At 67.2% G+C, this 220,773-nt stretch carries 236 protein-coding genes and 2 tRNA genes (1 of these 238 only partly in view); 142 read left to right on the plus strand and 96 right to left on the minus strand.

What is annotated here, in order from left to right:
- Window positions 1-138 precede the first annotated feature (138 nt).
- Entirely contained in the window at window positions 139-822 is a 684-nt protein-coding gene (locus NO876_RS00005) for a DUF5828 family protein (protein WP_256419628.1), read from the minus strand.
- 233 nt (window positions 823-1,055) lie between these two features.
- Here NO876_RS00005 and NO876_RS00010 point away from each other — a divergent pair, with 233 nt between their 5' ends.
- The 3 genes from NO876_RS00010 to NO876_RS00020 all read left to right on the plus strand — a co-directional run bounded on the left by NO876_RS00010 (window position 1,056) and on the right by NO876_RS00020 (window position 2,458).
- Window positions 1,056-1,493 carry a cupin domain-containing protein gene (locus tag NO876_RS00010; protein ID WP_256419629.1) on the plus strand — a complete coding sequence of 146 codons (438 nt, stop codon included), beginning with the start codon at window positions 1,056-1,058 and terminating at the stop codon, window positions 1,491-1,493.
- A 1-nt stretch (window position 1,494) separates the two neighbouring features.
- The gene (gene upp, locus NO876_RS00015) at window positions 1,495-2,175 is read left to right on the plus strand and encodes a uracil phosphoribosyltransferase (RefSeq protein WP_256419630.1); all 681 of its coding nucleotides are present in this window, start codon (window positions 1,495-1,497) and stop codon (window positions 2,173-2,175) included.
- A gap of 70 nt (window positions 2,176-2,245) precedes the next feature.
- The gene (locus tag NO876_RS00020) at window positions 2,246-2,458 is read left to right on the plus strand and encodes a DUF7569 family protein (RefSeq protein WP_256419631.1); all 213 of its coding nucleotides are present in this window, start codon (window positions 2,246-2,248) and stop codon (window positions 2,456-2,458) included.
- A gap of 93 nt (window positions 2,459-2,551) precedes the next feature.
- Here the strand turns inward: NO876_RS00020 and NO876_RS00025 are convergent, their stop codons facing one another.
- From NO876_RS00025 to NO876_RS00040, 4 genes are all read right to left on the minus strand, one after another.
- Complete coding sequence (locus tag NO876_RS00025; protein ID WP_256419632.1) at window positions 2,552-3,403, minus strand: hypothetical protein; 852 nt, start codon at window positions 3,401-3,403, stop codon at window positions 2,552-2,554.
- A gap of 392 nt (window positions 3,404-3,795) precedes the next feature.
- Window positions 3,796-4,467 (minus strand): IMPACT family protein, encoded by a 672-nt coding sequence (locus NO876_RS00030; protein ID WP_390276938.1) that lies wholly within the window; start codon window positions 4,465-4,467, stop codon window positions 3,796-3,798.
- A 95-nt stretch (window positions 4,468-4,562) separates the two neighbouring features.
- Window positions 4,563-5,066: a TrpY family transcription regulator gene (trpY, locus tag NO876_RS00035; protein WP_256419634.1), complete on the minus strand. Its 504-nt coding sequence runs from the start codon at window positions 5,064-5,066 to the stop codon at window positions 4,563-4,565.
- A 106-nt stretch (window positions 5,067-5,172) separates the two neighbouring features.
- Window positions 5,173-7,020 (minus strand): Cdc6/Cdc18 family protein, encoded by a 1,848-nt coding sequence (locus NO876_RS00040; protein ID WP_256419635.1) that lies wholly within the window; start codon window positions 7,018-7,020, stop codon window positions 5,173-5,175.
- 862 nt (window positions 7,021-7,882) lie between these two features.
- Between NO876_RS00040 and NO876_RS00045 the strand changes: the two genes are divergently transcribed.
- The 6 genes from NO876_RS00045 (at window position 7,883) to NO876_RS00065 (ending at window position 11,243) form a co-directional block, all read left to right on the plus strand.
- Window positions 7,883-8,524, plus strand: coding sequence for an Era-like GTP-binding protein (locus tag NO876_RS00045; RefSeq protein WP_103991141.1), 642 nt, complete (start codon window positions 7,883-7,885; stop codon window positions 8,522-8,524).
- Between the two features lie 5 nt (window positions 8,525-8,529).
- Window positions 8,530-8,919 (plus strand): DUF2073 domain-containing protein, encoded by a 390-nt coding sequence (locus NO876_RS00050; protein ID WP_256419636.1) that lies wholly within the window; start codon window positions 8,530-8,532, stop codon window positions 8,917-8,919.
- Window positions 8,919-9,155 carry a hypothetical protein gene (locus NO876_RS00055; protein ID WP_256419637.1) on the plus strand — a complete coding sequence of 79 codons (237 nt, stop codon included), beginning with the start codon at window positions 8,919-8,921 and terminating at the stop codon, window positions 9,153-9,155. Before NO876_RS00050 ends, NO876_RS00055 begins: the two co-directional genes overlap by 1 nt.
- Before the next feature lie 9 nt (window positions 9,156-9,164).
- A complete protein-coding gene (locus NO876_RS00060) occupies window positions 9,165-10,103 on the plus strand; it encodes an OapC/ArvC family zinc-ribbon domain-containing protein (RefSeq protein ID WP_256419638.1) in 939 nt (312 codons plus the stop codon).
- A 100-nt stretch (window positions 10,104-10,203) separates the two neighbouring features.
- Complete coding sequence (locus NO876_RS18105; protein ID WP_425492341.1) at window positions 10,204-10,293, plus strand: hypothetical protein; 90 nt, start codon at window positions 10,204-10,206, stop codon at window positions 10,291-10,293.
- Between the two features lie 155 nt (window positions 10,294-10,448).
- Complete coding sequence (locus NO876_RS00065; protein WP_256419639.1) at window positions 10,449-11,243, plus strand: DUF7089 family protein; 795 nt, start codon at window positions 10,449-10,451, stop codon at window positions 11,241-11,243.
- 89 nt (window positions 11,244-11,332) lie between these two features.
- On the opposite strand, the gene NO876_RS00070 is transcribed toward NO876_RS00065, so the two are convergent.
- Window positions 11,333-11,911: a DUF7090 family protein gene (locus NO876_RS00070; RefSeq protein ID WP_256419640.1), complete on the minus strand. Its 579-nt coding sequence runs from the start codon at window positions 11,909-11,911 to the stop codon at window positions 11,333-11,335.
- Window positions 11,912-11,981: 70 nt separating this feature from the next.
- Window positions 11,982-12,434 carry a DUF2391 family protein gene (locus tag NO876_RS00075; protein WP_256419641.1) on the minus strand — a complete coding sequence of 151 codons (453 nt, stop codon included), beginning with the start codon at window positions 12,432-12,434 and terminating at the stop codon, window positions 11,982-11,984.
- A 125-nt stretch (window positions 12,435-12,559) separates the two neighbouring features.
- On the opposite strand from NO876_RS00075, the gene NO876_RS00080 reads away from it, so the two are divergent.
- The gene (locus NO876_RS00080) at window positions 12,560-13,240 is read left to right on the plus strand and encodes a class I SAM-dependent methyltransferase (protein ID WP_256419642.1); all 681 of its coding nucleotides are present in this window, start codon (window positions 12,560-12,562) and stop codon (window positions 13,238-13,240) included.
- Between the two features lie 57 nt (window positions 13,241-13,297).
- Here the strand turns inward: NO876_RS00080 and NO876_RS00085 are convergent, their stop codons facing one another.
- The 3 genes from NO876_RS00085 to NO876_RS00095 form a co-directional block, all read right to left on the minus strand.
- Window positions 13,298-14,641 (minus strand): ABC transporter ATP-binding protein, encoded by a 1,344-nt coding sequence (locus NO876_RS00085; protein WP_256419643.1) that lies wholly within the window; start codon window positions 14,639-14,641, stop codon window positions 13,298-13,300.
- 2 nt (window positions 14,642-14,643) lie between these two features.
- Window positions 14,644-16,374 carry an ABC transporter permease gene (locus tag NO876_RS00090; RefSeq protein WP_390277117.1) on the minus strand — a complete coding sequence of 577 codons (1,731 nt, stop codon included), beginning with the start codon at window positions 16,372-16,374 and terminating at the stop codon, window positions 14,644-14,646.
- 157 nt (window positions 16,375-16,531) lie between these two features.
- Entirely contained in the window at window positions 16,532-17,683 is a 1,152-nt protein-coding gene (locus NO876_RS00095) for a thiamine ABC transporter substrate-binding protein (RefSeq protein WP_256419644.1), read from the minus strand.
- Between the two features lie 116 nt (window positions 17,684-17,799).
- On the opposite strand from NO876_RS00095, the gene NO876_RS00100 reads away from it, so the two are divergent.
- Entirely contained in the window at window positions 17,800-18,858 is a 1,059-nt protein-coding gene (locus tag NO876_RS00100; RefSeq protein ID WP_256419645.1) for an AI-2E family transporter, read from the plus strand.
- A 177-nt stretch (window positions 18,859-19,035) separates the two neighbouring features.
- A complete protein-coding gene (locus NO876_RS00105) occupies window positions 19,036-19,353 on the plus strand; it encodes a HalOD1 output domain-containing protein (RefSeq protein ID WP_256419646.1) in 318 nt (105 codons plus the stop codon).
- A 29-nt stretch (window positions 19,354-19,382) separates the two neighbouring features.
- Here the strand turns inward: NO876_RS00105 and NO876_RS00110 are convergent, their stop codons facing one another.
- The 3 genes from NO876_RS00110 to NO876_RS00120 form a co-directional block, all read right to left on the minus strand.
- Window positions 19,383-22,067, minus strand: a complete 2,685-nt coding sequence (locus tag NO876_RS00110; RefSeq protein ID WP_256419647.1) for a DEAD/DEAH box helicase — start codon at window positions 22,065-22,067, stop codon at window positions 19,383-19,385.
- 78 nt (window positions 22,068-22,145) lie between these two features.
- Window positions 22,146-22,325, minus strand: a complete 180-nt coding sequence (locus tag NO876_RS00115; protein ID WP_256419648.1) for a hypothetical protein — start codon at window positions 22,323-22,325, stop codon at window positions 22,146-22,148.
- 91 nt (window positions 22,326-22,416) lie between these two features.
- The gene (locus NO876_RS00120; protein WP_256419649.1) at window positions 22,417-22,659 is read right to left on the minus strand and encodes a ferredoxin; all 243 of its coding nucleotides are present in this window, start codon (window positions 22,657-22,659) and stop codon (window positions 22,417-22,419) included.
- 105 nt (window positions 22,660-22,764) lie between these two features.
- Between NO876_RS00120 and NO876_RS00125 the strand changes: the two genes are divergently transcribed.
- The 3 genes from NO876_RS00125 (at window position 22,765) to NO876_RS00135 (ending at window position 26,267) form a co-directional block, all read left to right on the plus strand.
- Complete coding sequence (locus tag NO876_RS00125; protein ID WP_256419650.1) at window positions 22,765-25,332, plus strand: ATP-dependent DNA helicase; 2,568 nt, start codon at window positions 22,765-22,767, stop codon at window positions 25,330-25,332.
- Between the two features lie 43 nt (window positions 25,333-25,375).
- The gene (gene cgi121 / locus NO876_RS00130; protein WP_256419651.1) at window positions 25,376-25,900 is read left to right on the plus strand and encodes a KEOPS complex subunit Cgi121; all 525 of its coding nucleotides are present in this window, start codon (window positions 25,376-25,378) and stop codon (window positions 25,898-25,900) included.
- A 133-nt stretch (window positions 25,901-26,033) separates the two neighbouring features.
- A complete protein-coding gene (locus NO876_RS00135; protein ID WP_305882793.1) occupies window positions 26,034-26,267 on the plus strand; it encodes a Sec-independent protein translocase subunit TatA/TatB in 234 nt (77 codons plus the stop codon).
- Window positions 26,268-26,488: 221 nt separating this feature from the next.
- Here NO876_RS00135 and NO876_RS00140 read toward each other — a convergent pair whose 3' ends face one another.
- Window positions 26,489-27,115 carry a DUF7344 domain-containing protein gene (locus tag NO876_RS00140; protein ID WP_256419652.1) on the minus strand — a complete coding sequence of 209 codons (627 nt, stop codon included), beginning with the start codon at window positions 27,113-27,115 and terminating at the stop codon, window positions 26,489-26,491.
- A 260-nt stretch (window positions 27,116-27,375) separates the two neighbouring features.
- On the opposite strand from NO876_RS00140, the gene NO876_RS00145 reads away from it, so the two are divergent.
- Window positions 27,376-28,191 carry a DUF8054 domain-containing protein gene (locus NO876_RS00145; RefSeq protein ID WP_256419653.1) on the plus strand — a complete coding sequence of 272 codons (816 nt, stop codon included), beginning with the start codon at window positions 27,376-27,378 and terminating at the stop codon, window positions 28,189-28,191.
- 329 nt (window positions 28,192-28,520) lie between these two features.
- On the opposite strand, the gene NO876_RS00150 is transcribed toward NO876_RS00145, so the two are convergent.
- On the minus strand, window positions 28,521-29,063 hold the full coding sequence (locus tag NO876_RS00150; RefSeq protein ID WP_256419654.1) for a DUF7344 domain-containing protein: 543 nt from the start codon (window positions 29,061-29,063) through the stop codon (window positions 28,521-28,523).
- 380 nt (window positions 29,064-29,443) lie between these two features.
- Here NO876_RS00150 and NO876_RS00155 point away from each other — a divergent pair, with 380 nt between their 5' ends.
- The 8 genes from NO876_RS00155 to NO876_RS00190 all read left to right on the plus strand — a co-directional run bounded on the left by NO876_RS00155 (window position 29,444) and on the right by NO876_RS00190 (window position 38,481).
- Window positions 29,444-30,781 carry a choice-of-anchor W domain-containing protein gene (locus NO876_RS00155; RefSeq protein WP_256419655.1) on the plus strand — a complete coding sequence of 446 codons (1,338 nt, stop codon included), beginning with the start codon at window positions 29,444-29,446 and terminating at the stop codon, window positions 30,779-30,781.
- Window positions 30,782-30,959: 178 nt separating this feature from the next.
- Window positions 30,960-32,672, plus strand: coding sequence for a vWA domain-containing protein (locus NO876_RS00160; protein ID WP_256419656.1), 1,713 nt, complete (start codon window positions 30,960-30,962; stop codon window positions 32,670-32,672).
- 125 nt (window positions 32,673-32,797) lie between these two features.
- Window positions 32,798-34,276: a vWA domain-containing protein gene (locus tag NO876_RS00165; RefSeq protein WP_256419657.1), complete on the plus strand. Its 1,479-nt coding sequence runs from the start codon at window positions 32,798-32,800 to the stop codon at window positions 34,274-34,276.
- A 235-nt stretch (window positions 34,277-34,511) separates the two neighbouring features.
- Window positions 34,512-35,321, plus strand: a complete 810-nt coding sequence (locus tag NO876_RS00170) for a hypothetical protein (protein ID WP_256419658.1) — start codon at window positions 34,512-34,514, stop codon at window positions 35,319-35,321.
- Window positions 35,318-36,577 carry a SipW-dependent-type signal peptide-containing protein gene (locus NO876_RS00175; protein ID WP_256419659.1) on the plus strand — a complete coding sequence of 420 codons (1,260 nt, stop codon included), beginning with the start codon at window positions 35,318-35,320 and terminating at the stop codon, window positions 36,575-36,577. The genes NO876_RS00170 and NO876_RS00175 overlap by 4 nt, the downstream gene beginning before the upstream one ends.
- On the plus strand, window positions 36,574-37,494 hold the full coding sequence (locus NO876_RS00180; protein ID WP_256419660.1) for a signal peptidase I: 921 nt from the start codon (window positions 36,574-36,576) through the stop codon (window positions 37,492-37,494). Before NO876_RS00175 ends, NO876_RS00180 begins: the two co-directional genes overlap by 4 nt.
- Window positions 37,487-38,344: a hypothetical protein gene (locus NO876_RS00185; protein ID WP_256419661.1), complete on the plus strand. Its 858-nt coding sequence runs from the start codon at window positions 37,487-37,489 to the stop codon at window positions 38,342-38,344. The genes NO876_RS00180 and NO876_RS00185 overlap by 8 nt, the downstream gene beginning before the upstream one ends.
- Window positions 38,344-38,481 (plus strand): hypothetical protein, encoded by a 138-nt coding sequence (locus NO876_RS00190; RefSeq protein ID WP_256419662.1) that lies wholly within the window; start codon window positions 38,344-38,346, stop codon window positions 38,479-38,481. Before NO876_RS00185 ends, NO876_RS00190 begins: the two co-directional genes overlap by 1 nt.
- Window positions 38,482-38,599: 118 nt before the next feature.
- On the opposite strand, the gene NO876_RS00195 is transcribed toward NO876_RS00190, so the two are convergent.
- Window positions 38,600-38,672, minus strand: a tRNA-Gln gene (locus NO876_RS00195).
- A 158-nt stretch (window positions 38,673-38,830) separates the two neighbouring features.
- The gene (locus tag NO876_RS00200; RefSeq protein ID WP_256419663.1) at window positions 38,831-39,364 is read right to left on the minus strand and encodes a CPBP family intramembrane glutamic endopeptidase; all 534 of its coding nucleotides are present in this window, start codon (window positions 39,362-39,364) and stop codon (window positions 38,831-38,833) included.
- 73 nt (window positions 39,365-39,437) lie between these two features.
- Here NO876_RS00200 and NO876_RS00205 point away from each other — a divergent pair, with 73 nt between their 5' ends.
- The 3 genes from NO876_RS00205 (at window position 39,438) to NO876_RS00215 (ending at window position 41,374) form a co-directional block, all read left to right on the plus strand.
- Window positions 39,438-39,707 carry a hypothetical protein gene (locus NO876_RS00205; RefSeq protein ID WP_256419664.1) on the plus strand — a complete coding sequence of 90 codons (270 nt, stop codon included), beginning with the start codon at window positions 39,438-39,440 and terminating at the stop codon, window positions 39,705-39,707.
- Between the two features lie 352 nt (window positions 39,708-40,059).
- Window positions 40,060-40,638, plus strand: a complete 579-nt coding sequence (locus tag NO876_RS00210) for an IMP cyclohydrolase (RefSeq protein WP_256419665.1) — start codon at window positions 40,060-40,062, stop codon at window positions 40,636-40,638.
- 61 nt (window positions 40,639-40,699) lie between these two features.
- The gene (locus NO876_RS00215; RefSeq protein ID WP_256419666.1) at window positions 40,700-41,374 is read left to right on the plus strand and encodes a metallophosphoesterase family protein; all 675 of its coding nucleotides are present in this window, start codon (window positions 40,700-40,702) and stop codon (window positions 41,372-41,374) included.
- Between the two features lie 31 nt (window positions 41,375-41,405).
- On the opposite strand, the gene NO876_RS00220 is transcribed toward NO876_RS00215, so the two are convergent.
- Window positions 41,406-41,642 (minus strand): hypothetical protein, encoded by a 237-nt coding sequence (locus NO876_RS00220; RefSeq protein WP_256419667.1) that lies wholly within the window; start codon window positions 41,640-41,642, stop codon window positions 41,406-41,408.
- A gap of 72 nt (window positions 41,643-41,714) precedes the next feature.
- A complete protein-coding gene (locus NO876_RS00225; protein WP_256419668.1) occupies window positions 41,715-42,893 on the minus strand; it encodes an aspartate kinase in 1,179 nt (392 codons plus the stop codon).
- Window positions 42,894-43,127: 234 nt separating this feature from the next.
- On the opposite strand from NO876_RS00225, the gene NO876_RS00230 reads away from it, so the two are divergent.
- Window positions 43,128-43,589, plus strand: coding sequence for a hypothetical protein (locus NO876_RS00230; RefSeq protein ID WP_256419669.1), 462 nt, complete (start codon window positions 43,128-43,130; stop codon window positions 43,587-43,589).
- 34 nt (window positions 43,590-43,623) lie between these two features.
- On the opposite strand, the gene NO876_RS00235 is transcribed toward NO876_RS00230, so the two are convergent.
- Window positions 43,624-45,276: a DNA-directed DNA polymerase II small subunit gene (locus NO876_RS00235; protein ID WP_256419670.1), complete on the minus strand. Its 1,653-nt coding sequence runs from the start codon at window positions 45,274-45,276 to the stop codon at window positions 43,624-43,626.
- A 112-nt stretch (window positions 45,277-45,388) separates the two neighbouring features.
- On the opposite strand from NO876_RS00235, the gene NO876_RS00240 reads away from it, so the two are divergent.
- Window positions 45,389-46,279, plus strand: a complete 891-nt coding sequence (locus NO876_RS00240) for a S26 family signal peptidase (protein ID WP_305882794.1) — start codon at window positions 45,389-45,391, stop codon at window positions 46,277-46,279.
- 17 nt (window positions 46,280-46,296) lie between these two features.
- Here the strand turns inward: NO876_RS00240 and NO876_RS00245 are convergent, their stop codons facing one another.
- From NO876_RS00245 to NO876_RS00255, 3 genes are all read right to left on the minus strand, one after another.
- A complete protein-coding gene (locus tag NO876_RS00245) occupies window positions 46,297-47,001 on the minus strand; it encodes an Sjogren's syndrome/scleroderma autoantigen 1 family protein (protein WP_256419671.1) in 705 nt (234 codons plus the stop codon).
- Window positions 47,002-47,382: 381 nt separating this feature from the next.
- Complete coding sequence (locus NO876_RS00250; RefSeq protein WP_256419672.1) at window positions 47,383-47,877, minus strand: Zn-ribbon domain-containing OB-fold protein; 495 nt, start codon at window positions 47,875-47,877, stop codon at window positions 47,383-47,385.
- Window positions 47,874-49,040, minus strand: coding sequence for a thiolase C-terminal domain-containing protein (locus NO876_RS00255; protein WP_256419673.1), 1,167 nt, complete (start codon window positions 49,038-49,040; stop codon window positions 47,874-47,876). The genes NO876_RS00250 and NO876_RS00255 overlap by 4 nt, the downstream gene beginning before the upstream one ends.
- Before the next feature lie 146 nt (window positions 49,041-49,186).
- On the opposite strand from NO876_RS00255, the gene NO876_RS00260 reads away from it, so the two are divergent.
- The gene (locus NO876_RS00260; protein WP_256419674.1) at window positions 49,187-50,767 is read left to right on the plus strand and encodes a long-chain-fatty-acid--CoA ligase; all 1,581 of its coding nucleotides are present in this window, start codon (window positions 49,187-49,189) and stop codon (window positions 50,765-50,767) included.
- Window positions 50,768-50,892: 125 nt separating this feature from the next.
- On the opposite strand, the gene NO876_RS00265 is transcribed toward NO876_RS00260, so the two are convergent.
- Window positions 50,893-51,417: a DedA family protein gene (locus NO876_RS00265; protein WP_256419675.1), complete on the minus strand. Its 525-nt coding sequence runs from the start codon at window positions 51,415-51,417 to the stop codon at window positions 50,893-50,895.
- A 127-nt stretch (window positions 51,418-51,544) separates the two neighbouring features.
- Here NO876_RS00265 and hemB point away from each other — a divergent pair, with 127 nt between their 5' ends.
- From hemB to NO876_RS00305, 8 genes are all read left to right on the plus strand, one after another.
- A complete protein-coding gene (hemB, locus tag NO876_RS00270) occupies window positions 51,545-52,525 on the plus strand; it encodes a porphobilinogen synthase (RefSeq protein ID WP_256419676.1) in 981 nt (326 codons plus the stop codon).
- A 317-nt stretch (window positions 52,526-52,842) separates the two neighbouring features.
- Window positions 52,843-54,255: an ammonium transporter gene (locus NO876_RS00275; RefSeq protein WP_256419677.1), complete on the plus strand. Its 1,413-nt coding sequence runs from the start codon at window positions 52,843-52,845 to the stop codon at window positions 54,253-54,255.
- Window positions 54,248-54,610: a nitrogen regulatory protein GlnK1 gene (gene glnK1, locus NO876_RS00280; RefSeq protein ID WP_256419678.1), complete on the plus strand. Its 363-nt coding sequence runs from the start codon at window positions 54,248-54,250 to the stop codon at window positions 54,608-54,610. The genes NO876_RS00275 and glnK1 (NO876_RS00280) overlap by 8 nt, the downstream gene beginning before the upstream one ends.
- Window positions 54,611-55,122: 512 nt before the next feature.
- Window positions 55,123-56,541 carry an ammonium transporter gene (locus NO876_RS00285; protein WP_256419679.1) on the plus strand — a complete coding sequence of 473 codons (1,419 nt, stop codon included), beginning with the start codon at window positions 55,123-55,125 and terminating at the stop codon, window positions 56,539-56,541.
- The gene (gene glnK1, locus NO876_RS00290; protein ID WP_256419680.1) at window positions 56,538-56,930 is read left to right on the plus strand and encodes a nitrogen regulatory protein GlnK1; all 393 of its coding nucleotides are present in this window, start codon (window positions 56,538-56,540) and stop codon (window positions 56,928-56,930) included. The genes NO876_RS00285 and glnK1 (NO876_RS00290) overlap by 4 nt, the downstream gene beginning before the upstream one ends.
- Before the next feature lie 103 nt (window positions 56,931-57,033).
- On the plus strand, window positions 57,034-57,858 hold the full coding sequence (locus NO876_RS00295) for a CPBP family glutamic-type intramembrane protease (RefSeq protein WP_256419681.1): 825 nt from the start codon (window positions 57,034-57,036) through the stop codon (window positions 57,856-57,858).
- Window positions 57,859-57,933: 75 nt separating this feature from the next.
- Window positions 57,934-59,295, plus strand: a complete 1,362-nt coding sequence (gene hemL, locus NO876_RS00300) for a glutamate-1-semialdehyde 2,1-aminomutase (protein WP_256419682.1) — start codon at window positions 57,934-57,936, stop codon at window positions 59,293-59,295.
- 80 nt (window positions 59,296-59,375) lie between these two features.
- Window positions 59,376-60,065, plus strand: coding sequence for a hypothetical protein (locus tag NO876_RS00305; RefSeq protein WP_256419683.1), 690 nt, complete (start codon window positions 59,376-59,378; stop codon window positions 60,063-60,065).
- A 37-nt stretch (window positions 60,066-60,102) separates the two neighbouring features.
- Here NO876_RS00305 and NO876_RS00310 read toward each other — a convergent pair whose 3' ends face one another.
- Entirely contained in the window at window positions 60,103-60,519 is a 417-nt protein-coding gene (locus NO876_RS00310) for a hypothetical protein (RefSeq protein ID WP_256419684.1), read from the minus strand.
- Between the two features lie 126 nt (window positions 60,520-60,645).
- Here NO876_RS00310 and hemC point away from each other — a divergent pair, with 126 nt between their 5' ends.
- From hemC to recJ, 4 genes are all read left to right on the plus strand, one after another.
- The gene (gene hemC, locus NO876_RS00315; protein WP_256419685.1) at window positions 60,646-61,761 is read left to right on the plus strand and encodes a hydroxymethylbilane synthase; all 1,116 of its coding nucleotides are present in this window, start codon (window positions 60,646-60,648) and stop codon (window positions 61,759-61,761) included.
- A gap of 2 nt (window positions 61,762-61,763) precedes the next feature.
- Window positions 61,764-62,567 carry a uroporphyrinogen-III C-methyltransferase gene (cobA, locus tag NO876_RS00320; RefSeq protein ID WP_256419686.1) on the plus strand — a complete coding sequence of 268 codons (804 nt, stop codon included), beginning with the start codon at window positions 61,764-61,766 and terminating at the stop codon, window positions 62,565-62,567.
- Complete coding sequence (locus NO876_RS00325; RefSeq protein WP_256419687.1) at window positions 62,564-63,349, plus strand: uroporphyrinogen-III synthase; 786 nt, start codon at window positions 62,564-62,566, stop codon at window positions 63,347-63,349. Before cobA ends, NO876_RS00325 begins: the two co-directional genes overlap by 4 nt.
- Window positions 63,350-63,444: 95 nt before the next feature.
- A complete protein-coding gene (gene recJ, locus NO876_RS00330) occupies window positions 63,445-64,896 on the plus strand; it encodes a RecJ family nuclease (RefSeq protein WP_256419688.1) in 1,452 nt (483 codons plus the stop codon).
- Window positions 64,897-65,275: 379 nt separating this feature from the next.
- Here the strand turns inward: recJ and NO876_RS00335 are convergent, their stop codons facing one another.
- Window positions 65,276-65,830, minus strand: coding sequence for a diadenylate cyclase (locus NO876_RS00335; protein WP_256419689.1), 555 nt, complete (start codon window positions 65,828-65,830; stop codon window positions 65,276-65,278).
- 212 nt (window positions 65,831-66,042) lie between these two features.
- Entirely contained in the window at window positions 66,043-67,176 is a 1,134-nt protein-coding gene (locus NO876_RS00340; protein ID WP_256419690.1) for an RNA ligase, read from the minus strand.
- A gap of 155 nt (window positions 67,177-67,331) precedes the next feature.
- On the opposite strand from NO876_RS00340, the gene NO876_RS00345 reads away from it, so the two are divergent.
- The 4 genes from NO876_RS00345 (at window position 67,332) to NO876_RS00360 (ending at window position 70,406) form a co-directional block, all read left to right on the plus strand.
- Entirely contained in the window at window positions 67,332-68,021 is a 690-nt protein-coding gene (locus NO876_RS00345; protein ID WP_256419691.1) for an RNA ligase partner protein, read from the plus strand.
- 107 nt (window positions 68,022-68,128) lie between these two features.
- On the plus strand, window positions 68,129-68,503 hold the full coding sequence (locus tag NO876_RS00350) for an Hsp20/alpha crystallin family protein (protein WP_256419692.1): 375 nt from the start codon (window positions 68,129-68,131) through the stop codon (window positions 68,501-68,503).
- 157 nt (window positions 68,504-68,660) lie between these two features.
- Entirely contained in the window at window positions 68,661-69,716 is a 1,056-nt protein-coding gene (locus NO876_RS00355; protein ID WP_256419693.1) for an inorganic phosphate transporter, read from the plus strand.
- A 93-nt stretch (window positions 69,717-69,809) separates the two neighbouring features.
- Window positions 69,810-70,406, plus strand: a complete 597-nt coding sequence (locus NO876_RS00360; protein ID WP_256419694.1) for a hypothetical protein — start codon at window positions 69,810-69,812, stop codon at window positions 70,404-70,406.
- A 279-nt stretch (window positions 70,407-70,685) separates the two neighbouring features.
- Here NO876_RS00360 and NO876_RS00365 read toward each other — a convergent pair whose 3' ends face one another.
- Window positions 70,686-71,771, minus strand: coding sequence for a CNNM domain-containing protein (locus NO876_RS00365; protein WP_256419695.1), 1,086 nt, complete (start codon window positions 71,769-71,771; stop codon window positions 70,686-70,688).
- Between the two features lie 134 nt (window positions 71,772-71,905).
- Between NO876_RS00365 and NO876_RS00370 the strand changes: the two genes are divergently transcribed.
- From NO876_RS00370 to NO876_RS00380, 3 genes are all read left to right on the plus strand, one after another.
- Window positions 71,906-72,229: a DUF5783 family protein gene (locus NO876_RS00370; RefSeq protein ID WP_256419696.1), complete on the plus strand. Its 324-nt coding sequence runs from the start codon at window positions 71,906-71,908 to the stop codon at window positions 72,227-72,229.
- A 90-nt stretch (window positions 72,230-72,319) separates the two neighbouring features.
- Window positions 72,320-72,679 (plus strand): NifU family protein, encoded by a 360-nt coding sequence (locus NO876_RS00375; RefSeq protein ID WP_256419697.1) that lies wholly within the window; start codon window positions 72,320-72,322, stop codon window positions 72,677-72,679.
- A 72-nt stretch (window positions 72,680-72,751) separates the two neighbouring features.
- Complete coding sequence (locus NO876_RS00380; protein WP_256419698.1) at window positions 72,752-74,299, plus strand: sulfatase; 1,548 nt, start codon at window positions 72,752-72,754, stop codon at window positions 74,297-74,299.
- Window positions 74,300-74,647: 348 nt separating this feature from the next.
- Here the strand turns inward: NO876_RS00380 and NO876_RS00385 are convergent, their stop codons facing one another.
- From NO876_RS00385 to NO876_RS00400, 4 genes are all read right to left on the minus strand, one after another.
- Window positions 74,648-74,854, minus strand: coding sequence for a cold-shock protein (locus NO876_RS00385; RefSeq protein ID WP_008418277.1), 207 nt, complete (start codon window positions 74,852-74,854; stop codon window positions 74,648-74,650).
- Window positions 74,855-75,126: 272 nt separating this feature from the next.
- On the minus strand, window positions 75,127-78,807 hold the full coding sequence (locus NO876_RS00390) for a DNA polymerase II large subunit (RefSeq protein WP_256419699.1): 3,681 nt from the start codon (window positions 78,805-78,807) through the stop codon (window positions 75,127-75,129).
- Window positions 78,808-78,809: 2 nt separating this feature from the next.
- The gene (locus NO876_RS00395) at window positions 78,810-79,229 is read right to left on the minus strand and encodes a PPC domain-containing DNA-binding protein (protein WP_256419700.1); all 420 of its coding nucleotides are present in this window, start codon (window positions 79,227-79,229) and stop codon (window positions 78,810-78,812) included.
- 100 nt (window positions 79,230-79,329) lie between these two features.
- Window positions 79,330-79,497: a DUF7556 family protein gene (locus tag NO876_RS00400; protein ID WP_256419701.1), complete on the minus strand. Its 168-nt coding sequence runs from the start codon at window positions 79,495-79,497 to the stop codon at window positions 79,330-79,332.
- A gap of 248 nt (window positions 79,498-79,745) precedes the next feature.
- Here NO876_RS00400 and NO876_RS00405 point away from each other — a divergent pair, with 248 nt between their 5' ends.
- The 8 genes from NO876_RS00405 to argH all read left to right on the plus strand — a co-directional run bounded on the left by NO876_RS00405 (window position 79,746) and on the right by argH (window position 89,093).
- Window positions 79,746-80,921, plus strand: a complete 1,176-nt coding sequence (locus NO876_RS00405; protein WP_256419702.1) for an alpha-hydroxy-acid oxidizing protein — start codon at window positions 79,746-79,748, stop codon at window positions 80,919-80,921.
- A gap of 67 nt (window positions 80,922-80,988) precedes the next feature.
- Window positions 80,989-81,834 (plus strand): CBS domain-containing protein, encoded by an 846-nt coding sequence (locus tag NO876_RS00410; RefSeq protein ID WP_256419703.1) that lies wholly within the window; start codon window positions 80,989-80,991, stop codon window positions 81,832-81,834.
- Window positions 81,834-83,633, plus strand: coding sequence for a glycine--tRNA ligase (gene glyS / locus NO876_RS00415; protein WP_256419704.1), 1,800 nt, complete (start codon window positions 81,834-81,836; stop codon window positions 83,631-83,633). The genes NO876_RS00410 and glyS overlap by 1 nt, the downstream gene beginning before the upstream one ends.
- 3 nt (window positions 83,634-83,636) lie before the next feature.
- A complete protein-coding gene (locus tag NO876_RS00420; RefSeq protein WP_256419705.1) occupies window positions 83,637-84,290 on the plus strand; it encodes a dolichol kinase in 654 nt (217 codons plus the stop codon).
- A 102-nt stretch (window positions 84,291-84,392) separates the two neighbouring features.
- Window positions 84,393-84,878 (plus strand): cation:proton antiporter regulatory subunit, encoded by a 486-nt coding sequence (locus NO876_RS00425; protein WP_256419706.1) that lies wholly within the window; start codon window positions 84,393-84,395, stop codon window positions 84,876-84,878.
- Complete coding sequence (locus tag NO876_RS00430) at window positions 84,878-86,077, plus strand: cation:proton antiporter (RefSeq protein ID WP_256419707.1); 1,200 nt, start codon at window positions 84,878-84,880, stop codon at window positions 86,075-86,077. Before NO876_RS00425 ends, NO876_RS00430 begins: the two co-directional genes overlap by 1 nt.
- 316 nt (window positions 86,078-86,393) lie before the next feature.
- Window positions 86,394-87,608, plus strand: a complete 1,215-nt coding sequence (locus NO876_RS00435; protein WP_256419708.1) for an argininosuccinate synthase — start codon at window positions 86,394-86,396, stop codon at window positions 87,606-87,608.
- A gap of 3 nt (window positions 87,609-87,611) precedes the next feature.
- Entirely contained in the window at window positions 87,612-89,093 is a 1,482-nt protein-coding gene (gene argH / locus NO876_RS00440; protein ID WP_256419709.1) for an argininosuccinate lyase, read from the plus strand.
- Here the strand turns inward: argH and NO876_RS00445 are convergent.
- Window positions 89,084-89,224, minus strand: coding sequence for a hypothetical protein (locus tag NO876_RS00445; RefSeq protein WP_256419710.1), 141 nt, complete (start codon window positions 89,222-89,224; stop codon window positions 89,084-89,086). The genes argH and NO876_RS00445 overlap by 10 nt on opposite strands.
- Before the next feature lie 115 nt (window positions 89,225-89,339).
- Between NO876_RS00445 and lysW the strand changes: the two genes are divergently transcribed.
- From lysW to argF, 7 genes are all read left to right on the plus strand, one after another.
- Window positions 89,340-89,519, plus strand: a complete 180-nt coding sequence (gene lysW, locus NO876_RS00450; protein WP_256419711.1) for a lysine biosynthesis protein LysW — start codon at window positions 89,340-89,342, stop codon at window positions 89,517-89,519.
- Window position 89,520: 1 nt separating this feature from the next.
- Complete coding sequence (gene lysX / locus NO876_RS00455; protein ID WP_256419712.1) at window positions 89,521-90,393, plus strand: lysine biosynthesis protein LysX; 873 nt, start codon at window positions 89,521-89,523, stop codon at window positions 90,391-90,393.
- Entirely contained in the window at window positions 90,390-91,460 is a 1,071-nt protein-coding gene (gene argC / locus NO876_RS00460) for an N-acetyl-gamma-glutamyl-phosphate reductase (protein WP_256419713.1), read from the plus strand. Before lysX ends, argC begins: the two co-directional genes overlap by 4 nt.
- A gap of 35 nt (window positions 91,461-91,495) precedes the next feature.
- Entirely contained in the window at window positions 91,496-92,566 is a 1,071-nt protein-coding gene (locus NO876_RS00465) for an acetylglutamate/acetylaminoadipate kinase (RefSeq protein ID WP_256419714.1), read from the plus strand.
- Window positions 92,563-93,702: an aspartate aminotransferase family protein gene (locus NO876_RS00470; RefSeq protein WP_256419715.1), complete on the plus strand. Its 1,140-nt coding sequence runs from the start codon at window positions 92,563-92,565 to the stop codon at window positions 93,700-93,702. The genes NO876_RS00465 and NO876_RS00470 overlap by 4 nt, the downstream gene beginning before the upstream one ends.
- Window positions 93,703-93,842: 140 nt before the next feature.
- Complete coding sequence (locus tag NO876_RS00475; RefSeq protein ID WP_256420227.1) at window positions 93,843-94,916, plus strand: [LysW]-lysine hydrolase; 1,074 nt, start codon at window positions 93,843-93,845, stop codon at window positions 94,914-94,916.
- Window positions 94,917-94,921: 5 nt separating this feature from the next.
- Entirely contained in the window at window positions 94,922-95,821 is a 900-nt protein-coding gene (gene argF, locus NO876_RS00480; RefSeq protein WP_256419716.1) for an ornithine carbamoyltransferase, read from the plus strand.
- Between the two features lie 108 nt (window positions 95,822-95,929).
- Here the strand turns inward: argF and NO876_RS00485 are convergent, their stop codons facing one another.
- Both NO876_RS00485 and NO876_RS00490 read right to left on the minus strand, forming a co-directional pair.
- The gene (locus NO876_RS00485) at window positions 95,930-98,122 is read right to left on the minus strand and encodes a M61 metallopeptidase family protein (RefSeq protein WP_256419717.1); all 2,193 of its coding nucleotides are present in this window, start codon (window positions 98,120-98,122) and stop codon (window positions 95,930-95,932) included.
- Between the two features lie 153 nt (window positions 98,123-98,275).
- Window positions 98,276-98,752, minus strand: a complete 477-nt coding sequence (locus tag NO876_RS00490; protein ID WP_256419718.1) for a DUF6789 family protein — start codon at window positions 98,750-98,752, stop codon at window positions 98,276-98,278.
- A 163-nt stretch (window positions 98,753-98,915) separates the two neighbouring features.
- On the opposite strand from NO876_RS00490, the gene NO876_RS00495 reads away from it, so the two are divergent.
- Both NO876_RS00495 and NO876_RS00500 read left to right on the plus strand, forming a co-directional pair.
- The gene (locus NO876_RS00495) at window positions 98,916-101,093 is read left to right on the plus strand and encodes an ATP-dependent DNA helicase (protein ID WP_345780721.1); all 2,178 of its coding nucleotides are present in this window, start codon (window positions 98,916-98,918) and stop codon (window positions 101,091-101,093) included.
- 77 nt (window positions 101,094-101,170) lie between these two features.
- Window positions 101,171-102,541: a cytochrome P450 gene (locus NO876_RS00500; protein ID WP_256419719.1), complete on the plus strand. Its 1,371-nt coding sequence runs from the start codon at window positions 101,171-101,173 to the stop codon at window positions 102,539-102,541.
- A 53-nt stretch (window positions 102,542-102,594) separates the two neighbouring features.
- On the opposite strand, the gene NO876_RS00505 is transcribed toward NO876_RS00500, so the two are convergent.
- On the minus strand, window positions 102,595-103,113 hold the full coding sequence (locus NO876_RS00505; RefSeq protein WP_256419720.1) for a 2'-5' RNA ligase family protein: 519 nt from the start codon (window positions 103,111-103,113) through the stop codon (window positions 102,595-102,597).
- Between the two features lie 86 nt (window positions 103,114-103,199).
- Here NO876_RS00505 and NO876_RS00510 point away from each other — a divergent pair, with 86 nt between their 5' ends.
- Window positions 103,200-103,820, plus strand: coding sequence for a hypothetical protein (locus NO876_RS00510; RefSeq protein WP_256419721.1), 621 nt, complete (start codon window positions 103,200-103,202; stop codon window positions 103,818-103,820).
- Window positions 103,821-103,853: 33 nt separating this feature from the next.
- Here NO876_RS00510 and NO876_RS00515 read toward each other — a convergent pair whose 3' ends face one another.
- Window positions 103,854-104,054 carry a DUF7554 family protein gene (locus tag NO876_RS00515; protein WP_256419722.1) on the minus strand — a complete coding sequence of 67 codons (201 nt, stop codon included), beginning with the start codon at window positions 104,052-104,054 and terminating at the stop codon, window positions 103,854-103,856.
- Window positions 104,055-104,194: 140 nt separating this feature from the next.
- On the opposite strand from NO876_RS00515, the gene NO876_RS00520 reads away from it, so the two are divergent.
- The 3 genes from NO876_RS00520 (at window position 104,195) to NO876_RS00530 (ending at window position 105,794) form a co-directional block, all read left to right on the plus strand.
- Window positions 104,195-105,376: an SPFH domain-containing protein gene (locus NO876_RS00520; RefSeq protein ID WP_256419723.1), complete on the plus strand. Its 1,182-nt coding sequence runs from the start codon at window positions 104,195-104,197 to the stop codon at window positions 105,374-105,376.
- A 77-nt stretch (window positions 105,377-105,453) separates the two neighbouring features.
- Window positions 105,454-105,609: a hypothetical protein gene (locus NO876_RS00525; protein WP_256419724.1), complete on the plus strand. Its 156-nt coding sequence runs from the start codon at window positions 105,454-105,456 to the stop codon at window positions 105,607-105,609.
- A 26-nt stretch (window positions 105,610-105,635) separates the two neighbouring features.
- Window positions 105,636-105,794 (plus strand): hypothetical protein, encoded by a 159-nt coding sequence (locus tag NO876_RS00530; RefSeq protein ID WP_256419725.1) that lies wholly within the window; start codon window positions 105,636-105,638, stop codon window positions 105,792-105,794.
- On the opposite strand, the gene NO876_RS00535 is transcribed toward NO876_RS00530, so the two are convergent.
- From NO876_RS00535 to NO876_RS00575, 9 genes are all read right to left on the minus strand, one after another.
- A complete protein-coding gene (locus NO876_RS00535; RefSeq protein WP_256419726.1) occupies window positions 105,791-106,237 on the minus strand; it encodes a universal stress protein in 447 nt (148 codons plus the stop codon). The two genes, NO876_RS00530 and NO876_RS00535, sit on opposite strands and share 4 nt — an antisense overlap.
- A gap of 1 nt (window position 106,238) precedes the next feature.
- A complete protein-coding gene (locus NO876_RS00540) occupies window positions 106,239-107,360 on the minus strand; it encodes a sulfite exporter TauE/SafE family protein (protein WP_256419727.1) in 1,122 nt (373 codons plus the stop codon).
- A gap of 14 nt (window positions 107,361-107,374) precedes the next feature.
- Window positions 107,375-107,611, minus strand: coding sequence for a hypothetical protein (locus NO876_RS00545; RefSeq protein ID WP_256419728.1), 237 nt, complete (start codon window positions 107,609-107,611; stop codon window positions 107,375-107,377).
- 193 nt (window positions 107,612-107,804) lie between these two features.
- Window positions 107,805-109,931 (minus strand): excinuclease ABC subunit UvrB, encoded by a 2,127-nt coding sequence (gene uvrB, locus NO876_RS00550; RefSeq protein WP_256419729.1) that lies wholly within the window; start codon window positions 109,929-109,931, stop codon window positions 107,805-107,807.
- A 92-nt stretch (window positions 109,932-110,023) separates the two neighbouring features.
- Complete coding sequence (locus NO876_RS00555) at window positions 110,024-110,728, minus strand: ABC transporter ATP-binding protein (RefSeq protein WP_256419730.1); 705 nt, start codon at window positions 110,726-110,728, stop codon at window positions 110,024-110,026.
- A complete protein-coding gene (locus tag NO876_RS00560; protein WP_256419731.1) occupies window positions 110,721-111,485 on the minus strand; it encodes an ABC transporter ATP-binding protein in 765 nt (254 codons plus the stop codon). The genes NO876_RS00555 and NO876_RS00560 overlap by 8 nt, the downstream gene beginning before the upstream one ends.
- Window positions 111,478-112,506: a branched-chain amino acid ABC transporter permease gene (locus tag NO876_RS00565; RefSeq protein WP_256419732.1), complete on the minus strand. Its 1,029-nt coding sequence runs from the start codon at window positions 112,504-112,506 to the stop codon at window positions 111,478-111,480. The genes NO876_RS00560 and NO876_RS00565 overlap by 8 nt, the downstream gene beginning before the upstream one ends.
- Window position 112,507: 1 nt before the next feature.
- On the minus strand, window positions 112,508-113,404 hold the full coding sequence (locus NO876_RS00570) for a branched-chain amino acid ABC transporter permease (RefSeq protein ID WP_256419733.1): 897 nt from the start codon (window positions 113,402-113,404) through the stop codon (window positions 112,508-112,510).
- Between the two features lie 23 nt (window positions 113,405-113,427).
- Window positions 113,428-114,765: a substrate-binding protein gene (locus NO876_RS00575; protein ID WP_256419734.1), complete on the minus strand. Its 1,338-nt coding sequence runs from the start codon at window positions 114,763-114,765 to the stop codon at window positions 113,428-113,430.
- A gap of 321 nt (window positions 114,766-115,086) precedes the next feature.
- Between NO876_RS00575 and NO876_RS00580 the strand changes: the two genes are divergently transcribed.
- Window positions 115,087-116,133 carry an aliphatic amidase gene (locus tag NO876_RS00580; RefSeq protein ID WP_256419735.1) on the plus strand — a complete coding sequence of 349 codons (1,047 nt, stop codon included), beginning with the start codon at window positions 115,087-115,089 and terminating at the stop codon, window positions 116,131-116,133.
- 131 nt (window positions 116,134-116,264) lie between these two features.
- On the plus strand, window positions 116,265-116,534 hold the full coding sequence (locus NO876_RS00585; protein WP_256419736.1) for a DUF7553 family protein: 270 nt from the start codon (window positions 116,265-116,267) through the stop codon (window positions 116,532-116,534).
- 225 nt (window positions 116,535-116,759) lie between these two features.
- Here NO876_RS00585 and NO876_RS00590 read toward each other — a convergent pair whose 3' ends face one another.
- Window positions 116,760-117,380, minus strand: a complete 621-nt coding sequence (locus tag NO876_RS00590) for a transcription antitermination protein (RefSeq protein WP_256419737.1) — start codon at window positions 117,378-117,380, stop codon at window positions 116,760-116,762.
- Window positions 117,381-117,495: 115 nt separating this feature from the next.
- Between NO876_RS00590 and NO876_RS00595 the strand changes: the two genes are divergently transcribed.
- On the plus strand, window positions 117,496-119,055 hold the full coding sequence (locus NO876_RS00595; protein ID WP_256419738.1) for a stage II sporulation protein M: 1,560 nt from the start codon (window positions 117,496-117,498) through the stop codon (window positions 119,053-119,055).
- Between the two features lie 181 nt (window positions 119,056-119,236).
- Here the strand turns inward: NO876_RS00595 and NO876_RS00600 are convergent, their stop codons facing one another.
- The gene (locus NO876_RS00600) at window positions 119,237-120,097 is read right to left on the minus strand and encodes a sulfurtransferase (protein WP_256419739.1); all 861 of its coding nucleotides are present in this window, start codon (window positions 120,095-120,097) and stop codon (window positions 119,237-119,239) included.
- A 253-nt stretch (window positions 120,098-120,350) separates the two neighbouring features.
- On the opposite strand from NO876_RS00600, the gene NO876_RS00605 reads away from it, so the two are divergent.
- Both NO876_RS00605 and NO876_RS00610 read left to right on the plus strand, forming a co-directional pair.
- Window positions 120,351-121,133, plus strand: a complete 783-nt coding sequence (locus NO876_RS00605) for a sulfurtransferase (RefSeq protein WP_256419740.1) — start codon at window positions 120,351-120,353, stop codon at window positions 121,131-121,133.
- Between the two features lie 106 nt (window positions 121,134-121,239).
- Window positions 121,240-122,160 carry an MSCRAMM family adhesin SdrC gene (locus tag NO876_RS00610; protein ID WP_256419741.1) on the plus strand — a complete coding sequence of 307 codons (921 nt, stop codon included), beginning with the start codon at window positions 121,240-121,242 and terminating at the stop codon, window positions 122,158-122,160.
- 36 nt (window positions 122,161-122,196) lie between these two features.
- Here NO876_RS00610 and hisB read toward each other — a convergent pair whose 3' ends face one another.
- A complete protein-coding gene (gene hisB / locus NO876_RS00615; protein WP_256419742.1) occupies window positions 122,197-122,892 on the minus strand; it encodes an imidazoleglycerol-phosphate dehydratase HisB in 696 nt (231 codons plus the stop codon).
- Between the two features lie 131 nt (window positions 122,893-123,023).
- On the opposite strand from hisB, the gene hisG reads away from it, so the two are divergent.
- The gene (gene hisG, locus NO876_RS00620; RefSeq protein WP_256419743.1) at window positions 123,024-123,869 is read left to right on the plus strand and encodes an ATP phosphoribosyltransferase; all 846 of its coding nucleotides are present in this window, start codon (window positions 123,024-123,026) and stop codon (window positions 123,867-123,869) included.
- Window positions 123,870-123,883: 14 nt separating this feature from the next.
- On the opposite strand, the gene NO876_RS00625 is transcribed toward hisG, so the two are convergent.
- Both NO876_RS00625 and NO876_RS00630 read right to left on the minus strand, forming a co-directional pair.
- Complete coding sequence (locus NO876_RS00625; RefSeq protein WP_256419744.1) at window positions 123,884-124,261, minus strand: DUF7473 family protein; 378 nt, start codon at window positions 124,259-124,261, stop codon at window positions 123,884-123,886.
- Between the two features lie 21 nt (window positions 124,262-124,282).
- Window positions 124,283-124,846, minus strand: coding sequence for a TATA-box-binding protein (locus NO876_RS00630; RefSeq protein WP_256419745.1), 564 nt, complete (start codon window positions 124,844-124,846; stop codon window positions 124,283-124,285).
- A gap of 149 nt (window positions 124,847-124,995) precedes the next feature.
- On the opposite strand from NO876_RS00630, the gene NO876_RS00635 reads away from it, so the two are divergent.
- A complete protein-coding gene (locus NO876_RS00635; RefSeq protein WP_256420229.1) occupies window positions 124,996-125,976 on the plus strand; it encodes a methyltransferase domain-containing protein in 981 nt (326 codons plus the stop codon).
- Window positions 125,977-125,994: 18 nt separating this feature from the next.
- Here the strand turns inward: NO876_RS00635 and NO876_RS00640 are convergent, their stop codons facing one another.
- The 4 genes from NO876_RS00640 to NO876_RS00655 all read right to left on the minus strand — a co-directional run bounded on the left by NO876_RS00640 (window position 125,995) and on the right by NO876_RS00655 (window position 128,823).
- On the minus strand, window positions 125,995-126,420 hold the full coding sequence (locus tag NO876_RS00640) for a hypothetical protein (protein WP_256419746.1): 426 nt from the start codon (window positions 126,418-126,420) through the stop codon (window positions 125,995-125,997).
- A 74-nt stretch (window positions 126,421-126,494) separates the two neighbouring features.
- On the minus strand, window positions 126,495-127,100 hold the full coding sequence (locus tag NO876_RS00645) for a protein sorting system archaetidylserine decarboxylase (protein WP_256419747.1): 606 nt from the start codon (window positions 127,098-127,100) through the stop codon (window positions 126,495-126,497).
- 1 nt (window position 127,101) lies between these two features.
- Complete coding sequence (locus tag NO876_RS00650; protein WP_256419748.1) at window positions 127,102-128,196, minus strand: AAA family ATPase; 1,095 nt, start codon at window positions 128,194-128,196, stop codon at window positions 127,102-127,104.
- Window positions 128,197-128,316: 120 nt separating this feature from the next.
- Entirely contained in the window at window positions 128,317-128,823 is a 507-nt protein-coding gene (locus NO876_RS00655; RefSeq protein ID WP_256419749.1) for an SHOCT domain-containing protein, read from the minus strand.
- Between the two features lie 144 nt (window positions 128,824-128,967).
- Between NO876_RS00655 and NO876_RS00660 the strand changes: the two genes are divergently transcribed.
- The 4 genes from NO876_RS00660 (at window position 128,968) to NO876_RS00675 (ending at window position 133,231) form a co-directional block, all read left to right on the plus strand.
- A complete protein-coding gene (locus NO876_RS00660) occupies window positions 128,968-129,450 on the plus strand; it encodes a metal-dependent transcriptional regulator (RefSeq protein ID WP_256419750.1) in 483 nt (160 codons plus the stop codon).
- Between the two features lie 6 nt (window positions 129,451-129,456).
- Complete coding sequence (locus tag NO876_RS00665; RefSeq protein WP_256419751.1) at window positions 129,457-129,954, plus strand: molybdopterin-dependent oxidoreductase; 498 nt, start codon at window positions 129,457-129,459, stop codon at window positions 129,952-129,954.
- 70 nt (window positions 129,955-130,024) lie between these two features.
- Window positions 130,025-130,960, plus strand: a complete 936-nt coding sequence (gene rnz / locus NO876_RS00670) for a ribonuclease Z (RefSeq protein ID WP_256419752.1) — start codon at window positions 130,025-130,027, stop codon at window positions 130,958-130,960.
- Between the two features lie 288 nt (window positions 130,961-131,248).
- Window positions 131,249-133,231: a DUF460 domain-containing protein gene (locus tag NO876_RS00675; RefSeq protein ID WP_256419753.1), complete on the plus strand. Its 1,983-nt coding sequence runs from the start codon at window positions 131,249-131,251 to the stop codon at window positions 133,229-133,231.
- A gap of 25 nt (window positions 133,232-133,256) precedes the next feature.
- On the opposite strand, the gene NO876_RS00680 is transcribed toward NO876_RS00675, so the two are convergent.
- Window positions 133,257-133,574: a PLDc N-terminal domain-containing protein gene (locus NO876_RS00680; protein WP_256419754.1), complete on the minus strand. Its 318-nt coding sequence runs from the start codon at window positions 133,572-133,574 to the stop codon at window positions 133,257-133,259.
- A 124-nt stretch (window positions 133,575-133,698) separates the two neighbouring features.
- On the opposite strand from NO876_RS00680, the gene NO876_RS00685 reads away from it, so the two are divergent.
- Window positions 133,699-134,694, plus strand: coding sequence for a tyrosine--tRNA ligase (locus NO876_RS00685; RefSeq protein ID WP_256419755.1), 996 nt, complete (start codon window positions 133,699-133,701; stop codon window positions 134,692-134,694).
- 110 nt (window positions 134,695-134,804) lie between these two features.
- Entirely contained in the window at window positions 134,805-134,969 is a 165-nt protein-coding gene (locus tag NO876_RS00690; protein ID WP_256419756.1) for a hypothetical protein, read from the plus strand.
- Here the strand turns inward: NO876_RS00690 and hisA are convergent.
- Window positions 134,941-135,666, minus strand: a complete 726-nt coding sequence (hisA, locus tag NO876_RS00695) for a 1-(5-phosphoribosyl)-5-[(5-phosphoribosylamino)methylideneamino]imidazole-4-carboxamide isomerase (RefSeq protein ID WP_256419757.1) — start codon at window positions 135,664-135,666, stop codon at window positions 134,941-134,943. The genes NO876_RS00690 and hisA overlap by 29 nt on opposite strands.
- Window positions 135,667-135,739: 73 nt before the next feature.
- Window positions 135,740-135,970 (minus strand): DUF7860 family protein, encoded by a 231-nt coding sequence (locus tag NO876_RS00700; RefSeq protein ID WP_256419758.1) that lies wholly within the window; start codon window positions 135,968-135,970, stop codon window positions 135,740-135,742.
- Between the two features lie 159 nt (window positions 135,971-136,129).
- Between NO876_RS00700 and NO876_RS00705 the strand changes: the two genes are divergently transcribed.
- Together NO876_RS00705 and glmM are read left to right on the plus strand one after the other, a co-directional pair.
- Window positions 136,130-136,390: a DUF8151 family protein gene (locus NO876_RS00705; RefSeq protein ID WP_256419759.1), complete on the plus strand. Its 261-nt coding sequence runs from the start codon at window positions 136,130-136,132 to the stop codon at window positions 136,388-136,390.
- A 143-nt stretch (window positions 136,391-136,533) separates the two neighbouring features.
- A complete protein-coding gene (glmM, locus tag NO876_RS00710; RefSeq protein ID WP_256419760.1) occupies window positions 136,534-137,901 on the plus strand; it encodes a phosphoglucosamine mutase in 1,368 nt (455 codons plus the stop codon).
- A gap of 34 nt (window positions 137,902-137,935) precedes the next feature.
- Here the strand turns inward: glmM and NO876_RS00715 are convergent, their stop codons facing one another.
- From NO876_RS00715 to NO876_RS00730, 4 genes are all read right to left on the minus strand, one after another.
- Complete coding sequence (locus NO876_RS00715) at window positions 137,936-138,265, minus strand: hypothetical protein (protein ID WP_256419761.1); 330 nt, start codon at window positions 138,263-138,265, stop codon at window positions 137,936-137,938.
- A 2-nt stretch (window positions 138,266-138,267) separates the two neighbouring features.
- A complete protein-coding gene (locus tag NO876_RS00720) occupies window positions 138,268-139,464 on the minus strand; it encodes a DUF7118 family protein (protein ID WP_256419762.1) in 1,197 nt (398 codons plus the stop codon).
- A 5-nt stretch (window positions 139,465-139,469) separates the two neighbouring features.
- Window positions 139,470-139,838: a phosphoribosyl-AMP cyclohydrolase gene (hisI, locus tag NO876_RS00725; protein ID WP_256419763.1), complete on the minus strand. Its 369-nt coding sequence runs from the start codon at window positions 139,836-139,838 to the stop codon at window positions 139,470-139,472.
- A gap of 68 nt (window positions 139,839-139,906) precedes the next feature.
- Window positions 139,907-140,956, minus strand: a complete 1,050-nt coding sequence (locus NO876_RS00730) for an A24 family peptidase C-terminal domain-containing protein (protein WP_256419764.1) — start codon at window positions 140,954-140,956, stop codon at window positions 139,907-139,909.
- A 365-nt stretch (window positions 140,957-141,321) separates the two neighbouring features.
- Here NO876_RS00730 and NO876_RS00735 point away from each other — a divergent pair, with 365 nt between their 5' ends.
- Window positions 141,322-143,175, plus strand: coding sequence for a helicase C-terminal domain-containing protein (locus NO876_RS00735; protein WP_256419765.1), 1,854 nt, complete (start codon window positions 141,322-141,324; stop codon window positions 143,173-143,175).
- Between the two features lie 394 nt (window positions 143,176-143,569).
- The gene (locus NO876_RS00740) at window positions 143,570-143,740 is read left to right on the plus strand and encodes a DUF7317 family protein (RefSeq protein WP_256419766.1); all 171 of its coding nucleotides are present in this window, start codon (window positions 143,570-143,572) and stop codon (window positions 143,738-143,740) included.
- Between the two features lie 99 nt (window positions 143,741-143,839).
- Here NO876_RS00740 and NO876_RS00745 read toward each other — a convergent pair whose 3' ends face one another.
- The gene (locus NO876_RS00745) at window positions 143,840-144,952 is read right to left on the minus strand and encodes a 60S ribosomal export protein NMD3 (RefSeq protein ID WP_256419767.1); all 1,113 of its coding nucleotides are present in this window, start codon (window positions 144,950-144,952) and stop codon (window positions 143,840-143,842) included.
- 131 nt (window positions 144,953-145,083) lie between these two features.
- Between NO876_RS00745 and htpX the strand changes: the two genes are divergently transcribed.
- The 6 genes from htpX to NO876_RS00775 all read left to right on the plus strand — a co-directional run bounded on the left by htpX (window position 145,084) and on the right by NO876_RS00775 (window position 150,466).
- Window positions 145,084-145,953, plus strand: a complete 870-nt coding sequence (gene htpX / locus NO876_RS00750; protein WP_256419768.1) for a zinc metalloprotease HtpX — start codon at window positions 145,084-145,086, stop codon at window positions 145,951-145,953.
- A gap of 27 nt (window positions 145,954-145,980) precedes the next feature.
- On the plus strand, window positions 145,981-146,616 hold the full coding sequence (gene pspAB, locus NO876_RS00755) for a PspA-associated protein PspAB (protein ID WP_256419769.1): 636 nt from the start codon (window positions 145,981-145,983) through the stop codon (window positions 146,614-146,616).
- 260 nt (window positions 146,617-146,876) lie between these two features.
- The gene (locus NO876_RS00760; protein ID WP_256419770.1) at window positions 146,877-147,539 is read left to right on the plus strand and encodes a hypothetical protein; all 663 of its coding nucleotides are present in this window, start codon (window positions 146,877-146,879) and stop codon (window positions 147,537-147,539) included.
- On the plus strand, window positions 147,536-148,891 hold the full coding sequence (locus NO876_RS00765) for a hypothetical protein (protein WP_256419771.1): 1,356 nt from the start codon (window positions 147,536-147,538) through the stop codon (window positions 148,889-148,891). Before NO876_RS00760 ends, NO876_RS00765 begins: the two co-directional genes overlap by 4 nt.
- A 124-nt stretch (window positions 148,892-149,015) precedes the next feature.
- Window positions 149,016-150,047, plus strand: coding sequence for a DNA repair and recombination protein RadA (gene radA / locus NO876_RS00770; RefSeq protein ID WP_256419772.1), 1,032 nt, complete (start codon window positions 149,016-149,018; stop codon window positions 150,045-150,047).
- Window positions 150,048-150,244: 197 nt separating this feature from the next.
- Complete coding sequence (locus tag NO876_RS00775; RefSeq protein ID WP_256419773.1) at window positions 150,245-150,466, plus strand: DNA-packaging protein FI; 222 nt, start codon at window positions 150,245-150,247, stop codon at window positions 150,464-150,466.
- A gap of 161 nt (window positions 150,467-150,627) precedes the next feature.
- Here the strand turns inward: NO876_RS00775 and sufU are convergent, their stop codons facing one another.
- Entirely contained in the window at window positions 150,628-151,053 is a 426-nt protein-coding gene (sufU, locus tag NO876_RS00780) for a Fe-S cluster assembly sulfur transfer protein SufU (RefSeq protein ID WP_256419774.1), read from the minus strand.
- A 141-nt stretch (window positions 151,054-151,194) separates the two neighbouring features.
- Here sufU and NO876_RS00785 point away from each other — a divergent pair, with 141 nt between their 5' ends.
- From NO876_RS00785 to NO876_RS00795, 3 genes are all read left to right on the plus strand, one after another.
- On the plus strand, window positions 151,195-151,524 hold the full coding sequence (locus NO876_RS00785; RefSeq protein WP_256419775.1) for a DUF7347 domain-containing protein: 330 nt from the start codon (window positions 151,195-151,197) through the stop codon (window positions 151,522-151,524).
- Between the two features lie 71 nt (window positions 151,525-151,595).
- The gene (locus tag NO876_RS00790; RefSeq protein ID WP_256419776.1) at window positions 151,596-152,330 is read left to right on the plus strand and encodes an AzlC family ABC transporter permease; all 735 of its coding nucleotides are present in this window, start codon (window positions 151,596-151,598) and stop codon (window positions 152,328-152,330) included.
- Entirely contained in the window at window positions 152,323-152,628 is a 306-nt protein-coding gene (locus tag NO876_RS00795; protein ID WP_256419777.1) for an AzlD family protein, read from the plus strand. The genes NO876_RS00790 and NO876_RS00795 overlap by 8 nt, the downstream gene beginning before the upstream one ends.
- Here NO876_RS00795 and NO876_RS00800 read toward each other — a convergent pair.
- The 4 genes from NO876_RS00800 to NO876_RS00815 form a co-directional block, all read right to left on the minus strand.
- Window positions 152,612-153,184 (minus strand): mechanosensitive ion channel family protein, encoded by a 573-nt coding sequence (locus NO876_RS00800; protein ID WP_256419778.1) that lies wholly within the window; start codon window positions 153,182-153,184, stop codon window positions 152,612-152,614. The two genes, NO876_RS00795 and NO876_RS00800, sit on opposite strands and share 17 nt — an antisense overlap.
- Window positions 153,185-153,262: 78 nt before the next feature.
- Entirely contained in the window at window positions 153,263-154,540 is a 1,278-nt protein-coding gene (sufS, locus tag NO876_RS00805) for a bifunctional cysteine desulfurase/selenocysteine lyase SufS (protein ID WP_256419779.1), read from the minus strand.
- 310 nt (window positions 154,541-154,850) lie between these two features.
- On the minus strand, window positions 154,851-155,150 hold the full coding sequence (locus tag NO876_RS00810) for a DUF424 domain-containing protein (RefSeq protein WP_256419780.1): 300 nt from the start codon (window positions 155,148-155,150) through the stop codon (window positions 154,851-154,853).
- 5 nt (window positions 155,151-155,155) lie between these two features.
- Window positions 155,156-155,956: a tetratricopeptide repeat protein gene (locus tag NO876_RS00815; RefSeq protein ID WP_256419781.1), complete on the minus strand. Its 801-nt coding sequence runs from the start codon at window positions 155,954-155,956 to the stop codon at window positions 155,156-155,158.
- Window positions 155,957-156,034: 78 nt separating this feature from the next.
- Between NO876_RS00815 and thpR the strand changes: the two genes are divergently transcribed.
- Window positions 156,035-156,595 (plus strand): RNA 2',3'-cyclic phosphodiesterase, encoded by a 561-nt coding sequence (gene thpR / locus NO876_RS00820; protein WP_256419782.1) that lies wholly within the window; start codon window positions 156,035-156,037, stop codon window positions 156,593-156,595.
- Between the two features lie 72 nt (window positions 156,596-156,667).
- Here the strand turns inward: thpR and NO876_RS00825 are convergent, their stop codons facing one another.
- The gene (locus tag NO876_RS00825) at window positions 156,668-157,606 is read right to left on the minus strand and encodes a DMT family transporter (protein WP_256420231.1); all 939 of its coding nucleotides are present in this window, start codon (window positions 157,604-157,606) and stop codon (window positions 156,668-156,670) included.
- A 246-nt stretch (window positions 157,607-157,852) separates the two neighbouring features.
- Here NO876_RS00825 and NO876_RS00830 point away from each other — a divergent pair, with 246 nt between their 5' ends.
- The 6 genes from NO876_RS00830 (at window position 157,853) to ftsY (ending at window position 161,081) form a co-directional block, all read left to right on the plus strand.
- The gene (locus NO876_RS00830) at window positions 157,853-158,005 is read left to right on the plus strand and encodes a 50S ribosomal protein L39e (RefSeq protein ID WP_103991010.1); all 153 of its coding nucleotides are present in this window, start codon (window positions 157,853-157,855) and stop codon (window positions 158,003-158,005) included.
- A gap of 2 nt (window positions 158,006-158,007) precedes the next feature.
- Window positions 158,008-158,286 carry a 50S ribosomal protein L31e gene (locus tag NO876_RS00835; RefSeq protein WP_103991009.1) on the plus strand — a complete coding sequence of 93 codons (279 nt, stop codon included), beginning with the start codon at window positions 158,008-158,010 and terminating at the stop codon, window positions 158,284-158,286.
- Between the two features lies 1 nt (window position 158,287).
- Window positions 158,288-158,953, plus strand: coding sequence for a translation initiation factor IF-6 (locus NO876_RS00840; protein ID WP_256419783.1), 666 nt, complete (start codon window positions 158,288-158,290; stop codon window positions 158,951-158,953).
- Between the two features lie 138 nt (window positions 158,954-159,091).
- Window positions 159,092-159,283 carry a 50S ribosomal protein L18Ae gene (gene rpl18a, locus NO876_RS00845; RefSeq protein ID WP_256419784.1) on the plus strand — a complete coding sequence of 64 codons (192 nt, stop codon included), beginning with the start codon at window positions 159,092-159,094 and terminating at the stop codon, window positions 159,281-159,283.
- The gene (pfdA, locus tag NO876_RS00850) at window positions 159,280-159,744 is read left to right on the plus strand and encodes a prefoldin subunit alpha (RefSeq protein ID WP_256419785.1); all 465 of its coding nucleotides are present in this window, start codon (window positions 159,280-159,282) and stop codon (window positions 159,742-159,744) included. The genes rpl18a and pfdA overlap by 4 nt, the downstream gene beginning before the upstream one ends.
- A 38-nt stretch (window positions 159,745-159,782) precedes the next feature.
- Complete coding sequence (gene ftsY, locus NO876_RS00855; protein WP_256419786.1) at window positions 159,783-161,081, plus strand: signal recognition particle-docking protein FtsY; 1,299 nt, start codon at window positions 159,783-159,785, stop codon at window positions 161,079-161,081.
- 135 nt (window positions 161,082-161,216) lie between these two features.
- On the opposite strand, the gene NO876_RS00860 is transcribed toward ftsY, so the two are convergent.
- Together NO876_RS00860 and NO876_RS00865 are read right to left on the minus strand one after the other, a co-directional pair.
- Window positions 161,217-161,807 carry a GNAT family N-acetyltransferase gene (locus tag NO876_RS00860; RefSeq protein ID WP_256419787.1) on the minus strand — a complete coding sequence of 197 codons (591 nt, stop codon included), beginning with the start codon at window positions 161,805-161,807 and terminating at the stop codon, window positions 161,217-161,219.
- Between the two features lie 227 nt (window positions 161,808-162,034).
- Window positions 162,035-162,796 (minus strand): LysE family translocator, encoded by a 762-nt coding sequence (locus NO876_RS00865; RefSeq protein WP_256419788.1) that lies wholly within the window; start codon window positions 162,794-162,796, stop codon window positions 162,035-162,037.
- A 63-nt stretch (window positions 162,797-162,859) separates the two neighbouring features.
- Between NO876_RS00865 and NO876_RS00870 the strand changes: the two genes are divergently transcribed.
- From NO876_RS00870 to NO876_RS00890, 5 genes are all read left to right on the plus strand, one after another.
- Window positions 162,860-164,272 carry a signal recognition particle protein Srp54 gene (locus NO876_RS00870; RefSeq protein WP_256419789.1) on the plus strand — a complete coding sequence of 471 codons (1,413 nt, stop codon included), beginning with the start codon at window positions 162,860-162,862 and terminating at the stop codon, window positions 164,270-164,272.
- A 128-nt stretch (window positions 164,273-164,400) separates the two neighbouring features.
- On the plus strand, window positions 164,401-164,982 hold the full coding sequence (locus tag NO876_RS00875; RefSeq protein WP_256419790.1) for a magnesium transporter: 582 nt from the start codon (window positions 164,401-164,403) through the stop codon (window positions 164,980-164,982).
- Entirely contained in the window at window positions 164,983-165,540 is a 558-nt protein-coding gene (locus tag NO876_RS00880; RefSeq protein WP_256419791.1) for a magnesium transporter, read from the plus strand.
- A 126-nt stretch (window positions 165,541-165,666) separates the two neighbouring features.
- Window positions 165,667-166,104 (plus strand): DUF1810 domain-containing protein, encoded by a 438-nt coding sequence (locus NO876_RS00885; protein WP_256419792.1) that lies wholly within the window; start codon window positions 165,667-165,669, stop codon window positions 166,102-166,104.
- 106 nt (window positions 166,105-166,210) lie between these two features.
- Window positions 166,211-167,269 carry a nucleoside recognition protein gene (locus tag NO876_RS00890; RefSeq protein ID WP_256419793.1) on the plus strand — a complete coding sequence of 353 codons (1,059 nt, stop codon included), beginning with the start codon at window positions 166,211-166,213 and terminating at the stop codon, window positions 167,267-167,269.
- A gap of 49 nt (window positions 167,270-167,318) precedes the next feature.
- Here NO876_RS00890 and NO876_RS00895 read toward each other — a convergent pair whose 3' ends face one another.
- Window positions 167,319-167,738 (minus strand): RNA-binding domain-containing protein, encoded by a 420-nt coding sequence (locus NO876_RS00895; RefSeq protein WP_256419794.1) that lies wholly within the window; start codon window positions 167,736-167,738, stop codon window positions 167,319-167,321.
- On the minus strand, window positions 167,735-168,394 hold the full coding sequence (locus tag NO876_RS00900; RefSeq protein WP_256419795.1) for an AAA family ATPase: 660 nt from the start codon (window positions 168,392-168,394) through the stop codon (window positions 167,735-167,737). The genes NO876_RS00895 and NO876_RS00900 overlap by 4 nt, the downstream gene beginning before the upstream one ends.
- Before the next feature lie 146 nt (window positions 168,395-168,540).
- Between NO876_RS00900 and NO876_RS00905 the strand changes: the two genes are divergently transcribed.
- A tRNA-Arg gene (locus tag NO876_RS00905) sits at window positions 168,541-168,614 on the plus strand.
- A gap of 216 nt (window positions 168,615-168,830) precedes the next feature.
- Window positions 168,831-169,745, plus strand: coding sequence for a malate dehydrogenase (gene mdh, locus NO876_RS00910; RefSeq protein WP_256419796.1), 915 nt, complete (start codon window positions 168,831-168,833; stop codon window positions 169,743-169,745).
- 132 nt (window positions 169,746-169,877) lie between these two features.
- On the opposite strand, the gene NO876_RS00915 is transcribed toward mdh, so the two are convergent.
- On the minus strand, window positions 169,878-170,273 hold the full coding sequence (locus tag NO876_RS00915; protein WP_256419797.1) for a CBS domain-containing protein: 396 nt from the start codon (window positions 170,271-170,273) through the stop codon (window positions 169,878-169,880).
- Between the two features lie 271 nt (window positions 170,274-170,544).
- Window positions 170,545-172,278: an excinuclease ABC subunit C gene (locus tag NO876_RS00920; RefSeq protein ID WP_256419798.1), complete on the minus strand. Its 1,734-nt coding sequence runs from the start codon at window positions 172,276-172,278 to the stop codon at window positions 170,545-170,547.
- Window positions 172,279-172,395: 117 nt separating this feature from the next.
- Here NO876_RS00920 and NO876_RS00925 point away from each other — a divergent pair, with 117 nt between their 5' ends.
- From NO876_RS00925 to NO876_RS00940, 4 genes are all read left to right on the plus strand, one after another.
- Window positions 172,396-172,755, plus strand: a complete 360-nt coding sequence (locus NO876_RS00925; protein ID WP_345780722.1) for a DUF7967 family protein — start codon at window positions 172,396-172,398, stop codon at window positions 172,753-172,755.
- 132 nt (window positions 172,756-172,887) lie between these two features.
- Window positions 172,888-173,997, plus strand: a complete 1,110-nt coding sequence (locus NO876_RS00930) for an ABC transporter ATP-binding protein (RefSeq protein ID WP_256419799.1) — start codon at window positions 172,888-172,890, stop codon at window positions 173,995-173,997.
- Window positions 173,994-174,914, plus strand: a complete 921-nt coding sequence (locus tag NO876_RS00935; RefSeq protein ID WP_256419800.1) for an ABC transporter permease — start codon at window positions 173,994-173,996, stop codon at window positions 174,912-174,914. Before NO876_RS00930 ends, NO876_RS00935 begins: the two co-directional genes overlap by 4 nt.
- Before the next feature lie 227 nt (window positions 174,915-175,141).
- Window positions 175,142-175,396: a HalOD1 output domain-containing protein gene (locus tag NO876_RS00940; protein ID WP_256419801.1), complete on the plus strand. Its 255-nt coding sequence runs from the start codon at window positions 175,142-175,144 to the stop codon at window positions 175,394-175,396.
- Between the two features lie 173 nt (window positions 175,397-175,569).
- Here NO876_RS00940 and ligA read toward each other — a convergent pair whose 3' ends face one another.
- Window positions 175,570-177,705: an NAD-dependent DNA ligase LigA gene (gene ligA, locus NO876_RS00945; protein ID WP_256419802.1), complete on the minus strand. Its 2,136-nt coding sequence runs from the start codon at window positions 177,703-177,705 to the stop codon at window positions 175,570-175,572.
- A 205-nt stretch (window positions 177,706-177,910) separates the two neighbouring features.
- On the opposite strand from ligA, the gene NO876_RS00950 reads away from it, so the two are divergent.
- A complete protein-coding gene (locus tag NO876_RS00950) occupies window positions 177,911-179,116 on the plus strand; it encodes a pyridoxal-phosphate-dependent aminotransferase family protein (RefSeq protein WP_256419803.1) in 1,206 nt (401 codons plus the stop codon).
- Between the two features lie 100 nt (window positions 179,117-179,216).
- Here the strand turns inward: NO876_RS00950 and NO876_RS00955 are convergent, their stop codons facing one another.
- Window positions 179,217-179,897, minus strand: coding sequence for a DUF1405 domain-containing protein (locus NO876_RS00955; RefSeq protein WP_256419804.1), 681 nt, complete (start codon window positions 179,895-179,897; stop codon window positions 179,217-179,219).
- Window positions 179,898-180,204: 307 nt separating this feature from the next.
- Between NO876_RS00955 and NO876_RS00960 the strand changes: the two genes are divergently transcribed.
- The 5 genes from NO876_RS00960 (at window position 180,205) to fer (ending at window position 185,239) form a co-directional block, all read left to right on the plus strand.
- Window positions 180,205-181,545 carry an O-acetylhomoserine aminocarboxypropyltransferase/cysteine synthase family protein gene (locus NO876_RS00960; RefSeq protein ID WP_256419805.1) on the plus strand — a complete coding sequence of 447 codons (1,341 nt, stop codon included), beginning with the start codon at window positions 180,205-180,207 and terminating at the stop codon, window positions 181,543-181,545.
- Window positions 181,542-182,747, plus strand: coding sequence for a homoserine O-acetyltransferase MetX (gene metX, locus NO876_RS00965; RefSeq protein WP_256419806.1), 1,206 nt, complete (start codon window positions 181,542-181,544; stop codon window positions 182,745-182,747). The genes NO876_RS00960 and metX overlap by 4 nt, the downstream gene beginning before the upstream one ends.
- Before the next feature lie 79 nt (window positions 182,748-182,826).
- Window positions 182,827-183,198, plus strand: coding sequence for a hypothetical protein (locus NO876_RS00970; RefSeq protein ID WP_256419807.1), 372 nt, complete (start codon window positions 182,827-182,829; stop codon window positions 183,196-183,198).
- A 122-nt stretch (window positions 183,199-183,320) separates the two neighbouring features.
- Complete coding sequence (locus NO876_RS00975) at window positions 183,321-184,619, plus strand: O-acetylhomoserine aminocarboxypropyltransferase/cysteine synthase family protein (protein ID WP_256419808.1); 1,299 nt, start codon at window positions 183,321-183,323, stop codon at window positions 184,617-184,619.
- A 230-nt stretch (window positions 184,620-184,849) separates the two neighbouring features.
- Window positions 184,850-185,239 carry a ferredoxin Fer gene (fer, locus tag NO876_RS00980; RefSeq protein WP_256419809.1) on the plus strand — a complete coding sequence of 130 codons (390 nt, stop codon included), beginning with the start codon at window positions 184,850-184,852 and terminating at the stop codon, window positions 185,237-185,239.
- A gap of 320 nt (window positions 185,240-185,559) precedes the next feature.
- On the opposite strand, the gene NO876_RS00985 is transcribed toward fer, so the two are convergent.
- Window positions 185,560-185,763, minus strand: coding sequence for a DUF7561 family protein (locus NO876_RS00985; protein WP_103990978.1), 204 nt, complete (start codon window positions 185,761-185,763; stop codon window positions 185,560-185,562).
- 99 nt (window positions 185,764-185,862) lie between these two features.
- Between NO876_RS00985 and NO876_RS00990 the strand changes: the two genes are divergently transcribed.
- The 4 genes from NO876_RS00990 to NO876_RS01005 all read left to right on the plus strand — a co-directional run bounded on the left by NO876_RS00990 (window position 185,863) and on the right by NO876_RS01005 (window position 188,820).
- The gene (locus NO876_RS00990) at window positions 185,863-185,997 is read left to right on the plus strand and encodes a hypothetical protein (RefSeq protein WP_256419810.1); all 135 of its coding nucleotides are present in this window, start codon (window positions 185,863-185,865) and stop codon (window positions 185,995-185,997) included.
- Complete coding sequence (locus NO876_RS00995; protein WP_256419811.1) at window positions 185,994-186,965, plus strand: YkgJ family cysteine cluster protein; 972 nt, start codon at window positions 185,994-185,996, stop codon at window positions 186,963-186,965. Before NO876_RS00990 ends, NO876_RS00995 begins: the two co-directional genes overlap by 4 nt.
- An 80-nt stretch (window positions 186,966-187,045) precedes the next feature.
- Window positions 187,046-188,077, plus strand: coding sequence for an NAD(P)H-binding protein (locus NO876_RS01000; RefSeq protein WP_256419812.1), 1,032 nt, complete (start codon window positions 187,046-187,048; stop codon window positions 188,075-188,077).
- Complete coding sequence (locus tag NO876_RS01005; RefSeq protein WP_256419813.1) at window positions 188,077-188,820, plus strand: DUF7530 family protein; 744 nt, start codon at window positions 188,077-188,079, stop codon at window positions 188,818-188,820. Before NO876_RS01000 ends, NO876_RS01005 begins: the two co-directional genes overlap by 1 nt.
- A 41-nt stretch (window positions 188,821-188,861) precedes the next feature.
- Here the strand turns inward: NO876_RS01005 and NO876_RS01010 are convergent, their stop codons facing one another.
- Window positions 188,862-189,035 carry a DUF5786 family protein gene (locus NO876_RS01010; RefSeq protein WP_256419814.1) on the minus strand — a complete coding sequence of 58 codons (174 nt, stop codon included), beginning with the start codon at window positions 189,033-189,035 and terminating at the stop codon, window positions 188,862-188,864.
- Window positions 189,036-189,192: 157 nt separating this feature from the next.
- On the opposite strand from NO876_RS01010, the gene NO876_RS01015 reads away from it, so the two are divergent.
- A complete protein-coding gene (locus NO876_RS01015) occupies window positions 189,193-190,182 on the plus strand; it encodes a DUF5784 family protein (protein WP_256419815.1) in 990 nt (329 codons plus the stop codon).
- A gap of 59 nt (window positions 190,183-190,241) precedes the next feature.
- On the opposite strand, the gene NO876_RS01020 is transcribed toward NO876_RS01015, so the two are convergent.
- Window positions 190,242-190,526, minus strand: a complete 285-nt coding sequence (locus tag NO876_RS01020) for a DUF5789 family protein (protein ID WP_256419816.1) — start codon at window positions 190,524-190,526, stop codon at window positions 190,242-190,244.
- A gap of 185 nt (window positions 190,527-190,711) precedes the next feature.
- Here NO876_RS01020 and NO876_RS01025 point away from each other — a divergent pair, with 185 nt between their 5' ends.
- Both NO876_RS01025 and NO876_RS01030 read left to right on the plus strand, forming a co-directional pair.
- The gene (locus tag NO876_RS01025; RefSeq protein WP_256419817.1) at window positions 190,712-191,545 is read left to right on the plus strand and encodes a PHP domain-containing protein; all 834 of its coding nucleotides are present in this window, start codon (window positions 190,712-190,714) and stop codon (window positions 191,543-191,545) included.
- A 65-nt stretch (window positions 191,546-191,610) separates the two neighbouring features.
- Complete coding sequence (locus tag NO876_RS01030; RefSeq protein WP_170216802.1) at window positions 191,611-191,775, plus strand: DUF6757 family protein; 165 nt, start codon at window positions 191,611-191,613, stop codon at window positions 191,773-191,775.
- Between the two features lie 345 nt (window positions 191,776-192,120).
- Here the strand turns inward: NO876_RS01030 and thsA are convergent, their stop codons facing one another.
- Window positions 192,121-193,773, minus strand: a complete 1,653-nt coding sequence (gene thsA, locus NO876_RS01035; protein ID WP_256420232.1) for a thermosome subunit alpha — start codon at window positions 193,771-193,773, stop codon at window positions 192,121-192,123.
- A gap of 201 nt (window positions 193,774-193,974) precedes the next feature.
- Between thsA and NO876_RS01040 the strand changes: the two genes are divergently transcribed.
- Window positions 193,975-194,748 carry a DICT sensory domain-containing protein gene (locus tag NO876_RS01040; protein WP_256419818.1) on the plus strand — a complete coding sequence of 258 codons (774 nt, stop codon included), beginning with the start codon at window positions 193,975-193,977 and terminating at the stop codon, window positions 194,746-194,748.
- Between the two features lie 55 nt (window positions 194,749-194,803).
- Here the strand turns inward: NO876_RS01040 and NO876_RS01045 are convergent, their stop codons facing one another.
- From NO876_RS01045 to eif1A, 3 genes are all read right to left on the minus strand, one after another.
- The gene (locus NO876_RS01045; protein ID WP_103990968.1) at window positions 194,804-195,346 is read right to left on the minus strand and encodes a KH domain-containing protein; all 543 of its coding nucleotides are present in this window, start codon (window positions 195,344-195,346) and stop codon (window positions 194,804-194,806) included.
- 71 nt (window positions 195,347-195,417) lie between these two features.
- Entirely contained in the window at window positions 195,418-196,353 is a 936-nt protein-coding gene (gene rio1 / locus NO876_RS01050; RefSeq protein ID WP_256419819.1) for a serine/threonine-protein kinase Rio1, read from the minus strand.
- Entirely contained in the window at window positions 196,350-196,640 is a 291-nt protein-coding gene (gene eif1A, locus NO876_RS01055; protein WP_256419820.1) for a translation initiation factor eIF-1A, read from the minus strand. Before eif1A ends, rio1 begins: the two co-directional genes overlap by 4 nt.
- A 153-nt stretch (window positions 196,641-196,793) precedes the next feature.
- On the opposite strand from eif1A, the gene NO876_RS01060 reads away from it, so the two are divergent.
- A complete protein-coding gene (locus tag NO876_RS01060; protein ID WP_256419821.1) occupies window positions 196,794-198,101 on the plus strand; it encodes an amidohydrolase in 1,308 nt (435 codons plus the stop codon).
- A 2-nt stretch (window positions 198,102-198,103) separates the two neighbouring features.
- Window positions 198,104-198,637, plus strand: a complete 534-nt coding sequence (locus tag NO876_RS01065; RefSeq protein WP_256419822.1) for a DUF192 domain-containing protein — start codon at window positions 198,104-198,106, stop codon at window positions 198,635-198,637.
- Window positions 198,638-198,658: 21 nt separating this feature from the next.
- On the opposite strand, the gene NO876_RS01070 is transcribed toward NO876_RS01065, so the two are convergent.
- A complete protein-coding gene (locus NO876_RS01070; protein WP_256419823.1) occupies window positions 198,659-198,991 on the minus strand; it encodes a helix-turn-helix domain-containing protein in 333 nt (110 codons plus the stop codon).
- A 533-nt stretch (window positions 198,992-199,524) separates the two neighbouring features.
- Between NO876_RS01070 and NO876_RS01075 the strand changes: the two genes are divergently transcribed.
- Window positions 199,525-200,808: an adenosylhomocysteinase gene (locus NO876_RS01075; RefSeq protein ID WP_256419824.1), complete on the plus strand. Its 1,284-nt coding sequence runs from the start codon at window positions 199,525-199,527 to the stop codon at window positions 200,806-200,808.
- Window positions 200,809-200,853: 45 nt separating this feature from the next.
- Here NO876_RS01075 and NO876_RS01080 read toward each other — a convergent pair whose 3' ends face one another.
- Both NO876_RS01080 and NO876_RS01085 read right to left on the minus strand, forming a co-directional pair.
- Window positions 200,854-201,279 (minus strand): GtrA family protein, encoded by a 426-nt coding sequence (locus NO876_RS01080; protein ID WP_256419825.1) that lies wholly within the window; start codon window positions 201,277-201,279, stop codon window positions 200,854-200,856.
- A gap of 1 nt (window position 201,280) precedes the next feature.
- A complete protein-coding gene (locus NO876_RS01085; RefSeq protein WP_256419826.1) occupies window positions 201,281-202,714 on the minus strand; it encodes a sulfatase in 1,434 nt (477 codons plus the stop codon).
- Between the two features lie 279 nt (window positions 202,715-202,993).
- Between NO876_RS01085 and hjc the strand changes: the two genes are divergently transcribed.
- Entirely contained in the window at window positions 202,994-203,431 is a 438-nt protein-coding gene (hjc, locus tag NO876_RS01090) for a Holliday junction resolvase Hjc (protein ID WP_256419827.1), read from the plus strand.
- Here the strand turns inward: hjc and NO876_RS01095 are convergent.
- Complete coding sequence (locus NO876_RS01095) at window positions 203,396-204,028, minus strand: SWIM zinc finger family protein (protein WP_256420233.1); 633 nt, start codon at window positions 204,026-204,028, stop codon at window positions 203,396-203,398. The two genes, hjc and NO876_RS01095, sit on opposite strands and share 36 nt — an antisense overlap.
- Window positions 204,029-204,411: 383 nt before the next feature.
- Between NO876_RS01095 and NO876_RS01100 the strand changes: the two genes are divergently transcribed.
- Entirely contained in the window at window positions 204,412-204,606 is a 195-nt protein-coding gene (locus NO876_RS01100; RefSeq protein ID WP_256419828.1) for a DUF7472 family protein, read from the plus strand.
- A 74-nt stretch (window positions 204,607-204,680) separates the two neighbouring features.
- On the opposite strand, the gene NO876_RS01105 is transcribed toward NO876_RS01100, so the two are convergent.
- Window positions 204,681-205,844, minus strand: a complete 1,164-nt coding sequence (locus NO876_RS01105) for a DNA primase (protein WP_256420234.1) — start codon at window positions 205,842-205,844, stop codon at window positions 204,681-204,683.
- 219 nt (window positions 205,845-206,063) lie between these two features.
- On the opposite strand from NO876_RS01105, the gene NO876_RS01110 reads away from it, so the two are divergent.
- Window positions 206,064-206,654, plus strand: a complete 591-nt coding sequence (locus NO876_RS01110) for a DUF7474 family protein (RefSeq protein WP_256419829.1) — start codon at window positions 206,064-206,066, stop codon at window positions 206,652-206,654.
- A gap of 95 nt (window positions 206,655-206,749) precedes the next feature.
- A complete protein-coding gene (locus tag NO876_RS01115; RefSeq protein WP_256419830.1) occupies window positions 206,750-208,291 on the plus strand; it encodes a molybdopterin-dependent oxidoreductase in 1,542 nt (513 codons plus the stop codon).
- Window positions 208,292-208,324: 33 nt separating this feature from the next.
- Here NO876_RS01115 and NO876_RS01120 read toward each other — a convergent pair whose 3' ends face one another.
- The 4 genes from NO876_RS01120 to NO876_RS01135 all read right to left on the minus strand — a co-directional run bounded on the left by NO876_RS01120 (window position 208,325) and on the right by NO876_RS01135 (window position 213,360).
- A complete protein-coding gene (locus tag NO876_RS01120) occupies window positions 208,325-209,068 on the minus strand; it encodes a DNA polymerase sliding clamp (RefSeq protein WP_256419831.1) in 744 nt (247 codons plus the stop codon).
- Window positions 209,069-209,132: 64 nt separating this feature from the next.
- Window positions 209,133-210,353 carry a carboxypeptidase-like regulatory domain-containing protein gene (locus NO876_RS01125; RefSeq protein ID WP_256419832.1) on the minus strand — a complete coding sequence of 407 codons (1,221 nt, stop codon included), beginning with the start codon at window positions 210,351-210,353 and terminating at the stop codon, window positions 209,133-209,135.
- Window positions 210,353-212,797 (minus strand): cytochrome c biogenesis protein CcsA, encoded by a 2,445-nt coding sequence (gene ccsA / locus NO876_RS01130; RefSeq protein WP_256419833.1) that lies wholly within the window; start codon window positions 212,795-212,797, stop codon window positions 210,353-210,355. Before ccsA (NO876_RS01130) ends, NO876_RS01125 begins: the two co-directional genes overlap by 1 nt.
- On the minus strand, window positions 212,794-213,360 hold the full coding sequence (locus NO876_RS01135) for a thioredoxin family protein (RefSeq protein WP_256419834.1): 567 nt from the start codon (window positions 213,358-213,360) through the stop codon (window positions 212,794-212,796). Before NO876_RS01135 ends, ccsA (NO876_RS01130) begins: the two co-directional genes overlap by 4 nt.
- A gap of 259 nt (window positions 213,361-213,619) precedes the next feature.
- Here NO876_RS01135 and NO876_RS01140 point away from each other — a divergent pair, with 259 nt between their 5' ends.
- The 5 genes from NO876_RS01140 to NO876_RS01160 all read left to right on the plus strand — a co-directional run bounded on the left by NO876_RS01140 (window position 213,620) and on the right by NO876_RS01160 (window position 217,398).
- Entirely contained in the window at window positions 213,620-214,975 is a 1,356-nt protein-coding gene (locus NO876_RS01140) for a c-type cytochrome (RefSeq protein ID WP_256419835.1), read from the plus strand.
- A 24-nt stretch (window positions 214,976-214,999) separates the two neighbouring features.
- Complete coding sequence (locus NO876_RS01145) at window positions 215,000-215,692, plus strand: cytochrome c biogenesis CcdA family protein (protein WP_256419836.1); 693 nt, start codon at window positions 215,000-215,002, stop codon at window positions 215,690-215,692.
- A gap of 4 nt (window positions 215,693-215,696) precedes the next feature.
- Window positions 215,697-216,482 carry a cytochrome c biogenesis protein CcsA gene (gene ccsA / locus NO876_RS01150; protein WP_256419837.1) on the plus strand — a complete coding sequence of 262 codons (786 nt, stop codon included), beginning with the start codon at window positions 215,697-215,699 and terminating at the stop codon, window positions 216,480-216,482.
- A 2-nt stretch (window positions 216,483-216,484) separates the two neighbouring features.
- Complete coding sequence (locus NO876_RS01155) at window positions 216,485-216,604, plus strand: CcmD family protein (protein ID WP_256419838.1); 120 nt, start codon at window positions 216,485-216,487, stop codon at window positions 216,602-216,604.
- An 83-nt stretch (window positions 216,605-216,687) separates the two neighbouring features.
- Complete coding sequence (locus tag NO876_RS01160; protein WP_256419839.1) at window positions 216,688-217,398, plus strand: halocyanin domain-containing protein; 711 nt, start codon at window positions 216,688-216,690, stop codon at window positions 217,396-217,398.
- Window positions 217,399-217,433: 35 nt separating this feature from the next.
- On the opposite strand, the gene NO876_RS01165 is transcribed toward NO876_RS01160, so the two are convergent.
- From NO876_RS01165 to NO876_RS01175, 3 genes are read right to left on the minus strand one after another with little or no spacing between them, the layout of a single operon-like run.
- Entirely contained in the window at window positions 217,434-218,108 is a 675-nt protein-coding gene (locus NO876_RS01165) for a heme exporter protein CcmB (protein ID WP_256419840.1), read from the minus strand.
- 19 nt (window positions 218,109-218,127) lie between these two features.
- The gene (locus NO876_RS01170; protein ID WP_256419841.1) at window positions 218,128-218,895 is read right to left on the minus strand and encodes an ABC transporter ATP-binding protein; all 768 of its coding nucleotides are present in this window, start codon (window positions 218,893-218,895) and stop codon (window positions 218,128-218,130) included.
- Window positions 218,892-219,272, minus strand: a complete 381-nt coding sequence (locus NO876_RS01175) for a cytochrome c maturation protein CcmE domain-containing protein (protein ID WP_256419842.1) — start codon at window positions 219,270-219,272, stop codon at window positions 218,892-218,894. Before NO876_RS01175 ends, NO876_RS01170 begins: the two co-directional genes overlap by 4 nt.
- Before the next feature lie 209 nt (window positions 219,273-219,481).
- Here NO876_RS01175 and NO876_RS01180 point away from each other — a divergent pair, with 209 nt between their 5' ends.
- Entirely contained in the window at window positions 219,482-220,246 is a 765-nt protein-coding gene (locus NO876_RS01180) for a helix-turn-helix domain-containing protein (RefSeq protein WP_256419843.1), read from the plus strand.
- A 69-nt stretch (window positions 220,247-220,315) separates the two neighbouring features.
- Window positions 220,316-220,773 carry the 5' end (the start) of a heavy metal translocating P-type ATPase gene (locus NO876_RS01185; RefSeq protein WP_256419844.1) on the plus strand. 1,936 nt of this gene lie beyond the right edge of the window, so 458 of the gene's 2,394 nt are visible here — the first part of the coding sequence; the start codon lies at window positions 220,316-220,318; its stop codon lies beyond the right edge, outside the window.

A 220,773-nucleotide genomic window follows, 5' to 3' on the forward strand; every position in this document is an offset into this window, starting at 1 on the left:
AGAACGGGACTTTCGAGGTCACGAGAACGGGACTTTCGAGGTCACGAGAACGGGACTTTCGAGGTCACGAGAGTCAGCGCGGAGACTCGCGGGACCTCAAAAAATCCGTACGAGGGCGACGGAAACCGAAGATCGGATTCAGTTCGTCGTCGACCGGGAGCGATCGTCCGACTCGGGTGGTTCGACCCCCTCGACCGCCTCGACTGTCTCCGTCTCTTTTTCGGTGTCGACGTGCCAGCGCGTCACCTCGTCGTCGAACTCGCCGAGGCGCTCGCTCACCTGCTGTTTCAACTCGTCGTCGTTGACGTTGACCTCGAAGATGAACGAGACGTCGTCCCCGCGCGTGGATTTCTGGATGTTGGCGCTGACGAGTTCGTTGTCGAAGTAGTACGGCGCCAGTTGCGTCATCACCCGCTGGTAGACAGTGTTCTCGACGCGGCGGAGCGCCCGACGTCCGGCGGAATCTGCCGCGCGCGCGACGTAGCCGAGCGATTCCGACCAGCGCTCGACGGCCTCGTCGTTGTCGCCGTTCTCGACGTGTTCGTAGGATTCCGAGAGCCGCTCGCCGGCGGTCTGGAGGTCCTCGTCGGGGGCCTTCCCGGCCTTCTCACCCTCGCCCTCCGCGACGCTCGCCTGCGCTGCGGTCTTTTCGCTCACGTCCTCGCCGAGTCGTTCGTGGGACTTCGGCCGCCACTCGTCCCACTCCTCGAAGGCGTCGCTGTCGACGCCCGCGTCTCGGAGTGCGCGTGTGATGCGTTCGCCGTGTTCGACGACGTCGCCCCAGGTACCCCGGACTTTGAATCCGGAGACACTCTCTTCCATCGTCTCGCAAAAGGTACGTTCGTCTAGGTATAAAACTCTACTCCGAGCGTTGCGAGCGCGTCACACGCGAGTCTCGTTTCTCGACGGGATGTGCGGATTTCGCGAACGGAAGAGGTGGATTTCTCGAACGGAATGGGTAGATTTCGCGAACGGAACGAGCGGGTTCGTGACGAACTGGGAGCTACCCTGCGTCGACCCGAGAGGCTTTTGTGCCGAACCGAAATGTATCGCGTATGGGATACACCGTAGTGAGCCAGGGGGAGGTGAGTCCGGCCGAGGGGCGGCCGTGTGAACTGCGCCGACTCTCCGAGGCCGCGGAGATGTCGAACCTCGCGATCAACCGATTCCGCGCGGAGCCGGGCGAACAGATCCCGCTCGCGTATCACTACCACGACGAGCAGGAGGAGGCGTTCTACGTCCTCTCGGGGACGATGCACGTCGAGACGCCGGAGGAGACGTATCAGATCGAGACTGGATCCCTGTTCACTGTGACGCCGGGATCGCCGCATAGGGCGTACAATCCGGAGGACGCCGAGGCGCCCGTCGAGGTGCTGGCTGTCGGTGCGCCGGCGGTCGAGGGGGACGCCAACGAGTACGATCCGTCGGAAGAGGACTCCGACGCCGAATCCGGATCCGGAACCGACGCCGAATCCGAAACGGGAGGGATCTGAGATGACGATCGAAGACCGCGACGACGCCTACCTGATCACGCACGCGCTCGCGAAGGACACCCTCTCGCGACTCCGCGACGTCGAGACCGAGCAGGTCGCGTTCCGCAAGGGCCTGGTCAAACTCGGGCGGATCTGCGGCTACGAGATCATCGACGGCGCGATGGAGACCGAGTACGTCTCCGTCCAGACGCCGCTGACGGAGACGACCGGCGAGCGGGTCAAGGGGCTCGACGACGTCGTGATCGTCAACGTCCTCCGGGCGGCGACCCCGTTCGTCGAAGGGCTGCTGAAGGCGTTCCCGCGGGCCAAGCAGGGCGTCATCAGCGCCGGACGAGACGAGACCGCCGGGATGGACGACGAGGGTGGGTTCCCGATCACCATCGACTACGTGAAGCTCCCGGAGATCACCGAGGACGACACCGTCATCGTCGCCGATCCGATGCTCGCGACCGGGTCGACGATGTGCGCCGTCCTCGATCACGTCCTCGAATCGGCGGCGGTCGAACCGGCCGACCTGTTCGTCCTCTCGGCGGTCTCCGCGCCCGACGGACTCCTCCGCGTCGGCGAGGAGTTCCCCCGAGCCGACCTCCTGACAGTCGCTATCGACGACTACCTCGACGACGACGGGTACATCGTTCCCGGCCTCGGCGACGCCGGCGACCGCGCGTTCAGGACGACGTAGGTCCACGAGCGGTCTCAGAGACGCACCAGCGACGTGAACAACTTTACCGACGCGCCGCTCAGAGGCACGTATGACCGGAAGCGAACCCTGCGATGCCTGCGGCGATCCGATCGAAGAGGCGCTGGCTCGGACGGTTCAGTTGAACGTCGATCGCTCGGAAGTCGATAGGCAGCGGCTCTGCCCCGCTTGCTTCGCCGATTGGATCGAGCGCTACCGAACCGAGATGCAACCGCGGGCGGCCGAGAACACCGTCGACAGCGACGCCGACATCATCGTCGATTGAGCCGCGAGCAGTCATCGTCGATTGAGCCGCGAGCAGTCATCGCCGACTGAACCGCAGGCCGCCACCGTGGATTGAGGTCGGAGGGAGCGGGACTTAGACCGCGTAGCGGCGGGGGTCGTTCGATTCGCCCTCGAAGATGGCGATGTACGGGTCGCCCGTCTCGTCGTCCGGGCAGGCGGTAGTTCGCTCGATCGGGAACGTCTCGCCGGTCGTGTTCGCGGCGTCGAGATACAGCGTCACCGGGAACGTCTTCGAGCCGAAACTCATCACGTGCTCGTTGTAGCCGTCCTGAACGTTCAGGTGGGCGCGGACCGGCGGCCGCTCCTCGCGTTCGGGTTCGCTCGGATGTCTGTACTCGCTCCAGTCGCCGGCGGCGCACACGCCGTAGTTTGGCGTCTCGACGCGCTCCGGCAGGGGCGTGGGGTTGTTCGCGACGACCGATGCGACCTGGACGTCGCCGCGGGGCGACTCGGTGATCTCGATCCGGTTCTCGACCTGGAGTTCGTACGCGAGACCGCCGGTAACCACGTCGACGACGAGCACGAGCGCGACGACCGCGGCGACGGCTCCGAAGAGGTACGTCGCCTGCGCCCCGCTCAGGAGTCGATTCCCGCCGTCGAAGCGCGTTCGGACCGCGAACAGCGCGGCCGCGAGCAGCAGGAGCCCCAGGACCGTCGCCTCGTTTCCGAGGTCGAACGTGTTCACGAAGTCGAAGAAGATTCCGACCACCGAAACGACGACGACGCCGTATCCGAGGAGCGTCAGCTGTCGGTCCGTCGTTCGCTGGGAGATGGCGAAGACGCCGGTGAGAAAGGCAAGGGCGATCAGGGTCTTCGAGACGGGTGAGACCCCGAGTTCGACGCTGAAGACGAAAAAGAGGACCGCAATCGTCGTGAGCGCTGCCGCCGCGCCGTTGAACAGCGTCTCGGAGTCGATAGCGACCATACAGATCGCTTCGAGACGGGACACCAATATCTCACCGGTGGGACAAACGGCTCTTTCAGTCTCACAGCGGATCGATCGGAGAGAGATACCGTCGAGAGTTCGTTTCCGGAACGGGAGAATCTCGGGATGGAACCCCCTTCTTTCGTCTCGAACCTCGACGCAGTGATGCGGTGCAACTTCGAAAGGAAGCGGAAGAAATACACCCTCGTACTCTCCGGAGCGATACGGAGAAGAGGCCTCACGCGAGTCGGCGACTTCTATCGTCTCTCCCGGTCCGAACGGCGTCGGTGCTCGGTGATTTGATCGTCGTTCGACGTCGGAGCGGGCTGTGAGTTATCGTTCGACGTCGGGGCGGGCTGTGAGTTATCGTTCGACGTCGGGCCGAGCTGAAATCACCGTTCGATGTCGGCGCGGCCGCTCGTCGCGCTACGGATTCGGTCGCGGAGCGTCGCGCCCTCGTCGACTGGAGCGCGGACTTCGAACGCGACGTCGGCCTCGTAGGTCCCCTCGAACTCCGCGTCCGAACTTTCGAGGAGTCCGCGGACCGTTCCGGAATCGTCGTACTCGACGGTCACGACGAAGCGCTCGTGCGGGACGGTTTCGACGACACCCGCGTCGTCCACGGCGTCTTTGACCGCACGCGAGTACGCTCGGGCCAGGCCGCCGACGCCGAGGTTCGTTCCGCCGTAGTATCGCGTGACGACCGCTGCGACGTTTCGGATTTCGCGCTGGACGAGGACGTTCAGCGCCGGCTTCCCCGACGATCCCGACGGTTCGCCGTCGTCGGACTGGTACTCTCTGAGCATCGTTCCAGTGGCTCGGTTCGTGCCCGTTACCGCCGACTCGGCGTCCGCGGGAACCCGGTACGCCGGGACGTTGTGCGTCGCGTCCGGATGTCGCTCCCGGATCTGATCGACGAACGATTCGGCCTCTTGAACCGTGTTCGCGGGTGAAACGTAGCCGATGAACTCCGAGCCCTTCACCTCGAAACGGGACTCACCGGGGCCGGCTACCGTTCGGAACGACGCCGGGTGAGCCTCTGTGCCATCGGATCGGTCCGTCACGGCCGAGAGTAGCGCCGGCATCTATCAAAAGGGTTCGCGTCGGGCGTCGACAGGGCGGACCTCGTCTTACGCGCGTCGACTGGACGGTGTCCGATCTACGCGATGCTGATCCGGTGGACGAAATCGAGTTCCGAGAGTTCGTTCAGGAGGTCGCCGGGAATCCGTTCGTCGGTGACGAGGTAGAGTTTTGGATCGTCGGTGAACTCCGGGTCTTCACTGATCGTCTGTCGGATGGAGATGTCGCGGTCGGCGAGGCGCGACGTGATTTCCGCGACGATTCCGGACCGTTCGGCGTCGTTGACCTCGACAGTCAACACCGATAGATCCAGGACCGGAGCGAGGTCCATCAGACTGGGGATCGACGAGATGTTCTGGAAGATCCGTCTGAGTTCCTCGTCGTCGAGGATGGCCGTCGTCGTCGAATCGACGACCCGACGGTCGACGTCGATCTCGCGGGCGATACCCGTGTTGGGAATCTCGATACCGCCGGAGACGACCCGCCCGTCGTCGTTCACCGAGAACCCGCGTTCGAGGAGGAGGCGGATGACCGCCTGCTGGCTCGGACTCCCCTCGAACTTCTGCATAATCTCGTCGAACATCCGTCAGCACCGTGTATGGCCAGCGCTATTATAGTAGCGTTTGGGAGCCCCGATCAGACCCGTACCGCTCATCCGATCCGTATTCCATACTCGACGACGACGCCCGTCAGTTGTCGAATCGGGCCTGGACGAACGGCTGGGCGTTCTCGATGTCGCCGAGTCGGGAATCGGAGAGAAGCACCGCCTCGGTTTCGTCGATCGGGACCGACAGCGAAATCTCCTTCGTGCGGCCGTATCGTCCCTTAGAGACGACGACGGCGTTGACGATACCGAGCATATCGAGTTCGGAGATGAGGTCCGTCACGCGGCGCTGGGTGAGGACGTCGGCGTCGATCTCCTCACAGAGGCGCTTGTAGATGTTGAACACCTCGCCGGTGTTGACGTTTCGGACGCCGTTCTTCTCGAGGAGGATGGTCGCGAAGAGGACGATCTTCGACTGCGTCGGGAGCGTCCGAACGACCTCGACGACGCGGTCCAGTTCGATCTTGTCCTGGGCCTGCCGGACGTGGGCCTCCTCGACGGTGTCGGCCTGCCCCCGTTCGGCGAGTTCGCCGGCGGTGCGGAGGAGATCCAGCGCCCGCCGGGCGTCGCCGTGCTCCTGCGCGGCGAACGCGGCGCACAGTGGGATGACGTCGTCGGTGAGCGCGTCGTCCTTGAACGCGACGTTGGCGCGGTGTTGCAGGATGTCCCGGAGTTGATTCGCATCGTACGGGGGAAAGACGATCTCCTCCTCGCCGAGACTGGATTTGACCCGGGGATCCAGGAAGTCGGTGAACTTCAGGTCGTTCGAGATCCCCATAATGGAGATCCGCGAGTTGTCGAGCTCGGAGTTCATCCGCGAGAGGTTATAGAGCGTGTCGTCGCCGGACTTCTCGACGAGTTTGTCGATCTCGTCGAGCATTATGACGACGACCCGCTCCCGGTAGTCGACCGCGTCGAAGAACGTCGAGTACACGCGGTCCGTGGGCCATCCCGTCATCGGAACGGGCTCCATCTCGTCGCGGTCGGACTCGAGCTCCTCGATGCGGGACTGCACCTCGGCGGCCGACTCGTACGCCGAGCCGGTAAGCGCCGTCGCGTCGTCGACGGCCTGTGGGTGGAGTTCGTTCAGTTCGTCGAGCTCCGTCTCGATCACTTCCTGGTTCTTTTCGATGAATTTGTTCGCGAGTTGAGCGAGCACCCGGTACTGCGTGTCCGTCACCTCGCAGTTGATGTACTCGACTTCGCAAGGGACATCGTACTTCTTCGATGTCGATTCGAGTTCCTGGCTGACGAACTTCGCACTCGCAGTCTTTCCCGTCCCCGTCTTCCCGTATATCAGGATGTTAGAGGGTGTTTCTCCGCGAAGTGCGGACACGAGGATCGTCGCCATCTGGTTGATCTGTTCGGTCCGATGGGGGAGTTCTCGCGGCGTGTACGAGGGCCGAAGGACCTCTTTGTTCTCGAAGATTGGTTCGCCGGAGAGCAAGTCGTCGAAGAGCCCCTGACTGTCGCCGTCGTCGTCTAGGACGACCTCGTCGAGGCTCACGTCTGTCGTTCCGGCCGTCGAGTCACCGACTCGGATCGAGTCGGGATCGTCCGGCCCGATGCTTTCTTCGATGTCGATGTCCTCGGCCGTCACGGGTTCTGTGCTCTCCGATTGCGGAGAACTGCCGTCGGACGTTCCCGAGCTCGTGGAATTTGGGGTGTCGGTCTCGGGCGCGTCGTCCGCCGCGGATTCCCCACCGTCGTCGGAGTGATCACGGGGCGGATCGTCGATGCCCCGAGGTCGTTCACCGGAGTCGAACTGCTCGTCAGAACCGGATCGACCCGTCGGTCCCGATGGATTCGCATTCTCGTTCCCGTCTGTCGTGTCGGCGGCGGTGGAATCGGATTCGACTACGTCACCGTCATCGACGGCCTCGTCTGAGCCCGCGCGCCCGTTCTTGTCGTCGGATTGTGTTCTTTCGTCCATCCGTGTACCCCCCAATTTCGACTGGAAATTCCGCCGTTATAGCCGGTAGATCGTACAACCCGTCGGAGAGAACCGATCCAGTGGCCGCTTCTCCGTCGGAGACGTGTCCAGTTGATGCAGGCGAAGCAGAGGAACACGTGCTACAAAAAGCTTGTCTCTTGCAGAGTTTCACGGGAGAACGTTCCGATACCAGCCGTCGATTGACGTTGGCCAGTCAGATCTCGGTCGGTGCTAGTATGGGTTCACTCTGGGGACGACGGGGATTCCTGTACGGACGATGGGGGGATTTTCCTGTAAGATAGTTAATTATTCGTGGCTGGTTGGTCGTGATTCCACGCCGTGCCGCTTCACTCCAGGTCTATACTGCCAGGATTCGTGTTTTTCCACAGTACATTTGTTGTTGTATTTTGGTCGGAGCCGACACCCCCACCCCTTCGTTTCAACTGGAAACGGAGACGGAGCCGTTCCCCAGTGGCTGGATTACGTCTCCAATTACTAAATTCAAATATCGAAAAGTTATAAATTAATTCTACTACTGTAATACGGGTACTATTCAAAGGACTAGGATATAAATCCACCGTCCTCTAAGTAGCCGTCATCACCCCCCACGGGTCTGTTTTTGCGTCTCCACCTGAAACGAAGGGGTGGGGGGCGCCGATCCGAGCCCCAAGCCGTGTCGTCGGCGACCCGAGATACAACGAATCTGACGAAGAACGCACCTGACGAAGAATATCCGACCTGAGCCCGTCCCTCTCGCGTCGGATATCGGGGGTCCGTCTGACGCAGTGTTTAAGTGAACACGGAAATGTGGTTCCTCCATACGCCCCTCCACGACACGCATCGGGAGGCGCGGGAGGCCAGGATGGGACTGTTCACAGACCTCAGAGACAGCATCTCACGGGCCGTCGACCGGATGTTCTCGGACTCCGAGCCGAAACGGATCGGCATTTACGGACCCCCGAACGCCGGAAAGACGACCCTCGCAAACCGAATCGCACGTGACTGGACGGGTGACGCCGTCGGCCCGGAGAGCCACATCCCGCACGAGACACGCCGCGCACGCAGAAAAGAGAACGTCGAGATCGAGCGCAACGGGAAGACCGTCAACATCGACATCGTCGACACGCCCGGCGTCACGACGAAAGTCGACTACAAGGAGTTCCTCGAACACGATATGGAGAAAGACGACGCCGTCCGGCGCTCTCGGGAGGCGACCGAGGGCGTCGCGGAGGCGATGCACTGGCTCCGCGAGGACGTCGACGGCGTCATCTACGTCCTCGACAGCACCGAGGACCCGTTCACGCAGGTCAACACGATGCTCATCGGTATCATCGAGAGCCAGGACCTGCCCGTACTCATCTTCGCGAACAAGACCGACCTCGACGATTCGAACGTCCAGCGCATCGCGAACGCGTTCCCGCAGCACGAGACGGTCCCGCTGTCGGCGCTCGAGGGGAACAATATGGACGAAGTCTACGGGAAGATCGCGGAGTACTTCGGGTGACCACGATGCCGGAAGTCACACCAGGCGAAACCGGAAACGGCGTCCAGATCGACCTCATCAGCGGAGCCCGTATGGAAGGGTTGACGAGTATGGAGAAGATCCGACTCATCCTCGACGGCGTCCGGGACGGCAACATCGTCGTCCTCGAGGAGGGGCTCTCGCCCGACGAGGAGTCGAAGCTCATCGAGGTCACGATGACCGAGATCAGCCCTGACGAGTTCAACGGGATCGAGATCGAAACCTACCCCCAGACCGGCGGCGGGAACAAAGGCTTCCTCGGCCGGTTGATGGGCAAGGAATCGAACAAGAAACTCACCGTCATCGGTCCGGCGAATCAGATCGAGACGCTCCACAAAGACGAGAACCTCATCAGCGCGCTCGTCTCTCGGAAGTGATGACGCGCCGCTCACTCGCTCGCCAGCGCTCACCCGACGCCGCGCGCGCGGTGGTCGACCGATTCCAGGGCCTCCATACGAAACGAAGGGCTGACTCGAACCACTGGAAACGGGGGAACCACCCGAAACAGGGGAACCACCCGAAACAGGGGAACCACCCGAAACAGGCGCGAGAGACAGAGCGCCCGCGACACACGAACCTCCCACTGCACACGAAACGGACGCCCTCCCGCTAACTCAACACGATGCCTCACGAATGCACAAACTGCGGACGAGTGTTCGACGACGGGTCGAAAGAGATGCTGTCGGGGTGTCCGAACTGCGGCGGAAACAAATTCCAGTTCCGGCCGTCGTCAGCGACCGATTCGACCGACTCGACCGAATCACCGTCGAAACGCTCGGAGCCGGCTGGTGAAACGGAACCCGATCCCCGGTCGCGTCCCTCGGAGGGGGCGGAACCGACGTCGAGTTCGACGGCGTGGAGCGATGCTGCAGAGCGCGCCGTCGGGGACGAAGGAGAGTCGGAGCCGACTCCGGTATCGGATCCGAGTCCAGATTCGGACCCGACGTCAACGCGGATTTCCGCGTCCTCGCGGGAGTGGCCGAATCAACGTGAGGGGTCCGGAGAAGCGACGCCTTCGACTCCGGAGGATCCCCGAGACTCGGCTGGAGACGACAAGAGCCGGACGGAATCGCGAGAGTCTGATTCGGAGTCCCGAGCGTCGGACTCGGACGACAGCGTCGATGTCGACGACGGACCCGCGACGTCGACGGACGACGACTCCATCGAAGACACCGCGCAGGCGAGCGCTCGGAGCGAAGTCGTCTCCCCCGACGAGCTCGCCGCCGCGAGCCGGACAGAGGCGGAGGAAGACGGTCCAACCGATCCAGACGCGCCTTCAGCCAACGCCCCAGATCGGGAGGCGGCCGCTCGCCCGAGCGACGCGGACGGTCGAGTCATCGAACCGTCGAGCGACGACCGCCCCGATCTCGAGGATCTCCGGGCCGAACTCAACGAACAGTTCGAGAGCATCCGCATCGTCGCGCCCGGCGAGTACGAACTGAACCTTATGGAACTGTACGACCGGACCGAGTACATCATCTCGCTGCAGGAGGACGGCCGGTACGTCATCGAAGTCCCCGACACGTGGGATACGACACCTGGCGGAGCGGAAGACACGTAGTCCCACGTCACGATCGGCCGTCGATTCCCCATTTCGTCTCCCGGACGACTCACAGCGCCGAATTGAAGCTTTTATGCGCTCCGGTCGAGAGAGTCTCAGTATGAGCCAAGCGACCAAGATCGTCCTCGGTACCGTGGGTGTGTCGGCCGTCCTCGCCATCGCGATCATCTTCGCGCTCGCCTTCGGGTGAGCCGAACTCGGGGCTGAGCCGATCGGATCGATCTAACACCGACCGTCCTCCCCCGATCGAGGGGCCGATCGCACTTCTGAACCGGGACGCCGATCGCACTTCTGAACCGGGACGCCGATCGCACTTCTGAAACCCGTGCACCTCCAACCGACGGTATGTTCGATCGACGCGAGCTCTCCGACGACGTCGCCGCCGTGGGCGACGCCCACGCGCCCGACGCGCTCGTATTCGACGTCGCGGCCGACTTCGAGACGATACCGCCCGCCGCGGCCGAGGACCTCGGCCTCCTCGTCGACGCGCTCGATCCCGCGACGTACCCCGCCGAGTGGCTCCCCGAGGACGCCCCGAGCGCGCTCGTCGCCTACGCGAGTTCTGATTTCACTGTCGGGATGCCCGGCGACGGAACCGTCGCGTGGACGCGCCAGACGTCGCCGCCGACGGTCCTCGTGAAGAAGCGCGCCGAGGGAACGCCCACGGACTTCCTCGACTATCTCCTCGCGGAGGCGTTCGTCCAGATCGGGACCGACGCCCCGGAGCACTTTCTGCCGTTCTTCGCCGAGCGGTATCGCGACCTCGACGCCGCCGTCCCGCTCGGCCCCGCCGACGTCTACCAGATCGCGGCCGCGCTCTACGACGCCTGGCTCGGCCTACAGACAAGAGACGTCTTCGCCGACTGGGATGAGACCCGGCCTCGACTGTTCGACGCGTGGGAAGACGCCGGGAGCCGGCTCGAAGGGCGACTCTCGCGGCTCCCCCGAGCGGTCGCGCGGGGGGAGACCTCCTTCGCGGAGGCGACCGAGTACGCCTGTTCGGCAGTCAAACACGACTTGGACCTCCCCGCGCCCTTCGCTGCGCTCGACACGCAGGCGTTCGTCCAGTACGGGTCCGAATACGGCGTCAGGTGGGCGAGAAAGACGTTCGAGAAGCTCGAGAACGACGGAGAGGCCTGAGTTATCGTCGCGTTTGCAATTGATTGCTCATCGGCCCGTACGAGGTGCGATCGAGTGAGTAGAGACTTGCAAACGCTACTGTACGAGACTCAGAATTCGGTGGCGACGTCGCCGTCGACGTCGAGTTCGACGACGGCGTCGAAGAGGTCGCGGAACCGTCCGATCGTCTCCGCGCCGTGGACCTCGTTCGAGAGGTGGAACAGACCGACCGCGTCGTGTTCGTCGAGGAGTTCGAGCAGTCGTTCGGTCGCGTCGTACGCGCCGTCCACGTCGGCGTAGTACGCCATCTCGGTCACCGAGTCGACGCTGATTCGGACTTTCCCGTCGTGGGACTCCAGGAACTCTCGGGTCTTTTCGACGATGCCGTCGAGGTCGTCCGGCGCTGAGACGTAATGGACGTGATCCGTTCTGCGTCGAGAGTAGCCGCGCTCGACCGAGAGCGTGTCGAGGATCTCCGCTTTCGATTCGTCTACGTCGTAATGTTCGAGTTTCTGTTCGACCTCGCGGGCGGTGGTCCGCGTGGAGATGACGAGGAAGTGGTCGGTGTCGGTCTTCAGAAAGTCCGTGTCGATTCGATCTGTCGCCCCAATGCTCGGATGCAGAAGCAGGATGCCCGTTCCGCCCGGGATCGAATCCGGTGCGTTGTCGATGGCGAGGGTGTAATCCATACCCGTAGGTGCGCCCCCGGTGACTTAACCGTGCGGGAGTTTCCCTCCCGACCGTCACCCGTCGAACGCCTCAGTACAGCGAGTCGGCGGTCGCCGCACCGATGACACTGAACACCGCACCGATGCTGATCGCCTTGAGGGTCGATCCGATGACCGGCCAGTCGAGCGTCACGCCCAGGACGTCCGTTCCCGTCCCCGACGCGCCGAGGAACGTCCCCGGCGCGTCGAACGCGAGCGCGAGGATGAGCACCGAGAGGTACGAGACGGAGACGAGTGAAATGAACCGAAGCGGAATCCCGCCCACCTCGCTCTCTCGGTCGGGGTTTCGATCGTCTGCCTTATAGAGCGCACCGTAGCCGATGGCGAGGACGATGACCACCGTAAAAAGCGCCTGAATCGGGTTCATACTTCCCGCCAGCACCCACACCTCCTCGGTGACGACGAACGGGCCGGCCAGCAGGAACCCGCCGACGATCTGCTGGACGGTGTCCGAGAGGGCGAATCGGCGACGACGTCCGACCATACCGTCCGTTCGATTCCCGCGGCATATATACAATCGCATCTCTCGGATCACGTCGCTCGGCCCGATCCCAAATTTCCCGCGACCCGATCCCAACAGTTCTTGTTCCGTCCGGTCCACGCACGCCTATGAGCGTCAGAGCTGAGTTCGACGCCTGGGCGGCCGACGGCCGCGACAGGGGAATGGAGGAGCGCCACTGGCACACCGCGAAGCACGCGCTCGCGCGGATGCCCGTAGAGCCGGGAGATACGGTCCTGGATCTCGGGTGCGGAAGCGGGTACGCGGGCCGAGCGCTCCGGGACACCAAAGACGCCGGCCGCGTCTACGGTCTCGACGGGGCCCCCGCGATGGTTCGGAACGCGCAGGCGTACACGGAGGACCCGAACGTCGGCTACGTCGTCGGCGACTTCGACGCGCTGCCGTTCGCCGACGACAGCGTCGACCACGTCTGGAGTATGGAGGCGTTCTACTACGCGAGAGACCCGGTCCACACCCTCGAAGAGGTCGAGCGGATCCTCCGCCCCGGCGGCACGTTCTACTGCGCGGTGAACTACTACGAGGAGAACGTCCACTCCCACGAGTGGCAAGAGCGGATCGACGTCGAAATGACGCGGTGGTCCAAATCGGAGTACCGAGAGGCGTTCCGCGAGGCAAGTCTGGCCGTCGCCGAGCAGGATTCGATCCCCGACCGGGAGATCGACATCCCACCGGCGGAGTCGTTCCCGACCGACGACTGGGACTCCCGGGAGGAGATGTTCGAGCGGTACCGGACCCACGGAACACTTCTCACCGTCGGCGTCAGTCGTTGAATCACGCCGGTCTCAGTCGCGAGCGCCCACGTCGATATCGGTCGTCGAGCCCCGTTGCTATCGAACGTCGACCCGTTCGACGACGTGCGCTGCGGCGGCCGCGAACCCGACCCGGACGTCACCGACGGGCGGATCGATCGATCGAACGGTCAGCTCCCGCCCGTTCCAGCGGAGATACGCCCGGGTCGAATCGCCGAGGAACTCCGCTCCCGACACCGTCGCGTCGAGAACGTTGGTTTCGCCTTCGGACGTCGGCCCGTCCTTACCGACGCTTCGCGTCGCCTCGTCTGACTCCGCGTCACCGAGCAGACGCATCGCCTCGGGGCGAACGCAGAACACGATTTGATCTCCACAGGAAAGGGACGCCTCGGTCTCGATCGCGACTCGAACACCGCCGACGGCGACTTCGATTTTTCGGGATGCTGATCCAGCTTCGGCGGACGCCGGTCCGGTCGCCGTGGGTGTTGGTCGGGCCTCTGTCGTTCGATCGTCTCCGACCCGGTCCTCGCCGGTCCCGCCGCGGACCCCCTTCGTTTCAACTGGAGATTCTCCCGCCTCGGTGGCGGAGGAACGTCGTTTTTCGTCGTTTCGGCCTCGAACGGAGACGACCTCGCCCTCGAAGACGTTGTTGTCGCCGACGAACTCCGCGACGAACCGGGTCGCGGGGTGACGGTAGATCTCCTGCGGCGTCCCGACCTGTTCGACTGCACCGTCGTTCATCACGGCAACGCGGTCTGAGACGGCGAGCGCCTCCTCCTGATCGTGCGTGACGTACAGCGTCGTGATCCCGAGCGTCGACTGGATCTCCTTGATCTGCATCCGAAGCCGTTCTCGGAGGCGTGCGTCGAGCGCGCTCATCGGTTCGTCGAGGAGCAATAGATCCGGGCCGGGCGCGAGCGCCCGTGCGAGCGCGACGCGCTGCTGCTGTCCGCCGGAGAGTTCGGTCGGATCCCGTTCAGCCATATCCGGCAGGTCGACCAGATCCAGTAGCGAGGCGACTCGCTCGTCCCGACTCGCTCCACCCGGCGGGTCGGAGAAGCGGAGCCCGTACGCGACGTTCTCGGCGACCGAGAGGTGCGGAAAGAGCGCGTAGTTCTGGAAGACGACGCCGACGCTCCGCTCCTCGGGCGGCACGCCGCGCATCTCCCGGTCGTCGAACCGGATCGATCCACTCGTCGGCGGTTCGAAACCGGCCACCAACCGGAGAGTCGTCGTCTTCCCGCAGCCCGATGGCCCGACGAGAGTGAAGAACTCTCCCTCGTCGACCTCGAAGCCGACGCCGCCCGTCGCCGTCGATTCGCCCTCCGTGGCCTGTTTCGGAACCGCTTCGCCGCTCCGCTCTCGGCCGAGCGCGACCGTCTCGCCGTACTCCTTTCGCACGTTTTCGAGCGTCAGTTTCATCGTTAAAACCCTCCCCGTCCGCCGTACCGACCGCCGAACCGTTCGATGATCACGAAGCTCAGACTCGTGACCGCGAGCAGGAGACAGCCCATCGCCGTCGCCGGGCCGAGCCGCCGTCCGAGATAGCGCTCGACGGCGACGGGCATCGTGTAACTGGTCGACCCCTCCGCGAGGACGACCGTCGAGTCGAATTCGCCGATCGAGATGGCAAAGGCGAACGCCGCGCCCGCGACGACGCCGGCGGCGACGAGCGGCAACTCGATATCCACGAGCGCTCGCACGCGGGTCGCACCGAGGCTCCGCGCGGACTCGACCAGTCGCGGATCGAGGTTACCCAGGAGCGGCGCGACGTTCCGCGTCACGAACGGGTACGCACCGACCGCGTGGGCGGCGACGACCGCGAGCGCGCCGGTCACCTGAATTCGCGTCCCGAACACCTCCGTTCCGAAGACGAGGCCGCGGAGGAGCCCGAGGCCGACGACGATCCCCGAGACGGCCAGCGGGGCCATCGCGAGCGCGTCGACGGCGGCGCGACCGGAGAAGTCTCTCGTCGTCAACACCGCCACGGCGACCCCCATCGGTACCGCGACGAGGAGCGTCCCGAGCCCGAACCGCAGCGAGTTCGCGATCGCCGGGAGCGGCCGCACCTGATAGGACGCCCCCGTCTGCTGGCGTTCGAGGAGGAACAGGTAGTGTTCGAGCGTCAGCCCGCCTCCCGGTCCGGTCAGGCTCGCGAGCACCATCGACGCGATCGGCCCGACGAACACCGCGAGCACGATGACGCCGTAGGCGGCGATACCCGCGCGGGTTCCGACCTCCCGCGCGGTCCACGTCTCGGGCCACAGCGTCCGTCGGGGTTGCGGCCGCGCGCCCTGTCCCGATCCCCGATTGCGACCCTCGTAGCGGAGGTACCAGTACGTCAGGCCGATCGATATCGCCGTCTCGACGACGGCGAGCGCGGCCGCCTCGGCGTACGCGAGGTTCTGGATCCGCGAGTAGATGAACACCTCGACGGTCGCCAGCTGGAAGCCCCCGAGCGCGAGCACGATCGGGAACGATGCGAACGTGAAGACGAACGTCAGCGTCGCGCCGATCGCCACGGCCGGCAGTAACTGGGGCAGCACCACGTCGCGGAACGCCCGCGTCGGCGACGCGCCGAGGCTGCGGGCGGTCTCCACGGCGGAGGCGTCCACGCTCTCCCAGGCCGCCGTCGTCACCCGCGCCACGAGCGGCGCGTTGTAGAACGCGTGAGCGATCACGATCGCCTCGAGCGTGAACAGCAACTCGACGGGCGGGAGTCCGACTGCGCCCAGCACCGCGTTCAGGGTTCCGTTCTGCCCGAACGTCGCGACGAACCCGATCGCGACCATGATCGAGGGCATCACGAACGGGAGGATCGTCAGCGAGCGCAGCGTCTCCCGGCCGGGGAACTCGAACCTCGCGAGCACCCACGCGCCGGGGAGCCCCAGGAGGACCGACGCGACCGTCGACAGCAGGGCCTGATACGCGGTGAATCCGAAGATGTCGACGAGGTAGAACCGCGAGGAGAGCACCGAGACGATCGGTTCGACCGTCGGACGGCCGTCGACGAAGACCGCGTCGACGAACACCGTCGCGACCGGATAGTAAAAAACGACCAGGAGGATCGCCGTCGTCGCGACCGCGGCCAGCGCGAGCGCGCGTGCCTCGACGCGATGGCCGACGGAACGCGTCGACGCCCGAACGCCGGACAGGCGAGTCCACGCCGTCGCGGCGGCGTCGCGGAGGGCAGCCCTCACGGTCGCTGTATCGCCGCCGACGCTCGCTCCTTCGGATTCGTCGTCGCCAGCGTCGGCCCTGTCGTCGTCGCTGACGTTCGACGTTTCCGACGCGTCGCTGCCCACGTCGCGGTCACTTGCTGGCGAACTGTCGCTCCCACGCCTGGGTCCACTCACTCACGTTGTCTCGAAGTTCGTCGTACGTGAAAGTGACTGCTTCCGGGGGGGCCTGCGCGTACTTCGCGAACTCCTCGGGGAGGTCCGCGGTCGTCGTCGCCGGGAAAGCGACGTTCCGCTGTGCGATCTCGCCCTGGACGTCCGGCCGCAGCATGAATTCGAGGAACTCCCGGGCCAGTTCGGGTCGATCTGTGCCCTCGAAGATCGACATCCCCTCGGGGTAGGCGTAGCCCTCGTCGTTCAGGAATCTGATCCGATGTTTCGCGAGGTCCTGACCCTCCCGGTTGGCGTACACCTGATCGGTCGAATAGGAGACCACCATCGGAGCCTCCTCCTCTAAGAACGCGTTGTACGATGTCGACCAGTCCGAGAGGACGCGAACGTCGTTCGCCTGCAACTCCTCCCAGTAGTCGAGGTACCCCTCGGGACCCTTCGCGTCGATCGTGTGCAACAGGAACGACTTCCCGGTCGCGCTCCCGGTCGGGTTCTGCGTGAGGAGGTCGCCCTCGAAGGCCGGATCGAGCAGTTCGTCGAACGTCTCCGGCGCGACGTAATCGCCGTCCTCGGCCATCGTCTCGTTGTACACGACGCTGACGTAACTCGTGTCGTAGGGGACGATCCGCCCGTCCGGATCGAAATTCAGACCCTCTTTCACGTCCGTCTGCCCCGCGACGCCGTCGAGTGTCGTGAACAGGCCGTCGTCGAGTCGCTCGTCGATCCGGATGAGCATGTCCACGTTGAGACCGACGTAGACGTCGGCGTCGATGTCGACGCCCCGCATCGAGCGCTCGATGTAGTAATTGATCTCGCTGTCCGGGGTCGCGAAGGTGAGCGTCGCGTCGAACTCCGATTCGAAGGTCTCCTTGAGCCACGGCCCGGGGCTCGTCGACGGCGCGTCGACGAACGCGCCGTAGGTCGAGACGACGAGTTCCGGGGGCTCCGACCCCGCCGTTCCCGCCGTCGTCGCCTCCGAGCCGGTGTCGGCTTCGGTGGCCGTATCGCCGTCCGAGCCGCCACTGCCATCGCTTCCGCCGTTTCCGCCGACACAGCCGGCGAGCCCTGCGACGCCGCCCGCGCCGACCGTTCGTACGAACGTTCTGCGCCTCATTACTAGGTAGTTTCACCGAGTGGTACTTAACCGTGATGCATCCGTGGGGCCGGTCCGACGATTTCGGCGGTCGCCCCCGGAGCAACGCTCTTGGCGATCCGCCGTGAGTCGTATCCGTGACCCGGACTCGACGATACGCGCTCGGGGCGGTGTTCGTCCTCGTGGGCGCTGCGGCCGCGTACCTGCTGCAGTCGGTGCTGGGGACCGTGTTCTTCGCCGTCACCGTCGCGTACCTGCTGTGGCCGGTTCGGCTCGAACTCGTCTCCCGCGGACTCTCTCGTCGGGTCGCGAGCGGCCTCGCGACCTTCGGTGCGTTCCTGATGGCCGTACTGGTGTTCGTTCCGCTCGCGATCGTCGTCTACCTGCGTTTCGAATCCTTCGTGGCGCTGATCGGGTTGCTCCCGAACGAACTGAACCTCGACGTGTTCGGGTTCCAGTACGCGATGACGCTGGACGCCCTCACGTCCGTCGTCGTCGATATCGTCGAACGGAGCGCCCGACGCGCCGCCACCGCGGCACCGGTTCTCCTCCTGAAGGCGACGCTCTTCGTCTTCCTGGTGTACTCGCTGCTCTCCTACGGCGAAGACGCCCAGAAAGCGGTGACCGCGCTCGTCCCACCGGGGTATCACGACGCCGCGGCCGCGCTGAACCGGCGTACTCGGGAGACGCTCTTCGCCATCTACGTCCTCCAGGCGGCGACCGCGCTCGGGACCTTCGCCCTCGCGCTCCCCGTGTTCTACTTTCTCGGATACGATTCGGTCGTGACGCTCGCGACCGTCTCGGCGGTCCTCCAGTTCGTTCCCGTCGTCGGCCCGAGCGTCCTGCTCGCGGGACTCGCGGCGTACCACGTCGCCCTCGGCGAACTGCTCCGCGCGGCGCTCGTCTTTCTCGTCGGCGGCTTCGTCATCGCGTTGCTCCCCGACGTCCTCATCCGGCCGCGACTCGCCCGCGAAACGGCCGACATTCCGGGCAGTCTCTACTTCGTGGGATTCTTCGGCGGCGTGCTCACGCTCGGGCCGATCGGCGTCGTCGCCGGACCGCTCGTCGTCGGCCTGTTCGTCGAGTCGGCGGCGCTCCTCTCCTCGGAGTTGCACCCGGCGGGGAGCGGTCCAGGTCCAAGTGTGGGTGACGGCGAAGAGACTGGCAACGACGGCGAGGACGGCGAAGAGCCCTAACGATGGCGACGGCAACGGCGACGACGATAGGCGCTCGGACGCCACTGAAGCGGACGGCGTCGGACCCGACGACGCCCCGGCGGCGTCCTCGCGGTCCCGATCGGACCACGACCGTCGATTATCGAATTCGATACTTTCGACGCCAGTCTTTATACGATCCGATTGCAACGAGGCCGTATGTCAAAAGCAGGTGACTTCCGGCGCGGTTCTCTCGACTCCTGGTCCGTCCTCACGCAGGAGAACTGGGAAGACGAAGGCGAGTTTCTGATCCGGCTTGCGGACGCGCTCGACGGTCTCGACGGGACGGACGACGACGTCTCTCTCTACGACCACGTCGAGATCGAGGCGCTGACCCGTGCGTTGCTGCCCGAGACCGAATCCCGAGCCGTCTCGGAGGTCCGGTTCGAGTATCAAGGGTACGAGATCCGTGTCACGCACGAGGGCGTTATCGCGGCGAATCCGTTGCCCGGCGGCTCCCGGCCGTTCCCCGAATAGGGTCGCCGTCTCGGACAAATCGCCGCTCGCTACTCGTAGTCGCTCCCGACGACTTCACGGATCCGCTCGGCGGTCACCTCGCCGATCCCACTGACCTCGCGAAGGTCGTCCTCGCGCGCGGTCATCACCTGCTCTACCGTTCCGAACTCCTCCAAGAGCGACTGCGCCGTGACGGGGCCGATGTCACCGATCGAGGAGACGACGTACTCCTGCTGTTCGGCCAGCGTCTTCGCGCTCTTCTCGCCGTGGACGCTCACCGTCCGGTCCCGCTCGGTCTGCTCGCGTTCGGCGATAGTGAGGAGCAACTCCGCGGTGTCGTCCTCGTCGCGCGTCTGCAGGACGCTCACGTCGAAATCGACCGCTAGCGACGCGAGCGCGCCACGGATCGCTCCCGGATGGACGTTCCGCTCCTCGTAGAGGCCGTCGCCCTCGACGATCAACACCGGGCGGGCGTACGCCCGCGAGAGGTCGCCGATCTGCTCGAAGATGGAGCGCTCGTCGCCGAGGAGCGTGTCCAGGAAGTCCGCGACCGACTTCCGCTCGACGGCGACCCGATCGGAAAGGACGTAGTCACCGACGGCCAGCGTCTCCAGGCGCGTGCGGACGCCCTCGCGCTTCGAGAGCTCCTTCGCGATCGACGCGTCGAGCTCCCGCTGGTCGACGACGAGCTCCGTCTCCTCGTCGTCGCCCTCGGCCGTCGCGACGATTCCCTCGTCGCCCTCGGCTCCGTCGCCCCCGGTGGTTGTCGATTCCTCCTCGGTAGCGACGCCCGCGTCTGTATCCGTTGCCGTCGACTCGCTCGCGTCCGTATTCGCCGCTTCCGACCCGTTCGTATCCGTATTCGCCGCTTTCGATCCGCTCTCGCTGTCGGTCTCTCCCGTCGACCCGTCCGGATCGTCTCGGGCCCGCTCGATCTCCTCGTCGGTCGGGCCGAAGTCCGTGAGCCCCGCCTGGCCGTTCTTCTGCGCTCGCGTCTCGGCGTCGACGGACGCGCTGTCGCTTTCTTCGGTGTCTTCGCTCTGTCCGCCGCCAGCGCTTTTCTCTCCCCCTCCGCTGCCGTCGCTCCCGTCGTTCTCGTCTTTGCTCTTTCCGCTCCGTTCGTCGCCCTTTCCGCTACCCGCGTCTTCGTACGCTTCTAACGCCTCCTGCGGCGGGTTCAGCTCCGACTCGATGTCGCCGGCGACGCTCTTCAGGTCGCGCAGTTCCGACTCCATCTCCTTCTCGCGGCGGCGAGAGATCCAGAAGTACGCCTCGTCCCGAGTGTCCTCGGCGAGGAGGACGACGACGCGGCCCTCAGCCTGCCGGCCGGTCCGGCCCTTCCGCTGGATCGAGCGGATGGCCGTCGGCACCGGTTCGAAAAAGAGCACCAGATCGACTTCGGGGACGTCGAGTCCCTCCTCGGCGACGGAGGTGGAAACGAGCACCTCGAACTCGCCGTTGCGGAAGTCGTCGAGCGTCTCCTGCTGCTCCTTTTGGGTCATCCCGTCGGAACTCTCCTTGTCGCCCTGCCCGACGAACCGGCGGACGTCGAACGACGCCGAGAGGAACTCGGTCAACGCCTCGGCGGTGTCGCGCGACTCGGTGAAGACGATGACGCGCTCGCCCTCCTCGATGCCGAGCGTCTGCGCGAGCAGGATCCGCGCGCGGGAGAACTTCGGGTGCGTCCCGTCGTAGCTCTCGGCCAGGCGCATCGCCTCTCTGACCTTCGGCTCGGAGACGAGTCGCTGGCTCGCCTTCGACGCCCCCGAGGAGCGCGCGGCGTTGCGCTGGCGTTCGAAGTACCGGCGCACGGACTCGACGGACTGCGTCTCGACGAGTTCGACCGCCCGCCGGAGCTTCATCACTTCCGCGTGCGTCGACATCCCCTTGTACCCGTCCGACTTGTCGGCGTCCATCAGCTCCTGGAGCTTCCCCCGCATCCGGTTCAGTTGCTTCTGGGAGACGTCGGGCTGGGTCGTGTTCGTCACGCCGAGCGACTTCAGTTTCTGCAGACGGTCTTTGATCACCTCGTTGAGCGCGTCGCGGATCTGCAGGATCTCGTCGGGGAGCTGGATCCGCTCCCACTCGACGGAGGTGTCGTGGGTGTACTCGTCGACGTCGGCGTCCGCTTCGGTCATCACCTCGACCTCGCCGATCCCGAGGTTCTGGCACACGTCCAGGATCGCCTCCTTGTCGCCGCCGGGCGAGGCGCTCATCCCGGTCACGAGCGGGTCGGTCGCGTTCGCGTGATACCGCTCGGCGATGTACACGTAGGCGTAGTCGCCGCTCGCGCGGTGACACTCGTCGAACGTGAGATGCGTGACGTCGGCGAGCGAGATCCGACTCCCGACGAGGTCGTTCTCGACGACCTGCGGCGTCGCGATCACGATCCGCGCGTCGTCCCAGGCGTTGGCTCTGTCCTCGGGTCGGATCTCGCCGGTGAAGACGACGATCTCCTCGTCGGGGATCTCCAGCGCCTCCCGGTAGAAATCGGCGTGCTGCTGAACGAGCGGTTTCGTCGGCGCGAGAAAGAGCGCCTTCCCGCCCGTCTCGTGCAATCGATGCGCCGTCACGAGCAGGCTCACGGTCGTCTTCCCCAGACCCGTGGGGAGACACACCAGTGTGTGGCTCTCCCGTGCCGTGTTCGCGAGTTGGACCTGATAGTCCCGGCGCTCGATGAAGTCCGGGCTCAAGAGCGGATGATCCACGTAGCCGGGATCGTCGGTGGCCGCCATCACGCTGGGTTGGGCGTCACCGCTGTTAAGGGTTCGCCGAGGACGGTGAAAGTGAAATCGGGGAAACCGGCGCCGGATTCACCGATTTCTGTCCGAGTCGACGCCGAACTCCGAACCGAACCCGTCACGACGGTCCTCGCCCACGTAGGCGTCGGCCGGTGGGCCGGCATCCTCGCGGTCCTCGACGGAGTCCGGCAGCGACGCCCCGATCAGCTCTGCCCACTCCGAGAGGTTCTGCCTCTGGTTTCGGTGGCTCATATTCGTCCCTCGGGCGTAAAAATCTCCAGCAACGTATATAACGGTTGTGCTGGTGCAGCGTTCAAGACCGTCGACCGTCAGTCCGTCCGACTCAGACGACCCGCTCGCCGTCGTCGTCGTACAGTTCGATGGCGTCGACGGGACAGGCGCGCGCGGCGAACTCCGCGTCCAGTTCTTCCCCGTCGGGGACGTCGAGTTCGAAGACGCCCTCCTCGACTTCCGTCGATCCCTCTAGGTCCGCTTTCCCAGCGTCCATGTTCTTCTGGAAGGCGTCCCACTCGTCGACGCACTGGAACATCCCGATGCAGGTCTCGCGGTCGTAGCGAATCTTCATACCCGCCGTTCGGCGAGGGGGAACATATCGGTGGCGGCGTCATCCTCAGATTCCCCCGGTCTCGACTCCGACCGTTTAAAACCGAGGACGGCGTACCTCGTCTCGATGCAACCGGAGGAGGTGCCCGAACTGCCCGAGGGGGTCGCCGCCCACCTGCGCGGGGAGGGAATCGAGGAGCTCTATCCCCCGCAGGCCGCGGCCGTCGAGGCCGGCGTCACCCGCGGCGAGAGCGTGGTCGCGTCGGTGCCGACCGCCTCGGGGAAGACGCTCGTCGCCGAACTCGCGATGCTCTCGAGCGTCGCCCGGGGCGGAACGGCGCTCTACATCGTCCCGCTGCGGGCGCTCGCCTCCGAGAAGAAGACCGAGTTCGAACGCTGGGAGGAGTACGGCTTCGACGTCGGCGTCTCGACCGGCAACTACGAGTCCGACGGCGAGTGGCTGGCCTCCCGCGACATCGTCGTCGCCACCTCCGAGAAGGTCGACTCCCTCGTCCGCAACGGCGCGGCGTGGATCGACGACCTGACCTGCGTCGTCGCCGACGAGGTCCACTTAGTCGACGACTCCCACCGCGGGCCAACGCTCGAAGTCACGCTGGGGAAGTTGCGGACGCTCAACCCCGGCCTCCAGGTCGTCGCGCTCTCGGCGACGGTCGGCAACGCCGACGTCGTCGCCGAGTGGCTCGACGCCGAACTCGTCGAGTCCGACTGGCGGCCGATCGACCTCCGGATGGGCGTCCACTACGGGAACGCGATCTCCTTCGACGACGGCAGCCAGCGCGAGGTCCCCGTCGGGTCCGGCGGGCGACCGACCGCCGCCCTCGTCGACGACGCGCTCGACGGTGACCCTGACGAGGACGCAGATGGAGCGGACGACCAGGGCTCCTCGCTCGTCTTCGTCAACTCCCGGCGGAACGCCGAGGCGTCCGCGAAGCGTCTGCGAGACGTGACCGACCCCCACCTCACCGACGACGAGCGCGGGCGACTCGCGGAACTGGCCTCGGAGATCAGAGACGTCTCCGACGCCGACACCAGCGATACGCTCGCGTCCTGCGTCGCGAAGGGCGCGGCGTTCCATCACGCCGGCCTCGCCTCGGAACACCGCTCGCTCGTCGAGGACGCCTTCCGCGATCGACTCGTCAAGTGCATCTCGGCGACACCGACTCTCGCGGCGGGCGTCAACACCCCGAGCCGCCGGGTGATCGTCCGCGACTGGCGGCGCTACGACGGCGAGTTCGGCGGGATGAAGCCGCTCGACGTCCTCGAGGTCCACCAGATGATGGGCCGGGCCGGTCGTCCCGGCCTCGACCCCTACGGCGAGGCCGTCCTGCTCGCGAAGAACGCCGAGACGCGCGACGAACTGTTTGAACGATATATCTGGGCCGACCCCGAGCCCGTCCGCTCGAAGCTCGCGGCCGAACCGGCGCTGCGGACGCACGTCCTCGCGACGGTCGCCTCGGGGTTCGCGCACACCCGCGCTGAACTCCTGGAGTTCCTGGACCAGACGCTCTACGCAACCCAGACCGACGACTCCGGTCGGCTGGAACACGTCACCGACGACGTGCTCGCGTACCTGGAGCGCAACGGCTTCCTCGAACGGGAGGACGACTCCCTGACCGCGACGAGCGTCGGACACACGGTCTCGCGGCTCTATCTGGATCCGATGACCGCCGCGGAGATCATCGACGGCTTGGAGTGGGCCGAGGCGAACCGCGGGGAGATGGTCCGCGCGCTCTCGGGGGAGGACGCGGCGTCGGACGCCGCTTCGACACCGTCTTCGGACGCCGCTCCGACGCCAGCGTCCGGCGATCCGACGGAGGCGGGGTTCCAGCGTGCCAGCGAGTTGGCGTCGGGAGCGGGGGACGAAAACGGAACTGACGCCGATGAGACGGCCGACGAGGACGAAACCGACGCTGACGAGACGACCGACGAGAACCTCGACGGTCCCACCTACCCGACGGCGCTCGGGCTCTTCCACCTCGTCTCGCGGACGCCGGATATGTATCAGCTCTACCTCAAATCGGGAGACAGAGAGACCTACACCGAAATCTGCTACGAGCGCGAGGCCGAACTGCTCGGGCGCACGCCCTCGGAGTACGAGGACGTCCGCTTCGAGGAGTGGCTCTCGGCGCTGAAGACCGCGCGCCTCTTGGAGGACTGGGCCGACGAGGTCGACGAGGATCGAATCACCGAACGGTACGGCGTCGGCCCCGGCGACATCCGCGGGAAGGTCGAGACCGCCGAGTGGCTGCTCGGCGCGGCCGAACGGCTCGCCGGCGAACTCGACCTCTCGGTCGTCCCCGTCCGCGAGGCGAAAAAGCGCGTCGAGTACGGCGTCCGCGAGGAACTGCTGACGCTCGCCGGCATCCGCGGCGTCGGCCGCAAGCGCGCGAGACGGCTCTACGAGGCCGGGATCGAGACGCGCGCCGATCTCCGGGGGGCGGACAAGTCCGTGGTCCTCCGGGCGCTTCGCGGACGGCGAAAGACCGCCGAGGGGATCCTCGAGAACGTGGGCCGGCAGGACCCGTCGATGGAGGACGTCGCGAAGGCCGATTCCGCGAACACGGAGCGGGCGGGCGGTCCGGCGGGGCAGGACGAGGGACCGTCGCAGCCGGCGTCGACCCGCGCCGGCGAGGACGACCCGGAGGAACAGGCCAGCCTGGGTGATTTCGGATGAGCGCCACGAGGACGCCGTCGGCGGACGACCGGGGGGGTTTGCGATGAAACTGGTGGAGGGGACGGTCGACGTCGACGACGTCGACGCGTTCGTCGCCGCCATCGACGAGATCGCCTCGTCGACCGACACGACGATCCAGGCCTTCGACGCGCGGTACGTCGTGAGCGAGCGTCACCTCGAACGCGCCGTCGAACTGGCGGACCGGGCGTTCGAGCGGGGCGAGAACGTCGCCCGCGAGCGCGCGGTCGAGATCCTCCTGTACGCCGCCGGTCGCCGGCAGATCACGAACGCGCTCGAACTCGGCGTCTCGCCGGGCGAAAACCGCGTCGTCGTCCTCGTCGACGCCGCTGACGCGGACCCGAGAGACGGGCCGCCTCCGAACGAACGCGCAGCGGCGGAGGCGATCCGTGACCGCGTCCTCGACGGCGTCGAAGCGACGCTCGGCGACTACGACCCCGAACGCGTGCGAGAGTTTTTCGACGTCTCAGACGCGGAACTCGACGTCGTCGACGGCGACCTCGAAGCGCTGGTACTCGAACGGGTGGCGCTGCTCGTCGTCGAGAAGTGAGCCGCCGTGTTCGTGCCTGTTTCGCGCGAGCGCCCCAGGCTGTTCGAACGACCGCGTCGAACGGGACCATCGCGCCGAACGGCGGATCGGTAGGGCAGCCATAGTTATCTCCGTTCCTGTCCTTCCCGGTGGTATGGACATACTCCTACCGGCGTTTATCGGCATCCCAGGCGGTCCGGAACTGCTCGTCGTCCTCCTCCTCGTCGTCCTGCTGTTCGGCGCGGACAAACTCCCGAAACTCGCTCGCTCCTCCGGGCAGGCGATGGGCGAATTCAAGCGCGGACGTGACCAGATCGAAGACGAACTCAGAGAGGCCGCCGAACCGACGTCGGCCCACACCGATGGGGAGGCGGTCGAACGTGTCTGATTCCAGATAGCGCGATCGAACGGCACCATTCGATACCGAACGCGATTTTCTCCCGGACGTCGAGTCACGCTTCCGCGGTACAGTCTGGTTTGCAACTACTCACTCGCCGATCACACGCTGTCGTGCGATCGAGTACGTGACCAATTTCGAACGCGACTATCGCGGTCGCTCTCGGACGTGAGATCACGGCGGAGAGCGGCACAATCGACAGTCCCGGATGGTTACGCTTCCTCGGCGAGTTCTCGCGGGGGCTCGACCTCCGGCGGCGTCGCGGTGTTTCCGATGAGCGTCCGGCGGTCGCGGATCGTGTGGACGCAGCCGGCGACGGTGAACGCGGCGGCGACGAACAGCGCGTACCCGAATCCGCCCACGTACGAGAACGGAGCGAATCCGAGCGCGGCGACCACGACCAGAGCCGACAGGACGCTTCCCAGTACGAGGTAGAACTGACTCCACGGGATGTCGTCTCGGGGCACCACGTCGAGGTAGATGTCGAACGCCCGGACGTGGTCCGTCATCGTGATCGTTCCCCGGTTCTTGTCGTACTCGACGACGCCGAGTCGATCCATCGTCGGGAGGTGGGTCTGGTGGAGCGCGGTGTATACCCGTTTTCGCTGTTTCGGCGTCACCGCCCGCCGCTCGATCCGGTTCTCCCAGGCCGCAATCTGCTCGGAGAGGTCGCGGACCGTCACCGAATCGTCCACCTGCGCCAGGTAATGGAGGGTGTACCGACGACGCCGACTGCTCAGCGTCTCGAAGACCGTCTCCGTAGACAGTTCACGGTCCGTCGGGGTGTCCGAACTGCCGGCGTTCTCTTTGGTTTTTGATATCTGTGCCCCGCGTTTCATACCGATCTATTGACGGATACGAATATGAATCTATCTATCATGGAATACGGTGGCGTTAACCACGGTCACTCGTCGGGGTACTGGCGGAGTAACTGCCCGTTTGTGGGGACGTAGGGATTGCAACTGACCGCGATTCAGACGTGATCGGTAGATGTGAACTCGTAAACGCCCAGTAGCTCGCCCTCCACCGTACCGCCGGCCTCACGGCGGATATGCCGATCATACCTATGGGTTTCGATGGCCTTATCGGAAGGAGAGAGATGAATCGACAACCATCTATATCGATACTGACACGAATTCGCCGCCCGGAGTACACCGGTGCCAACCGGTGTCTCCCCTGCACCGTCGTCAACCTCGTTCTCGCGGCGGCGCTCACCGCTGCGGTGGCACTCGTCTCGCTCCCAGTCGCCGCCGCCGTCGCTGCCGGGTCGCTCGCGAGCATCTACGCTCGCGGCTACCTCGTCCCCGGAACGCCCGAACTCACGAAGCGATACCTCCCCGGCCGCGTGCTCGCGTGGTTCGGGAAGGGGGGCACCCCGATCCCCACCCACGATGCCGACTTCGACGTCGTGTCGTTTCTCGATCGGTCCGGGGTCGTCGTCGACGACGGCGACGACGTCGCGCTCGCACCGAGCTTCGAGCGTCGCTTCGAGACGGCCGCCTTCGACCTCGACACCGAGGCGGCGATGACAGCGGCCGCGGCCGATCTGCTCGCTGTCGCCCCAGATCGCGTGTCGTTCGTCGCCGGCGGTGCGTCGTGGCGCGTCCTGGTCGACGGTTCGATACTCGGGCAGTGGGAGTCGCGGGCGGCGTTCGTCGCCGACCTCGCCGCCCACCGCACGCTCTCGGCGTGGACCGACGAGTGGGCGTCGGTGCCGGACGCCGCCCGCGGCCGGACGCTCTCTGCGGTCCGCGCCTGTCTCGAAACCTGCCCCGTCTGCGAGGGCGACATCCGACTCGGGACCGAGACGGTGAGCTCCTGCTGCCGCGAATACGAGGTCGTCGCGGCCACCTGTGCCGACTGCGACGCCCGGCTCTTCGAGACCGACGCGCGGGCCGTGGCCGCTGCGGCGTGACGGCGCGACGGTTCTTCGGCGGCACCGGATATCGACTTTTTCGGCGGCGGAACTGGGACTTTTGCGACGCTTCCGGACGCTCCGATAACACGTTCCGACTGGCCCCGCGGCCGTTCCGACTGGCGACTTGCGCGTGCATCCAGCGTCGCCTCCACAGTTGATCCCGGATCGCCTCCGAGCGGCGTACCCTCCGTCGTCTTCTCGAACGCTCCCGACACGCCCTCTCGACCGAACGATCGGGGGCAGAACCCGTGCCGTCAGACGTCCGTCTGTGCCGTCGTTCGTCTACCGGGCACCGAGAACTTTTCAGCGCAGGACGTCCGATAGAATCAGAAGACGCGGGCCCGGAACCGCGCGAATCGACCGCGCGCGCCGAGTCGCGCGGCCGCCAGCTGGTAGGCTGTCGAAAGGGCGAAGCACACGAGGAACGCCGTCGACGGGACGAGCGGGTCGACGGCGGCGAAGCCGGGGACGGAGGCGAGCGACGCGACCGTCGTGAACAGTCCCACGACGCCGAGCGCGCGGTAGTACTCGCCCCAGGTCACGCCCGCCCGCGTGGTGACGTCCATATACCGCCCGAGGTGTCCGGCCTGCGGACACACCGATACCAGCTTTCGGTCGGGATCGTACACGACGAGGCCGAGCTCGGCCATCTTCGGGAGGTGCGTCTGATGGAGCGCGTTGTAGACGCTCTCGCGGAGCGCCCGCGGCGCGGGGCTCTGACCGGACTCTGTCGCCGCGATCCGCTCGGAGAGCTCACGCAGCGAGAGCGCTTCCGGGTGGGCCCACAGCTCGGCGAGCGTCTCCCGCCGGCGCGCGTTACTCAGTACCTGGTACACCTCCACTTCCGGAAGCACGGACCGCTGGAACATCGAATTCTCAGAGGCAATCGCGGAGTATAGCCATGGACGGACTATCGTTTCGCTCCGATCGGCACGCTCACCGTACGGAACCGAGGTCTGATCCCTCCGCATCGGTACGTGTGCCGGACCGATCGGTATGCGCGGCGGACCCGGCCGGTATGCGTGGCGAAGCTGACCGGTACGCGTTCCCATCTCTCCCGGTACGGCCGCTATACGCGGCGGTACGGCCCTCGTATCCGGCCGCCGAATCGCGTAACGTGACCCTGAAAACGGCCGTTTCGAGGTTCAAAACCGTTGAATCGGTGCATAGGTAATACCCCCCGAGCTGTGGGGTAATTCGTCCCGAAACGACCGGTGACGGTCTCACGGTCCGACGGGAGGACAAACCAATGACGCAAGACAGCGAACCCCAACTGTACAGCCTCTCACGCCGTAAAATGCTCGCCGGTCTCGGTGCCGTCGGCCTCGCCTCCGCGGGTGCCGGTCTCGGTACCTCCGCGTACTTCAGCGACGAGGAGAGCTTCGAGAACAACACCCTGACGGCCGGGACGCTCGACCTGCGCGTCCGCTATGAGGCCTCCTACGACAGCGGCGACACGGTCGAGAATATGGCCGACGCCGCGATGGGAACCCAGGACGGGTCGCCCGCGGGAATGTTCTACGACCTCCAGGACGTGAAGCCGGGCGACTCCGGTCACGTCGAGTTCTGTTTCGACATCGTGGACAACCCCGCCTACATGTGGGCGTGCGGTGACCTCTCCCAGGCCGAAAACGGAATCACCGAGCCCGAGAGCGCGGTCGACGACACGCCCGAGCTCGGCGAGCTCGGCGACAGCATCGTCGCCCGGCTCTCCTACTGCGACATCGACGACGAGGAGCTCGTCGAGGGCGAGGAGATCGTCTCCGGATCGCTCGTCGACGTCTTCGCGGCCATCGCGAACGGCGCGGCCCTCGACGGCGACGGCGTCGCCGGTCTCGCCCCCGGCGAGCAGTCCCCGTACGACGAGGAGGTCGTCGGAGACGAAGAAGCATACATCACCGGCGCGTGCCTGTGCCTGTTCTGGGAGATCCCGTACGAGGTCGGCAACGAGATTCAGTCCGACTCGCTGACGATGGCGCTGGAGTTCCACGCGCTGCAGGCCCGCCACAACGACGGCACGACGAACCCCTGCACGCCGACGGTCACCACCCGGACGGGCGAGGGCTTCGCCAAGCAACAGGAGTTCGCCACCGAGCAGGAGACCTCCTTCGCCCGCGGCCGATTCGGTAACAACGGCCCCTCGGGCTCGTGGGAAGTCGCCGTCGGCCCCGACGTCGGGAGCGCCGACACGGCCAACTACGTCTGGACGCCCGGTGACACGGTGTCGTTCAGCTACGCCTACGACGGCAGCGGTACCGCCTCGTTCACCCTCGACGGCGTGAACGTCGGCAGCGGAATCCCCGCGCCGAGCGGCAAACTCGCGATCACGACGAAGGCCGACGAGGCCACCGTCAGCGTCGCGAACCTCGCGCTCGACCTCGACGGCGTCCCGGTCACCCTCAGCGGCCCCGACGCGATCTCGGCCAGCAACGACGGGTCCGGCCGCGAGGTCACCTACCTCGTCTTCGACACCGACGCCGCGGACGTCGCGAACGCGTTCGCGATCTCCGGCGACGTCACCGTCGACGTCCAGGGCGACTACTCTGGCAGCGAGGAAGGCGTCGCCTTCGACATCAGCGTCGAGTGAGCGCCGCCGTCGACAGCAGCGCCGCCGTCGACAGCAGCGCCGCCGTCGACAGCAGCGCCGCCGTCGACAGCAGCGTCGAGTAATCGACACCTGACACCCTCCGCGACCCTGACCGGCCCGCGGGGGTGAGACACCACCCCACCACACCAAACATTCCCGACCACACGGACCAAAACCAATGACCAACGATCCCAAACAGTACACGTTATCGCGCCGCAAGATGCTCGCCGGAATCGGCGTCGTCGGCCTCGCCTCCGCGGGCACCGGCCTCGGCACGAGCGCGTTCTTCTCCGACGAGGAGGAGTTCGCGAACAACTCGCTCGTCGCGGGCGAGCTCGACCTGCTCGTCGACTGGCAGCAGACCTACGACTTCGGCGACGGCCACACCTTCGTCAGCGCCCACCCCGACCACGACGGCGACGGCGAACAGTCCATCGCGGCCGACAACGACGCCGGGCAGCTCCGCTACAGCGACTTCCCGGACGAGGACGACGAGGACAGCAACGGCGCGAACATCCCGGTGCTGAACTGCGAGAACATCCCGCCGCTCTCCGAGGCGAACTTCGGCGTCGATCCCGTCACCGGCGAGGAGATGGACACGCTGGTGCAGTTCACCGACGTGAAGCCCGGCGACTCCGGCGAGATCACCTTCTCGCTGCACCTCTGTGACAACCCCGGCTACCTCTGGATGCAGGCCGACAACGTCTCCGAGTCCGGCGGAATCCACGCCGAGCCCGAGATGGCGGTCGACCCCGACAACCTCCCGGACCTCGCCGGCGCGATCCAGGCGACGCTCTGGTACGACGAGGACTGCGACAACGTCTACGACGGCGCCGATCCGGTCGACATTATGCTGACGCTGGACTTCTCCGGGTCGATGCTGTACGACCAGTACGGCGGCGTCGTCAGCGACGACGAGATCCAGATCAACGGCACGACCCACCCGGAGACCACGAAGATCGACCTCGTCGAACTCGGGACCCGCCAGTTCGTCGACTACCTGCAGTCGCAGAACGCCGACGCCAAGGTCGGCGTCGCGTACTTCGACGGCGAGGGAAGCGACGACTCCGAGCCCCGGACCGGTATCCTCCAGGCGATGACGACGGACCTCTCGGTCGTCGACGGCGCGCTGTCGGGACTCCGAGAGAAACTCGCCAACGTCGTCAGCGGCGGACCCGGCTCGACGCCCTTCGACGGCGACGGCGACCCGAACCCGTTCTCGAACGCGAACTCGATCGCGACGGGGACGTACATCGGCGAGGGCGTCGACGACGCGCAGGACGAACTCGCGGCCAACGGCCGCTCCGGCGCGGAGAAGCGTAACATCGTCCTCTCGGACGGCGAATCGTTCAACGGCGGCGGGAGCACGTCCTTCGCGTCCCCGCAGGACGCCGCGGACGACGCCCGAGCGGCCTCCCCGTCCCCGGAGACGGACGTCTACACCATCTCCGTCGGCAGTGCGAACGACGGCGTGCTCCAGGCGATGGCCGGCCCCGCCGGCGGGTCGGGCGGCGACCCGGCGTTCTTCAACGACGTCGACGATCCGCTCAACGTCCCGAGCGTGTTCGGGAACCTCGCCGCTCAGACGGTCGCAGAGAAGGTCATTATGCAGGACACCCTCGACAACGTCCTGGCCGCGCTGGCCGACGGAAACGGCGTCCCGCTCGACGGCAACCGCGCGACGATCTACGACGAGCTGAACGACGACCCGACGGACCCGGACCGCGAGGCGTTCCGCGGCGACGGCGTGATGCACTGCGTCGCGCTGTCGTGGGAGCTCCCGTTCGAGGTCGGCAACGAGATCCAGGGCGACACGCTCGGCTTCGATCTCGGCTTCTACACCGAGCAGGAGCGCCACAACGACGGCTCCGGCCCGGAGCTCGCCGCCTGAACCGTGAGCACGACCCACAGCGGCGGTAACGGGGGTTCGACTCCCCCGGTGGGTTCTCTCCCTCCATCTGGGAAGGGAGGACAGCACCGCGCACGGACCACGACACAGACGATCGAATCAAGACAATGACACCAGACGACGAACTACCGCTGTACAACCTCTCTCGGCGCCGCGTCCTCGCGGGCCTCGGAGCGGTCGGCATCGCCTCCGCCGGTACCGGTCTCGGTACCAGCGCGTTCTTCTCCGACGAGGAGGAGTTCGCGGACAACACGCTGCAGGCCGGGACCCTCGACCTGAAACTCGACTACAAGGCGACGTACCTCGGCGGCCCGGGCCGGCTCGACGCCGTCAGGGCGATGGGCTACCCCGACGCCGAGGAGATTATCGAAGACGACGAATCGACGGGCCGGTACCTCCTCGCGCAGGCGCCCTCGCCCGCAGATATGCAGGAATGGGAGGATCTCGTCCAGGGGGAGCAGTTCGACTTCTGTAGCCCCGAGGCCGACGAGTACCTCGAGAACGGCGACGGGATCCCGATGTTCACCATCTCGGACGTCAAACCGGGCGACTCCGGCGAGGTGACGGTGAGCATCCACATCTGCGACAACCCCGGATACCTCCGGATGGTGGGCGAACTCACCGGCAACGACGAGAACGGCCAGACGGAACCCGAGATCGACGCCGAGGGCGAGGACGCCGACGGGATCGGCGAACTCGCCGACGCCATCGAGGTCTGCGTCTGGTACGACGAGGACTGCGACAACGTCTTCGAGCCGACCGGCACCGGTCAGCAGCAGGAACTGGAGGTCGCGCTCGTCTCCGACGTCTCCGGGTCGATGGGCGGATCGGCGCTCTCGTCGCTGAAGACGGCCGCGACGAGTTTCGTCGACAACCTCTCCTCGCCCGACGAGGCCGCCGCGATCTCGTTCAACAACGGCGCCACGACGGATCAGGAACTGACGACCGACTATCAGGCCGTCAAGGACGCGATCGACGACTACAGCGCCGGCGGCGGCACGTCCATCGCGGCCGGGATCGACGAGGGCGCGGACGAACTGCTCAACGGGACGAACGCCACCCCCGGCGCGTCGAAAGTGATGATCCTGCTGAGCGACGGCAACTCGACCGCGTCGGCTGCAATCTCGGCAGCGAACGCCGCCAAGGGAGCCGGAATTCGGCTTTTCACGATCGCGCTCGGGAGCGCGAACACGTCGCTCCTGCAATTCCTCGCGAGTTCCCCGGACGACGCGTTCGTCGCGCCGGACCCGGCGGACCTCGACACGGTGTACGCGGAGATCGCCCAGATCGTTCTCGGCGGCGAACAGAAGATCGCCGAGGGGACGATGGCGGAGGTGTTCGCCCAGCTCTCGGACGGTATCATCCTCGACGGGAACAGACAGGAGGACGGTCTCCAGCCGTACCCGGGCGCGACGACCCAGTGCATCGGCTTCGAGTGGACGCTCCCCGCCGACGTCGGCAACGAGGTGCAGTCCGACTCGATCGGCTTCGACTTCGGCTTCGAGGTCGAGCAGTCGCGGCACAACGACACGCCGTTCGCGACGCCCGAGCCCGCGCCGGCGAACTCGACTGACACCGGAAACTGACACCGACGACGACCGACACCGGCTGTCGCTGTCGATGCTGCGGAACGTCCCCAGCACCGCAGTCGGCCGTTCGCTCCGAACGATCACCCCGGTAACGACGCCATGCCGCGGAGTACGGGCGCCGTATCGGTCGCGAAGCCGATCCATACCTATGACCGCCGCTGCCGTATCGCCCACAGAACACGGATCGGGTGCCGATCCACCGACCGACCCGGCGTATCCGGGACAACTGACAATGACACTCACACGTCGGGAACTGTTGACGGGAATCGGCGGCGGCGCGCTCGCCGTCGGAGGGTTCTCCCTCCGCCGGGACGCGCCCCGCTTCTCCCAGTACACCTACGCCGCACCGGAGGACGACACGGACGACCGACGGCTCCGTATCGCCTGGTACGAGAAATACAACGGCGGCTTCGTCGCGAACCACGCCGGAACGAACGACAGCCTCGAGGCGACGCTCGATCCCGATACCGGGCCCGCGTACGTCGACGAGGCGACCTTCGTGACCGACGCGAGCGGCCCGGTCCTCTCCGTGGGGAACGTGCTCCCCGGAGACACGGGCACGCTCGTCGTCGGCCTCGAAGTCGTCGACGGCAGCGGCGCGGAACCGCTCGACGTGTGGTTCCGCGCGTCGCTGACTGAAGACGGCGAAAACGGCGTGAACGGCCCCGAACGGGCCGCCGGGGATAACACGGAGGACGACGGTGAACTCGACGAGGACGCCGTCGTCGAGATGTGGCTCGACGGCTCGCCCCTGGGGAGCTGCAACGGCACGAAGGAGTTCGACGAGGCGCTCGAATCGCCGCTCGTCGCTCCGTCTCCCTTCGCGGAGGCGTTCGCACCGACGGCCGACGCCGGCGACGACGAGGGACTGCTCGCGATCGAATGCCTCGCTCCGGGATCGTTGCGGTGCGTCGCGCTCCGCTGGGAACTCCCGATCGAAACGGGGAACCGAGCGCAGGGGGACTCCCTCGGCTTCGACTTCTCCTTCGTCGGCGGCGCCTGCGACGGCGACAGCCCCTTCCTCGTCGGAGGTGCGCGATGATACTGAGTCGCCGCCGCGTGCTGACAGCGCTGGCCGCCGCCGGCGGTGCGGGCGCACTCACGGGGACCGGGACGGCAGCGATGTTCCGGGACGCCGAGCGGTTCGAGGCGTCGATCACGGCCGGCACCGTCGACCTGGTCGTCGAGTACGAACTGCTGAGCGGCCCCGGCGCGGACGCCCCCGACGGGAGTGGCACCGTCGACGGTCCGCGGGTTCGGCTCCCGATCGAGTCCCTCGGCGCGGACGGCGACGCGGGGAGTATGCTCCTCACGTTCGCGCTCCCCCAGCGGGGCGACGCGGTCAACAACCCCGCGGCGCTGTGGCTCGCGACGGACTGTCCCGTGCCCGCGTCGACGGCGCTCGGCGAGGCGATCCGGCTGACGCTGTCGTACGCCGACTGCGACTCCGGAACCCCGATCGAGCGGATCGCCCGCGGATCGCTCCGGGAGGTCGCCGACGGTCTCCGCGACGGATACCGCGTCGACGGCGACCCGACCACGACCGAGGCGGACTGCCTGACCGACGAGGTCTGCCTGCTCGCCGAGTACGAGCTCGCCGGCTACGTCGGCAGCGAGACGGTCGACGTGCCCCTGTGGTTCTCGGCGATCCAGTGTCGGAACACGACGCCGGAGAACCCCTTCGCGGGCCGGGACACGGCGCCGTGTCCGCCCGCGGACCCGTGTCCGTGCTGCCGAACGCTCGGGAAACTGGAGTTCGAGGACGACACGCAACCCGGACTCGGCGACAGCTACGTCGAGCCGGGAACGTACGCGTTCACCGAGGGAGACACCGACTACGGGCTGGAGATCTACGACACGGCGGACAAAGACGGCGAGCGCGAGACGCTCGGCGTCGCCTTCCGCCTCGTGAACCTCGCCGATAGCGCCGCCGCCGTCCCCGGACTCTGCACGGTCGCCGTCAAGGGCGGCCCCGGCTTCGAGCAGTACGACCGCGACGACGACACCCTCGTTGATACCGCGGATCTCCCCGGCAGCGACGACGACGGGCTCGTCTACGCGCCCGACGGCAAAGGAATCAGCCACGTCACCGTCTGCATCTGCACCACCGAATCGGCGGCGGACTGCCCCGGATGCACCGACCCCTCGCTCACGAACGGCGGGGGCGGCGGTCGGGGCGGAACGATTGGCGGAAGCGGCGGCCCCGACGAAACGAGCGGTGACACCGACGAAACGAACGGCGGAGGCGGTGGCCGCGGCGGGAAACCGGAGACGGATCCGGTCGGAGGTGACCGATGACCCGCGTCCCGACGCCGTCGGTGCCGAGCGCCGGGAAGTTGCTCGCGACGCTCGTCCTGCTCGCGGCGGTCTCGCCGTTCGTCGTCTTCGCGGTCCCGCAGACCATCGGAGCCGACGAGGGGTTCGTCGTCCTCTCCGGGAGTATGGAACCGGCGCTGTCGCCCGGCGACGTCGTGATCGTCGATGCCTCCGCGCCCGTGCGGGTCGGCGACGTAATCACCTACCGCACCGGCGGCGACAGCGTGCCGACGACCCACCGCGTCGTCGGCGAACGCGACGGCGGCTACGAGACGAAGGGCGACGCCAACGAGAACGTCGACGCGGGCCTGGTCGGCCCCGGGGCGATCATCGGGCGAACCGTCCTCGTGATCCCGGTCGTCGGCCACGTCATCCTGTGGGCGAACACGCCCGTGGGATACGTCTCCCTCGTCGTCGCCCCGCTGGTGCTGCTCGGCGTGAGCGAACTGTTCGCGTGGGCCCGCAGGGAGCCGGAGGCCGACGCGTCCGGGGAGACGGGACCCGAGGCCGACGCGTCGTCCGTGGCAGATGTCGATACGCCCGCCACCGACGCCGGCGGGGTCGCTTCGGACGCCGAAGTCACTTCCGGAGGCCTCAGCGAGGCCACCGCGCCGCAATCGGGCGGGACCGTCGCGGTCGCCGCCGTCGACCTGAAGCTCACGCTCCTGGCGATGGCGGCGCTGTTCGCCTACGCGGGGTGGAACGTGTACCGCGAGTTCGCCGTCGCGGCGGCCCCGAACCCCGTTTCCGTCGGCGCGCTCACGGGCGGACTGCTCGGCCTGCTGTTCGCCGGATCGGTGACGGTGGCCGCGTGGCGAGCGGCCCGATCCGCCACGCGGAGTCCCCCGGCTCCTGCTCTCACGGACGGGAGCGGGAACGCGGAGGTGGGCGATGAGTAAGACGCTCGCGGTCGTCTGTGCGCTGCTCGTGCTGTTCGCCTCGGCGACTGCCGGCTTCGCCGGCGGACTGTCCGTCGCCCTGCTGTCGGACGAGGAGTCGGTTTCGGTCGGCTTCAGCGCCGACGTGCCGAGCCCCGACCCCGTCACGATCGGCCTCGGCAGTGGACCGGCGGAACCGGTCGGCCCCACCGCGTTCGGACTCGCGGACGCCGGGAACGAAACTGCGCCAGACGAGGGGGACCTCGGCGACAACTCCACGGAGCGAAACGACACCCTCGTGGAACCCGTGTCTCCGACCGGGAACGATTCGGCCGGTAGCGTCCTCTCGCCCGACGAAAACGGCACGGTCGGACACGGCGAGACGGCCTCTAGCGAGGGGGCGATGGGTGCACCGGCCTCTGAGACGGCTGACCCGCCGGAGGCGGATGCAGTTCAGACGCCGGAAGACGAGGCTCAGACGCTGGAAGACGAGACTGAGACGCCGGAAGACGAGGCTCAGACGCTGGAAGACGAGACTGAGACGCCGGAAGACGAGACTGAGACGCCGGAAGACGAGACTGAGGCGCCCGACGACGAGAGCGCGTCGCCGCCGGACGGTGAAACCCCGTCCGAGGAACCGGAATCGACCGAGTCGGTCGATGTCGACACCGAGCAATCACCCGATTCCGACGGGGAGACCGAATCCGGACCGGAACCGACCGCCGGCGAGGTAGCGGATTCGGAGGCGGATCCCGCGAGCGACGACGAGACGGACGCCCAGCAGTCTGCCGACACCGGCGACGACCCGGACAGCGATACCGGTGATGCCTCGTCGGATACGTCGACGCCGGACGATTCCGACGCCGCCTGATGACCGCGCGGGCCAAACGCGTCTCGATCCACCTCCCCGGGACGGCTCCCGGTGCGCCGCGGCGAAACACGCTCGTGGTTCTCGGCTACCTTCTGGGTCTGGTCGTGTTCGTCGGGGTTCTTTTCGCACTCTTTTGAACGCTCTGCCCCACCGGCTTCGTACCGTGTTTCTCCACAGAATCAGATAGCTACCCCGCCGGCATCACGAGTAACAGGGAGCGCTGCGTCGCTCACCGGCGAATCGATACGTGAGAAGTAGTCCCACCAGGATTCGAACCTGGGTCGAAGCCCCCAGAAGGCTTCAGGATTGGCCACTACCCCATGGGACTGCATCGACGCCGACGCCGTTCGTCGGCTGTGTACCCTCTCGTAACCCGTGGCTCCATATGAGTGTTGCGAAGTCTCCTCTTTTCGTATCGCGGTATTCGTCGGTCGCAGGCCCGGCTGGACTGGCCGCCACGCACTTCTCTCGTCGGTTGCACCCTCATCACGTCTCGATCTCGTCCTCCTCACTCGCCTCGCTCTTCCTTGGGCGTCGGGTCTCACCGGTCAGTTCAGCGCGACTCAGCGACGGGGTCCCGACCGCGACGAGCGACGCAGTCGAGAGGACGAACGCGGCGATGCCAGCCAGTCCTACCGGATTCGCGACGAGCTCTCCGAGAACCGAGTCGGTCGCGTCGGTGTAGACCAGCAGCGTCCCGCCGGCGGCGTTGAACACGCCGTGGAAGAACCCCGCGGCGAGGACCGAGCGGGCCCGGAGGACGAAGTACGTGTACAGCGGCGAGAACGCCACCGTCGCGGCCGTCATCGCCGCGACGCCGACGAGCGGGAACGACGGGTAGTTGTAGCCGTCGAGGATCACCGGCGCGTGCCAAACACCCCGCAGGAAGCCGATGGCCACGCTCGCGCGCCAGAACCCCAGCGGCGCGAGTTCCCACAGGAGGTACCCCCGCCACTCGAACTCCTCGCCGAGCGCGAAGACGGCGTTGACGGTCACGCCGGCACCGACCGTCAGAGCCACGAGCGCGAGGACGCCGAGCGCACCCGACGGGAGAGGGAGTCCCGGCGTCGGATCGGCGGTGCCGTCGAAAGAGATGCCGGGGCACCGCGAGCGCGATCACGAGCGCCACCGCGAGCGCGATCACGAGCGCCACCGCGACGAGGGCGAGGACAGTCACGACGGCGGCGACGTGCCAGCGGAGGCGGCTGATCCGAACGCCGACGTCCCCTACCGACACCGCCGCCGTGAACACCGTCACTGCGGCGGCGACTGCGGGCGTGAACATATACAGCGGGGCCAGCGCGACCATCCGGACGTTCGTCAGCCGAGCGGCGACGACGAACCCGAGAACGAGCAGGAGTAACGCGCCGAGAAAGCGAATCAGCCGAGACCGGTCGACGTCACTGTCCCGATCAGTGCTCGTCGCGGACGGCCGTTCGGTCGATGCGGTATCCGAATCCGCCGCTTCGCTGTCTCCAGTTGCGTCGAGGGCGTCGTTTGCGGGGACCGTCCCGAGCGATCCATCGTAATGTAGGAAAAAGAACGTTTCCACGCTTCCGCCGACGTCACCGAGATAGCCTCGCGAACGACGACTGAACGGTCTTCTCAGTGAACGACTGCCGCCGGTGTCGAGCGAATCGGCATCGGTCGGGTCGTCGCTGCCCGTTCGTGCACAATCCACTACCTATTTATCCCGGTCTTGGCCACGTTCGCGTATGTACATCGGACGGTTCGTGATCGTCGCGCCCGACTTCGGCGCGTACCGCGTCTCCTCCCGCTCGTTTCCCAACCGACAGGTCGTCGCCCGCGACGGGACGCTGACGGTCGCGCCGACGCCCGACGCGCCCGAGAACGACAACCCGTACGTCTCCTACAACTGCGTCCGCGAGGGCGGCGACGGCGTCGTCGTCGGCAACGGATCCCACGTCGATCCGATCGCGGAGAAACTCGACCTCGGCTACCCGGCGCGGGACGCGCTCGCGTCGGCGCTCCTCGCGCTCGACTACGAGAAGGACGACTACGATACCCCCCGCGTCGCGGGCGTCGTCGGCGAGGAATCGTACGTCGGTATCGTCCGCCGGGACGCCCTGCTCGTCGACTCCGTCGACGAGGCCACTCTCGTCGCCACCTACGAGGAGGACGCGCCGACGCCGATCGAGTTCTCGTCCGACGCCGCTGCCGACCCTGCCGACATCGCGCGGGACGCCTACGACCTCGACTACGAACACGCCGTCTGCGCGGCGGGCGTCACGTACGACGACGGCGACGTCGACGTCGGCTTCTACAACGGATAGACGCGTCCGGCCCGTCTCTTCGGGACGGTGACTTTTGTCCGCCGCACGTGTACGTCCGCGTATGCAGGTCGCCGTCCTCTCCGACATTCACTCGAACAAGGTCGCACTCGACGCCGTCCTCGACGATCTCGCCGGCGACAGCGGAGTGAAACCGGACGCGATGGTCTGCGCCGGCGACGTCGTCGGCTACAACCCCTGGCCCGCGGAGTGCGTCGCCGCCGTCCGCGAGCGAGAGATTCCCACGGTGATGGGGAACCACGACCGCGCGGTCGCCTCGGATACGACGTTCCGATTCAACTCGATGGCGGCCGCGGGCGTCGAACACGCCCGAGAAGCACTCGACGACGACGCGCTCGGGTGGCTCGCGGGCCTCCCCGATAGCCGGACCGTCCTCGACGGCCGACTGAAACTGGTCCACGGCCACCCCGACGACCCGGACCGGTACACCTACCCCGAGGAGTTCTCGGCGTCGATGCTCGGCGACGAGGACGTCCTCGTGACCGGCCATACGCACGTGCAGGGACACCGCCTCTTCGACGAGGGCGTCGTGATGAATCCCGGTAGCGTCGGGCAACCGCGCGACAGCGACCCGCGGGCCGCGTACGCGCTGGTGGACCTGGAGGATCTCACGGTGGACGAGCGACGTGTCGAGTACGACGTCGACTCGGTCGTCGAGGCGGTTCAGGAGGCCGGGCTCCCCGAGCGGATCGGCTCGCGGCTCTACGAGGGTCGATAAACAGTCGCTTTTCCGCCCGTTCGACGCTTCCTTACTCCGCAATTCCGCCGAGGCTCGACATCGGCGTCGCGCCCGCGACGATCGCGCCCGTCGCCAGTAGCGCCGCGGACAGCACCACGAAGTCCCCGCTCGGCGAGTACCCCGCTAACCCCGCGCCCACCTGCACGATGAACACGGTGACGAAGAAACTGAGGATGGCGAACACGAGCATCACGAGCGCCGCGATGATACTACTGACTAACGCGCCGAAAGAGTCTAAGAATCCCATTTGTACTCTGTATCCGACCTGATCCGGGAGACGGATCAGGCTTGGGATCGGGGAATGACGCTCGAACTCGGCTCAGAACTCGTCTTGGACGATTTCGAGCGTCTCCTCGCGGTCGTCCCACGCGACGAAGATGGCCACGGACGTCGCGGAGGTGATGACGTCGTGGATGTTGATGCCGGCCTCCGAGATCGGCTGGACGATGTCGAGGATGACGCCGGGTCGGTTCGGCAGTTCGCCCCCGGTGACGCGGATGACCGCGACGTCGTCGTCGACGGTGACCGAGGAGAGCGTCTGATCGTCGACGACCTTCGCGTGCAGCAGGTTCTCGGCCTCTTCGGCGCGGTCTTCGTTCACGTAGAACGTCACCGAGTCCATCCCGGAGGCGACTGCGTCGATGTTGATCTCCGCCTCGCGCAGCGCCTGGGAGAGGTCCGCGAGGATGCCCGGACTGTTGCGGATCGAGCGCCCGGCGACGGTGATGCACGCCAGCGAGTCCTCCTGCATATCGATGAGGTTCTCGAACTCGCCCTCGATGAGCGTTCCACCGGTGAGTAAGTCCCCGTGCTGGTAGTGGACGACGCGAACGTCGAGGTCGTCGTCCTTGTACGAGAGCGCCGAGGGCGCGACCACCTCCGCGCCGCGGAAGGAGAGGTTCCGGAGTTCGTCGACGGTGATCCGCCCGACGTTGCGTGCGCCTTCGACGACGCGCGGATCGCCCGTCATCACTCCCTCGACGTCGGTGACGATGACGACTTCGTCGGCGTTCATGTACCGGCCGAGCATCACGGCCGTCGTGTCCGACCCGCCGCGGCCGAGCGTCGTGATCTCCCCGTCGAGGTTCTGCGCCAGGAAGCCGGTGATCACCGGGACGACGCCGTCGAGGTCGGCGGCGAGCGCGGCGGCGCGGCGCTTCGTCTCCTCGACGTCGACCTCGCCGAGGTCGTTCGCGATGATCGGCCAGTCCTCCCCGCCGGGTTCGACGAACATCGCGTCGACGCCGCGGGCTGCGAGCGCCGCTTTGAGCATCCGGACGCTCGTCCGCTCGCCCATCGAGACGATCTCCGCGCGGTCGCGGTCTTCGGCCTCGAACTCGATCTCGTCTAAGAGTGCGTCCGTCGTGTTCCCCATCGCGCTCGCGACGACGGCGATCTCGTGACCCTCCTCGACGGCCGCGGCGATGGAGTCGGCGGCGCGATTGATCCGGTCGCCGCTACCCAGGGACGTCCCCCCGAACTTCGCGACTACGCGCACGGTCGGCCCTCCTGTCGACGAACGAGACGGAACTGCGAGTGGTGCTCTGACATAGGCGCTCTTTGCGGGGGGGAGTGTAAAATCTTGTCTCCCGGCCCAACGGTTGCCGAATTTCTCGCGCTGGTCGACCCCCGAGTCGTCCCACGCCTTCGCTCGAAGCACCGACCACCGACTGCCGACCGCCGACGCGACACCCGGCGTCAGTTTAACCACCGCTCGGTCGAACAGGGACCTATGGACCTAGACGTCCGCGACGCCGTCGAGGCGGACGCCGAGACCCTCGGAGCGATCGTCGATCTCCCCGCGGACGCGCTGCGGAACGTCGTCCACGACCGGACGGTCCGACTCGCGGTCGAACCGGCGTCGGACCCGGGACCGAACGCCGACGTCGCGTCCGACGGGGACGACGTCGCCGGCGCGGCAGACGAGTCAGTGCTCGGTTTCGTCGCGTTCGACGTCCGTGACGGGACGGTGCACGTGACGCAACTCGCCGGAGACGCCGACGTGGCCGAGCGACTCCTCGCGGAGCCAGTTCGATTCGCCGTCAACGAGGGGTTCGACGTCTCGTTCGTCGTTCCGGATTCGGACGCGGACGCGGCTGCGGCCGCGCGAGCGGCCGGTTTCGAGGCCGTCGGATCGGGACCGCGCTTCGACGGCGAGGCGACGACCCGGTATCGGTTCCGCCCCGGCGACTGATCGACGAGCGTTACGTTCCCCGGCCGACGGCCGATCAGGCGAACTTCCGCACGGTCATGTCGAGCGTGTCGAGGTCGAGAATCGGTGCGTAGCCGACGTCGGGATCGATGTTGACCGACTTCTGGAAGTCGGTCTGGGCCTGCCAGCACCCCGAGTTGACCGCGAGCACCTCGTGGTACTTGCCCCAGCCGAGTTTGTGGACGTGGCCGGTGTGGAACACGTCCGGCACTTCCTCCATCACGAGGTAGTCCTTCTCCTCGGGCGCGAGACGCGTCTTCCCGCCGAACTGCGGCGCGACGTGGCGCTTCTTCAGCAGCTGGTACATCGCCTTGTGCGGGTCGTCGTAGCTGGCCTTCTCCTCGGGCAACTCGGCGATGACCTCGTCGAGTGAGACGCCGTGGTACATCAGCACCCTCACGCCCTCGACGGTCACGAGCGACGGGTTGCCCGTGATGCGGGCGTCGTGCGCCGACATAATCTCCCTGAGGTTCTCGTCGAACCCCGGCTGCGGCTCGGCGAGGCGGACCGCGTCGTGGTTGCCCGGGATCATCAGGATCTCCATATCGCCGGGGACGTCCTTGAGATGCTCGGAGAACCGCTCGTACTGCTCGTAGATGTCGACGATGTCGAGTTCCTCGTCCTGATCGGGGTAGACGCCGACTCCCTCGACCATATCGCCCGCGATGAGGAGGTACTCCACGCGCTCGGCCTCCTCGGTGTGGAGCCAGTCGGCGAACCGGGTCCAGGCGTCGGCCTCGAACTCCTGGCTGCCGACGTGGATGTCCGAGACCAGCGCCGCCTGCACGTGTCTGTCCGCGGTGTTCGGCGAGTACGTCCGCGGCACGTCCGGGAAGTGCATCGAATCGACGAACATGATTCCCGCGTCGTCCGAGAGCGTCCCCTCGACGGCGATGCACTCGTCGAGCAGCAGTTCGTCGACGAAGCCGGCGAACTCCCGGTCCTTCATCACCAGACACGGGAACGTTCCGGTCGTGTCCTCCAACTCCACGAGCCAGTGGCCGCTCTTCGTCGAGCGGATGTCGTTGACGAGGCCGACCATCGCCGCGTCGGTCCCGCCGCTCATCGACTGGATGGCCGTCGCCGGCCGGTGGTTCACCCGCCCGCGGAGCTGTTTCGAGAGCTTCTCGTAGCGGTCTCTGAACACCTTCACGAAGTCGCCGTACTCGCCCGTGCCGGTGCTCTGGCCGGTCACGTCGCCGTCGACTTCCAGCGACCGGAGCGAGGGATCGGCGGTCCGCGACGCCGCTGGACTTCCGTGTTCCGGGCCGCCTCCAGCGGCCGTGCGACCCCCGCCCGCGACCGCCGACGTCGACGTGTCGACCCCGCCGTCGGTATCGTTCCGGGGCGAGCGCTCTCCGCCGACGCCCGAGGCCGTTTCCGACGTTTCTTCTGGAGACGTATCTCTTCGATCGTCATCCTCTGTCGTCCGGTTCGATGCCGGTTCTCCAGTAGAAACAGGGGGGTCTTCGACTGCCGGATCACCGAGTGCGCCGCGGACGTCTCCAGCCGTGATCCGAAGTGCGGCGTCGTCGACGTGTTCGACCACCCGTTCGAGCGTTCGCCCCGGTCGTTCGGTGCTCGCGATGAGCGTCACGGCCGCCTGCTCGGCGTTGTATCCCCGCGCTGCGAGTTCCCGCACGATGCGAACCGGCGTCTCCAGAGGCACACCGACCGAACGGGGCAGCGGAAGAAAAGCGTACTGAACGAGCCCGGGGCGTCGCGTCCGATCCCGGCACGGCCCAGAAGGTTGAAACGCGGCGGCGAAGAAAACGGGGTAGATGACGGACGACGAGGGAGATGCGAACGCGCCCGGTCGACCGGACCCGGTTCAGCGCGAGGACGGGCCTTCGGGCCAGGACGGACCTTCGGGCGAGACGGCGACGCCCCCGACCGACGACGGGTCCGATCGGGGCGAACCGGGACCGACCGATCGCCCCGACGCCGTCGACGACGGCGAGGCGACCCGCCTCCCTCCAGGGACCGTCGACTCCCGCCGCGACTCCGACAGCCGCCCCCGGCCGCGACCCGGAACGCGGGCCGCCGACCGCGACGTGAGTTTCCTGACACGCTTTCGGACGGCACAGAGCGGTCCGCTGCTCTTCGTCCGCGAGACGCTCTACAGCGCGCTCGCCGTCGCCGCCGTCGGCTTCCTCCTCTTTGCGATCAGCGGCGTCTGGCCCCCGATGGTCGCCGTCGAGAGCGGCAGTATGGAACCCGAGATGTCCCGCGGCGACCTGATCTTCGTCACGGAGCCCGAGCGGTTCACCCCCGACTACGCCTACGGTGACACCGGCGTCGTGACGGTCGAAATCGGTAGCGAGGAGGGGTATCGGAGCTTCGGCGGCAACGGCTCGGTGGTGATCTACGACCCGCCCGACCGGATCGGCTCGCCGATCATCCACCGGGCGCACTTCTACGTCGAGGAGGGTGAGAACTGGTACGACCGGGCGAACCCGGCGCATATGAACGCGAACGACTGCAGCCAGCTCTCGAACTGCCCCGCGCCGCACGACGGCTTCATCACGAAGGGCGACGCGAACGCGCGGTACGACCAGGCGAGCAACATCGCCGGCCCCGTCCGATCGGAGTGGATCCGCGGGACCGCCCGGATTCGGATCCCCTATCTGGGGTACGTCCGGCTCAAACTGGCCGGGGCACTCGCTGCTTGACGCCGGCGCTATCGCCTCTATTCGAGTTCGTCGAGCGCTTCGGCGGCTTCTCTCGCGGCCGCCAGATGCGCTTTCGCCTGCCGCGGATCGTCCGTCCGCTCCGCTAACTGCGCGTGACGCGTCAGCGCCCGCAGCAGCGCGTCCCGCGCCGTCCGTTCGCTCGCCGCCGCCGACCCCTCGTCCGCGGCGCCCGGCGCCCTCCCGACGGCGGTCGACGGACCGCGCGGCGTTCCACCGCTGTCGGCCGATCGACCGCTCGTCGCAGCCGGTTTCGGGCTGACGCCCACCTCCGCGGCTGCCGCCGCGTTCGGCTCCGGTTCCGAATCCGACTCCGGATCGGGGGCGACGCTTCTGCCGCTCTCCGGGGCGTCGGTCTCGACCGAACCGACCGCCGGCGTCGAATCTCGCTCGACCGCGCCGTTCGATTCCGACCGGCTGGCGGCGTCAGCCTCCGACGATGGCGTCATTTCCGGCGACGACTCGGCGGCCTCGCTCTCCGACGCCGCCCCCTCTCCGCCGGTGACGCGCTGACAGCTCGGACAGAACGCCTGGCCCTGGTAGCGGAATATCGGCGATCCGCACTCGTCGCAGTGCCGGTTGGTCATCGTCGCGCCCTTCAGCAGGAGTTCGCTCATCTGCTGGGTCTCCTTGCGCCGCTCCTCGTCCTTCTCGTACTTTTCGCGCAGTCGCTGCCGCTCCGCTTCCTCGTCGAAGTCGCTCACGTGTGGCCCGAACGCGACGTAGCTCGAAAAGTCCTCCGGGGACGGGGCAGGCGAGCGTTCGCGGTAGCATCCGCCTGCGAGCCTCCCGCCGGTCGGCTCTTGATCCCCCGCCCTCGGCGAGTGAACCGGCGTCTTTGCGAGCGGTAGCGAGCAACGGCCGGGGGACGACCGAAGGGAGTCACCCGGCGACCGAGCGGCTCGCAGCGCCAGGCAGGTCGCCGGATACCGGTCTCTCGATTCACTCGATGCGTGACCCGCTGGGCCTCCGCGAGCGACCGCAGTGAGCGAGCGGTTCACATCGACGAACGGCCGGAGGCCGTGAGCCGGCGTATTCTCGGTCCAGCTTTCGTTGCAAAAGGACCTCGCCAGTGTTCTGCCCGCTCACAGCAGCTCGAAGACGTGGATCGGCCACTCCTCCTCGTAGGACAGGTCGAAATCCGGATCGATATCGACCGCCTCGGGATCACAGACTCGGAGTTCGACGCGGTCTCCGATGGCGACGTCCTCGAGCGAAGCGGCGACTCGACCCGTAAGCCGAGCCGAAGAGTCGAGTTCGACCACTGCGACGGTGATCGGCGCCAACTGGTCGAACGCAGAGGGCGGTCGGTTGACCGACGTGTACGAGATCACCTCGCCGGTCCGGGGCTGCTCCGACAGCGTGACTGCCCGGCTGCCACAACCGTAACAGGCGGGACGAGGCGGCAGCAGGTGTGTATCACACTCCGTACAGCGGGCGGCCATCAACCGGCCCTCAGATAACGCGTCGAAGAAGCCGGGGAGCGTGAACGGCGAGTCGGCGGTGATGTCTTCCGGTACGAGCGGTCCCGTCGTCGTGGAATCGGTGTCTGTCATCGGTGAGTTACTCTCTTCGGTCATTGTGCGGTCAGGACGTGGGCCACGGTATGGGCGTCCGCGACGCCGCCTTCGTTGATGAGAAGCGCGGTGTCGGCGTCGGCTACCTGTCGTTTACCGGCCCGTCCGGTGAGCTGTTCGTAGGCTTCGACCGCCTGCAACAGCCCGGTCGCTCCGATCGGGTGCCCGCGGGCCTTCAGTCCGCCGCTGGTGTTGATCTGGACGTCAGTCCAGCCCGCCGACCGGTCCCCGGGATCCTCGACGGTCTCGATTCCGCGACCCTCGGGGGCGAACTCGGCGGCCTCGGCCAGCAGCGCCTCGCAGACGGTGAAGGCGTCGTGCACTTCCGCGACGTCGATATCCGCGGCGCCAACGCCGGCGTCCTCGTAGGCGGTCGAGGCAGCCACGTTCGCCCCCTCGACGAACGTCAGGTCGCGCTCCGCGACGGCGAGGTTGTTGGCCGCCGAGCCGACGCCGGCCACGCGGACCGCGTCGGGGCGGCTCTGCAGGTCGGCCGCCACCTCGTCGTTCGCGACGACGACGGCCGCGGCACCGTCGGTAACCGGCGCACAGTCGTACAGTTTCAGTGGGGGAGCGACGTCGGGAGCGTCCATGACTGTATCGATATCGACCGCTTGCTGGAACATCGCTCGTGGGTTGTCCGCCGCGTTCCGATGGTTCTTCACGGCGATCCTGCCCAGGTCTCGTTCCGTCGCGTCGGTCTCGTGGAGGTATCGCCGCGCGAGCAGGGCGTACGTGGCGGGCGCGGTGATCCCGGACCGCTGTTCTAAGGCCCGCTCGAAGGCGGCACCGAGCGCGTTCGTGGCGCCTTCGGTCCCGCCGGCGGTCATCTTCTCGACGCCGCAGGCCAGCACTGCGTCGTGGACGCCCGCCCGAACGTCCCGGACTGCGTTCTTGAGCGCGAGCGCACCAGCGGCCGCACACGCCTCGACGCGCTCTGCGGGGACGTTCCGCAGGCCGGCCCACTCGGCCATGAGTGTTCCCTGCATGATCTGATTTTCGTACCGTTCGGACTGGGCGCCGACGTACAGGCCGTCGACGACGTCGGCCGGATCGGGCAACTCCTCGAACGCCTCGGCCAGTGCCCTCGAGAACAAGTCGCGGCCGGGCAGGTCTGTCTTACCCAGCGGAGAGGAACCGACCGCGATGAGATGAGCTGTTGACATCCTCTATGGGTCGTAAACTATTGATATTAACAGTTTGGTCGCGAACCCGGCAGAAGTTGACTCTTGTCGTCGCAACCGAGTGACACAGTGTGCACTTTTGCCGTTGAGAAAGAACTTTACGTGCCACAGTCACGTCTTGGCATAGCATGCACAGACCGATGACGACGCTCGACTTCCTCGACAGGGGGATCGACGTCTACGGCGACGCTGTCGGCGTGGTCGCTCACGACGGCACCGAGTACACCTACGCCGAGTTCGGCGAGCGGGTCGACCGCGCGGCGGCGACGCTCTCCGATCTCGGCATCGAGCAGGGCGACCGCGTGGCGCTGCTCTCACCGAACACACACTGGTTTCTGGAGACGCTGTTCGCGATCAACGTCCTCGGGGCCGTCTCGGTCCCGCTCAACTACCGACTCATCGCCGAGGACTACGAGTACATCCTCGACGACTGCGGGGCCCGGGCGGTCGTCGCCGACCACGAGTACGCCGAGAAGGTCGAGGCGATCCGCGACCGGGTGCCCGCCGCGACGTTCGTCGCCAACCCGGCCGACCGCGTCGACGGCGACTGGCGCGACTACGAGTCACTCCTGGAGGGGGCCGACCCCGACGCGGTCGAGCGCCCCGACATCTCCGAGGACGACCCCGCGACGATCAACTACACGAGCGGGACGACCGGCGACCCGAAGGGCGTGGTCCGCACCCACCGCACCGAACACTGGCACGCGCTGATCACCACCCACCACACCGAGGTCAGCGACGACGACGCCTACCTCTGGACGCTCCCGATGTTCCACGTCAACGGGTGGGGCTATCCCTACGTCATCACCGGCGTCGGCGGGACACACGTCTGCCAGCGCCACTTCGATGCCGAGGGCGCTTTCGAGCGCATCCACGCCCACGACGTGACCTACCTCTGTGGCGCGCCGACGGTCCTCGACCGGATGATCGATCACTACCAGACCCACGACGTCGCGGCGACCGGTGACAAGCCGGTCAGGATCGCGACCGCGGCCAGCCCGCCGCCAGAGTCCACTATCCGGACCGTCGAGGACGAACTCGGCTGGAACATTTTGCACGTCTACGGGCTGACCGAGACCGGCCCGCTGATCACGACGAGCAACTCGCCGCGCCGGATCGAGAGCGAGGGTCGCTTCGCGATCAAGACCCGCCAGGGCCACGCCATGCTCGGGACCGAAGTGCGCGTCGTCGACGAGGACGGCGAGGACGTCCCCCCCGACGACGAGACGATGGGCGAGATCGTCGTCCGCGGCAACCAGGTCATGGACCGCTACTGGAACAAGCCCGAGCGGACCCGGGAGGCCTTCGCCGGCCGGGTCGACGGGTGGTTCCACACCGGCGACTTCGCCACTATCGACGAACGCGGGATGGTCGCGATCAAGGACCGCAAGAAGGACGTCATCATCAGCGGCGGCGAGAACATCTCCAGCGTCGAGGTCGAGGACGCCCTCTACGACCACCCCGACATCGAGCGCGTCGCCGTGATCGGCGTCCCCCACGAGAAGTGGGGCGAAACGCCCAAAGCAATCGTCGTGCCCGCCGTCGGCGCGGATCTCACCGAGGACGGGGTCATCGAGTTCGCCCGCGACAACCTCGCGCACTTCAAGTGCCCGACCGTCGTCGAGTTCGTCGGCGACCTCCCGGAAACCTCGACGGGCAAGATCCGCAAGGTCGAACTTCGGGAGTCCCACGGCGAGCCCGTCGAATGATTCCGACCGTGACCGCCGACACCGTTCGAGGTCATCACGCCGATGGCGTTGCGGGCGTGTCCGAGTAATCCACGGAAAGGAGCCACGGGCCACCGCGCCCGTGGCGGCCCCCGACTCTCTGTCTCCTACAGCAGCGTGCCGGCGTACAGGTACAATCCCGCCAGCGCGACCTCGAAGAGCAGCGTGCCCAGCGCCGACAGCGCGAGGAACTGCCGGTCGTCCATCTCGGCGAACCCGGCGGGGACGGTGAGCATTCCCCGCGTAAACAGCAGCGCGTTGCTCACGGGAACGACGACCGGGCCCCACCGCTCGAACCAGCCGTCGAACCGGTCGAGTTTCGACTCGTCGATGCGGAACCACGACTTCGCGAGGAGGTACTCGCGGCCGCCGCGCTGAGCCACCTTGAACAGCGCGTACTGTCCGACCGTGGCACCGAGAACCGCGACGGCGAGGATCGGAATCAGCGAATCACCGCCGAGCAGCAGCAGCGACCCGGGGACGATGAGTTCGCTCGGCATGAAGTACATCAGCATCGCGCCTTCGAGCACGAAGACGCCGAAGAGCGCGACGTAGGCCCACTCGGACTCCAGAAGCGCCAGTAGGCGGGGGGGCATCGCGTCGAGCTGGAGGGCGACCGCGAGCGACTGCATCGTCTTCCCTTACCCGGGAGCGGCACAAACACGTTTCGCTCCGGGTCTCATCACCGGTGGGTCGGACACCACTGTCCCTCCGCGCGCAGTCCGATGCGGTTTTTTCCCCCGATCACGAAGCCCGGCTATGGACCTCACCGACCGTCCGCGACGGCTCCGACGCGACGGCATCAGACCGCTCGTCAGCGAGACCCGCCTGGACGCGCGGGACCTCGTCGCGCCGATATTCGTCGACGCGACGACCGACGAGCGCCTCCCGATCGAGTCGATGCCGAACCAGGAGCGCGTCCCCGTCGACGGCGCGGTCGACCGCGTCGAGGAGATACGCGAGACCGGCGTCGAGGCGGTGATGGTGTTCGGCATTCCCGAGTCGAAGGACGAGCGCGGCACGCGCGCCTGGGCTGAAGACGGCGTCGTCCAGGAGGCCGTCCGCCGGATCACCGCCGAGACGGACGCCTACGTGATCACCGACGTCTGCCTCTGTGAGTTCACCAGCCACGGTCACTGCGGCGTCCTCGAAGCCGACGCGGAGTCGGACCCCACCCTCACGGTCCGGAACGACCCGACGCTCGACCTGCTGGCGAAGACGGCCGTCTCTCACGCGGCGGCGGGCGCGGATATGGTCGCGCCGAGTTCGATGACCGACGGGATGGTGGGTGCCATCCGCGAGGGCCTCGACGAGGCGGGCCACGCGTCGGTGCCGATTATGTCATACGCCGCGAAGTACGAGAGCGCCTTCTACGGCCCCTTCCGCGACGCGGCCGACGGCGCGCCGGCGTTCGGCGATCGGCGGCACTACCAGATGGATCCCGCGAACGGCCGCGAAGCGCTCCGGGAAGTCGGTCTCGACGTCGAGCAGGGCGCGGACGTGCTGATGGTCAAACCCGCGCTCGCGTACCTCGACGTCGTGCGTGCGATCCGCGACTCGTTCGACCATCCGGTGGCCGCGTACAACGTCTCCGGCGAGTACGCGATGGTGCACGCCGCCGCCGAGAAGGGATGGCTCGACCTCGAAGCGGCGGCCTACGAGTCCCTGCTCGCGATGAAGCGGGCGGGCGCGGATCTCATCGTCACGTACTTCGCCGAGACGCTCGCCGACCGGGTCTGAAGATACCGTTCGAACGGTCGATATCACCACTACTATCGGGCGCGCACCCGCTGAAACGGACGCTTTGGCAGGATTTGCCTGAACGTACGTCCATCTAATCCGGAGATTGATGTCGATATCTACCCATCTCTCCACCTTATACTCATTATATTCTTATCCAAATCATACGAATGTCTGGATAGACATAGGTATTTTAGACATATTCAACTCCAAAATTTATATACTACCTTTGCTTGAGAATCTCCCGTGATACAAACCACGAATCACAGCGAATTTGGAGCACCACTGGACGAACGTTCGAAGCTGGAGGTGAAAGTATGGTAACGCCGTTACAGGTCGATCCGACCGCCGTCGCGAACGGGATCAACAACGTGTGGGTGCTGATGGTCACGTTCCTGATCTTCTTCATGCAGCCGGGCTTCGCGCTGCTGGAGTCGGGGCAGGTCCGCGCGAAGAACGTCGGGAACGTGCTGATGAAGAACATGAGCGACTGGTTCCTCGGGACGATAATCTACTTCGTCGTCGGCGCGGGCGTCGTCGGAGTCGCCGGAGCGCTCACCTCTGGTGGCGGAATCTCCGGCGCGTTCGCACACATCAGCGATCCGAACGCGTGGATCGGCTGGCTCTTCGGCGCGGTGTTCGCGATGACGGCCGCGACGATCGTCTCCGGAGCCGTCGCCGAGCGGATGAACTTCGACGCGTACGTGCTGTTCACCATCGTGATGACGGCGATCATCTACCCCGTCGTCGTCGGCTTCACGTGGGGCGGCGGCCTCCTCTCCGCCGGCGGCTACATCGGCAGCGCGCTCGGTGCGGGTTACCTCGACTTCGCCGGTGCGACCGTCGTCCACATGTGCGGCGGGATCGCCGGCCTGGTCGCGGCCAAACTCGTCGGGGCGCGCAAGGGCCGCTACGACGCGAACGGCAACAGCCAGCCGATCCCGGGTCACTCGATGCTCTTGGCCGTCCTCGGGACGTTCATCCTGGCGTTCGGCTGGTACGGCTTCAACGTCGGCACGCAGGCGACGATCCTAGCCGTCGGCGACGACGGGTCGCTCACGTTCATGGGCGCCGCGCTCGGTCGCGTCGCGCTCGTGACGACGCTCGGAATGAGCGCGGGCGGTGCGATGGCGATGCTCACCTCCGCGCGCTACCAGGGTAAGCCCGACCCACTCTGGACCGCTAACGGACTGCTGGCCGGCCTCGTGGCCGTCACGGGCGCGGTCCCGCACGTCACGTGGTGGGGCGGCGCACTCCTGGGCGGCCTCGGCGGCTTCCTGGTCCTGCCCGCGTTCCGCTTCACCGTCGACACGCTGAAAGTGGACGACGTCTGCGGCGTCTTCGCCGTCCACGGTGTCGCCGGCGCGGTCGGAACGGCGCTGATTCCGATCTTCGCGGTCGGCGGCTTCGCGATCAATCAGTTCGCGCTGCAGGTCGTCGGCGTCGTCGTCATCGCCCTGTGGACGGTCGTCGCGTCGGCGATCGTGCTGTACGTGCTCGACGCGGCCGTCGGCCTCCGCGTGACCGAGGAAGAAGAGACCGAGGGCCTCGACGAGGGCGAACACGGCGTCTCGGTCTACCCCGAGTTCGTGCCGAACGAGCGCCGCGAGAGCACCGTCGCCACCGACGGCGGCGAACTCCGCACCGACGGCGGCGAACTCCGCACTGACGATGGCGCGGCTCTCGACGACCTCGCCGACGGGGGCACGGAGGTGAGTTCCGATGAGTGACTCCGCCGACACGGACATCAAGATGGTGGTGGCGTACATCAGGCCCGACAAACTCGGCGACGTGAAGCAGTCGCTCGCGGAGGCGGGCGCGCCGTCGCTGACGGTGACGAACGTGTCCGGTCGGGGCTCCCAGCCGGCGAAGAAGGGGCAGTGGCGCGGCGAGGAGTACACGGTCGACCTCCACCAGAAGGTGAAGGTCGAGTGCGTCGTCGCCGACATCCCCGCACAGGACGTCGTCGACGCCATCCAAGCCGGCGCGAACACCGGCGAACCCGGAGACGGGAAGATATTCGTCCTCCCCGTGGAGTCGGCCCACCAGATCCGCACCGGAACGACCGGGCCCGACGCGGTGTAGTTCCCCCTGCAGACACTTTTTTCGAACGCTCAGTCGCTGTCCTGTGGCTTCGATCGACGGCAGATCCGATTTCGGTCTGTGACTGACCTGCTATCGTAGTGTTCGCAGGGTTTCGCTCACTCGATCGCACGCCAGCGTTCGGCCGGCTGCGTGATCGTTTGCAAATCGACCGCCGCTTCCGGCGGGACGCACCCCTTTCCGTCGAACGCGCTCGACAGCCCCGCGCGTCGCTCGCTCCATATTTCTAGAGTGCTGACACTATGTCTGTAACAAAATACGGCAACATTTGTCCGCCTCCTCCCGACATTACGCCCTTATATTCCTTTTATTCCATAGTAATTTTGACATACGTGTGTATACCATCAGCAAATTTTACAATATAAACGATAAGTGTTTTAATACTCTATGTAGATAGGTCATACCGAGATTCGGAAAACGAATCCGACCAAAATTCACCAAATGATGTACGAACGTCCAAGCCAAATTGACGCACCATCCACGAGAGGTACCGTATGCTGAGCGCGACGCTGCAGTCCGATCTGTCCGCGGTCGTTCAGGGCGTGAACCTGATGTGGGTCCTGATGGTCACGTTCCTGATCTTCTTCATGCACGCCGGATTCGCGATGCTCGAAGCGGGGCAGGTTCGCTCGAAGAACGTCGCGAACCAGTTGACCAAGAACCTCCTGACCTGGAGCGTCGGGGTGATCGTCTTCTTCCTCGTCGGCGCGGGGGTCTCGACGATCGTCGGCGGCGCGACCGGCGGGGGATCCTACTCCGTCGTCGGCGCGTTCACCGACCTGTACGCGCCCGAGGCCGGCTCCGCGGGGGCCTGGGTCAACTGGCTCTTCGGCGCGGTGTTCGCGATGACGGCCGCGACGATCGTCTCCGGAGCCGTCGCCGGCCGCGCGAAGCTCCGCGCGTACGTGGGCTACACGATCCTCCTGGCCGGGGTCATCTACCCGGTGGTCACCGGCTTCACCTGGGGCGGCGGCTTCCTCGACGCGCTCGGGTTCTACGACTTCGCCGGCGGCGTGATCGTCCACGCGATGGGCGGCATCGCCGGTCTCACCGCCGCGTGGATCATCGGCCCGCGGATGAACCGCTTCAACGACGACGGCTCCGTGAACGTCATCCCGGGCCACTCGATGACGTTCGCGGTCCTCGGGACGCTCATCCTGGCGTTCGGCTGGTACGGCTTCAACGTCGGGACCTCGGCGTCGCCGCTGGCGCTCTCTGACTCGGGCGAGGTCGTCCTCGGCTCCTTCCAGACCGTCGGGCGCGTCGCGCTCGTGACGACGCTCGGGATGGCCGCCGGCGCGATCGGTGCCGCGGCGGTCGCGACGTACAAGACCGGCAAGGTCGACACGCTCTACGTGGCTAACGGTCTCCTGGCCGGCCTCGTCGGCGTCACTTCCGTCACCGACGTCATCGTCTGGCCGGGCGCGCTCGCCATCGGCCTGCTCGCCGGGGCGCAGCTGCCGATCGTCTTCGAGTTCGTCGAGAAGCGCCTCCAGATCGACGACGTCTGTGCGGTCTTCCCGGTTCACGGCTCCGCGGGCATCCTCGGGGCGCTCGCGTACCCCTTCGCCGCGACGGCGTTCTGGAACGGCAACGCGTCGTTCCTCTCGCTCGCGATCCCGCAGGTCGTCGGCGTCGTCGTCATCGCCGTGTGGACGTTCGCGGCGACCGCGCTGGTCTTCGGCGCGTTCCGCGCCGCGGGGCAGGCGCGCGTCTCTAACGAACACGAACTCGAAGGGCTCGACTCCTCCGAACACGGCGTCGACACCTACCCCGAATTCGGCCGCCCGGACGAGTCCGGTGCTCGCGTCGACGGCGGGATGATCCGCCCCGACGGCGGGACCGTCCGCGCGCGCTCGGAGTCGACCAGCGCCGAAACCGTTTCGGACGACGAAACCGAGGCTGACCTATGAGCGACACGCAACCGACTGACGGCGGGCCGACGGGAAGCACCGACGCGGAGATCAAGATGGTGGTGGCGTACATCCGCCCCGACAAGCTCTCCGACGTCAAACAGGGGCTCGCGGAGGCGGGCGCGCCGTCGCTGACGGTGACGAACGTGTCCGGACGGGGCTCCCAGCCGGCGAAGAAGGGGCAGTGGCGCGGCGAGGAGTACACGGTCGACCTCCACCAGAAGGTGAAGATCGAGTGCGTCGTCGCCGACATCCCCGCACAGGACGTCGTCGACGCTATCGCCGAATCCGCCCGTACGGGCGAGAAGGGCGACGGCAAGGTGTTCGTCCTCCCCGTCGAATCGGCGCGGCAGATCCGCACGGGCAAGAGCGGACCCGAAGCAGTCTAAGACGACCTTCGAGACGGTCAGTTCCGTCTCGTCCCCGTGTTGGCGCTCGTCTTTTTTATCGCGGAGAGAAAGAGCAAAGACGGCCGGTCCTCGCAGTTCCGGTGTGCAGCCCACGCCGGTCACCGCGGTCGGACTGCTCGTCGCCCTCGTCGGGTTCGCGGCGCTCGATCGGGTCCGACGAGCCGTCAGTGCGGCCGAGGACTCAACGCCCACGGACGGGCCGCGGTCGATCGACCTCCGCGAACACGCCTGGAAGTGGGTGATTCCGGCCGTGCTGCTGCTCGTCGTCGCCGCCGAGGGCGACTCCCTCGCTTCGATCGGCTGGCGAGTCGAGTCCCCGTCGGTGCTCCTCGGGCAGGTGCTCGTCGGGTTCGGCGTCCTTGTCGGATCGCACGTTCTCACGGCACCGCTGTGGGCGCGCGTCGGCGACGGCGGTGACAGCCTCGCGGCCGGGATCGGCTCCTTCGCGTCGCTCTCGACGCCCGAGCGCCTGTTCGTCGCGTTCACCGCCGGGGCGACCGAGGAGACCGCCTTCCACGGCTACGCGCTCGAACGACTGCTCTCGCTCACCGGGAGCGCCCCGCTGGCGGGCGGTCTCTCCGCCGCCGCCTTCGTGGTCGGGCACGCGGGCGACACCTGGGACCGCGACGCGATCCGCCGGATCGCACAGCCGGCGCTCGTGATGACGCTCCTGTACCTCTGGTTCCGGTCGTTGCCCGCGCTCATCGCGATCCACGCGCTGAACGACTCGCTCGCGCTCCTCCTCGCCGATCGGTTCGACGACCTCGCGGGCGACAGCGACTCGGACGGAGAGAACCCGGACGCTTCCGAGGCCGCCGACTCGGACGCCGGGAACTCGGACCCGGACGTCGCCGACACCTCTGCGGACACCGACGCGTCGTCCCTGGCGTGGCTCCGCGGCGAGTGACCGCACCTCGGTCCCGTCCCGGAGGCACGAGGGGAAGCGACAAGGATTTTGCACGCGCCGGTCGAAACGCTGTCTATGAGACACGACGAGTCGCGGGCGCTGTACGACAGAGCGCTCTCCGTGATCCCCGGCGGCGTCAACTCCTCGGTTCGGGCGACGCGTCCGTACCCGTTCTTCATCGAGCGCGGGGACGGCGCGCACGTCGTCGATGCCGACGGCAACCGATACCTCGATTACGTGATGGGTTACGGGCCGCTCTTGTACGGTCACGACATGCCGGAGCCGGTGCGTGCGGCGGTCCAGTCGCACGCCTCCGACGGCCCGATGTACGGCGCGCCGACGGAGGTCGAGGTCGAACTCGCCGAGTTCGTCGCGCGGCACGTCCCCTCCGTCGAGATGACCCGCTTCGTCAACTCCGGGACCGAGGCGACCGTCTCGGCGGTCCGGCTGGCTCGCGGCTACACCGGCCGCGACAAGATCGTCGTGATGCAGGGCGGGTACCACGGTGCGCAGGAGTCGACGCTCGTCGAAGGCGGCCCCGACAGTTCCCGGCCGAGTTCGCCCGGTATCCCCGCGTCGTTCGCCGAACACACGATTCCCGTGCCGTTCAACGACGTCGAAGCCGCAGAGCGCGTCTTCGAGGAACGCGGCGACGAGATCGCGGCGGTACTGACCGAACCGATCCTCGCTAACACGGGAATCGTCCTCCCGGTCGACGGCTACCACGAACGGCTCCGCGAGCTGACCGAGGACCACGGCGCGCTGTTGATCTTCGACGAGGTCATCACGGGATTCCGCGTCGGCGGCCTCCAGTGCGCGCAGGGGAGATTCGGCGTCACGCCCGACGTGACGACGTTCGGCAAGATCGTCGGCGGCGGGTTCCCGGTCGGCGCGATCGGCGGGCGCGCGGAGATCTTAGAGGAGTTCACGCCTTCGGGCGACGTCTTCCAGTCGGGCACCTTCTCCGGGCACCCGGTGACGATGGCCGCGGGCTACGAGTACCTGAAGTACGCCGCCGAGAACGACGTCTACGAGCACGTGAACCGACTCGGCGAGCGGCTCCGAACGGGGATCGCCGACATCGTCGCGGACCAGGCCCCCTCCTACACGGTCGTCGGTACCGATTCGATGTTCAAGACGGTCTTCACGCGCGAGGGGCCCGATTCCGGCGACGTTGGCGGCGCTGGCGAGGACAGCCACGTGTGCGACGCCGGCTGCCGGCAGGACGAGTCGTGCGCGCGGTACGACTACTGCCCGAAGAACGGGGCCGACGTCGCGAACGCCGAGACCGAGCGCTGGGAGCGGATCTTCTGGCAGGAGATGAAAGAGAAGGGAATCTTCCTCACCGCGAACCAGTTCGAGTCGCAGTTCGTCTCCTATTCCCACACCGACGAGGACGTCGAGGAGACGCTCGAAGCGTACAAGGAAGCGCTCTAGCGCGTCGAGCGCGGCGACGGCGGGGCCGCTTCGGCCCCCCCGCCCTCGACTTTTTGTAGGATAGCGGCGAAGAACGCCGTATGGACAGCCCTCCACGCGACGATCCGACGACCGATGACGGTGATTCGGAGCCGGACGAGGCCGAGCGGGATCCGGAGGATTCGGGCCCCGATCCCGACGGACACGACACCGGTTCGGACGCGCCGACCGAGGAGTTCGATCCGCCGACAGGGCGGTCGGACACGTCCTCTGCAGAATCGAGGACGCCCGGACGGGAGTCCGCCACCCCGACGACGGGCGATCCGTCCGCGCGCGGAACCGACCCGACGTCGAGTGGAACCGACGCGAGGAGCGGGGACTTCGACGACCCGATCGGGGACCTCCTCCCCCGCGCGAGCGTCGACTCGCGGTGGTGGTACTGGATCGCGGCGATCCCGCTGTACGTCGTTCTCGGCGGCGTTCTCGGCGTTCTGTTCGTCGGTGCGTTGCTCTTCGATATCTTTCTCACCGGCGGGATCGTCACCATCTTCGGGGCCTTCGTCGTCATCCCCGTCCTGGGACTGCTCGGTCTCGTCCTCTCGGTGATGTACCCGATCGCGACGTACGTCGACGCGCGAGCGATCGCCGAATCGGAGTCGTCGTGGACTCCCGACCCGCTCGTCTGGGGGCTGGCCGCGCTCGCGACGGAGGTGCTGAGCGCGTTCGTCCTCAGCGTCGTGCTGGCGCTGTTCTACCTGTACAAGCGGCACGTCGCGGTCGGGACGCCCTGAACCGATCGTCTGGGGGAGGCCGATGCCGGCGCGGCCATCACTCGACCCCGAAGTGCGTCCGGAACCGCCGCCACGTCCTCGGATGGGCGAGCGCGACGCCGACGGCGAGGCTGACGACCCAGAACGCGGTGACAGCGCCGAACGCGCGCCAGGACCCGCCCGCGCCGACGACGCGTTCGAGCCCCGAAAAGACGTACAGCGAGGTGAACGTCGCCGTCGTCGCGACGCCGACGACGAATCCACGAACCAGGTCCCAAGAGGGGTCGTAGTAGCGGACCACGGCGACGCCGAGCGTCGACAGGACGGCGGCGTGCCAGAACTGTCGCTCCAGCGGAACTGGCAGTGCCGAGACGACCACGTTCACGGGCGTGAACGCGGGATTGAGCAGAAGCCACAGCACGGCGACGTGGAGGAACCCGCCGACTCCGTCGAGGAGGCGGGAGGCGGGAGACACGTCGGCAGCGACGCGGCCGTTCCGTGAGTGCGTTTCGGTCGTCGCCAGGGCCGACACCGCCGCTGTCCGCTCCCGCTCGCGACCGAAGTGGTGGCCTTTTCACCCGTGGCCGCCGAGGATGCGACAATGACTACTCGCGGCACACTCCGATTGGCGACCCGGAGTTCGGATCTGGCGCTCCGGCAGGCGGCGAGCGTCCGGGAGACGCTCGAAGACCGTCGGTTCGACGTCGAACTCGTCGAGGTCGAGACCCGCGGCGATCAGATCAGAGACGAACTCATCCACCGACTCGGGAAGACCGGCGCGTTCGTCCGCGCGCTCGACGAGAAAGTGCTCGACGGCGACGTCGACGCCGCCGTCCACTCGATGAAGGACATGCCGACGGAGGGGCCGAGGGAACTCGTCGTCGCCGGCGTCCCGGTGCGCGAATCGGCCGCCGACCTGCTTCTCACCTCCGACGGGACCGAACTGGAAGACCTCCCGGCGGGCTCCGTCGTCGGCACCTCCTCGCTCCGCCGCAAGGCGCAGATCCTCGCCGAGCGCCCGGACCTGGAGGTCGAGCCCCTCCGCGGTAACGTCGACACGCGGATCGAGAAGCTGCTGGCCCCCGAACTGCAGGCCGAGCACGAGCGCCGCGTCGACGCCGACCGCGACGAGAGCGCGGAGGCTCCGGAAGCCTCCGCACGGGATGAGGAGTACGAGGGGACGTTCGAGGAGTCGATCGAGGAGTGGTTCGACGGCCTCGCAGAGATCGAACGCCGCGCGCTCGAACGCGAACTCGACGTCGAGTACGACGCCATCGTGCTGGCGGAGGCGGGCCTCCGCCGCGCGGGCCTGCTGCACCACGTCGAGTACGCGCGGCTCGATACCGCGACGTCCGTTCCCGCGCCCGGCCAGGGGGCCATCGCCGTCACCGCGCGCGCCGACGGCGACGCGACCGAGGAGATCCGATCGGTCGTCGATCACCCGCGGACGCGCGTCGAGACGACCGTCGAACGCACGGTGCTCGCGGAACTCGGCGGCGGGTGCATCGCGCCCATCGGCGTCCACGCGAAACTCCAGGGCGAGTACGTGCACACGGTCGCGCGCGTGCTCTCGGGCGACGGCGAGGCGGAAGTGGCCGCCAGCCGGGACCTCCCGGTCGACGATCACGCCAACGCGGCCGCGGCGTTCGCGGCCGACCTCGCCGACCGCGGGGCCGACGACCTGATTGCGGCGGCGCGCGAAGCCGCGGAGGAGTGACGATGAGCGACGACTCATCAGCCGCCGTCGGAACGGTCTTCCTCGTCGGCAGCGGCCCCGGCGACCCCGAACTGCTGACCGTGAAGGCGCGTCGCCTCCTCGACGAGGCCGACGTAGTCCTGCACGACAAACTCCCCGGGCCGGAGATTCTCGACACCGTCCCCGAAGAGAAACGCGAGGACGTCGGCAAGCGCGCCGGTGGCGAGTGGACCCCCCAGGAGTACACGAACCGGCGACTGGTCGAACTCGCGCGCGCGGGCAACGACGTCGTCCGGCTGAAAGGCGGCGACCCGTTCGTCTTCGGCCGCGGCGGCGAGGAGATGGAACACCTCGCCAGTGAGGAGATTCCGTTCGAGGTCGTGCCGGGAATCACCTCGGCGATCGCCGGCCCCGGCACGGCGGGGATCCCGGTCACCCACCGCGATCACGCCTCCTCGGTCTCGTTCGTCACGGGCCACGAGGACCCGACGAAGGAGGAGTCGGCGGTGGACTGGAACGCGCTCGCGGCGACCGGCGGGACGCTCGTCGTCCTGATGGGCGTCGGTAAACTCCCGGACTACACCGCGGCGCTGCGAGACGCCGGGATGGCTCCGGACACCCCCGTCGCGCTGGTCGAGCGGGCGACGTGGCCGGAGATGCGCGTGGCAAGCGGGACGCTCGACGACATCGTCGACGTCCGGGATTCCGAGGGGATCGAACCCCCTGCGATAACCGTGATCGGCGAGGTGGCCGCGACGCGAGCGCGCGTCGTCGAATTCCTGCGGAACCGAACCGGCGCGGCGTCGACGGAGGTGCCAGAGCAGTGACCCGCGACGTCCGCGTGGCCGTCTTTCGGCCGGACGACGAGCGGATGGTGCGAGCGGTCGAACTGCTCGACTCGCTCGGCGCGACTCCCGTCCCCGACCCGATGCTCGCCGTCGAACCCACGGGAGCGATTCCCGGTAGAGGGGACGGCGACGACCCCGACACGGACCGATCCGCGGCCGGCCCCGAGTTCGTCGTCCTGACGAGCAAGACGGGCGTCGAACTCCTCGCCGAGGCCGACTGGACCCCGGGCGAGGCCACTCTCGCCTGCATCGGGCCGCGAACGGCCGAGGCCGCCCGCGAGGCCGGATGGACGGTCGACGTCGTCCCCGAGGAGTACACCTCCGCGGGTCTCGTCGCCGCGCTCGAAGGCGACGTCGGCGGCACGGTCGTCGAGGTCGCGCGCAGCGACCACGGCAGCGACGTCCTCCTCGACGGCCTCCGTGCGGCCGGTGCCGACGTCAACGAGACCGTCCTGTACCGACTCGTCCGCCCCGAGGGGTCCGGCCAGTCGACGGTGATGGCCGCCGGTGGCGAACTCGATGCGGTCTGTTTCACCTCCTCGCTCACCGTCGAGAACTTCCTCGCCGCGGCCGACGAGCGGGGGGTCCGCGAGGAGGCCGTCGCGGGGCTGAACCGCGCCGTCGTCGGCGTCATCGGCGCACCGACCCGCGAGACGGCGGAAGGGTACGGAATTCGCGTCGACGTCGTCCCCGAGAACGCGACGTTCGAGGAGCTCGCGACGGCCGTCGTCGAGGAAGCGGCGCCGACGTATCACGGCTGAGTCATCGGGGCTCCGCCGCCCCGCCTCTTTTCGCCCCTTCCTCCTCTTTCTCTCCCGAACGTGGATTTAAATCCGAGAGCGCCCCACGACCGGGTATGAGCGCGGACACGACGACGAGCGACGACGGTCCGGTCCCCGCCCTCCGGGAGCGGGCCGTCGCCTGCGCGGACCGACTCCGGACGGCCGATCGCGTGCTGCTCGCGTCGCACATCGACGCCGACGGACTGACGAGCGCGGCCATCGCCGCCGCGGCGCTGGAGCGCGCGGAAATTCCGTTCGAGACCGTGTTCGCGAAGCAACTCGACGAGCGGGAGGTCGCCCGCATCGCCGCCACCGACTACGAGACGGTGCTCTTCACCGACTTCGGGAGCGGGCAGTTGGACGTCATCGCCCCCTACGCCGCCGAGGGCGCGTTCACGCCGGTCGTCGCCGATCACCACCAGCCCGCCGACCTCCCGGACGGGGTCGACGAACCGGCCCACCACCTGAACCCGCTGCTGTTCGGCCTCGACGGCGCGTCGGAACTCTCCGGCGCCGGCGCGAGCTACGTCCTCTCGCGGGCGCTCGAACCGCCCGAGGGCGACAACCGCGACCTCGCCGGCCTCGCCGTCGTCGGCGCGGTCGGCGATATGCAGGGGACCGACGGCGGCCTCTCGGGGGCGAACCAGGTAATCGTCGAGGAGGGCGTCGCCGCCGGTGTCGTCGAGGAGGCCACGGACCTGCTCGTCTACGGGCGTCAGACCCGGCCGCTCCCGAAGTTTCTCGAATACGCGACCGACGTTCGGATCCCCGGGATCACGAACGACGCGAACGGCGCGATCGAGTTCCTCTCGGATCTCGATCTGGACCTAAAAGAGGGCGGAGAGTGGCGTCGCTGGGTCGACCTGACGATGGCCGAGCGGAAGACCGTCGTCAGCGGCCTGCTGCAGCGAGCGATCGCCTCCGGTGTCCCCGCCGATCGGATCGACGCGCTCGTCGGGACGACGTACACGCTGACCGACGAGGAGCCAGGAACCGAACTCCGAGATGTGAGCGAGTTCTCGACTCTCCTGAACGCAACCGCGCGGTACGAGCGCGCTGACGTCGGTCTCGCGGTCTGTCTCGGCGACCGCGAGGGAGCGCTCGACCGCGCGCGGACGCTCCTCCGAAACCACCGACGCAACCTCTCGGAGGGGCTCCAGTGGGTCCAGAACGAGGGAACGACGGTCGAAGACAACGTCCAGTGGTTCGACGCCGGATCGCGCATTCGCGAGACGATCGTCGGCATCGTCGCGGGGATGGCGGTCGGTGCCGCGGGCGTCCGCGGTGACATCCCCATCCTCGCGTTCGCCGAGAAATCTGAGGAGGAGATAAAGGTGAGCGGCCGCGGCTCCCACGCGCTCGTCCGGCAGGGTCTGGACCTCTCGGCGGTGATGCGCGAGGCATCCCGCGCCGTCGGCGGCGACGGTGGCGGTCACAACGTCGCCGCCGGCGCGACGATTCCGACCGGAACGCGTGAGGCGTTCGTCGCGGAAGCGGATCGGCTCGTCGGTGAGCAACTCGACTGACGTTCTCGGCTTTCGTCTGACTTCGCGCCGCCTGCGACAACAGCTACCCTTCCTAGCGGTTGCGTCTCCTCGTCGGACGGTCGTCAGCCTCACTCATTCTATATTGCAGTATGTGATTTATCTCTCCCGGATACGGACTATCCTCGATCGGGGGGAGAACGGAACCGATGCACTCGATTCGTGGTTCTCGCTCCACGAGCGCCCGCATTCGGACCGGAACCTCGAACAACGGTTGATGTTCCCGTCGAAGCTCTCAGTGATCGATTTTCAGACCTCGTGCCGCGTTCAGGCGCGTATCTCGCAGAAACAGATCGACATAGCCAGCGGGGTTTGCGACTGAGCCCGTATCCGAACCTGCTCACTGCCGTAGATCCGTCTTCTAGTCGGGGCGCCACCGGCCACCGATTTCGTCCCGAGGATAGTCGCGATACGTCCCATCCAAAAACGTGGTGACGCGGCCGTCCTCTTCGCTGAGTGTGATCGCCCAGATGACGTCCTCGCGGAGCGAGGTCTCCAGGGCGCTCAGGTGTTTGGTCCCCATCCAGTCGGCGGGATTCAGTTCGTCGATGCCTGGCACCTCGTCCCGTGGTGGATTACGGACACGCACCATCTGTTCTTGAATCGTCCCGTCGGCAGTCACCATAATCGCTCCGTCCCGCGTGATCGCCACGTCTCGGGCGACTTCCGTGAACGTCTCTAACGATTCGGTGACGATTTTACACCGGTTGGTCGGCCACTTGTTCGCTCCAAGCGGGTCAGTGTATCCGTCGAAACTCATCTCGGCGACGATCAAAAAGTAGAGGCTGGGGCCGGAGACGTGCTGTTCGTTCCACCGATCGAACTGCAGACTTAACGACTCGGCAGCGTACCTGATCTGATCCATAAGCGCTTGGCTCGTTGCGTATCTCTTTTTCACCCGATCGAGTGCGTCCATCTTGGTATCTCTCTAGCTATGGACGGATTAAGGTTGTTCGGAGGCCTGTCCCCGCAATCCGGCGGTCGAATATATCGGTCGCACTACTCAGTGCCGGTTACCCCTCGAACCGGCACGTCACGGACTCGTCACCACCTCGCGACTCTTCGGATCGAACACGCGAGACAGGTAGATATACTCTATGATGCTATACTGAATCCCTGCTCGCGTCCTCACTCGTCGTAGGTGCCGCCCTCTAGGTAGTACTGCGTGCGGTCGGCGGTCGACTCGGCCACTTTCAGGAATTCGACGACGCGTTGGTCGTCCTCGCGGTAGTCCTCTTCGACGTCGATAGTCAACGAGAGATCCCGCAAGTGCTCGAGGAGGGCGTCGATCTCTTCGGTTCCCCCACGGACGCGGTGCCGTTCGCCCACGGTTTCGCCCGCTTCGACCCGCCGGATGGTCTCCACGGCCGGGCGCAGGATCGACTCGCCCAGGTCGTGCGCGCGCTCTTGGAGCCGTTCTTCGCTCTCGTCGAACTCGGCGGCCTGGAACGCCTCGCGGGTGATCCGTGAGAATACGAAATCTCTCCCGAGGTCGAACAGCAGCGAGAACGCGTGTTCGAGTTCGTCGTGGTGTTTGGACTCGGTGGTGTACTTCACCATCGAGTCGCCCTCAGCCGTTTTCATCACGACGCCCTCGCGGGCGTCGTCGTCCAGTTCTTCGACCGCCGCCCAGATCTCCTCTGTCGCCTCCGAGCGATCGTAGCGTCCGAACAGCCGAGGCTGTGGGAAGGCGTACCGTTCACAGAGGTCTCGGCGCTCGGGAACTGTGAGTGGAGCAGCGGACTCGCGGTCGCGGACATCGAACACCCGGACGGCGTCCGAGTCGACCTCCTCGTAGTCGTGCGTCGTGTACGGCGTCTCCGGCCCGATCAGTTCGGCGCATAGCATCTTCTCGGGATGGTACTCGAAGAACTCCCCCAGATCGAGCAGTTCGCGGACTCGCGCCGTGGTGTACGGACAGACGTAGCCGCCGCGAGTGAACGCCAGCGGGCCGTCGTCCCCGACGTCCGCGACGCGGACGTTGAACCCGTCGAGTTTCTCCTCGGCGAAGATCGTCTCGTCGGCCTCGAAAAACGAGGTGACGCCCGCGTCGAGCGCCAGCACCCGCGGGATGCTGGGATAGCCGCGGACGATGGCGTCGGCCGCATCGAGGATCACGGTCCCCCGCTCGATGCCGTGGCGGGCCGACGGAAGGACGTGGGACGGATATTCGCCGACAGACCGCCGCTCGAAGTGCTCGAACAGCTCGGCCGGATCCGACGCCGTGGAGTCCAACCGCTCGAAGTACGCGCGTTCGTCCATACTGTCTCTCCGGTCGGTTCGGTGAAAAGATCCGGGTCCCGCCTGGCGTCTGTCAGCTGTCGGCTCCGTGGGTCCGCTGGCCACCCCACGTCGCGGGAGGCCCGCGTCGCTCCCGTGGGGTGACATCTTATAGGTTCCCCGCTCGAATCGGGGGTATGCCCGGAGAACTGCCGCGACAACAGTTCGTCCTCGACACGTCGCTTTTCATCACCGACGACATCCGTCGGGACGGTGAGTCGCTGACGGACGCCGCGCTTCGGCTGCTGGATCTCGTGGCGACGGCGCGACTGGAACTCAACATCTCCTGTCATATGCCGCCCTCGATCCACGACGAACTCGCGACGATGCTGCGGGACCGCGACGTCGACGAGGAGGTGTTCTCGCGACTCGACACCTGGGTCGTCCGCAAGAGCCCCGACCGGTACGGCGTCACTATTCCGGCGAACATCGTCTACAACTTCATCGACGAGATGAGCGACCGCGTCGACCGGGGCCTCCGCGTCTCCGAGGAGGCGCTTCGGGAGGTCGAACAGCTCGATCCGAGTGAGCTGACCCGAGACGGGGAGGACACCGCCGAGGCGTATATGACGGAGGCCGACCGCATCCTCTCGGGGATGCGCGACAAGTATCGGCAGGCGCTCCGACAGGGGGTGCTCGACTCGCGCGAGGACTTCGACCTCCTCGTCCTCGCCAGGGAACTCGAAGCCGGCGTCGTCACGGAAGACAGGGGGATCATCTCGTGGGCCGACGAGTTCGGCCTCCGCTACGTTCGCGGCGCGCAGTTTCCGACGCTCTTGGAGGAGTACCTCCGCGCGTCCGGCGTCGATGGGTATGGCCCCGAATAAAACCCGAATAAATCATAATATCCGTTAGTTTCCCACAAATCAACAATTCTCAGAAATATTTATTACGAACCACGAACAATTAACAACTGCAATCGAGGTGAACAGCAATGGCGCTGCCGACAGACGCGACGAACTCCTGGACGCAGGGGCTCGGCCTCCCGTCCCGAGTCTTCGGCGACGCTGGCAGTACAGACTACGAACTGTACGAGGAGGACGAAGAGTTCGTCCTCGCCGTCGAGATGCCCGGGTTCGATCGGGACGAGATCACCCTCGCCTGGGACGACGGAATGTTGAACATCGCCGCCGAACACGTCGACGAGAGTCGGGGGCGGAAACGGACGTACCACCGACGCTTCCGCTTCCCGAAGGACGTCGATGACGAGGCCATCGACGCGACGTACACGAACGGCATCCTCGAGGTGACGCTCCCCCTCGAGGGGGAAGGAACCACTCACGGCAAGACGATCCCGATCGAGGGCTGATCGCTGTCGGCCGTAGCTGAAGCGAGTGGCGTCTCGGCGCGACAGACGTCACCTCGTTCCTCCTCGGTTCTCGTCGCGAGTGATTGCCGACGGGTCGCGAACCGACCGCAGAACGAACGAAAGGACTCTTTGAGTCGAACGTGTTCATCCTGAGACGATGGCGGGTTCAGTCTTGTTCGTCCTCGGCGTCGCGGTCGCGGTCTTCGTCGGCGTCAACATCGGGGGGTCGTCGACGGGCGTCGCGTTCGGCCCGGCGACCGGTAGCGGCGTCCTCTCGATGCGTCTGGCGTCGGGGCTGATGGCCGTCTTCGTCCTGCTCGGCGGCGTCACGATCGGGACGAACGTCGTCGAGACGCTCGGGGGCGGGTTCATCCCGCCCGAGTACTTCACGCCCGGCGCGTCGATCGGCGTCCTGCTCTTCATCGGCGTCGGCATCCTGCTCGGAAACGTCCTCAAGGTCTCGACGAGCACCAGTCAGGCGGCCGTCGCCGCGGTCGTCGGGATGGGCGCCGCCCTCGGGGTGCTCAACTGGCGGACGGTCGGAATCGTGGTGCTGTGGTGGCTCCTCTCGACGATCCTGGCGTTCTGGCTCTGTGCGTTCATCGGTCGGTACCTCTACGACGCTTTCGTCGACGCGCTCGATCTCGAGTCCCGCGACACGCGGCTCGCAGAACTCGGGGTGATCGCCATCGCCTGTTACATGGCTTTCTCCGCCGGCGCGTCGAACGTCGGCAACGCCGTCGCGCCGCTGGTGGGGTCGGGACAGATCGGGATGCTCTCGGGCGTCGCGCTCGGCGGTCTGGCGATCGGTGTGGGCGCGTTCGCCCTCGGCCCGCGAACGATGGAGACCGTCGGCGAGGACATCACCGACCTCTCGCTCGAAGCGTCGCTGATCGCCGAGACCATCGCGGCCTCGATTCTCACGGGGTTGAGCTGGGCCGGTATCCCGGCCAGCCTCGCGGTCGTCCTCACGTCCTGTGTGATCGGCCTCGGATGGGGACGGGCGAGCCGTCGTGTGCCGCTGCAGGCGGTCGTCCGCCCGGAGGGGCTCACGGACGGGGAACAGTCCACCTGGGGGAGCGATCAGCTCAACCTGTTCGATCCGACGACGACGAAGCGCATCGTCGCGACGTGGATCGCGACGCCGACGCTCGCTGGTGTGATCGCGTTTGTCGCCTTCGATGTCGCACAGCGACTCCATCTCATCGCCTGATGAGGGCTGTCGGAACAGCCACCTGCCGTCTCGATTCCCGTGACTCCGCCGATAGCCGCACAGCTTTTAGACGCGAACGGCGAACGTCCAACGATGTCACTGAGCACGCTGAGCACCCGGTTTCAGGGCCGCCAGACGCAGTTCCACATCGAACTGCTCTACGGAGCCCTCTTCGTCGTCGGCTTCGGGTATCTCGTCTTCCGCGTCGACGCGCGCGTCGCCGCGTTCGAGGGCGGACTCGTCGTCGGCTACCTGCTCCGGATCTGGGAGAAGATGTCGATCTACGAGCGACTCATCGAGGAGGCCGTCTCCCGGGAGGCCGAAACGCAGGTCGAGGCGGAAGTGCAGGAACAGGTCGGTGAGCAGGTCGGCAAAGAGGTCGAAGAGACGGTCGATGAACGGGTCGAGGAGACAGTCGACGAACGAGTCGAGGAGACAGTCGACGAACGAGTCGAGGAGACAGTCGACGAACGAGTCGAAGATCGGGTCGGTGAAGAGGTCGAGGAGAAAGTCGACGAACGCGTCGAAGCGCAGATGGGCGAACAGGTCGGCAAACAGGTAGACGAGCGGGTCGAAGAGAAAGTCGGAGAACAGGTCGAGGAACGCGTCGCCGAAAAGGTCGAGGAACGGGTTGAAGAGGTCGAAGAACGTGTCGACGAGGTCGAGGAACGCGTCGGCGACGACGAGTGAACCGATCTGCCGATGCTACTTCCCGGGTCGTGTTTATCGAGGCCACTTCTCGGAATCGGCCGTATCCGGCGTGAGTTTATACCCGAACGGGCGGCCAGGGCCCCCCGTGACGGAGGACTCGTCCCGCGCCGTTCCACGGTTGTTCGGCACGTCGGCGCGGGCGCGATCGGCCGAGCGCCGGCCGCAGTGTGCCGACTGTTCGCCCCGACCCCGCGGAGGGGTCTTCACGTTCCGATCCACCAAGACGCCGGTTTCCGACGGAACTGCGTCGTCTCTCGCTTACTCGGATTCGACAGACGAGTCGGTTCTCTCGTCGGCCGCGACGTCGAGCGGGTCGTCTAGCTCGCCCATCACGGCCTCGAAGGCGTCCGTCGCGGTCAGCAGTCCGACGACGTCGCCGCCGTCTAAGACGAGCGCGAGCTCCTGTCGTTCGACCTGGAACTGATCGACCGCCTCGCTGATCAGCGTCTCCGCCGACAGCGTCATCGGCGGCGCGGCGATCGATTCCAGCGTCGTCTCTCCGTCCCGGAGCGCGTCCACGTTCGCGACGACCGCGGGCACGTAGACGATCCCGCGGAAGTCCTCGGGACCCTCCCCGACGAGCGGGAGGCGGGTGTGGGGGTTCGACCCGATCCGATCCAGGTTCTCCTCGATGTCGTCCTCGGTCGAGAGGAACACGACCTCCTCGACCGGCGTCATCACCTCGCGGATCGAGTGCTCGCCGACCTTGAGCGCGTTGAGGACCTCCTCGCGTCGTTCCTCCGGGAGGTCGCCGCGGTCGAGCACCGAGCCGAGTTCGTGTCTGAGGTCCGCCCGCGACTCGATCGCGTCGGTTTCGGCCTCCAGCCACGCGCCCGTCATCTCGACGCCGAACAGTTTGAGCGTCAACTTCGCGACGCCGTCGCCGATCGCGATGACCGGCGAGATGAGCTTCGCGAACCAGTACAGCGGCGTCGCACCGTAGCGGACGACGAACTTCGAGCGTTCGACGCCGAGGTACGTGGGCGTCTGTTCGCCGTGGGTGAGGTGCAGGAGGTTGATGATCAGAAAGGCCAGCACGCCGCCCGCGCCGACCGACGCCAGGAACGTCGATCGGAAATACGGCTCGAAGAGGGCAGCGAGCGCCGGCTCCGCGACGATCCCGACGGCGATACTCGAGGCCGTGATCCCGACCTGACAGCTCGTCAGATAGATCTCCAGGTCGTTGGTCATCTCCCACCCCCGGCGGAGCCCCGGTTCGTCGAACTCGGCCTCTGTGAACTGTCGAACCCGCGTGAGCGCGAACTCGATCGCCACGAAGAAGCCGTTCATAAGGATCAACGCGAGGCCGGCGGCCAATCGGATACCGATCTCGAGACCGTTCATATCCGAACGTCACCAACGACGTGACAAATACGTGGTGAAACGGCGGGACGACTGCTTCGATTTTGTCGTACGCGCGTGCCCGCCGACACGTCCGGACGAAAACCGGTTTGTACCGCCGCCGATCAATTACGCGTATGACCGACTTCGACCCCGAGAAGTTCGAGGACAAGTACGCGAACTACTTCCCAGAGCTTCAGCGCGCGTACAAGAACGCCTTCGAGACGATGAACGACGAGTACGACTCCGAACTGATCCACGCGATCGACCAGCAGATCCTCAACGAGTCCGAACCGTTCTACGAGGACGGCGAGTTCAGAATCGAACTCCCGGAGGATCCGAAAGAGCGGCTGACCGCCGTCGTCGTCGACGAGGAGAAACTCGCGGGCGTCCTCGAGGCGTACCTCGAAGAGCTCCGCCGACAGCACCGTCGCGTCTTCGGGCTAGACCGTTCCGAGTGAGCGGTCGCATCGGACTCTCTCGGTCGAACCTGACGAATCGAGCCACGGGTGAACCAAAGGCCTAAGCCCGTCGCCGCCGAAGCGAGGGGTATGAGCACGGACGCTGCAAGCGGCGACGACGACCTGAAAGAGCGCGTCACGAACTTCCTGCGCCGGAACTTCCCCCAAATTCAGATGCACGGCGGCTCGGCCGCCATCCAGAACCTCGACCGCGAGAGCGGCGAGGTCACGATTATGCTCGGCGGCGCGTGTTCGGGCTGTGGCATCTCGCCGATGACCATCCAGGCGATCAAGAGCCGGATGGTCAAGGAGATCCCCGAAATCGAGATGGTCCACGCCGAGACCGGGATGGGCGGTGGCGGTCACGAAGAGAGTATGTCGCCGTCGTTCCCCGGCGAGAGCTCCGGCGAGGAGGCCGACAGCGACGAAGGTCCGCAGGCTCCGTTCTAACGTCGCTCCCGCTCGTTTTTTCCGCGCCCCAGGACCGGTGACTCTTTGACCTCCTCGCCGTGAGACGTGAGTATGATCACCGAATCACCCGAGAACGTTCTCTTCGTGGTGATGGATACGGTCCGCAAGGACCGACTCACCCCGTACGGGTACGACCGCCCGACGACGCCGAATCTCTCGGCGTTCGCGGAGGAGGCGACCGTCTTCGAGCAGGCGGTCGCCCCCGCCCCGTGGACGCTCCCGGTTCACGCCTCGCTCTTCACGGGAATGTACCCCTCGCGGCACGGCGCGGACCAGGAGAACCCCTACCTCGAGGGGGCGACGACGCTCGCGGAGACGCTCTCGACCGCGGGCTACGATACCGCCTGCTACTCCTCGAACGCGTGGATCACGCCGTATACGCATCTGACTGACGGATTCGACGACCAGGACAACTTCTTCGAGGTGATGCCCGGGGAGTTCCTCTCGGGACCGCTCGCCCGCGCGTGGAAGACGATGAACGACAACGAGGCGCTCCGGACCGTCGCGGACAAACTCGTCAGTCTGGGCAACACCGCTCACGAGTACTTCGCCGGCGGGGGTAGCGCGGACTCGAAGACGCCCGCCGTGATCGACCGGACGAAGTCGTTCATCCGGGATGCCGACCGCTCGTTCGCGTTCATCAACCTGATGGACGCACACCTCCCGTATCACCCGCCCGAGGAGTTCGCCGAGGAGTTCGCGCCCGGCGTCGATTCGACCGAGGTGTGCCAGAACTCCAAGGAGTACAACTCGGGAGCCCGCGACATCGACGACGACGAGTGGGAGGACATCCGCGGGCTCTACGACGCCGAGATCGCCCACATCGACGATCAACTCGGTCGGCTCTTCGACTGGCTGAAGGCGGAGGGACGGTGGGACGACACGATGGTCGTCGTCTGCGCCGACCACGGTGAACTCCACGGGGAGCACGACCTCTACGGCCACGAGTTCTGTCTGTACGACCCGCTCGTGAACGTCCCCCTGATGGTGAAACACCCCGCGCTCGACGCCGACCGCCGGACGGACCAGGTCGAACTGCTCGATCTGTATCACACCGTTCTCGACACGCTCGACGTCGAGGGTGGGACGCCGGCCTCCCCGGGAGAGGACGCCGTCGGTCTCGACCGCACGCGCTCGCTCGTCTCCGACTCTTACCGCGCGTTCGACGGCCTCGCTGACGCCGAACGCGACCCCGGTCAGCGGGGCGACGGCGAGTACGCCTTCGTCGAGTACTCCCGGCCCGTCGTCGAACTGAATCAACTGGAGGAGAAGGCCGCAGACGCCGGCATCACGCTCCCGAACGACTCGCGGTTCTACTCGCGGATGCGCGCCGCGCGCCGGACCGACGCGAAGTACGTCCGCATCGACCGGATCGACGACGAGGCGTATCGACTCGACGAGGACGCCGGGGAGACGGAGAACGTCGCCGGCGGCGACGACCCGCTGATCGAGTCGACCGACCGGATGCTCTCCGAGTTCGAGTCCGCGGTCGGCGGCGCGTGGACCGACGCGCTCGACGACGACGTCTCCGACGACGCGGTCGACGAGATGGACGACGACGCCCAGGAACGGCTCCGCGACCTCGGCTATCTGGAGTAGCGGTCGGCGTCCGAGCATCGAGTCGAAACGGCGCGCAGCGCGGCAGTAGGTACTTGATACCCGAGTCGTAAGCTCGTGTTACGATGTCCGGTAGCGGCGACGAAGACGACGAGAGCGAGATCAACGAGCGGCTCGATCGTCTCGTGAACTTCCTCGCGACGTACCTTCCGTGAGGTCCCGAATCGAGGAAGGATATCTCTTGACAGACGCAGTTGCAGTTGCGGGTCACACGTCCATTCGCTTGGATCTCACACTACAGCGTGTACAGATAGCGTCAGCTCGGGCGTGTAACCGTTTGAAAAATCGAGATTGGTGTCTGTCGCTGTGAGCGACAGGTGTGTCTCGGTATTACTGCCGGACGACGTTCGCCGCGCGAGGCCCCTTGGGCGAGGACTCGATGTCGAACTCGACCTCAGTACCTTCCGTGAGGTCTTCGCCGCCGACATCCTCCATGTGGAAGAACACGTCTTCGTCGTCGTCGAGGTCGCCGTCGTCAGTCGAAATGAAACCGTAGCCGCCTGTGTCGTTGAAGAAATCAACCTTACCGTTTGCCATTACAAACAGACAGAGGGCCGAGTGAGGGATAACCCTTCCGAGGGTCGAGGTACCACGACCCCTCACACGACGTTCGCACAGTCTACTGCCCCCTGATTCGTCTCACAGATACGTGAAATCGACACTTCCGAGTGATTCTCAACTCTCGATCTCCAAGTTGTTCTCCCGCGAGCGAGGCCGGAGGCCGAGCGAGCGGCCTTTTTTGGTGCAGATTTTTTGCGGGGGTTCGAGGCCGCGCGCAGCGCGGCCGAGGACCCCCGAGAAAAAAGGTGCTACATGAAGTCCGCAAACCCGGACTGCTTGTTCTTGTCGTTCTCGAACACGGACTCTAAGCTCTTTTCGAGCACTTCCAGCCGCTGTTTGGTGTACTCTCGACAGCCGAACTCCTCGGCGACGTGGATCGCGGTGTCCATGTACTTGTTCACCGACCCTTGGTGGACCGTCAGATTCACCCGACCGCCGCACTCGCGGCAGTCGCCCGTGAGCGGCATTCGCCGGTACTTCTCGCCGCAGTCGAGACACCGCGTCTCCTGTCGCGAAAATGCGCGCAGATTCCCGATCAGGTCGGGCAGGAAGTGGTACTCGATGACGCGTTCTGCGACGTCGGTCTCGTCGACGGCGCGGAGCTTTCGCGACAGCGCCAGTTGCGCGTCCATCTTGTCCATCATCGACCCGAGCGTCTTATAGGCAGAAAGGTCGGGGCCGAGCGCGATGTCGGTGGTGTCGTGGGTGTGGTCGAAGCCGCGGTACTCCTCGTCGGTGCCGAGGGTGTCCTCGCCCAACTGGATCAGGTCCTCGACGGTCTCGGGGTCGTCGAGTTCGAGCGTGGCCTCGTAGAACTCCCGTGGATACTGCCGGACGATGTCCATGTTGTGCGCCTCGTCGTCGATCTCGCTCGGGTCGATGCGGGAGGACATCACCAGTGGCGCGTCCATCTGGCCGCCGCGTTTGTCGGGGAGGTACTGTTTCGAGAAGTTCAGGAGGCCGTCCATAAGGAGCATAACACAGTCTTCATCGCCGTCGCAGTTCCGCCGCTTCGCGGCGTGGAAGTACGGGTGCGCGTAGCCGACGGCGGCGGAGGTGAAGCCGACGACGCGGCCGACGACGGCGGCGGAGGTGTGCGGGGCCATCCCGAAGACGAGTTCGCCGACGAGGTCCTCGCGCTCCTCGACCTCGTAGAACGGCGGGAGCCCGTAGTACTGCTCTAAGAGGTCGTCGACGAAGTCCGCGGTCTTGAGCATGTGCTCGGCTGCGCCGTCCGAGAGGACGATGTCCTGGACTTTCAGTTCGACCAGCTGGTCGTCGAACTTCAGGGGCTCGCCGTCGATGTCGGTCTCGTAGCCCAACTCCCGGAAGTCCGCGGCGGTCACGTCGAGTTCCGAGGGGCGGACGGACGTGACGGGGAGGTCCGTCATGTCGTATCGGACCGTCCCGTCCTTGAACGACGTGACGCCGTTCTTCGCCCGGAGGACCCCCTTCTCCATCGGTTCGGGCGTCTTGTCCGCGGAAGTCAGTCCCTTGACGCCCTTCAGGATCTCGTAGGCGGACTCGCGCTCGCCCACCGCTTCGAGCGCGCGGCGGTACTCCTCGCCGATATCGATCGAGAACCAGTCGGGGCTCGTGACGTCGCGGTCGCAGCGGTCGCAGTGCACGCGCCCCGCCTCGTCGGGCTCGATCACCTGGTTGCACTCCTCGCACTCGTAGTACGGTTCGGTGTGCGTGCCGCAGTCGGGGCACGTCGTCCGGTAGGTGTGGGCGTCGCAGTCGGGGCAGACGCGGTCGCCCACGCGGACGTCGACGACGCCCCGGCGACCCTGCTCGTCTCTGCCGCGGGCGGCCTCGCCGACGTCCCGCTGGCTCCCGCCGGCCTCGCCGATGGGAAAGAGCGTGTGGACCGCCGGCGAGAGGTCTCGGGACTCGGACTTCTCGGGCCGGCCCATCCGGTTGCCGATCCGGGTCGGCGCGCGCTCGCGGACCTCGAACGGCGCGACCTCGTTAACTGCCTTGATCGCACTGTCGCCGGCGTCCCACTCGCGGGCGGCCGGCGAGAGGTCCGCCGGGTCCCACGTGCGACCGATCGACCCGCCCTCACCGATCTCGAATCCCAGCGATCGAACCGGCAGTCGCCACTCGGGGATTCGGATCGTCTCCTCGCGCTGAGTGTGCTCGACGAGCAGGTTTTCGAGCGTCTCGGCGACGGTTTCGGCGTTGACGAGTTCGAGGACGTAGTGGCCGTCGGCCGCCGCTCCGTCGCTCGTTTCGGCTCGTTCGGCTGAGCCGTCCGTACCGGCGAGGCCCCCGTCGGCCTCCGCGCCGACGACCCGCCCGTTCGCGACGGCGTCGGCCAGTTCTTCGAACTGCGCGACGGAGACGTCGTGCCAGAGGTAGGTGTAGTCGGGATGCAGCGGACAGTCGTAGTCGGTCGCCCACTCTTCGGCCTCCGCCGGCGTCGGGTGTTCGAGGTCGACAGCGGGGTCGTCCCCGAGCGCTTGCACGGGTGCGCCGGCGGCCTCGAAGTCCTGGACCCACCACTCGTAGACGTAGGAGGCGGGCGCGAGCGGGTGGTTGTTCTCGACGAACTCCCCGAAGTTCACGAGGTACTCGCCGAGGTCGAGGATCTTCTCGACGCCGTTTCTGACTTCGAGCGCCTCCTCGGGGTCGTCGATCCGCCGGACGTCGCCGTTCGCGAGGCGGACCGTCGGTCCCTCGATGGAGTCGACGGGGATGACGCCCGCGGCCTTCCCGGGCCGTTCTGTCTTGATCTGCGTCCCGGTCGCGAGGAAGTCGTCGACGAGGTGCATCGTCGCCGGGTGGACGCCGGCGGTCGCGAAGCCGTGGTTTCGCGCGCGGCCGTATCGAAGTCTGAACCCGCCCTCGGCGCTCGGGTGCCCGAAGACCGGTCGGCCGGCGATGAGGTCTCGAAGGAACTTCGTCGACGGATCGAGTCGGGGCGGCCCGGTTCGTCCGTCGAGGGCGTCGTCTTCGTCGTCTCCACTCTCCATTTCCTCTGTGCCGTCGCCGTGTTCTTCGTCCCCGCCCGACTCGCTGGCGTCCGCTGCTTCGGTGTCCGCGTCGGCGGCGTCCGCGTCCGCCTCTGCGTCCGCTTCGTCCTTCCCGATCGTCCCGTCGATGAGGTCCTGGAGCCACGGCCAGTCGACCTCGTCGAGGCCGCGGGTGTAGCGCTGGATCTTCGGGGCCTTCAGCGCGATGCCCTCCGCGAGGACGAGACACATCCCGCCGCGGGCGGAGTTGGTGTCGACGCGTTCGAGGTCGCGGAAGCCCGAGACCTCCTCGTCGCCGGTGGCCTCGCCGTCGAGCATGATCGGCATGTGCTCGGCGATGAACTTCGTCTCCTTGTCCTTCGGCGAGTACTGCAGTCCCGTCTCCTTGTCGTAGAGGGAGATCTCCTCGGCGTACCGCTCGGTCTCGATCGTGCGCGCGTTGTACTCCTCGATGCCGAGCAGCGAGCGGGCGTAGTCGGCCACGAGGACCGAGAGGGCCTGGGCGGTCCCGCCCGCCGAGCGGATCGGCCCCGCGTAGTAGACGTTCACGAACTCCGATCCGTCGTCGTTCTCCAAGATCTCCACGCGGTCGATGCCCTCGATGGGCGCGGCGACGACGCCCTCGGTGAGGAGCGCGACCGCCGTCCGCACCGCGCCCTCGACCTTCCCCGCGCGGCCCTCGTAGTCGCCGACGGTTCCCTCGACGAAGTCAGTCACGAGCTCCAGGGCGGCCTCCTCGCGGGACATCTCGCCTTCGAGCTCGCGGACGCGCGCTGCGACGCCGGAGATCCCGAGGATGTTCTCCACCCTGTCGGCCATGTCCTTCGCGACGGGAATCTCGACCTCGGGTTCGGGGTCGTAGCCCATCCCCTTCGCGCGCTCGGCGCGGTCGAACGCCTCGTCGAGTCGGGATTCGATCCGCTCGAAGTACCGCTCGTCCTCGGCGCGCACGGTTACAGCCAGAGATCCAGGTCGGTGGTCTCGTCGTGCTCGCGGACGAGCGCGTCGTCGAACGCGCGGAGGTACACCTCGCCGGCGAAGACGGTCGCGGCGTTGAGATGGCCCGCGAGCGCCTGCCCGCTCGGCCGCGAGAGCACGGCGTGCGTGTGCGCGAAGCGCTCCCCGTCGAGGTCGGAGACGTTACCGACGCAGGCGGCCACCTCCAAGGGTTCGTCGAAGGTCACCGACTGGTACTCCTTCGTCTCCTGGTCGTAGAACCACACCTCGGCGTCCTGGACGGCTCCCATCGCCTGAAACCACGCGGCGTCGATGTCTTCGAGGTCGGCGAACTCCTCGATTTCGGTGCGCCAGTCCGCCCCCGTTTCGAGTCGAAGCAGGAACTCCCGACTCGCGTCGACCTCGCGATAGTGCATACCCGTCCCCTCGGGAGAGGCGGACAAAAATCCTGCCGGTCGTGGCTCCGTGACTGACGGTCGGTGAAAAATACGGAAAAACCGCTCGGTAGGCGGAACCCTATGCCCAGTCTCGAAGCGACGGCGCTTCGGACAGTCGCATCGAAAGCCACGCGTCGTCGCGGGAAATGTCCGCGATAACGAACTCCGATTGGGCGGGAGTGGAGTCCACCGAGGCCATCACCTCGGCGCGCGACGCGTCGGACACAGCCGTCGCATTCGGCGTCATGTTTGTGAGTGTGTCTCATTCATACATAAACCCGTCGGATCGGTGCCGTGAGTTACTTCACGATTATGTATATTATGGAGTCCAAAATAGCACGTTAGTGTATAAGTAACGGCTAACAGAAAACGTATGATCGGTCTCTACCGCCAATCCGTGGCAAGGTATAACATCCCAATTACAGGCAGTCGGGGGTGGAGAACGTCTCCGAGCCAACGGGCAAGTCATATACCAATTGACAACACACCACAGGTATGAGCGACGAACTCCCGAGGCAGCCGGGACCGCGACGGATGACCCAGGTGTTCACGGACGGGATGGCGGGGGAGAAACCCGACGTTCCGATGGCGTTCGAGGACCTGGAGGCGGCCGCGCTCGACGCGCTCTCGGCGGAGGCGTACGACTACGTCGCCGGCGGTGCGGGCAGCGAGTCGACGGTCGATCGGAATCGAGCGGCTTTCCAAGAGTACCGGTTGCTCCCGCGACTGCTCCGGGACGTCGGCGAGCGAGATCTCTCGACGACGGTCTGCGGGACCGAACTGGCTCACCCCGTGATGCTCGCGCCGGTGGGCGTCCAGTCGATCATTCACGAGGAGGGCGAGCGCGCGACCGCTCGCGCCGCCAGCGGACTGGATCTGGGAATGGTCTCCAGTTCCGCGGCCTCGACGACCTTAGAGGAGATCAGCGCGGAACTCGGCGACGCCCCCGGATGGTTTCAGCTCTACTGGGGTTCGGATCACGACCTCGCCAGGAGTTTCGTCGACCGCGCGACCGAGGCGGGATACGAGGCGCTCGTCGTGACGCTCGACACGCCGATGCTCGCCTGGCGCGAACGAGATATGCAGCGGGCGTACCTCCCCTTCCTCGACCGCGACGGCGTCGCGAACTACTTCTCGGACTCGACGTTCCAGTCACGGGTCGACGGCGATGTCGAGGAGCACAAGCGGGCCGCCGTCGAGGAATTTCTCGACGTGTTCAGCGATCCGACGCTCACCTGGGAGGACTTCGCGTGGCTCTGTGAGTACAGCGACCTCCCGGTCGTTCCGAAGGGGATTCTCCACCCCGAGGACGCCGAGCGGGCCGTCGAGGCGGGCGCAGCGGGAGTCGTCGTCTCGAACCACGGCGGCCGCCAGGTCGACGGTGCGGTGGCGGCGCTGGAGCAACTGCCGGACGTCGTCGACGCCGTCGGCGACGACGCGGACGTGCTGTTCGACAGCGGGATCCGCCGGGGTGCGGACGCGCTGAAGGCGCTCGCGCTCGGAGCGGACGCGGTGCTGCTCGGCCGGCCGTACGTGTACGGGCTGGCGCTCGACGGCGCGGACGGCGTTCGAGAGGTGTGCGAGAACTTCCTCGCCGACTTCGATCTGGGGCTGGGACTCGTGGGCTGTGACGACGTCGACGACCTCGACGAGTCGATGATCGCGACATAGAATCCGCCCTGGGAGCCGTCCGAGAACCTTCAAAGAGTACAAGAGGTGTGACGCAGTACAACGCCCCATGAACGTTGCCGACGCGATGACTCCCCGCGAGGACGTGGTCACTGTCGAACTCCCGGGGACCCGCGACGACGTGTTGGAGTACCTCCAGGAGCGCGGCTTCTCCTCGGTACCGGTCGTGAAGAACTCCGCCGACGGCGAGGAGTACCGCGGGCTCGTCTCCCGCGAGGAACTGATCGAACGCCCCGACGAGGACCAACTCGCCGTACTGATGCGTGAGGTCCCCACGGTCACCGCCGACACGAGCGTCGAGGAGGCGGCGCACCTGATGCTCGAGACCGGCTCCCGGCGCGTCCCGGTCGTCGATGGGCGATTGGAGGGCATCGTCACCGTCACGGACGTCGTCCGTGCGATCGCCCGCGGGGAGGTCGACGTCGACGCCACCGCCGGAGACGTCGCGACCGCGGACGTGAACACGACCTACGCGGGGACGCCGCTGCCCGTCGCCGAGCGCGAGATCTACTACGCGAACGTCCCCTACACGGTGTGTCTCGACGACGGCGGTCGGATGAGCGGTATCCTCACGGAAGTCGACATCATCGAGGTCGCCCGCGTCGTCGAGGGCGAGGACGACACGGGCGACTCCGTCGCCGGCCAAGACGACGAGTGGATGTGGGAGGGAATCAAGGCCATCGGAAAGCGCTACGTCCCGACCCGGAACGTCGAGATCCCCTCCGAACCGGCCTCGAAGTTCATGTCCGACGGCCTCGTGACGGTCTCGAAGCGCAAGTCGATCGTCGAGGTCGCCCAGGCGATGATCACCGAGGACATCGAGCAGATTCCGCTCGTCACCGGCGACGAACTGATCGGCATCGTTCGCGACGTCGACCTCCTGGAGGCGCTGTAATGAGCGAGGAGCGAACGGAGGGCGAGCGACTCGCCGAACTGGCCAAGCGCCGCGGCTACTTCTTCGGCGCGAGCGGCGCGTACGGCGGTGCCGCCGGCTTCTACACGTTCGGCCCCCAGGGCGCGGCGCTGAAGTCGAACGTCGAGGACGCCTGGCGCGATCGCTTCACGGTCCAGGAGGGCAACTTCGAGATCGAAGCGCCGACGATTATGCCCGAACCGGTCTTCGAGGCGTCGGGGCACCTCGACGGCTTCGACGACATGCTCGTCGAGTGCCCCGACTGCGGGGAGTCCCACCGCGCGGACCACCTCGTCGAGGACAACACCGACGTCGAGGACGCCGAGTCGCTCCCCATCGAGGAGGTCGAAGCGCTCATCGCCGACAACGATCTCCGGTGTCCGAACTGCGGCGGATCGCTCGCGGGCGAGGAAATCGAGGACTTCAACCTGATGTTCGAGACGAACATCGGGCCGGGATCGTCGACGCCGGGGTATCTCCGCCCGGAGACCGCGCAGGGCATCTTCGTGGAGTTCCCGCGCATCAAGGAGTACGCGCGGAACAGCCTCCCGTTCGGCGCGACGCAGATCGGTCGCGCCTACCGCAACGAGATCTCGCCCAGAAAGAGCATCGTCCGCACGCGGGAGTTCACCCAGGCCGAGTTAGAGCAGTTCGTCGACCCCGAGCGCGACGAACCGGACCTCGAATCTGTCGCGGACGTCGAGGTGACGCTGTACCCCGCGACCGAGCAGGGGAGCGAGGACGGCGAGTACGTCGAGACGACGGTCGGCGAGGCGGTCGAGGAGGGAATCGTCGGCGACGCGTGGATCGGCTACTTCCTCGGGATCGCCCAGGAGTGGTACGAGCGCGTCGGCGTCGATATGGACCGCTTCCGCTTCCGACAGCACCTCGCGGGCGAGCGCGCCCACTACGCCGCGGACTGCTGGGACGCGGAAAGCGAGGTCGACGGCGACTGGATCGAGATCGCCGGCTTCGCTTACCGAGGGGACTACGACCTCTCGAAGCACGGCGAGCACAGCGACGACGACTTCACGATCTTCCGGCAGTTCGACGAGCCGAAAACGGTCGAAAAGGCGGTCGTCGACCCGGACATGAGCGTTCTCGGACCCGAGTTCGGCGGGGCCGCCGCGGACGTGAAGTCGGCGCTCGAAGAACTGGCCGAGCGCGACCCCTCGGCGTTCGACGACGAGACGGTCTCGGTCACGGTCGGCGGCGAGGCCAAGACCGTCGATAGCGACGTGGCGAACTATCGGGTCGAAGAACAGACGGTCTCCGGCGAGCACATCACGCCACACGTGATCGAACCGTCGTTCGGGGTCGATCGGACGGTGTACACGCTCCTCGCGCACGCGTACAACGAAGACGAGGTGGACGGCGAGACGCGGTCGTATCTCTCGCTGTCGCCGACGGTCGCGTCGACGGACGTCGGCGTCTTCCCGCTGGTCTCGAACGTCGGGGAACTCACGGCGCGCGCCGAGGCGCTCGTCGAGGACCTGCGCGAATCGGGCTTCAGCGTCGTCTACGACGACTCCGGAAGCATCGGTCGTCGGTACCGCCGGCAGGACGAGGTCGGCACGCCCTTCTGCGTCACCGTCGACCGCGACGGCTTGGAGGGTGACGGCCCCGACAGTGTCACTATCCGCGAGCGCGACACCGCCCGGCAGGTCCGCGTCCCGATCGACGCCCTGGTCGAAGAGTTACGGGCCGTCGCGGGCGACGAGACTTCCTTCGACGACCTGGTCGAGGAGTACGACCTCGTCGCGCCGGGCGCGGACGCGTAGACAGTGTCCTCTTCCCAGCCGTCGAACGGCGTGCTCTCGGGGGTGTCCCGGAGCGAGCTCAAGCGGCGGCTGGTCCACGTCAGCGGGACCGGCCTCCCGCTGCTGTACGTCCTCGGATTCGTGACGTGGACGCAACTCGGCTACGTGATGCTCCTCGCGTCGGCGATCGCGGCCGGCCTGGAGTTCGTTCGACTCGTCGTCGGCCTCGACTGGTCGATCTACGACGACCTCACGCGCTCCTACGAGCAGTCGAACGTGGCGGGCTACGCCCTGTTCGTGTTCAGCATCACCGCGGTCGTCCTCGCGTTCGCGCCCCACATCGCGGTTCCCGCCGCGCTGATGCTGACGATCGGCGACCCGATCTCGGGCGTGCTCGGGACGACTCGCGAGGCCGGCGAGCCGAAGCGACTGCGGACGCTCGGCGCGATGTTCACCGTCTGTCTCGTCGTCTCGGTCCCGTTTCTCCTGCCCGTCGCGGGCATCGCGATCGGTCTCGCGGCGTCGGTCGCGGCGGCCCTCGGCGCGACGCTCGCCGACGGCTTCAAACCCGTCATCGCGGGCTACGTCGTCGACGACAACCTCTCGATTCCGCCGGCGGCGTCGGTCGCCGCGGGGGTCGTGCTCGCGGCCACCGGGGCCGCGCCGGTGTTCGGGTGAGGGCGTTCGAGTGAGAGATCCCGTTCCCGGCCGGGGTCGCCCGCAACGCTCGCCGGCCGAGCCACACGACGATTTTTGTACGATCACGACGAAGCACGGGCCGTGACGGTCTACGAGAGCGATCTCCCGGGCGTCGGCAAGAAACACGAGATCGACCTGCCGGACGGGTCACAGCTCGTCGTCGTGACCCACAACGAGGGGCGCAGGGAGGTCTTCCTGCGGGCAGATTCCGACAGCGACTCCGAAAAGCTGTTCGAGTTGCCCGACCGCCTGGCCCGACAGGTCGGGACGATCTTGGAGGGCGCGTACTTCCAGCCAGTCAAGTCCCAGGACATCGAGACGCTGCTGGGTGGCGACACGCTCTTGGAGTGGGTCGACGTCGGAGACGACTCCCCGATCGCCGGACGGAGCCTCGGTGAGTCCGACCTGCGTGCAGAGACCGGCGCGTCCGTCGTCGCGATCGAACGGGGCGAAGAGGTGATCCCCTCGCCGGGCGGGGAGACGACGATCCAGGAGGGTGACCGGCTCGTCGTCGTCGGCACGCGAGCCGACTGCGACGCGTTCAAATCGCGCGTGGACGGGGCATAATGGCGGCCGGGCTGCTCGAACTCGGGCAGGTCTTCGCGGTGCTCGCGCTCGCCGGAGCCGTGGCGCTGCGGGTCGGACTCTCGGTGATCCCGCTGTACGTCGTCAGCGGGATGCTCGCGGGCCCGTTCGTCGCCGGGCGGACGGGCGCTCCGTACGTCCCGGACGGGGAGCTACTCACCGTGCTCGCGGAGGTCGGAATCGTGCTCCTCCTCTTCTTTCTGGGACTCGAGTTCAGCCTCGATCGCCTGCTGGCGGCGCGCTCGCGGATCACCCGCGCGGGCGTCGTCGACGTCGCGATCAACCTGCCGCTCGGCATCGCGATCGGCCTCGCGCTCGGCTGGTCGGTCGTCGAGGCGCTGCTGCTGGGCGGAATCGTCTACATCTCGTCGTCGGCGATCATCACGAAGACGCTGATCGATCTCGGGTGGATCGCCAACGACGAGGCCGAGCCGATCCTCGGGACGCTCGTCTTCGAGGACCTCTTCATCGCCGTCTATCTGGCGGTCGTCACCTCGCTCGTCCTCGGCGGGGCCGACGCCGGGCTGAACGGCCTCGGGCGATCGCTGGCGGTCGCCTTCGGCTTCTTGGGGGCGCTGTTTCTCGCCGTTCAGTACGGGACCGAGTTCTTTTCACGCGTCCTCGACGTCTCCGACACGGAGTCGTTCGTCCTCCGGATCCTGGGCGTCGTCGTTCCGATCGCGGGCGCCGCACTGACACTGGGTGTGAGCGAGGCCGTCGCGGCGTTCTTCGTCGGGATGGGCTTTTCGACCAGCGGACACCGCGAACGGATCGAACGGCTGTTGACGCCCGTCCGGGACGTCTTCGCCGCCGTGTTCTTCTTCTGGATCGGCGTCGGGACCGACCCGCGGCTGCTCGTCGGCGTCGCCGTCCCGCTCGTGGCCGCCGTGGCTCTGACCACCCCCGCGAAACTGATTTCGGGCTATCTGGGCGGACGCGTCTACGACCTCTCGGAGGGTCGGTCGCTCCGCGTCGGTCTCGGGCTGGTGCCGCGGGGAGAGTTCTCGCTCGTCATCGCCGCGCTCGCGGCCGGCGGATCGACGACGGTGATGCAGGACGTCATCCCCGCGCTCGCGGTCGGGTACGTCCTCGTGATGAGTGTGCTCGGTACGGTGTTGATGCAGCGCTCGGACGCCGTCGAGGGTCTGATCGACCGGGTGCGCCCGGGCGCACCGACGTGATCGAATCTCGAAAGCGTTTTGTGCGCCGACTCAGTTCTACACACCCAATGACGCGGCTCTCTCCGACACGCGTCCGCGCCCCCCAGAGAGCCGCGACTTCGGCCGTCTCGGCCCGTACGACCACGTTCTCCGCCGAGACGACCGTCGCCGCGCGCCGACCGCGACGACGGGCCGCTTAGGCCCACCACTACCTCACTTTCACGTTGCATCGAATCAACCCACAAGCGATTAGCGTCTCTATAGGCATCTCTGCGCTTTAATTTCTAAAATTTAAACCGTGTAATTTATACGGGAGAGCGTCCGATTCGGAGATATAATGACAAGCGTGGCACTCGCGTTCTCGGGCGGCCTCGACACCACAGTCTGCGTCTCGCTCCTGCAGGAGGAGTACGGGTACGACGAAGTCGTCGGCGTGACCGTCGACGTGGGCCAGCCCGAGTCCGAGTTCGAGGAGGCACAGGAGACCGCCGACGCGCACGGCCTCGACCTGCACGTCGTCGACGCGAAAGCGGAGTTCGCAGACCTCTGTTTCGACTCCGTCCGCGCGAACGCGACCTACCAGGGCTACCCGCTCGGCACGGCGCTGGCCCGTCCGGTGATCGCGAACGCGATTCTCGAAGTGGCCGAAGAAGAGGGCTGCGACGCGCTCGCACACGGCTGCACCGGCAAGGGCAACGACCAGCTCCGTTTCGAGGTCGTCTGGCGCGCCTCCGACCTCGACGTGATCGCGCCCGTCCGCGAACTGGAACTCACCCGCGAGTGGGAACAACAGTACGCCGAGGAGCACGATCTTCCAGTTCAGTCGGGCAACTCCGGCGTCTGGTCGATCGACACGAACCTCTGGAGCCGTTCCGTCGAGGGCGGACAGCTGGAAGACCCCAACTACGTGCCTCCGGAGGACATCTACGAGTGGACCGACGACCCCGCCAACGCCACCGAGACCGAGTTGGTCGAGATCACCTTCGAGGACGGCTATCCCGTCGCGCTCGACGGTGAGGACCTCTCTCCCTCCGAACTGATCGAGGCGCTGAACGAGCAAGCCGGAAAGCACGGCGTCGGCCGCACGGATATGATGGAAGACCGGATGCTCGGGCTGAAGGTCCGCGAGAACTACGAGCACCCGGCGGCGACGACCCTTCTGACCGCCCACGAGGCCCTCGAGCAGCTCGTCCTCACGAAGGACGAGCGCGACTTCAAGCGCTCGATCGACGCCGAGTGGGCCCAGAAGGGCTACGAGGGCCTCGTCGACCACCCGCTCGTCGACGCGCTCGAAGGGTTCATCGACGAGACGCAGTCCCGCGTCACCGGCACGGTGACGATCAAGTTCCAGGGCGGACAGGCCCGTCCGGTCGCCCGCGACTCGGAGTACGCCGCCTACTCCGAGGACGCCGCCTCGTTCAACACCTCCGGCGTCGGCGACATCACCCAGCAGGACGCGACGGGCGTCGCGAAGTACCACGGCTTCCAGTCGCGCCTCGCGAACGCCGCCATCGACGCCGCCGAGGACGACGACGAAGGCGACTGGGAGTAGACGATGACGGGCGAGGGCACTGATCACGGCGAGGAGCGTTCGGGCGTCGTCCGCCGCGACCGCTTCAGCGGCGGTCCCGCGCGCGGGTTTATGTCCAGCCTCGCCGCCGACGAGCGGATCTTCGAAGCCGATCTCGCGGTCGACCGCGCGCACGTAGTGATGCTCGCTGAGCAGGACGTCGTCAGCGACGAGGTCGCGGGCGACATCCTCGCCGCGCTCGACGATGTCGAGTCGGCGGGTCACGCGGCGCTCCCCGAGGGCGAGGACGTCCACGAGGCCATCGAGACGGCCGTCGTCGAGCGCGTCGGCCCCGACGGCGGAAAGATGCACACCGCCCGCAGCAGAAACGACGAGGTCGCGACCTGCATCCGCTACCGCCTGCGCGAGGACCTTCTCGACTCCATCGAGGCGACGGTCGCGCTGCGTGAGGCGCTCGCCGAGGTCGCTACCGAGCACGTCGACACCGTGATGCCCGGCTACACGCACCTCCAGCCCGCCCAGCCCACGACAGTCGCGCACTTTCTACTCTCCTACGAGTCGGCGGTCGCCCGCGACACCGCGCGCCTCTTCGACGCCTACGACCGGACGAACCGCTCGCCGCTCGGCGCGGCGGCCTTCGCCGGGACGCCGTTCGACATCGACAGAGCGCGGACGGCCGAGCTACTCGGATTCGAGGGGACCGTCGCGAACTCGATGGACGCCGCCGCGGGGAGAGACTTCCTCGCGGAGTCGACGGCGGCGCTCGCGACGCACGCGACGACGCTCTCGGGCCTCGCCGAGGACCTCGTGATCTTCGCGAACAAGGGCTACGTCGACCTCGCCGACGAGTACTCATCGACGTCGTCGATCATGCCGCAGAAGGTGAATCCGGACACGTTAGAGCTCGTCCGCGCGGTCGCGGGCGACGCCGTCGGCGGGCTCACCGGCCTCCTGACGACGCTGAAGGGCCTTCCGCGCGCGTACAACCGCGACCTCCAGCGCGCGACCCCGCACGCCTGGGAGACGGTCGACGCGGTGTCGGAGGCGACGGCCGTCGTCGCCGGCGCGGTCGCCAGCGCGGAGTGGCCCGCCGAGACGCTCGAAGCGGCGTCGGGCGAGGGCTTCTCGACGGCGACTGGCGTCGCGGACGCGCTCGCGATGGCCGGCGTCCCGTTCCGCACCGCCCACGAGGTGCTCGCGGCGGCCGCGGAGCGCGCAGACGGCGAGACGCCCGACATCGAAACACTTGACGCGGTCGCAGGCGACGTGCTCGGCGAGTCCCTCTTCACCTACGTGAGCCGCGACCGCGTCGAGGCCGCACTCGATCCCGTCGCGAGCGTCGCGAGCCGCGATTCCGCCGGCGGCCCCGCCCCCGAGGCCGTGGCCGCCCAGGTCGACGACGCCGAAGCGGGGATCGACGCCGACGCGACGGCCCTCGGCGACCGCCGCGACGCGCTGGACGCCGCCGCGGAGACGCTCGCATCGGAGGTCGACGACTATGTGTGAACGCCGAGATTGGGCGATCCCCGGGCCGCACCTGCGACGTCGACGGTCGTCGCTCCGGCGTCGGCGAGCGCATCTCCGACGTCGGCCGCGACGGTCCCCTCCCGGGGACGATAACATATGAAATCAGACATCGATTTCACACGGGCGGACTGATCGACTGTTTTACGCCGTTAGTGGTTTCGCCCATCAGTTAATTTATCCGACAACTTCGATGGGTTTAAGTCGCTTCCTCGCCCACCCACGGATATGGCAGCAACCATCACCGCGGAAGACCCGCTGACCGGAGAGGAGATCGAGATCCCCGCCGACGTCGAGGTCGGCGAAATCGTCGACAGCCCCGCGACCGGCGCGGAGCTGGAGGTCGTCTCGGTCGACCCGCTCACACTCGAAGAGGCCCCGGAGCTCGAAGAGGACTGGGGCGAATAAGATGCACGTTGGGCTGCTCTACTCCCGGATCCGGAAGGACGAGAAGCTCCTCCTCACGGAGCTTCGCGAGCGCGGACACGAGGTGGAGAAGATCGATGTCCGGAAAGAGCAGTTCAACATCGCCGAACCGCCGAAGTCGATCGAGGGCGTCGACCTCGTCGTCGACCGCTGTCTGGCGACGAGCCGAAGCCTCTACACGACGCAGTTTTTAGACGCCTACGACGTCCCCGTCGTCAACAGCGCCGAGACCGCGGACGTCTGCGCCGACAAGGTGAAGAACAGCCTCGCGCTCGAACGCGCGGGCGTTCCGACGCCGAACACGGAGGTCGCCTTCACCACCGACTCGGCGATGGAGACCATCGAGGAGTTCGGGTACCCCTGCGTCCTGAAGCCCGTCGTGGGCTCGTGGGGACGCCTGATGGCGAAGGTCGAGACCCCCTCGGCCGCCGAGGCCATCCTCGAACACAAGGCGACGCTGGGGCACTACCAGCACAAGGTGTTCTACGTCCAGGAGTTCGTCGAGAAACCCGGCCGCGACATCCGCGTCCTGGCCGTCGACGGCGACCCGATCGCCGCGATGACGCGCTCCTCCGATCACTGGCTGACCAACGCCGCGAAGGGCGGCGAGGTGAACGCGTTCGACCTCGACGACCGCGCGAGAGAGCTCGTCGCCGCCGCCTCCGACGCCGTCGGCGGCGGACTGCTCGGCGTCGACCTGATGGAGACCGGATCGGATTACACCGTCCACGAGGTCAACCACACCGTCGAGTTCAAGGCGCTGAACGACGCCGTCGACGTCGACGTCCCCGCGGAGGTAGTCGACTGGCTGGAATCGAAAGCCGAACAAGCGGCGGGCACGGAAGCGACGGTATGAGTGCTTCCCACACGGATGCCGGCGACGACGCGGCCTACACGGCCGCCGTCGTCGGCGGCTCCGGTTTCACCGGCGGCGAGCTCCTCCGCCTCCTGTATCAGCACCCGGCGTTCGACGTCCTGCAGGCGACGAGTCGCTCGAAGGAGCGCAAGACCGTCGGGCACGTCCACCCGAACCTCCGCGAGATGGACCTGCGGTTCACGTCCCCCGAAGATCTCGAATCCGTCGACGTCCTCTTTGCGGCGACGCCGCACGGCGTCTCGATGGAGCACATCGACGAGTTCCAGGACGCGGCGGACACGGTCGTCGACCTCTCGGCTGACTTTCGCCTCGACTCGGAGGAACAGTACGACGAGTGGTACGACGGCCACGTGTGCTCCGAGTACCTGGAGAAATCGGAGTACGCCCTGCCGGAGATCAACCGCGACAATCTTCCCGGCGCGGACCTGATCGCCTCCGGCGGCTGCAACGCCACCGCGACGATCCTCGGGCTGAAGCCGCTCTTCGACGCCGGAATCCTCGATGGCGACGAGCAGGCGGTCGTCGACGTGAAGGTCGGCTCCTCGGAGGGCGGCGCGGGCGGCGGCGACGCCTCCAGCCACCCGGAGCGTTCGGGCATCGTCCGCCCGTACGCTCCGACGGGTCACCGTCACGAGGCCGAGATCGAGCAGTTCCTCGGGCTCTCGGTCTCCTTTACCGTCCACGCGGTCGATATGACTCGCGGCGCGAGCGCGACCTGTCACCTCTTCCCGAACGCGCCCGTCTCGAAAGGCGACCTCTGGACGGCCTACCGCGACGCCTACGCCGACGAGCCGTTCATGCGGACCGTCGCCGGCGGTGGCGGCGTCTACCGCTACCCCGAACCGAAGGCGGTCGCCGGGACCAACTTCGGCGAAGTCGGCTTCGAGGTCGATCCGGGCAATCGCCGGCTGGTCGTCTTCTCGGCGATCGACAACATGATGAAGGGATCGGCCGGCCAGGCCGTCCACGCCGCGAACGTCGCGCTCGGGATCGAGGAGACCGCCGGCCTGGAGTTCGCCGGCCTCCACCCCGTCGGCGCGCCGTGACGACCACCGATTCTCACGTACCACGAAGGACACGTATGACCACCGAACCCACCACACACGACGACACACGCGACGCCCGCCAGACGCAGCAGTTCGAGACCGAGGCGGCGCGACAGCTTCGCGCCGACGGCGGTCGACCCGCGACGGACGCCGATAGCGGCGTCGCTGCCGAGCGCGTCGTCACTGACGGCGGCGACGCGTCGCTCCCACCAGTCGTCGTGAAGGTCGGCGGCGCACGCGCGGTCGATCCCGCCGGTGCGGTCGCGGACGTCGCGGCGCTCGTCGACCAGGGACGGAACGTCGTCGTCGTCCACGGCGGCTCGACTGCCGTCGACGACACGCTCGAAGAGTTGGGTGAGGAACCGACCTACGTCGAGACGCCCGGCGGCGTCGTCGGGCGCTTCACCGACGAGCGTACGATGGAGGTGTTCTCGATGGTGATGCCTGGAAAATTGAATACCGACCTCACCGTCACCCTCCGCAACGCCGACGTCGACGCGCTCGGCCTCTCCGGCGTCGACGGCGGCCTCCTGACCGGGCCGCGCAAGTCGGCCGTCCGGGTGATCGAGGACGGTAAAAAGAAGATCAAGCGCGGCGACCACTCGGGGAAGATCACCGACGTGAACGGCGCGCTGCTGGAGACGCTGCTCGCCGATGGGTACACTCCCGTCGTGACCGTCCCGATGCTCGCCGACGACGGCGTCGCGGTCAACGCCGACGCCGACCGCGCCGCGGCGGCCGTCGCCGGCGCGCTCGGCGCGGAACTGGTCGTCCTCACGGACGTCGCCGGCGTCTACGCCGATCCCGACGACGCGTCGACGCTGATCGAGTCGGTGTCGACGCCCGACGAATTTGACAATTTGAAAAACGCCGCGGAAGGGTTTATGACGAAGAAAGTGATGGCGGCAAAGGAAGCGCTCGACGGCGGCGCGGTGAAAGTCGTTGTCGCCGACGCGAACGCCGACGATCCGATCCTGTCGGCGCTCGACGGCGACGGGACGCACATCGACGCGAGCGCGGTCGCCGATCCCGAGGGCGGAAGTGACGCCGACAGCGACGCCGACGGCGACGACAACGACGCCGACGAGACGGAGGTGGCACAATGAGCGGCGGATTCGTCTTCTCGGAGAAACCCATCCAGATCGAATCGGGCGAGGGGGCGTATCTCTACGGCGAAGACGGCACGGAGTACCTCGACTTCGGGGCCTCGTACGCCGTCGCCTCGCTCGGCCACTCCCACCCCGCCGTGACCGAGGCGGTCCAGGAGCAGGCCGAGAAGCTGACGTACGTCCAGGCGTCGTATCCGGTCGACGTCCGAACCGAATTATACGGGAAACTGGCGACGCTCGCGCCGGGCGACGTCGACAACGTCTGGCTCTGTAACTCCGGGACTGAGGCCAACGAGGCGGCGATGAAGTTCGCCCGCTCCGCGACGGGGCGCTCGAAGATCGTCGCGACCAAGCGCGGCTTCCACGGCCGGACGCTGGGGTCGCTGGCGATGACCTGGAAGGACAAGTACAAGGAGCCGTTCGAGCCGCTGGCCGGCGGCGTCGAGTTCGTCCCCTACGGGGATGGCGAGGCGCTCGCCGAGGCCGTCGACGAGGAGACGGCCGCCCTGTTCTTAGAGCCGATCCAGGGCGAGGGCGGCATCCACCCCGCCTCCGCGGAGTACCTCCGCCACGCTCGCGAAGTGACCGAAGACGCGGGCGCGGCGCTCGTCTTCGACGAGATCCAGACCGGCGTCGGGCGCACGGGCGACCTGTGGGCCTGCGAGGGCGTCGGCGTCGAACCCGACATCCTCACCTCCGCGAAGGGCATCGCGAACGGCCTGCCGCTGGGCGCGACCCTGGTGGCCGACTGGATCGCGGAGAACCCCGGCGACCACGGGTCGACCTTCTCCGGCGGCCCCGTGGTCTGCGCCGCGGCCAACGCCACGCTCGACACGGTCGTCGAGGAAGACGTTCCGGGTCACGCCGCCCAGATCGGCGAGTACCTCCGGAGCGAACTGGAGGCGGCGACCGACGAACACGACCTGCCCGTCCGCGAGGTGCGCGGCGTCGGCCTGATGATCGGTATTCAGGTGAAGCGCGGCGCGAACCGCGTGCTGAAGAACCTCGCGCTCTCCGAGCAGGTGCTGGCGCTGCCGGCCGGCCGGACGGTCGTCCGCCTGCTCCCGCCGCTCGTGATCGACGAGTCGCACGCCGACCAGTTCGTCGACTCCTTCGTGGAGGTGCTCGGATGAGCATCGAACTCGACCCCGAGGAGACGGTCGACCCAGAGGAGACCGACGAGCCGCCGGCCGAGGACGCGCCGACGGATCCCGACGCGATGTACGCCGACTTCGACGCCGACGGGACCTCCGAACTCCTCCGCGACGGCGGGATGGCCTTCGCGACCGAACACGAGGTCTTCGACGTCCAGGACGGGCTCACGGACGGATTGACCGAGGCACAGACCTTGCTCGCGGACCTGGTCTCGATTCCCTCGCCGTCCGGGGAGGAAACCGCGGCTGCAGAGCGTCTGAAGGCCTTCTTCGAGGAACACGACCGCGAGGTGTGGATCGACGAGGTCGGCAACGTCCGCGCGCCCGCGGACGACTCGGTCCTCTTGACTTCCCACATCGACACCGTCCCCGGCGACGTCCCGGTGAAGGTCGAGAACGGCGTGCTGTGGGGTCGCGGGAGCGTCGACGCGACCGGTCCCTTGGCAGCGATGGCCGTCGCGGCCGTCGAGACCGGCGTCTCCTTCGTCGGCGTCGTCCAGGAGGAGACCAGTTCCCGCGGGTCGTGGCACCTCGTCGAGGACCGCGACCCGCCCGAGGCGGTCATCAACGGCGAGCCCTCGGGCTGGGACGGGATCACCCTCGGCTACCGCGGCTTCCTCTCGGGGACGTACGTCTCGACGAGCGAACTCGGCCACTCCTCGCGCCCGGAGGACAACGCCATCCAGTCGGCCGTGAACTGGTGGTCGAGCGTCGCGGACTTCTTCGACGAGGACGAGTCCGACGGCGTCTTCGACACCGTGACGACGAAGCCGGTCCGCTTCGACGGCGGCCCCACGGAGGACGGCCTCGCCGTCGAGGCGACCGTCGACGTGCAGTTCCGCGTCCCGCCGAAGTTCACCATCGACGACATCAGGGAGGTCGCCGAGGGCGAACTCACCCGCGGCGGCGTCCACTGGGAGAAGCCGATCCCGCCCGTGATGACGAGTCCGCGCACGGCGGTCGCCCGCGCGTTCCGCGTCGCGATTCGGCAGGCCGGCGGCGAGCCGAGACTGCTCAGGAAGACGGGCACCAGCGATATGAACATCTTCGCCGGCACGTGGGACTGCCCGATGGCGACCTACGGCCCCGGCGACTCGGACCTGGATCACGCGCCGAACGAACACCTCGACCTCGCGGAGTACGACAGCTCGATCGACGTGCTCGTCGACGTCTGCGAGCGCCTGCAGGAGTGAGAGAGATGCTCGAAACCGACCACTTCCTCGACATCGACGACCTGACGACCGACGAACTGGAGACCGTCATCGACCGCGCCGCGGCGATCAAGGCCGGCGAGGACGACGTCACACTGCCCGATCAGACGCTCGGGATGCTCTTCGAGAAGCCGAGCACCCGCACCCGGATCTCGTTCGAGACCGGGATGACACAGCTCGGCGGCCACGCCATCTTCCTCGGTCCCGACGACATCCAACTCGGTCACGGCGAACCGCTCTCTGACACCTCCCGCGTCCTCTCGCGGTACGTCGACGCCGTGATGGCGCGGCTGTTCGACCACGAGGACCTCGTCGAGATCGCCGAGTACTCCGACGTCCCGGTGGTCAACGGCCTCACCGACGACGCCCACCCCTGTCAGACGCTCGCCGACCTGCTGACCATCGAGGAGGCCTTCGGCGGGTTCGACGACGTGGAGGTCGCCTGGGTTGGCGACGGCAACAACGTCGGCCAGTCGTTCGTGATCGGCGCGGCGATGGTCGGCCTGGACCTGACGGTCTCGACGCCCGAGGACTACGGGATGGACGACGACGTACTCGAACAGGCCGCAGACCTCGGCCACGAGCCGACGATCGTCGACGACCCGAAAGACGCCGTCGACGACGCGGACGTCGTCTACACCGACGTCTGGATCTCGATGGGTCAGGAGGACCAGCGCCACGAGAAACTGGCGGCCTTCGACGGCTACCAGGTGAACGAGCGCCTGCTCGCCGATTCCGACGCGCAGGTGATGCACTGTCTGCCCGCCCACCGCGGCGAGGAGATCACCGACGACGTGCTCGAATCGGACCGCGCGCTCGTCTGGGATCAGGCCGAGAACCGCCTGCACGCCCAGAAGGGACTGCTCGTCGAACTGCTCGACGCGTAGGCGTCGACCGCGTTTCGTTCCCGTCTCGTTTTCCCTCTCTTCCACCTCGGCACGACCGTTGTCGTGCCGCCTCGGCCCCAGAGCCGCCCGTCGCCTCGCTGCCCGATCTCATTCGGCACGGTTGCGTCGAACGACCGCCGCGACGCCGAGCGCGACGACCCCGACGACGGCGACGACGGGGCCGAACCCGGGCGTGCCGGTATCCGTCTGTTCGCCGCCGTCGCCAGCGTTCCCGGCAGGAACCGTGACGACGGCCGTCTCCGAGGACGCGTTTCCGAGACCGAACACGTACGTTCCGGGCTCTTCGAGTCGAACCGCGGTCGTGACTGTCGCGTCTGCGCCGGCGTCGAGTCGGACGGTCCGCGTCTCGAACGGTTCGCCGTCTCGGGCAAACGCGAGGGCTACCTCGCCGGGGTAGTCGGCGTCGTTGCGCACGTTCGCGGATAGTTCCACCCACTCGCCGGCCGACAGGTCCGTTCTGTTCGCCGAAAAGCTACTCACCTGCGCCGGCGCCGGCTCTCTGACTGACACCCGGAGCGTCGCGTCGCCGACGGAGACGACGCGCTCACCGGGACTGTCGAACGCGTGCTCGAACGTCAGCGTCGTCGACTCCTCGGGAGCGAGCTGGCCGGTCCGCGTCGTCAGCGGCTCGTCGTCGACGCGGAGGGTGGCCTCGTAATCGCCGTCGTTCCCGCCGAAGTTAGTCGCGACGACGTCGACCCCGAGCCGTTCGCCCGGGACGAGTACGACCGGTCGCTCCGATCCCAGCGAGCGGTTGCGGTACGGGCCGCCGACGCGCACGGCGTCGCCCCCGCTCGGTATCGCGTAGGTGATCCGTGCGGGGTCCGGGAGGTCGCCGAACGCCTCGCGGTGCTCGTCGACACTCCACGCGGTCGGTCGGGTCGTCGTCTTCGTGTACCGGTCGCTCGCTCGGGCGACCGAGTCACCGCCCGTGACCGACAGATACGACCGGACGTCGGACGCCGCGACGACATCGCCCTTCGCGTTCATCCGTCGGAAGGGTTCCTGCAGCGACGCGTCGCCGCCGGTCGAGAGCCTGATCTGTCGATCCAGTTCGCCGGCCACGAGCGCGCCGACGTGGTAGTTCGCGTTGCGCTGCCAGGTGTCCGGTTCGGTCAGAACCGACCCGCCGTAGTCGCGTTCACCGAGCGCCAGGCGCGCGCGGAACTCGGGGTAGGTGATCCGCTCCTGTTCGAGCGTCAAGAGCGCGGCGTAGTAGACGGCGCTGGCCTCGGTGAACCAGCGGCTGTCCTCGGCGGCCGTGTACGCCTGACGGCTGTGGACGTACTCGTGGAGCCAGACGTTGTTCGCCTCGTCGAGGCGCTCGACGTCCCGAACCCACATATCCGAACCCCCGGTATGGAGGCCGCGGACGCCCCATTCGATCCCCTCTGGCGTCGGCGCGGCGACGAGGAACACCGTCTCGTCGCGGTCCCCGACTCGCAGCCGGTCCGAGGCCGCCGAGAGCGATGCGAACAGCTCCTCGGGCGACTCCTCGAGGTCGGCCGCGTCGGGGACGATCAGCCGGAACTCCTGGCCGTGTGCCGTGTGCGTGTACTCCTCGTGGGGGCCGAGGTAGGCCACCGTGCCGCCGGTCGCCCCCTCGTCCGTCGTCATCGACCGCTCGAAGCCGACGGACTCGGTTCCGACCCACCCCCAACTGTGGGACGTCGCGGGTGCGGAGACGAGCGCCCACTCGCCGACGTCGACGAAGGTCAGCCGCCCGGGAGCGCCGATGGGCCCGGTCTGGTCGACGGTGCGATTCGCCGGCGTCCGGTACTCGATCCGGGGATTCGACGTCGCACCGTCCCACTCGTAGGTGCGGTCCTCGCGTCGATCGAACCCGGTCGTCGAGACGATCGTCGACTCCGCCGGCAGCGTCACCTCCAGCCGACGGAGCCCCTCCGGTAGCCGATACCGGTGGGCGACGCCGTAGACCCCCGGCCGCTCGGGCACGAGCCGCAGGTGTTGGGTGAGTTCGACGTTCGATCCGCCGCTGGCGGTCGCGGTCGACTGCGCCGCGTTCGCCGCCACCGTCGAGGACGCGATCGAACCCGTCGCGTTCGTCGTCGCTATCGAGGACGTGACGTCCGCCGCTGTCGCGTTCGCCGCCGTATCCTCCACCGCCGTCGCGTTCGCCGTAGCGCTCTCCACCGCCGTCGCGTTCGCGACGTCATCGCTCCCGACGTCGGTCGCCGCTGCGGTCGGAGCCGCGAGCGCTCCGAACCCGACGACGAGGACGCCGGCGATCAAAAGTAGCCGCGTCGCCCCCCGACCCATAGGAGGGCCGACGGAAGTGGTCGGTATTATACTGTCGGCCGCGCGCCCCAGTCACCTCCCCTGTCAGCCTCTCTCGTCTCCCCTGTCAGCGCCCCAGTCACCTCCCCTGTCAGCCTCTCTCGTCTCCCCTGTCAGCGTCCCTCGTCTCCCCTGTCAGAGTCTCTCGTCTAAGCGTCCCTGGAGACCGGCGTAGACGACGCCGAGGACAGCGCCGTAGACCACGTGGCCGACGAGGCTCATCACGTTCACGTTCGGCAGGGGCGGGTTCGCCGGCGAGCCGACGACCGAGAGCCAGACCGGCATCACGAGGACGGCGAGGACGACCCACAGGACCACGCCGTACCCGACGCCCAAGGCCAGACTTCTCACTGGCGTCAGATCGGCCTGCGTCGAGGCGAGCGCGGCGAACACCACGCCGAGTACCGCGCTGTGGGCGACGTGGACGGTGATCCCCGCGGCCCCGCCCGAGAGGAAGTACATCGAGGGGATCGCCACTTCGATGACCGGGCGCATCTGCATCACCATCAGCGCGCCCATCACGAGGCCGGCGATGACACCGCCGACGACGCCGTACTGCCACGCGTTCTCTTCTATCTGTGCTGTCGTCGTCGTGCTCGTTTCGGTCGCCATACTAGAGAGAGACCGCGCCCTCCCGAATAACGGCATCTCGGCGGCGCGATCCGGACGCACGAGGCCGGTAGAACTATGCGTGATGGTAACGTTCCTATCTAGGTTACGATCGGACGCTCCGACCGTCCGAGGCTTTTAATTCGAGGAGGGCGGAGAGACCACCGTGTCGACGACCGGCGAGTACGAGCGGTTCTTCCCCTACGAGGAGCCGTATCCGAACCAGCGCTCGGCGATGGCGGAGATCGCCGAGGCGCTAGACGACCAGCGGGACGTCCTCCTCGAAGGAGCCCCGGGGACCGGAAAGACGCTCTCGGCGCTCGTCCCGGCGCTCGAGTACGCCCAGCGGACGGACAAGACGGTGGTCATCACCACCAACGTCCACCAGCAGATGCGCCAGTTCGTCGCCGACGCCCGCGCGATCACCCGCGAGGAGCCCGTCCGGGCGGTCGTGTTCAAGGGTAAGTCCTCGATGTGTCACATCGACGTCGAATACCAGGAGTGTCAGACGCTGCGCGATACGACCCGAACGCTCGTCGAGAAGGAGGAGGAGCGCGCCGAACTCACCGAGCGGGCGGAGGCGCTCTTAGATCGGATTCGCGAGGGCGCGGAGGGGGCCGGCGAGGCCCGAAGCGCGGTGACAGACGAACTCGACGACGTCGAGTCCGAGCTCGAAGAGCTCCGCGACGGCAACGTCTGCGAGCACTACTACAACAACCTCGCGGGCGACAACGACGAGTTCTTCGAGTGGCTCTTCGCGGACGTCAGGACGCCCGAAGAGATCTACGAGTACGCCGAGGAACGTCGGCTCTGCGGCTACGAACTCCTCAAGGAGGGGATGGAGGCGGTCGACCTCGTCGTCTGCAACTATCACCACCTGCTGGACCCCAACATCCGCGAGCAGTTCTTCCGGTGGCTGGGGCGGGAACCGGAGGACGTCGTGACCGTCTTCGACGAGGCCCACAACATCGAGTCGGCCGCCCGCGACCACGCGAGCCGGGCGCTCACCGAGAACACCCTCGAGGAGGCGCTCTCGGAGCTGGAGGACGCCGACGACTCGCGCGCGGAGCCCGCCGAGAACGTCCTCTCGGCGTTCCTGGGCGCGCTGCGGGCGACGTACGACGAGGCGCTGGGGTTCGGCGAGCGCGAACAGGTCGGCGACGACTGGCACGACCTCTCGATCGCCAACCCCGACCGCCGGGACGACCTGACGCTCGCCTTCCTGGACCGCTACGAGGGCCGCGGCATCGACGCGGAGGTCGACCTCGCGCTCCAGCTCGGTCGGACGCTCGATCGGGAGTACGAGGAGGCGTACCGCGAGGGCGAGGCGACGACTCGGACGGAGTGCCAGACGCTGCAGGCGGCACAGTTCGTCGCGGCGTGGATGGCCGACGGCGGCGACCTCGGACAGCACCCGCTGTGTTCGGTGCGGCGCGACTCCGGGACCGACGAGGTGTACGGGCGCGCGGAACTGTACACCTGTATCCCGCGAGAAGTGACCGAGACGCTGTTCGAGGAGGTCCACGCGAGCATCCTGATGTCGGCGACGCTGCGCCCGTTCGACGTCCTGGAGGACGTCCTCGGCGTCGACGACCCGGCCACGATGGCCTACGGACTGGAGTACCCCGAGGACCGCCGGCGAACCCTCGCCGTGGAAGCGCCGGCGCTTTTCAGTTCCGATCGCGCGGACCCCGACACCCAGTCGGCGATCGCGGACGTGCTGGCGGACGCGGCGCGCTTCACGCCCGGGAACGCGCTCCTGTTCTTCCCCTCCTACGCCGAGGCCGAGCGGTACCACGACCGTCTCCGGGGCCGGTCCGACGTAGAAAGTCAGCTCCTGCTCGACGGCTCGGACGTCGACACGGAGTCCCTCCGGCAATCGTTCGTCGACGGCGACGACGCGACGCTCTTCACCTCGCTGTGGGGGACGCTCGCGGAGGGCGTGAGCTTCGACGGCGACGACGCCCGGACCGTGGCGGTCGTCGGCGTGCCGTACCCGCACCTCTCGGAGCGATTAGAGGCGATCCAGGACGCCTACGACCGCGCGTACGACGACCGGGACGGCGCGGGCTGGCGCTACGCGGTGGAGATTCCGACGATTCGGAAGACCCGGCAGGCGCTCGGTCGCGTCATCCGCGCGCCAGACGACTTCGGGGTTCGACTGCTCGTCGACAAGCGCTACACCCAGAAGAGCGTCGAGATGGGGAAATACGGCGTCCGCGAGAGCTTCCCCCGCGAAGAGCGGATCGAACTCGTCGACGTCGCGCCACATAAACTGAAGTTCTCGATGCTGAACTTCTACGCCGACCTCGACGCCTACGAGGGATCGCCGCCGCGGCCGTAGCGGGGCCGGCTGCTCGCGGACCCGCCCGGGTCGAAACGGCCGAACGGCTCATACGCCTCCAGTCCAACTACTCTTCGATGCGTACGAAGCCACCCGGTCCCGCGGGCGTACCCCTGTTCGGGAACAGCCGCCAGTACGCGCGCGATCCCTTCACGTTCCTCGCGAGCGTCGAGGCCGCCTACGGCGACGTCGTCCGGTTCGACCTCGGCCCGCTGGAGACGTACCTGCTCACCAACCCGGCGGACATCGAGCGGGTCCTCGTCGCCGACGACGCCACGTACCGGAAGCCCGACTTCCAGGACGACGCCATCGGAACGCTGCTCGGCGACGGCCTGCTGCTCAGCGAGGGCGAGACGTGGCGAAAACAGCGGCAACTCGCCCAGCCGGCCTTCGCCCCCAAGCGGATCTCGTCGATGGACGAGCTGATCGCCCGCCACGCGCGCGAGATGGTCGACGAGTGGGACGCCGGCGACCTGCGCGACGTAAACCTCGATATGGCGCGCGTGACGGTTCGTATTATCGTCGAAGCGATGTTCGGGTCGCGACTCACAGACGAGCAGACGCGGACGATCCAGGAGCACCTCGAACCGCTCGGCCAGCGCTTCGAGCCGGATCCGATGCGGTTTCTCGTCCCCGACTGGGCCCCGACGCGGGAGAACCGCGCGTACCGCGATTCCGTTCGGACGCTCGAAGGCGTCATCGACGACATCGTCGCCGAACGTCGCGGGACCGAGGACGATCCCGCGGTCGACCCGGCCGCCGGCTCCGCCGACGGGGACGAACCGATGGACCTGCTGTCGATCCTGCTGCGAGCGCAGCGCCGCGGCGAGCAGACCGACGCGCAGCTCCGCGACGAACTGATGACGATGCTGCTCGCCGGCCACGACACCACGGCGCTGACGCTGACGTACACGTGGTACCTCCTCTCGGAGCACCCGTCGGCCGAGGCCCGGGTCCAGGCCGAAGTCGACGAGGTCTGCGGGGGCGCGCCCCCGACCGCGGCCGACGCGCGCGACCTCGACTACCTCGAACGGGTGATACAGGAGGCGATGCGGCTGTATCCCCCGGTGTACGTGGTCTTCCGCGAACCGAAGGTCGACGTGCGACTGGGCGGCTACCGGATCCCGCACGGCTCGGCCGTGATGCTCTCGCAGTGGGCCACCCACCGCTCCGAACGGTGGTACGACGATCCCGAGGCGTTCGATCCCGACCGGTGGCTTCCCGAGCGCCGGGCGGACCGCCCCCGGTTCGCGTACTTCCCGTTCGGCGGCGGCCCGCGCCACTGTATCGGCAAGCACCTGTCGCTGCTGGAGGCGAAACTCATCGTCGCGACCGTCGCACAGGAGTACGAACTCGACGCCGCCCGAAGCGGGCCGCTCGACCTCCGCGGATCGCTGACGATGCACCCCGAGGAACCGGTCTCGATGCGGGTCCGCCCGCGCTCGTAGTGGCGCCGTTCGCGACGACGCCTCGGTCACAGCGGGCTTCCGACGACGCCTCGTCACAACGGAATCCGCGCGGTGTCCTCGCGGTACCGCGAGTCCCTGATCCGGAGCTCCTCGGTCGTCCACTCGACCGGCTCGATACGCGTTCGATCGATCAAGTCGATGGCGTCCGCGATCCGCCCGCCGCGGGCGAGCGTCACGTGCGGATCGTACTCGTCGCCTTCCAACCCTTCGACCGTCCCGAACGACTCGCACAGGCGGCGGTGAAGTGCGTACAAATCGTCGCTCTCGACGACGAGATAGACCACCGGTCCGGGGCCGCGCGGCGGCGTCTCGAAGTAGTCGAGGCCGGTCACCCGCAGATCGAGGCTTTTGGCACCGTGGCTCCGCAACAGGGGTCGGAGTCGCTCGCGGAGTCGCGGCAGCGAGTCGGCGTCGTCGTCGAGCGCGGTGTCGAAGCGCTTCGCCAAGAGCGAGTGGCGCTCGCGGATCCGCTCGAAGCGCGTGAGCTCCGGGTGGAGCTCCGAGGCGAGCCGCGCGACCTGTCCCGGAACGGGGACGTTCAGACTGAACACGCTCCGGAATGGGTTTTCAGCGGGCAAGAAGCCGTCGGGAGCCGATTCCCCGTGAGCGTTATTGCCGGTGGGCGTGATTCGCGGGTATGTTCGGTCGTCTCTCGGCCTCTCGAGGGGAACTGCTCCCGACGTCCCGACGGGCGGTGCTCTCGGGACTGGCGGGCACGTCGACGGTCGGGTTGTTGGCGGGCTGTAGCGGGCGATCCGACGGAAACGGTGGTGACGACGAGTCGACATCGACCGAGCGCGACGACGGCGGTGCGTCGACAACCGCCCCGAGCGACGGGGATGACGGCGGATCGACCCCGAACGGATCCGATTCCCCCTCGGAGCCGGAGCTCGACCTCCGGGAGGCGAACGTCGTCGACGTGGCGTTCGACGGCGACGGGGGAAGCTACACCTTCGACGTGGCGCTGCACCACGACGACGACGGCGAGGACGGCTACGCGAACTGGTGGCAGATAGAGCGACTCGACGGGACGCGGCTCGGACGACGCGAGCTACTTCACGCCCACTCCCGGCAGCCGTTCACCCGCTCCGATACCGTCGAGATTCCGTCGGACGTCACCTGCGTCGTCGTCCGGGGACACGATCAGACGCACGGCTACGGCGGACGGACGATGGTCGTGAACCTGTCGTCGAGCGCGACGCGGGCAGTCGAGCAGGGCTCAGATCGAAAGTCCGTCGACCGGAGCGACTGTCCGTAGCGCGCCCTCGGAGAACCGCGGGGAACTCGCGGTTCAGATCCGGTCCAGCAGCCACAGGACGATCAGCACAATAATAACTAAGCCCACGAGTGGGCCGGCGAAGCTGAAAATGAATCCGAACGCGGCGTCTAAGATTTCGAGGACGAGCAGGATGACAACGAGCACCAGGACGATCTTCAGCAGGTCCTCGACCTCCAGCGCCGCGCGGTCGGTACCGGGACTCGGTAAACGCATACCACATCCCTGACCGGCCACCATCAAGTGCCTTCGGGTGGCCGATTGCCGGGGGCTGACCGCCGAGAAACGCTATCTCGGCCGTCTTCGACGCTCGCTCGCCGGGACACGCTTAATGCCACAGGATCACAATGTCGACTATGGCGAACCTCTTCCGCGAACTCGGTCGGGTCTCCGCGCGGGGGCTCCCGGGTTGGCTCCTCCCCGCCGCGGCCGTCGCCGCCGCCCTCCTCGTCGCCGGAACCCTCTTCGGCGGCGATCCGATGGTCGCGGTCGGCCTCGGCGTTCTCGCGCTCGCGATCGCGACCGTCTACAGCGCCGTCGAGATCGTCAACGCCTACGAGAAACGGGCGCTCACGGTGTTCGGCGAGTACCGGAAACTGCTGGAACCCGGTATCAACTTCGTCCCGCCGTTCGTCTCGAAGACGTACACGTTCGATATGCGGACCCAGACGTTCGACGTGCCGAAGCAGGAGGCGATCACGCGCGACAACTCGCCTGTCACCGCCGACGCGGTCGTCTACATCCGCGTGATGGACGCGAAACGGGCGTTCCTCGAGGTCGACAACTACCAGCGCGCCGTCTCGAACCTCGCGCAGACGACGCTGCGGGCGGTCCTCGGCGATATGGAGCTCGACGAGACGCTCTCGGAGCGCGAGAAGATCAACCGCCGCATCGCGACGGAACTCGACGAACCGACCGACAGGTGGGGGATCCGCGTCGAGAGCGTCGAGGTCCGCAGCGTCAAACCCAGCGCGGCCGTCCAGACGGCGATGGAGGATCAGTCCTCCGCCGAGCGCCGCCGCCGCGCGATGATCCTCGAAGCGCAGGGCGAGCGGCGCTCCGCGGTCGAGACCGCCGAGGGAGACAAGCAGGCGAACATCATTCGCGCGCAGGGCGAAAAGCAGAGCCAGATCCTCGAAGCGCAGGGCGACGCCATCTCGACGGTCCTCCGCGCGAAGTCCGCCGAGTCGATGGGCGAGCGCGCGATGATCGACCGCGGGTTCGACGCGCTGACGTCCATCGGAACGTCGCCGTCGACGACGTACGTCCTCCCGCAGGAACTCACGAGCCTCCTGGGCCGATACGGCCGCGGGCTCACCGGCTCCGACGTTCAGGAGTCGGCCGGCCTGGAGAGTCTCGACTTCGACGCCGAGACGCGCGAACTCCTCGGTCTGGACGAGATCGACGAGATCGCCGCCGCGGTCGAGGAAATCGAGGGCGTCGAGGCCGTCGGCGACCTGCCCGGCCGCGACGACGGCGAAACGGCGGCCGATGCCGACGTCGAACTGAATATCGACGAGGCGTACGAGACCCGCTAGCGACGACCCGTCCGCGCTCTCCCCGGACATCATAAACAATCGTTAGTGTTATTTTGCACCCTGATAGAGTCTGACATATGAGTCACGAGCGTGGTCCGGCCGTCTCCGGCGATGGAAAGACGCCCGAAACCCCTGAGAAACGGTTTCTGCGTCGACTGCGGCGGCATCTCCTCGAGTGGTCCCGTCGCTACGTCGAGATGCGCGTCGGTGCGATCGAAAATAAAAGCAATTAGGTGAGCGCCCGGCCCATCGTCATTCGATGTCTCTTCCGCTTCATCTGGGACTGGAACATCCCAGCGCGCTGTGGATCGTTGCTGTCGCCTTCCTCGCGTTCGTCGCAGGGTTGGCCGTCAATCTGTATCGCTCGTACCGCTCGGGGGCGTCCCCGAACGGGGTCAGTGACAACGAGTCCGCTTAGTCACCCGTCGTGGGGTCGCCCTGAACCGTCAGTACGGGAACCGGGGAGTGACGGACCACCCGTTCCGTGACGCTCCCGAGCAGGTAGCGGTCGATCCCCTCCCGCCCGTGAGTTCCCATCACGACGATCTCAGCGGCCGTCTCCTCGATAAGACGGAGGATCTCGTCCTGTGGGACACCCGTGACGACCGTCCGTTCGATTTCGACCTCCGACGGGAGCTCTGCGGCGGTCTCCTCGATCGCTGCCTCGGCGCGCTCGCGCTCCGTCTCGCGCCACGCCTCCGGAGCAAGACCGCTGCTCGGGCTCTCGAATCTGTTCCGGCTATCCGCGACCGAGACCACGTTGACCACCGAGCCCGCTGTCCGGGCGAGCGATCCGGCGTGGGTCGCCGCGGCTAGGGAGGTCTCGCTCCCGTCCGTCGGTAGGAGTACCCGTTCGTACACGTCAGATCCCTCCCGCGGCCATCAGGAAGAGAGCGACTGAGATGACCGCGAACAGTCCGCCCACGAAGGTCTTGATCGTCGACGTGCTGAGCGCGTTCGAGACGTAGGGAGCGATCTGCCCGCCGGTCACCGTCGCCGGAACCGTGAAGACGACCATGTTCCACGGTGTCGAGGCGAGACTGAGGCTGTGACCGCCGACGAGACCGCCGCCGAACACGTGGACCAGCGAGGCCAATATCGCCGTGAGCGCGACCACGATGTGGTTTGTCCCGATGGCGATCCGAACCGGGACCTTCGTCCCGAGCATCGAGATGATTCCGAGTTCGCCGACGCCGAAGCCGGCGAGCCCCTGGAACGTCCCGCCGATGCTGTAGTTGGCGAAGCGACGGAGATATCCCTCGCGGGTGTACCGGTAGTCGTCGCCCTCGCGGTCGACACGCGTCACGTTCCCGTCTTCGTCGGTGCGAACGCCCGCGGGCCCGAGCTTTCCGGGATCGTCCGGCATCTCCGCGTGGCCGCCGTCGGTCGCGGTTTCGACGTCGCCGTCGACGGCCGGATCCGATTCGCCTTCGGCGTCGACACTGTCGCCTGTGCTGTCTCCTTCGTGATCGAGATCGGTCTTGAACAGCAGGTAAGACGCGGCGAGGAGTGCGATACCGAGCAGCCCGTGGAAGAGCGGTTCCGGAATGACGAACGACAGGAGCGCGCCCGCAACGACGAAGGGGACTGCTCCGCCGACGAGCGCGACCGCCAGTCGCCGGTCGACGAGTCCGTACTGGATGAACGCGATCGACGAACTCGAGAGCCCGAACGCCTCGCTGATCAGCCCGACCTTCACGATCGTCGGCGGGTCCAGCGGATTCGCGAACAGCGGATACACGAAGATGAGGAAGGGCACGAAGATCGCTGAACCGCTGATCCCGACGGTGTTGACGATCGTGGCACCGAGCAGGAACGCCGGGAACAACCACCAGTACTCCAGCCAGTAGCTCGCCCCCGCCTCGCTCGGCGTGGGAGCGCCGAAGAACACCCCGGCGATGAAAACGACTGGCGCGAGAAACACGAAGATGTGCTGGTACCGCAGGAACGACCGCTGGACGCGGCTGTAGGGGGTTGATGTCATTGGTCTCGTAGCGTTCAGTCGTCGAGAATGCTCGGTCGCTGCGCGATCGAGGGATCGGCCGGTTCCGGTCGAATCGACAGCTCGGGCACGCCGGATCCCCGGGCGTCCGCATCCGCCAACTGGACGTCAGCGTCCGACCGCTGGACGTCAGCGTCCGATCTTCGAACGCCCACGTCCGATCTTCGAACGCCCACGTCCGATCTTCGAACGCCCACGTCCGTTCGCCCGGCCACGGCCCCACGGCGACTCATCTACGTGATCCCCCCGAGTGCGCTCCGGCGACGTTCGTTACTGATACCGACGCCGACCGACTCTGCATACATCGTAGCCGCCGGATAGCGACGACCGAAAAATAAGTTTTGAGGTTCGGTTCCGTCGTGGGATCTTCTCACGTACGAAGGCGCGTCGTCGTCACGACCGCACGCGACTCCGAAGTCGCCCCCGTCAGGTATCTTCCGGCGGGATCCCGTCGTCGACCGAGAGGTCGGCGCCGTCGAGCGGATCCGCGCCGGGATCGACGCCGTCGTCGCCGCGGGATCCCTCGTCGTCCTCCCGGATCCCGAACTCCTGTCGGAGCTCGCGGATCCGATCGCGGATGTCGGCCGCGAGTTCGAATTCGAGGTTGTCCGCGGCTTCCCCCATCCGCTCCTCCAGATACGCGATCTGTTCGCGCGCCTCGTCCTCGTCCGTCGGTTCGTCGGTCGGGGACCGCTCGCTCCGGTCGCCGCTTCCGGGGAGGTTCGTCTCGCCGACCGCCTTCTCGATGGTCTTCGGCTCGAAGCCGTGCTTCTCGTTGTACTCCCGCTGGATGCGCCGGCGACGCTGCGTCTCCTCGATCGCGGCGGCCATCGAATCGGTCTTCTCGTCGGCGTAGAGGACGACCTCGCCCTCGACGTTCCGCGCGGCCCGACCCATCGTCTGGACGAGCGTCGTCTCCGAGCGGAGGAAGCCCTCCTGGTCGGCGTCGAGGATGGCCACGAGCGAGACTTCCGGGATGTCGAGGCCTTCCCGGAGGAGGTTGATCCCGACGAGCACGTCGATGTTCCCCAGTCTGAGGTCGCGGATCAGTTCGTGACGCTCCAGGGTGTCGGTCTCGTCGTGCATGTACGCCACGTCGACGCCGGACTCGTCGAGGAATTCGGTGAGGTCCTCGGCCATCCGCTTGGTGAGCGTCGTGACGAGCACGCGCTCCTCGCGTTCGATCCGCTCGTCGATCCGGTCCAGCAGGTCGTCGACCTGTCCGGTGGCGTCTGCGACCTCGATGGCGGGGTCGACGAGGTGGGTCGGCCGAACGATCTGCTCGACGATCTGCTCGGAGTGCTCCCGCTCGTAGTCGCCGGGCGTCGCCGACACGTAGAGCGTGCGGTCGGTCTTCTCCCCGAACTCCTCGAACGTCAGCGGGCGGTTGTCGTACGCCGTCGGGAGCCGGAAGCCGTTCTCGACGAGGGAGTCCTTTCGCGATTTGTCCCCGGCGTACTGCCCGCGGATCTGCGGCAAGGTCTGGTGGGACTCGTCGACGACGGTGAGGAAGTCCTCCGGGAAGTAATCCAAGAGCGTGTAGGGCGCCTCGCCGCTGTCGCGGTCGGACATGTGAACCGAATAGTTCTCGATGCCCGAGCAGTAGCCCGTCTCTCTGAGCATCTCGATGTCGAACGTCGTCCGCTCCTCGATGCGCTGGGCGGCGACGAGGTCGCCCTGCCGCTCGAAGTACTTCACGCGGTCTTCCATCAGTTCCTCGATCTCCGAGATCGCCTCCGCTAACTGCTCCTCGGGAATCGAGTAGTGCTCGGCGGGGTGGATCAGGGTGGCGGGCTCCTCGGAGACGACCTCGCCCGTGAGCGGATCGAGCTTCGTCAGGCGGTCGACCTCGTCGCCCCAGAACTCGATCCGGACGGCGTAGCGGCCGTACATCGGGTACACTTCGACGGTGTCGCCGCGGACGCGGAACGTGCCCTGCTGGAAGTCGACGTCGTTGCGCTCGTAGTTCAGATCGACGAGGCGCGCCAGCAGTTCGTCGCGGTCGAGTCGCTCGTCCCGCTCGACGCGGAGGGCCATATCGGTGTAGTTCTTCGGGTCGCCCAGCCCGTAGATCGCCGAGACGCTCGCGACGACGATGACGTCGTCGCGGGTCAGCAGCGATCGCGTCGCGGAGTGTCGCAGCCGGTCGATCTCCTCGTTGATCGACATGTCCTTGTCGATGTAGGTGTCGGTCTGTTCGACGTAGGCCTCCGGCTGGTAGTAGTCGTAGTAGGAGACGAAGTACTCGACGGCGTTGTCCGGAAAGAGGTTCTTGAACTCCTCGTAGAGCTGCGCGGCGAGCGTCTTGTTGTGGGCGATGACCAGCGTGGGCTGCTGGAGCTCCTCGACCGTCCACGAGACGGTATTGGTCTTCCCCGAACCCGTGACGCCGAGCAGCGTCTGCTTTTCCATCCCCGATTCGAACCCCTCGACCAGTCGCTCGATGGCCTCGGGCTGGTCGCCCGCCGGCTCGAACGGGGCGTCGACGCGGAACTCCCGCTCTCCGACCGGTCTGTCGGGCGAGAGCGGACTCGACCCGGAGGTGTCGCTCATCGGGAGTTCGTTGGGGGCACAGGCACTTGAGGCGGTCGGTCGGGCCGGCTTCGCGGGACCCGATCGAAGCCGGTCGACGGCCCCGACCCGGTCTAGACGGCGAGGTACTCGTCGACGGCGCCGGAGGATTCGATCTCTTCGGGCGTCCCCTGCTCGACGACACGACCCGTCTCGAGCACGTAGCAGTAGTCCGCGACTGCCATCGCGAGGTTCAGGTTCTGCTCGACGATGAGTACCGAAATCCCGCGGTTGTCTCGGATGCGCTTGAGCTGCTCGCCGATCTCGTGCACGATCGACGGCTGGATGCCCTCCGACGGCTCGTCGAGCAACAGATGGCTCGGATCGGCGTTGAGCGCTCGGGCGATCGCCAGTTGCTGTTTCTGCCCCCCGCTCAGCGTCCCACCCTTTGCTCCCGATTTCTCTTCGAGTGCCGGGAAGTACTCGTAGATGAACGGCGGAACGTCGGATTTCAACAGGAACTCGTCGCTGCTCGCGCTTCCGAGCCGGATGTTGTTCTCGACGGAAATCGCCCCGAAGATGTCCCGCGACTGGGGGACGTAGCCGACGCCCTTCGCGGCCATCTCGAACGGTCGCAGCGTCGAGACGTTCTCGCCGTCGAGGAACACGTGGCCGCCCTGGAGGTCGTTGAGACCCATAATCCCCCGGAGCAAGGTCGTCTTCCCGACGCCGTTGCGACCGAGGACCGCGACGATCTGGTCGGTTTCGACCTCGATATCGACGTCCCAGACGACCGTGCTTTCGCCGTAGCCGATCTGGACGTCTGAGGTCCTAAGCATCGGCTGCCTCCCCGAGGTAGATCCGCTGTACCGTCTCGTCGTTCTCTATCTCGTCGATCGTTCCGCTGGCGATGATTTCGCCACGATCGAGAACGGTGATGCTCTCCGAGACCTTTCTGATGAAATCCATATCGTGTTCGATGACGACGATGGCGACGTTTTCCTTCGATCTGATCTCCTCGATGAGGTCGACGGTGTCGTCCGTCTCGCCGACGCTGATCCCGGAGGTCGGCTCGTCGAGGAGCAGTAACTCCGGTTCGGCGCCCACGGCCATCACGATCTCCAGCCACTGCTTTTCGCCGTGCGAGAGCGTGCCGACCGTCGTGTGCTGCTCGTCGTGCAGGTTCGCGATCGAGAGCAACTCCTCGATCCGGTCGCGGATGTCGCTGTCGTCGTGCGTTCGGAGCAGCTCCCACGGCGACGACGCCCGCGACCGGAACGCGAGTCGCATGTTCTCCAGGACGGTTTCGTCCTCGTAGACGCTCGTGATCTGATACTTTCGGATGATTCCGCGCTGTGCGCGCTCGTGCGGCGACACGTGCGTGACGTCCTCGCCGTCGAACGTGATCGTGCCCTCGGTCGCGGAGAGCTTCCCCGTCAGGAGGTTCTGAAAGGTCGTTTTTCCGGCCCCGTTGGGACCGATCAGAGCCTTCGTCTCGTTCGGCTGGACCGTGAAATCGACGTCGTCGACCGCGGTGAACTCGCCGAAGCGCTTTGTCAACCCCTCGGCCCGAAGCAGCGGCTCGGTGTCAGTCATCGAGCTCACCTCCCGCTCCGAGGTCGCCTCGGTTCGCGGAATCGAGGCTCGTCTGGACTCCCTCGACGGTATCGGAGAGGAGACCGACGATCCCTCGCGGCGCGCCGATCACCACCGCGATGAACAGCACCGCGAGGCCCATCTCCCAGTAGTTGATCAGCACGTCGCTCAGCGTCGAGTTGAGATACTGGATGAGGATCGCTCCGAAGACCGCCCCGATGAGCGTTCCGCGGCCGCCGACGGCGATCCAGATGACCACCTGCGTCGACAGCACGAAGCCCAAGAGGGGCGGGGAGACGAACCCGTCGATGGTCGCGTACATACTGCCCGCGACGCCGGCCATCGCTCCGCTCAGGGTGAACACGATGAGTCGGTACCGCTGCGTGTCGTAGCCGAAGAACTCCGTCCGCTCTTGGTTCCCGCGGATCCCGCGCAGGACGCGACCGAACGCGGAGCCCACGAGCAACCGCAGGAAGAGGTACGACCCGACCAGTATCCCGAGCGCGAGGTAGTAGCTCATCGTCGCCGTCAGCTCGAAGCCGACGACCTGTATCGACGGAACCCCGTAGATCCCGTTGAAACCGCCGAGGAAGCCGACGAACTCGCCGGCGACGCTCTCGAAGATGATCGAGACGATGAGCGTCGTGATCGCGAAGTACGACCCCTTCACGTCCGCGCTGAAGAGGAACCAGCCGAGCCCGAGCGTGAGCAGCGCCGCGAAGGCGGGTGCGACGACGAACACGACCGCCGCGTCCGGGACGGCGGGAACCTCCTTCAACAGCTTCGCGGTGACGTACGCCCCCGCGCCGAAGAACGCCGCGTGGCCGAGCGTCAACAGTCCGGTGTACCCCCACACGAGATCGATCGAGAGCGCCAGGAGCGCGAACGTGAGGTACGTCGACCACGTGGAGACCTGGTACTCCGAGACGAACAGCGGGAGCGCGACGAGCGCGAGGAGCCCCGCGAGCTTCGCGATCTCCCCCGGGGTCTTGAGATCGACCGCTGCGTCTGCCGTCGCCATTTCACTCACCCCGTTCGCCCGCGGGGATGAGCCCCTGCGGCCGGTACCGGATGATGATCAACGCGACTACTAACACCGCCGCCTGGGCGATCGATGTGTACCCCGAGATGACCGTCCGAAACAGGTTGTCGAGACCACCGAGGAGGATCCCGCCCGCGATGGTGCCGGTGAACGTCCCGACGCCGCCGACGATGACGACGAGGAAGGAGTCGGCGAGCCACGCGATGCCCATCGTCGAGTTGACGCTCAGCAGGGGCGCCATGATCGCGCCGGAGAGCCCCGCGAGCGCGGATCCGAATCCGAAGGTGGTCCGATCCGACACCCGCGTGTTGATGCCGACGGCCGAGGCCATCTCTCGATCCTGTATCACGGCGAGCGCCATGATACCGATGTCGGTGTAGGCGAACAGGCCGATCGTGATCGCCATCACCACGATCGTCACCACGATGATGAACGCCCAGTGAGCGGGGTAGGTCACGCCGAGCAGCGAGACCGAGCCCTCTATTGGGGGCGCGACGCTCTTTTGTGACGTCCCGAAGGCGATCGTCACGGCCTCCTGCAGCACGATCGCGATACCCCACGTCGCGAGGAGCGTGTCGAGCGGCCGATCGTAGAGCCGCCGGATGAGAGTCACCTCCATCGCGACCCCGATTAGCCCCACGACGAGTGGCGCGATCACGATACCGAGCCACGGAGAAAACCCGGCACTCTGGACGGCGTAAGCCGTGTACGCACCGACCATCATCAGCGCGCCGTGGGCGAGGTTGAGCACGCCCATCAGCCCGAAGATGATCGTCAATCCGGAGGCGACGAGGACGAGCCCCGAGATCGATGTGAGCGATATGAGTACCCGGTCGGCCAACTGTAGCGGAACGACCGATGCTATCGTTGTGATCATAACATATCAGTTGTGAGCGTGGCTTAGACGTCCAGACAGCCCTCTGCGACGGTGATTCCCGACGGTTCTATCTGGCCGAACTCGTTCAGCACCTCGAACGTCCCGCTCTCGGCGTCGAACTCGCCGACGCGCGACTGCAGCGTCGCGTGGTGCGTTCCGGGATCCATCTCGACGGTCCCCTGTGGAGCGTCCAGCGAAATCGGATTCTCCAGCGCGGATTTGACTTCACTGCCGGACGTTGCGCCGGGTGCGTATTCGACCAGGGCGTCGCGCAGCATCAGCGGTCCCCAGTAGGCCGCCTCCGCGACGAAGTTCGGCGTCGTGTCGGTGCCGTACGCCTCCTCGTAGCTCGAAATGTAGGTGTCGTTGGCCTCGCTTTCGAGGCTCGTGAAGTAGGGGGCGGACGTCAGCACACCGTCGGCGGCGTCGCCGGCGCCCCTCGCTTCCTGTTCGCTCATGATGTTGCCGGCCCAGACCATCTCGTCGACGAGGCCGACCGAGCCGGCCTGATTCAGCATCTCGACCATACTCGTCCCGACCGTGGTGAAGTAGACTGCGTCGGCGTCCGACGACTGGATGTCACTGAGCTTCGATCCCCAGTCGGTGAAGCCGAGCGGGACGTAGTCCTCGGCGACGATCTCGCCGCCGTTCTCCTGGACGAAGTCGTCGACGACCGCGTTGGTCGTGTGCGGCCACACGTAGTCCGATCCAATGAGGTAGAAGGAACTGACGTCGTACTCCTCCATCAGCCACGGGAGGTACGGCTGGATCTGCTGCTTCGGGACGGCACCGTTGAAAAAGACCCATTCGAGGCTCTCCTGCGGGACGTTGATCTCCCCGCTGAACCCCTCTGCGCCCTCGATCTCGCGACAGACGCCGCCCTCGTAGAGGGTCGGGTAGAACAGCGGGACCTCGTTTCCGACGTAGATCTCGGTGATGGCGTTCCGCATCGCGCTGGTGTACGCCCCGAAGACGACGCTACACCCGTCGCGGTTGATGAGCTGTCTCGACTTCTCGATCCCCGTTTGGGGATCCGACGCCGTGTCGGCCTTCACGAGTTCGATCTCGCGGCCGTCGATCCCACCGGCGTCGTTGATCTGCTGGACCGCGAGTTCCGTGGAGTTCATCATCGGACGACCGATGACCTCCGTGCTCCCACTCAGCGCGTACAACGCGCCGACCGTCAGCGGCTCGTCGCTGCCACCCGAATCGCTACTCTCCTCGGTGTCTGTACTACCGCCTGAAGACCCGCCACCAGTACATCCGGCGATCCCGGTGATCCCCGCCAATCCGGCCATCTTGAGTGCACTGCGGCGGTTGAGTGTACGATCGCGTCCTGATCTGGAACTTTCGTCGTCCATACCCTCCCCGAACAGGGAGATAAGTAAACAGATGCGTATTAGTGCAGTATTTGCAAACGAACAATTAAAATTAGTAAGGATTAGTGTATGATTGTACACCTAATACAGTATATAGTGAGTGTATGTCTCAACACTTTCCGCACCGCTCGCGGTCGCCCGTGATAGATTATTTCGGCCGAATACCAGTCTAAGCGGGTGAAAAACAAACGTAATTGGAAGATAATACCTTTAGGAACACTATATACAACTCTATCTGGGAATAATATAGATGAATACTAAGAAAGAGTTATTCAACCGGTCGGGTATCTCGTAACCGTACCGATGAGACACGGTGACATATCTTCATCCGGAGACGCGGTCGGCGTCGCGGTCCACCAGACGTCGGCTCCGAGCCCGGAATCGAAAGAGGACGTACTGGAACAGTGTGAGAACCTCGCGAACAAGATCGAGGGGATCAAGACCGGTGCCCCCGGCGTCGACCTGGTCATCTTCCCGGAGTACTCCACACAGGGGATCACGTACGACGAGGAGTTGATGAACGAACTCGCCACGGAGGTCCCCGGCCCCGAGACCGAGATCTTCTCGCGGGCGTGTCGTGAGAACGACGTCTGGGGGGTCTTCTCGATCACGGGCGAGAAGCACGAAGACCACCCCGAGCGGAACCCGTACAACACGCTGCTTCTGATCGACGACGAGGGCGAGATCCGCCAGAAGTACCGCAAGATCATCCCGTGGACGCCGATCGAGGGATGGACCGCGGGTGACCAGACCTACGTCACCGAGGGCCCGAAAGGCCTGAAGATCAGCCTCATCATCTGTGACGACGGAAACTACCCCGAAATATGGCGGGACTGCGCGTACAAGGGTGCTGAACTCATCGTTCGGTGTCAAGGGTACATGTACCCCGCGGCCGACCAGCAGGAGATCGTCGCGCGACACGCCGCGTGGGCGAACAACTCCTACGTCGCCGTGGCGAACCTCGCCGGCAGCGACGAGGTGTACTCGTTCTTCGGCAACTCGAACATCGTCGGCTTCGACGGACGCGTGCTCGGACAGTGCGGTAGCGACGAGGACGTCTGGCAGTACGCCGAACTCTCGGTGCCGGAGATCCGCGACGCGCGGACGAACTGGCAGAGCCAGAATCACCTGTACAAGCTCCTGCACCGCGGGTACACGTCGACGGAGGCGGCCGGCCTCGGCGACGGCGAGGCGGAGGTCCCGTTCGACTTCTACAAGGACTGGGTCGAAGATCCGGAAGCGGCCAAAGCGCAGATGGAGAGTCTCACGCGCTCGACGACCGGAACGCCCGACGCACCGATCGAGGGGCTCTCGATGCCCGAACCGGAGGACCTGACCGCGGACGACTGAACCTCCTCCTTGACGGCTATGCAGACGCGGGTCCGCCCGTTTCGAACGCGCTTGACTAGTCGATTTCGTTCCGCCGGACCCGAAGCCGAGAGAGAGAACTATTTTGACACTGCTGATCGTACGTGGTTGGTATGTCACACGAACTCCTCGAAACGGCCAGCCAGCGACTCCGCGACGCCTCCGAAGCCGCCGAGGGCGACGTCCAGCGTCGAATCTACGAGCAGTCCGACGCACTCGCGACGCTCGCGGCGCGGGATCGAAAGCCCGACCACGGGCGACTGGCCCGCCACATGAACGCCCTCGCCGAACTCGCCGAGGCGACCGACGGCACGGCCCACGAGGCGGTCGTCGACGCCCGGTCGACGCTTTCGGAGTTCCGCGAAGGAGTCGAAGGCGTCTGACGACTGACCGACGCCCGTCAGCCGCCGTTCGACGGTTTCAGCCCTCGAACCCCTTCATTTCGAGTGGAGATTGCGAACAGTTCACAGGACCAGTGCGCCGGTATCGGTCACGGCATCCGACCCGACCGTCCGCGTGCTCCGCCGATCCGATGTCTCCGTTCGACCGACACCGCCGTCGCCGACCGGACGTCCCTTCGGGTACTCGAATAAGCCCCCCGAAGCGGCTCAGCAGACGTTCTTCGGCTTGATGCCCATCGATTCGAGCGTCTCGACGTAGTCCTCGTAGGCGGCCTCGATCACCGCGTCGGCGGCCTCGCGGGCGGCCTCCCAGTCCGCTTCGGACGCGCAGGCGTCTTCGAGCGCGTCGGCGACGCGGTCCCGTTCGCTCTCCAAGTCCGAGCGGCGGTCGCGGAAGGCGTCGGCGGCCATCGGGTCGGCGTCGCCGACGAAGAACCCGACCATCTGCCCGGCGTGCTCCAGCGCGACGAGATACCGGCCGAGGAGGCCGCCGAGTCGGGCGGGCGTCGACTCCAGCGTGGCGAGGACATCGTACAGCCGCGGCGCCTCGTCGAGAGCGGGGTCGTCGACGACGTCCGCCGCGTGCTCGCGGGCGGCGTCGGCCAGATCTGCGAACAGGCCGCTCCGTGGCGTCTCCGACTCCGCTTCGCCGACCCACGAATCGAGCGTCTCAGCGAGCGCGAGCGCGTCGTTCGCGGCCGCCCACCGCACGTGCTCGCCGTCCATTTCCCCACCGGTGAGGGCGTACATCGCCTTCGAGGAACCCAGCCGAGAGAAGGCCGTCTCGTGGTCGTCGCGTAGCTCCGCCGCGAGGTCGGATCCGTTCATACCCGTCCCTTCGGCGGCCGATCGCTTGTAGGCATCGACACGGGTCGTTTCGCCCTCACTGGACCACTCCCCGAGGCCCCGAAGGTCTTTGCTCGCGGATCGAGAATTCGTGACCGTGAACCCCTCCACCGCCCTCCGGACCGGCGGCCGGTTGCTCTGGGAGCGATCGACGTCGGTGATCCCGCTGTATCTGCTCGCCTCCGGGCTCTACGGCGTCGCCCGCGTCCCGCTACTCGTTGCCGTGCTGCTCGCTGTCTGGTACCTCGCGGCCGCCGGTCGACTCGAACCGTTCGTCGACGCGCTCCGGGGGCTGGGCGACGGGTCGGCACCGACCGCTCCCGACGCGACCGACGTCGATCAGGTCACCCCTGAACTGAGCGAGGCGATCGTCGGCCTGTTGACGCCCGAAACGATCACGCTCCTCGCCGCGGGCGGATTCCTCGCTCTCGTCCTCGGCGCACTCGCCTCGGCGATCGGCAACGCCGCCGCCGTCAGCGGGCTGTACGGCCTGCTTCGCGACGAGGACGGCGTTCGCGCGGGGGTCGACGGCGCGCGTCGGTACTGGCGTTCGATCCTCGGCGTCAGACTCCTGTTACTCGCTGTGCTCGGGGTCGTCGCCCTCCCGCTCGTCGGCTTCTTCGCGGCTGTCGGGGGCTATCTCACCACCGCGGTGGCGTCCGCGTCGACGACCGGAACGCCGCCGTCGTGGGCGGCGCTGGGGTCCGGCGTGCTCGCGCTCCTGTTCGGCGTCCTCGTCGCCGTACTGCTCCTCGCCGCGGTCTTCGTCCTCTTCGCGTTCGCGGAACAGGCGGTCGTCGTCGACGACGTGGGCGCCGTCGAGGCGGTCCGACGGAGCGTTCGCTTCCCCTTCCACCGACCGTGGGACGCGCTCGGATACGTCGCCGTCGCCTTCGGCGCGCTCGTCGTCTCCGGTTCGGTCGGGAGCTCTGCGGTGGCGTTCGGCGCGCCCCGGGTGACGGCGCTCGTCGGGGCGATACTCCTGCCGCCGGTAGTCGACGGCTTCAAGACCGCCCTGTACGCCGACCTCGAACTCCCGGAGACCGAGCTCTCGCGCCCGGAGGAACGGCTTCGCGCGGCGTTCTGGGGCGGGATCCGGACTGTCGGCGGGTTCGTTCGTGCGCACCCCCTCGCGAACCTCGCGTCGCTCGGCCTCGTCGCGATCGGCGGAATCGCCGGTTGGCGGGCGACGTCGTCGATCGGGCCGCCGATACCGATCGGCGGCGACGTCGGCTCCGTCTTCGGCTCGTTCCCGCTCGGGACGTTCTTCAACCTCGCAGTGAACAATTGGCTGGTGGCGGCCGATCTGGCCTACAGCGGCCTCGCGATCGGGATCCCCGCGGCCGTCGGCCTCGCGTTCAACGGACTCGTCGTCGGTGCGGTCGGCGGCGTCTTCGACCCCGTCGCGTTCGTCGCGCTCGTCGCCCCGCACGGGATCGTCGAGATCCCGGCGATCGTCGTCGGCGGCGCACTGGGCCTCTGGCTGGGCGGTGTCGCTCTCGGCGTCCTACGGGGCCGACGCGACGGCGACGACGTGGCGGCGGCGATCCGACGGACGTACCGGGTGCTGCTCGGACTCGTTCCCCTGTTCGTCTTCGCGGCGTTCGTCGAGGCCTTCCTCACGCCGGCGATCGCGAGCCTCGTGCTCGGCGGGTAGCGCGGCGTCTGTCGCGTGAGCGACGATCGCGCCGTTGAGCGTCTTCGACCCCGTCAGGCACCCGTTCGGGACTCGCTTCGCCCAGCTCTCGATTCGAGGGCGTCAACGGGGGAGGAAAGACGTTCGAAAACAGTTCGGGCGGGGCCAGCGCGTTCAGCGGGGGTCCGACGGTACCGGGTCGTTACTCGCCCGTCTCGATCGGCGCGCCGACGAGGTTGCCCCACTCCGTCCAGGAGCCGTCGTAGTTGACGACCTCGTCGTAGCCGAGCAGTTCGTGGAGCGCGAACCACGCGATCGAGGAGCGCTCGCCGATCCGGCAGTAGGCGACCGTCGTCTCCGAGCCGTCGATTCCCTGGTCGGCGTAGAGTTCGCGCAGTTCCTCGGCGGACTTGAACGTCCCGTCGTCGTTGACGGTCGCCGCCCACGAGATGTTCTCCGCACCGGGGATGTGGCCGCCGCGCTGGGCGGTCTCCTGCAGTCCCGGCGGCGCGAGGATCTCGCCTGAGAACTCCTCGGGCGACCGGACGTCGACGAGCGGCAGTCCCTCGCCGACGGCGTGTTCGACGTCGTCGCGGTACGCGCGGATGGACTCGAACGGTCCCTTCGCGGTGTAGTCGACGGGCGAGAAGTCGGGGACCTCGTCGGTGGTCGGGTAGTCGTTGTCGATCCAGTAGTCGCGTCCGCCGTTCAGGAGTTTGACGTCGTCGTGGCCGTAGTACTTGAACTGCCAGTAGGTGTAGGCGGCGAACCAGTTGGAGTTGTCGCCGTACAGCACCACGGTGGAGTCCTCGGAGATCCCGTGGCTTCCGAGCAGGTCCTCGAAGTCCTCTTTGTCGAGGATGTCGCGGTTCGTCTGGTCCTGGAGCTGGCTCTCCCAGTTGAAGCCGATCGCGCCCGGGGCGTGACTCTCGTCGTACGCCTCGGTGTCGACGTCGACTTCCACCAGTCGATAGCCGGGGTCGTCGCTCTCGAACTCCGCGAGGTTGTCTTCCACCCACTCGGGTGACACGAGCACGTCTTTGGCGTAACCGTCGTCTGTCATTGCAACTCTCTCTATGTGCCCACCCCGTATAATCTTCACATCTACGGCGCGTACTGCCCGTCCTCCCGATATCCAGAAAATATTACCGCATCAGTCGAACCCGACAGAACGCGGCAGTCCCACATCGTACCCACGACCGGGGTACAGCCGCCGGTCCGAGAAATTATGTGCAATATTTTCCTCTTTCTCGGACACCGGGCGAACCAAGGCCGGATCGCTCACGTTGAAGGGTCGGCCGCCGGTACGTCCGTGTATGTACGAACAGGTCGTCGTCTCGGCCGACTGGCTGGCCGGGCGACTCGACGAGGTGCGGGTGATCGACGTCCGCGACGCCTGGGAGTTCGACGGCATCGGCCACGTGCCGGGCGCGGCGAACGTCCCCTTCGCGGCGTTCCGCAGCGAGGCGGGCGACGAGGGGATGCTTCCCGGGAGGGAGACCTGGGAGGCGCTGCTCTCGAACGCGGGCGTCGGCCCCGACGACGACGTCGTCGCCTACGACGACACCCACGGCGTCTTCGCGGCCCGGTTCCTCGTGACGGCCGAGCTGTACGGCCACCCGCCCGAGCGGCTCCACCTCCTCGACGGCGACTTCAGCGCGTGGAACCGCGAGCACGAGACGACGAGCGAGTCGTCGCCGCCGCCGGAGACCGACTACGCGGTCCGCGACCCCGAGCGCTCGCCGCTCGTCGACTACGAGACGGTGCTCGACGCGCTCGACGACGCGGACACCGTGGTCGTCGACACCCGCGATCCGGGGGAGTACGCCGAGGGGCACCTCCCGGGCGCGGTCAACCTCGACTGGCGTGAACTCGTCGACGACGAGACGCGCGGGCTGAAACCCGAGTCGGAACGCAGCGACATCCTCGCCGACGTCGGCGTGACGCCCGACACGCGGGTGATCCTCTACTGCAACACCGCCCGTCGGATCAGCCACACGTACGTCGTCCTGCGCTCGCTCGGCTACGAGAACGTCGGCTTCTACGAGGGGAGCCTGACCGAGTGGACCGAGCGCGGCGGGCCGGTCGAGACGGCGTAGGCGATCGGTTCGTCTGGCTCCGTCCTCGCCGCCGCCGATCGCCCCGTTCCGACCGCTCGGCGACCGGGTCGAATAGTTTTATCCGCGCGCTCGCGGAGACACGACTATGCCGATGCGCCAACTCCGCGCCTGCGACTTCTGCGGCGACGACGCCGCGGGCGTCTACGAGGTGCTCCCGTCGGAACTGTCGCCGACGGAGGCCGAACAGCGTCGGGTCGTGCTCTGTGCGGACTGCCTGGAGACGCTCGAGACCGTCGTCGATCCGCTCTTGAACCGGCTCGGGATCGACGGTGACCCTGACGCCGAACCGACCGCGAAGTCGACGTCACCGGCTGACGGACCGTCCGCGGGGCCGACGGTACGCCCCGGCGACGAGGCCGCGACCGAGGCATCGACGTCACGCGTCGACGAGACACCACGCGCCGACGAGACACCACGCGCCGACGAGACGTCGCCGCCGGCCTCCGCCGACGCGGCGGCTTCCGACGCCCCGAGCACGGCCGACTCGTCGCGTCGGTCCGGCGGTTCCGAGAGATCGAGCGCGTTCAACGCCCCGGAGGGGTTCACCGACATCGCCGAGTCCGACGAGGTCGATCTGGGTGGGTCGCCCGACGGCTCTCCCTCCGATTCGGACGCCAACGGCGTCGCCGACGCCTCACCGGTATCCGGTTCCCCGGACTCCCGAGACGGCACACGGCGCGAGAAGTCCGCGGGGGACACGAGCGAGGATTCTAGCGGTGCCGAGGACACCGCCTCTCCGGACGCACCGGACCGTGAGTCCCCCGACGCCTCGGACCGCGAGGAGACGTTGGGCTCGGGCCGGAACGCGGTCGGTGCGGAGCCCGACGAGTTCCGCACCGTGATGCGCCTGCTCGGTAACCGGGAGTTCCCGATCGGACGGAGCGAGGTCGTCGACCTCGCGGCGGGCGCGTACGACCTCGACGAGACGCACGTCGAGCGGATCGTCGATCACGCGATCGATCGCGGCGTGCTCGCCGACGAGGACGGCACGCTCAGACGGTCCTGAGGACAGACAGCGCAGGGGACGACGGTCGATCGGCGGTCAGAGTTTTCCCTTCGTGCTCGGCGTGTCGCTCCGGCGCGGGTCGACGCGGGTCGCGTCGTCGAGCGAGCGCGCGAGCGCCTTGAACAGCGCCTCGACCTCGTGGTGGGCGTTGACGCCCTTCACTTCCGTGTGCAGCGTCAGGCCCGCGTTCATCGCGAGCGAGTACGCGAAGTGCCGGGCCATGTCGCTCGTGAAGTCGCCGATCCGCTCTTGGGAGAACTCCCCCTCGAAGTCGAAGTGCGGCCGGCCGCTGACGTCGACGACGACCCCCGCGACGGCTTCGTCGAGCGGGACCTTCCGGTCGGCGTAGCGGACGATGCCGCGCTTCTCGCCCAGCGCCTCGGTGAACGCCTCGCCGAGGACGATCGCGACGTCCTCGACGGTGTGGTGGTCGTCGATCTCTAAATCGCCGTCGCAGCGGACCGTCAGGTCGAACAGGCCGTGCTTCGCGAACGCTTCGAGCATGTGGTCGAAGAAGCCGATCCCCGTCTCCACGGCGCTGTCGCCGTCGCCGTCGACGGAGAGCGTCACGTCGATCGTCGTCTCGGCGGTCTCGCGGGAGACCGCCGCGGTCCGGTCGGTTCCGGCTTCCTCGCCGGCGCGTTCGTCGCTCCCGGCGTCGCCGGCTTCCTCGTCAGCGTCTCCGGCTTCCCCGTCAGCACCCCCGGTGACTTCCTCGTCGACGTCGGTCATATCGGCGAATCGACGCCCGTGCGTATGATCGTTGTGCCTCTCGTCTCTCGCTCCCGCTCGGTTCCCGTCCGGTGCTCGCCTCTCCCGTTCGCGAGCGAAAGTGGTACGTCCCGGGCGCGTGAGGTTTCGGTATGCGCATCGCCGTGCCCAACAAGGGCCGCCTGCACGATCCGAGCGTCGACCTGCTGGAACGGGCCGGACTCCACATCGAGAGCGCCGCCGACCGGAAGCTGTACGCCGACACCGTCGACCCCGAGGTGAGCGTGCTGTTCGCCCGCGCGGCCGACATCCCCGAGTACGTCTGGGACGGGGCCGCCGCGGTCGGCATCACCGGCCGGGACCAGGTCGTCGAGTCCGGCCGCGACCTGGTCGAACTCGTCGACCTGGAGTTCGGTCGCTGCCGACTCGTCCTCGCCGCGCCCGAAGACGGCGACATCGCCGATCCGGCCGACGTGGCGGGCAAGAGCGTCGCGACCGAGTTCCCGCGGATCACGCGGGAGTACCTGGAACGCGAGGGGATCGACGCCGACGTCGTCGAGGTCACGGGCGCGACGGAACTGACCCCGCACGTCGAGATGGCCGACGCCATCGTCGATATCACCTCGACGGGGACGACGCTGCGGATGAACCGCCTCGCGATCGTCGACGAGGTGCTCGAATCCTCCGTCCGGCTGTACGCCCACCCCGACCACGCCGACGATCCGAAGGTCGAACAGTTGGTGACCGCCTTCGAGTCGGTGCTGGCCGCGGAGAACAAGCGCTACGTGATGATGAACGTCCCCCGAGAGAGACTCGACGACGTCCGGGAGGTCATCCCCGGCCTCGGCGGTCCGACGGTGATGGACGTCGCCGGCGACGACACCGTGGCGGTGCACGTCGTCGTCGACGAGCGCGACGTCTTCGAGGTCGTCAACGACCTGAAGGCCGTCGGCGCGTCCGGCATTCTCGTCACCGAGATCGAGCGGCTCGTGGAGTAACCGGACGTAGCTTTTCAGGCTGGCGCGCTCGTCGCGAGCGCCCAGATCCCGAAGAGGATCGTCCCCAGGATGACGCTGACGACGAAGTGGATCAGCGTGATGTAGGCGGACAGTCTCCGGGACTCTCCGTAGACGTACGCGATCGCGACGCCGTCGAGGACGAGCGCGGCGAACAGGCCGCCGAACAGGACGGCGTCGCTCTCGGCGAACGTCGCGACCAGGATGCTGACCGCCGCCGGTATCGGCCCGACGAGAAACGCGTTGCGAACGGGGACGTCGCCGAGGACGTTTCGGGCGGCGATGTACGCCGTGATCGAGAGAAAGACGGCGAACGTGGCGAACGTGCCGGCGATGGCGAGCGGGTCGGCGGCGGACTGCAGCGGGACCAACATCTGTGACACGGAAACGACCGATCAGTCGTCGAGGAGACCGAGTTCGCTCAGCCGGGACACGATCACGTCGACGGCCTCGCGGGCGTCGTCGGGCGCCTTTCCGCCGGTGATGACGAGCTTACCCGAGCCGAACAGTAGCGCGACGACGGACGGCTCGTCGAGGCGGTAGACGAGACCGGGGAACTGCTCGGGTTCGTACTCGATGTTCTCGAGTCCGAGCCCGATGGCGATGGCGTTGAGGTTGAGATTTCTACCGAGGTCGGCGGAGGTGACGATGTTCTGAACGGTGATCTCGGGGTCGTCGTCGACGGGGATTTGCAGTTCTCGGAGCTTCTCGAAGACGATGTGGAGGCTCTCGTGGACGTCGTCGGTCGACTTCGCGCCGGTGCAGACGATCTTGCCCGAGCGGAAGATGAGCGCCGCCGACTTCGGGTCCTGCGTCCGATAGACGAGGCCGGGAAACTGCTCGGGATCGTAGTCGGCGCCCTCGAGGTCCATCGCCACGCTCTGGAGGTCGAGCTCCTGACCGATCCCGGTGGAAGCGACGACGTTTTCGATGTTGATCGTGTCCTTGGGGTCGCTCATATATCGACTTAAACGACGTATTTAAGGTTTAAAAAGGTTGGTGCGCGCAACTGCGAGTCCGCGCGCCCGGATTTGCCCCGCAAATACCGACGCTCCGGCCGATCCGATACCCTGATTTGCGACCCCGACGAGGTTCGGCCGTGTACTACCTGGAACTCGCGGGGGCGGCCGGCGACGAGGCGATGGCCGCGCTCGAAGCCGAGCGCGCGGCCGCCTCGGCCGTCTCGCGCGTCGCGCCCGGACTCGCGACCGCCCGCGGCGTGCGGGTCGACCGCGTGCCGACGCTCGCGTACACGCGGCACGTCTCCGAACTCGTCGGGCGGGCGGAGGCGTCCGTCGCCGACGCCGCCGCGGTCCTCACTGCGGCCTCGTTCGACCGGGCGGGCAGCATCGCGGTCCGAGCCCGGAACGTCCGCTCGACGGCCGATGCGAGCACGGCCGAAGCCGAGCGCGAACTCGGCGGCGTGCTCGTCGACCGCGGGTTCTCCGTCGACCTCGACGACCCCGATCACGAACTCCGGGTCTGCTTCTCCGAGGACGTCTGTCTCCTCGGGTGGGCCGTCGCCGAACGCGACGCGGCGTTCGGATCGCGCGCGCCCACGGACCGCCCGTTCTTCCAGCCGGGGAGTATGGCCCCGTTGGACGCCCGCGCGTACGTCAACCTCGCGGCCGGCCCGTCGCTCCCGGACGCGACGGTCCTGGACCCGATGTGCGGTACCGGCGGCCTCCTCATCGAGGCCGGTCTCGTCGGCGCCCGCGGCGTCGGCTCCGACGCCCAGTGGAAGATGGCCCGCGGCGCGGCCGAGAACCTCGATCACTACCTCCCCGACTCCCGCTGGGACGTCGTCCGCGGCGACGCCACGGAGCTCCCCTTCTCCGCCGACGCCGCCGACGCCGTCGTCTTCGACGCGCCCTACGGCCGGCAGTCGAAGATCGCCGGGCACGAACTCGCCGACCTCGTCGGCGGCGCGCTCGCCGAGGCCGCGCGGGTCGCGCCGGCGTGCGTCCTCGTCGCCGACCGCTCCTGGGAGCCGGCGGCCGAAGACGCCGGGTGGACGGTCACGGAGCGGTTCGAACGCCGGGTCCACGGGTCGCTGGTGCGACACGTCCACGTGTTGGACCGGGCGTAACGCCGCGTTCTGGTCCGCTCACCGCGCGAGGACCCACCCGAACAGCAGCGGCGCGACGAGGAGCGTGAGCGGGACGAGGATCCACACCTGTCCGGCCAGGACGTCGTACTGTGCGACCGTCTCGCTCACGGGCGTGCCCTCGACGTGTCCGACGAGGAACTCGAAACCGACGGTGAGCGCGGTCCAGCCGACGCCGACGAGGAGTAATTCGACCCGGGTGTACTCGATCGGCGTGTTCGCGAAGAACAGCCCCGAGACGGTGAGAATCGCGGCGACGAGGAGCACCGTACTGACGACGTGGCCCGCGTACTCACCGATCCGTGGGACGAGGACCACTTCCCTCAACGCGCCGTTCGCGACCGCGAGGACGGCCATCGCGACCCAGACCCCCAGCGGGTACAGGAACACAGATGACCGGACCGATTGCGCTACCGTGAGATGCATCGTGAGGTTCCTCGCGCTCTATAACGCACAGGCGGGAGAAAAACCCGACGTAGAGCGATCGATCACCGACCTCGTCACCGCTCTCGCGCGGCGACGATCGATTCCCCGGCGCGGACCGAATCGCCTTCCTCGACGAGGAGGTCACCGCGGTCGTACGCCGGCGGCAGGAGGACGTCCGCTCGGGAACCGAAGTCGATGTGACCGATTCGCTGGGCGCGGTCGAGGTCGTCGCCCGCCTCGACGTACGGATGGATCCGCCGGGCGAACGCGCCGGCGATGAGCGAGAGCTCGGCCGGCCCTCCGTCGGTCCCGACGTCGATGTCGACGCGTTCGTTCCGCTCCGATTCCTTCGAGAACGCCGGCAGGTGCTTTCCCGGTCGGTGAGTGACGCGCTCGACGCGGCCCTCGAACGGCGCGCGGTTCACGTGGACGTCGGTGACGTTCATGAACACTCCCACCCGGAGCTGGTCGCCCTCCTCGCGGACGACCGAGACGCGCCCGTCGGCCGGCGAGACGGCTCCCGGACCGGAGGGCCGACGCTCGGGATCGCGGAAGAACCACGCGACGAAGCCGCCGGCTGCGAGGGCGACGAGGGCGAGCGGCGGGGCGACGAGGGCGAGCGCCGCGGCGGCCGCGAACGCCGGCACCGCGAACCGCCGAGCGCCGGGGGCGAAGCGCATCTCAGGCGAACGCCTCCCCGTCGAGTTCCGACTGGCCGCCGGCCCACGCCGCCAGCAGGTGCGTGAGGTGGAGCCGGCCGTCGTTGCCCTCCGCGAGGTCGAGGTCCACGGTCCCGGCGAGTCGGTGCAGGCGGACGAGGTTGGCCTCGCCGAACTCCTCGGGGTAGGTGTCGGCGACGCGGAGCAGTTCCGAGAGCAGTTCCTGGCCGCCGAACCCCTCGTCGTCGAGCAGCGAGGTCAGTCGTTTTCGCGCGTCGCGGATCTCGCCGGCCGCCGCGCCGTCGAGGACCTTCTTCAGCGCGTCGTCGTGGCCCGCCTCCGAGAGCGCCGTCTGCGCCGAGTCGACCGTGATCGCGCCGTCGCCCTCGACGGCGGCGTGCTGGGCGGCCAGGACCGCATAGCGGAGATCGCCGTCGGCCTTCGAGGCGACGAGGTTCAGCGCCATCGGCTCCGTCTCGACCGCCTCGGCGTCGGCGACGTTCGCGAGCACCGCCTCGATCTCGTCGGTCGTCGGCGCGCGGACCGGGACCGGGAAGCACCGCGAGCGGATCGGCGGGATGAGCTTCGAGGGCTGCCGCGTCGTGATCACGAACTGCGTGCTCCGGTGGTACTGCTCCATCACGCGCCGAAGCGCCTGCTGGAAGTCCTCGCGGATGGTCTCGGCGTTGTCGAGCAGGACGGTCTTGTACGTCCCCGACGCGGGCCGGTAAGACGAGAGCTCCTGCATCACGTGCGAGATCATGTCGCGCTTGGACCACTCGCGCTTGTACTTGTTCCCCTTCCCGCCGCGGCGGTACTGCTTCGAGAACTCGGTCTGCCCCTGGAGGAACCGGGAGAACCGGGGATCCTCGCGGATCTCCTTCTTGCTCCGGTCGAAGAAGTCCGCGACGTTGATCTCGATCAGATCGGCGTCGGGATCCTCGTGCGCCTCCCGCGCCAGCGCGCGCACCGCGGCCGTCTTCCCGACGCCCGCCGGTCCCTGTACGACCAGGTTCATCGGTTCGTCGACGGTGCGGCCGAGTCGCTCTCGGACCTCCGCCTGCGGCAGTTCCGCGAGCGACGGCGCGTGTTTCTCGGTCCACAGGGGCGCGTCCATTGTCGTCGGGTAATCGACGGGCGGATAAGAAACTCTCCCTCCGCGCGTGCGGTCAACCGCGGCACGATACCCGGCCCGGTGAGCGGTGTCGAGTTCGAAACCGACGCCGAGACCGGCGAACTACCGCGCTTCTCCGGTCTCGCGCTGGGTCCGTTTTCGCTCGTCCCGGTTGCTGTCCGGTCGGAGTCGCTCGCGTTCGACTCGCTCGCGGGCTTTCTCCGGCGTGTCGGTTTCGAGCAGGACTTCGAGTTTCCGCTCGAACTGCTCCTCCGAGAGATCGCCGCGCGCGTACCGATCGCGGAGGCGCGCGAGGGCCTCGTCGACGTCGTCGGTGCCGCTTCGATCGGCATCCGCCCGTTCCGACTGCGCGGCGTTTCGACTCCCGCGACGAGCGGGGTCCGTTCCCGCCGTCCGCCTCCGAAGGAGCGACACGAGGGGAACGACCACCGCGTAGCCGATGGCGAAGATGATCCAGAAGTCGATCGCTGCGAGGACCGGGAGGCCGAAGAGCGAGCCGAGGCCGGCACCGAGAACCAACAGCGCGACCGCTCCGACGACGGGGTCGTCAGGTTCGGCGAGGCCCTCGTCCCACCACCGATCCGATCGGGGGCGTCCGCTGCCGTTCATACAGGTTGTCTCCGGCGGGAACGGCAAAAAGATGCGCCGTCGTTCGGAACTGCAGGGGCGTTCCCGTCGCCGAATGCGGACCGACGGGTCGAGCGAACTCGTTCGGGGCTCGACTTTCCGGTGTCGGTGTCGAACCGATCGGTGATGGCTGCGACGAAATCCACAGTGACGCGGTGTGAGTGTTCGCACCCCGGTGACTGTGTCTCCCGCCGCGCCGGTCGGTACCTAACTGTCGTCTACCGGCTCTTGTCGGACGGACCTGACCGAGTCGGCACGGGCGAGGTCAGCGCCCGGCTGGACGTGTCGCCGGCGTCGGCCACCGAGATGTTCGATCGCCTGGCGACGGACGCGCTCGTCGACTACGAGAAGCACGACGGTGTCCGGCTGACGCACCGCGGGACCGAGGTCGCCCGGGAACTCGCGTGGCGACAGTGCGCCGTCCGTGCGTTCTTCGCGACGGAACTGGATCTCGAATTTGACGCCGAGACGAGCTATCGCTTCGGCTACGTCCTCCCCGCGAGCGGGGTCGAGACGCTGTGTGAACTCACCGACCACGGGCCCGTCGACTGCGCCGGCGTCGGTCCGTCCTCCCCGAGGAAGTGTCTATACGGGGCGAGCGCGAACTGACCCGCGATGAGTGACCTCGAAACCCACGACGTGCCCGAGGACGTCGACGCCGACGCGTGGAGACTCGGCGTCACCGGTGCGGTTGGACGGGAAATGGACGCCGACGTCGCCGACTTGGCGACGCTCCCCACGGAGACGTTCACGGCCGATTTCTCGTGCGTCGAGGGATGGGTCGCCGAAGACCTCACGTGGCGCGGGGTCCGCGTCGGCGACCTCCTCGAACGGGCCGGACCGACCGCGGCAGCCACGCACGCGCTAGTCCGTGCGATGGACGGCGCGTACGCGTGCTCGTTCCCGCTGGAACGCCTCTCGGAGGCCGTCCTCGCGATCGAACTCGACGGCGCTCCGCTTCCCATCGAGCACGGCGGCCCGGCGCGTCTCGTCCCCACCGGTGCGGCGGACTGCTGGGAGAGCGTGAAGTGGGTCGCGGAGATCGAACTCGTCGACTCGCCGCCCGGCGACGACGACACCGCGAAGTCCATCGCGCTCTCGCGGGTCGAGTGAGTCCCGTCTCGCTCTTCCGCTGGACGGTGTGTTCCGACACGCGTTTACCCGACCGCCACGCAGGACGGGTATGTCGATGCGCGTGACGTTCCTCGGGACGGGCGGGGCCGTACCGACGACCCAGCGAGGGCCGAGTGCGTTCCTCGTCGAACGCGAGGGCGAGCGGCTGCTGTTCGACTGCGGCGAGGGGACCCAGCGGCAGATGATGCGGTTCGGGACCGGCTTTTCCGTCTCTCACCTGTTCGTCACGCACCTCCACGGCGACCACGTCCTCGGAATTCCGGGACTGGTCCAGACGATGGACTTCAACGACCGCGAGGAACCGCTCGCGATCCACGGCCCGCCGGGATCGAAGGGACACCTCAAGAACCTCGTCGAGGCCGGCGGCTACCGGCCGGACTTCCCGCTCACCGTTCGCGAGGTCCGACCCGGCGCCGTCGCGCTCGACGCCGACGACTACGAGGTCCGGACGTTCGCGACCGAGCACCGGAACGTCAGCTCGGTCGGGTACGCGCTCGTCGAGGACGACAGGCGCGGTCGCTTCGACCGGGAGAAAGCCGAAGAGCTGGGCGTGCCCGTCGGACCGAAGTTCGGCCGCCTCCACGACGGCGAGGCCGTCGAACTGCCGGACGGAACGGTCGTCGAGCCCGATGAGGTCGTCGGCGACGACCGTCCGGGCCGGCGATTCGTCTACACGGGCGACACGCGACCAGTAGACGCCACCGTCGACGTCGTCGACGCGCCGGATCTGCTCGTCCACGACGCCACCTTCGGGGACGAATGGGACGACCGGGCACGCCAGACCGGTCACTCGACGGGGCGAGAAGCGGCCGAGATCGCGAACCGCGCGGGCGCGAAGCGACTCGCGCTCACGCACATCTCCTCGCGGTACGCCGCCGACGCCTCGCCGATCGAACGCGAGGCCAGAGAGGCGTTCGACGGCGAGGCGGCGTTCGTCCCCGACGACGGCCGGGAAGTCGACGTTCCGTACCCCGACGACGAGTGAGTCCGTCGCCGCCGCGGCGATACGGCCCCGCTACGGCCATCGTGCGGTCAGCGAACAGTCGGCACGGTCGCAATCGCCGCTGACTGCGTTCCCCACGTCGGTGTGCCGAGCAACCGCGTGTCGACGCAGGGTGACTTTCAGATCACGCGGCCTCTGGCCTCCCGATGGTATATAAACGATCGCCGGCGCGTGCGGGTCACCCGACCCACAGACTGTCGACGCCCTCCGACGTGGGACTGTCGACGCTCTCGGCGTGGAATATATATCCGCACGCGACCAAACAGAGTTGTGAACGACCGGACGAGCGCCCTCGACTCCCTCGTCTTCGGCGTGGACATCCAGAGCGGTGACGTCCGCGGCGACGCGCCTTCCTACGCCCTCGTGGCCTTCGACGGCGAGCACGTCGACCGCGACGTCGTCTCCCACCGAAAGCTCCGACGACTGCTCGACCGCGAGGAGCCCGCGATGCTCGCGACGGACAACATGTACGAACTCGCGGCCGACAAGGACGCGCTCGTCCACTTTCTCCGGTCCCTTCCGGCGGGGACGAAACTGGTGCAGGTGACCGGCGCGGAGCGCCCGGAACCGCTCTCGCGGGTCGCCTCCAGACACGGCGTGCCATACGGCAAGAAGCCGATGAAAGAGGCCGAGGCGGCCGCTCGGCTCGCGGCCGCCAACGTCGGTTACGAGGTGTCCGCCTTCGGCGACACGACCTCCGTGAAGGTGTCCCGCGGGCGCTCGACCGGCAAGGGCGGCTGGAGCCAGGACCGCTACACCAGACGGATCCACGGCTCGGTGAAGCGGCGCGCCCGCGAGGTGAAAGAGCGGTTGAAGCAGGCCGACCTGGAGTTCGAAACCGACGTGACAGAGAAGTACGGCGGCTACTCGAACGCCGTCTTCACCGTCGAAGCGCCGCCGACGGACCTCCCCGTCTCGGAGGGACGCTCCGGCGACACGCGGATCGAGATCGAGCGCGAGCGCTACGACGGCATCGAGTTCGAACCGCTGGTCAAGCGTCGCGACCACGTCGTCGTCGGCATCGACCCCGGGACGACGACGGCCGCGGCGGTCGTGAGCCTCGACGGGCAGGTCCTCGACGTCTACTCGACGCGGACGGCCGACACCGCCGACGTGATCGAGTGGCTGATCGAGCGCGGCCGGCCGATCGTCGTCGCGGCCGACGTGACGCCGATACCGGAGACCGTCGAGAAGTTCCGCCGGAGCTTCGACGCCGCCGGTTGGACGCCGAACTCGGACCTCCCGGTCGACGAGAAGCTCCACCGCACGCGCGATGCGGCCTACGAGAACGACCACCAGCGGGACGCGCTCGCGGCGGCGCTGTTCGCGCTCGACGACCACGAGGACCAGATCGAGCGGATCTCACAGAAGGTGCCGGTGGACGTCGAGCGCGGCGAGGTGATCTCCCGCGTCGTCGCCGGCGAGGAGTCCGTCGAGGCGGTCCTCCGCGACCTGGACGACGACGAGGAGCGCGAGGCGGACGACTCCGAGCACGAGGAGCGCGAACTCACGGCCGAGGAGAAGGAGATCCGGCGGCTTCGCGAGCGCGTCGACCGCCTCGAGTCCCACGTCGACGACCTCGACGAGACGATCGACGACCGCGAGGAGACCATCGAGGAGTACGAGGAGAAACTCTCCGAGGCGAAGCGCGAGGAGCGCCGGCAGGCCAGAGAGCGCCGCGAGGTCAAGCGGCTCGAACGCGAGAACGACCGGCTGGAGCGGCGCGTCGAGTCGCTGGAGGACGAGAACGAGGAACTCGACGAGAAGCTGGAGCGGCTGAAACGCCTCTGGAAGCTCGATCACTCGAACTTCGCCGACGTCGACACCGACGGCGACCTCGTGTCGGTGAAGGTGATCGAGCAGTTCACCCGCGACGCCATCGAGACGGCCGACGAGGAGTACGGACTCGCCGCCGGCGACGTGGTCTACCTCCGGGACGCCTCGGGAGCGGGCCGCTCGACTGCCGAGCGCCTCGCGGAGATCGATCCGCGGGTCGTCCTCCGGTCGGGTGGCAACCTTTCGGAGGTCGCCGACCGGATCCTCTTCGAGCACGACATCCCCGTCTCGCCGGCAGACGGCGTCGCGATCCAGGAGGTCGACGAACTCGCCGTCGCCAGCGAGGACGACGTCGAGGCGGCGATCGATGACTGGAAGCGTCGGGCCGAGGAGCGACAGAAGGAGCGGAAGGCGTCGATGGTCGATCAGATCATCTCCGAGCACCGCGCGGAGACGCGAGGTGGGGGCCGATCGTGAGGCGCTGCGTTTCGCCCGCCCGGCCTCACCGAACGCCGGCGTTCGCGCCCGCCTCGTAGGGGGCGTCTGGCCGACCGAGGAAGTAGTACGCGACGAACCCGACGAACGGGAGGAAGAAGCAGATGCCCGTCCAGCCGACCGCCGAGTCGCTCCCGCGACCGGTCGCGTCGATGTAGACCCACCCCGGCAGCGCGACGTGCGCGACGAGAAAGTAGATCGCGAAGCCGGCGAAGTACGCGAACGTCGCGACGTCGCTGACGACGATCCACATCACCACGAGGGGGAGAAACGCCACCGCGACGAGTCCCACGAGGACGACGAACGGCGAACGGGTCGTTGCCATCGGCGATCCGTTGGGACCGCGCGGGTATGACGCTTTCCAGTGCGTGCGAGTCGGACACGTCTAACTGCTCTCGCGACGGCGACATCCCAGAAGTCATATGCCGACGTCGTGATTTCCCTCCAGTATGGACGCCTACGACCTGATCACCCGGAACGTCTCCGAGGTGGTCACCGAGGAGGAAGTGCGTGCGCTAGCCGAATCCCCCGACGGAAAGCGGGCGTACGTCGGCTACGAGCCCTCCGGCGTCCTCCACATCGGCCACATGCTGACCGCGAACAAACTGATCGAACTGCAGGAGGCCGGCTTCGATGTCGTGGTCCTCTTAGCCGACGTCCACGCCTACCTCAACGGCAAGGGGACGTTCGAGGAGATCCGCGAGACCGCGACGCGGATGCAGGAGCAGTTCGTCGCCTACGGCCTCGAGGAGTCCCAGACGGAGTTCGTCCTTGGATCCCAGTTCCAACTCGACGAGGAGTACGTCCTCGACCTGCACGCCCTGGAACTGGAGACGTCGCTGTCGCGGGCGTCCCGCGCGATGGCCGAGATCGCCGGCGACGGGGCCGCGACGGTCGCGCAGGCGGTCTACCCGCTGATGCAGGCGCTCGACATCGTCTACCTCGACGTCGACCTCGCGATCGGCGGGATGGAACAGCGGAAGGTCCACATGCTCGCCCGCGACACGCTGCCGAGCATCGAGGCGGACTCGCCGACCTGTCTCCACACGCCGCTGATCGCCGATCTGACGACCGGCGTCGGCAAGATGTCGAGTTCCGAGGGACTCTCCATCTCGATGGAGGACTCCGAGTCGGAGGTCGAGGAGAAAGTCAACAAGGCGTACTGCCCGCCGACGGCCGATCCCGATCCGACGGACGAGGGCGAGGAGCGGGAGAACCCCGTCCTCCAGATCTTCGAGTACCACGTCTTCCCGCGGTTCGGCGAGGTCGTCGTCGAGCGCCCCGAACAGTACGGCGGCGACCTGGCCTACGAGACCTACGGGGCCCTCGAAGCCGACCTCGAATCCGGCGAACTCCACCCCGCGGACGCGAAGGGCGCGCTCGCGACCTACCTGAACGACCTCATCGAACCCGGCCGCGAGAAGATCCGACAGCGGCGAGGCTGATGCGCCCGCAGTCACGACGGCTGGACTGAGATGCGTCGGATCGGCACGACGTCTGACGACCGTCTTGCGGAGATTGATACTGTTGCCCCGAAATCACGTGTACGATGGGTATGAAGGGAATCGCACTGGGGGCGTACGCGCTCTGCCTCGGGGGGCTCTTCCTGTTCTCGGAGTCGGGCGTCACGACCGGGTTCGGGGTCGCGCTCATCGCGATCACCTGGATCGCGGTCTTCTCCCGGTACCGGCTCAAACGCGCATCGCGGCAGCGAGGGTGAACGCCCCCTCGTAGAGCGCGGTTCCGACCACGACAGCCGCCGCACCGGCGTCCCTCAGCGCCCGGATGTCGTCGAGAGAGGCGACGCCTCCAGAGGCGACCACCGGGATGTCGACCGCCTCGACGACGCGCTTCGTCACGTCCGTCTGGACGCCCTCCTGCTTCCCTTCGACGTCGACGTCAGTGAAGAGGATCGATCCCGCGCCCAGTTCTTCGTACCTGCTGGCGGCCTCTGCGGGGTCGAGTCCGGTCCCTTCGGTCCACCCGGAGACGACGACCTCGCCGCCTTTCGCGTCGAGGCTCACCATCACCCGACCGGGGTAGTCCTCGGATACCTCCGCGACCAGATCCGGATTCTCGACGGCCGCCGTTCCGAGGATCACCCGCTCGACGCCGCGGTCGAGCAGGTCGGTCGCGTCGTCGGCGGTTCGAATCCCACCGCCGAGTTGCACCGGGACGTCGACGGCGTCGACGACGGCCTCCACGGCGTCGGCGTTCCCGCGGTCGCCCTCGAAGGCCCCGTCGAGGTCGACGAGGTGCAGCGTCTCCGCGCCGGCGTCGACCCAGCGCTCGGCGGCCGCGACGGGGTCGCCGTAGCGCTTCTCGGTGCCGCGTTCGCCCTGCACGAGCTGGACTACCTCCCCGTCCTGCATGTCGACGGCGGGCACGACCTCGAAGTCGGGAAACGGATCGCTCATAGTCTATCGTCGTCTGCCAGGCGGCCTAAAGTCTCCGGAGCGTCACCACGGAAGCGGCGTGAACGACCCCCGATCACTCCGTCAGCGGCAGCAGAATCCCAAACACGAACGGGGACAGTAGTGCGAGGCCTATCCCGGCCCACTCGGCGTCCACGAGCAGTGCGTGTTCCCAGGCTGGGACCGCCGTTCCTGTCGCCGCGAGCGCGAACTCGCCGAGCGCGCCCAGCGCGAACAGCCCGATTCCGAGGAGGAAACTCCGCTTCGTCAGCGTCGTATACTCTATATCGCCGTACCGTCCTGCCATATTGCCTGACGCGCTGCCGACGAATAATACAATTTCGCTTGCGGAATCGACGGCTGAGTGGCGGTCGATCTGCGGAACCGACACAGCGGCGGAGTAGCGGTGACCGTCCACCTCGATCGGACCGAAAGAATCTCAGTATTCCTTCCAGTACCGATGGCTATGGCGGCGGCACTACTCGAACTCCTCCCGATGTTCCTCGAACTCTTCGTGTTCAGTCTTGGCGCGGTCGGGCTCTCGCTCACCGGCGCGTACGTCGAGCGCTTTGCCGTCGCGACCGCCCAGCACGGGCAACCGCTGCTTGCGCTCTGGGCGGCCGTGATGGGAGCCGTCGCGCTCTACTTCGCGTATTCGCTCGCGATCGGTAGGGTCGCCCCGACGCTCGCCGAACTCGCCGATCACTCGTCTCCGCCGACCGAGTGACACCCACGATCGGCACGCGCTCCTGTCGGACGCGACCGTGATGCCGTCCGGCACCCGTTCGGTGGACGGATCGATCCTCCCACACAGGACCGCCTCCGGCCGTGTCGCAACCGCTTTCACTCCGGCCCGAGGAGACAGACGTAATGAAACTGTTCGGTTCGAGCGGCACTCGGGGTGTCGTCGGCGACAGCCTGACGCCCGAGTTCGTCCTCCGGATCGCCAAGGCGGCCGGGACGGTCTGGGACACCGACCGCGCCGTCGTCGCTCGGGACGCCCGCACGACCGGCGAGATGTTTTCGAACGCGGCCACGAGCGGACTCGAGAGCGTCGGCGTCGACGTCGATCGCCTCGGCCCCACGCCGACGCCGAGCGCCGTTCGCTACGCCGGCGAGACGGCGCGGCCGGCCATCGTGATCACGGCCTCGCACAACCCGCCGGAGTACAACGGCGTGAAACTCGTCGGCGCGGACGGCGTCGAACTCGGCATCGACGACCTCGAAGCGATCGAATCGCACGTCCTCGAGGAGCGATTCGCCACCGCCGCGTGGGACGCCGTCGGCGAGTCGCGACGGGTCGAATCGGCGAACCGCGAGTACGTCGCGGGGCTCCTCGACGCCGTCGACCGCGAGTCGATCGCGGAGGCGGACCTCACGGTCGCGCTCGACCCGGGTCACGGCCCGGGCGCGTTGACGAGTCCGACGTTCTTCCGCGAACTCGGCTGTGAGGTCGTCACCGTCAACGCCAACGCCGACGGCCACTTCCCCGGCCGCCCCTCCGAACCCGTCGAACCCAACCTCGGCGACCTCAAATCGCTGGTCCGCGCCGCCGACGCCGACGTCGGGATCGCCCACGACGGCGACGCCGACAGAGCGGTCTTCGTCGACGAGCGCGGCGAGTTCGTCGCCGGCGAGGCCTCGCTCGCCGCGCTCGCCGCCGCGGAACTGGACCCGGGCGACATCGCCGTGGCCGCGGTGAACGTCTCCCAGCGGCTCGTCGACGTCTGCGACGCGGCCGACGCGACGCTCGAACTCACCCCGATCGGCGCGACGAACATCATCACGCGAATCCGGGAACTCCACGCGGCCGGCGAGCGCGTCCCGATCGCCGGCGAGGGCAACGGCGGGATCTTCTACCCCGAGTACCGGCTGGTCCGCGACGGCGCGTACGTCGGCGCGAAGTTCCTCGAACTCGCCGCCGAGCGACCGGTCTCGGAGATCGTCTCGCCCTACACCGACTACGAGAACGTCCGGATCAACCTCTCGTACGACACCGAGGCGGAACTGAAGTCGATGCTCGATGCCGCCCGTCAGTTCGCCGAGTCGGCCGACGCCGAACCGAACACGACCGACGGCTACCGCCTCGACTACGGTGACGCCTGGGTGCTCGTCCGCCCCTCGGGTACCGAACCGAAAGTGCGCGTCTACGCCGAGGCGGCCGACGCGGAACGCGCGGAGCGCCTCGCCGAGGCGGCGGCCGAGCCGCTTCGCGACGCGCTCGCAGACCTGGACTGACTGGTCTCTGACCTGTGGACGCTTGCGTCGGATCTCAGAGGGCGAGTATCCCGAAAAGCAGACACAGACCGCCCAGCGCCAGGAGGACGAACCCCCGCTCGATCGCGACGTCCTCCGCGGGGTCTCCGGGTGGGTCGACGACGTCCGCCCCCGGCGTCCCACGGCCCGTTGACCGCTCGATCGACGTGTCGGTCCACGCGGGCGGATCTGCTCGCTCGGACGGCGCGTCGCTCCGCGTGTCTCGCTCGGGACGTGCGCCGCGTCGCCCTTTCAGCCGGCGGAGCGCCCGCCTCGTCCGGAGGTCGCGCGAGCCGTAGTACAGACACAGCGCCCCGGCACCGAACGCGACGGCCGAGACGAGCATCGTCAGTCGCGCGGTTCGTCGCTCGGTCCCGCCTCCCCGTGGAGCGCCGATTCGAGCCGTTCGCGAACGCTGCGGAGGCGGTCCAGTTCGGCCGCGGCCGCGCCCGAGTTGACCCGCTCGCGCGCCTCGGCGTCGAGTTCTTCGTGCGCGCGAGCGACGAACCGCAGGTCCTCGTAGTCGTCGCGGCGCGTGAGGTCCCGCGCGTTTCTCAGGCGTGCGACCGTCTCCTCGCTCGCGAACCGACCGAGGAGAGACGTCGCCTCGCGGACCCAGAGACGGAGCGACTCGGCCCTCGGCGGCGGCAGTTCGACGGTCAGCGGCTCGGCGGAGAGCCGTTCGAGGAACGTCCGGTGGACCGCGACGGTCGTCTGCAGCAGCGCGGGGTCCTCGGCGTAGTGGTCCAGTTTCGAACCGGAGTAGTCGGCGTACTCGAGCAGCGTCGGGATCGGTTCGTCGGCGTCGGGGCTCTCGCGGGCGAACTCTCTGAGGTCCCGCGGCGGCGACCTGAACGTGATCAGGGGAAACGACTCCGCGCGCTCTAAGAGCGCGATCACGTCGGCCGCCGCGGCCGACTCGTAGAACTCCCGGAACTCCTCGCTGACGGCCTCGTTGTACGCCCGAATCGGCTCCCGGAGCTCCTCGACCGGCGCGTCGAGGTCGGCGTCGGCGAAGGCCAGCGTCTCCTCGCGTCGCTCGATCTCCTCGTCGAGGTCGCGGAGACAGAGCCTCGCGTCCCGTCGAGCCTTCGAGACCGCCTCCTCGGCCTCCTCCCGGCGATCCAGGAGGTCGACGTACTCGGCGGCGGGTTCGAGATCGGCGCGTGCGCCCTCGAAGTCGTCCTCGCTCAGTCGGCGGCGGTCCATCCGTTCGGCGGCGGCCTCGAAGGCGTCCGTGGCGGGGACGTCGCCGTCGAGTTCCTCCAGGAGGCCGAGGAACTTGTCCTGGAACTCCACGTACGCCTGGAAGTCCCCCGTACCGGTCGCGGAGTCCTCGTAGCGGTCGAGCAGCCCCAGCGCCTTCCGGTAGGTGTCGGCCGCGGCGACGACGGCCTCTTCGCCGGCGTCGTCGATCGCGGCCTCGACTTCCTCGCGACGCTGCCGAGCCGCTCGGAGGTCGTCGATGCGCGCCTCGGCGGCGACGTGACTCTCGCCGTCGGCCCCCCGGTCTCTCCCGTCCGTGGTCGAACCTGACTCTGCCATCGATCTCACTCGTAGACGTCGTCGGGGTCGAACACGCGCTCGCCGACGTGCTCGCCGTCGACCGTACGGTAGAAGCACGAGCGGTGGCCGGTGTGACACGCGCCGCCGGTCTGCTCGACGAGGTACAACAGCGTGTCCGCGTCGCAGTCGACGCGGATCTCCTCGACCGACTGGGTGTGCCCGCTCGTCGCACCCTTCTCCCAGAGCTCGTCACGGCTGCGGGAGTAGTAGTGCGCGCGTCCGGTCTCGCGCGTTCGTTCGAGCGCCTCCCTCGAGACGTACGCGAGCATCAACACCTCGCCGGAGTCGGCGTCCTGTGCCACGGCGGGGACGAGTCCGTCCGCGCCGAAGTCGACCTCGACGTCGTCGGTCATTGGTTCGATCGACGGGAGTCCGGCCGATAGGTCTTTTGCCCCCCGCCGGCGTCGACGTCGGAACGGCGTCACAGGACGCCGAGCGCTTCGAGGACACCGAAGACGATGTCGCCGTACGCGAACGCCAGCAGCGTCCCGACGAACATCGGCACGAGGAACGGGATCCCCGGCGAGATCCAGACCTCATCGCGCTCGGCGACGACCTCCAGCCCGCCGCGGAGCTTCTCCGGCGTCGTGCCGTAGGCGCTTCCGTCGATGCCGTCGAGGAAGGCCTCGGCGGCCCACGAATCGTCGGTTTCGGCTGCCGTGCCCGCGTCCCCGCCGTCGCTCTCGGCGGCCATTCCGCCGTCGGATTCGACGCTTGGAGCGTCGCTACTCGGCTTCGGGGCGCTCTCGCTCCCGCCGTCGCCCTCGACACCGACCGCTCCGTCCGTCGGATCGTACGTCTCTCCGACGCTCTCCGGATCGCGGAGTTGGTCGGCGTCCGCTCGCAACTCGTCGAGGCTCAGCCCGCGCCAGCGGAGGTACATCCGCAGCGCGTCGATGTCGAGGCCGTTCCGCGAGAAGCCCTCGGGCGTCTCGTACAGGCGGCCGTGCGCGTCGGAGAGCCCGTCGACGGTGATCCGCGTCCCGAGGAACGATACCGGGAACCGGACGTCGCCAGCGAGGACGTTTCGCACGCCGAGCGCCAGCGGGTAGCCGGCGGCGAGGACGACCGTGTTCGTGAGGATTGTCATCGAGAAGACGCCCAGCGTGGTGACGACCTCCGGCAGCGTGAACCCGAGAAAGTAGTACGTCGGGAACGTCGGCAGGAGGATCGCGATCGTGATGAGCGCCTTCGCGTCCGCGCCGCCGAAGCCGCCGATCCACCAGAAGCCGTAGGCGATCGGCGCGACGAGAAAGAGGCTGATGGCGACGCGGACGAAGAACAGCACGTCGGCGGAGGTCGCGAGCGCGAGGTGGCCGACCGATTCCCACGCGAGGAGCAGGAGTCCGAGGCCGACGAGGGGGTACCAGGTCCGGGTGGACACCCGTCTGGTCTCGATGTCCCGCCACGCCGCCCACCCGAGCACCGGGAGCACGGCCAGTCGAAGCAGATCCGGAACGCTGGCGAACATACAGGGGAAGCGAACCCGGGGGAGTTGTAGTTTGCGTCTATACCCTGGTTCTGTCGGTACTCATTCCGGTACGACTGCGACCGAGACGACTTCGGAAGCCCCCGCGCGCTCGACGGCTGCGACTCGTTGCGCTCCTCGCTCCGCTGCGGTGCTTACGTCGTCTCGCTCGTCGAGCGCGCGCCCCTTCCATTCCCGATGTCCCGCTCGTTCCACTCGCGGGACTCCCATCCGCGTCGGTTGGTCCCTCCCGAATTCGCGGCGGTTCTTCGGCCGCAATCGCCCGATCCGAGTCGGGGCCGTCGCGTCGCTTCCCCTCAGGGCTGTCGCGTCTGAACCTTTTTACCCGAGAGCGCCACAGAGCCAGTGTGGACCCCGATCGGATCCCCTCGTCGTTTCCGGCCCCGAGCTACCGCGGTGCGCAGGAGGAAGCGCTCTCGGACATCCGCGACGCCTTCGCCGCCGGGAACGACGTCGTGCTCGTCCGGGCACCGACGGGGAGCGGGAAGTCGCTTCTCGCGCGGGCGATCGCCGGCGCGGCCGCGACGACGGACGATGTCTCGCCCGCCGAGGCGACCGACGCGTACTACACGACGCCGCAGGTCTCTCAGCTCGACGACGTCGCGGAGGATCCGCTCCTCGACGACCTGAACGTGATCAGGGGAAAGTCGAACTACACGTGCATCCTGAACGGCGAGACCGACACGCCGGTCGACCGCGCGCCGTGCGCCAGACAGGCGGGCTTCGACTGTTCCGTTCGGCATCGCTGTCCGTACTTTTCGGACCGCGCGATCGCCTCGAACCGCCGAATTGCGGCGATGACGCTGGCGTACTTCATGCAGACCGCCGGCTCCGAGGTCTTCCGCAAGCGCGACGTCGTGGTGATCGACGAGGCCCACGGTCTCGCTGAATGGGCGGAGATGTACGCGACCGTGGATCTGAACCCCCGGACGGTGCCGGTCTGGGACGACGTGGGGATCCCGGACGTCGCGGCCGACGGCGACCCCCTCGAACGGACCGTCCGGTTCGCCGAGACGCTGGCGGGCGCGGTCGAGCGCGCGAAGGACGAACTGCTCAGAAAGCCGGAACTGACGCCCGAAGAGGCGGCGCGTCGGGACCGCCTGCAGGAGCTTCGCTCGGAGCTTCAGTGGTTCGTCGAGGACTACCGGAACCCGGAGAGCCCGACGACCTGGGTCGTCGATCAGCCCGACGGCGAGGGGGGTGCGATCACGATCAAGCCGCTCGATCCGGCGCGGTACCTGCATCACACCGTCTGGGACCGCGGCAACAAGTTCGCGCTCCTGTCGGCGACGATCCTCAATAAAGAAGCGTTCTGCCGGGGCGTCGGCCTCGACCCCGCGAACGTCGCCCTCGTCGACGTCGAGCACACGTTTCCCGTCGATAACCGCCCGCTGTACGACGTGACGCGGGGGAAGATGACCTACGACGAGCGAGACGAGACGCTCCCGAAGGTGGCCCGGACGCTGGTCCGGATTATGGCGCACCACCCCGACGAGAAGGGTCTCGTCCACTGTCACTCCTACGCGATCCAGTCGGAACTCCGTCGCCGACTGGCCCAACTCGGCCTCGGGGGTCGCGTCCGGGCGCACGACCGGGAGAACCGCGACGCCGAACTGGACTCGTGGAAGGCGACCGACGACTCCGACGTCTTCCTCTCGGTCAAGATGGAGGAGGCGCTCGATCTCACGGGCGATCTCTGCCGCTGGCAGGTCGTCTGCAAGGCCCCCTATCTCAACACGAACGACTCGCGGGTCGCGCGTCGCCTCGAAGAGGGGCAGTGGTCGTGGTACCGACGGGCGGCGCTCCGGACCGTGATCCAGGCCTGCGGTCGGGTCGTCCGCGCGCCCGACGACTACGGCGCGACCTACCTCGCGGACTCGTCGCTGCTCGACCTGTTCGAGCGGACGCGGAGCGATATGCCCGGCTGGTTTCGCGACCAGGTCGACCGACTGTCGGAACCGGACCTCCCCGAGTTCGATCAGGTCGCGGCCGGCGGTGCGCCTGGTTCAGCTTCGGGATCGGGCCGCTCGAAATCGTCGGCGACGAATCGCCGCCGGACGTCGAACCGAAGTCGGGAACGCTCGAAGACGCGGTCGGAATCGTCGCAGTCGAACGAATCGAGCATCGACCGCTCGGTCTCCGATGGCGATGACGACGACCGATCGAGTCACCCGCTCTCCGACGTCTGGGGCGACGGATAGGACGGGATCGCTCCCCGAGGGATCGGACTCTCGCAGTCGGTTCGGCTACTCACAAAAGGAGCGCTGCTCCGTAGGCGAACGAAGAACCGACCATCAGGAGGACGAGTATCAACGCGAGCACCTGCTGTCGATCCATATCCGGCGTTCGTCCTCCATCGATTCAATTCTTTCGCTCGTCGGTGACGCGTGCCAGGAAGCTGGTGTGTAACTTCACAGCGAATCCGCTCGATGCCGAAACAAGTACTTAATGAATGTTAATTTAGGTTTAGATATAGGTTCTAATATCGATAAATTCGCTACGTTCGTTTCCTATAGTGAGATCACACTGTCTCTTTGAGACGGTATAACACAGAATACTTAACACTCCTCACCTCGTGGAGACGAATGTCCCGCAATGTATACCCACGGGCTGAACACGGCGATGACCCTGTACCGGAACGGAACACTGACGCTCTCACAGGCGGCGTCTCGGGCGGGCCGCTCGACGGACGCGTTCGCCACTGCGCTCGTGCGGCACGGTATCACGGTTCGCGAGAATCAGATGCGCTCGCGGACGGCGGAATGACCGCTTCGGGGGATTGAGGCGACCCGTCCGGTTGCTATCGGTCGCTCGTTCGCCCTGTCTCGGCGGCCACTCGTTTTTGACGTAGCAACCGACTCGCCGCTATTCGCCGCGCTCGTCGGGGAGAATGTGCAGTCCGGCGCGACTCTTCAACACCGAGACGGTGTCGGCGTCGCTGTCGACGTACGACGGCCGCGAGATGGTCTTCGACTCGTACGTCTCGGGATCGAGCACCTGAATCGCGTACTCGTCTTCGACGGCCACGACCGTCGTCTCGGTTGCGTCATCGGCGGTCCCGACCAAGCGGGCGTCGGGTGTCTCGCCCTCCTCGAAGGCCGCCTCGTAGGGGTCGCCGGTCGCGAGTCGAACGCCCTTCAGGTTCCCGCGGACGCTCCTGACCAGCACCGGCCCATCGTCGTCGTCGGGATCGACCACGTCGCCGGGCGTGAATTTCGGGAGACGCACCGCGTAGGTCACCCGGTAGACCTCGTTGCCGTCGCCGTCCTCGGTCACGAGCGTCGGATACTCCTCGACGTTGCCGCCGAGTTCCCTGACGATCCGCTTTGCGACGCCGCCGCCCATCTGATTCGTCGATATCTTGATGTCGGTGCCGTCGTCGGTCTCGGTGATCTCGGAGATGAACGCCTCGCGGTCGCCGGTCGCCTCGCGCTCTGCGACGTAGGATTCGGAGATCTCCACCGCGCGCCGTTCCTCCTCGGCGGTGGGCGTCCGCTCGTCGGCCCGCACCTGGACGATACTGGCGTAGTAACCGCCGGCGATCCGGCCGCAGCGGTCGCAGGTCTGCCGGGAGATGTACACCGGGACGGTCACGCTCTCCTCGCGGTAGGTGTCGCGGACGACCCCACCGAACGTGCAGTGCATCCGGATAGTGTTCTCGTCGAGCTGCTCGGGTTCGACGCCCCAACGGATGTCTTCGGCCTTCAGGTGGACGCCGAGCGCCTCGGTCACCTGCTCGATCGCGACGTCCGTGTAATCCTCCGCGTCGACGTCGACCCAGCGGTTGCCCTCGTGGACCGCGCCGCACTGCGAACAGACCCGGACCTCGATCCGGTCGGGCGCGTCGACGAGGTCGAAGTCCTCGAAGTAGCAGTCGTCACAGAGGACGGCGTCGCGCTCGCGGGGTTCGCCGGGAAGCGGGTCCTCACGCTCCGGAACCGGGTCGCCACAGCGAGGACAGAAGTCTCCCGAACTCATCGGTGTCCGTAGACGACCGAGTCGGTTAAGCGCGACGAAGCGCGTCGGGTGGGGCGGTGCTATCTCCCCGTCGGCCCAACTGGCGTCTGCCTCTGCAACACCGTTTATTACCCCGAAGCCGTAGGCGGGGTATGGAGTGGAAACCCGACTGGGGACTCAGGGGCCGGATGGTCCTGACGATGTTCCTGCTTTTCGCCCTCTATCTCGTCTTCGTGGGGGCGCTGTGGCAGACGGACTCGTTCGTCTTCCTCCCGCTGATGGGCGTGTTCGTCCTCGCACAGTTCTTCTTCAGCGACAAACTGGCGCTGTACAGTATGGGCGCGAAGGAGGTGTCCGAAGACGAGTATCCGGAACTCCACGCGACGATTTCGCGGCTCAGCCAGCAGGCCGACCTACCGAAACCGACGGTCGCCGTCGCCGACTCGCGCGTCCCGAACGCCTTCGCGGCCGGACGCTCACAGAAGAAGTCGACGGTCTGTGTGACGACCGAGCTCCTCCGGACGCTCGACCGCGACGAACTGGAGGGCGTGATCGCCCACGAGCTCGCGCACGTGAAGAACCGCGACGTGATGGTGATGACCATCGCGTCGTTCCTCTCGACGGTCGCGTTCATGATCGTCCGGATGGGATTCTGGTTCGGCGGCGGCCGGAACCGACAGGGCGGCGGGGGGTTCCTCGTCGCTATCGTCGCCTCGCTGGTCGTCTGGATCGTCTCGTTCTTCCTGATCCGCGCGCTCTCGCGGTACCGCGAGTTCGCGGCCGACCGCGGCGGCGCGCTGATCACGGGACGCCCCTCGGCGCTCGCCTCCGCGCTCTTGAAGATCGACGGTCGGATGGACAAGGTCCCGAAGGAGGACCTCCGCGAGCAGTCGGAGATGAACGCGTTCTTCATCGTACCGCTGAAGAGCGACGTCATCGGCCGACTGTTCAGTACCCACCCGGCGACCGAAAAGCGCGTCGACCGCCTGCGCGACCTCGAACGGGAACTGGAGTCTCAGTGAGATGTCGCTAACAGAGGCTCCCCGCTGATGGGCATCTTCGACGCGATCCGATCGGTCCTCGGGACGAGCGCCGAGGCGGACGCGACCCGCGACGCCGACCCGGAGGACCTCTTCGGGATGAGCACGGCCTACGTCACGATGGAGGCCGACCTCGGATACACCTCCGTCGGGGCCGCGGCGCTCTGTTTCTCCGGCGTCGACAGCACCGACTTCGCCGAGACCGTCGAGGACGTCGAAACGATCCTCCGCGCCGGCGAGGAGGAGACCGGCACGGCGTTCGAACTCCGCGAGGACAGCCACGGCTGGGAGTGGGTCGTCCTCCGCGACGACGATCCCGAGGACCTGGTGACGAGCGTCCACTTCGCCGCCGACGAGTTCATCGAACGCGGCTACGGCTCTCGGATCCTCGCCGCGGTTTTCGGCTTCGAGCGAACCGGAGACCGTCGTGGTGACGACGACGGCGACGCCGACCGCGCCTACTGGATCTACTCGTTCCGGCGGGGCGCGTACTACCCGTTCGCACCGAAGTCCGGCAAGGAGCGGAACCAGCGCCTGGAGTTCAAATTGGAGTCGATGCTCGACGGCGAACTGGGACTGGAGGACGACGAGTCCTACTGGTACCCGATGTGGCCCGATACGGCAGGCGGCCACCCCTGGGAGTGAGACGGGCTGTGGGTGCGGACGTATCGTTTGGAGGGACCTGGCGAACAGTCGGCACGACGGTTTTCTCGACGCCGATCGGATCTGGTCGGTCTAGGAGCGGCGTTTGTCACCCGCGTCGACGTGCCGAGCAACCGCGGCTCGACGCGGGGCGATCTCTAGCGCACGCCGCGTCTGGCCGCCCGATCGTACATAAACGCTCGTCGGACCGGCAGTGGCCGTTCCCGTGGCTATTTTATTCCCCTCCCGAGTAGTTTCGTTCGATGCCCTCCACTACGCCCGCGCCGACTAGACGTCGGCTCCTCCAGTCGGTCGCTGCCGCCCTCAGCGCGTCCGCGCTCGCCGGCTGCGGCGGCAGCGGTTCTACCTCGGGCACCGCCAGCGTCGGACCCGACGCTTCCCCGCCCGAAGACGCCCTGACCGACCCGACGCACGTCAGCCTCCGGAACTCCGAACTGGCCCCGATCGTCGAGGAGCGGGACTCGGAGACGGACGCGTCCGAGAGCGATACCGCCGGCACTCGGCGGTTCGACGATTGGCAACACGACCTCGTCGTCGACGCCGAACGAGCCGCGTCGCTCACGTTCGCGGACGTCGATGGCGCCGACGAGGCCCGCGCGCTCCTCGAGGAGACCGACTTCGAGTCGGAATCGGTGTACGTCGAGGGGCACGTCGTTCCCGAGTGTTACGAACGACGGCTCTGCTGGGTCCGGTGGACCGACTCGGAGATCGAGACCGACTACGCGCGGATCCTTCGGGATGCCGACGTCGCCTGCGAGGCCGACGCCGACGACTTCGTGACGAACCTCATCCGCATCCCGGCCGCGCTGAACCCCGACGACGTCCGGAGCTACGGATCTAGCGGCGGCAGCGGTCCCTGTCGAACGCCGACGGGTGAATCGATGGCGACCGGGGAGGGAGCGTGACCCGAACACCCGCGGACTCTCGACGAGACGGTCGTATCGGCCGCCGAGAGCTGCTGGCGCTCTCAGGCGCGCTCGGGCTCACGTCTCTCGCGGGATGTCTCGATCAGCTCCCCGGATCGGGACCGGCGACCGTCGACGGCGACGCGCTCGCGGCCGTCGTCGACGACGGAGCTCCCGAGGTGGCCGAGACGCTCCCGGTCGACATCGAGGCGTCGTTCGTCGCCGAACAGCGCGAGGTCGCCGAGGCGAAACTCGACTCGGTGCCCGCGCCGTTCGACGAGGCGGAGATACCGAACGGCGTGATCCGCGAACGGATGAACGGGGAGTACGAGGCCGCAGGCGAGTCGATCAGCGCGTCTTCGGGAACCGGGACGGCTCACGAACGGCTCGAGCATACGACTCACGCCCGGGCGAGCGCACACGAGGTACAGACCGCCTGGCGCGCGATCGAGGGGGACGCGACCGTCGATGACCTCCGCGAGTCACGATCGACCGTCGACGCCGACGTCGACGCGCTCACCTCCCGATGGGAGTACGTCGGCGACGACCCGGTGCGGGCGGCGATCGTCCACGCGGAGATCGAGCGCGCGATCCGCGGCGCGCGGAACTGGCTGTCGTTCCGGGAGCGCGACCTCGAATACGCGGCGGAACAGCCGCTCAGATTCGGGGACGTTGCCGCCGACGTCGAACGCGCGCGGACTTCGGTAGCGGTCGCCTCGTACTACTTCGATCAGTTTCGCGAGAGCCTCGCGCGGGAGGCGACCCTCCGCGAGCGGTTCGCGGCCGCGCGAGACGCCCTCGACGAGCGAGTCCGGACCCGCGGCGAGTCGCTCCCCGAAGAGGCCGACGATCCGACGTCCCTCCTGGACCGGGACGTCGGCCAGACCGCCGGCGTGATCGCACTCGACGACATCCTCCGGAACGCGCGGTGGCGCACCGAAGACCGCGGCGACGAGCAGGAGACGCCGTCACTCGCGGGCGCCGCGCTCGACGCGACGGGAACGCTCGTGTACCTCCGCGCGTTCGAGGCGCTTCGCGAACGACTCGAGGGGGGCGACGACGTCGCCGTCGACGAGGTGGACGACGTCGCCGAACTCCGTACCGACGCCATCGACGCGATCAGCGCCGCTCGCGAGGCGGATCGAAATCGCCTCGTCGTCGACGCGGTCCTCCCGCGGTTCGCCCGAGAGCTGCGCTGGATCGACGATCAGATCTCTCGATACGAGGACGACACGCGGGTTGACTTCGCCGAGCGCGAGGCCGCCGGGTACGTCGTCGTCGCCGAAACGTGCCGCGCGGTCCCACCCGTCAGTGCCGACGTGGCGTCGATACTCCGCGGCGACGACGCGTAACTCGCGGCCTTCGGTTTGAACCTTCGCTGACTCGCACCACGAGCGTCCTCTCAGTCGCGCGTTTCCACTTCCACTCTGGTGTTAACGAGGGTTTATGTGCGAGTGGGACCCAGCAGTGGATACAATGCCAGAAGACGACCTCGAGAGTCTTCCCGGAGTGGGCCCCGCGACCGCAGACAAACTCGTCGATTCCGGATTCGAGAGCTACCAGGCGATCGCCGTCGCGAGTCCCGGCGAGATGTCCAACACCGCCGACGTCGGCGAGTCGACCGCGGCCGACATCATCAACGCCGCGCGCGACGCCGCCGACATCGGCGGCTTCGAGACGGGTGCGACCGTCCTCGAACGGCGCGAGCAGATCGGGAAGCTCTCGTGGCTGATCCCCGAGGTCGACGAACTGCTGGGCGGCGGTATCGAGACGCAGTCGATCACCGAGGTGTACGGCGAGTTCGGTGCCGGCAAGTCGCAGGTCACTCACCAGATGGCCGTCAACGTCCAACTCCCGCAGGAACACGGCGGGCTCGAGGGCTCGTGCATCTTCATCGACTCCGAGGACACGTTCCGCCCCGAGCGGATCGACGATATGATCCGCGGCCTCGACGACGAGATCGTCGCCGACCTCCTGGAGCGACGCGAGATCGAGGGCTCGCCCGGCGACGAGGAGACGATGAGCGACCTCCTGGACAGCTTCCTCGATCACATCCACGTCGCGAAGGCGTTCAACTCCAACCACCAGATTCTCCTCGCAGAGAAGGCCAAGGAGATCGCCCGCGACAACGAGGACGCGGAGTTCCCCGTCCGCTTACTCTGCGTCGACTCGCTCACCGCGCACTTCCGCGCGGAGTACGTCGGCCGGGGACAACTCGCCGATCGACAGCAGAAGCTCAACAAGCACCTCCACGACCTGATGCGCATCGGCGACCTCTACAACACGGCCGTGCTGGTGACGAACCAGGTCGCCTCCAACCCCGACTCGTACTTCGGCGACCCGACGCAGCCGATCGGCGGCAACATCCTCGGGCACACCTCGACGTTCCGGATGTACCTCCGGAAGTCGAAGGGCGACAAGCGGATCGTCAAACTCGTCGACGCGCCCAACCTCGCCGACGGCGAGGCCATAATGCGCGTCCAGGACGGCGGCCTGAAGCCCGAATAAACATCTACCTTTTTGTGCGGAGGGTTTCCTCGCTCACTGCGCTCGCTGCGGGAACCCTCCGCGCAAAAACCTAGAGGGAAAAGTGCCGCCGACTTCACGGCCTTCGGCCGTTCGTCGGCGGTGAACCGCTCGCTCACTGCGTTCGCTCGCGGATGCTCAATACAATTATATTATTACTGAGTGTGTTCTATCGTACGATGGTTCCCTTGCAAGTGCCTGGCGGGCCGGAACTGCTCATCGTTGGCCTCATCTTTCTCATCTTCGGAACGGGGCTCGTCGTGATCATCGGAGCGATTGCGTACCTCGCTCGCCGCGGCTCCGGGAAATCCGGCTCCGAGCAACAGCGGATAGCCGAACTCGAACAGCGCGTCGCGGAACTGGAGGAGGAACTTGACAGTGGGGACGGCTCAGGCGAATAACGGGGTCTCACAGAACTCGTCACAGGCCCTCGCTCACTGCCAAGCGGACCGACTCTGCCGTCTTCGACGGCTTCGTCAGTGAACCGCTCGCTGGAAGCCGGCGCGGAGCGCACCCGAGGCGGAAAAAGGTGGGGCTGAAAGGTGGGGGAGGCAGGTCGGGGTCAGTCGTCCTCTTCAGTCGTCGTCTCGTCGATGTCGACGTCGCCCTCGTGGATCCTCGCGCCGTCCTGGGCCACCTGCCGGGCGAGCACGGCGCACTTGATCCGCATCGGCGAGATGTCGACGCCGAGCATATCTGTCACGTCGTCGGTGTCCATCGCTTCGAGTTCCGACAGCGTCAGCCCGCGGAGCTTCTCCGAAAGCATACTCGCGGAGGCCTGACTGATCGCGCAGCCGTCGCCGGTGAACGTGACGTACTCGATGGTCTCCCCGTCGTCTTCGAGACTGACGTTCACCGTGATCGTATCGCCGCAGGAGGGGTTCTCCCCGGTGTGTGAGAAGTCCGGATCGGACATCTCGCCCTTGTTCCGGGGGTTCTTGTAGTGATCCAGGATCTGCTGCCGATACATATCCGAGCCCATTCCCATTGTTGCCTGAGGTAGGCCTGTCTCGCGCAAAAGAGTTCCGCCGCCACGCACGGGCGGTCGCGACGAACGCTGTCTGGCGGGAGACTCCAGCCGTCTCGATGTACCGATATCTCTACGGTTCTTCGGACACGACGGGGACCGATGGCGATCCCTACGTGGCTCAGCGACCCCGACGCGTCGGAGTCCTCGTCGCTCCGGACCACCGAGATCGAGGGCGTCTCCGAGACGCTCGATGTCCTCTCGAACCCGATTCGGCTCGAAATCCTCGCAACGCTTCACCAGCGCCCCGGAGACGTTCGGTACGCCGACCTGCGGGCGGAACTGTCGATCCGTGACAAGGGGCGATTGAACTATCACCTTCGGCAACTCGACGGGCTCGTCGACCGTGACGACGGTCGCTATACCCTCACCGACCGCGGGCGACGACTCGTTCGACAGGTGGCCACAGCGGACGTCTGGAACGCTCCGTAGACGGACCCCCAAGCGGAGAAATCCTCTTCTCCGAGCGTTTAGGGTCCGGTGCCGTCAAGACGATCCCGCTGATGAGTCAGAAGCGGAACGATCACGCACCGGACGCGCCCGAACCGATCGAGTCGATGTCGTTTTCATCGGCGGGGCTCCGCGCCGGCTTCGTCCGCTGTACGCCGATCGCGCTCGGCGTCGCGGGCTACGGATTCGTCTTCGGTGTTCTCGCCGATCGAGCGGGCCTCAGCGCGGCCGAGGCGACACTGATGAGCGCGACCGTGCTCGCCGGGGCGGCCCAGCTCGTCGCGATAGAGATCTGGACGGAGCCGATTCCCATCCTCGCGGTCGTGGGAACGACGCTCGTCGTGAACCTCCGGTATCTGCTGATGGGGGCGGCGCTCCGGCCCTGGTTCCGGCATCTCTCGCCGATACAAGCGTACGCGAGCGCGTTCTTCACCGCCGACGAGAACTGGGCGCTCACGATCGGCGAACTGCGCTCCGGCGGTCGCCAGGGCGCCTTCCTGCTCGGGAGCGGCCTCGCGATCTGGACGTTCTGGGTCCTCGCCACGTTGCTCGGCGTTACGGTTGGCGGAAGTATCGAGCGGCCCGCTCGGTTCGGCCTGGATTTCGTCCTCACGGCGGTCTTTCTCGTCCTCGTGACCGAACTCTGGGAGGGTCGGTCTAGCCTCCCCGCGTGGACCGTCGCCGCCGTGGTTGCGGTGTTGACCGCTCGCTTACTCCCCGGATACTGGTACGTGCTGTGCGGCGGCCTGTCCGGAAGTCTCCTGCAGGCGGCGTGGTACGATGGTTGACCTCGATCCGACGGTCGTCGCCGTCGTCCTCGCGATGAGCGTCGCGACGTACGCGACGAAAGCGGGCGGGCTCTGGCTGCTCGGTCGAGTCGAACTCTCGGGACGAACCGAGGCGGCGCTCGACGCCCTCCCCGGTGCGGTCGTGATCTCGCTGCTCGTCCCGACGCTGTCCGAGTTCGGGGTTCCCGGTCTCGTCTCGGCGGCTGCAGTCCTGTTCGTCGCCCGACGGACCGACAGCGTCCTCCTGGCGCTCGGGGTCGGAATGGTGGCCGTGATCTCGCTCAGGCGTCTGCTGTAGCGTCGTCGTCGCCGACCAACTGCGTCCACTTCTTTTCGACGTCGCGGTTCGCGACGACGACGGTGTCGCCCTCCTCGTTTCTGAATCGGGTCTTCCGGAGTTCGATCGCCGTCACGACGCCGGTGACGGGGTCGGATTTCACCTCGTCACCGGGGTTGAAGTCCGGATCGCGGAGCAGGTACACGCCCGCGACGGTGTCGGCGATCATGTTCGAGAGGGCGTAGGAGACGCCGAGCGCGACGAAGCCGGCGGCGGTCCCGAGGCTCGCGGCGATCTCGCCCATACCGAAGATGTTCAGGAGCGTCAGCCCGACGCCGAACCACAGGAAGACGCCGGCGACGGTCACGCCGAGGTCGACGATGAGGCGCTGTTCGTCGGGATAGACGGCGTCGAGCGCCCGGCGGATGACGCGCATAAGCAGCCGGATTCCCAGATACGCGATCGTGAGAAACACGAGGCCGGTCAGGACCTTCGGGGCGGCCTCCTGCAGCCCCATCGCGAACTCGTTGATCGTCCGCTGGATCGTCTCGACGAGGAATCGACCGACTGTGGGCATCGGTGCCGGGAGGTCACGAGACAGCCACAAAGAGCTTCGGGGACGGTGGATCCGACCGCCGGAAACGAGGCCCGAGGATCAGGCGAACAGCTGCCGGGCGTCGTCGACGGCGTCGACGAGCGCGTCGATCTCGGACTTCTCGTTGTAGACGTAGAACGAGGCGCGGGTCGAGGCGGCGATGCCGAGTTTGTCGTGCAGCGGCTGCGTGCAGTGGTCGCCGGCGCGGATCGCCACGCCGTGGTCGTTGAGGATGCTGGAGAGGTCGTGGGCGTGGACGCCGTCGAGATTGAACGCGACCAGCCCGCCGCGCTCGTCCCCCGGTGGGCCGTAGATCTCCACGTCGTCGAACTCGCTCAGTCGGTCGTAGGCGTACTCCGCGAGCAGTTCCTCGTGCGCCTGGACGCGCTCCATTCCGATCTCGTCGAGGTAATCGATCGCGGCGTGGAGCGCGATCCCCTGCGCGATGACGGGCGTGCCGGCCTCGAACTTCCAGGGGAGGTCCTCCCACGTCGAGTCCTCGTAGGTGACGCTTCGGATCATCTCGCCGCCGTAGAGGTACGGCTGCATCTCTTCCAGAATGTGTTCTTTCCCGTAGAGCACGCCGATCCCGGTCGGACCGAGCATCTTGTGCCCCGAGAAGGCGAAGAAGTCGGCGTCGATCGCCTCGACGTCGACCGGCCGGGTCGGAACCGACTGCGCGCCGTCGACGAAGATGTACGCGCCGTGTTCGTGCGCCAGGTCCGCGAGGTCGCCGACGGGGACGACCGTCCCGAGAGTGTTCGAGACGTGCACGGCCGAGACCATCGCGGTCGAGTCGTCGATCAGCTCGGCGGCGTGGTCCATATCCAGCCGTCCGTCGCCGTCGACCCGGATGTACTCGACGCTCGCGCCGGTCTTCTTCGCGATCTGCTGCCAGGTGACCAGCGAGGCGTGGTGCTCCATCTCCGTCAGGACGACCGTGTCGCCCGGCCCCAACTCGGCGAGTCCCCACGCGTAGGCGACGAGGTTCAGCGACTCCGTCGTGTTCTTCGTGAAGACGATCTCTTCTCGCCCGTTCGCGCCGATGAACTCCGCGACGCGGTCGTGGGCCTCCTCGTAGGCGACGGAGGCCTCCTGGCTCAGGTGGTGGATGCCGCGGTGGACGTTCGAGTTGTAGCCGTAGTAGTAGTCGACGATGGACTCGACGACGGGCTTCGGCGTCTGGCTGGTCGCCGCGTTGTCGAGGTAGACGAGCGGGCGCGTGTCGTCGGGACCCTCGCCCGGCGTCTCGATGTCGCCGCCGACCTGCCGATCGAGGATCGGGAAGTCCTCGCGGATGGCTTCCACGTCGATCGGATACTGTTCCTGCGTTCTCATTGAGGGCTGATAACGGCCGCAGCACTAACACGGCTTCGGTCTGGGCGGGAAAATGCAACCGGTGTTGGTTACAAGGCCGTTCTGTCAGAAGGTGTGAGGCGAACTATCTGTTCTGCAAGCGTCGTCTATTTTCAACTGATCCGAAGATCTGTAGATAAAATCCCTCTTGTAGAGTAGCTGTCTCGTCCGCTGTTTCCAGGATATTCTTCCGCGAGCGAGGCCGAAGGCCGAGCGAGCGGCGTCTTTTTGGTCCAGCTTTTTGCAACGAGCGGTGCGCCGGAGGCGCACCCGAGTCAGCAAAAAGGTGGGATTACATCCAAAGGAGTTGCGCGTGCAGCGTCCCGTCGATCGAGAGCACGCGCTCCTCGTCGATGATGCCGGCGTCGATGGCGACGGAGACGGCGCGCTCGCCGACGAGGTTGGCGACGCTGGCGCGGGTGAGGCTGGCGACGACGGTTTCCTCGTCGGCCTCGACGGCGTCCGCGCCGCCGTAGAACGACTCGGTCACGTCGAGTTCGATCTCGCCCTCGGCGTAGGTCTCCCCGAGGCACTCGGCGTCGCAGACGGAGACGAGCAGACCGTCGGACGTCTGTCGTTCGCGGAGGAGCATCACCGTCACCGGCGTCGCTGGCGGTCCTGTGGCCGCTGTTGCTGCTGGCCTTGCTTTCGTTGCTCCTGCCCCTGTTGCAACATCTCCTGTTCGCGTTCCTGGCGGAGTTCGTTCGCCTGCTGTTGGACCTCTTCGGCCTGTTCGTCCTCGCCGAGTTCTTCGAGCGCGGCGGCCTTCTCTTCGAGGACGTCGGCGGTGCGCATCCCCAGTCGGATGGCGTTGTCGAAGGCGTTGACCGCTTCCTCGTTGAGGCCGCGTTCGGCGAGGAAGAAGCCGCGGTTGTACCACGCCTGCGGGAAGCGCGGGTCGATCTCGACGGCGCGCTCGGCGTGGCGCAGCGCCGCCTCGATCTCGCCGGCGCTCCAGAGCGCGTACGCGAGGTTCGTCTCGGCCGACGCGGCGTGCTCGGAGTCCTCGTTGGCGCGGAGCGCCTCCCGATACGCGCCGATCGCCTCGTCCCACTCCTCCAACTCGGCGTGGGCGGCACCCTTGTTCACCCACGCCTCCTGCGCTTCCAGCGACTCCTCGTCGGCGAAGCGCGCCGCGCGCTCGAAGGTCTCGGTGGCCTCCTCGAAGCGGTTGATCTGCATGTAGGAGAGTCCGACGTCGATCAGCTGCTCGACGTCGACCTCGTCGGAGGCGATGTTTCGCCGGTCGAGTTCGTCGGTGAGAACCCGCGTGTCGACGGGGTCGACCTTTGTCGGGTCGACCTTCAGCTCCGGCGGGTCGAGTGTGAACTCCTCGTAGTCCTCGTCGAAGCCCTGCCCCGAGGAGAACTCGTGGTCGTCTCGCTCGCCGTCTGTCATACACCTCGATTGGGTATCGGGACGGTTAAGCACTGCGTCACGCGGTGATTTTACGTCTTGCGGCGCTCACGTACCGGTATGCGACTGTTCGTCAGCATCGACCTCCCGGACCGACTCGCCGAGGCCGTCGCCGAAGCCCAGGAACGCTTCGCGGACGCCGAGGGGCTTCGGTTCGTCGACCCCGAGGGGGCGCACCTGACGCTGTTCTTCCTCGGCGACACGGATTCCGACCGAGCCGAAGAGATCGAAGACGCGCTGGAGCGCGCCGTCGCCGCCGCCGGCGTCGACCCGTTCGAACTCCGCGTCGGCGGCTTCGGCGTCTTCCCCGCGATGGAGTACATCAGCGTCGTCTGGGTCGGCGTCCGCGACGGCGGGGGCGCCGCGGAGACGACGCGACTGCACGAGAGCGTCGAAGACCAACTGACGGCGCTGGGATTCGAGGGCGACGACCACGAGTTCACGCCGCACATCACGCTCGCTCGGATGGACGACGCGCGCGGGAAGGACCTGGTCCAGCGTGTCGTCCGCGAGAGCGATCCGGACCTCGGCTCGTTCCGCGTCTCGGAGATCCGCCTGACCGAGAGCACGTTGACCGACGACGGTCCGGTCTACGAGACGGTCGCGTCGGTCGGGCTGTGAGTGCCTCTTCGACCCCGTTTTCCCGTACACACTGTCACGACGACGTGTCGACCGCTGTATCGACGGAAACTCTCAGTCCGCGCGCTGCGTCGCCGTGATCGATCGATCGCGCCACTCCCGGAGTCCGGTCCGGATGGACTGACGTTTGACGAGGACGAACCCGGCGAAGATGATCGCGAATCCGGCGACAGTCGTCGGTGCGATCGCCTCACCGAGCGCGACCCACCCGACGACGGCGGCGAAGAGCGGAATGACGTACTCAAGGAGGCTCACCTCGACGGGCCCGACGCGGCGGAGGAGCCAGAAGTACAGCGCGAACCCGGCCGCGCCGGCGACGACGGCGAGGTAGACGATCGAAAAGACGCCGGCGGACGTCCAGACCACGCCCGACAGCGACTCGCCGGGCAGGAGCGCGCTCGTCGCGTGCAGGACGACCGCGCCGACGAGCATCATCCAGGCCTGCTCGGCCAGCATCGGCATCGTAGCCGTCGCGTCGTGGGTCAGTACCGCGCCGAACGCGAAGGCGAGCGCCGATCCGAGGACGAGCGCGACGCCCCGGAGGTCCGACCCGACGAGGTTCGACGGGTCGGGGTTCGCGATGGTGACGACGCCGAGGAACCCCAGCCCGACGCCGAGCAACCCGATCGGTGTGAGCCGTTCCCGGGTCGTCGACAGCCTGGTCAGCGCGGGCGTGACGATCGGGATGAGCCCGAGGAGTACGGCGGCGACGGCGCTCGGGACGTACTGCTGGCCGGCGAACAGCAGCGCGTGGTGGACGCCGATCAGGAGGACGCCGCCGGTCACGATCGGCCACCACTCGCGTCGGCCGGCGGGGCGGAGTCGGTTCCCGCGCCAGACGGCGAGCGCGAAGAGGAGCGCCGCCGCCAGATCGAACCGGAACGCGGCGAAGAGGGCGGGCGGAAGCCACCTGAGCCCGACCTCGGTCACGGCGAACCCGGTGCCCCATATCGCGGCCACGAGCAGGAAGACGAGGGGGCGGAGGGTTCGCATCGACCGACCGGACGCACCGGGCCGTTTTGAACGTCTCGACTCCGACGCGCCGGACTGGACCCCGTCGAAGCCGGACTGGACCCCGTCGAAGCCGGACTGGACCCCGTCGAAGCCGGACTGGACCCCGCCGAAAACTGTTCGCATACCCGCGTGTGAGACGGCTTCGAAACGGGTGATATCCGCTCGCACGTCTGGCAGCCTCGAAGGAACAAGATTTTATGCGGTCCGGGGGTAGAAGCGACCACTATGGGTAAGAAATCGAAGGCCAAGAAGAAGCGCCTGGCCAAGCTGGAGCGCCAGAACACGCGCGTTCCGGCCTGGGTGATGATGAAGACGGACATGGAAGTCACGCGAAATCCCAAGCGCCGCAACTGGCGTCGCAGTAACACGGACGAGTAAGGATGAGCGCCAGCGACTTCGAAGAGCGCGTCGTCACGGTACCGCTTCGGGACGTCAAGGCGGTTCCCGGCCACGAACGCGCCGGACGAGCGATGTCCCTGATCCGAGAGCACCTCGCGAAGCACTTCAAGGTGGACGAAGACGCCGTCCGCCTGGACCCCTCGCTCAACGAGACGGTGTGGGCCCGCGGCAAGCAGAAGCCCCCGAGCAAGCTCCGCGTCCGCGCTGCCCGGTTCGACGAGGACGGCGAGTCCATCGTCGAGGCGGAGATCGCAGAGTAGCGTGCTCCGCGCCTCCTTCGCCGGGTCGCCGTACGTCGGCGTGTTCGCCCGCGCGACGGATCACGTCCTCATCGTCCGCTCGGACGCCGAGTCCGACGTCGTCGACGCGATGACCGAAGAGCTCGACGTCCCGGCAGTCGCGACCACGGTCGGCGGCTCCGGGACCGTCGGCGCGCTCGCGACCGGCAACGAGAACGGGATTCTCGTGACGAGTCGGGCCACCGAGCGCGAGAAGGAGGCGATCGAGTCCGCGGCGGAACTCCCGGTCGCCGAACTGCCCGGTCGCATCAACGCCGCCGGCAACGTCGTCCTCGCGAACGACTACGGCGCGTACGTCCACCCGGACCTCTCTGCGGAGGCGGTCGACGTCGTCGAGTCGACGCTCGACGTCCCCGTCGAGCACGGCTCGCTCGCGGACGTCCAGACCGTCGGGACGGCCGCGGTCGCGACCAACGACGGCGCGCTCTGTCACCCGAAGTCCCGCGAGCCGGAACTCGAGGCGCTCGAAGCGCATCTCGACGTCCGCGCGGACATCGGCACGGTCAACTACGGCGCGCCTCTCGTCGGGTCCGGCCTCGTCGCCAACGAGGCCGGCTACGTCGCCGGCGAGGACACGACCGGCCCCGAGCTGAGTCGGATCGAGGACGCGCTCGGCTACCTCGAGTAACGTTCGACCGTCCCAGCTCGCCGTTTTCCGTTACGTTGCTCCCGCGTAGCTCTGAGAGCGGTTCTCACGGCTCGATGCCCGCCGATCGCGGGATCCCGAGTAGGAAGATACTTCCCCGTCGCTCGGGAATCAAGCGGTATGAGTCAGTTTACTGTGAGCGGCCGGTTCCAGAGCCGCGACGGGTTCAGCGAGTTCACCACGAGCGTGGAGGCGCCCAACGAGAACGTCGCTCGAGAGCGCGTGTACGCGAACATCGGCAGCCAGCACGGACTGAAGCGCACGCAGATCGAACTCGACGAGGTCGCCGAGGCCGAGGAGGTCGCAGCATGATGGGTGGCGGCGGTCAGCAGCAACTCCAGCAGCTCTCCCAGGAACTGCAGGCGATCGACGAGGAGATCGAGGAGCTGGAGTCCCAGGTCGACGACCTCCAGACCGAACAGACCGAGATCGACGAGGCGGTCGAGGCGATCCAGACGCTCGAGAGCGGCTCGACGGTCCAGGTCCCGCTCGGCGGCGGTGCGTACGTCCGCGCGGAGGTCCAGGACATCGACGAGGTCATCGTCGGCCTCGGCGGCGACTTCGCGGCCGAGCAGTCCGCCGACGACGCGGTCGACGCCCTGCACACGAAGCAGGACGCGCTCGACGACCGCATCGACGAGGTGCGCGAGGACATCGCCGAACTCGAATCCGAGAGTTCGGAGCTCGAACAGCAGGCCCAGCAGATGCAACAGCAGATGCAGCAACAGCAGATGCAGCAGATGCAGCAGATGGACGAAGGCGACGGCGAGTGAGCAGTCCGCGGTAGCACGTTCAGGCGAAGCAGACACCAATGTTTGACGGATTAAAGAAGAAACTCGATAGCTTCCGGGAGGACGTCGAGGAGACGGCCGAGGAGAACGCGGCTGAGGAGGCCGACCTCGACGACGAACCGGCCGCCTCCGGCGACGCCGCCGACGCTGAATCCCCCGAAACCGAGTCCCCGGACGCGTCTCCGGGCTCGCAGGCGGATTCAACGGCTCCGTCGGTGGGCGTCGATGCCGAATCGGCCGCCAGCGACGCTTCGGAAGCAACGGCCGTCGCCGACGATGAGACCATCGACGACGTCGAAGCGACGACCGTCGACGACTCCGAAGCGAAGCCCGCCGAGGGCGACGGTTCCGAACGCGACAGCGACGGGACCGAGTCTCTCGCCTCCGAGGAAGCCGCCGCCGCGCTCCAAGAGGACGCGGCGGACGACTCGGGGCCCGGCCGACTCAAGCGCGCGGCGGCGTTCGCCACGGGGAAGATCATCATCGAGGAGGAAGACCTCGAAGATCCCCTGTGGGAACTGGAGATGGCGCTTCTCGAGAGCGACGTGGAGATGAACGTCGCCGAGGAGATCCTCGATACGATCCGCGAGAAGATGATCGGCGAGACGCGCGCGCAGGTCGAGACCACGGGCGAACTCGTCCAGACCGCGCTGCACGACGCCCTCTACGAGGTGATCAGCGTCGGGCAGTTCGACTTCGACGAGCGCGTCGCAGAGAGCGAGAAGCCGGTGACGATCGTCTTCACCGGCGTCAACGGCGTCGGCAAGACGACGAGCATCGCGAAGATGGCCCGGTACTTCGAGAACCAGGGCCTCTCGGTCGTGATGGCGAACGGCGACACCTACCGCGCCGGCGCGAACGAGCAGATCCAGAAACACGCCGAGAACCTGGACACGAAGCTCATCACCCACGAGCAGGGCGGCGACCCCGCGGCCGTGCTCTACGACGCCGTCGAGTACGCCGAGGCCCACGACGTCGACGTCGTGCTCGGCGACACCGCGGGTCGGCTCCACACCTCGAACGATCTGATGGCCCAGCTGGAGAAGATCGACCGCGTCGTCGACCCCGATATGACGCTGTTCGTCGACGAGGCCGTCGCGGGCCAGGACGCCGTTGAGCGCGCGAAGACGTTCAACGACGCCGCCGAGATCGACGGGGCCGTCCTCACGAAGGCCGACGCCGACTCCAACGGCGGCGCGGCCATCTCCATCGCCTACGTCACGGGCAAGCCGATCCTCTTTCTGGGTACCGGTCAGGGCTACGACGACATCGAACGGTTCGATCCCGAGCGGATGGTCGAACGGCTCGTCGGCGAGTAGTCGTAGCCGCCCGGTTCCTCGACAGTCTCCCCAAACTACTCGATGCCGGGGCAGTCATACTGTCGGCTGTAAATCTGCGAAGCATTCCGCGACCCCGGGGTCGCGGATCTCCCGAAATAGTTACAGCCGACAGTATCACCGTTCTGCCGGCGGTCGCTGTACCGCCTCCACGATCGCGGCGTCCAGAGAGAGCTCCATCGAGAGACCCGTCGCCTTCCGTTCGGTAACCTCGAAGTCGACGTTCCGGTAGACGGAGATGGCGCGGCGGTTCTCCTTCGCGACGTCGAGTTGAAGCGCGTCGTGGCCTCTGTCGGCGGCGGACGCGATGAGGTGCTTGATCAGTTCGGAGCCGACCCCGCGGTTCTGATAGTCGTCGTGAACGAAGATCACGAACTGGGGATCTTCGGTCGTGGCGGGGACGACGCCGACGTGTCCGACGACGCGATCGTCGTCGACGGCGACCAGGTTCCAGCCGTTCTCGGTGAGCCTGGTCAGCCACTGTTCGAGCCGGTCTCGATTCGCCGGCGGCAGGCCCATCGTGCGGTTCGCCGGATCGAGGTCCTCGTACATTCTCACGACCGCGTCGAACTCTCGATCCTCGTAGCGGCGGACGAGTAGCGGGGTTTCCTCCCCGTCGATGAACCGGGGACACCGCGGCGGACAAAACGGCGTCCCGGTACACTCCGAGGGGTCCCAGTAGGTGCATCGACTGTCGGATTCGTGCATAACGATCACTCCGTCGCGAGGTCCCGCGCGATCTTTCTCGCGTCTCCCCTCGCCCCGTGTGGAACGAGCGGGCTCGGGCGGGCGGTGCGAGAGCGACGACGCGTCCCGATAGCGTCGATACACGCATCCTCGATGGGATGGTAGCACGGGAAAGACGATCGGATCGCAGCCATTTCCTGTGGGTACGTGGCCTGGGAACAACTATCTTACTTCGAAACCGTTCGCGATCAGTCGATCGCCAGCGTCAGTCCCAGCGTGATCATCGCGCCGCCGCCGAGCCAACTCAGCCGCGAGGTCGTCGTCGCCGAGGAGAGTACGTCCCCGACGCGTCCCGACGCGACGGCGACGCCGGAGAGGTACACCGCCGTCAGCGCAGCGTAGGTCGCCCCCAGAAGCAGCATTCGCGGGGCGGCGTCGGGGCCGGAGCCCGCGAACCCCGGGAGGAACGCGAGGAAGAACAGCGCGACTTTCGGGTTGAGCGCGTTGACGAGGACGCCGCGGCGGAAGCTCCCCGTCGCCGCCGAGGGCGCTCCGTCTCCCCCCGCGGTACCGTCTTCGCCCGCCGATCCGAACTCGTCGTTCCTGATCGCCCGCACGCCGAGGAAGACGAGATAGGCCGCGCCGGCATACTTGACGATCCGGTACGCGGCGGGGGTCGCGCGGAGGAGCGCGGCGAGGCCGAGCGTCGCCGCCGCGGTGTGGAGGAGGACGCCGGTCGAGATTCCGAGGGCCGACCGGACGCCGGCGTCGCGGCTCTGAACTCCCCGTGCGAGGACGTACATCGTGTCCGGGCCGGGCGCGAGGATGAGCGCGACGGCGGCCGCGCAGAAGGCGAGGTAGGTGGCGAGGCCCGGAACGAACGCTGCGAGGTCGGTGGCGACGGCGGCAACGGACCTGGCGACGAAGCCGACGGCCTCGGGAGCGACGGCAGCGGGAGCGGCGGTAGCGGGAACGACGGCGGGTATCGCGAATTCGGACACGAACGTCACGAGAGATCGATCGCCGGCGTCGCAGAAAAAGCCTTTACCCGCGCGGTAGCGTAGAGAGCGGTAATGGTACTCGATAATCTCGGGAGTTCCCTTCGCAGCAGTCTCGACAAACTGCAGGGGAAGTCCCGCCTCGACGAGGAGGACGTCGAGGAGATCGTCAAGGAGATTCAGCGCTCGCTGCTCTCCGCCGACGTCGAAGTCGACCTCGTGATGGATCTCTCCTCGTCGATAGAAGCGCGCGCGACCGAAGAGGAACCGCCCGCCGGCACGTCCGCGCGGGACCACGTCCTCAGGATCGTCTACGAGGAACTCGTCGACCTCGTCGGCGAGTCCACGGACCTCCCGCTGGAGTCCCAGACCATCCTCCTCGCCGGGCTCCAGGGATCGGGCAAGACCACGAGCGCCGCGAAGATGGCGTGGTGGTTCTCGAAGAAGGGGCTCCGCCCGGCCGTCATCCAGACCGACACCTTCCGCCCCGGCGCGTACGACCAGGCCAAGCAGATGTGCGAGCGCGCCGAGGTGGAGTTCTACGGCGACCCCGACGAGTCTGATCCGGTCACAATCGCCCGCGAGGGACTCGAAGCCACCGAGGACGCCGACGTCCACATCGTCGACACCGCCGGTCGACACGCCCTCGAGGACGACCTCATCGCCGAGATCGAGGAGATCGAGTCGGTCGTCGACCCCGACCGCTCGCTGCTCGTCCTCGACGCCGCGATCGGCCAGGGCGCGAAAGAGCAGGCCCGCGAGTTCGACGACGCGATCGGTATCGGCGGCGTCGTCGTCACCAAACTCGACGGGACGGCGAAGGGCGGCGGCGCGCTGACCGCCGTCAACGAGACCGGCTCCTCGATCGCCTTCCTCGGGACGGGCGAGACCGTCCAAGACATCGAGCGCTTCGAGCCCAACGGCTTCATCTCCCGGCTGTTGGGGATGGGCGACCTCAAGCAACTCTCCGAGCGCGTCGAGCGCGCGATGGCCGAGACGGGAGAGGAAGAGGACGATTGGGACCCAGAAGACATCATGGAGGGGTCGTTTACCCTCAAGGATATGCAGAAGCAGATGGAGGCGATGAACCGGATGGGGCCGCTCGATCAGGTCCTCGATATGATCCCCGGTCTCGGCGGCGGCTTCAAGGATCAGCTGCCGGACGACGCGATGGACGTCACGCAGGACCGGATGCACGCCTTCGACGTCATTATGGACTCGATGACCGACGACGAACTGGAGAACCCCCGCTCGATCGGCGCTTCCCGCACCCGTCGTATCGCCCGCGGCTCCGGACAGGACGAGGAGACCGTCCGCGAACTCCTCGAACAGCACAAGATGATGGAACAGACCATCCAGCAGTTCCAGGGGATGGGCGACGGCGACATGCAGCGGATGATGAAGAAGCTCCAGAACCAGGGCGGCGGTGGCGGCGGAATGGGCGGTCTCGGCGGCGGTGGTGGTGGCGGCCTCGGTCCGTTCGGATAACGTTTTGATTTCTCCGCCGGCCGCGACGCGTTCGACGCCGGCCGCGACACGCTCTCCGTCGACCACGACGCGTTCGACGCCGGCCGCGACACGTCCGATTTTTCACCCCCGCACCCGTCGACCGTCGTATGACAGTCCGGGAGGTGGCTCGCGACGCCTATCGCGAGGCGCTCCCAGCGCTCGGTGCGAGCCTCGTCGGGGGCCTGTTCGCGGGCGTCGTCCTCAGCGGGATGCGCGCGGAACTGCGCGCGGTCCCCGGACTACTCGTTCTCGTTCCCGCGCTGCTCGCGACCCGCGGCAACGTCTACGGCTCGCTCGGCGCGCGCATCTCGACCGCGCTCCATCAGGGGCTCGTGGAACCGCGCATCCGTGCCGGCGACGAGCGCCTCCGCGCGGCGGTTGCGGCGGCCCTCGCGAACGGTCTGCTCGTGTCGTCGTTCGCGGCGGTGGCGGTGTTCTCGATTCTCACCGTCCTCGGCGACACTGTCGCACCGCTGCCCGTGCTCGTCGCGACCGCGCTCCTCTCGGGGCTGCTCTCGGGCGTCGCGCTCGCGGGGGTCGTCGTCACCGCCGTCTTCGCCGGCTACCGCCGCGGCCGCGACCCCGACACGCTCGTGGGACCGCTGGTGACGACGACGGGCGACCTCTTCGGGATGCTCTTTCTGCTCGTGGCGGTCAGACTCGTCCTGTTCGCCGCCGGGGTGATCTGAGTGGCGACCGACTGGACCGTCAGTGCGATCACGCGCGCGATGCTCCCGGTGCTTCTCGCCCTGACGCTCGTCGAAGTCGGCAGCGGCCTCGTACTCGGCCAGTTCGAGGCGCAACTGCTCCAGTATCCGACGCTGCTCGCGCTCGTTCCGGTGACGATCGGGACGGCCGGGAACCTCGGGAGTATCCTCGCGGCGCGGCTCTCGACGTCGTTTCACCTCGGAACGCTCTCGTTCGATCCGGCTGACGAACACCTCGCCGGCAACGCCGTCGCCACGCTCGCGCTCGCGCTCTCGATCTTTCCGCTCGTGGGGATCGGCGCGTGGGGGCTCACCGCGCTCTTCGGCAGTGTCCAACTCGCTCCCGGAACCGTGGTTGCCATCGCGCTCAGTTCGGGGGTCGCGCTCGCCGTTCTCGCGGTCGCGGTGACCGTCTCGGTCACGTACGTCGCCTATCGGTTCAGTCTCGACCCCGACGACGTCGTCATCCCGGTCGTCACCAACACCTGCGACGTCCTCGGCGTCGTGGTGCTGTTCGCGACCGTGCAGGTGTTCCTGTGACGAGGGCGACGTTGTCCCCGGTTCGTTCGACTCCACGGGGGAGTTCCCGCAGCGTTCGGACGCGGAACGCCTTCTGCCACCAACCGTTTTAACCGAGACCTCCGAGAAACCGAACTGTCTACTCGTATGACACGATCCGCCGATCCACACGACTTGCAACGGTTCGTCGAGGCGCAGGACCCCGTCATAGACGAGGCCAAACGGGAGCTGCGGTCGGGCCGGAAACGTTCCCACTGGATGTGGTACGTTTTCCCGCAGATGAAGGGGCTCGGAAGCAGCCAGACGGCCCAGTACTATGCGATCGATTCGCGAGAGGAGGCCGAAGCGTACCTGGCACATTCCACACTCGGCCCCCGACTCCGTGACTGCACAGCGATCGTGAACGCCGTGGAGGGACGCTCCGCGAACGAGATATTCGGATCACCGGACGATCTGAAGTTTCGCTCGTCGATGACGCTCTTCGATACAATCGCGGACGATCCGACGCCGTTCAGGACGGCCCTAGAGCGGTATTACGGCGGCGAATCCGATCGAAAGACGCTCGAACTGCTGGAGGACGTATGAAACGCGAACTCTGATGCAGGCGTCTGTGACTCACGGGGAGAGACTGGCCGACGGTCGGGGCCGCGGAACCGACGCCGATTAGTCGTCCGCGCGCCAAGCGGCGCGCGTGCAACCGGCAGGGATCGTCGAGTCCGTCTGGCCCGTCCTCGTCGAGGTCGCCCCGCGAGTCGCTCGCATCGCGGTCTTCATCGCGGTCGGCGTCTTCCTCGCGAACGTCGCCGTCGGCTTCGGTCTCGTCGAGAAGATCGCCACCGTCTCGAAGTACCTCACCCGCCCGGCGAACCTCCCCGACGAGGTCGGGACCGCGATCGTCACCACCGCGGCGTCGACGACCGCGGGCTACGGGATGCTCGCGGACTTCCGCGAGTCCGGCCGCCTCGACGACGTCGAGACGCTGATCGCCGTCACGATGAACACGTTCTTCGGGTTCGTCCAGCACATCTTCACCTTCTACGCGCCGGTGTTGATCCCGATTCTCGGTCTCGAGGTCGGTCTGCTCTACGTCGGCGCGCGCGCCGCCATCGCGCTCGGAATCACGATCGCCGGGGTACTCGCCGGTGCGATCCTGCTCTCTCGCCGCGAAGGGGTGAGCGATCGCGTCGACGCTCCGGCGACGACGCCGGACGGCGGGATCGCGAGCGCCACCGACGACGCCGATCCCGCGGCGACCGGCGGCGAAACGGGTGCCGCTGCCGTCGACGACGACTCCGAACCGCCGCTCGACGTCCTCCGGACCGCCGGCGAGAAGACGTGGCCGAAACTGAAGCGCATCGTCCCGCGGCTGGCTGTCGTCTACGCCCTCGTCACGCTCCTCGTCAGGACGTACGATCTGGAATCGGCCACTGCGATCGCCGAACCCCTGACGGCGCTCTTGGGTCTTCCCGGGGCGTCGCTGCCGGTCATCGCGGTGTTCGCTTTCGACACGACTGCCGGAGCCGCGACCATCGCGCCGATGATCGGATCGACGTTCACCCCGCGGACAGCGGTGGCCACGATGCTCCTGGGCGGGATCGTCTCCTTCGCGGTCTCGACGTTCAAGCGCTCGATTCCGTTCCAGTACGGGATCTGGGGGCCGAAGTTCGGCTCGAAGGTGATCGCCGTCAACACGGCGCTGAAAATCGTCTTCATCGCGGCGGCGCTGCTCCTGCTTCTCGCACCGATGTGAGTTTCGAGGGCCTCGGAATCGTTCGCGACGATCTGGCGTCGCTCGCGCGTCACTCCCGCTCGTCGGGGTCGACCGGCCGTCCCTCCTCCGTCGGCGGCGCGACGTGGTCGACGTACGACTCGACGTCGGGTTCGTTGACGGTGACGTGCACGTGGATGTCGCCAAGTTCGTCGGGGTTGCCGACGGCGAAGTTGATCACGCCCTTGAACGCGGCCTGCTTCTTCAGCGCGAAGGAGAACCCCTCGTCGTCGGCGCGCTTGAAGAACTCCGTGCGCGCGGTCTCGAGGATCTCCTGTTCGTGCAGTCGTTCGGAGAAGCGTTCCAGCGAGTGCGTCTCGCCCACCAGTTCGCCCGGCCGGTGTTCGAACTCGACGTTCGGGAACAGATTTCGAACGGCGTCCTCGACGCGGTCTGTCACCTCCGTGTCGCGGACCGGCGCGACGATCCGCGCGTCGATGCGGTAGATCATCGCGACTCACCGGCGTCGGCCTCGGGTGTTCCGTCGGGGCGTTCGGCGGTCGAACCGGAGCCCTCGGCGGCGAATTCGGCGACGCGAACGTACTCGTCCTCTCTGAGACCCGCGACGTCGCCGTCGAGGATCGCCCGGATCCGCTCGCGGAACGCCGACAGCGAGTCGGTGTTCTCGACGACGACGTCCGCGCGGTCCATCACCTCGCCCATCCCGAACCCGAGCTCGCGCTCCTCGCGGTCGCGCAGCGCCTCCCTGTCGACGTCGGAGTCGTCGCGGTCGCGTTCGAGCAGGCGCTCCGCGCGCGTCTCGAACGGCGCTTCGATGCTCACGAGCAGGAAGTCATCGCCGAACGCCTCGCGGAAGCGGTCCAGTTCGACGTCCGAGCGCAGGCCGTCGACGAGAACGGCGTCGCTCGCCTCCAGTTCGGACTCGATCAGCGGGAGCGACTGCTCGGCGATGGCCGCGGGGCCGCCCTCCTCGCGGAGCGTCCGCGCCATCTCGCCGTGGTGCTCTGCGGGGTCGAAGCCGCGGTCGCGGCAGGCCTTCCGAATCACGTCGCCCATCGTGACGACCGGAACGTCCGCCTCGCGGGCGACGGCGGCGGCCTCGCCCTTGCCGCTGCCTGGCAGTCCGACGGTGCCGATGACCTTCATTACGCGTCGATTCACGGCACCCGACCTTACGCGTTGCGCTCGGCGGTCTCGGTCGCGCTCGCCGACGCGGATTCGACGCCGGATCGGGTCGCTCTCGACGCCGAACCCGTATTCCTTTTTACCCGCGACCGATTTGACTGCCACGAGGGCGCGTAGCTCAGTCGGACAGAGCGTCGGACTTCTAATCCGATGGTCGCGGGTTCGAATCCCGTCGCGCTCGTGAAATCGGAGATTTCACTCGCGCGACGACTCCCCGCTCACTTCGTTCGCGGGGATCCCGTCGCGCCCGTACAGCGAGGAGCGAAGCGACGAGCGAACCGGCACGCGGGATTCGAATCAGGGAGGTCGCGCGCAGCGGAGCGAGCACGTCCGACCGGGGTTCGAATCCCGGACTTCCGAAGCGTTTAATCGAATTCCGACGCCTTCTCTACTCGATATGACGAAAGTCAGCGTGGTCGGTGCCGCCGGAACGGTCGGTGCCGCCGCCGGGTACAATCTCGCGCTCCGGGACGTCGTGGACGAACTCGTCTTCGTCGACATCCCCGACAAAGAGGACGAGACGGTCGGACAGGCCGCGGACGCGAACCACGGCGTCGCTTACGACTCCAACACCGAGATCGTCCAGGGCACTTACGAGGACACCGCGGGATCGGACGTCGTCGTCATCACCGCCGGAATTCCGCGTCAGCCGGGCCAGACGCGGATCGACCTCGCCGGCGACAACGCGCCGATTATGGAAGACATCGGCTCGTCGCTCGCGGAGCACAACGACGACTTCGTCTCCGTCACGACCTCGAACCCGGTCGACCTGCTGAACCGGCACCTCTACGAGTCCGGCGACCGGGACCGACACAAGGTGATCGGCTTCGGCGGCCGCCTCGACTCCGCGCGGTTCCGCTACGTGCTCAGCCAGCGGTTCGACGCGCCCGTGAAGAACGTCGAGGGGACGATCCTCGGCGAGCACGGCGACGCGCAGGTGCCCGTCTTCTCGAAGGTCCGCGTCGACGGCGCGGACCCCGAGTTCTCGCCCGACGAGCGCGAGGAGATCCTCGGCGACCTCCAGGAGTCGGCGATGGACGTCATCGAGCGCAAGGGCGCGACCCAGTGGGGGCCCGCCACGGGCGTCGCGCACACCGTCGAAGCGATCCTCCGCGACACCGGCGAGGTGCTCCCGGGGTCGATCGCCCTCGACGGCGAGTTCGGGTACGAGGACACCGCTTTCGGCGTCCCGCTGAAACTCGGTGCCGACGGCGTCGAAGCGGTCGTCGAGTGGGACCTCGACGAGTACGAGCGGGAACTGATGGACGAGGCCGCCGAGAAGCTGTCCGAGCAGTACGAGAAGATCGCCTGAGCGACCCGACCGCCACGGGAGATTTTCTTTTCCGCGACGCTGCTGCGCTGCTCTCTCGGCGCGAAACCGGCGTGTGAGCGACACGGTCCGCGTCGGCGGACCGTGGCACGACACTCGGGCTGGAACCGTCGACTACGCGGTCGTCCGGAGGTGGGAGACGTACGACGCCAGGTCGGTGGTGGTCACCATCCCGATGACTGCGCCGTCGTCGTCGACGACCGGGACGTGGTGGATACCGTGTTCGATCATCGACTCGGCGACCTGTGCGATCGGGACCTGCGCGGTCGTCGTCACCGCCGTTTCGGACATGTACGCCGAGACCGGCGTCCGATCCTTCGGTTTCCGCTCGGCGACGATCTTCACGAAGTCGGTGTTGGTGAGGATGCCGACGAGCTGGCCGTCGTCGACGACGACGACCGATCCGATCTCTTCGTCCAGCATCCGCTGTGCGGCGTCCTCGACCAGCGTGTCGGGGGAGACGGTGTGCACCGGCGAGGACATCACGCGCGCGACGAAAATATCGTCCATACTACGACGTGGGGAATTATCGAGTATTAAGGATTCGGCTCGCGCCGGGCGCGGACGCGAACCGACCGCGGCACAGCGACCGCCCGACCGCGTGCGTTTATATACGATCGAGCGGCCAGGGTCCCCGTGACGTAGCAAGCACCCTCGCGTCGGACGCGGTTGTTCGGCACGACGACGCGGGGGTCTGCGGTCAGCGGTTGTGCCGGCTGTCAGCCACTCGTTGCGCGTCCCAACCGTCGGATCAGAGTATCAGCCGCTCTCGACGCCGCGCTCACAGTCGTTCCCGAAGCGTCCGCGCCGTTCCCTCGCCGACGCCCGGAACGTCTGTCAGGTCTGCCGTCGACGCCTCGCGGACGTTCTCGACGCTCCCGAACCGCCTGAGGAGCGCACGCCGGGTCTGTTCGCCGACGCCCGGCACGTCCTCTAGAACCGTCCGCACGTCGTCGCGGAGGGTCTGGTGGTACTGGACGGCGAAGCGGTGCGCCTCGTCGCGCACGCGCTGAAGGAGGTGTAGCGCCGGATCGTCGCTGTCCCAGTCGTGGACGCCCTCGGGCGTGATCACGAGCTCCCGCTCTTTCGCGAGTGCGACGACCGGCACGTCCCAGCCTACCTCCGCGAGCGCGTCCCGCGCGGCCCCGAGTTGCCCCTCGCCGCCGTCGACCAGAAGGAGATCGGGGTCCGGTCGGTCGTCCCGGCCTTCGACCGTCCGTTCGGCCCGCCAGCGGACCAGTTCGCGCATCCGTGCGTAGTCGTCGTTGCCGTCGGCGAGTCGCTTGCGGCGGTAGTCGGACTTCTCGGCCGACCCGTCGACGAAGCAGACGTCGCTGCCGACGACCGCCGTGCCGCCGGCGTGGCTCACGTCGAAGCCCTCGATTCGGGTGATCGAAGACAGCCCGAGCGCGTCGGCGAGCGCCCCCGCTCCGTCGCGGCGGTCGGAGCCGGTCCGGGCGTTCTTGAGCGCGAGGTCGACGAGCTTCGACTCCCGGCCCGCGCCGGGGACGCGGACGTCGACGCCCTCGGCGTCCAGCCACGCGAGGACGTCCCTGTCGTCGGGGCGTTCCGAGCAGAGGATGGCGTCCGGCAGGTCGCGCTCGGCGTAGTACTGCGTGAGAAACGCCGTGAGCACCGCGGCCGAGCGCTCGCCGCCCTCGGGGGCGTCGAGGCGGTGCCGCGAGCGGTCGACGAGCTGCCCGCGCTCGCTGTGCAGTCGCGCCACCGTCGCGCCGTCGCCCTCGACCGCGACGCCGAGGACGTCGACGGCGCGTTCGTCGGACTGCGCGGAGACGGCCTCCTCGCCCGCCCCGTGGAACGATTCGACGGCGTCGAGGCGGTCCCGGAGGTTCGCGGCGCGCTCGAACTGCTCGGACTCCGCCGCCTCTTCCATCTCCCGACGGAGCGGATCGGCTAGCGCGCCCGTCTCGCCCTCGAAGAACCGGACGGCGGACTCGACGTCCTCGCGGTAGGCGTCGGCGTCGATTTCGCCGGTGCAGGGAGCGGTGCACAGCCCCATCTCGTAGTCCAGACAGGGGCGCTCACGGTTCGCGTACTTGTGATCCGAGCAGCCCCGGAGACCGTAGGCTTCCCGGAGCGCCTTCACGACGGTATCGACGCGACCCTTGTCGGTGAACGGCCCGAAGACGGTCGCGCCCGGGTCCGGGTCGCGCGTCACCTCGATTCGCGGGACCGGGTGGTCCGTGAGTTGCACGAGCGGGTACGACTTGTCGTCTTTCAGTCGGACGTTGTACCGCGGCTGGTGCCGCTTGATCAGGTTCGCTTCGAGCAGCAGTGCCTGCGTCTCGGTGTCGGTGACGGCGACGTCGATCGAGCGGGCGCGCTCGACCATCCGTCGGATCCGCTCGCCGCGTGGGTCGGCGTACGAGCGGACCCGGTCGCGGACGTCCACCGCCTTGCCGACGTAGAGGACGTCGTCGCCGTCGAGGAACTGGTAGACGCCAGGCTCGGTGGGTAACTCCGCGGCGCGCTCGCGAAGTTCGCTATGCTGCATCGGTCGTACGTAGCGGACCGAGCGGCTTGAGCGTGACGCGACGACACGGCGAGACGGGTACGCCGTCCGGCCGGATGAGGGCGGCAGCTACAAACCGCTCGCCCGAAGAGCACAGATATGACCGATACCGACGCCGACGCGGACGACACTGACGACGCCGCGAACCGCGCCGACGACACCGCGAACCGCGCCGACGGTCCTGCAGACCCCGACGACACCGTCCGCTGCTGGCTCGTCGAACGGACGTACACCGACCGCGGACTCGTCGATATGGTGTACGCGACACCGGACGGCTCCCACGTGCGCCGCAAACAGCTCTCGACGACCATTATGCGCCAGCGCGGTTCCGGAACGAGCGCCGCGGTCGACGTGGAGCGGGCGGATCTCGACCCAGTCGACGACGAGGCAGTTCGGGAGCGATATGCGGCGGAAGTAGCGCGGATGCGCGAGCAGTACGATCCGGACGACGAGGTGTGAGGCCCGGAGACGAGGTGTAAGATCCGAGGACGAGGTGCGAACGGGGTCGACAGCCGCCGGAATCGGACTGGTGAGTCTCAGCACTGATTGCGCCACCAAACGCTTTATGCACGGACCTGACAACCCTCGCCTATGACCGCTATCGAACTCGACGGGGTGACGAAGCGCTTCGAGGACGTCACCGCCGTTTCGGATCTCTCGTTGACGGTCGAGGAGGGAGAGGTGTTCGGCTTTCTCGGCCCCAACGGGGCCGGAAAGTCGACGACGATCAACGTCCTGCTCGACTTCGTCCGGCCCACCGAAGGCTCCGTGACTGTTCTCGGCCACGACGCCCGCGAGGAGAGCGTCGCCGTCCGGGAGCGAACTGGCGTTCTCCCGGAGGGATTCGGCGTGTACGACCGGTTGACGGGCCGCGCGCACGTCGAGTTCGCCATCGACTCGAAGGAGGTCGACGCCGATCCCGACGACGTCTTGGAGCGGGTCGGCCTCGCAGACGCGGCCGACCGGAAGGCCGGCGGCTACTCGAAGGGGATGCGACAGCGCCTCGCGCTCGCGATGGCGCTCGTCGGCGATCCGGATCTCTTGGTCCTCGACGAGCCCTCGTCGGGACTCGATCCCGCCGGCGCGAAGGAGATGCGGGAAATCGTGCTCTCGGAGGCCGAGCGCGGCACGACCGTGTTCTTCTCCAGCCACATCCTCGAACAGGTCGAGGCCGTCTGCGACCGCGTCGGCATCCTCCGCGGCGGCGAACTCGTCGCGGTCGACTCCATCGAGGGGCTGCGCGAGGCGACCGACGCCGACGCGACGCTCCGCGTTTCGGTCGGTGATCCCGTCGCCGACGAGGTGCTCGCGGAGATCCGCGACCTCGCGGGCGTCCGGAGCGTCGACCGCGACGGCGACGACGCGCTCCGGGTGGCCTGCGACAGCGACGCCAAGACGGCGGTCGTCACGGAACTGGAGGAACGCGGGATCACCGTCACCGACTTCACGACCGAGGAGGCCTCCCTTGAGGACCTGTTCCTCGCCTACACGGAGGACGACAGCGACGTCGCCGTCGACGACAGCGATGGTGCCGAGAACGACCGAAGCGAGGCTGCCGAGTCTGAGCGAAGCGACGCTGCCGATGCAGAGGAGGCCGGCGGGACTGACGACCCCACGGAAGCCGGGACTGCGGACGAAGAAGACGGAGGCGACGACGCGGACTCCGAGGCATCCGCCGAGGACACGGAGGTGGCGCGATGAGTTGGCAGGCGGTCGCCCGCAAGGAGTTCCGCGACGCGATCCGCTCGCGGTGGCTCCACGGCTCGACGCTGTTTTTCGTGCTGTTCCTCGGCGGGGCCGCGGCGCTCTTCTTCGGCGCGCTCTTGGGTCCCGACAGCCGCCAGGTGTCGAACCTCTTCGGGTTCTTCGCCAGCCTCGGCGTGTTCAGCTTCTCGTTCCCCGGTCTGCTCGCGCTCGTCCTCGGGTTCGTCGCGCTCTCGACGTCGTACGGCTCGATCACCGAGGAGCGCGAATCGGGGTCGATCAAGCTGCTCCTGTCGCTGCCGAACTCGCGGCTCGACGCCGTGATCGGAAAGCTCCTCGGCCGCTCGGGCGTCGTGGTCGCCGCGCTCCTAGTCGGCTTCTTCGCGACGTTCGTCGTCCTCCTGGCGACCGGGACGCGGCTCGAACTCGGTTCGTTCGTCCCGCAGGTCGCGCTCACGGCGCTGCTGGGCGTCGCGTTCGTCTCGGTCGGACTCAGCATCTCCGCGCTCGCCGACTCGAACCGCGAGGCGACGCTCGCGACGATGGGGCTGTACCTGGTCTTCGCGATCCTTTGGGGGTCGATCTCCGAGGGAATCCCGAAGCTCCTGAACTACGCGGCCGAACAGCTCGGTGCCGGCGGCGTCGCGGAGCTCACGCGCGTCAAACTCGGCGTCTTCCTGAAGTATCTGAACCCGCTGAAGACCTACGAGACGCTCGCAGCGCAACTGTACTACGGTCCGGCGCAGGCCCGTCTCGTCAGTACCACGTTCGGCGAACGCGCGGTGCTCGCTCCCGTCCTCGAAGGGTCGCCGCCGTTTTACTTCTCGGGATGGTTCCTGTTCGTGATCCTGCTCGCGTGGATCGTTATCCCCGCGGTAGTCGGATATTGGGCGTTCGAACGCGCCGATCTGTAGTCCTGCTAGGGGACATCCTGCCAGGAACCTCGCAGGGCCGATACGGACGGTCGGTTGCAGCTACGGACGGAATCGGCACTCCCGATGGCTCCGAGCACTGATGCGGCCGGCGGCGACGGATCTCGGAGAGTCGAGGGGTGGACAAACCGTTCGCCCGCGGCCGGACGTGTCTAATATTATGAACTTGTCTGACTAATATTTATATTGTGTCATTATGTGGACTGTGTATGATGGAGTCCACGGTGTCCGAGCAGATCGTCGAGAAGGTGGCGCGTGTCACCGGCACGGATGCGCTGAAGTTGCCGCCGCTCTACGACTCGGTCGATACCGACGCGCTGAACGCGCTCGTGGAGAGCCCCGGTTACGTCGAGATCTCGTTCGTGTATGCGGGCCAAGAGGTCTGTATCGAGAACGACGGGGAGATCAGCGTCGGCGAATGTTGCGATTCGCAGATCGCCGGTGAAATTCCCGCGGACGACTGACTGACGCCGGCCGCCGCCACGCTTGATCCGGTTTCGGAACCGGTGACGCTGACTCCGACAGCCGTCGTTTCCGTTCGCTATAGCAGCGTTCAGGGCTGTTTTTCCCGACGAGACACGTAGCGAGCGGAAGCCCACTCCGAGCATCCGACACTCGTCGTATGCCAGTCACTCCGCTACTCCGCGGGCGGGTACTCGATCCCGCGCTCTCCGAGCAGGTCTGCGAATCCGTCCTCGTCGAGCGTCGGGACGTCGTTCGCGTCGGCGTCGTCGCGCTTCGTCTGTCCCGGGTCCGCCCCGACGACCAGATAGTCCGTGTTGCCCGAGACGCTCCCGGTCGCCGCACCCCCGTGGCGCTCGACCAACTCCTCGGCCTCTCCTCGCGTCACCGACAGCGCCCCGGTGAAGACGAACGTCAGGCCGTCGAGCGCGTCGCCGGCCTCGTCGGTGTCGACCGATTCGGGCTCGACGCCGACGTCGCGGAGTTCCTCGACGACGGCGCGGTTCTTCTCGTTGGCGAAGAACTCGCGGACGTGCGTCGCGACCGTCGGTCCCACGTCGTCGACGGCCTGTAGTTCCGCTTCGCTCGCCGCCATCACCGCGTCGAGGTCGCCGAACTCCCGCGCGAGGTTCCGGGCCGTGCTCCCCCCGACCTCCGGGATTCCGAGCGCGACCAGGAAGTCGGGAAGCGGTGGTGATCGCGTGGCGTCGACCGCGTCCACGAGGTTCGCCGCGCTCGTCTCGCCCCAGCTCTCCAGGTCGGCTAGGTCCTCGATTGAGAGCCGATAGAGGTCTGGCAGCGACGTCAGGACGCCCGAGTCGACGAGCTGTTCGACGCGCTCTTCGCCCAGGCCGTCGATGTCGAGCGCCTGCCGGCTTCCGTAGTGGACGATCGCTCGGACGAGCTGGGCGTCGCAGGTGAGCCCGCCCGTACAGAACGCGAGCGGGCCGTCGCGCTCGACGGGGCTGTTGCAGACCGGACAGGTCTCGGGAAAGTCGAACGTCCCCTCGGCGCGTTTTTCGAGCACCTCTGCGACTTCGGGGATGACATCGCCCGCGCGGCGGACGCGCACCTCGTCGCCGACGCCGACGCCCAGGCGTTCGATCTCCTCGGGGTTGTGCAGCGACGCCCGGGAGACGGTGACACCGCCGACGTCGACCGGTTCGAGGAGCGCGACGGGGGTGAGCCGCCCGGTCCGGCCCACCTGCACGACGACGTCCGTCACCCGTGTCACCTCCGCGCGCGGCGGGAACTTGTAGGCGAAGGCCCAGCGGACGGCGCGGCTGGTCGCCCCCAACTCCTCGCGGGCGTCGCGGGCGTCGACCTTGATCACGGTGCCGTCGATCTCGTAGTTCAGGTCCTCGCGCGCCTCCAGCAGCGCGTCGCGGTACTCGATCGCCTGCTCTATCCCCGCGACGACCTCGACGCGGTCGTTGACGTGGAGCCCCCACTCGCGGAGGCGATCGAGCGTCTCAGACTGGCTCGCCGGCACCTCGCTCGCGTCCAGGACGTCGTAGAAGAAGCAGTCGAGCGGCCGGTCGGCGACGACCGAGGGATCGAGTTGCCGGAGCGTCCCGGCGGCCGCGTTTCTCGGGTTCGCGAACGGCTCCTCGTCCCGCTCGATCCGCTCGCGGTTGTGCTCGCGGAACGCGTCTCGCGGCATGAACACCTCGCCGCGGACCGCGAGCGAGTCGGGATGGTCGCCGCGGAGCGCCAGCGGAATCGAGCGGACCGTCCGCACCTGTTCGGTCACGTCGTCGCCGACTGTGCCGTCGCCGCGGGTCGCCGCTCGGACGTACTCGCCGCCCTCGTAGACGACCTCCACCGAGAGGCCGTCGAACTTCGGCTCGCAGACGTAGTCGACGTCGCCGACCGCCTCGCGGACCCGACGATCGAACTCCCGGAGGTCGTCGGCGTCGGTCGACTGCTCGATCGAGAGCATCGGCGCGCGGTGTTCGACCGCGTCGAGTTCGTCGAGCGGTTCCCCGCCGACGCGTCGAGTGGGACTCGTCGCGGAGTCGAGGTCGAAGTGGGATTCGAGGTCCCGCAGCCGCGCGAACAACTCGTCGTAGGCGCGGTCCGAGACGAGGGGGTCCGCCAGGACGTAGTAGCGGTGGTCGTGCTCTCGGAGCGCCGCTCTGAGCGCTTCGGCCTCGGCTTCGGCCGCCTCGCGGCTCAGCTCCTCGATCGGTTCGAAGTCGGTGTCGGGGTCGCGGAGATACGGATTGCCCGGGTCGGCGTACGCCAGTTCCGGGCCGTCCTCGCCGTCGCGTCCCGAGGGGTTCGTCTCCGACGCCGCCTCGTCGCTCATTCTATCGACGGATCGAACGGCGCGGAGTTAGGTGCTTCGTCGCTCACTCGATCGACGGCCCGGGCGGCGAAGAGTTGGACGCCCCGCCGGGTACGGGGACGCGTCGGCCGCGCCCGAAAACTCGAATTCGTGTAAACTCCCGCGAGCGACCGTACTGTCGGCGGAAACCCGTATCGCTTATCCCCCAGCGCCGCAATCGCCGCGTATGGAAGAGGACTTCCTGCTCCTCAACCCCGGTCCGGTGCCCATCACCGACGAGGTGTCGGCGGCGATGGACGAGCCGATGGTCTCGCACCGGTCCGCGGCGTTCGAGGCGGTCTACGAGCGTGCACAGGACGGTCTCGACTACATCTTCGAGCAGTCGACGCTCGACGGGTCCTCGACGGCGACCGAGGGAGGCGGCACCTCGCTGCTTCTCAACGGGACCGCCTCGATGGGGATGGAGGCGGCCGTCGCCAACCTCGTGGGAGACGGCGGCCACGTCGTCGCGCTCGTCAACGGGAAGTTCGGCCGCCGCTTCGCGCGGATCGCCGAGCGCTACGCCGACGTCACGCGCGTCGAGGTCCCGTGGGGGGAATCGATCCCCCTCGAAGACGTCCGCGCCGTGGTGACCGAGGAGACCGACGTGGTGACGATGGTCCACAACGAGACCAGCACGGGGCTCTTGAACCCCGTCGCCGGCGTGGGCGAGATCGCCGCGGAGTGCGACGCCCGATTCGTCGTCGACGGCGTCACCTCCATCGGCGGCGACGTCTTCGAACTCGACGCGTGGAACGTCGACATCGCGGTCACAGATTCCCAGAAGGCGCTCGCGGCCCCGCCGGGCATCAGCGCGATGTACGTCACCGAAGAGGTGAAAGACGACCTGGAGGGCGAGTCGGCGCCGTTCTACGAGGACCTGGAGTGGCACCTTCGAAAATCGGAGTCCCATCAGACGCCCTTCACCAGCGCCGTGCCGCTGTTCCGCGCGATGGCGGTCGCCGTCGAGGACATCGCCGAGGAGACGATGCCGACCCGGATCGCCAGACACCGACGGCAGGCCGCGGCGTTCCGCGCCGGCTTCACCGCGATGGGACTCGACCTCTTCGCCGATGCGACGGGCGAGACGGATCTCTCGAACACCGTCACGTCAGTGTCGCTGCCGGACGCCGTCTCGGGCGACGACGCCGACGAGTTCTTCGACGGGGTCGACGCACGCAACGTCGGTATCTCCGGCGGACAGGGCCACCTCGGCGGGACGATCTTCCGCGTGAGCAACATGGGCGGCCTCCCGGACGAGGCCATCCTCCGGGGCGTCCGGACCGTCGGCGAGGCGATGGACGACGCGGGCGTCGACGTCGACGTCGCGTCCGGCATCGCGGCCGCCGAGGGCGAACTCGACGTGACCGAGGCGGCCTCCGCGGACGACTGACACGGACTGTTGGAGTCTCTTTCCGGTGATCGCGGGGGTCGCGATCACCGGGACACAGGAACGACAGCCCTTCTGACCCGACGTCGGCCTCGACGCGGGGTCACTCGTCTCCGCCGACGGTCTCGGCCTCTAATCGGTGGATTCGAATCGCGAGTGCGAGAAACGTTGCGAGTATCGTCAGACCGACAGCCGCGGCTGCGGTAACGTCGTGTGCGCGGGTGCCGTGGTCGGCAATGACGAAATTCGGCCCGAAGTACGTGTGATGGTAGTCTCCGACGATGGGGAGAAAGTAATCGACCACGTCGTTGAAGCCGAACCAGGCGGTGGCGATGCCGACGGCCGGGACGGTGAACTCGGCGTACCGGTAGATCACGAACGCCTGTAACCCCATCCCGAGGTGACTGACGAACAAGAACCAGAGGTAGGGATCGCCGGTTGCGAGGACGTCGTTGATCGTGAGTTGGACGACGACCACCCAGAGGCCGTACTTTAGATTTCCGACAAAAGCCAGCGCGTGAATCCAATCGCGGTCCCGCCCGAGCCTCCACGACGCGAGGCTCGCGGCCATAAGTAACGTCGCCAGCGGACTGTCGGGCACGACGGGCCACATCACGAGTGGAGTGTTCTGGAGCTGAAACCGGTAGTACCAGAAGCCGAACGCGGTGCCCGCGAGATTGATGGCGATCACCACCCAGGCGAGACGGAGTGTCACCGTCTCGAGCCGGTCGGGTAACGGAGCGAGATACGCCGGGAGGTCGTCTGCGGAGGGACGCAACGCCATAGTGGATACTGTCTCGACGTCAGCGGTATAGGTATTTGTCGGAGGCGCGCCCACCGGATCGAGTTACCACGGTCTGTGGGGTGACGATGCAGCGCTTTCGATTCACCGTGCGGCGCGGAACGTCTTTCGACCCCCACGTCTCACAATGAAAAAGGCCTCCGGGCCTGTTTTGCGTGGTCTACCCGTCGAATTCGACTTCCCTAGCCCCCTTTCCGACCGAGCCGCGGCGGAAGAAAGAGCTTCACTGCCGCCACGGCCGTAACCGCTGGTTATAAGTCCACGAACGAATATGCATATAACACATAGTATGGTCGATGGGTTCCACACCCGGAGTCTGCACGCCGGTCAGGAGCCGGACGAGGCGATGGGCGCTCGCGCGCCGCCGATCTATCAGACCACTTCCTACGCCTTCGAGGACGCCGACCACGCCGCGGACCTGTACGCGCTCACGGCCGACGGCGACGTCTACTCGCGGATCTCGAACCCGACGACGCGGATTTTAGAGGACCGGCTCGCGGCGCTGGAGGGCGGCGTCGCCGCGGTCGCGACCGCCTCGGGGATGGCCGCCTTGGACTCGACGACGAGCATCCTCGCCAGCGCCGGCGACAACGTCGTCGCGAGCGCGGACATGTACGGCGGCACCGCGACGTACCTCACGAAGATGGCGACGCGCCGCGGCGTCGACGTCCGGGTCGTTGACACCCTCGATTACGAAGCCTACGCCGAGGAAATCGACGCGGACACCGCCTTCGTCCACGTCGAGACCATCGCCAACCCGTCGCTGAAGACGCCCGACTTCGAGCGCCTCGCGGACGTCGCCCACGCGAACGCCGCGCCGCTCGTCGTCGACAACACGTTCGCGACGCCGTACCTCTGTCGGCCGATCGAACGCGGCGCGGACGTCGTCTGGGAGTCGACGACGAAGTGGATCCACGGGTCGGGCACGACCATCGGCGGCATCCTCGTCGACGGCGGCACGTTCCCCTGGGAACACGCCGACTACGACGAGCTTTCCGGGGAGAACCCCGCGTTCGGCGTCGACTTCGTCGAGCGCTACGGCGACGCCGCGTTCGCGAACGCCGTCCGCCAGCGCGCGCTGCGGACGCTCGGAAACCAGCAGTCGCCCTTCGACGCCTGGCAGACGATCCAGGGGCTCGAAACCCTGCCGCTCCGGATGGCCCGCCACTGCGAGAACGCCCGCGCGGTCGCTGAATTCCTCCGCGACCACGCGGACGTCGCCTGGGTGTCGTATCCGGGCTTCGAGTCGCATCCGACGCACGAGAACGCGCGGCGGTACCTGGGATCGAGCGAGTCCAAGGAGTTCGGCGGAATGGTCACTTTCGGCCTCGCGGCCGGGTTCGAGGCGGCCAAGCGGACCTGCGAGGAGACCGAACTCGCCTCCTTCCTCGCGAACATCGGCGACGCGAAGACGCTCGTGATCCACCCGGCGTCGACCACTCACGCTCAGCTCTCGGAGGAGGAACAGCGGGCCGCGGGGCTCTCGCCCGAGATGCTCCGGCTCTCGGTCGGCATCGAGGACGCCGCCGACGTGATCGCCGACCTGGATCGGGCGATCCGCGCGGCGACCCGAGACGGTTCGGGGGCGGACGACGGACGCGAGAACGGAGCAGTGGAGGGCGAGCGATGAAAACCGAAAGCGGCACCGTCGACCTCGGTCGGTTCGACTTCGCCTCCGGCGACGAGATCGAGAACCTCCAAGTCGCCTACGAGTCCTACGGCGAGTTCGACGGCGATAACGCAGTTTTGGTCTGTCACGCCCTCACCGGCAGTCAGAACGTCGCCGGCTACGGTTCCGAGACCACCGGACAGGCGCGCGCCTGGTGGAACGACATCGTCGGGCCCGGGAAGGCCATCGACACCAACGAGTATTACGTCGTCTGCGCCAACATTCCCGGGTCGTGTTACGGCACCTCCGGTCCCGCCTCGGAAGATCCCGAGGGCGACGTGTACGGCACGGACTTCCCGCCCGTCACCGTCGACGACTGGACCCGCTCGCAGCGACTGCTGCTGGATCAACTCGGCGTCGGCCGCCTCCACGCCGTCGTCGGCGGCAGCGTCGGCGGGATGAACGCCCTCGACTGGGCGAAGCGCTACCCCGACGACGCCCGCTACGTCGTCTCCGTCGCCGCCGCGGCCCGCCTCGACGCGCAGTGTCTCGCCCTCGACGCCGTCGCGCGCCGGGCGATCACCGCCGATCCGAACTGGAACGGCGGCGAGTACTACGGGAGCGACGAGCGACCCACGGACGGCCTCGCGATCGCTCGACAGATCGGCCACATAATGTACCTCTCAAAATCGTCGATGGAGCAGAAGTTCGGCCGCCGCGCGGCCGGCCGCGACGCCCGGCGGGACTCGTTCCCGTCGGACCCGGCGGCGGCGTTCTTCCCGTACCGCGACGTGGAGTCGTATCTCGACTACCAGGCCGAGAAGTTCGTCGATCGCTTCGACGCCAACTCGTATCTGTATCTCACCCGCGCGATGGACGACTACGACCTCGCGGAGGGCTACGAGGACGACGCCCGCGCCCTCGCGGCCTTCGAGGGCGAGGCGCTGTTGCTCTCGTTCACGGGGGATTGGCACTTCACCACCGAGCAGTCCGAGACGGTCGCGGCCGCGTTCCGCGAGAACGACGTCCCGGTCGCCCACCACGTCATCGAGTCCGACCACGGCCACGACGCGTTCCTCGTCGAACCCGAGAAGGTCGGGCCGCCGCTGCGGGACTTCCTCGACGCCGGCGTCGAGGGGCGGGCCGTCCACGACACCGACGAACCCGACCCCGACACCGGGAACGACTTCGCGCCCGTGCACGCTTCGCTGTTCAGTCAGTGAGTCGCGTCTCCCTTCGTCGACGACCCTGGTTCGACGTCGAACCCGAACGCACTTTTCGGTCCGCCCCGTCGTCGGAGGTATGTCTCCGTCGGAGTTTCTGACTCGCCTCGTCGGCCTGCTCGTCGCCGTCGCGGGCGGCGTGCTCGCGTGGGGCGGTTTCCTGGTCCCGGTGGCCGGCGCGCGCGGCGTCGATCTGCTCGCGCGCGGTGCCGTCGCGGACATCGTCGTCGCCGGTGGGTTCGCGGGCATCGCGTTCGTCGCGGCCGGGGTCGCGGTGCTGATCGACCGCGGCCGTGCGCTCGCCGTTTCGGTCGGCGGCGTCGTCCTCGTCGCGGCCGTCGTCCTCCTCGTGGTCGGCACCGATTCGACGACGAGCGTGCTCGGCGTGGGCGTCGTCGCGCTTGGACTGCTGTTCGCCGGGGCGTCGCCCGGCGGCCGTTCGACGGCCTGAGCGGCGGCTGCCCTTTCATTTCGGTCAGGACCCGACCGACCGCGTCGGGACCTGTCGTCGCAGATACCGGCGGAAATTGCACACGTCACGGCGGTTAGGATGTCCCTCGAAAAAGGAGCAGTATGGCAGACGAAAGCGAAAAGCCGCTCGGATTCGGAACCCGCAGTCTCCACGCTGGGCAGGAACCGGATCCGGCCACCGGAGCGCGCGCACCGCCGATCTATCAGACGACCTCCTACGTCTTCGACGACGCCGAGGACGCCGCGGGGCAGTTCGCCCTGGAGAAAGAGGGGTTCATCTACAGCCGACTGATGAACCCGACGGTCGCGACGCTGCAGGAGCGCCTCGCGTCGCTGGAGGGCGGTATCGGCGCGGCCGCGACGTCCTCGGGGATGGCCGCGCTCGACCTCGCGACGTTCCTCCTGGCCTCCGCCGGCGACAACATCGTCACGGCGTCGTCGCTGTACGGCGGCACCTACACGTACTTCACGCACACCGTCGAGCGCCGCGGCATCACGACGAAGTTCGTCGACACGCTCGATTACGACGCCTACGAGGAGGCCATCGACGAGGACACCGCCTACGTCCACCTCGAGACGATCGGCAACCCGGCGCTCGTCACCCCCGACATCGAGCGGATCGCCGACATCGCCCACGACCACGACGTCCCCTTGCTCGTCGACAACACGTTCGCGACGCCGTATCTCTGCCGGCCGATCGAGCACGGCGCGGACCTGGTGTGGAACTCCACGACCAAGTGGATCCACGGCGCGGGCACGACCGTCGGGGGGATCCTCGTCGACGGCGGGTCGTTCCCCTGGGGCGAGAACGCCGAGAAGTACCCCGAGATCGGTGCCTCGAACCCCGCCTACCACGGCGTCAACTTCGCCGAGCGCTTCGGCGACGCGGCGTTCACCTACGCCGCCATCGCCCGCGGTCTGCGCGATCTCGGCAACGCCCAGTCGCCGTTCGACGCGTGGAACACCATCGAGAAACTGGAATCGCTTCCGATGCGGATGGAGCGCCACTGCGAGAACGCGCTGGTAGTCGCGGAGTTCCTCGAAGACCACGAGGCGGTCTCGTGGGTCAACTACCCCGGACTGGAGAGCCACGAGACCCACGAGGAGGCCTCTGAGTACCTCGAAGGCGGCTACGGCGGGATGATCACCTTCGGCCTCGAAGCCGGCTACGACGCCGCTCGCGACACCGTCGACAACGTCGAACTCGCCTCGCTGCTCGCGAACGTCGGCGACGCGAAGACGCTCGTGATCCACCCGGCGTCGACGACGCACCAGCAGCTGACCGAGGAGGAACAGCAGGCGGCGGGCGTGACGCCCGATATGGTCCGACTGTCGGTCGGCATCGAGGACGTCGGCGACATCGTCGCCGATCTGGAGCAGGCGATCGAGTCGGCGACGTAGCAGGGCGATATGCCGACGACGTAGCCAGGCGAAATGGATCGGCGACGGACGGAGGGCAAATCGAACGGAGCGACACCGTTCTCCGATTCGGTAACGTCTGCAGACGGCCGAACGTGTTCCCGATCGTGTCGCCGGTCGGGCACGAACCGGACAGTTTTTTGAGATTAACCCGGCGACGGAGGCGAACTGAACAGCAAAGTCTAATGGGATGGCATACAAATATCCTGCTGATGCCTACCGTAGAATACCTCAATTACGAAGTGCTGGACGACCAGGGCTGGAATATGGACGACGACGACCTCTTCGAGCAGGCCGCTGACGCCGGGCTGGACGACGAGGACTACGGTTCCATTGAAGTCAATGAGGGCGAGTACATCCTCGAAGCCGCCGAGGCACAGGGCTACGACTGGCCCTTCTCGTGCCGCGCCGGTGCCTGTGCGAACTGCGCGGCGATCCTCACGGAGGGCGAGATCGATATGGATATGCAGCAGATCCTCTCCGACGAGGAAGTCGAAGAGAAGAACGTCCGCCTGACCTGCATCGGCTCGCCGGCGGCCGACGAGGTGCAGATCGTCTACAACGCGAAACACCTGGATTACCTCCAGAACCGCGTCATCTGAGCCTGATCCCAGGCAGCCCACTCCCCCGACTGCGGTGGTCGGCGGCCGCAACATCTCGGAGATGCGCTCGCGCCTCTCCGCTTCTCTGCGAACTCGTGCAGCGTCGCGCCGACGTTGGCTTTCACGACTACCGGCAGTCCCCGGCTAACTCCCGCCTTCTTTGACGCTTCTCGTGACGCCGTCCGCTCGTGGCGACGCCTCCGACCACCCGATTCGGCTACGGTTTCTCTGCTGAGGAGGAGGGGCGTATTCGACGACTGCGGCGAGGCAGTCACTGGGCGACAAAGCAGTCACTGGGCGACGAAGCGAGTGCTAACCGTTCACAGCGATTCGACGTCCTCGCTCGTCACCACGCGGTCGTCGGGGAGCCGCGCGATGCAGTCGTGACACAGGAAGAACTCCCCGCCGTCGTCGAGTTCGAGCGTCATCCCGCCGCTCGATTCGGTCTCGAACGACCAGAAGTCGCCGATGCCGCCGGCGATCCGCACGGATCGACCGCAGCCGTCGCAGGGCTCACTCGTCATACCCGATCGACGCGGTCGAGCGTGAAACCACCTGCGAGACACGTCCGATATATTAGGTATCGGTAACTTCTACTGGCAGTCCGACGAACTGATGGCTGAATGACCACTCTCGTGCGGGAGCCCGGCGGCCGCAACTGCGTCGGCGAGTCGTCGCGGACCGTGGCGCTGCCCGATCCGGACGACGAGACCGCGACGCCCGAGGCGGATCCGAGGGATCCCGACTCGACCCGATGAAACTGAACTGCGAGGGTTGCGCCGGCTGTTGTCTCGACTGGCGGCCGCTCGCCTCGACGCCGTCGAACCACGAGCGCCGCGGTCCCGGCGAGCCGCTCGACGACGCGTACAACCTCGTGCCGCTGACGCGCGACGAGGTGGCGCGGTTCGTCGAGCGCGGCTTCGGCGATGCCCTGACGCCGCGGCTCTGGCGCGTCGACGAGGAGACGCCGGGCGTCGTCGTCGACGGCGTTCGTCTCGCTGCCGTCGGCGGCCGCCCCGTCTTCTTCGTCGGGTTGCGGAACGCGCCGAAGCCGGTCGCGCCGTTCGACACCGACCGACGGTGGCTGAGAACCTGCGTCTTCCTCGATCCGGAGACGCTCCAGTGCCGGATCCACGACGCCGACACCTACCCCGGTGAGTGCGGGGCGTACCCCAGCTACAACCTCGACCTCGGGGTCGGAACCGAGTGCGAGCGCGTCGAAGCCGAGCACGGAGGCGAACGGCTCCTCGACGACGACCCCGGGGAGTACGAGGGACCGCTGCTCGGCCCGCAGGCGCTCGGCGCGAAGCTGTTCGGCTATCCCGATCCCGACGAGCTCGCGGGCGCCGTCGAACGGATGCGTGAGGGAGCTCTCCGAGAGACCGACAGAGCCGCCTTCGTCGGCGTGGCCGCCGGGTCGCGGCCGGGGACGCTCGACGTCGACGACGAGCGGGCGGCCGCGGGGACGGCCGACGTGCTCGACGCCGACTCGTGGGTCGGACGCGCGATCGACGAGTGGGAGGCTGCGGCCGATGGGGAGGCCGACAACACCGGCGATGACGCTGCTGGCGTTGGCAACGACGACACTGCTGCTATCGACGGCGACGAAACGACGACCGACGCGATCGGGTCGCGCGCACCCGACGCTCCGACCGGAGACGAGATCGAAGTCGCTCGCGGCGCGCCGGAGACGCCCGGTTGGGACGCCGTCGACGACGCCGAGTGACGGCGCCCGCGGCGGCGGCACCGCTCGCCGTGTCTGACCGCGGCGGGAACGGTTAACAGGCCGCGGCACGACGAGTCGGTATGAGAGTTCTCGTGACGGGCGCGACGGGGTTCGTCGGCGGCCGTCTCGTTCCCGCGCTGCTGGCGGCTGGCCACGACGTGACGGCGCTCGTCCGCGACGCCTCCCGATACGACGCGCCCGAGGGAGTCCGCGTCGTCGAGGGCGATCTGCTGGAGCCCGGGAGTTTCGACGCCGCCCTCGACGTCGACGCCGCCTACTACCTCGTCCACTCGATGCGGGCCGGTGCGGACTTCGAGGAGCGCGACAGCCGCGCGGCGGAGAATTTCGCGCGTGCGGCCTCCGAACGCGGCGTCGACCGCGTCGTCTACCTCGGCGGTCTCGGCGAGGACCGCGACCGCCTCTCCGAGCACCTCCGATCCCGACGGGAGGTCGAGCGGATCCTCGGCGAGGGCGAGTACGAGCTCACCACGCTCCGGGCTGCGATCCTGATCGGCGACGGGTCGGCGAGTTTCGAGATGATCGAGCAACTGTCCTCGCGACTCCCGGTGATGGTGACGCCGAGGTGGGTCGAGACGAAGTGTCAGCCGATCGCAATCGACGACGCGGTCGAGTACCTCGTCGGTGTCCTCGACGTCCCCGAGACGGCGGGCGAGACCTACGAGATCGGCGGCCCGGACGTGCTGACGTACCGCGAGATTCTGACCCGAGTCGGCAGCTACCGCGGTCGCGCGCCGCGGATCGTTCCGGTCCCGATCCTCTCGCCGAAACTCTCCTCGCTGTGGATCGGCCTCGTCACCGATATTCCCACGTCAGTCGCCCGCCCGCTGATCGAGGGGCTGAAGAACCCCGTTGTCGTGCGGGATCACCGGATCGAATCGCTGGTCGACGTCGAGCGCACGCCGTTCGACGAGGCGGTCGCGAAGGCGCTGGGCAGAGCGGTGAAGACCGACGGCGGGTCGCCTTCGAGGCACGAGAGCGACGGTCTCTCCGGGCCTCGTGTCGAGCGCGTCTCCGACGACGAAGCGGAGATGCAGGAGCGCGCCGTTTCGAACGAGGCCACCGATTCGGCGGGTCGGGTATCGGATCGCTGATGAACGGAGCATCCGGCCGGTCAGGGGAGGACGTCGAGCGCTACGGCGACACCTGGGTCTACGAGAGCATCGTCGGCGCGATCCCGGGGGTCGACCTCACGGACTGGCAGGCGATCGCGATCCAGTTGGCGCTCTTCGAGACGGGCGTACTGCTTCTCGCGTGGTTCTACGACGTCTGGGCCGCCGTCCTCCCGGGGACTGTCGCCGTCGCCGTCGCGGCCGCCGGCAGCGGAGTGATGCGGCAGTTCGGCCGGCGGATGCGTCGTCTCGACCTCCCCGAACCGTACCGACGCCTCCTGTTCGGATCGAGCATCGAGGTCGTGCTCGGCATCCTCGCGTTCGTCGCGCTCGTGACGCACCTGTTCGTCTTCGACCCGCGATCGGCCGATCCGCCGCTCCTGGAGTGGCTGTTCGGCCCCGACCCGGCGGTTCCGGTGGTCTACCTCACGCTGTTGATCCTCTGGGACCTCTGTTACCGCATCGGGACCTCGTGGTGGGCCGCGGTCGTGGCCCTGTGGCGCTCGTGGCGGTACGAGTTCGACCCCGAGACGGCCCGTCGACTCAGGCGTCTCGACGCACTCAACGTCGGGTTCGGCCTGACGCAACTCGCGATGGTGCCGTTTCTGCTCGACCGCCCGGTGCTTCTCGTCGCCGTCGGGGGGCACATCGTCGCGGTGACGGTGGTCTCGGCGGCGGCGCTGGCGACGCTACGCGTCCGGGAACCGCACCCAACCGCCAACTGACCGCGCCTCGTCTACCCTTCCGTCCCGAACGTGCGCGGCCGTCACTCGCCCTGCAGCTGCTTGAACTGGTCGAGGAGCGCCTCGGTCGAGTCGCCGGAGTCGTACTCTATGGACCCTCGATACACCGTTCGGTCGTCCGAGAAGTCCGTATCGACCGCACCGTTCTTCCGCTCGCGACGCTCGTGTTCGTCGTCGTCGTATGCGCCCATCGACATGGTACGACATACCGTGTGAATGCAACCCACATATATGTATCGCCGCTCTCGGGGGACGACTGGCGGGGTCGACCGGACGACGGGGGACAGCGCCGCTTCCGGGACACTGTGCACTCGCAGGCGACAGTATAAACCGATCGGCACGTTATCCACGGGTGTGGCACGCCCCCTACGCTTTCGACACGCCCCCGGTCGCTGGACCGAAGACCGGGTGGCGGGTCAGATCTACCGCGATTTAGACCGCAATCTCGGCGCGACGCGTCGAAACCCGTGGTTCAAACAGCCCGACCGGTACAACGGCGAGCGATTCGAGATGGACAACGGCGACGTCGCCCTGTTTCTGTGGAACGACGACGAGGCCTACTGGCTCGGCAACACCGAGACGCCCGAGGCGCTCTGGCGGACCGAGAAGTACAACTTCGGGACCGTCCCCGACGACGTCTCCACGTGGGCCACGCGGGAACTCACCGCCCAGTTACACGAGGAGAGCCCCTGGCTCGAACCGTATCCGCACCTCTCCTGGTTCTTTCTGCCCGTCTTCCTCTCGAAGGACGGTCGCGAGACGACGCGGGAGTTCTTCGACGAACACGCCGCGGGGTTCCCGGACGCGACACGCGAGGAGGCTCTGGAGTTCTACGAGTCGTTCCTTCGGACCCGCGTGCTCGACGAGTGGCGAGAGGTGATGGCCGGCAAACTCGGCACCTCCGAGTACCTCGATCACACCCGGATGACGGCGACGATGGGCGAGTTCAACGTCGGCCACCTGCTCGTCGAGGCCGGCTACGAGATCGAACCCGAGATCGAGGTGTCGACCGGCCACGCCATCGACTACCGCGCGGGCAGCGGCGGCGACGCCGTCCTCGTCGAGGTGACCCGGCCGACGCCGACGGGCGACCGCCGGGCGGGCACGCCGGTCGCGGCCGTCCGCGACACGGCGTCGACGAAGTCGGAGGGCCAACTGGAGGAACACGGCGGCGGCGTCGTCCTGTTCGTCGACTGCTCGTCGTTCCCCGACGACGAGTGGCGATCGGTACTTGCCGAAAAGCCCGAAGTGCACCACCGGCCGGCCGTGGTCTTCCGACTCAGGCCGTCCGGCCGCGTCGAGGGGTACACGAAAGGCAGCGTCCCGCTCGATCTGCCGTTCTAACCGCTGCTACTCGGTCGCTGCTTCGTACAAAAAACCGCGACACTGCTCTTTCGCGTCTCTCAGAACGAGACCTGCTGCGGGCCGTCTTCGCCCATCGCGTAGGCGTCGCGGTCGCTGTAGTACCGTCGGCCGATGGCCTCGTGACCGAGGCCGCACAGCAGCGCCGAGTGGGCGTCGTCGGCGCTGGCGTAGGTCTCTGAACCCGCACGGGCGAGTACGTCTCCGAGGCGGGCGGTCCCGTTGGGGAGTTCGATAGTCTGGTCGCCGTACGCCTCGATGAGGTCCTCGGTCGTTGCCGGGAACTCGTGCGCGTCGATGAGATCGCCGGTGCGGTTCAAGCGCATTGCATCCGTCTCTGATCGCTGGAGGTTCTTAATGGTTTTCTGTTATGGTCTTTATAGACCGGGTATTCCTTTCAGCACCTTACATATCCTTAATCGAAAAATAATCTCACTAATATCGACTTGATGTGACACACTGACCGTGCCGTGGCACAACTGCTTTACTTCGCAGACGCGCATCGAAACGCGTGCAAAGCGAGCGAAACGGCGATCCCACTCCTGGGGATCCTCCGGCGGCGGACCTCCACGTCCACACGACCGCTTCCGACGGCGTTCTGACGGTTCCCGAACTCGCCGACGCCGCACGCGACGGCGGCGTCGACGTCGTCGCCGTGACGGACCACGACCGGGTCCATCCGGACCTGAACGCGCCCGTCCAGACGCTCGACGGCGTGACCGTTATCCGCGGGATCGAGCTCCGCGTCGACGCCGGGGACCAGCGTCTCGACCTCCTAGGGTACGGACTGGAAGCGACCGGGGCGATCGAGACGGTGACGTCGCGGATTCAGCGCGACCGGAAGCGGCGCGGGGCCGAGATCGTCTCGCGCGTCGAGGAGCGACTCGACGTCGACCTCGACGTGGCGCTCGAAGACGGGATCGGCCGGCCGACCATCGCCCGCGCCATCGAGGCGAGCGACGCGCCCTACGACTTCGAGGAGGCGTTCGAGGACCTGATCGGCAACGGCCGCCCCTGCTACGTCGAGCGGTGGGTCCCCTCCTTCTCGGCCGGTGCTGACGTCCTCCGAGAGTCGTGTGCCGTCGTCGCCCTGGCACACCCGTTCCGCTATCCCGATCCCGAATCGGCGCTCGAACGCGCCCGAGAACTCGACGCTGTCGAGCGGTTCTACCCATACAGCGGATCCAGCGCCCAGCGGGAGGATCGAGCGCACCTCGACCGCGTCGCCGCGGACGCGGACCTGCTCGTCACCGGCGGATCGGACGCCCACGACCGGACGCTCGGCGTCGCCGGGCCGCCGTCGACCGAGTTCGACGCCTTCGACGCGCGTCTGTCGGACGTCTGACGCCGATTCTCGGTTGAGATAGCCGCGAGCGTAGACTTAAACCCCGAGGGGACCGAAGGAGGGATATGAAGTGCCACTACTGCGACCGGGACGCCGCCTACGCCGCGGAGAAAGACGGGATCAAGGTCGGACTCTGTGAGCGGCACTTCCGGACGCAGGTCGAATCGCTGGCCGACTCCGAGGAGCTGTCCGCGATCCGCGAGCAGATCGACATCGACCGGACCGAGTAGACCGCTCTCGACCGTCCCGAGGAGCCGACAGCGCGACTCCCCTCTTCTGGTTTTTCGACGTCACCGTTCGGCCAGCGGACGCCCGCAGTCCGGACACTCCTCGTCGACGATCGTCACTGACGCGTCGCAATGCGGACACGTCTCGCGGTAGCACGCTCTATCGCCCATCCTGTCGTGATTCGTTACCGGCTCACATAGTCGCTCCGGCGAGGTCGCAGAGCTACCGAGTCAGACAGCCGGCCGCTCAGCGATTCAGTCGTCGAAAAAGTCGGGTTCGTCGCGAGGCGTTCGGCGCGCGGTTCGTGCGGGGCGTCGGCGTGGGGGGTGTTGGCTACGTGACCGACTTCACATTGCGCCGCCCATGCCGCCCATGCCGCCCATGCCGCCGCCCATACCGCCGGCACCGCCGGGCGCGCCGCCCTCGTCGCCGCCGTCGTCGCTGCCGCCGCCCTTGAGGTCGCCGGCAGCGATGACGTCGTCGATGCGGAGGATCATCACGGCCGCCTCGGTGGCGGACTCGATGGCCTGCGTCTTCACGCGGAGGGGTTCGACGACGCCGTCGTCCTCCATGTCGACGATGTCGCCGGTGTAGGCATCCAGACCCGCAGCGAAGTTGCCGTCGGAGTGCTCCTTGCGGAGGTTGACGAGCGACTCGATGGGGTCGAGGCCGGCGTTCTCCGCGAGCGTGCGCGGGATGACGTCGAGCGCCTCGGTGAACGCCTCGATGGCGAGCTGCTCGCGACCGCCGACGGAGCTGGCGAACTCGCCGAGCTGCATCGACAGTTCGGTCTCGCTCGCGCCGCCGCCGGGCAGGACCTTTCCGTCTTCGAGCGTCGTCTTGACGACGCCGAGGGAGTCCTCGATGGCGCGTTCGAGCTCGTCGACGACGTGCTCGGTGCCGCCGCGCAGGATGAGCGTGACGGACTTGGCGTCCTCGACGTCCTCGACGAAGATTCGCTCGTCGCCGCCGATGTCCTTCTGGGCGACGGAGCCGGCGAAGCCGAGGTCGTCGGCCTCGATGTCGTCGAGCGAGCCGACGACGTTTCCGCCGGTCGCGCGGGCGAGTCGGCTCAGGTCGGAGGACTTCGCGCGGCGGACCGCGAGGATGCCCTCCTTCGCGAGGTAGTGCTGGGCCATGTCGTCGATGCCGTCACCGACGAAGACGACGTCGGCGCCGACGTCGACGAGCTTATCGACCATCTCTTTCAGCTGTTTCTCTTCCTGGTCGAGGAACTGCTGAAGCTGGTCTGGGTCGGTGACGTTGACTTCCGCGTCGATCTCTGTCTCGCGGACTTCGAGTGCGCCGTCGAACAGCGCGACGTTCGCGTCCTCGACGCCGAAGGGCATGTTCTCGTGGACGCGCTCTTTGTCCACGATGACGCCCTCGACGAGCTCGGAGTTGTCGATCGAACCGCCGACGACCTTCTCGACGGAGACGTTCTCCGTGTCGATGTCGTCGTCGTCGGCGACGGCCACCACGGCGTCGACGACGAGTTCGGCGAGCAGATCCTTCGAGGATTCGGCGCCCTTGCCGGTCATCGCCGTCTCGGCGATCTTCACGAGCGTCTCGCGGTCGTCCTCGCTTACCTCGATGGCGTTCTCCTCGAGGATCTCCTTGGCCTTCTCTGCAGCCTGGCGGTAGCCCTGGGCGATCGTCGTCGCGTGGACGTCCTGGTCGATGAGCTCCTCGGCCTGATCGAGGAGTTCACCGGCGACGACGACGGCGGTCGTGGTTCCGTCGCCGACCTCGTCCTCCTGGGTCTCGGAGACTTCCACGATCATGTTCGCCGCGGGGTGGTCGATGTCCATCTCCTTGAGGATCGTGACGCCGTCGTTCGTGACGACGACGGATCCGCCGGAGTCGACGAGCATCTTGTCCATCCCTTTCGGACCGAGCGTGGTCCGAACGGATTCGGCGACCGCTTTGCCCGCCGAGATGTTCATCGACTGCGCGTCTTTCCCCTGTGTACGCTGGGAGTCCTCGCCCAGAATGATCATAGGCTGGCCCTGCTGCATTCGCTGAGACATAATCACCCGTTGATTGTTTGTGATTCTATAAAAAAGCTTCGCTAGCGACAGGCAGAAACGTCATACCGTCCGAAAAATGCGTGTTAATCTCTCCCAATGAACGTATTTATATATTCGATTTCGCAGCCGGTGTGTAAAACTCTATTACCGAGACTGAACATACATCGAGCGATGGGGCTTCGGGAGTTCATCGACGAGTTCGCCGACGGCGACCACGAGACGTCGCTCTCGATCGTCAACAGCGAGCAGCCCCCGATGGTCGCCCGAATGTTGGACTCGCTCTTCGAGGGGCAGCCCGTCGCCGTCGACGAGGTCGCCCGCGTGCTCTCCGAGTCCGACGTGGTCCAGTTGCGGAGAGACGGACGCGTCGTCGCCGAGTCCGAGTTCGGTGACGTCCGCGATTCGATCCTCGCGGTCAACTCCGATCTGTACATCACCGGCACGCGACCGCTGGGAGACGTCGACACGCCCGCCGTCGTTCGCGACTTGGAGGGCACGCGCTTCCGCGTCCGCGGTTACCCCGCCGGGACGAAGGGCAAACTCCTGCTTATCGAGATTTCGCGGTACATCGAGGCGATGGCGCTTCGCCACGGCAGCGGCGAACTCCACACGGGCTTTCAGCGCCTCTCGCGCATCGTCGACGAGCGCGGGACCGAACGCGCCTACGAGAGGCTGGCCGATACGGACCTCGACGTCCACGTGTACGGCGTCGGCGACACCGATCCGCTGGAGTCTCGAGCCCTCACCGTGCACAACGAGGACGTCCCGGAGATCCGGTGCGGGTGGTTCGTCGTCTTCGTCCCGCCGCCGGAGTCCGAGGCGGTCGGTGCGGCACTCGTCGCGATCACCGAAGACGACGTCGAGTGGGACGGCGTCTGGACGATCGACACGGCGAGGGCTCGGCGCGTCGCAACGTATCTCGGGGCTGAATACGGCCAGAACTAGTCTCATTCCGTTCGCGTCGATCGCGACCGCCCGATCTCGGATCGACCGCGGCCGCTCAACCGGACTGCCGGACGTCGAACCCCTGCGTGAGTTCGTTGTGCTTCCGTTCGAGGAACGAGTAGACCGCGCCGTGCGGCGCGCCGTCGAGGATCATCCCCACGGCGCGGCGGACGGCCTCGACCTCTTCGGGTTGGCCGATGATGCCGAGCGTCGTGCCCTTGATGACGACCTCCGCACCGGTGAGTTCCTCCATAAGCTCGCGTGTCCGGCCGTTCTCGCCGATGAGCCGACCTTTCTGTCGCTTGAGGTCGTTCTTGTTACGCGTGTGCGATTCGAGGTCGACGAGTTCGAACGTCCGGAGGTCGTCGTCGAGGATCGACAGCGCCGACTCGGGCGTGAACCCCCGCCCGATCGCCCGGACGATGTCGGGTGCGAGCATCCCGCTCACGGGGTCGCCGACGTCGTCGATCGCGACCGATCCGCTCTCGGAGTCGATATCGAGACGCACTTCGGCCCGGCGCTCGATCTCGCGCATCGTCTCACCGCCCTCGCCGATGAGAACACCGATGCGGTCCTGCGGTACCTTCACGTGCTTCATACGCCGAATACCGGACGGAACGGTTTAAGCGTTTGTTCGTGGTTCGGTCCCACGACTCGCGATCCGCGCGGTTACGCCGACGAACCGTCGGAATTGCGGCGGTCGTCGGAATCGTCGGGGCCGTCTGGCGTCCCGCTCGGATCGGCCTCGACGGACGTGACGAACTCGAAGAGGTCGTCGCCCGTCACGTCGAGCCCCTGCCGGCCGAAGAACGCGGCGACGTTCCGGCAGTCCCGTCGGAGGAACTCCCCGGCGTTCGGGTGATGGACCGTCACCGCCTGTCCGAGGTCGATCACGACGAGTTCGCCCTCGTGGATGATCATGTTGTACTCCGAGAGGTCGCCGTGGACGAGGCCGGCGGCGTGGAGCCGACGCATGTACTCGGAGACGACCTCGTAGGCCGTCTCCGGGTTCTCGACGTCGACCTCCGCCAGCCGCCGCGCCCGGTCTTCGACCAGCCCGACGAGTTCCATCACGAGAACGTTGCGCTCGACGGCGATCGGCTTTGGAACGCGAACGCCCGCCTGTCGGGCGCGCGAGAGGTTCGCGAACTCCTTCTGGGTCCACGCGAGTACGACTTGTTTCTTGTCGTTGCCGATCCCCTCGAAGCGTGGGTCGCCCTCCAGGTACTCCCGCATCTGCCGGAAGTTCGAGGCGTTGATCCGGTAGATTTTCACCGCGACGTCCCGCTCCGTCCCGTCGTCGCTGCCGAGCGCCTCGTAGACGTTCGCCTCTTTGCCGGTCGAAATCGGTCCGCCGAAGGCGTCGATGTGGCCGTCCTGGACGAGTTTGTAGATCGCCGCGAACGTGGCGTCGTCGAAGACCGACTGCTCGACTTTGAACTGGTCGGCGTCCTTCAGCCGCTTGCGGAAGTCGTCGAACTCGCGGTCCCGCCGCCGGGCGATGCGGTCGGCCTCGGTGTCGGAAACGTCTATCTCCTCCCACTCGTCGCCGGGGGCGTCTGCCTCTTCGGGCGCCAAAAAACCGTACTCGTCGGGGTCAGTCACTGAATGTGTCCTTCCTCGCGGAGTTGCTCGGCCTCCGAGTTCTCGTAGCGCCAGGTGATGTCGCCCTTCTCGTCCTGCCAGTCCCACGGTTCGACGAGGACGACGTCGTCCTCGCGGATCCAGATCCGCTTTTGCATCCGGCCGGGGATCCGTGCGGTGCGCTCGACGCCGTCGGCACACCGGACCTTCACGCGATTCGCCCCCAGCATATCCGTGACGACGGCGAACACCTCGTCGTCGTCGGGCATCCGGAGGTCGCGTCGGCCCCCGTTCTCGTCGTCGCTCATACGCGGGCGTTCGTCGCGCCCCGGTTTAAACTCTACGAGAGAGGGCGTCTCCGCCGATGTGGACGCTTCCGCCCGGTCTCTCCAGAGCCACTGCGCTCCGACCGGCGGCACCCAGACGATAGCCTCATACGCCCGCCGTCGGTACCGACCGGTATGGCTTCGGACACGCTTCTCGTCTCCGGCGGTCGGGCGTTGCGGCCGGACGCTACCGTCGTCGAGGCGGACGTCCTCGTCGATCGCGGCGACGGCCGAATCGTCGAAATCGGCCCAGACCTGATGACCGACCGCGACGCCGACGAGACGCTCGACGCTTCGGGTGGGATCGTGATGCCGGGATTGGTGAACGCGCACACGCACGCCGCGATGACGCTTCTCCGCGGCTACGCCGACGACAAGCCGCTCGACGCGTGGCTCCGCGAGGACATCTGGCCCGCGGAGGCCGAACTCACCGCCGAGGACGTCCGCGCCGGGACGGAACTCGGCCTCGTCGAGATGATCCGCTCGGGGACGACGACGTTCGCGGATATGTACTTCCACGTGCCCGAGGTGGTCGCGGCCGTCGACGAGGCGGGGATGCGCGCCCGTGTCGGCCACGGCGTCGTCACCGTCGGCAAGGACGACGAGTCGGCCCGCGCGGACGTCAGAGAGAGCCTCGACGTCGCCCGAGAGTACGACGGCGCGGCCGACGGTCGGGTCCGGACGGCAGTGATGCCGCACTCGCTGACGACGGTCGACGAACCCCTGCTCCGCGAGGCCGTCGCCGAGGCGCACGAGGACGGCATCCCGATCCACACGCACGCGAACGAGACGCGCGACGAGGTCGATCCGATCGTCGAGGAGCGCTCGGAGCGGCCGCTCTCGTACGCCGACGACGTCGGTCTCCTCTCGGACGCCGACTTCCTCGCCCACGGCGTCCACGTCGACGAGAGCGAGATCGAACTCTTGGCCGAGCGCGGGACGGCGGTCGTCCACTGCCCGGCGTCGAATATGAAACTCGCCTCGGGGATCGCGCCCGTTCAGGCCCTCCTCGACGCCGGTGTGACGGTCGCGCTCGGCACCGACGGGGCGGCCTCGAACAACGACCTCGACCTCTTCGACGAACTCCGCGACGCCGCAATGCTCGGGAAAATCGGCGCCGACGACGCGTCCGCGGTTCCCGCCGAAGCGGCCGTGACGATGGCCACCGAAGGGGGCGCAGCGGCGCTGTCGCTACCGGGCGGTCGGGTGGAAGTCGGTGCCGCCGCGGACCTCGCGGTCGTCGACTTCGACGCGCCGCACCTCGCGCCGGCGCACGATCCGGTGAGCCACCTGGCGTACGCCGTCCGCGGCTCCGACGTCCGCCACACGGTCTGCGACGGGCGGGTTCTGATGCGGGATCGAGAGGTCCTGACGCTCGACGAGCGCGAGGTCGTCGAGACGGCACGGCAGCGCGCGGTCGACCTCGTCGCTCGCGCGGAGTGAGGATGCGCCGGCGCACGTACCTCGGACTGTGCGGAACCGCCACGGTGGGGCTTTCGGGTTGCGTGAGCGACACCGCCGGCGTCGACGACTCCGCGAGCGACCCAACGCGGACAACTGCCTCGGTCCACGAGAACTACGCGACGACCGAGATCGAGGTTCGCACACCCGATGGCGACCCGCTCGGATCGGTCACGGCGGCGATCGCCGATACGCGAGAGCTCCGCTATCTCGGTCTCAGCGACACCGAATCTCTGCCGGAGAATCGCGGAATGCTGTTCGTGTACGACACCGTCGACGACCGGACGTTCGTGATGCGGGAGATGGACTTCGGGATCGACATCGTCTACGTCGACGCCGACGGGACGATCACCCGAATCCACCACGCGCCCGAACCCGCTCCCGACGAGGACGGAGAGGCGCAGCGGTACCCCGGCCGCGGCCAGTACGTGCTCGAGGTCGGCTATCACTGGACGACCGATCGCGAGATCACCGAGGGTGACCGGCTGGCGTTCACGCTGCCGGAGTCGTCCGCCTGATCCGGAGCTTCGGCGCTCCGATCACTCCGGTCGGACCTCGACGCCCTCGTCGGTGATCGACACTGTCAGCGACTCGACGGCACGTTCGTACACGCTGGCGTGCCGGCCGTTCTCGGCGTCGACGCGGACCCGCTCTTCGAGCAGCCCCGCCTCGACGAGCTTGTGTGCCTCGCGGTAGACTGTCGACAGCGGGATCCCCGAGCGGTCGCGGAGCTCGCAGGCCGTTCCCGGCCGCCCTGCGGCCTGCAGTAGCTCGGCTCCGGAGTCGCTCGCCAGTAACGTCAGTGCCTCCGACCGCGGTAGTGGGCCCTCCCTCCCGTCTTCGCGGCTCGGATCGCTTTCGGGTGCGGACATCTCCGACGGGCGTACGTTCGGAGGGAGTACTCAAACGTTTACCGGAGGTCGAATCACAACCCGCCGTAACCGTTCTAGTGCTGGCGCAGAGGCTGTCCGTTGCGCTTGGGGCGAACAGTCGGCACCCGCTCTCGCTGACGACCCGCTCCTCCTCGACCGGTGGTCCCCTCGCTGTCCCGCGTCGACGTGCCGAGCAATCGCGACCCGACGCGGGGCGAATCCTACGTCACACCGGTCGTGGTCCCGTGTTCGCATATAAACTTACAGCAGTCTGTCGACGCGAGGCAGTGGTCGTGCCGTTCCCGTATCGCGGTGCCGGACGATTCAGTGGTGGGTCGGGTCACGCGGAGGTACGACTCGCGTGGTTGTTCTAGCAGTTGTACCGCGAGGCTCGCGAACGCGAGCCGAGCGGCATTTTTCCCTCTAGGTTTTTGCGTGGCGGGTTCCCGCAGCGAACGCAGTGAGCGAGGAAACCCGCCACGCCAAAAAGGTAGGTCGGTAGCGTTTTGGCCCGCCTGCCGTAACCGGGAGGTATGAGTACGTATCCACCGATCGGCGAGCAACTCGACGACCTCGAGGCCGCTCGCACCGAGGGACGCCGGAAGATGGACTGGGCGCTGCAACACATGCCCATCCTGCGGGAACTCCGCGAGCAGTTCGAGGCCGAGAAACCGCTCGAAGGGCAGACACTCGGGATGGCGATGCACGTCGAGGCGAAGACGGCGAACCTCGTCGAACTGCTCGCCCTCGGCGGCGCGGAGGTCGCGATCACGGGCTGTAACCCCCTCTCGACGCACGACGACGTGAGCGCGGCGCTCGACGCCAACGACGACATCACCTCCTACGCGAAGCGCGGCGTCGGCGACGACGACTACTACGCCGCCATCGAGGCCGTCGTCTCCCACGACCCGACGATCACCGTCGACGACGGGATGGATATGGTGTACGCCATCCACGAGGACTACCCCGAACTCATCGACACCATCGTCGGCGGGGCCGAGGAGACGACGACCGGCGTCCACCGCCTGCGTGCGATGGACGAGGACGGCGAACTGAAGTACCCGGTCTTCGCCGTCAACGACACCCCGATGAAGCGCCTGTTCGACAACGTCCACGGGACCGGCGAGTCCTCGCTGGCGACCATCGCGATGACGACGAACCTCTCGTACGCGGGCAAGAACGTCGTCGTCGGTGGCTACGGCTACTGCGGGAAGGGCGTCGCGAAGAAGGCCGCCGGCCAGAACGCGAACGTGATCGTCACGGAGGTCGAACCCCGCCGCGCGCTCGAAGCCCATATGGAGGGTTACGACGTGATGCCGATGAACGAGGCCGCCGAGGTCGGCGACGTCTTCGTCACGACGACGGGCAACCGCGACGTCATCACCCGCGAGGACTTCGAGGTGATGCCGGACGGGGCCCTGCTCGCGAACGCCGGCCACTTCGACATCGAGATCGACCTGGACGCGCTCTCGGATCTCGCGGTCGACGAGTACGAGGCGCGCGACGGCGTCCGCGCCTACGAGATGGCCGACGGCCGCCGGCTCAACGTCCTCGCGGAGGGCCGCCTCGTCAACCTCGCCTCGCCCATCGCGCTGGGTCATCCCGTGGAAGTGATGGACCAGTCCTTCGGGATCCAGGCTGTCTGCGTGCGCGAACTCGTCGAGCACGGCGACGAGTACGGCCCCGGCGTCCACGACGTCCCCGACGAACTGGATCGCGAGGTCGCAGAGATCAAACTCGACGCCGAGGGCGTCGAGATCGACTCGCTCAGCGACGCCCAGGCCGAGTATATGGACAGCTGGAGCCACGGAACGTAACCTCGGCGTTCGACCGCGTCCGGTTTCGGCCGTGACCGCGATCGGCTACTGGCCCCACGTCCACTTCGCGTCGAGGACGTACCGATAGATCCCGCTCACGAAGATCGCCACGGCGTTGGCCGCGAGATACAGGAGTGCCGCCGACTCGACGAGCAGATACAGCACCGCGAGCTGGATCGGGATCGCCGTCCCGCGGACGACGTTCGTCTTGAGTAGGCCGTAGAGGAACTCGACGGTCCCGGTGTTCTGCGTGGCCTCGAACGTCCAGGCGTTGTTGAGGACGTACGAGAGCACGATCGTGATCTCGATCGAGAAGAGCGCACCCAGGAGGTAGAACAGTCCCGCGACGTCGACGAACAGCCACAAGAGTACCATCTGGATCCCGGCGGTGACCGCGCCCACGATGACAAACCGACGCAACTGAAGCGCGAGCGGGCCGCTATGGAGGTTGCGAAGGAAACTCCGGAGCATCTTATCTGTAGCCCAGCGCTTCCAGCCGCGCGCCGAGGTCCTCGTCGACGTCCCCCGCCGTCGCCGCGGCGTCGCCCCGCTCTCGGAGCAGTTCCGCGTGCGCGTCGACGATCGGCCGGAAGCGCTCGACGACCGCCCGCGCGTCGCCCTCGGCCTCGTCGGAACGGTCGTCCTGTTGGGTCGGGTCGTCGGGGCGGTAGTACACCTCTTCGGTCTCCGTGTCGACGTTCCGGATGTACGTCCAGTCGCGGTCGCGGACGCTCACCAGCAGGTCCCCGTCGTCGAGCGACCGCGGGATCGGCTGGGCGGTCACGTCGTCGCCGCGAACGGTGACAGAGACCACCGGTTCGTCGGCCGGCTCGTCGCCGTCGAGGACGGTCGACGCCAGCGAGTCGCCGGTCCACTCGCCGGGGGCGTCGATCCCGAGCAGGTCGGTCACCGTCGGCGGGATGGCGTCGAGTCCGACCTGCTGTTCGACCCGTCGTCCCTCCGCGCCCGGGACGTCGACGACGAACGGCACGTTGATCAGTTCGTCGTACAGCTTCGGGTAGTGCGCGAGGTGCCCGTGCTCCTGGAACTCCTCGCCGTGGTCACCCGCCAGGACGACCGCCGTCTCGTCGTCGAGGCCGTTGGCTGCGAGTTCGTCCAGCAGTCGGCCGATACTGGCGTCGACCTGTCTGGCGGCCGCCTGGTACAGCGTGCGAAGCTCGTTGAGTGTCCGCTCGTCGACCTCCCAGCCGAGACCGGTCCGCGTGTGCGCGTGGAGCATCCGATGGGTGCCCAAGATCCCGTCTGAGACCTCGCGGATGTAGCGCGGCGCGGGCACGTACGGCGTGTGGGTGTCCATATAGTGCACCCAGAGGAAGAACGGCCCGTCGGCCTCTTCGAGGAACTCGGTCGCGGCGTGTTCGACGTCGAACATCCGCGAGGTGTCCAGAAACGGTCGGTCGTCGGTGTTGCCGGCGAGCCGCGATCGGATCCGGCGGACGGGCGACGCGGCCAACTGGAGCCACGCCTCGATCGTGGGATGCGTCGCGAGATATCGGCTGTAGATGCTCGATCCGACGCTCGCGACGAACGGCTCGAACTCGTCGAAGCCGTCGTCGTATCCCCAGTGAGAGGTGAGAAAGCCGTTCGCGGCGTTGAACCCGCCGGTCGCGACGCCCGAATCCGAGACCGTCCGGGCGAGCGTCGGCACGTTCTCGACGCCGATCTCGCCGGAGTCTGCGAACACCGGCCGCGATGCCAACATCGAGGGAAACGAAAACGGCGTCCAGTTGCCGGTCGCGAACGCCCGCTCGAACACCGTCCCGCGGTCGGCGAGGTCGTCCATTACTGGCGTGTGTCGGCTCCGGTCGTACGCACCGATGGCGTCGGCTCTGAGCGAGTCGACGGTGACGAGAACGACGTTCGAGACGGGTGTATCTGTGTTCATGTGTGTGCGAACTCGTTCGACGAGGGCACATCCACCCACGGAACGACGTATTACCCGAATGATGGCATTTTAGACATATATACCCGCGGATTTGTTTCAATCGGCCTGATCGACCGGTCTCGGCGGGTCAAGGCGCCATTTGCGCCGTTTCGCGGTCTCGTATTCAGGCCTCGTCTCACTCGGTGTCGGCGTCGCGCGATCGTTCGGGCGTGGGCTTGGAAACGCTACTGTGATCTCGGAAGCGCTACTGTAATCAGTCGTAAACGCCACCGTCCGCGTATGTCCTCGAATCGGAAGGGCGACCGCCGCGAGCGCGAACTGGTCAACCGCCTCGACGAGGCCGGGTTCGCCGTGATGCGTGCGCCCGCCTCCGGATCGGCGACCGAGCGGGAACTCCCGGACGTGCTCGCCGGCGACGGCGACGTCTTCTACGCCATCGAGGCGAAATCCAGTTCCGGCCGACCGATCTACCTCTCCGGCGAGGAGGTCGAGGCCCTGATCTACTTCGCGCAGAACTTCGGCGCGAAGGCGCGGATCGGCGTGCGCTTCGACCGCGAGGAGTGGTTCTTCTTCCACCCGGGCGACCTCCACGTGACCGACGGCGGCAACTACCGAGTCAAAAAGGAGACCGCGCTCGCGGAGGGCGAGGGCTTCGACTCGTTCGTCGGCGGCCCCGCGCAGTCACGGCTGACCGACGTCGACGAGGGTGTCGAGTAGGGGCGGCGGGCTGTCGTCGACGGTATTTCCCCCGCCGTCTTCGACCCCGACGCTGCCGCACCGCACTCCGGGCGCCCCGCCCCCATCGAGGTGCTGCAGTCGCGAGGCGGGGAACAGATAGCGCCGTTCCGCCTCCGTGTCGGCCGGGAGCGACGCCACGTAGACCGCCGCGAACACCGGCTCCTGCCCGCCGTAGGCGGCGTTCGTCTCGTACGTCGAGACGAGACGCCCCTCGTCGGTCCGCGTCTCGTCCGCCCGCTCGCCGACCGACTCGACGACCACGAGGAGCGTTCCGGTCTCTCGATCCCGGACGATATCGCCCGTCGCGTGATCGTGCCGGTCACAGAGCGCCGGACTCCCGTCGTCGATCGGTCCGAAGGTCCGGCCGCCGCAGACGGCGCAGACGCGCTCGCGCTCGTTCGGTCCGGGGACGACCCCCGCCTCGATTTCGAGGCTCACGCGGCGGATGTGCTTGCAGCGAGCGCCGCGGATCGCGTTGTCCGGACATGTGCAGGTCGTCCGCCCGGCGGCGACGACGTAGGTCCCGCCGTCGCTCTCGACGACGTAGCGGCCGTCTCGCAGCGGTCTGACTGTCATCGGTTCGGCCCGTGCGCGGTACGCGCGGCCCTCGTATCCGTCGGCGGGAAACGTCCCGCCGGTCGGGAACGCCCGGTTATCCGGGTTGAAGGCGGTCGATCCCCGGGGACCGCCGGCGGCCGCTTCTCCGGACCGGCGGCCGTCAGCGTCGCGCGGCCGGCCGGGACCCGTTTCTCTCGACGCGGTCGGTTTTCCTGACGCGGTTGGTTTTCTGGTGTGCGTCATCGGTGAATCTCCCGAGAGTGCGGTTCCGTCGCCGGCGAGCCGCGCTCTCGTTACATACGAGTACGCGCTCGACGAACCTAAACCCTCGTTTCAGGTGGAGTTCGGCGGCGTCGCGTCGCATCGAAGCCCTTTTAGAATGTCCTCCGGAAGGCAGCGGTATGGATATCGACGCGGCGATGCGCCGGAAGATCGTGGTCTCTATCGTCTCTGTCGGTGCGTTCTTCGCCCTCTTCGTCGGCATCGGTGCCACGTTCGGCCCCGATCTCGGCGAGACCGGCGGCCTCGCGCTCGTCGGTGCGATCGCGCTGTTCGTCCTCGTGATGGCCGGCGTCGGCGTGATTCTGCAGGATTGAGCCCCTCGGTGTCTCTCTCCGCTCTGTTATTGGCGTCTGCGACCACCTCTGACGTTCCCGAGCGTTGTCGATCGTTATTCCCCGCCCGCGGCGGTCTCGCGCCAGTCGCGGACGTCGCCGGCGTCCCGGAGCGCGTCGGTGTAGTACGACAGCGGGTGCGAAATCGTCTCACAGCGCTCGTCCGGATCGACGCAGGTCCCGTACCCCTTCATCGTCGCACACGACGGCGGCGGGTACTGCGTCCCGTCGCTCTCCGCGAGGTACTCGACGCGCGTTTCGATGCGCGCGCCGGCCTCGCTCTGGGCGTCGACGTCGAGGAGCGTCGTCACGTCGCCGCGGTCCATCCCGAGGGCCACGAGGAAGGAGACGAGCGAGAACTCGGCGTGGTCCGAGAGCGACTCGTCGCCGCGGGCGCGGCGGACGAGCGTCCGCATACACGGCGGAAACAGGGCCGGAGCGACGGTGTCGACACGCCGGGAATCGACGGCGTCGTGGTCGTCGAGCAGACCCCGGAGCTCCGAGACGGCACCCTCCAGCGCCCCCGCGATGGCGTCGCCGCCGTCGGTGCCGCGGACCTCGAACGGGAGACCCTCAGCCACGCGCCGCTCCACGGCCGCTTCGAGGAGTCGCGAGAGGTGATCGGCGGGGATCCGGACCGCGCCGTCCGCGACCTCCCGGTTGACCAACCGCCAGCGTTCGCCCCAGTCGGCGTCGGCGAGGTCCAGATACGGACCGATTCCGACCCAGTAGTGGGTGGGGCCGCGACCGCCGCGGCCGCTCCCGCTCCGACCCCCGCGTCCCGTCGTCTCTCCACCGGGTCCGTCCCGTTCGGGCCGGACGGCGTCGGAGAGGTCGAACTCCCGAAGAACGTCTTCCAGCGACGCGCGCCGCCGCCCCGTACTCCGGATGTCGTCGTCGCCGGCCGCGAAGTCGTCCTCGAACCGCTCGCGCGCCGTCGCGGCCTCCGCCGTGGCGTACTTCTCGACGGCCGCCGGCGTCTCGATCAGCGAGACGAGGATCCGCGCGATCGGATACGAGAGCAACTTCTCGCGGTCGTCCCACCGCGAGGGATCCTCGGGGGCGACGCTACCCTCCATCAGCGCGCGTTCGACCCGCTCTGTGGCCCGCTCGACGGCGGGGGCGTCCTCGGCGATGAGCGCCGCCGGCGAGATGTCGGCCTCGCGGACGGCCTCGCGCGCCCCCTCGAAGAACGGATAGCGCGCGTAGAGCGGGTCCATCGGCATCGCCCTTCTCTTTCCCCTGCCGCCGAATAAACACGACGATCAGGTGGCTCGCGGTGCTCGCTTGGAACCGGACGCCGAATCCGTCGCCGGCGACGCCCCAGACGCCGTTCTCTCCCCCGATGTTCCCGCTGCCGGCGACGTCGTCGCCTCCTCGACGTTGCCGCCGGCCGCGACACCGTATCATCTAAGACGGACCCGCGCTTTTCTCTCCCCGTGCCGCAGTTCGACTACCCGTGTCCCGACTGCCGGGCCACGAACAGCCTCCACGACGCCGACTGCGAGTTCGAGGGGACGCCCTGGCCGGACGTCGAGAAGGCCTACACCGATATCGTGGCCCGACTCACGGCCGCGCCGACCGAGGAGGCGGACCTGTACGACGCCGTCGACGGCGAGTGGGGGGCGCTCCACCGCGCGGCGCTGGAACGCCTGAAGCGCGACGAGCGGGTCACCGAGGGCAACGACGTGCTCCGCCTCCGCACGTCCGAGGAGTTCCGCGAGGAGGTGTCGGAGCCGACCCGCGAGCCGATGCGCACCCTCTACCGCAACGGGAGCGTCCCCGGCTGTCACGACAACGCGGTCTTCGCGATGATCGCGTGGTACGAGATGGTCGGGCTCTCGTGGTCGGAAACGCGCGAGAACGTGATCGAGTGGCTCCACGACAGCGGCGCGTGGGCCCGCGGCGGCTTCGAGGAGCCCTCCCCCGAGGCGCTCGTCGACGCGAAGCGCCACGTCTACGAGGCGGGCTACGGCTGGAAGGAGAAGGCCGAGGCGGCCAAGCGCGTGATCGATCGACACCGCGGGTGAGGGGTCGGCCGCGTGCCGCTGCCAGCTCTTTTGGATCCTCTACTTCGTTCGCCAGGACGCCGCAGCGTTATCCCGCTGGGACCCTTGGTAACAGTATGCATTCGACGCCCGTCCGACGCGCCGCGGTGGGCGCCGTCGTCGGAATCGTGTGGCTCGCCGGCCTGTATCTCGCCGCACCGCTCGTCGGGGGCTTCGCCCCCGTCGCCCTCGCGGAGGGTGTCATCGTCCGCTCGCCGGGGTGGCTGTCCACGCTGGCGGTCGGCGTCCTGGGGTTCTCCGCGAAGCCGGTGCTGCTGGGATCGGTGCTCGTCGGGGCCGTCGCCGTCTCAGCCGTCGCGTGGGCTCTCTGGCCGTGGGAGCGGTCCGAGGCGACGCCGCTGGCCGGCGTTCTCGGGGTGGGTGCGACCGTCGCGGCCCTCGCGGTGGCCGGTGGAACGCTCTCGCCGGGATCGGTTCTCGGGGTCGCGCTCGCGGTCGCGCCGCCGTACGTCGCGAGTCGACTGCTCTCGACGGCGACGACTCCTTCCTCGCCCGACCGACGACGGTTCCTCCGCCGGATCGGCACCGTCGCCGTCGTCGGGACGGGATCGCTCCTCGGACTTCGTGCGGGGTTCGATCGGCTCGTCGGTGGAGGGGGTCGCGGTGGTTCCGCGGGCTCGGGCGGAAGCGGCGGAGTCGCGGGCGGCACAGGCGATAACGTCGACGACGCTGACGGCGCTTCGACTCCCAGCGAGGGCGATCCTCGGTTCGACTTCGCGGGGATGCCGGCGGCGGTCACGGCACCGGAGGACCACTACGTCGTCGACATCAACATCCGACCGCCGGACGTCGACCCCGACTCGTGGACGCTCGACGTCGACGGCGCGGTCGAGAGCCCGTACGACCTCTCGTACGACGAACTACGCGACCACGAGGCGAGCGTCGAACAGGTCACGACGATGGTCTGTATCTCCAACCCCGTCGGCGGCGACCTCATCGGGACCCCTCGCTGGACGGGCGTTCAACTGTCGGATCTCGTTGCCGAGGCCGACCCCGCCGACGGAGCGGTCGACGTCGTCACCCACGCCGCCGACGGGTACAGCGAGGCGATCCCGCTCGAAATCGTCGAGCGCGAGGACATCCTGATCGCCTACGAGATGGGGTCGTCGCCGCTCGCGACCGAACACGGTTTTCCGGCCCGGTTGCTCGTCCCCGGCCGGTACGGGATGAAGATGACCAAGTGGATCACGCGGATCGAGGTCTCGGCGGCCGATCACGAGGCCTACTGGGAGGAGCGCGGCTGGGACGAGGAGGCGGTCGTCAACACGATGTCGTACGTGCGCGGCGTCGAGCGCGACGGCGACCGAGTCACCGTCGGGGGCGTCGCGTTCGGCGGCCTGGAGACCGGCGTCGAGGAGATCGCGGCCGTGGAAGTCAGCGTCGACGACGGCGACTCCTGGAACGAGGCCGAGCTGGAGCCGCAGATCGCACCGCACGCGTGGCGGCGCTGGCGGTACGTCTTCGACGCCCCGGATCGCTCCGGGTTCGCGGTCGTCGTCCGGGCGATCACCCGCGACGGGACCGTCCAGACGGAGACGGGGGCCTCGCCCCGTCCCAGCGGCGCGACGGGGTGGCACAGACGCTACGTTCGGGTGTGAGGTACTGGAACGGGAGAAGGGAGGAGAAGAGCGCTATTCGCTCTGGATGCGCGGGGCGAGCATGTACGTGACGTTGCCCTGCCCCTCGGCGACCGCGTAGTGGATCTTCACCGGGAACTCCTCGCCGAGTTCGATGGTGACCTCGGCGGCCTTCGGGATCGCCTTGTTCATGTCCTTCAGGTAGTCCAGCGAGAACAGCGAGTCGGCCGTGCCGGCCGTGAGCGCGATGAGGTCGTCGGCGTCGAGCTGGAAGTCGACGTCGTCGGTGTCGCCCTCGGCCTGGATGTGGAACGCCTCCTCGTCGGCGTCGACGCGGAGTCGGACGTGATCGGAGACCATGTCGGCGGCTTTGATCCCGCGGTCCAGCTGCGCGCCCTCGAGGACGATTTCGGCCGCGAGGTCTAGGTCTGGAATGTCGGGCTCCTGTCGGATCGAGTCGGGATCGATGAGCGCGAGCGTCGAGGAGAGGCCGTCCATCCGGATGTTGAGCTTCCGGGTCTCCTCGTCGAGTTCGAGTTCGACGAGTTCGTCGCCGCTAGCCATCCCGACGAAGTCCTCGAGTTTCGCGAGGTTGACGCCGATGACGCCCCCGTCGGCCTCGTAGGACTCGAAGGCGGCGGCGTCGAGCGAGAGATCGACCATTCCGACGTTCGCGGGGTCGACGGCGCGGATCGACAGTTCGTCCTCGTTCAGCCGGATCTTGCACTCGTCGACCAGCACGCTCACCGAGTCGAGCGCGTCCTGGAGCGTAGACGCGCTCACGATGGCCTTGAACATATGCACGCTGCTACGACAGCGGGCTTAAAAATACTCCTGATTTTTTCTCACGCGCGCGTCGCAGTCAGGCCTCTGAACGAGTCACTCGGTACGCCCCGAGGCCGACGGAGACGGTTCCGAAGATCCCGACGAGTATCGGGACGCCGGGGAAGGCCGGGATCGATCCACTCTCGGAGGAGGACGTCTCCACGGCCCCCGCCGTCGAGTTGGTTCCCGCTGTCGACTCCGCGGCGTCCGTCCGGGCACCGGCGACATCGGCGCTGATCGTCTCGCCCGCCTCCAACGACTCGTTCGTGGTGAGCATCGGGATCGGTGCCGATCCGGTTCGGAGGTTTTCGGAGTGACGCACCCGAGACGGATCGTATCCCTGCAGGACGACCGCGAGAGAGGTCGTATTCCGTCGGATCTCTTTCTCGAACTGCGTCCCGGTGAGGTCGTAGGCCACGCCGACCTGCGCGCTTCCGTTCGCCGGAACGCTGACGTTCAGTTCGACGCCCGCGTCCGTCTGCCGATACTCCGCCTGCGAACCGTCGACCATCGCGGCGTACGGCGACGCGTCGGCGGGCAGCCCGATCGTCACGGTCCCGAGGAACGGCCGGTCACTCGGGTTCTCGAAAGCTATCGTCTCGATGGCGCTCGGGGCGTCCGAGTCGTTCCCGGGCGGCACGATCTGGACGACGTGGCCGGTCGGCGTCCGGTTCGCGACACCGAGTACGGACGTGTCGTTCGTCGGCGGCCGCGCAGTGACCGTCACGTTCTGACTCGTCGACGGATCGACGGTCCGCCGGTACTCCGCGTTCCCGACCGTGGTGCGGAGTTCGTACGTCTCGTCGGATTCGAGGGGACCGAACGCGAACGCGCCCGTCTCGTTCGTCCGCCCCGTATCGACGACGAACTCGTTCTCGTCGATCAGTTCGACGACCGCGCCGGACTGTGCGGTCCCGTCGGCGTCGACGACCCTCCCAGAGAGCCGCTGGGACAGCTCAAATTCGACCTGCGTTCGGTCCTGCAGCACTTCGTAATGCGTCGCACCGCCGTGTTCGATCCGGACGGCATACGCCGGCGCATCCGGCGCGTCGACCGAGAAGGACGATCCCTCGACCGTCGTGGTCACCGCGTCCTCCGCCCGCTGCCGTTGCTCGGTGAGGGGTACGACCTCGACGCGAGCGCCGTCTGCACTCCCGTCGTCGACGGTGACCGTGCCGCCCACTGTCGTCGTCGCGCTGGCGACGGGAACGAACCCGAGCGCGCTGAGGACGACGAGGAGCGCGAGCAGTCTCCTCATCAGTCCGACACCTCCGTGACGCCCTCCGGACGACTCTGCGACGACGAGGCTGACTCCCCGTACCCGGCGATCGAGTTCGTCCGAACGCCGTGTCGCGGGTCGAAGAGCAGCACGAGCACCATCCCGACGAGTAGCGACACGATGCTCAGCCGCATCAGCGTCATGAAGGGAACCCGCTTGACGGACATCGAGGCGGTCCCGTCACTGACCCCGGCGATGACGTACGTGTCGACGAGCGGTCCGCGATCGATCAGCACGTCTCTGACCTGAAGCCCGCCCTGCTCGGGATACTCTCGCTGTCCGGCGACGCCGGAGACGACGAGACCGTTATCGTCGTACACCGCGACGGACACGCCGGTGGCGATCACCCGAGTCGGAACGGCCGCGTCCGGTGGGTCGTCGGCGGGACCGACGGTTTCGGGTCCGGCGAGCACGATGGCGTCAGCGGTCGGGACGAACTCCCACATCACCTGTCCGCGGGCGACGATCTCCTGGCCGGTTTCGACGCCCACCGTTCCGTTCCCCGCGATGCCGACCCACACCTGGGAGTCGTCGAGTTGTACCACTGTCGCCCGTGGTCCCTCACGTATCGCCGTCACCGTCCCGTGGACGGTCTGCACTGACGTGTTCAACGACTGTCCGCGAGTGAGGACCTGCGACGAGGTGAGCGCGTACGTTCCCGGTTCGGGATCGTTCGGGAACTCGCTTCGCTCGTACCCGAGCACGCGGATGTCGTACGAGGACGTGCCGACGTCGCGCTGGGACGTGTCGACTGCGCCGGCCGCGACGCCGGTCGCCATCACCGACGCCTGTCCGGCGAAGAGATACATAAACGGCAGCGAGAGCACGAGCAGCGCCGCGCCGACGTGGATCAGCGTGATCCCCGTCTCTTTCAGTTTCGCGTCTCGACTCCCCGTCGCGGCGATCCGCCCCCCCGTTCGCTTGACCGTCCCGAGAATCGCGTACGCCACGGGTGGCAGCACCGAGAGCGCGCTCGCGTTGCCGATCACCTGATAGATGAGCGCGTCGCCGGGGCGAGCTGACGCCAGTCGCCACGTCTCTGAGGGCGCGACAGCGGCACCGACGAGCGTCGCGAGGCCGAACACCGCCAGTCCGGCGAGACTCCGGCGCAGGCCCTCCCGGTCGTAGTCCATGTAGAACCCGAGGAGGAGCAACAGCGCGAGGACGAGCGGGAGACTCCACAGGTTGTAGTAGTGCGACTCGACCGACACCTCGAGCCCCGTCATCGCGCTCCGCAGTACCGGGAACGAGAGTCCCCACAGCGAAACGAAGGTCAGCAGTCCGAAGAGGAGGACGGCGAGGTGAAGCAGGTTCGAGCGGGTGACCCATCTTGCGAGACGGCTCTCATCGGTCCCCTCGGTACCGGATGTGTCGTCGCCGCTCTCTTCGGTCATCGCCCAGTAGGCGAGCGGCAGCACGACGCCGAGAACGGTTGTTACGCCCATCAGTACGAGGAACGACGCGCCGATCCCACCGTCGGCGAACGAGTGGATGCTCCTGAAGACGCCGCTTCGGACCACCGACGTCGTGTACACCGCGAGCGCGAACACGCTGGCTGTCATCGCGGGCGCGAGGATTCGATACCGCCCGCCCGGTCGGTAGTTCGTGACCGCGTGCAACGTCGCCGTCAGGAACAGCCACGGGATCAGGATGGCCGTCTCGACCGGGTCCCACGCCCAGATACCGCCCCAGCCGAGCACCGTGTAGGACCAGAGTCCGCCCAGCGCGACGGCGGCGGTGAGAAACAGCCACCCGAGTCGGAGCCAGCGGGTAACGCTGCCGACCCACGTCGAGAAGAGGCCGTCGTCACCGCGGAACAGCGCGATGAAGTGCGCGGCCCCGATTGCGAACGGCATCGTCAGCAGCGCGTAGGAGACGAACATCACCGGCGGGTGGATCGCCATATACGGATCGACGAGGAGGGGATTCAGCCCCTGCCCGCTCGTCGGCGTGAATCCCGGCGGCGCGTTGGGGAACGCCGTCCGAACCGAGGCGAACGGGCTCTGCAGCAACAGCATCGCCGAGAAGTACGTCACGACGCCGATGGTGAGCGCGTGGACGAGCTTCCCGCGCCGAGTCGGGAAGCCCCGCGTCACGCCGGCGATCAACGCGACGACGGCGACGATCGACGCCCACAGGAGCACCGATCCCTCGTTTGCCGCGTACACGCCCGTCACGCGGTAGAGCACCGAGAGATACGCCGCGGTGTTCTCCCACACGTACGCGTTCGAGTAATCGAGACTCACGAACTGGTAGGTGAGGTGCGCCAGGGCGGCAACCAGCAGCACCGCCGTCCCCGCGGTCAGTTTCGGGACGTACGAGAGGTACCGGTCGTCGTCGACGAGATACGACCGCGTGAGAAGGGCCGTACTCACCACTCCGGAGAGGAACGCGAGCGCCAGCAGGATCGTCCCGGGATTCACTGTGCGGCCTCCGTCGTCGACGCTGCGGCGCTTCCGGGCGTCGAGGTCGGCCCCGCGGTGGCTGTCGTAACCGATCCGTCATCGGCCGTCTCGCCGGACTGGTAACGTTCCTCGGCCGTCTCCAGGTACGTGAGGAAGTCCTCTGTCGGGGCGTAGCCGGGAATCCGCGTGAGCACCTCCCCGTCCGGCGTCACGATGACGTGTTGGGGCGGATAGTTGACGTTGTACCGCTGCTGTAACCGCGTGGCATCCTCGGCGTCGCTGTCTAAGTTCACCGCTACCTTCGTGAAGTCGTCGAGCTCAGATCGCACCGCCGGATCGCTGTAGTGGTTCTGGTTGTAGTCCTCACAGTAGGTACACCAGGTCGTCCAGAAGTAGATCACGACCGGTTCGTCCTCTGCGGCGGCGGTTTCGACGGCGTCGGCGTAATCGGTCTGCCACCGCGTCTCCCCGTGGTGGGAGTACCCCTCTCCGGAGAGTACGGGCGCCGCGTTCATCGAAACGTAGCCGATTCCGAGCAGTGCGGCGAAGAAGGCGATCGTCATCGCCTTTCGTGGGTTCATCGATATCTCCGGCTATTGGACTGTCGTAGTAAAATCTACCGCCGTCGTCCCGCTGGCCGAGTGTAGTATTGAACTTACTTAGCACGATCTATTGGTTGTAATCTATGGTAATTCCGAAATACAACCCGAATTCCGAATTTTTCTCCTTACGGTTGTGCAGAGGGGAACCTTTATTATTCGCCTATTTGGATTCTGAAACACGATATCGCAGAGGGATCCGATAAATGACAGACGAGATAACTTCCAGGTGGGTCAACGGATGAGTCAGGGCGACTCGACGCTCTTGCTCAAACCCGTCCTTCTAGTCTTCGGGACGGTTTTCGCCGCCATCGTCGTCGTGTTCGCCATCAACGGAGCCATCGCGTTCCTCGGCGGCCCGGGGGACGCGCCGGCCGCGAGCGCCGGCGGTGGCGAGGTCCGCGAACTTCCTGGCACGTGGAACGGCAGCAAGTGGTACAGCGAAGACCTGCGCGAGCAGGGGTTCGAGTACAAGAACGCGACCGCGGGCGAGGAGGTCAACTTCGTCCCCAAGGAGATGAACAACTCGACGCTCCCGGAGAACGAGAACCGCCGGGAGCTCATCCGTGAGGGTCGTGCGATCTTCGCGAACACCTCCAACGAGATGCCCGAACACGTGGGGAACGACCTCTCGTGTGCGAACTGTCACGGCGGAGGCGACCTCCCCACGACCACCGGAATGGTCGGACAGGACATCGATATGATCCCGCTCGTCGGGACTGCAGCCGGCTATCCCGAGTGGACCGGCCGCACCCAGCGGATGCGGGACATGCGTCAGCGGATTATGGGCTGTTTCCTCCGGAGTATGAACTCGCCGGGCTCCGAGGAGGGCGTCCCCGCGTACGACAGCCGCGAGATCCAGGCGATGGAGTCGTATATGGTCTGGCTGAACAAGGGGACGCCGAGCGAGACTGTCCCCTACTGGCGGCACATCGAGAAACCTGAGGGCGACGAAAAGGTCCCGGTTTCGGAGGTCAATCCCGTCCGCGGGGCCGAGCTGTACCTCGAGAACTGTGCCTCCTGTCACGGGGCGGACGGACAGGGAACCGAGGGGCAGTACCCGCCGCTTTGGGGTGAGGACTCGTTCAACGATGGGGCCGGAATGGGTCGCATCTACACGTCCGCGGGCTTCACTCGCGAGGCGATGCCCTACGGCGCGGCACATACGTTCTCCGACTGGGAGGACGTCCAGGACGTCGCTGGGTTTATGAACGCCCACGAGCGGCCGCACCTCCCGCGACAGCCCAAAGACTGGGCCGCCGCCGGTGCGCCCGACGAAGCGGTCTACTACAACCGCACGCAGCAGCGTCTCGGATACGATATGAATCCGATGACGAAGAAGCTCATGCTCGCGGACATCCCGATCGACGACTCTGAGATCAACGAGAGCGTGATCCCCGACAACGTCGAGCGATACGACCAGCCGCTTCGGAACGAGTCCGTCGACGGGTCTTGGGAGACGACGTGGATCCGGACCTACGAGGACGTCGACAACTCGACGAGCGACGACGCCGCGAACCAGTCGTCGGTGACCGCACAGGACGCGGTCACGACTGCCTTGGCGTCCGAGCGATCCACGGGCGAGACGGCGAGCTAACGAACCTACGACGATCAGTATCGAATGATAACCGACCCGACCGCCGTCACCGTGTTTCTCGCGGGCTTTCTGACGATCCTGACTCCGTGCTGTCTCCCGATGATTCCCGTCCTCGTCGTCGGCGCGAACGGGCACGCGCTGCGGCCGGTCGCGATCGTCGTCGGGAGCACGCTGACGTTCACCGCGCTCGGCGTCCTGACCGGAATGGTCGGCTCCGTGACGCCGGACACCGTCCGCGCGCCGTTCGCTGTCTTGATGCTGGCGTTCGGTGCCGTGATGGCCGACAACGACCTCAACGAGGTCTACTCGCGGTACGCCTCCCGTCTCGCCGGGCGGGCGTCGCGGCTCACCGGCCGCATCGACGAGGACACTCACCCGCTGGGTAACGCGTTCTCGGTGGGGCTGCTTCTGGGCGTCATCTGGCTCCCCTGTGTCGGCCCCGTTCTCGGTGGCGTCTTGGCGTACGTCGGGACGACGGCGGACGTCGTCGGCAGCGCTCGGCTGTTGGCGACGTACGGGGCCGGTTTTTCAGTCCCGCTCCTGGGCGTCGCGTACCTCGGGCAGGCCGGCAGCACTCGACTGCTCGACTCGGTCACGAGCGGAGCGTCGACCGAACTGTTCAGAACGGCGACCGGCTACGCGCTCGTCGCGCTCGGGATCGCTGTGCTCTTCGGTCTCGACAAACTCGCACTCGCATCGGTAACGACGTGGCTCTAACAGTATGAACGGTAACTCATCGACGGACGACGGGGACGCTCGCACGCACGAGAGCAGAGGCAGCAACGTTCGATTCGCCCGGATTATCGGGACGGTTACGGGTATTCTCCACCGCGTGACAGGTAGTCGGTTCGTCGCGTGGGGGGCATTCGGCTTCGGACTGCTCTCGATGGTGCTGGTCTTCGGGGTCGCGTCGGACACGATGTACGGGATCGAACACGGCGCGAACCTCCTCGCGTACTGGCACATCTCGCTCGCGTGGGTGGCCGCGGCCGCGCTCGGATCGACGTTCGTCGGCAGCGCGCTGTATCTGCGCTATCGGGGGCCGTTCTGGAGCCGGCTGGCGCACAGTTCCGGTGAACTGGGGTTCCTCTTCGCGACGTTGACGCTGCTCCTCGGCAGCGCGTGGGGACGCGTCATCTGGAACTCCTGGTGGGAGTGGACCGACGTCAGGCTGGTGACGTTCCTGATCGTGTGGTTCATTTACGCCGGCTATCTGGTCGTCTACTCCGCGACCGACGCCCAGTCCGGCGACCGGTACGCGGCGGTCTACGGCGTCGTCGGATTCGTGACCGTTCCGCTGTCGTACGCGTCCACGCGGCTCTGGACGCCGACGTTCCACGAGACCACGATCGGAAACAGCGGCGTCAGCGCGAACATCGATCCGCTGACGCTCGTCGTGACGCTCGTCGCGGCGACGTTCCTCTATCTCTACCTGCTGGGCATTCGGATCCGCATCCACGAACTCGAACAGGACGTTCGCAGAGCACGGCACTCACGGAGGCGATAGCGATGGAACCACTACTCTTAGCCGGCTACTCCGCGCTCTTCGTCGCGCTCTTCGGATACGTGACGTACCTGCAGCGTCGGATGGCTCGGCTCGAACGACGACTCGAAGACGTACAGGCGTGAGACCGAGTCGACGGGCGGCGACCCGTCGACCGATCGAATCCGACAGCACACCGAAAACACAGGCGATTCACGACCGATACACTATGTCAGCGCAACCCAACAGATCGACCGAGAGACGAGCGTTCCTGCGCCGGACTGCGACCGGACTCGGCGCGGCAGCGACGATTGGCCTCGCCAGCGACACCGCGGCCGCGCAATCGGAACCGGATTACGGCGGCTGGTTCGACGGCGTGTCCAACTTCGAGGGGACCTACGACTACACCGGCCAGTCGGAGGTGACCGTCGCGGTCGGCTCCGAGGCCAACGGTGGGTACTACGGGTTCGGCCCCGCGGCGATTCGGGTCGATCCGGGGACCACCGTCGTCTGGGAGTGGACCGGCGAAGGGAACAGTCACAACGTCGTCGCCGAGGACGGGAGCTTCGAGAGCGAACTCTACACCGCTCCCGGCGAGACGTTCGAACACACGTTCGAGAGCGAGGGGACCTACAAGTACTACTGCGATCCGCACCGGTCGCTCGGAATGCTCGGGGCAGTCGTCGTCGGCGGCAGCGGCGGCCTGGATTCGAGCCAGGTCGAACAGCCGCTTCTCGAAGCCAGCGGCGAGGGCGGAAGCGGTGGCGAATCTGGCGGTGAATCGGGCGGCGAATCCGACGGGTCGGGGACGCCGATATCCTTCGAGAGCGGGACGCTCGTCGCCATCCTCGCTCTCGGACTGCTCTCTCCGGTCTTTTTCGGCATCTTCCTCCTGCTACAGGAGACCGGGTCAGCGGAACCACCGACGAAAGCCGAGTGAACTGAGGGACTCTCCCGCGGGCGTCGCTTCCGTTGTCACGTCTCGACGACGTACTCGAAGGTCGCGACGCCAGCGAGCAGCACGACCCCGGTGTACAGGCCGAGCAGTCTGAGCCACCCGCCAAGCGGCGAACCGCTTTCGAGCGCCGCGGTGAGTTCGACGCCGGCGAGGAGCAGCGGGACGACGAGCGGAACGAGGAGGACCGGCAGCGCGAGTTGATCGAGGCCCGACCGGAACGTCAGAACCGAGACGACGACGCCGATGGCGGCAAATCCGACGGCGGCGACGAGGAGTACGGCTGCGACCGAGACCGCCGTCGGGATCGATGGACTGTAGCCGAGAAAGACCGTGGTCGCGCCCAGCGTCACCAGACTCACCACAAAGACGAACGTCGCCGTGCTGAGTACTTTTCCCAGGTAGATCGCCGAACGGTCGACCGGAGCGATCAGCAGGCCGTCGAGCGCCCCGTTCCGGTCTTCGAGTTCGACCGTCTTCGTGACGCCGAACGTCCCGGCGAACACGAAGGCGACCCACAGCGCCCCGCGTCCGAGCAACGTCGACCGCTGTAGCGTCTGGACGAAACTGAACGCGAACGCGAGCACGACGAGCAGCGCGAAGACGGCGACGCTCGTCGTCACCTGCTTCGTCCGCTGCTCGATCCGGAGATCCTTCCTGAACACTCGGTAGACTGCTCGGAGAAATGCGTTCATCGCCCCATCTCGGTGGGTGTCATCGCGTCGTGTCCCCCACGTGTTTCGGTTCGGACTCCACGCCGATCGTCCGGCGATACTCCGCGGCGAACGACGCCGCCTCGTCGAGTTCGAGGTCCGCTTCGAGACGGCCACGGTCGACGACGAGCGCCCGATCGCAGCGTGCGACACCGCGTTCGAGATCGTGCGTCGTCAGAACGACGGTCCGATCGTCGAACCCGTCGAGGACCGATTCGAGGTCGGCGAGCGAGCGCTGATCGAGCCCGGTGTACGGTTCGTCGAGCAACAGCACGTCCGGGTCGTGGAGCAGCGCCCGGGCGAGCGACAGCCGCTTTCGCAGGCCGTGTGAGAACGCGGTCGGACGATCGCTCCCGCGGTGACATAGGCCGACCGTATCGAGCACCGACGCACACCGATCCGCGGGATCGTCGACGCCGTGGAGATCCGCGTGGAACCTGAGGTTCTCGCGGGCGGTGAGCTCGTCGTACAGCATCGTCTCGTGAGTGACGACGCCGATCGTCCGGTAGATGGTGTGGTCGTCCGGGGCGACTTCCACGCTGTCGATCGTGATCGTTCCGCGGGTCGGTCGCGCGAGCCCCGCCATCATCCGAAGCAACGTCGTCTTGCCCGCGCCGTTCGGGCCGAACAGCCCGACCGTCGAGCCGCGCTCGACGGCGAACGACAGGTCGTCGACGGCGGTGAAGTGACCGTAGGATTTCGTCACGTGTTCGACCTCGATAGCCGGCGGTTCCGAGGTCGTCTCCGCGCGCTCCGCGTCCGGCGTCATCGAGTGCTCTCGGGCCGCTCCTCGCCTTCGTGTGCGCGGACGGAGAGTTCGTTCGCGACCAGCCGGTCACCTTCGAACTGCCCTTTGGCGACGACGACACGGCCGTCCTGGAGCGTATCGGGGGTCGTTCCCTCGTACACCACGGGGACGGTGTGGTTCTCGTCGGTCACCTCGAAGGTGATCGTCTCTCCGTCGACGTCGAGGTCGGTGACGACGCCTTCGAGGTTGACCCACTCTTCCTGATAGGTTCCGTCCGATTCGGAGAGCTGCGTCGGCGATACGAACGCGGCCGAGGCGTTCATACTCGTCACGCCGAGGGCGGCCAGGAGGACGAGTATCCCGACGGTCGTGACGAGCAGTTTGTTCTTCCGGCGCACTTGCGTGATTTGTACGCGGCCGCTCTTCATTGTACCGAACTACCGCAGTCAGGAGACCGATTGCGTCGGCAGTCGCGGACGACGCTGCCGTTCTAAAATCGTCGGGTGTTTGCAACTGATTGCGCATCCGCTCGCGCGCTGTCGCGCGATCGCGTGACCGAGGACTCGCAAACGCTACAATATATGCCCCGCCGACTCCAAAACGACGTATGCGCGAACTCGTCTTCGCCCTCGAGTACGAACCCGGGTGCAACAGGGTGGCCGACGCCCTCGACGCCCACCCCGACGCCCGGGTCCGGTCGCTCTCGCTGCACGTCACCGCCGAGCACCTCTGGCGGGTCGACCACGCGACCGGCACGCCGGCCGCGCTCGACGACATCGAGGCCGCGTTCGTCGACAGCGACTACTACGCGGACTGCCTGGCCGCCGAGCACTGCGGTGCCACCCAGGCGACCGAGGTGCTGGACCACACCGACGACACGCTCGTTCTCTACTCCCACTGGGAGCGGACGCCCGCCTGCGACTCGGTCCCGCACATCGCCCGCGATCACTTCGGCGACGGCGTCCTGTTCGAGACGCGCCACGAGGGCCGTCACTACACGTGGCGGCTGATCCACTCCGGCGACGGCGACGCCGCGGCGTTCTTCGACGACCTCGCGGTGGCCGTCGGCGACTGCGCCCGGACGGAGTTGCTCCGGTCGACGGAGACGGCCCCGCCCGCGGGCCGCGCGTCCGACGGGGGTGGTGGACTGCCCCCCGAACAGGAGGCCGCGCTCCGGGCCGCCGTCGAGCACGGTTACTACGAGTCGCCCCGAGAGGTCGACGTCGGCGAGCTCGCGGCGCACCTCGACGTGCCGCGATCGACGCTCACGTACCGGCTTCGACGGGCCGAAGAGCGGTTGGCGAAGCAACACGTGGCGAAAGAGCACGTCGCCGATGGGCGGGTTTCGACGGAGTCGTCGACGTCACTCTGACGGACGGGGCGGCCCAATTTGGAATATTCCAACGAAGGCTTATCGAACTGAGGGGCCTACCCGAACACAATGACTGATGACACCGCCCCGGTCGGACGGGCCACGGGGGAAGGGAGACGGGCGGTGACCGTCCGCCTCGTCGTCCCCGAGATGGACTGTCCGTCGTGTGCGGGCAAGGTCGACAAGAGCCTCGACCGCGTCGAGGGCATCGTCGACACGACGCTGCAGCCGACGACGGGCACCGCCTCCGTCACGTACGATCCCGACCGCGTCACCGAGGCCGGTCTGATCGACGCTATCGAGGGGGCGGGATACGAGGTCGTCGGAGGCGGCGGTTCGGGCGACGGGGCAGCGGCCGAGTCCGAGTCGGGCGCGTCGACCGGGGGCGTGAACGTCGCGCCGCCCGCGGAGGTATGGACGAGTCCGCGGGCGGTCAAGACGTGGATCGGCGCGGTCTTCGTCACGCTCGGGCTCCTCTTCGAGTTCGCCCTCACGGGCCAGAACCTCGCGGTGGCGAGCGTGCTCGG

Source organism: Halobellus rarus, from assembly GCF_024494595.1.
Taxonomy (GTDB): domain Archaea; phylum Halobacteriota; class Halobacteria; order Halobacteriales; family Haloferacaceae; genus Haloquadratum; species Haloquadratum rarum.

Bases quoted from the DNA above. Each gene is read 5' to 3' on its own strand.
- NO876_RS00005 (WP_256419628.1), bottom strand. From the start codon at position 822: ATGGAAGAGAGTGTCTCCGGATTCAAAGTCCGGGGTACCTGGGGCGAC.
- NO876_RS00010 (WP_256419629.1), top strand. From the start codon at position 1,056: ATGGGATACACCGTAGTGAGCCAGGGGGAGGTGAGTCCGGCCGAGGGG.
- upp (WP_256419630.1), top strand. From the start codon at position 1,495: ATGACGATCGAAGACCGCGACGACGCCTACCTGATCACGCACGCGCTC.
- NO876_RS00020 (WP_256419631.1), top strand. From the start codon at position 2,246: ATGACCGGAAGCGAACCCTGCGATGCCTGCGGCGATCCGATCGAAGAG.
- NO876_RS00025 (WP_256419632.1), bottom strand. From the start codon at position 3,403: ATGGTCGCTATCGACTCCGAGACGCTGTTCAACGGCGCGGCGGCAGCG.
- trpY (WP_256419634.1), bottom strand. From the start codon at position 5,066: ATGTTCGACGAGATTATGCAGAAGTTCGAGGGGAGTCCGAGCCAGCAG.
- NO876_RS00040 (WP_256419635.1), bottom strand. From the start codon at position 7,020: ATGGACGAAAGAACACAATCCGACGACAAGAACGGGCGCGCGGGCTCA.
- NO876_RS00045 (WP_103991141.1), top strand. From the start codon at position 7,883: ATGGGACTGTTCACAGACCTCAGAGACAGCATCTCACGGGCCGTCGAC.
- NO876_RS00050 (WP_256419636.1), top strand. From the start codon at position 8,530: ATGCCGGAAGTCACACCAGGCGAAACCGGAAACGGCGTCCAGATCGAC.
- NO876_RS00055 (WP_256419637.1), top strand. From the start codon at position 8,919: ATGACGCGCCGCTCACTCGCTCGCCAGCGCTCACCCGACGCCGCGCGC.
- NO876_RS00060 (WP_256419638.1), top strand. From the start codon at position 9,165: ATGCCTCACGAATGCACAAACTGCGGACGAGTGTTCGACGACGGGTCG.
- NO876_RS18105 (WP_425492341.1), top strand. From the start codon at position 10,204: ATGAGCCAAGCGACCAAGATCGTCCTCGGTACCGTGGGTGTGTCGGCC.
- NO876_RS00065 (WP_256419639.1), top strand. From the start codon at position 10,449: ATGTTCGATCGACGCGAGCTCTCCGACGACGTCGCCGCCGTGGGCGAC.
- NO876_RS00070 (WP_256419640.1), bottom strand. From the start codon at position 11,911: ATGGATTACACCCTCGCCATCGACAACGCACCGGATTCGATCCCGGGC.
- NO876_RS00075 (WP_256419641.1), bottom strand. From the start codon at position 12,434: ATGGTCGGACGTCGTCGCCGATTCGCCCTCTCGGACACCGTCCAGCAG.
- NO876_RS00080 (WP_256419642.1), top strand. From the start codon at position 12,560: ATGAGCGTCAGAGCTGAGTTCGACGCCTGGGCGGCCGACGGCCGCGAC.
- NO876_RS00085 (WP_256419643.1), bottom strand. From the start codon at position 14,641: ATGAAACTGACGCTCGAAAACGTGCGAAAGGAGTACGGCGAGACGGTC.
- NO876_RS00095 (WP_256419644.1), bottom strand. From the start codon at position 17,683: ATGAGGCGCAGAACGTTCGTACGAACGGTCGGCGCGGGCGGCGTCGCA.
- NO876_RS00105 (WP_256419646.1), top strand. From the start codon at position 19,036: ATGTCAAAAGCAGGTGACTTCCGGCGCGGTTCTCTCGACTCCTGGTCC.
- NO876_RS00110 (WP_256419647.1), bottom strand. From the start codon at position 22,067: ATGGCGGCCACCGACGATCCCGGCTACGTGGATCATCCGCTCTTGAGC.
- NO876_RS00115 (WP_256419648.1), bottom strand. From the start codon at position 22,325: ATGAGCCACCGAAACCAGAGGCAGAACCTCTCGGAGTGGGCAGAGCTG.
- NO876_RS00120 (WP_256419649.1), bottom strand. From the start codon at position 22,659: ATGAAGATTCGCTACGACCGCGAGACCTGCATCGGGATGTTCCAGTGC.
- NO876_RS00125 (WP_256419650.1), top strand. From the start codon at position 22,765: ATGCAACCGGAGGAGGTGCCCGAACTGCCCGAGGGGGTCGCCGCCCAC.
- cgi121 (WP_256419651.1), top strand. From the start codon at position 25,376: ATGAAACTGGTGGAGGGGACGGTCGACGTCGACGACGTCGACGCGTTC.
- NO876_RS00135 (WP_305882793.1), top strand. From the start codon at position 26,034: ATGGACATACTCCTACCGGCGTTTATCGGCATCCCAGGCGGTCCGGAA.
- NO876_RS00140 (WP_256419652.1), bottom strand. From the start codon at position 27,115: ATGAAACGCGGGGCACAGATATCAAAAACCAAAGAGAACGCCGGCAGT.
- NO876_RS00145 (WP_256419653.1), top strand. From the start codon at position 27,376: ATGAATCGACAACCATCTATATCGATACTGACACGAATTCGCCGCCCG.
- NO876_RS00150 (WP_256419654.1), bottom strand. From the start codon at position 29,063: ATGTTCCAGCGGTCCGTGCTTCCGGAAGTGGAGGTGTACCAGGTACTG.
- NO876_RS00155 (WP_256419655.1), top strand. From the start codon at position 29,444: ATGACGCAAGACAGCGAACCCCAACTGTACAGCCTCTCACGCCGTAAA.
- NO876_RS00160 (WP_256419656.1), top strand. From the start codon at position 30,960: ATGACCAACGATCCCAAACAGTACACGTTATCGCGCCGCAAGATGCTC.
- NO876_RS00165 (WP_256419657.1), top strand. From the start codon at position 32,798: ATGACACCAGACGACGAACTACCGCTGTACAACCTCTCTCGGCGCCGC.
- NO876_RS00170 (WP_256419658.1), top strand. From the start codon at position 34,512: ATGACACTCACACGTCGGGAACTGTTGACGGGAATCGGCGGCGGCGCG.
- NO876_RS00175 (WP_256419659.1), top strand. From the start codon at position 35,318: ATGATACTGAGTCGCCGCCGCGTGCTGACAGCGCTGGCCGCCGCCGGC.
- NO876_RS00180 (WP_256419660.1), top strand. From the start codon at position 36,574: ATGACCCGCGTCCCGACGCCGTCGGTGCCGAGCGCCGGGAAGTTGCTC.
- NO876_RS00185 (WP_256419661.1), top strand. From the start codon at position 37,487: ATGAGTAAGACGCTCGCGGTCGTCTGTGCGCTGCTCGTGCTGTTCGCC.
- NO876_RS00190 (WP_256419662.1), top strand. From the start codon at position 38,344: ATGACCGCGCGGGCCAAACGCGTCTCGATCCACCTCCCCGGGACGGCT.
- NO876_RS00205 (WP_256419664.1), top strand. From the start codon at position 39,438: ATGCCGGGGCACCGCGAGCGCGATCACGAGCGCCACCGCGAGCGCGAT.
- NO876_RS00210 (WP_256419665.1), top strand. From the start codon at position 40,060: ATGTACATCGGACGGTTCGTGATCGTCGCGCCCGACTTCGGCGCGTAC.
- NO876_RS00215 (WP_256419666.1), top strand. From the start codon at position 40,700: ATGCAGGTCGCCGTCCTCTCCGACATTCACTCGAACAAGGTCGCACTC.
- NO876_RS00220 (WP_256419667.1), bottom strand. From the start codon at position 41,642: ATGGGATTCTTAGACTCTTTCGGCGCGTTAGTCAGTAGTATCATCGCG.
- NO876_RS00230 (WP_256419669.1), top strand. From the start codon at position 43,128: ATGGACCTAGACGTCCGCGACGCCGTCGAGGCGGACGCCGAGACCCTC.
- NO876_RS00240 (WP_305882794.1), top strand. From the start codon at position 45,389: ATGACGGACGACGAGGGAGATGCGAACGCGCCCGGTCGACCGGACCCG.
- NO876_RS00250 (WP_256419672.1), bottom strand. From the start codon at position 47,877: ATGACCGAAGAGAGTAACTCACCGATGACAGACACCGATTCCACGACG.
- NO876_RS00255 (WP_256419673.1), bottom strand. From the start codon at position 49,040: ATGTCAACAGCTCATCTCATCGCGGTCGGTTCCTCTCCGCTGGGTAAG.
- NO876_RS00260 (WP_256419674.1), top strand. From the start codon at position 49,187: ATGCACAGACCGATGACGACGCTCGACTTCCTCGACAGGGGGATCGAC.
- NO876_RS00265 (WP_256419675.1), bottom strand. From the start codon at position 51,417: ATGCAGTCGCTCGCGGTCGCCCTCCAGCTCGACGCGATGCCCCCCCGC.
- hemB (WP_256419676.1), top strand. From the start codon at position 51,545: ATGGACCTCACCGACCGTCCGCGACGGCTCCGACGCGACGGCATCAGA.
- NO876_RS00275 (WP_256419677.1), top strand. From the start codon at position 52,843: ATGGTAACGCCGTTACAGGTCGATCCGACCGCCGTCGCGAACGGGATC.
- glnK1 (WP_256419678.1), top strand. From the start codon at position 54,248: ATGAGTGACTCCGCCGACACGGACATCAAGATGGTGGTGGCGTACATC.
- NO876_RS00285 (WP_256419679.1), top strand. From the start codon at position 55,123: ATGCTGAGCGCGACGCTGCAGTCCGATCTGTCCGCGGTCGTTCAGGGC.
- glnK1 (WP_256419680.1), top strand. From the start codon at position 56,538: ATGAGCGACACGCAACCGACTGACGGCGGGCCGACGGGAAGCACCGAC.
- hemL (WP_256419682.1), top strand. From the start codon at position 57,934: ATGAGACACGACGAGTCGCGGGCGCTGTACGACAGAGCGCTCTCCGTG.
- NO876_RS00305 (WP_256419683.1), top strand. From the start codon at position 59,376: ATGGACAGCCCTCCACGCGACGATCCGACGACCGATGACGGTGATTCG.
- hemC (WP_256419685.1), top strand. From the start codon at position 60,646: ATGACTACTCGCGGCACACTCCGATTGGCGACCCGGAGTTCGGATCTG.
- cobA (WP_256419686.1), top strand. From the start codon at position 61,764: ATGAGCGACGACTCATCAGCCGCCGTCGGAACGGTCTTCCTCGTCGGC.
- recJ (WP_256419688.1), top strand. From the start codon at position 63,445: ATGAGCGCGGACACGACGACGAGCGACGACGGTCCGGTCCCCGCCCTC.
- NO876_RS00335 (WP_256419689.1), bottom strand. From the start codon at position 65,830: ATGGACGCACTCGATCGGGTGAAAAAGAGATACGCAACGAGCCAAGCG.
- NO876_RS00340 (WP_256419690.1), bottom strand. From the start codon at position 67,176: ATGGACGAACGCGCGTACTTCGAGCGGTTGGACTCCACGGCGTCGGAT.
- NO876_RS00345 (WP_256419691.1), top strand. From the start codon at position 67,332: ATGCCCGGAGAACTGCCGCGACAACAGTTCGTCCTCGACACGTCGCTT.
- NO876_RS00350 (WP_256419692.1), top strand. From the start codon at position 68,129: ATGGCGCTGCCGACAGACGCGACGAACTCCTGGACGCAGGGGCTCGGC.
- NO876_RS00355 (WP_256419693.1), top strand. From the start codon at position 68,661: ATGGCGGGTTCAGTCTTGTTCGTCCTCGGCGTCGCGGTCGCGGTCTTC.
- NO876_RS00360 (WP_256419694.1), top strand. From the start codon at position 69,810: ATGTCACTGAGCACGCTGAGCACCCGGTTTCAGGGCCGCCAGACGCAG.
- NO876_RS00365 (WP_256419695.1), bottom strand. From the start codon at position 71,771: ATGAACGGTCTCGAGATCGGTATCCGATTGGCCGCCGGCCTCGCGTTG.
- NO876_RS00370 (WP_256419696.1), top strand. From the start codon at position 71,906: ATGACCGACTTCGACCCCGAGAAGTTCGAGGACAAGTACGCGAACTAC.
- NO876_RS00375 (WP_256419697.1), top strand. From the start codon at position 72,320: ATGAGCACGGACGCTGCAAGCGGCGACGACGACCTGAAAGAGCGCGTC.
- NO876_RS00380 (WP_256419698.1), top strand. From the start codon at position 72,752: ATGATCACCGAATCACCCGAGAACGTTCTCTTCGTGGTGATGGATACG.
- NO876_RS00385 (WP_008418277.1), bottom strand. From the start codon at position 74,854: ATGGCAAACGGTAAGGTTGATTTCTTCAACGACACAGGCGGCTACGGT.
- NO876_RS00395 (WP_256419700.1), bottom strand. From the start codon at position 79,229: ATGCACTATCGCGAGGTCGACGCGAGTCGGGAGTTCCTGCTTCGACTC.
- NO876_RS00400 (WP_256419701.1), bottom strand. From the start codon at position 79,497: ATGACGCCGAATGCGACGGCTGTGTCCGACGCGTCGCGCGCCGAGGTG.
- NO876_RS00405 (WP_256419702.1), top strand. From the start codon at position 79,746: ATGAGCGACGAACTCCCGAGGCAGCCGGGACCGCGACGGATGACCCAG.
- NO876_RS00410 (WP_256419703.1), top strand. From the start codon at position 80,989: ATGAACGTTGCCGACGCGATGACTCCCCGCGAGGACGTGGTCACTGTC.
- glyS (WP_256419704.1), top strand. From the start codon at position 81,834: ATGAGCGAGGAGCGAACGGAGGGCGAGCGACTCGCCGAACTGGCCAAG.
- NO876_RS00430 (WP_256419707.1), top strand. From the start codon at position 84,878: ATGGCGGCCGGGCTGCTCGAACTCGGGCAGGTCTTCGCGGTGCTCGCG.
- NO876_RS00435 (WP_256419708.1), top strand. From the start codon at position 86,394: ATGACAAGCGTGGCACTCGCGTTCTCGGGCGGCCTCGACACCACAGTC.
- argH (WP_256419709.1), top strand. From the start codon at position 87,612: ATGACGGGCGAGGGCACTGATCACGGCGAGGAGCGTTCGGGCGTCGTC.
- NO876_RS00445 (WP_256419710.1), bottom strand. From the start codon at position 89,224: ATGTCTGATTTCATATGTTATCGTCCCCGGGAGGGGACCGTCGCGGCC.
- lysW (WP_256419711.1), top strand. From the start codon at position 89,340: ATGGCAGCAACCATCACCGCGGAAGACCCGCTGACCGGAGAGGAGATC.
- lysX (WP_256419712.1), top strand. From the start codon at position 89,521: ATGCACGTTGGGCTGCTCTACTCCCGGATCCGGAAGGACGAGAAGCTC.
- argC (WP_256419713.1), top strand. From the start codon at position 90,390: ATGAGTGCTTCCCACACGGATGCCGGCGACGACGCGGCCTACACGGCC.
- NO876_RS00465 (WP_256419714.1), top strand. From the start codon at position 91,496: ATGACCACCGAACCCACCACACACGACGACACACGCGACGCCCGCCAG.
- NO876_RS00470 (WP_256419715.1), top strand. From the start codon at position 92,563: ATGAGCGGCGGATTCGTCTTCTCGGAGAAACCCATCCAGATCGAATCG.
- NO876_RS00475 (WP_256420227.1), top strand. From the start codon at position 93,843: ATGGCCTTCGCGACCGAACACGAGGTCTTCGACGTCCAGGACGGGCTC.
- argF (WP_256419716.1), top strand. From the start codon at position 94,922: ATGCTCGAAACCGACCACTTCCTCGACATCGACGACCTGACGACCGAC.
- NO876_RS00485 (WP_256419717.1), bottom strand. From the start codon at position 98,122: ATGGGTCGGGGGGCGACGCGGCTACTTTTGATCGCCGGCGTCCTCGTC.
- NO876_RS00490 (WP_256419718.1), bottom strand. From the start codon at position 98,752: ATGGCGACCGAAACGAGCACGACGACGACAGCACAGATAGAAGAGAAC.
- NO876_RS00500 (WP_256419719.1), top strand. From the start codon at position 101,171: ATGCGTACGAAGCCACCCGGTCCCGCGGGCGTACCCCTGTTCGGGAAC.
- NO876_RS00510 (WP_256419721.1), top strand. From the start codon at position 103,200: ATGTTCGGTCGTCTCTCGGCCTCTCGAGGGGAACTGCTCCCGACGTCC.
- NO876_RS00515 (WP_256419722.1), bottom strand. From the start codon at position 104,054: ATGCGTTTACCGAGTCCCGGTACCGACCGCGCGGCGCTGGAGGTCGAG.
- NO876_RS00520 (WP_256419723.1), top strand. From the start codon at position 104,195: ATGGCGAACCTCTTCCGCGAACTCGGTCGGGTCTCCGCGCGGGGGCTC.
- NO876_RS00525 (WP_256419724.1), top strand. From the start codon at position 105,454: ATGAGTCACGAGCGTGGTCCGGCCGTCTCCGGCGATGGAAAGACGCCC.
- NO876_RS00530 (WP_256419725.1), top strand. From the start codon at position 105,636: ATGTCTCTTCCGCTTCATCTGGGACTGGAACATCCCAGCGCGCTGTGG.
- NO876_RS00540 (WP_256419727.1), bottom strand. From the start codon at position 107,360: ATGACATCAACCCCCTACAGCCGCGTCCAGCGGTCGTTCCTGCGGTAC.
- NO876_RS00545 (WP_256419728.1), bottom strand. From the start codon at position 107,611: ATGAGTCGCCGTGGGGCCGTGGCCGGGCGAACGGACGTGGGCGTTCGA.
- uvrB (WP_256419729.1), bottom strand. From the start codon at position 109,931: ATGAGCGACACCTCCGGGTCGAGTCCGCTCTCGCCCGACAGACCGGTC.
- NO876_RS00555 (WP_256419730.1), bottom strand. From the start codon at position 110,728: ATGCTTAGGACCTCAGACGTCCAGATCGGCTACGGCGAAAGCACGGTC.
- NO876_RS00560 (WP_256419731.1), bottom strand. From the start codon at position 111,485: ATGACTGACACCGAGCCGCTGCTTCGGGCCGAGGGGTTGACAAAGCGC.
- NO876_RS00565 (WP_256419732.1), bottom strand. From the start codon at position 112,506: ATGGCGACGGCAGACGCAGCGGTCGATCTCAAGACCCCGGGGGAGATC.
- NO876_RS00570 (WP_256419733.1), bottom strand. From the start codon at position 113,404: ATGATCACAACGATAGCATCGGTCGTTCCGCTACAGTTGGCCGACCGG.
- NO876_RS00575 (WP_256419734.1), bottom strand. From the start codon at position 114,765: ATGGACGACGAAAGTTCCAGATCAGGACGCGATCGTACACTCAACCGC.
- NO876_RS00580 (WP_256419735.1), top strand. From the start codon at position 115,087: ATGAGACACGGTGACATATCTTCATCCGGAGACGCGGTCGGCGTCGCG.
- NO876_RS00585 (WP_256419736.1), top strand. From the start codon at position 116,265: ATGTCACACGAACTCCTCGAAACGGCCAGCCAGCGACTCCGCGACGCC.
- NO876_RS00590 (WP_256419737.1), bottom strand. From the start codon at position 117,380: ATGAACGGATCCGACCTCGCGGCGGAGCTACGCGACGACCACGAGACG.
- NO876_RS00600 (WP_256419739.1), bottom strand. From the start codon at position 120,097: ATGACAGACGACGGTTACGCCAAAGACGTGCTCGTGTCACCCGAGTGG.
- NO876_RS00605 (WP_256419740.1), top strand. From the start codon at position 120,351: ATGTACGAACAGGTCGTCGTCTCGGCCGACTGGCTGGCCGGGCGACTC.
- NO876_RS00610 (WP_256419741.1), top strand. From the start codon at position 121,240: ATGCCGATGCGCCAACTCCGCGCCTGCGACTTCTGCGGCGACGACGCC.
- hisB (WP_256419742.1), bottom strand. From the start codon at position 122,892: ATGACCGACGTCGACGAGGAAGTCACCGGGGGTGCTGACGGGGAAGCC.
- hisG (WP_256419743.1), top strand. From the start codon at position 123,024: ATGCGCATCGCCGTGCCCAACAAGGGCCGCCTGCACGATCCGAGCGTC.
- NO876_RS00625 (WP_256419744.1), bottom strand. From the start codon at position 124,261: ATGTTGGTCCCGCTGCAGTCCGCCGCCGACCCGCTCGCCATCGCCGGC.
- NO876_RS00630 (WP_256419745.1), bottom strand. From the start codon at position 124,846: ATGAGCGACCCCAAGGACACGATCAACATCGAAAACGTCGTCGCTTCC.
- NO876_RS00640 (WP_256419746.1), bottom strand. From the start codon at position 126,420: ATGCATCTCACGGTAGCGCAATCGGTCCGGTCATCTGTGTTCCTGTAC.
- NO876_RS00645 (WP_256419747.1), bottom strand. From the start codon at position 127,100: ATGCGCTTCGCCCCCGGCGCTCGGCGGTTCGCGGTGCCGGCGTTCGCG.
- NO876_RS00650 (WP_256419748.1), bottom strand. From the start codon at position 128,196: ATGGACGCGCCCCTGTGGACCGAGAAACACGCGCCGTCGCTCGCGGAA.
- NO876_RS00655 (WP_256419749.1), bottom strand. From the start codon at position 128,823: ATGAACGGCAGCGGACGCCCCCGATCGGATCGGTGGTGGGACGAGGGC.
- NO876_RS00660 (WP_256419750.1), top strand. From the start codon at position 128,968: ATGGCTGCGACGAAATCCACAGTGACGCGGTGTGAGTGTTCGCACCCC.
- NO876_RS00665 (WP_256419751.1), top strand. From the start codon at position 129,457: ATGAGTGACCTCGAAACCCACGACGTGCCCGAGGACGTCGACGCCGAC.
- rnz (WP_256419752.1), top strand. From the start codon at position 130,025: ATGTCGATGCGCGTGACGTTCCTCGGGACGGGCGGGGCCGTACCGACG.
- NO876_RS00680 (WP_256419754.1), bottom strand. From the start codon at position 133,574: ATGGCAACGACCCGTTCGCCGTTCGTCGTCCTCGTGGGACTCGTCGCG.
- NO876_RS00685 (WP_256419755.1), top strand. From the start codon at position 133,699: ATGGACGCCTACGACCTGATCACCCGGAACGTCTCCGAGGTGGTCACC.
- NO876_RS00690 (WP_256419756.1), top strand. From the start codon at position 134,805: ATGAAGGGAATCGCACTGGGGGCGTACGCGCTCTGCCTCGGGGGGCTC.
- hisA (WP_256419757.1), bottom strand. From the start codon at position 135,666: ATGAGCGATCCGTTTCCCGACTTCGAGGTCGTGCCCGCCGTCGACATG.
- NO876_RS00700 (WP_256419758.1), bottom strand. From the start codon at position 135,970: ATGGCAGGACGGTACGGCGATATAGAGTATACGACGCTGACGAAGCGG.
- NO876_RS00705 (WP_256419759.1), top strand. From the start codon at position 136,130: ATGGCGGCGGCACTACTCGAACTCCTCCCGATGTTCCTCGAACTCTTC.
- glmM (WP_256419760.1), top strand. From the start codon at position 136,534: ATGAAACTGTTCGGTTCGAGCGGCACTCGGGGTGTCGTCGGCGACAGC.
- NO876_RS00715 (WP_256419761.1), bottom strand. From the start codon at position 138,265: ATGCTCGTCTCGGCCGTCGCGTTCGGTGCCGGGGCGCTGTGTCTGTAC.
- NO876_RS00720 (WP_256419762.1), bottom strand. From the start codon at position 139,464: ATGGCAGAGTCAGGTTCGACCACGGACGGGAGAGACCGGGGGGCCGAC.
- hisI (WP_256419763.1), bottom strand. From the start codon at position 139,838: ATGACCGACGACGTCGAGGTCGACTTCGGCGCGGACGGACTCGTCCCC.
- NO876_RS00730 (WP_256419764.1), bottom strand. From the start codon at position 140,956: ATGTTCGCCAGCGTTCCGGATCTGCTTCGACTGGCCGTGCTCCCGGTG.
- NO876_RS00740 (WP_256419766.1), top strand. From the start codon at position 143,570: ATGTATACCCACGGGCTGAACACGGCGATGACCCTGTACCGGAACGGA.
- NO876_RS00745 (WP_256419767.1), bottom strand. From the start codon at position 144,952: ATGAGTTCGGGAGACTTCTGTCCTCGCTGTGGCGACCCGGTTCCGGAG.
- htpX (WP_256419768.1), top strand. From the start codon at position 145,084: ATGGAGTGGAAACCCGACTGGGGACTCAGGGGCCGGATGGTCCTGACG.
- pspAB (WP_256419769.1), top strand. From the start codon at position 145,981: ATGGGCATCTTCGACGCGATCCGATCGGTCCTCGGGACGAGCGCCGAG.
- NO876_RS00760 (WP_256419770.1), top strand. From the start codon at position 146,877: ATGCCCTCCACTACGCCCGCGCCGACTAGACGTCGGCTCCTCCAGTCG.
- radA (WP_256419772.1), top strand. From the start codon at position 149,016: ATGCCAGAAGACGACCTCGAGAGTCTTCCCGGAGTGGGCCCCGCGACC.
- NO876_RS00775 (WP_256419773.1), top strand. From the start codon at position 150,245: ATGGTTCCCTTGCAAGTGCCTGGCGGGCCGGAACTGCTCATCGTTGGC.
- sufU (WP_256419774.1), bottom strand. From the start codon at position 151,053: ATGGGAATGGGCTCGGATATGTATCGGCAGCAGATCCTGGATCACTAC.
- NO876_RS00785 (WP_256419775.1), top strand. From the start codon at position 151,195: ATGGCGATCCCTACGTGGCTCAGCGACCCCGACGCGTCGGAGTCCTCG.
- NO876_RS00790 (WP_256419776.1), top strand. From the start codon at position 151,596: ATGAGTCAGAAGCGGAACGATCACGCACCGGACGCGCCCGAACCGATC.
- NO876_RS00795 (WP_256419777.1), top strand. From the start codon at position 152,323: ATGGTTGACCTCGATCCGACGGTCGTCGCCGTCGTCCTCGCGATGAGC.
- NO876_RS00800 (WP_256419778.1), bottom strand. From the start codon at position 153,184: ATGCCCACAGTCGGTCGATTCCTCGTCGAGACGATCCAGCGGACGATC.
- sufS (WP_256419779.1), bottom strand. From the start codon at position 154,540: ATGAGAACGCAGGAACAGTATCCGATCGACGTGGAAGCCATCCGCGAG.
- NO876_RS00810 (WP_256419780.1), bottom strand. From the start codon at position 155,150: ATGCTCCTCCGCGAACGACAGACGTCCGACGGTCTGCTCGTCTCCGTC.
- NO876_RS00815 (WP_256419781.1), bottom strand. From the start codon at position 155,956: ATGACAGACGGCGAGCGAGACGACCACGAGTTCTCCTCGGGGCAGGGC.
- thpR (WP_256419782.1), top strand. From the start codon at position 156,035: ATGCGACTGTTCGTCAGCATCGACCTCCCGGACCGACTCGCCGAGGCC.
- NO876_RS00825 (WP_256420231.1), bottom strand. From the start codon at position 157,606: ATGCGAACCCTCCGCCCCCTCGTCTTCCTGCTCGTGGCCGCGATATGG.
- NO876_RS00830 (WP_103991010.1), top strand. From the start codon at position 157,853: ATGGGTAAGAAATCGAAGGCCAAGAAGAAGCGCCTGGCCAAGCTGGAG.
- NO876_RS00835 (WP_103991009.1), top strand. From the start codon at position 158,008: ATGAGCGCCAGCGACTTCGAAGAGCGCGTCGTCACGGTACCGCTTCGG.
- rpl18a (WP_256419784.1), top strand. From the start codon at position 159,092: ATGAGTCAGTTTACTGTGAGCGGCCGGTTCCAGAGCCGCGACGGGTTC.
- pfdA (WP_256419785.1), top strand. From the start codon at position 159,280: ATGATGGGTGGCGGCGGTCAGCAGCAACTCCAGCAGCTCTCCCAGGAA.
- ftsY (WP_256419786.1), top strand. From the start codon at position 159,783: ATGTTTGACGGATTAAAGAAGAAACTCGATAGCTTCCGGGAGGACGTC.
- NO876_RS00860 (WP_256419787.1), bottom strand. From the start codon at position 161,807: ATGCACGAATCCGACAGTCGATGCACCTACTGGGACCCCTCGGAGTGT.
- NO876_RS00870 (WP_256419789.1), top strand. From the start codon at position 162,860: ATGGTACTCGATAATCTCGGGAGTTCCCTTCGCAGCAGTCTCGACAAA.
- NO876_RS00875 (WP_256419790.1), top strand. From the start codon at position 164,401: ATGACAGTCCGGGAGGTGGCTCGCGACGCCTATCGCGAGGCGCTCCCA.
- NO876_RS00885 (WP_256419792.1), top strand. From the start codon at position 165,667: ATGACACGATCCGCCGATCCACACGACTTGCAACGGTTCGTCGAGGCG.
- NO876_RS00895 (WP_256419794.1), bottom strand. From the start codon at position 167,738: ATGATCTACCGCATCGACGCGCGGATCGTCGCGCCGGTCCGCGACACG.
- NO876_RS00900 (WP_256419795.1), bottom strand. From the start codon at position 168,394: ATGAAGGTCATCGGCACCGTCGGACTGCCAGGCAGCGGCAAGGGCGAG.
- mdh (WP_256419796.1), top strand. From the start codon at position 168,831: ATGACGAAAGTCAGCGTGGTCGGTGCCGCCGGAACGGTCGGTGCCGCC.
- NO876_RS00915 (WP_256419797.1), bottom strand. From the start codon at position 170,273: ATGGACGATATTTTCGTCGCGCGCGTGATGTCCTCGCCGGTGCACACC.
- NO876_RS00920 (WP_256419798.1), bottom strand. From the start codon at position 172,278: ATGCAGCATAGCGAACTTCGCGAGCGCGCCGCGGAGTTACCCACCGAG.
- NO876_RS00925 (WP_345780722.1), top strand. From the start codon at position 172,396: ATGACCGATACCGACGCCGACGCGGACGACACTGACGACGCCGCGAAC.
- NO876_RS00930 (WP_256419799.1), top strand. From the start codon at position 172,888: ATGACCGCTATCGAACTCGACGGGGTGACGAAGCGCTTCGAGGACGTC.
- NO876_RS00935 (WP_256419800.1), top strand. From the start codon at position 173,994: ATGAGTTGGCAGGCGGTCGCCCGCAAGGAGTTCCGCGACGCGATCCGC.
- NO876_RS00940 (WP_256419801.1), top strand. From the start codon at position 175,142: ATGATGGAGTCCACGGTGTCCGAGCAGATCGTCGAGAAGGTGGCGCGT.
- ligA (WP_256419802.1), bottom strand. From the start codon at position 177,705: ATGAGCGACGAGGCGGCGTCGGAGACGAACCCCTCGGGACGCGACGGC.
- NO876_RS00950 (WP_256419803.1), top strand. From the start codon at position 177,911: ATGGAAGAGGACTTCCTGCTCCTCAACCCCGGTCCGGTGCCCATCACC.
- NO876_RS00955 (WP_256419804.1), bottom strand. From the start codon at position 179,897: ATGGCGTTGCGTCCCTCCGCAGACGACCTCCCGGCGTATCTCGCTCCG.
- NO876_RS00960 (WP_256419805.1), top strand. From the start codon at position 180,205: ATGGTCGATGGGTTCCACACCCGGAGTCTGCACGCCGGTCAGGAGCCG.
- metX (WP_256419806.1), top strand. From the start codon at position 181,542: ATGAAAACCGAAAGCGGCACCGTCGACCTCGGTCGGTTCGACTTCGCC.
- NO876_RS00970 (WP_256419807.1), top strand. From the start codon at position 182,827: ATGTCTCCGTCGGAGTTTCTGACTCGCCTCGTCGGCCTGCTCGTCGCC.
- NO876_RS00975 (WP_256419808.1), top strand. From the start codon at position 183,321: ATGGCAGACGAAAGCGAAAAGCCGCTCGGATTCGGAACCCGCAGTCTC.
- fer (WP_256419809.1), top strand. From the start codon at position 184,850: ATGCCTACCGTAGAATACCTCAATTACGAAGTGCTGGACGACCAGGGC.
- NO876_RS00985 (WP_103990978.1), bottom strand. From the start codon at position 185,763: ATGACGAGTGAGCCCTGCGACGGCTGCGGTCGATCCGTGCGGATCGCC.
- NO876_RS00990 (WP_256419810.1), top strand. From the start codon at position 185,863: ATGACCACTCTCGTGCGGGAGCCCGGCGGCCGCAACTGCGTCGGCGAG.
- NO876_RS00995 (WP_256419811.1), top strand. From the start codon at position 185,994: ATGAAACTGAACTGCGAGGGTTGCGCCGGCTGTTGTCTCGACTGGCGG.
- NO876_RS01000 (WP_256419812.1), top strand. From the start codon at position 187,046: ATGAGAGTTCTCGTGACGGGCGCGACGGGGTTCGTCGGCGGCCGTCTC.
- NO876_RS01005 (WP_256419813.1), top strand. From the start codon at position 188,077: ATGAACGGAGCATCCGGCCGGTCAGGGGAGGACGTCGAGCGCTACGGC.
- NO876_RS01010 (WP_256419814.1), bottom strand. From the start codon at position 189,035: ATGTCGATGGGCGCATACGACGACGACGAACACGAGCGTCGCGAGCGG.
- NO876_RS01020 (WP_256419816.1), bottom strand. From the start codon at position 190,526: ATGCGCTTGAACCGCACCGGCGATCTCATCGACGCGCACGAGTTCCCG.
- NO876_RS01030 (WP_170216802.1), top strand. From the start codon at position 191,611: ATGAAGTGCCACTACTGCGACCGGGACGCCGCCTACGCCGCGGAGAAA.
- thsA (WP_256420232.1), bottom strand. From the start codon at position 193,773: ATGATCATTCTGGGCGAGGACTCCCAGCGTACACAGGGGAAAGACGCG.
- NO876_RS01040 (WP_256419818.1), top strand. From the start codon at position 193,975: ATGGGGCTTCGGGAGTTCATCGACGAGTTCGCCGACGGCGACCACGAG.
- NO876_RS01045 (WP_103990968.1), bottom strand. From the start codon at position 195,346: ATGAAGCACGTGAAGGTACCGCAGGACCGCATCGGTGTTCTCATCGGC.
- eif1A (WP_256419820.1), bottom strand. From the start codon at position 196,640: ATGAGCGACGACGAGAACGGGGGCCGACGCGACCTCCGGATGCCCGAC.
- NO876_RS01060 (WP_256419821.1), top strand. From the start codon at position 196,794: ATGGCTTCGGACACGCTTCTCGTCTCCGGCGGTCGGGCGTTGCGGCCG.
- NO876_RS01065 (WP_256419822.1), top strand. From the start codon at position 198,104: ATGCGCCGGCGCACGTACCTCGGACTGTGCGGAACCGCCACGGTGGGG.
- NO876_RS01070 (WP_256419823.1), bottom strand. From the start codon at position 198,991: ATGTCCGCACCCGAAAGCGATCCGAGCCGCGAAGACGGGAGGGAGGGC.
- NO876_RS01075 (WP_256419824.1), top strand. From the start codon at position 199,525: ATGAGTACGTATCCACCGATCGGCGAGCAACTCGACGACCTCGAGGCC.
- NO876_RS01080 (WP_256419825.1), bottom strand. From the start codon at position 201,279: ATGCTCCGGAGTTTCCTTCGCAACCTCCATAGCGGCCCGCTCGCGCTT.
- NO876_RS01085 (WP_256419826.1), bottom strand. From the start codon at position 202,714: ATGAACACAGATACACCCGTCTCGAACGTCGTTCTCGTCACCGTCGAC.
- hjc (WP_256419827.1), top strand. From the start codon at position 202,994: ATGTCCTCGAATCGGAAGGGCGACCGCCGCGAGCGCGAACTGGTCAAC.
- NO876_RS01095 (WP_256420233.1), bottom strand. From the start codon at position 204,028: ATGACAGTCAGACCGCTGCGAGACGGCCGCTACGTCGTCGAGAGCGAC.
- NO876_RS01100 (WP_256419828.1), top strand. From the start codon at position 204,412: ATGGATATCGACGCGGCGATGCGCCGGAAGATCGTGGTCTCTATCGTC.
- NO876_RS01105 (WP_256420234.1), bottom strand. From the start codon at position 205,844: ATGGACCCGCTCTACGCGCGCTATCCGTTCTTCGAGGGGGCGCGCGAG.
- NO876_RS01115 (WP_256419830.1), top strand. From the start codon at position 206,750: ATGCATTCGACGCCCGTCCGACGCGCCGCGGTGGGCGCCGTCGTCGGA.
- NO876_RS01120 (WP_256419831.1), bottom strand. From the start codon at position 209,068: ATGTTCAAGGCCATCGTGAGCGCGTCTACGCTCCAGGACGCGCTCGAC.
- NO876_RS01125 (WP_256419832.1), bottom strand. From the start codon at position 210,353: ATGAGGAGACTGCTCGCGCTCCTCGTCGTCCTCAGCGCGCTCGGGTTC.
- NO876_RS01135 (WP_256419834.1), bottom strand. From the start codon at position 213,360: ATGAACCCACGAAAGGCGATGACGATCGCCTTCTTCGCCGCACTGCTC.
- NO876_RS01140 (WP_256419835.1), top strand. From the start codon at position 213,620: ATGAGTCAGGGCGACTCGACGCTCTTGCTCAAACCCGTCCTTCTAGTC.
- NO876_RS01145 (WP_256419836.1), top strand. From the start codon at position 215,000: ATGATAACCGACCCGACCGCCGTCACCGTGTTTCTCGCGGGCTTTCTG.
- ccsA (WP_256419837.1), top strand. From the start codon at position 215,697: ATGAACGGTAACTCATCGACGGACGACGGGGACGCTCGCACGCACGAG.
- NO876_RS01155 (WP_256419838.1), top strand. From the start codon at position 216,485: ATGGAACCACTACTCTTAGCCGGCTACTCCGCGCTCTTCGTCGCGCTC.
- NO876_RS01160 (WP_256419839.1), top strand. From the start codon at position 216,688: ATGTCAGCGCAACCCAACAGATCGACCGAGAGACGAGCGTTCCTGCGC.
- NO876_RS01165 (WP_256419840.1), bottom strand. From the start codon at position 218,108: ATGAACGCATTTCTCCGAGCAGTCTACCGAGTGTTCAGGAAGGATCTC.
- NO876_RS01170 (WP_256419841.1), bottom strand. From the start codon at position 218,895: ATGACGCCGGACGCGGAGCGCGCGGAGACGACCTCGGAACCGCCGGCT.
- NO876_RS01180 (WP_256419843.1), top strand. From the start codon at position 219,482: ATGCGCGAACTCGTCTTCGCCCTCGAGTACGAACCCGGGTGCAACAGG.